Genomic DNA, 226,818 nt, shown 5'->3' on the forward strand with positions numbered 1-226,818 from the left:
ATCGATTCCGGTATTTGCAGCGAGGCGGCGTCGGCCGACTGCGCGGTGAGTCGACAGACCCCATCGCGCAGGCTCAGTGCACCCTGGTCGCGCAGCGCGAGCGCGAGCTGGCGCGCGAACAGCGGATTGCCGGCGGCGCGCTCCTGGATGAGCCCGAGCAACTCCGGCGCGATCTCGCGGCAGCCGAGCACATCGGCTATGACGTCGGCCACCGAATCGCGGTCGAGCGGCGCAAGCGCCAGCCGCTCGACCGCGATGCTCGCCGCCAACGCCCGCATGCCCGACAACGGGCCCGCCGTGTCCGATCGCGACACCAGCACCAGCAGTACGCCGGGCATCAGCCGCGCGACATGGCCCGCCAGCAGCCAGGAGGCGGAGTCCATCCGGTGCACGTCCTCGATGACGATTAGCACGCCACTGCCGATCCGGTCGCGCAGCAGGGCCGCGAGCGTCTCGCAAGTGACCCGCGCCATATCCTCGGGCGGGAGGTAGGGCGCTGCACGCGCCGGAGCGCGCATCGCCGGCAGTACGGCGCCGGCCAGCGCCGCATGGTCTTGCGGCAGCCCCTGCCGCCCCAGGGCGGTGCGCAGTTGCGCTTCGCATAGCTCCGGGCCGATGACCTCGGCGGCGAAGGCGGCGGCGAACACCGGACCCCAGGCCGCGAAAGGCTCAGCAATGCCGGCCAGCGGGTCGGCGGCACCACGCAGGCAAGGGAACTGGCCCTCCGTCATCGCGGCGAGCGCCCCGACCAAAGCCGATTTGCCAATGCCCGGCGGGCCGTCGATATGCACCACCGGGCGCTGAATCGGAGTACCGAGCTGGCTAAGCCGCTGTCGCAGCCAGGCCCGTTCGCCCACCCGATCAATCAACGCTCCGGCCACCGGCGCTGCCGCGTGCCGGTATTCAATCGGGCGGAACAGTGCCCCGCCGTCCGGTAGGCTCCCGTCGACCTGCTCGAAAACGATGCGCTGGCTTGTCATCCGCACGATCGCCGCGTCGCAGAGCAGTGCCGGCAGATCGCGCCGGTCGAGCAGCTTCGCGGCACGGTTCACCGCATCGCCCATCGTCGTATAGACGTGCCGGTCCCGGTTCCCGACCACGCCGCAATAGGCCAGGCCGAACGTCACCGTGCACCGCGCATCCGACCCATGCCGAGCAAGCGCCAGCTGAATTTCCTGTGCGGCGCGCACCGCGCGCACGGCGTCGTCGTCGTGGGCCTGGTCGGGCAGGCCAAAAGCGATCATCGCCATCGGTCCCTTGTCGCTGGCCGAGACGCGGATCAGCGCGCCCTCGAACCGGGCTACCTGATCCTGGATCGACTGCACGGCCTGTTGAGTGGCCGCGAGATCCTCGGCGGCGGTGCAGCGCAGTCCGGGCATACCGACGCAAAGCATTGCCAGCCAGCGGAATTCCGCGAGCCATTCCGAACGCAGTAACCCACGACGGCGCATCGCTCCGGGCAGGAAAGCGTGCAGCAGTGCTGCCTCTGCCGCGAGCGGCGCGGCCGGACGTTCGACCTGCGTTGGCGACGCGTCGATCAGGCCGCTCAGCAGCCGCGGTGTGGCGATCTCCGGGACGAGCGGCAGCGCGGCGCGGATCGCACCGGCAATGCCTACTTGCCCTGGCTGGGCGAGCCGAAGCAGCGGCGGAATCTCGCCGAGACAATCGCCGCTCAGCATGAAAATCCACTCCCCGTCCCCACCGCCGGCCTGTACGGCGCAGAGATCGCCCGCTACCACCGCGGCGCGAACGCGCAACGTGACGCCACCCGGCACAATGTGATTGTCGTGCCGGCCGACGATGTCGGCTGAGCAGCCGAGCGTCAGGCGCGTAGCCGCCGCCGGGTCAGTCAAGGTCTCTGGCCAGAATGCCAGGATCGCGTCGCCATAGATGTTCTCGATATCGCCGCCCCATGCGAACACGCAGTCGCTGAGACGGCCGAGATACTCGCTGATGATCAGCGAGAGCTCCTCGACCCCTTCATCGCCTTTGTCCTGATAGCTTCGCGTCAGCCGGCTGAAGCCCGAGATATCGGCGAACAGCACCGTGCCGCGCAGCGGTCTGATCCATGGCCGTAACGGCTCGGCTTCGCCGGACGCCGCCTGCAACAGCCATCGTGGCATGTGCGCGTCGAGGCCGTGCGGCAGCTCTGCCCGCGTCGGCTCGGACGTGACCGGTACCCCCCCGTGTCCTTCTCCGGCAACCATGGGAACTATCATTGCACGAAAACGGGTCGCCAAGTCGAGTTTCTGGCTGCGCGTTTCGACGTCCGCCGCCCAGGAACTGGGCGTCTCGCCTAAACAAAAGGACCGCGCGAGGCAGACGTTTATGAAGTCGGCACAGTATGCGGGCTTCGTTGATTCAGCCACCGGCCGCTTTGTTAAGCCCGGAATTGTGCGACGCGACGAGCCTCCCGGGATCGGAGAGAGGAAGCGCCGCGGTCGCGGCAACGACGGAAACGAGCCGCCCGGCCAGCATCCGTTTGTGCAGGGCCTTCTGAAAGAGTTGCCAAGGAGGGAGACCTAAGGCCCGAAGACAAGCCAAAACTATGGCTCGACACCGCCGCCAGCATTTTCAAAATGATCTACAGAGATGAGCCAGCCGGAACGGATGGGCTTCCGCGGCGGAAAAACGACGCCATGAAATGAAAGAGGCTACCAACTGAGGCGGACTTACTCTGACAGCTTTCTTTTCGATGTAGGCGTACACAGCTTACGCGAATCCGCCAGTCGCGAGAGCATAAAATATGCCCTTGTCGCATCCGTGACGGCGCGGCGCATCGCCGATTTCTATGAACGCATCGTCCGGCGCTATCGCGGGCAACTCGAAGCCCTCGTCCCGCTAGTCGAGATTCCTGTGCGCGTCCAGAACGAAGATGAACGTTCGTCAAGGGCGGGAAGGGCAACCGGCTCCGGACCGCCGAAAAGCTGATCGTGCTCTGCCGAAAGGCAGGCGCGTCGTTCACCGCCTGCACCCTGTCGAGTTTCCGCAGGACATTCCTAATCCCTGGCTGGGTGTCACCATGGCGACCCGGGTCAAATTGGTGAAGCACGCAGTGACGCGCGAGCAGGTCTATAGGTTCGCACACGGCTGCGTAGAGCGCGGCGAGCCTGAATGTGCCGCAGCGGCGGTCATCTGTTTCGAGTGGCTTCAGCGTCCGGAAAACGTGATTGCCGGCCATATCAAGTGGGGCGGGTACCGAACCGGGCCCAAGCCGACCATTCGGATTGAACACCACAAGACCGGTGCCGTGATCGACCATCCCCTGGAAGAGCGCTTGGCTACCGGTGAGGTCGTCAAATTCTATGAGGAGGCTGAGGCGGTGCTGGCGAAGCTGACGCGCCGTGGTGTCCGATGATCCTGCGGGAGATTGTACCTCGGCGCCGTCATGCCCCGGACGAGGGTCGAAAGTCCGTCTCTAGACCCTACTCGTTCTCAGGCATGCAAAAGATCGTCCAGCGGATGAGAAAGGATATCGGCCTGCCCAAGGAGTTCACCCTGGACGCCTGCCGGCACGGCGGGATGACCGAACTCGAGGAGGCGGAACTAACCGAGGGACAGGGCCGCGCCCTATCCGCGCACCGCACCAAGGAAAGCTATCCCGGCTATGCCAAGCGGACCGAAGCCCGCATGTTGTCTGCGACTCGGAAGCGGCATGCGCCCTTGCTTGCGAACCAAACAGCAACAGACGTTCAGAATGCGACCGCGGACGACGTTCAGAACGCAGAACAAGAACCATCAAAAATCGCCTGACGAATCAATACGTTAGGATGGCTGGGGCGGGAGGGATCGAACCTCCGAATGGCGGAATCAAAATCCGCTGCCTTACCGCTTGGCTACGCCCCAACGCGCCGATCGAAGGCCACGCCGGTCTATAGGGTGAGTCCGGCCTTTTCAACAGGGCGGCGTTCGAAAAGGCACGAAAGCCGCAGGTTGATGCCGGCACCCTCATTATAGGGCGACGCTGCGATGGCCGAAACAGACCGGGCGATGTCCGCTCGGACAGTTGAGAGGCTGCGGGTTTCATGGGAAGACAATTTCCAAACGCCTCCTCGGGAGTAACGCCATGACCTACCGTGCGCCGATCAACGATATCCTGCTGTCCCTCAATCATGGTGCGGGGCTCGCCGCTGCGGTGGCGGCCGGCCATTACGGCGATTTTGACGGCGACATCACCGCTGCGGTGCTGGAGGAAGCCGGCAAGTTCGCCTCCGATGTGCTGGCGCCGCTGAACAAGGTCGGCGACGAGCACGGCATCAAGCTCGACAACGGCAAGGTGACGACCGCGCCGGGCTGGCCCGACGCCTATCAGCGCTGGACCGCCGCGGGATGGAACGCGGTGTCGGGGCCGGAAGCGTTCGGCGGCCAGGGCCTGCCGCTCGCGATCAACGCCGCCTGCACCGAGATCTGGAGCGCATCGAACGTCGCCTTCGGCCTCTGCCCCTTGCTGACGCTGTCGGCGATCGAGGCGCTCGATGCCCATGGCAGCGCTGAGCTGAAGCAGACCTATCTCGAGAAGCTCGTCACCGGCGAATGGACCGGCACGATGCAACTCACCGAGCCCAACGCCGGCTCCGACGTCGGCGCCCTGCGCACCCGCGCCGAACGCGCAGGCGACGGCACCTACCGCATCAAGGGCACCAAGATCTTCATCACCTATGGCGAGCACGACATGACCGACAACATCGTGCATTTCGTGCTCGCACGATTGCCCGATGCGCCCGCCGGCACCAAGGGGATCTCGCTGTTCCTGGTTCCAAAATTCATGGTCAATGCCGACGGCTCGCTCGGCGAGCGCAACGACATCCATGCGAGCGGCGTCGAGCACAAGCTCGGCATGCACGCCTCGCCGACCTGCACCATGACCATGGGCGACAAGGGCGGCGCGATCGGCTTTCTGATCGGCGAGGAAAACGCGGGCATGCGCTGCATGTTCACGATGATGAACCAGGCCCGGCTGGGCGTCGGCCTCGAAGGCGTCGGCATTGCCGACCGCGCCTATCAACAGGCGCTGGCCTATGCGCAGGAGCGCCGCCAAGGAAAAGCGATCGGCCACAAGGGCGACGGGATGGATCCGATCATCGTGCATCCCGACGTCAAGCGCATGCTGATGCAGATGCGCAGCATGACGGCGGCGGCGCGCACGATCTGCTACGCTACCGCGGTTGCGCTCGACGTCTCGGTGCGCGCCAAGGACGCCAAGGTCCGTGCCGACGCGGCAGCACGTGGCGCGCTGCTGACCCCGATCGCCAAGGCGTTCTCCACCGACATCGGCAACGAGGTCGCCTATCTCGGCGTTCAGGTCCATGGCGGCATGGGCTTCATCGAGGAGACCGGCGCCGCGCAGCACTACCGCGATGCCCGCATCACCTCGATCTATGAAGGCACCAACGGCATCCAGTCGATCGACCTCGTCACCCGCAAGCTCGGCGCCAATGGCGGCGCCTCGGTGTGGGCGCTGCTCGACGAGCTCGCCGCCACCATCAAGCAGGTCGAGACCTCCAACGATCCGGCGTTCGGCACCACCGGCGCCAAGCTGCGCGACGCCCATGCCGCGCTCGAGCGCACCAGCAAATGGCTGCTCGAGCGGCTGGCCTCTGCGCCGAAGGAGGCGCTGGCCGGCGCGACACCCTATTTGCGGCTGTTCGGCGCCACGCTCGGCGGCTGCATGCTTGCCGGCGAGGCGCTGGCTGCGAAAGCGAACGGCGAAGCCGAGCCGCAGCGCTACGTCGCACTGGCGCGCTTCTTCGCCGAGAACATCTCGGTGCAGGGGCCGTCGCTGGAGAAGACCGTGACGGAGAGCGCCGAGGCTGTGACCGGCGCGGATGCGGTGCTGGCGGGGTAGGTTTCGCAATCTCGCCCGGGCACAGGCGGAACCCATCGTTGTCGTCCTGGCGAAAGCCAGGACCCATAACCACCGCATTTGATCGTGAACGAGATCGTGGCCCCGGCGTCACGCAACAATGCGCATTTGGGGTAATGGGTCCTGGCTTTCGCCAGGACGACAGTGAATGTGTGGCGCCGCCTACATCCTCAACCGTCGTCCCGACGAAGGCCGGGACCCATAACTACAGGATTGGGTTGGTGAGGAAAGCTGTGGCCCCAGCGTCGCGCAACAATCACCTTCGGTGGTTATGGGTCCCGGCCTTCGCCGGGACGACGCCGAGTTTGTCGCGCCATGCACCCGTCAGTCGCGCAATCGGCGTCCGCCCCATCTCGGCATCCTGTCAGCAATGACGAGGCCTCCCGTCGCGCCGCTTTCGCAGTCACGGCAATCTGAGAAAGCCGCCCGACCTGCCGCGACCGTCTTGTCAACGATCCCGGCGAAATGAGCGAAATTCTCTGGGACCGTCCAGCAGATCATGCTTGCGGGCAGACTGATCGATCCGGCTGGCCGAATGATCTGCCATCGCGTTGATGGCCGTACCGGCCAAGTTCTGCGCACGCTGCCGTCGCTTTTCGTCCATCGATCGAACATCCCGGTCTTCGGCTCGCCGACGACAGAGTTCGTCAGAGATGCGTTCCTGGAGACATCCATCGCCTCGATAAGGTCGCTGCTTCATCTTGCACGCTCCCTCCAGCAGGATTGCGGTACGGAGGACTAACTCTCTCGTGGGCCGCTGGTTCGCGGTGGCGACTGACTTGATGCCGGGAATTTCGGCGCCAGCACCTTGGGCTTCCTCGGCGGAGCCGCAATCAATCCGTCCCGTATCGCCTGCTTGCGGGCAAGCTTGCGGGCTCGTCGCGCGGCCTCGGCCTTCTCCCGAATCTTTCTTTCCGAAGGCTTTTCGAACGAGCGGCGGCGCTTCATCTCTCTGAAGACGCCTTCGCGCTGCATCTTCTTCTTTAGAACGCGCAGTGCCTGGTCGATATTGTTGTCCCTGACAAGAACCTGCAACGGATCACCTCTCGCGGTAAAAGACACGTCAAGCGCACAAATACGAATGCCCGCTCTATCGGTGACAGAGCGGGCCGCACTGCCATTCCAGTACATCCGTGAAACGGCAGCCGATCAACAAGGTGACGAAAGCTTCAGCTGCAATGCTGATAGCACTGCGCCTGCCCTTTCATCCGACGATGTCTTTGGAAAAGGGTCCTCTGGGACCGATCTACAAGGCTCAAGGCCAGTCGATACAATACAAGTATACACTTATCTCAGCTACGCAAGGTGCAATTGCCAGTTCCGGGATTTATCTCCCGCGCTTCAAGCGTTCGAGATCGTTGCCGGAAGACGATAGCGGGCCCGAGCGAGCGCCTGAGCGGTTCCTTGAACCGATATCATTGTTGAGTAGCAAATTCGGACCTCCTGACGCAGAGTGCGGCGCTGCCGGGTGATTTCAGCGCACCGGCACTCGAGAGCCTGGGCAGCTCCCACCGCAAAGAGGGAGCCGCAATTGGCAACCCGCTATTATTTCGACATCCGCAACGGCGAGGAACTCTATGCCGACAGGCAGGGCATCGAACTGCGCGACGAGGAGACCGCCGCCCACGAAGCGATGCAGTCATTGCTCAGCATGGCGAAGGACAACCCGCCGTTGGACAAGCACCGTCTGCTGGCGTTCGAGGTCCGCACCGACGAAGGGCCGGTGTTTCAGATCAGCCTCAACCGGGGGATGACACGGCGCTAGCTGCGTCGGCGCGCAACCGAACGTCAATAATTTCGCCGGCGAAGGCCCGTCGGTCTTCACGCGAACCGGTGTCCACTCCGCTCGAAAGCGCTCTAGTGATCGGACAGGCTGCCGACGATCGATGCGCGGCGAGACAGTTCGATCCAGTTGCCGTCCGGATCGAGGATCATGGAAATCCGTGCGACTTCGCCGAGCGTGACCGGCGCGAGGCCCTCGCGCACGCCCTTGGCACGCAGGTCGGCATGCGCGGCGTCGATATCGGCGACTTGCAGCGTGATGTAGCGCCAGCCGCGCGCGCCTCGAACCGGATCGACGGTCGCGGCACGATCTTCCCTGAGCAGGATCAGGCTGTCGCCGAGGCGAAACGCCGGACCGCCCGACCAGGACTGCTCGGCGAAGCCGAGAATGTCGCCATAGAATTTGCGATGCGCGGCGAGGTCGCGCACGGCCAAGGAAACCGCAATTTGGGTGATGCCGTCATGTCCGGGCGCCACCAGGCAAACGCTGTTGCCGTCGGGATCGGCCATGCGCCGCGGCGCTCCAACGCCGTCTCGTACAACGATCAGTTCGCGATAGCCGCTCGGCGCCGCATCCGGCAGCGGCTCGACGTGATGGTTGAGCTTGATGACCGAACCACGTGCGTCGTGCCGGTATTGCTTCTGCCCGCGCCGGATCGGCAACACGTGGTCGAAGCGAACGCCGGCGTCCTGCTGCCAGAACCGCAGCATCGGCTCCAGATTGTTGGTGGAAAGGCCGACGTCGATCACGTTCTTCGCGAGTTGCATGTCCGGTCTCCCCAGCCGCCGTGCGCGCTCGCTGGACCGGCTCAGCCGGGAAAGCGATCGCCAAACATCGGCAAGCCGCTGTGCGACTGCTCGCGCGTCGCCTCATCCTGGATGACGTCCCAGTGCTCGGCGAGCACGTCACCCTCCATGCGCACGATGTCGGCGACGACCCATGCCGTCGGCAGACCATGACCGCTGAACCGGCCGTGCAGAATGACGAAATCGCCGCTCGCCGCGCCGACATGGTTCTCATAGCGCAGCGTCGCGGGCAAGCCCTTGACGAGATCGAACAGCCCGTCCCGGCCGGGCGCAATGTGCGCGCTGTGCTGGATGTAGCGCGGCGACCAGAGCCGCTCGGCGGCGGCGTAATCGCGCTTGTTGAACAGGGTATCGAACGCGTCCAGCACGAACTGGACGCGGCGATCTTGGTTCGACGCGTTCATGGCTTCGTTCCCTTGAAGATATCCGGGTTACTTGCGGACCAGCGGGATCTGCAGATTGGTCGGCCGGTTCTGCTCGGTGTCGAAGCCGCGTCCGTCGACATTGCGGGCGCCCCAGAACAGCAGGTCGCCCCTGAGATAGACCAGGTCGTATTCCATGAAGTTCGTCCCTTCCTTGAGGCCGAACGGCAGGAACGACTTGCCGAAGATGCTCTGCGGCGCATCGACCGCCCACGGCGCGTAGCCGGCGGCCGCGACTTTGTTGAGAACATCGACAAAGCCCTGCGCCAGCGGCGTGACCTCGTAGGCCTCGTCGGCGACGAAATCGACCTTCTGCGCCCCCGGTGCGATCGGGTGCGCGCCCTGCCACTGCATGTGCCCGACGATCCTGATCCGCGCCAGCGGCACCTTGCCGTATGGATCGGCCGAGTTGATCACCACGAGCTCAAACCGGTCAGATGACTGATAGGTAAAAGCGCGCTTGAGATAGAACGGCTTGATCGAGCCGTCCGGATTCTTGCTCGGCCGGATCTCGGGCGCGATGCTTTCCCAATTGCCGGCGAGTGCCTGCTTGATCGCTGCGACGTCCGTATCCATGGCGCTTGTCCTTGGTTGATTGCCGGGAGATTGCGCGGCGGCGCTGCCGAACCCGGTCAGCACGCTGCCGGCACCGGTCAGCACCAGTGCCAAGAACGCCACGGCAATCCCCTTCGACATCTGCGTGATCCCTGACCTAGCCGAGGCGCTCAGCGCCGTTGAACGGCGGCGGCGGCCTTGCGGATGACATCGAGCACGAGGCCGGGCTGCGACAGCATCGGCACGTGACTGCTGTCGGCCTCAGCGACGGTGGCGCCCATGCGCTTTGCGACGAAGTGCTGCAGTTCGGGATGCACGGTGCGGTCCTGCCTCGCCACGACGTACCAGCTCGGCTTCGCGCGCCACGCGGTGCCCGCGACCTTCTGCTCGAACAGGTCGGGCACCGGGACGCCTTGCGTTGCCCAAACCAGCGCCTGCTCCTGTTCTGAAAGGTCGCCAGCAAAACAGACGGTGCCGCTCGGCTTCAGCCAGATGCGCCCGTCGGCGACCTCGATATGCGAGAACACGTCGGTGACCGGAAACTTCGCTTGCAGGCTCTGCGACGTCTCGTCGGCGTCGGGCGCGAGTGCTGCGATGTAGACGAGACCCGCGACACGCGGATCGGCGCCGGCAGCGGTGATGACGGTGCCGCCATAGGAATGACCGACCAGGATCGCAGGACCGCTGACCCGCCCCAGCGCGGCCGTCACGGCCGCAACGTCGGTCGCAAGCGCGTCGAGGCCGTATTGCGCTGCGATCACCTCGTGTCCCTCGGCCTGAAGCGACGGGATCAGCTTGCCGAAGCACGATCCGTCGGCCCAGAGCCCGTGAGCGAACACAATGCTCGGTTTGTTTTGCTTGGACATGGTTGCTCGCTGTCGTGTTGTGGTCACGCAGTCGTCGCGGCCCGTCGCTGCGCCGAGCCGGACAGACCAGACGAGATGGGCTCTGCCTGCGAGGCAGATCCCGTGATCGGAATACGCTTCGCTATAGAGGGCGCTGGCCGGCTTGAAAAAGACTTTGTAAGCTGGCCCCATGCCTGCGAGACATGCCTGCGCGAGATGGCAACGCGATGGGCAGGCCGTGATCGGGAGACTGCGATGGAGCTTCGGCATCTGCGCTATTTCGTTGCTGTGGCCGATGCCGGCAGCCTGACGGTCGCGGCCGAGCAGAAACTCCACACCTCGCAGCCTTCGCTCAGCCGGCAGATCCGCGATCTCGAGGAGGAGGTCGGCGTGCAACTCTTGAATCGCGGTGCACAGGGCATCGAGCTGACCGCCGCCGGCAAGGCGTTTCTCGACCATGCCCGCATGGCGTTGTTGCAGGCCGAGGCCGCCAAGGAAGCGGCGCTGCGCGCAGCCCAGCCGCCGAAACCTGCCTTCTCGCTCGGCTTCCTGTCGGGTGCCGAGATCGATCTGCTGCCCGAGGTGACCCGCGTGTTGCGCGACGAATTTCCCGGCATCGACATCCGCCTGTCGAGCGACTACTCGCCCTTGCTCGCCAAGGCACTGATGCGGCGCAAGCTCGACGCCGCCTTTATGCGGGCCGACGAGAGCATGGAGGATCTGGCGTACAGGCGCGTGCGTACCGACCCGCTGGTGTTCGTGTTTCCGAGCAACCATCGGCTGGCGGCGCAGACCGCCGTCGCGCCGGAAGACGTCGCGGGCGAGACCTTCTATCTGCCGTCCAAATCCGCGCCGGCAGTGCGCCGTGTCGTGCTGGACTATTTCAACCGCGCCGGCATCGATCCGAGGCCGGAGCACGAGGTGCATAATGTCGTGCATGCAATATCGATGATCACCTCGACGCATGGCGTGATGCTGCTGCCGGCCTACACGGCCCGCTATCTGCCCGACAGCATCACCACCCGGCCAGTGCAGGGAGAGGCGCCGACGCTGGATCTCGTGCTCGCCTATCACAAGGCCAACAAATCCCCGATCCTGAAGCTGTTGCTGTCGCGGGTCGGCCGGTTGGCCGCGGCGCCGGCCTGATCTCTTCAATCCAGTGAGGACCAATATGCCCGCAGGCCTCGTTCAGACCTTTCGCGCATTTGCTTACAACAACGCCTGGGCCAATCATCGCCTGCTCACGGCATGCGCCGGTCTCGGCCAGGCGGAGTTCGCCGCCGCGCGGACCGGATTCTTCCCGAGCCTGCAGGCGACGCTGAACCACATCCATGTCATCGATCTCTTCTATGTCGATGCGCTCGAAGGCGGCTGGCTCGGGCCGAAGGCGTGGGCGAACGAGGTACCCTACCCGGCGGTCGCGGCGCTGCAGGCTGCGCAACGTGCGATCGACCAGCGCCTGATCGTTCACTGCGATGCGCTGACGCCTGAACGACTCGATGATGTGGTGAAGGTCAATCGCGACAGCTCGGTGCAGACCGAGCGGCGCGACCGCCTTCTGATGCATCTGTTTCAGCACCAAATCCATCATCGCGGCCAAGCCCATGCGATCCTCTCCGAAACCACCGCCAAGCCGCCGCAGCTCGACGAATTCTTCGCCGCCGGCGAGGCGCCGCTGCGGGAAGCCGAGTTCAAGGACCTCGGCTGGAGCGAAGCCACCGTGTGGGGCGGCTGAACGCCAGGTTCCGCGCGCGATCGGGCGGCGGCGCGCATCGGTTCCCGATCCGGAACAAGGTCTTGAATCCCGGTGCCTCCACGCTCACCTGTCGGTGAAACGTGGGGAACTCCAGACATGCCATTCGCCAATCATCGGGGCCAGCGCATCCATTACACCGTTGAGGGATCCGGGCCGCTGATCGTGCTGCAGCACGGCCTGCTGCTCGACGCCGCGAGCTGGAAGCAATGCGGCGTGGTCGACGCGCTCGCCGATCGGTTCCGTGTCGCCTGTGTCGACTCGCTCGGACATGGCCTGAGCGACAAACCCGCCGATCCCGAATTCTACGATCAGGAACAACGTGCCGGCGATGTCGTCGCGGTGATTGACGATCTCGGCCACGAGCGCGCCCATGTGGTTGGACATTCGATGGGCGGCTGGGTGGCGGTCGGCGTCGCCCGGTTCTTCCCGGCGCGGCTGGCGTCGCTGGCAATCGGCGGCTGGGACTTTCTCACCGGGCTGCCGCGCGGCAACGCCGGCCCGCTGACATATGCCGCCTTCATGACGTTTGCGCGCCGCACCGCACCTCAGCTTACGGGACGGGTGACGTCCGACCTCGAGGGCGGCGTACGCGCCTGCTTCGATGCGCTCGGCCAGATCGACGGCGCCAAGGACGCCGTGCTTTCCTCACGCGTGCCGGTGCTGCTCTGGAACGGACGGGACGACGCACCGCACATGCCGATGCAGCGCTTTGCCGCGGAGAACGGCCTTGATGCGATGTCGGTCCCCGGCGATCATCTTGGCGCGCTGCTTCAGCACGGCGACACGATCGGCCGCGGCATCGGCTCGTTCGTCAGGCGCGGCTGAGCGGAGCACCGTGCAGGGTTGCGTGCGACGGCGCCGGTTCAGCTCGCGCGGCCCCGACCCGAACATCGCGAAATTCCGGTTAACTGCATTGCGCCGCTCTCATGGTCGCCCACGGGAAAAGCAGAGCGGATCGCTTGGGGGTCACGCGGGATCATGTAGGATAGCGGTCACGATCTCCGCCGGCGACGCTGCCGGCCGACACTCGGACGCTTACTCTGGGACTGCTTGATGACCGCGCATGTCATAGTCACCGACGAAGCCGCCACACGCGTGATCCGGCTACGCAGGCCCGAGAAGAAGAACGCGATCACCGAGGAGATGTTTCGCGCGATCAGCGATGCGATCGACAAGGCGCAGAACAATCCGAAGATCCGCTGCCTGATCATCACCGGCGGCTCCGGCGTGTTCACCGCGGGCAACGACATCGAGGACCTGCTCGCGCAGGGCACCTCGACCGGCGAGGCGCCGCCCGCCTCCGACCTGGTCAAGTTCCTGTATTCACTGGCCCACAATGTGAAGCCGATCATTGCCGCCGTCGACGGCGTCGCGATGGGCATCGGCACCACGATGCTGTTTCACTGCGACTATGTGCTGGCGAGCAAGACCGCGCTGTTCTCGACGCCGTTCTCCAATTTCGGCCTGGTGCCGGAAGGCGCCTCCAGCCTGCTGATGCCGCGGACGATGGGCCATCAGCGCGCCTTTGCGATGCTGGTGATGGGCCGCACCATGTCGGCCGACGACGCCCGCATCGCCGGCTTCGTCAACACCGTGGTGGCACCCGGGCATGCCGAGGTCGAGGCGCACAAGGTGGCGCGCGAGATCTGCGCACTGCCGGCCGAGGCGGTGGCGATCTCGCGCCGCCTGATCCGGCTGCCGCCCGAGGACGTCACCCGTCGCATCGAGCAGGAGAACCACCTGTTCAGCGAGCGGATGCGCTCCAGGGAGGCGGTCAGCGCCTTCAAGGCCTTCATGGCGCGCACGAAGGCTTGAAACGAAGCGTCGCAAAATTGTAGTGGCGTCGCGCCATGATCGTGTGTTCCATGATCGTGCACGCCATGGACAGGTCATGAGACAGCCCCGCCTTACGCCCCTCGCCGCGCTCTGCGCATTCGGACTGGCCGCAGCCGGCCCCTGCCTGGCGCAGACCGCCGCGCCGGTGAGCCTGCGCATTCTCGCGATCAACGATTTCCACGGCTATCTGCGGCCGCCGCCGGGCGGCATCCGCATCACCGATCCCGCTGATGCGACCAAGAAGATCATGGTGCCCGCCGGCGGCGCCGAGCGATTGGCAACCGTCGTCAAGCAGCTGCGTGAAGGCCACAAGAACAACATCTTCGTCGCGGCCGGCGACCTGATCGGCGCGAGCCCGTTTTTGTCGGCCATGTTCCACGACGAGCCGACCATCGAGTCGCTGTCGATGATGGGGCTTGCGATCTCGTCGGTCGGCAATCACGAATTCGACGAGGGCAAGGACGAGCTCCTGCGGATGCAGAATGGCGGCTGCCACCCGGTCGACAAATGCCAGGGGCCGCATCCCTTCGCGGGCGCCAAGTTCCGTTATCTCGCCGCCTCCACGATCGACAAGGCCTCCGGCAAGCCGGTGTTTCCGCCCTACGAGATCAAGGAATTCGACGGCATTCCGGTGGCCTTCATCGGGCTGACGCTGAAGAACACGCCGAACCTGGTGTCGCCGGCCGGCGTCGCCAGCCTCGAATTCCGCGACGAGGCCGAGACTGTCAATGCGTTGATCCCCGAGCTGAAGGCGAAGGGCGTCGAGGCAATCGTGGTCCTGATCCACGAAGGCGGCTTTCCGACCGGCGATTATAATGAATGCCCCGGCATCTCCGGACCGATCGTCGACATCGTCAAGAAGTTCGACAAGGCGGTCGACGTCGTGATCTCAGGTCATACCCACCAGGCCTATGTCTGCGAGATCGACGGACGGCTCGTCACCTCCGGCGACAAATACGGCACGCTGGTCACCGCGATCGACCTTCAGCTCGATCCGAACAGCCATGACGTGATCAGCGCCAAGGCCGACAACACCATCGTGAAGATCGGCGGCACCGCCAAGGACCCGGAGCAGAGCGCGCTGCTGGAATCCTATGACCGGCTGGCCGCGCCGATCGCCAACCGCGCGGCCGGCTCGGTCACGGAAACGCTGTCGCGCACGCCCGCCGAGACCGGCGAAAGCCCGCTCGGCGATATCGTCGCCGACGCGCAGCTGCGCGCGACCAGTTCTGAGCCGAATGGCGGCGCGGTGATCGCCTTCACCAATCCCGGCGGTGTGCGGACCGACATCGTCAAGCGCGAGGACGGCGCCATCACCTATGCCGACATTTTCGCCAGCCAGCCGTTCCGCAACCAGCTGGTGACGATGACGCTGACCGGCAAGCAGCTCAAGGACGTGCTGGAGCAGCAGTGGGCCGACCCGAAACGGCCGCGCGCTCTCCAGGTCTCGAAGGGCTTTGCCTATGCGTGGGATGCGAGCAAGCCCGATGGCTCGCGCATCATCGCCGCGCGGATGTCGCTCGACGGCAAGCCGATCGACCCGGCCGCGAGCTATCGCGTCACGGTGAACAACTATCTCGCCGAGGGCGGCGACGGTTTCACGGTCTTCAAGGAAGGAACGGCGCAGCAGTTCGGCATCTACGACGTCGATGCGCTCTATGCCTACTTCAAGGCCAACAGCCCGGTCGGCCCGGCGGCCGGCAAGCGGATCGAGCGGATCAATTGAAGTGGGGGCGTGGAACACCCGTGGGGCGGAGACAGGCCTTTCCGGCGAGCCGGTAACGGCCTAAATTAGGCACTCCTCGTACGCGCCTCCATTGCGCCGGGAATTTGCATGACACTGCTTCTGACGCACCCCGCCTGCCTCGATCATCTGACCCCACCCGGACATCCCGAACGCCCCGACCGGCTGCGCGCGGTTGCCGAGGTGCTCGGCGAAGACCGCTTCAAGGCACTGGTGCGCGACCTCGCACCGGAAGGCGACCTCGACAGCGTGCTGCTCTGTCATGGCGAGCACTATGTCGGCGAGCTGCGCCACATCGCGCCGACCTCCGGCATGATCTATATCGACGGCGACACCTCGATGTCGCCGGGCACCTGGGAAGCCGTGATGCGCGGCGTCGGCGGCGCGGTGGCGGCGACCGATGCGGTGATGGAGGGCAAGCATCAAAACGCCTTCGTCGCGGTGCGCCCGCCCGGGCATCACGCCGAGAAATCGACGCCGATGGGCTTCTGCTTTTTCGACAATGTCGCGATCGCCGCGCGCCACGCACAGCGCAAATACGGCATCAAGCGCGCCGCGATCATCGATTTCGACGTCCATCACGGCAACGGCACGCAGGATATCTTCTGGGCCGATCCGACCGTGATGTACTGCTCGACGCATCAGATGCCGCTGTTCCCCGGCACCGGCGCTTCAGGCGAGCGCGGCGAGCACGACACCGTCGTCAACGCGCCGCTTTCGCCCGGCGACGGCGGCGCCAAATTCCGTTCCGCGTTCGAGAACCTGATCCTGCCGCAGCTCGAGAAATTCTCCCCCGAGCTCGTCGTCGTCTCGGCGGGCTTCGACGCGCATCACCGCGATCCGCTGGCCTCGATCAACCTGACCGGCGAGGATTTCGGCTGGGTCACGCGCAAGCTGATGGACCTCGCCGACAAGAGCGCCGGCGGCCGCGTCGTCTCCATGCTGGAGGGCGGCTACGACCTCGAGGGCCTGAAAGAGTCGGTGGCATCTCACGTCACCGCATTGATGGGCGCGTGAATCCCCGCCACAATACGCCCGCAAAAATTCGATTGATTCTGCGCCGGGGCAAGCATGGCCTGCGACAGGTCATGTTTGGACGACGAGATCCGATCACGGTCTGATCGGCGCACTGGGAACACATAATGGCCGAAAACACGCAGGCGGACGTCAAGAAGCTCTCCTTTGAACGCGCGATCGAGGAACTCGAATCGATCGTCAAGCGGCTCGAGGACGGCAAGGTCCCGCTTGAGGAATCGGTCGCGATCTATGAGCGCGGCGAGGCGCTGAAGCGGCGCTGCGAGGAATTGCTGCGCCAGGCCGAAGCCCGCGTCGACAAGATCACCACCGACGCCTCGGGCCAGCCGACCGGCACCGAGCCGCTCGACGTGCAGTAGCGCCGCGGGCCGCGCCCTGCGACAGGATGTCCGCCGCGGCGGGCAATTGTTGCTGCCTATTTCCGGCAATCCATCACGCTGCGGGGTGACCGCGGCGACCGGCTGCGGCTGCGAATCCGGCCGATCCGGACCGGCCGGCTGCCGCTGAAATGGCCAAATTGGAACCCGCCTTTGGCCCCAGGCATTGAAAAGTCTAGGTTTTTCAAGACGGCGCATAGGAACCCTGCGCCGCCTATCGGGTTGGCTTTGGTTACGGCTTTGGTGTAATGCTTCCAGTTCTATGGGCATTTGAGGGTGGCGGGCGGCCCGAATTTTTCGGGCGGCATGCATCTCAAATGGTTCGACAAAACTGAACCGGGACGGGTGAAGAGCGACCAAGGTGATGCATATCACGTGGTCCAATCCGGAGTGAATCTAGGCTTACAACCAGGCAGGGCCTGCCGGGACGGCACCCAGTGTCTGGCTTTCGCTGCGCGGTGAGCGCGCCAACCCATCTCGCGTCGGGCCGTTCGTTCCGACAGGCAAAAATTGGAAATTCGCTGTGACCACATTTAGTAAAACGCCGCTTCTTGACACTATTCACACGCCGGATGACCTGCGCAAGCTGAAGGTCGAGCAGGTGCGGCAGGTTGCCGACGAGCTCCGCCAGGAAACCATCGACGCCGTGTCGGTGACCGGCGGCCATTTCGGCGCCGGCCTCGGCGTGGTCGAACTGACCACTGCCATCCACTACATCTTCGATACCCCGCGCGACCGCCTGATCTGGGACGTCGGCCACCAGGCCTATCCGCACAAGATCCTGACCGGTCGCCGCGACCGCATCCGCACCCTGCGCACCGGCGGCGGCCTCTCCGGCTTCACCAAGCGCACCGAGAGCGACTACGATCCGTTCGGCGCCGCGCACTCCTCGACCTCGATCTCGGCCGGCCTCGGCATGGCCGTGGCGCGCGACCTCTCCGGCGGCAAGAACAACGTTATCGCCGTGATCGGTGACGGCGCGATGTCGGCGGGCATGGCCTATGAGGCCATGAACAACGCCGGCGCGATGAACTCGCGCTTGATCGTAATCCTCAACGACAACGACATGTCGATCGCCCCGCCGGTCGGCGCGATGAGCGCCTACCTGTCGCGCCTCTACTCCGGCAAGACCTACCGTTCGCTGCGCGAGGCGGCCAAGCAGATCAACAAGCGCCTGCCGAAGATCCTCGCCAACCGCGCCAACCGCGTCGAGGAATATTCCCGCGGCTTCATGATGGACGGCGGCACGCTGTTCGAGGAGCTCGGCTTCTATTACGTCGGCCCGATCGACGGCCACAATCTCGACCATCTGCTGCCGGTGCTGAAGAACGTCCGCGACATGGAGACCGGGCCGATCCTGGTTCACGTCGTGACCCAGAAGGGCAAGGGCTACGGCCCGGCCGAAGCCTCCGCCGACAAGTACCACGCCGTCGTCAAGTTCGACGTCGCGACCGGCACCCAGGCCAAGGCCAAGCCGAACGCGCCGGCCTACCAGAACGTGTTCGGCCAGAGCCTCGTCAAGGAAGCCCAGAAGGACGACAAGATCGTCGCCATCACCGCGGCGATGCCGTCGGGCACCGGGGTCGACATCTTCAACAAGGCGTTCCCGGACCGCACCTTCGACGTCGGCATCGCCGAGCAGCATGCGGTGACGTTTGCAGCCGGCCTCGCCACCGAAGGCTACAAGCCGTTCTGCGCGATCTACTCGACCTTCCTGCAGCGCGGCTATGACCAGGTGGTCCATGACGTCGCGATCCAGAGCCTCCCGGTCCGCTTCGCGATCGACCGCGCCGGCCTGGTCGGCGCCGATGGCGCGACCCATGCAGGTTCGTTCGACAACGCCTATCTCGGCTGTCTGCCGAACATGGTGATCATGGCCGCCTCCGACGAGGCGGAAATGGTCCACATGGTGGCGACCCAGGTTGCGATCAACGATCGTCCGAGCGCGCTGCGCTATCCGCGCGGCGAAGGCCGCGGCGTCGAGATGCCGGAAGTCGGCATTCCCCTGCCGGTGGGCAAGGGCCGCATTGTCCGCGAGGGCAAGCAGGTGGCGCTGCTGTCGTTCGGCACCCGCCTCGCCGAGTGCGAGAAGGCCGCCGACGAGCTCGCGGCCCACGGCCTCTCCGCCACGATCGCCGATGCGCGCTTCATGAAGCCGCTCGACGAGGAGATGATCATGAAGCTCGCCCGCGACCACGAGATCCTGATCACCATCGAGGAAGGCTCGATCGGCGGCTTCGGCTCGCATGTCATGCAGTTCCTGTCCGACAACGCCATGCTGGACAGCGGCATGCTCAAGTTCCGCTCGATGATCCTGCCCGACGTGTTCCTCGACCACGACTCGCCGGCGGCGATGTATGCCCGCGCGGGTCTCGACGCCAAGAGCATCGTTGCCAAGGTGTTCGAAACCCTCGGCAAGGACTACAAGACCGAGACCGTCAAGCTCGCCTAGAGCCCTTATCCGTTCCGATTGAATCGGAACGGAGCTCTGGATTTTTGTTTTGACGCGTTTTCTTCACGCGAAGCCGGTACCCACTTCGCTTGAAAACGCTCTCATTGCTCGGGCGGCGCCCCTGGTGCCGGCAAGTCCATGAAAATCTATCTGGCAGGTCCTGACGTGTTCCTGCCGGATGCCGTGGAGATCGGCCGCCGCAAGGCGGAGGTTTGCGCCTATCACGGGCTGACCGGGCTCTATCCGCTCGACAACAGCATCAATCCCACGGCCACCAGCGCCTCGCTCACCATCTTCAAAAGCAACGAGGCGATGATGGAGTCTGCCGACGCCATCATCGCCAATTTGACGCCGTTTCGCGGCCCCAGTGCCGACGCAGGCACCGTCTACGAACTCGGCTACATGGCGGGACGCGGCAAGCTGTGCCTCGCTTATTCGAACGATCCCACGTCCTACGCCAATCGCGTGGCGCGGCTGCAGCAGGTCGTGCCGGCATCCGACGGACGCCTGATCGACACCGAGGGGCTGACGGTGGAAGAGTTTGGGTTGCCGGACAATCTGATGATGATGCACGCGCTCGATCTGCACGGCAGTCCGCTGGTGACGCCGAGGGAGCCTGCGGCCGACCTCTGGCACGACCTCACCTCCTTCGAGACCTGCGTGCGGCTCGCCGCCGCGCAGCGCCGGCAGGGCGGCAAATGACCAAGCAAGTGACCAAGCCGGGCGACAACGACAACAACGCATCGACCGGCAAGCGCATCGACGTGCTGCTGGTCGAGCGCGGCCTGTTCGAAAGCCGGGCGCGGGCGCGCGCCGCAATCGACGCCGGCCTCGTCACCGCCGACGGCAAACCGATTGCGAAGGCATCCGAACTCGTCGCGCCCGGTGCCGAACTGACGGCCGAACCGGCGCATCCCTATGTCTCGCGCGGCGGCGTCAAGCTCGCCGGTGCGCTCGAGCACTATCCGATCGACGTTGAGGGCCATGTCTGCCTCGATGTCGGCGCCTCGACCGGCGGCTTCACCGAAGTGCTGCTCGCCAATGGTGCGAGCCTCGTCTTCGCCATCGACGTCGGCCACGGCCAGCTACATCCCTCGCTGCACGGGCATCCGAAGATCGTCTCGATGGAGGAGACCGACATCAGGAATTATGAGGGCAAACGGCTGCCGGCGCGGCCCGATGTCGTCGTGATCGACGTCAGCTTCATCTCGCTGAAGCTGGTGCTGCCGGTGGCGCTGTCGCTGGCGGCGGCGCCGATGCATCTGTTGGCGCTGATCAAGCCGCAATTCGAGGCGGCGCGCAAGCACGCCAAGCGCGGCATTATCCGCAATGCGATGGTGCACCAGGAGATATGCGACGATATCGCTGCCTTTGCCGCCTCGCTCGGCTGCACCGACATTCAAGTGTTCCCGTCATCGATCACCGGCGGCGACGGTAATATCGAATTCTTCCTCGGCGCGCGCCGTGGCTGAGCTTCTCACCATCGACCATGTCGGCCATCGCGGCGACGGCGTCGCGATCGACGGCGCGCAGTCGATCTTCGTGCCCTACACGCTGGCCGGCGAAACCGTCGAGGTCGACAACGTCCCGGGCAATCATCCCGACCGGCGGCGGCTGGTGCGGGTAACGCAGGAAAGCCCCGAGCGGATCGCGCCGTTCTGCCCGCATTTCGGCGTCTGCGGCGGCTGCGCGATCCAGCACTGGAATGACGAAGGCTATCACGCCTGGAAACGCAACATCGTGGTCGAGACGCTGGCGCAGGCAAAGGTCGCGGCTGAAGTCGCGCCGCTGCTCGACGCCCATGGCGCGGGCCGCCGCCGCATCACGCTGCACGGACGCATGGGCACCCATGAGGTCCTCAAGGTCGGATTCGCTGCTGCCGGTTCGCACGACATCATCCCGGTCGACCGCTGCCCGATCCTCGATCCGGCGCTCGACGGCGCGCTCGAGGCGGCCTGGGCCACAGCCGAGCCGCTGATCTCGATCGGCAAGCCGCTCGACATCCAGGTGACCGCGACCCTCAATGGTCTCGACATCGACGTGCGCGGCTCCGGCGCGCTGCCGACCAGCTTGATCACCACTCTGTCGCGGGTCGCGGAGAAACACCGGCTGGCGCGGCTGACACGGCATGGCGAACTGGTGCTGCAGCGCAGCTCTCCGGAGGTTGCGATCGGAAAGGTGAAGGTCGTGCTGCCGCCGGGCTCGTTCCTGCAGGCGACCGTCAAGGGCGAGGAGACGCTGGCTGCGCTGGTTCGCGAGCATTGCGGACGCGCCAAGCACATCGCCGATCTGTTTTGCGGCGTCGGCCCGTTTGCGCTCCGCCTCGCCGAGAAGGCGCGCGTCACGGCCTTCGACAGCGACGCCGGCGCGGTCGCGGCGCTGCAAAAGGCTGCGCAATCGACACCGGGGCTGAAGCCGCTCAAGGCCGAGACGCGCGACCTGTTCCGCCGCCCGCTGATGCCGCAGGAATTGCGCGACTACGACGCCGTCGTGTTCGATCCGCCCCGGCAGGGCGCGCAGGCGCTGGTCACCCAGCTTGCGGCGAGCAAGGTGCCGACGGTCGTCGCGGTGTCCTGCAACGCCGCGACGTTTGCGCGCGACGCAAAAATCCTGATCGATGGTGGCTACAAGATCGCTGGCGTCACCCCGGTCGATCAGTTCCGCCACACCCCGCATGTCGAGCTGGTGGCGCGCTTCGCACGCTGAGACTTCGCTGCGACTATCGCAGCAGGCGGCGGTCTCGCTATAATCCGCGTCGCATGTCCCATGATCCGCTGCTCGCACGTATCATTCCCGTCCTTGCCGACGTGCCCGGCGTCGCCGCCATCGTGCTCGGTGGCTCGCGGGCCCGCGGCACAGCCCATGAAACCTCCGACACCGATCTCGGCCTCTACTATCGGGATGGCGCCGCGCTGGACGTCGATCGACTGCGCGCGGCCGTGACGGGCCTGGTCGATGATCCCACCGCTGCCCATGTGACGCCGGTCGGCGAATGGGGGCCGTGGATCGTCGGCGGCGCCTGGCTTACGATCGGAGGCCGAAAGGTCGATCTGCTCTACCGCAGTATCGATGAGGTCGCTGATGTCATCGACGCCTGCCGCAACGGCGAGATCAGCATGCACTACCAGCCGGGCCATCCGCACGGCTTCTGCTCGGCGATCTGGATGGGCGAGGTTGCGCTGTGCCGGATCCTGCACGATCCCGATGGCCTCGTCCCAGCGCTGAAGGCAAAGACCGCGCCCTACCCGCCCGGTCTGCGCGATGCGTTGGTGCGGCGCTTTCAATGGGAAATCCTGTTCGCGATCGAGAATGCCGAGCTTGCCGTGCCGCGCGGCGACGGCACGCATATCGCCGGCTGCGCCTATCGCGCGCTGGCGTGCATGGGTCAGGTGCTTTTTTCGCTGAACGGGCAGTATCTGATCAACGAAAAGGGCGCGCTGGCGCAAGCAGCGAAATTTCCGGTGACGGTTCGCGATCTCGCCGGGCGTGTCGCCGAGATGTGGCGGCAGATCGGCGCCGCCGAGCACGCCGCCGCGATGCAGACGCTGCGCGAACTCGATAGCGACGTTCGAGAGATTTGTGCGGCGGGTTAGCAAGGAATCGTAGGATGGGTAGAGCGCAGCGAAACCCATCGCGTCCAGCGGAATTGATGGGTTTCGCTTCGCTCTACCCATCCTACGCGAGCGCTACCGCCCCCAGCGATCCTGCCAGATCTTCTCACCGATCGTGCAACTGACCCGTGGCTCCTTCTCGGCGGTCCGCACGATCGGGCGCTCGGGGGTACGGCCGGCGACCTCGAGCAGCAGCTTGGTGCGGATCGCTTCCTTGAACTTCTCGCGATCCTTGATCGACACCACGAAGGAGCCCGGCCCGCCGATCACGCAGTCCTCGTAGTACCAGTCGAGATTTTCGATATCCATCGTCGAGTAGGACGGCTCCTTCACCATGATCGGCAGGCCGTTGATGACGATGCCCTTGTCGAGCGCCGCATCACGCGCAGGCGTGATCGGCGTGCCGTTGTTGTTGGGGCCGTCGCCGGAAATATCGATCACGCGGCGCAGGCCACGATGCGGATTCTCGTCGAACATCGGGATCGCGAAATAGATCGCGCCCGAGATCGAGGTGCGCGAGGCGCGGCGCACCGCCGTCTTCATGATCTCGGCGGAGACTGCATCGGCGGATTCAGGGCCGTCGATCACCCGCCAGGGAATGATGACCTTCTGGTCGTTGGAGGCGGCCCATTCGAAATAGGTGATCGAGATCTTGCCGTTGGGGCCGGCCTTCAGCGCTTGCAGGAACTCCTTGGAAACGATCGCTTGCGCATAGCCCTCACGCTGGATCGCGAGCTCGTCCATGTCCATCGAATAGGAGACGTCGACCGCGATGATCAACTCGATGTCGACGCTCGGCGTGGATTCCTTTTCGGTGATGCGCTGGCCGGGTTGAGTTCCCGGGCCGGGCGCGGCAACACCGGCCACATCGCCACTGGCCAACATGCCCGCGACAAGCACCACTCCGATCGAGACATACCAGCGCATTGCGGCCCTCCCGTCGTGTCCTGTCATGGTGACACGCAAATCAGGCGGCGAAAAGCGCAGATATCATCTGTTCTTCACATTCAAGTTAGAGGCCTGCAAGTTAGAGGCCTGCAAGTTAGACGCCTGCGGGTTAGACGCTTGCAGGTTGGACATCACTTGTCGCGAATGCGGCAACGCGCGCCGTGCCGTCGCCGCAATGACGCCGTGCAAATCGAACGGTTCCAACATGTGCGGGAAGACGGTATTCTTACGGAGCAATCGCGAGGGAGTGCGATGCCCGATACCGTCGTCAAGCCGAAGACTAGGACGAAGACCAAGGTCGAGCGGCCACGCCTGCACAAGGTGATCCTGGTCAACGACGACTATACGCCGCGCGAATTCGTCGTCACCGTGCTGAAGGGTGAATTCCGCATGACCGACGACCAGGCCTACAAGGTGATGCTGACCGCGCATCAGCGCGGCGTCTGCGTGGTCGCGGTGTTCACCAGGGATGTCGCCGAGACCAAGGCGACGCGCGCCACCGATGCCGGCCGCGCCAAGGGCTATCCGCTGCTGTTCACCACCGAGCCCGAGGAGTAGCGGCCATCACCGCTCGGCTGGCCGCGTAAGCTGTGCGCGCTGACTCAGCGCAATGTCGGCGACGACCGCCCCCATCACCAGCGCGCCGCCGATCAGGGCACGCGGCGACGGCACCTCGGCAAACGCCAGCCACACCCAGAACGGCATCAGCGGCGTTTCGAGAGTTGCGATCAACGAGGCCTGCGCGGACGGCAGCAACCTCGAGCCGACCGTGAACAGCGTGAGGCCGAGACCGACCTGGCATACGCCGAACATCGCGAGCACGCCGAGATCGGCGCCGGTGACCGCGCCGATGCCGAGCCCCAACGGCAAGCTCACGGCGCTGCCGAGAAAGTTCGAGAGCGCAGCGGCGGCGATCATCGGCGTACCCTTGTGCCGCCGGATCACCACCGTCATCAGAGAGATCGCCAGCACCATCACGCAGGCAAGGCCGATACCCCTGTAATCCGTGATACCGCCGGCGCCGCTGACGGTGATCGCCACACCCGCGAGCGCGACGAGGCTTGCCAGCAATGTGCCAGGCCGCGCCCGCTCACCGAGCCAAAGCCAGGCGATCGCGGCCGCCGCAAACGGCTGCATCGCGATGAGAATGGCGACATTGGCGACGCTGGTCAGTTGCAGCGCCGGAATGAACGTCACCATGCCGAAGGTCGAGAGGCCGGCCACCAGCCATCCGCTCGCGGGCATCACGACGAGATCGCGCGCGCCGCGCCAGCCCTGCGTGGCGACCAGGAACAGCGCGATCGCGCCGCCACCGAACAACCCGCGCCAGAACAGGATGGTCCAGGAATCGAAGTGCAGCAGCCGGGTGAAGAACGGCGCAGTGCTCCAGGCCGCGGCAGCCGCGACGACCAGCGCGATCCCGGTGCGATGCTGCGCGTCCTTGTCAGTCACCGTGCGCAGCCGCTAGCCGGCAGCCGCAATCGGCGCCTCGTCGAACAGGCCGTAGACCCGTTCGGCCTTGGCAAATCCTGCGATCGGAAACTCGCCGAGATCGCTCCAGCCGCCGTCGTGAATGCCGGCGAAGCGCTCGGAAGCCACGACGGTGCGGCCAAGACGGCCGGCGATCCTCTCCAGCCGAGCGGCGAGATTGACCGCAGGGCCGATGCAGGTGAAGTCGAGCCGGTTGCCGCCGCCGATATTGCCGTAGAGCACGCGTCCGAGATGCAGCGCGACGCCGAAGCGGAAGCGCTCGACGGCATCGCCATTGGGGAATTCCAGCGCCTCGACCCCGGCACGGGACGCGCGCGCAGCCTCCAGCACCCGCGAGCAGACCTGCGCCTCGTCGCCGAGATATTCGTCGACCGGGAACACCGCGAGCAGGCCATCGCCCATGAATTTGAGCACCTCGCCGCCATGGTCACGGATCGCGGTGACCTGGCAATCGAAGTAGAGGTTGAGGATCTCGACGACGGTCTCGGCCGGCAAGCGGTCCGACAGCGCGGTGAAGCCGCGCAGGTCGGACAGCCAGATCGCGGCATCCATCGTGTCGGCGTGGCCACGCCGGATCTGGCCACCCATGATGCGCTCGCCGGCCCGATTGCCGACATAGGTGTCGAGCAGCAGCGAGGCGGTACGGCGCAGCGTGACGATCTCGATGTAGCGCGACAGCGGGACGGTGATCGAGCGGATTGCGTCGAGCTGCTCGTCGGTGAAGCCGCCCGGCTGCTTGGTGGTCCAGCTCGAGGCGTTGGGGGGGCCGGCGGTGTTGATCAGCGGCACCGCGATATAGTCGGTGACGCCCTCGGCCTGCAGGTCCACGACGATGGGAAAGCGTTTGCTGGCGGGGTCGTCGAGCCGCGCACGCACCTCGACGCCCTGCTTGAGGACGATCGCCAGCGGGCTGACGGCAAATTCCGGGGCGTCCAGGATGTTGTGATCAACGCTGCCGGTATCGACCTCGGCGCCCGGCTTCCAGATGAAATGGCGGCCGTAGATCTCGGGATGCAGCGTGCGCACGAAGACGCCGACGCGCCACAACGGCAGGCCGGCCCGGACCAGCCGTTCGCAGCATTCCGCCATCATCTGCGCCGGGGTCGGCGCCGATCGCGCGCCGCCGATCATCCATGCGATGATGTCCCGAAGCTCCGACGCGTTCATGGCATTCCCCAAGCGAGCACCCGATCCGGTGGCTAGCAGTATATAGGGGATCAGCGCCCGGTCTGCCCGCGGTCGCGCAGAAAATGGTCGGCCAGAACGCAGGCCATCATGGCCTCCCCGACCGGCACCGCGCGGATGCCGACGCAGGGGTCGTGGCGGCCCTTGGTCAGGATGTCGGTGTCGGCGCCCTTGCGGTCCACGGTCCGGCGCGTGGTCAGGATCGAGGACGTCGGCTTGACCGCAAAGCGCACCACCACCGGCTGGCCCGTCGAGATGCCGCCGAGCACGCCGCCGGCATGGTTCGACAGGAAACGTGTTCCATTGTTGCCGGTCCGCATCTCGTCGGCGTTCTCTTCGCCTGACAGTTCGGCGGCGCCGAAGCCGGCGCCGATCTCGACGCCCTTGACGGCGTTGATGCTCATCATCGCGGAAGCCAGATCGCTGTCGAGCTTGGCATAGATCGGCGCGCCGAGGCCGGCCGGCACGCCCTCGGCGACAACCTCGATGACGGCGCCGATCGAGGAGCCGCTCTTCCTGATGCCGTCGAGATAGCTTTCGAAGAACGCCGCCTTGTCCTTGTCGGGACAGAAGAACGGGTTGTTGGCGATCTCGTCCCAGTCCCATTTCTCGCGATCGATCTTGTGCGGACCCATCTGCACCAGCGCGCCGCGCACCTTCACATCGGGCAGGACTTTTCGCGCGATCGCACCGGCCGCGACGCGGGTTGCGGTCTCGCGGGCGGAGGAGCGCCCACCGCCGCGATAGTCGCGCAGGCCGTATTTCGCCTCATAGGTGAAGTCGGCATGGCCAGGGCGGAACTTGTCCTTGATCTCGGAATAATCCTTCGAGCGCTGGTCGGTGTTCTCGATCAGGAGCGCGATCGGCGTGCCGGTCGTGACCTGCACGCCGCTCTCCGGATGCGCCATCACGCCGGACAGGATTTTCACCGCATCCGGCTCCTTGCGCTGGGTGGTGAAGCGCGACTGGCCGGGCCGTCGGCGGTCGAGGTCGTGCTGGATCTCCTCCACCGTCAGAGGGATCATCGGCGGACAGCCGTCCACCACGCAGCCGATCGCGACCCCATGGCTTTCGCCGAAGGTCGTGACGCGGAACATATGGCCGAAAGTATTGAAGGACATGGCGTGTCGTAACGCGCAGGGTCGGCAGCGTCAAACGGGTTTCATGGCCCCAAGTACGCGGCTGACCGGCGCCCTTAACTATACTTCTGCAGGCCCGCCGCGCTGAACACGTAGACCGCGCCCTGCTCGATTGCGAGGTCGGCGGCCGAGGCCGGGGTCTCGAAGCCGAGCGCCACCATCAGCGCCCGCGCCGTGCCGCCATGTGCGACGGCGACCGTGTCCGACGTCACCGAGCCGTACCATTCGGTCATCCGCGCCTGCACCCCGACATAGCTCTCGCCGCCCTCCGGCGACACCGTCCACTTCTCGGCGAGGCGGCGGGCATACACGGCTGGGTCGGCGGCCTGCGCCTGCGCCAATGTCGAGCCTTCCCACGTCCCGTAGGCGATCTCGCGCAGCCGCGCGTCGAGGGCGTAGTCGCCCAGCGGCAGGCCAAGCTCGGTGCGCACCAGCTCCATGGTCGCGCGCGCCCGGAGCAGCGGGCTTGCGACGAACGGCAGCGTCGTCTTGTCACGGCCGTCGCGCGCCAGCAGATCGGCGAGGATGCGGCCGGCATGCGCCGCCTGGGCGCGGCCGCGCTCGTTGAGAGCAATATCCTGCACGCCCTGAAGCCGGCCTTCGGCGTTCCATGAGGTCTCGCCGTGGCGGATGTAGTAGATCGTTGGCACCGGCATTCGCTTCGCATTTTTCCGGCTCGGAGGTACACCAGCACTTTGGCCGGCGACAAGCCCAAATCGGCCGCCGCCGAGGCGCTATGCGCGCAGCTCGGCGCAACCGGAATAGCGACGCCGATAGGGTGTTATGTTGAGCAAGGCGGCTATCGCCGCGACCATCGAAGGCTGGGATGCATGACCGCGTTTCGTCAAAGTGTCGAGGCCATGATTCCAGCGCTCCGCCGCTATGCGCGCGCGCTGGTGCGTGACTCGGATATCGCCGATGATTTGGTGCAGGACACGCTGGTGCGCGCGCTGCGCTCGGAGCGGCTGTTTCTCGGCGGCGACGTCAGGAGCTGGCTGTACACGATCCTGACCAATCTGAACAAGAACCGCAGGCGCTCGCTGGCGCGGCGGCCGGCCTTCATGCCGCTGCTCGACAACAATGCCGACGCCAGCGGCACCGAGGCCGAGGGACGCGACATCGAGCGCGCGCTGTCGACGCTGGTCGAGGAGCAACGCTCAGTGCTGCTGCTGGTGATGCTGGAGGGCATGAGCTACCGGGAGGTCGCCGATATCCAGGGCGTGCCGATCGGCACGGTGATGTCCCGCCTCGCCCGCGCGCGCGCCCATGTGCGGGCCTCGATCGAGGGCCAGCGCCCGGCGCTGAGGCGGGTGAAATGATAATGTGCGCGATGACAGGTGTTACGCATGAACGTTTTTCGAACAAGATTTGGCAGAGACAATTGATATGACCAACCCGAATATCCCCGTCACCGAAGACGAGCTGCACGCCTACGTCGACAACGAGCTGCCGGCCGAACGCCGCGGCGATGTCGAGGCGTGGCTCGCCGCGCATCCCGACGATGCGGCGCGGGTGCAGTCATGGCGTGCGATGGCCGAGACATTGCATGCGCGCTACGACACGGTGCTGGACGAGGCGGTGCCGAAGCGGCTCGAGCTCGAGCGGCTGGTGCGCCAGCCGCGCCGCTGGGTCTATGGCGCGGTGGCGGCGACGCTGATGGCCTTCATCGCCGGCGGCGGCGTCGGCTGGATCGCGCGCGGCGCCTCGGCAACGCCGTCGACCTTCCAGAGCTTCACGCTCGATGCGCTGGATGCGCACCGCCTCTACGTGGTCGAGGTCCGTCACCCCGTCGAGGTGCCCGGCAGCGAGCGCGATCATCTGCAGCAATGGCTGACCAAGCGCTGCGGCTGGGACGTCCGCGCACCCGACCTCACCGGGCTGAAGCTGGTCGGCGGCCGCCTGCTGCCGGGGCCGAGCGGGCCGGCGTCGTTCCTGATGTATGAGAGCACGTCCGGCGAGCGCTTCACGGTCTACACCGCCAAGGCGAAAACCGAGGCGACCCAGATGCGCTATGCCGTGCAGGGCAGCGACGGCGCGCTGTTCTGGGCCGATCGCGGCGTCGCCTATGTCGTCAGCGGCGGCACCGACCGCACCCGCCTGACCCAGGTCGCGCAGGCCGTCTACGATCAGATGGAGAAGAACGGCGGCTGACCTTCCGTAAATCTACGGGAGATCAGCCGCCGACCTTGTGCCGTTTCGAGTAAGTGAATCCAGCCTCACTCGGCGTCCCAATTCCGACATTGAAAATTTCGATTCGCGTCATGGACGCGTCTCATTGTCGTACCGGATGCTCACGCGAAGATGATCTGCGCCCGATCCGCCGATCGGCGCACGCGGCCTCGATTGGGGTTTTGTGTACCGCGCTGGTCCCCCTCTCGAGGCCGCACTCTTTTTCCGCAGTCCGATCTGCACGCCGCAGATTGAGACCTCGGACGGCCGGTCATCCTTTGACGCCCTCGCAATGCCGGCGTCTACCCCGATAGAGTCCGGGGTAGTGCAGTTTCGCGTCTTTTGCGTCTTTTGGGGCGCGTTCTCGGCGGTCAGCCGAGATCGCTGCGCGGATTGTAGGGATTTCGCTCCCGCCACGTCTGCATCAATGCCTCAAGCTCGGCATCGTTCCCGTCGGGCAGGATGATGCGGGTCGTGACGTAGAGGTCGCCAACAGCCCCCGCCTTCGACAGCCCCTTGCCCTTGAGGCGGAAGGTACGGCCGCTGGAGGTGTTCTTCGGGATCGACAGTTCGACCGCGCTGCCGAGCGTCGGCACACGGACCTTGCCGCCCAGCACCGCCTCGTAGAGGGTCACAGGCAGATCGATCCGGAGATCGTTGCCGTCGACCTTGAAGAACGGATGCGGCGCGATCGAGATCGTGATCAGCAGGTCGCCGGGCGGATGGCCTTGCGCGGTGTCGCCCTGCCCCTTCAGCCGAATCTGCTGGCCCGCGGTGACGCCGGGCGGAATCTTGACGTTGAGCTCACGGCCGGTCGGCAGGCGCACGCGCTTGTCGCCGCCCCCAGCCGATTCCTCCAGCGACACTGTCATGGCGACCGAAAGATCGAGGTCGACGCCGACCCCGCCGCCTTCAAATTCAAACGGGTTGGCCCGCCCCCCGCGCGCGCCACCGCCGCCACGCGCGGCGTTGCCGAACATGCTGTTGAGGATGTCCTCGAAGCTGCCACCGCCCATACCGCCGCCGGGGCCGGGGCCACTGCGGAAGCTGTACTCGAAGCCGCCGGGACCGGCACGGCCGCCGGCGCCGCCACCAGGGAAGCCCTGGAAGCGCGGCTTGCCGTCGGCATCGATCTCGCCGCGGTCGAACTGCTTGCGCTTGTCCTCGTCGCCGACGATCTCGTTGGCTGTGTTGATCTCCGCAAAGCGGGCGGCCGCCTTCGGGTCGTTCTTGTTGTTGTCAGGGTGATGCTTCTTGGCGAGCTTGCGATAGGCGCTCTTGATCGTCGCAGCGCTGGCGCTCCGCTGCACCCCCAAGACCTCATAGGGGTCGCGCATCCGTCACGTCTCCTTCACGGGAAAATCAGTTTTGGCCGGGAACCCATCCGGGGCCACTTTGCCTTCATGTGGGGGCTCAGTGGCATTTTTGCAACTAGATCGGGACCGGGTATCAGCCGGAACTTCAGGACTTGCTCCAAGGCTTCAGGCTCTGGATCTGCCACCGCCCCTGTCCAGCCTTGCAAGCGGCGCCCTGGAGCCAAGTCTCGGTAGCTCTATTAACATAGCTGGCGAGAAAGTCCCGGCACGTCTTGCCGTCCTCGCCCGAATAGGCCTGGGCCAACGGCGTCACCGAGCCCCGCGCGCCGGTCTGGGGATTTTCCCAGGGCTGGCTGGAATCCTTGTCGCCCTTGGTCAGCACGTCGGAGGCGGCGTTGCGGGCAAAGGCGAGATCGCTTTCGGTCGGCATCACCGCATTGACCTGGGTCGGGCTGATCGAGCCCGTCACATCCTTGTCGTCCATCTTGGCGAAAGCATCGGTGCGCGACAGGCTGCAGCCGCTTGCGCCGACGCCGATCAGGATCAAGGTCACCACCGCGCCCGCAGGGTGGATCGCCGATAGGCCAACGCGCCCCCATGCCCTATATAGGGCTAGAAGCGCGCTCTCGGACGCGGGCGAATGCAAATCGGGACTCCTGACATGACCGACACGACCTCCATCAAACACCCGGCACCGTTAACATCGGGTGATTTCACCGCAGCGGAGGAGCCCTTCGCCCTGTTCGGTGAATGGTTTGCGGAAGCGGTCAAGTCCGAGCCGAACGATCCGAACGCGATGGCGCTCGCAACTGTCGATGCCGACGGGCTGCCCGACGTGCGGATGGTGCTGATGAAGGGCTTCGATGCCGACGGCTTCGTGTTCTATAGCCACATTGCCAGCGCCAAGGGCCGCGAATTGGCCGCAAATCCTAAGGCCGCTTTACTGTTTCACTGGAAATCGCTGCGCCGCCAGGTGCGCATCCGCGGGCCGGTGACGCCGGTGACGGATGCCGAGGCCGACGCCTATTTCGCCACGCGGCCGAAGCAGGCGCAGATCGGCGCCTGGGCCAGCAAGCAATCGCAGCCGCTGGAGAGCCGCTTCGCCTTCGAGCAGGCGATCGCCAAGGCCGGCGCGAAATACGTGATCGGCGAGGTACCGCGTCCGCCGGGCTGGAGCGGCTGGCGGATCACGCCGCAGCGCATCGAGTTCTGGCACGACCGCCCGTACCGCCTGCACGACCGCATCGAATTCCGCCGCGACGGCGCCGGCAGCGCATGGTCGAAGGTGCGGCTCTATCCGTGATGACGACAGCTTAGAAGACGCCAACCTGAAAGACACCATGTCCCCTCCTTCCAACGCGCCGCGCCGTACCCTGCTCCTGACCGGTGCCAGCCGCGGCATCGGTCACGCCACCGCGATCCGGTTTGCTTCCGCCGGCTGGCGCGTCATCACCTGCTCACGGCATGCATTTCCGGAAGTCTGCCCCTGGGGCGCTGGACCGGAAGATCACATCGAGGTCGATTTCGGCGATCATGACGACACGGTTCGCGCGATCAGCGAGATCCGCAAACGGTTGGTGAACGACGAGTTGCACGCGCTCGTCAACAATGCCGCGATCTCGCCGAAGGGGGCGGGCGGCGCGCGGCTCGGGACCATGGACACCGATATCGAGACATGGCTGCACGTGTTCCGCGTCAACTTCTTCGCGCCCATCATGCTGGCCCGCGGGCTGATTGATGAACTCAAGCACGCCAGGGGCGCGGTGGTGAACGTCACCTCGATCGCCGGCTCGCGCGTGCATCCGTTCGCCGGCGTTGCCTATGCGACCTCGAAAGCCGCGCTGGCATCGCTGACGCGGGAAATGGCATCCGACTTCGGCCGCGTCGGTGTCCGCGTCAACTCGATCGCACCGGGCGAGATCGACACTTCGATCCTGTCGCCGGGCACCGAGAAGATCGTCGATCAGCAAATCCCGATGCATCGCCTCGGCACCCCGGACGAGGTCGCCAAGATCATTTACGTTCTCTGTACGGAGACCAGCTCTTACGTGAACGGTGCGGAAATCCACATTAACGGTGGCCAGCACGTCTGAGCTTTGGCTTGGATGGGAATCTAGGGGGAAAGAGGTTCGAGGCGATCCCGGCCGCCGCCGCGGCCGTACTCCAGGGATTGCTTCGATTGCAGGCGTAACGACGCAGACGAGGCTTCTGCCTCCAATAGGCCTCAGCCTCTAGTCGGCGTAGAACCGGCGAGACTTCTTCTCAAACGGCTGCAGCGCGATGTCATTCAACGCGCTGGAGCATTCGTCTTCGTCCTCGCCATCCAACATCGCAGCGCCACAGTAACGGCAAAGTCTCGGCGAGATCGCCTGCACCTTGCCTGCTGCGCGGTCCTGTTGATAGCGCGCAAAGTCGATGACGTTACGCCGTGGCGTTATGATCTTCTCAACCATTGCTGTCCTCCGGCTTCGAGGCGGGCGTTATCGCAGACAAGTTTCGCCCAAACGTTCAGCGTAACGCTCAAATTTTAGCAGAGGAAATAAGGCAGAAAACGCGTCCCAAAACGCGACGTGTGGAACCAGTGCTACAGCCACTTTTTCCACTTGAAGATCCAGTACGGCACGACCGCCGCGATCAGCATCAGCACCAGTGCGTACGGATAGCCGTGCGCCCATTCGAGTTCCGGCATTGCCTTGAAATTCATGCCGTAGACCGAAGCAATCAGCGTCGGCGGCATCAGCACCACCGCCATCACCGAGAACAGCTTGATGATGTTGTTCTGTTCCAGATTGACCACGCCGAGCATGGCGTCGAGCACAAAGGTGATCTTGTTGGAGAGATAGGAAGCGTGGTCGGTCAGTGAGGCCACGTCGCGCTGCATGGTCTTGAGTTGCTCGCGCATGTCCTTGGACCATTTCACGCCTTCTACGATCGCCGAAAGGAACGTGACGAGGCGGCCGATTGAGACCAGGCTTTCACGGACTTTCGAGGTCAGGTCGCCCTTGCGGCCGATCGCGATCAGGATTTGCGAATATTGCTTGGCGTGGCCGTGGCGCTGGCTCTCCGGCTCGAAGATGTCGTGGGAGACCTGGTCGATGTCGGCGCCGCAGCGCTCCAGGAGGTCGGCGCAGCGGTCGATCACCGCATCCAGCAGTTCCATCAGCACCTGCTCGCCGGTGAGACCGGGCGCACAGGAGCGCGCCAGCTTGTTCTCGACCAGCGCAAACGGCTTCGGCAGGTCGTAGCGCACCGTGACCAGCCGATGGCTGGTCAGAATGAAAGTGACCGCCGTGGTGCGCGGCATGTCCGTGTCAGACTGGCACATCAGCGTCGCGGTCATGTAGCGCGCGCTGTTCTCGATATAGAGCCGGCTGGAGATCTCGATCTCCTGCATGTCTTCCCGGGTCGGAACCGCGATCCCCGCGAGCTTCTCGACGGCCCGGTCCTCCTCGACGGTCGGGTTCACCAGATCGACCCAGACCGCACCCTCCGGCAGCGCGCCGAGGTCGGTGACGGCAGCCTTCTTGAGGGAGAAATCGGAGGGAACGAACACCGACAGCATCACGAACTCCGAGACACAGGATTGGAAACAGGGCTGGCAGGACCCGTCGACTTAGCGCGATTCTGGCTGGCGCTTCATGACCGGGCGATTAACCGGACATCCACCTTTGTGGCGGCCATGCGGCGGTGAATGTGACGTTGAAGCGGCTTCGATTGAACAACCGTTGCCTGTTTGCACAAAAACTGGCCCCACACCAGAAGACTTGCGGCAAAAAAGCCACAGGCGACGTCCCGCGATGCGGGAAAGGCATCTAAAGTCTGGGAATAAAGGCACGTTTCGGCAATAATGCCGTTCATGGAATCGTGGCGTTTAGGGCGTAATCGTGGCGCTTTGAGACGCGGATTTTCGATTGGAACTTAATCATGTCGTCGTTCAAAGTTACCTTTGGGATCCTGGCCGCAGGCCTGATGTTGTCGGGTTGCATGCAGGCCACGACCTATGAGGCCACCAACACCGCCGCCTTCAAGCCGCATGACAAGGAACTGCTGGCCAAGACCACCTACGTCAAGACGCCGGTGGCCGAGCCGTTCCGCCGCGCCATCGTCGAATATCACCGCAAGGAAGCCCCCGGCTCCATCGTGGTCGATTCCGACAACCATTACCTCTACTACGTGATGAACGACGGCAAGGCGATCCGCTACGGCATCACCGTTGGCGAAGAAGCCATGGCCTGGTCCGGCATTGCCAAGGTCGGCAGCATGACCGAATGGCCGGCCTGGCACCCCACCCCCGGCGAAATCTCGCGCCTCGGCGTTCCGACCTTCGTGGCACCCGGCCCGGACAATCCGATGGGCTCGCGCGCGATGTACCTCTACTCGGGCGGCAAGGACACGCTGTTCCGCATCCATGGCACCAACCAGCCGGAATACATCGGCTCGTCGATCTCCTCGGGCTGCATCCGCATGACCAATGAGGACGTCATCGACCTCTACAACCGCGTCAAGCTCGGCACCATCGTCGTGGTGCTGGAGCCGAAGCACGGCGACTCGCCCTACAAGCCGCAGATGGCGCTGCAGGGCGGCGGCAACGTCCCCTACTAATCCCAATCACGTCGCAATCGCGATCAAAGGCGCCGGCTTTGCCGGCGCTTTTTTGTTGGCTGCGGCTTGGTCTCGGCAGCGCTTTCGGGCGCGGCCGCATCAGTTGATTTCGCCGCATCCGGTTCGTCGGCCTTGCCGCGATCGGCTTCGGACGCGTCCGGCCTGGATGCGTCCGGCTTGGACGCGTCTGATTTTGCGGCGACCGCGCGCGGCGGCGCCGCTTCGGGGCGCTCGGCCGGCAACAGCGGCGCGACGCGCGGCAGCGGATCGTAAACGCTCCACTGGCAGATCCGGTAATTGCTGCGACGCTCCGTCAGGTCGAGGTGGATATGGTCCTCGTGGTACCAGTCCGAGCCCGGGCCGAGCACGGTGGAGAAGCGGGCGCAGACCGAATGCAGCACGGTCTCGCGCAGATCGCGCGGCACGCTGCGGTCGGTCAGCGAGATCGACTTGCCGTTGGTGAGACCGAAGGCGCGCACGTCGAGCGCATTGGCGCGGCCATGTTCGGAGAGCTGCGCGCCGACGACGCGATTGCGGCCGCGGCACTCGAACGAGTCGAAATTGTCGAGATTGCTGATCCCGCCCCCGAGGCTCTGCGCCAGCGGCGCGATATCGGTGCGGACCCAGTCGGCGACCGCACTTGCCATCTTGCAGCGGAGGATCGCCGCGGGCTTGACCGCGACCTTGCGCTTGTCCGGCAGCACGATGGCCTCGAGCCGCACCAGATCCTCGCCGCCGCAGCCGCCGGCGCCATGAATATCCGGAATGCTCGGCGCGATCGCGATCTCCTCGGTCAGTGCCTGCCGGCAGGCCGAAAGCTGCGGCCTGGGCGGCTCGGTCGGCTTGGCTGCTTCGGCTGGCTTGGCCGTCGCGCCGGACCTGGCTGGCGGCGCGGGCTCGGCTGCTGCGGGCGCGTCAGCTGCTGCCGGCGCTTCGGTTGCTGCCGGCGCCTCCGCGGGGCGCGGCTTCGGCAGCGGCACAGCTGAGCGCCGGACCGACTTGTGCGCCCTCTGCGGCCGGACACCGAACAGATCGTCCCAGGGAAAGCCAGGCGCGCCACGGGCGGCCTGCGCAGACCCTGCTTGCATGCCAAGGCAAAGCAGCGCGGCGGCAGCGGTAACCATTGCCGCGCCCCCGCGACGAAACGCGCCATCAGGCCATTTTCGGCTTGCTTTCTCCGCGGTACAGTTCATGTCAGTTCCATGATTTTACTGCCGGCCGTCCAAGATGCCGGCGGATCATGCGTGAGGATCGAGGAGGGATTTGCGTATGCTTGGCTTGATGCAAGATTGGCCCTTGCTGTGTCACAAGATTATTGAGCACGCCGCCAAATATCACGGCACGCGGGAAGTCGTGACCCGGTCGGTCGAAGGCCCCATTCATCGCACCAACTACGCCCAAATTCACGCCCGCGCGCTGAAGGTCTCGCAGAGCCTGGAACGCGACGGCATCAAGCTCGGCGACCGCGTCGCCACCATCGCCTGGAACACCTGGCGCCACCTCGAGGTCTGGTACGGCATCATGGGGATCGGCGCGATCTGCCACACGGTCAATCCACGACTGTTTCCGGAACAGATCGCCTGGATCGTCAACCACGCCCAGGACCGCATCGTTATCACCGACCTCACCTTCGTTCCGGTGCTGGAGAAGATCGCCAGCCAGCTGCCGAGCGTCGAGCGCTACGTGGTGCTGACCGACAAGGCGCACATGCCGCAGACCACGCTGAAGAACGCGGTCGTCTATGAAGACTGGATCGCGGCGTCCGATGGCAAATTCGAGTGGAAGACCTTCGACGAGAACACCGCCGCGGCGATGTGCTACACCTCCGGCACGACGGGCGATCCCAAGGGTGTCCTTTATTCGCACCGGTCCAACGTGTTGCACGCGCTGATGGCCAACTCGAAGGACGCGCTCGGTACCTCCGCCGCGGACACAATGCTTCCGGTGGTCCCCTTGTTCCATGCCAACAGCTGGGGCATCGCGTTCTCCGCACCATCGATGGGCACCAAGCTCGTGATGCCAGGTCCGAAGCTCGACGGCGCCTCGGTGTACGAGCTGCTGTCCACCGAGAAGGTCACCCATACCGCGGGCGTCCCGACAGTGTGGCTGATGCTGCTGCAATACATGGCCGCCAACAACGTCAAGCTGCCGGATCTGCAGATGGTGATCTGCGGCGGCTCGGCGATGCCGCGCTCGATGATCAAGGCGTTCCTCGACATGGGCAGCCAGGTGCGCCACGCCTGGGGTATGACCGAGATGAGCCCGCTCGGCACGCTGGCCACGCTGAAGCCGCCGTTCACCGAACGGACCGGCGAGGAGCGGCTCGACATCCTGCAGACCCAGGGCTACCCGCCGTTCGGCGTCGAGATGAAGATCACCGACGACGCCGGCAAGGAGCTGCCGTGGGACGGCAAGACCTTCGGCCGTCTCAAGGTCTCCGGCCCCGCGATCGCCAAGGCCTATTTCCACGTCGACAGCAACATCCTCGACGAGGAAGGCTATTTCGACACCGGCGACGTCTCGACCATGGACGAGCACGGCTACATGCGGATCACCGACCGCTCCAAGGACGTGATCAAGTCCGGCGGCGAATGGATCTCCTCGATCGATCTCGAGAACCTCGCGGTCGGCCATCCGGCGGTCGCGGAAGCCGCCGTGATCGGCGTCCATCACCCCAAATGGGACGAGCGGCCGCTCCTGATCGTGCAGCTCAAGCAGGGCGAGAGCGCCACCCGCGAGGACATCCTGAAGTTCATGGACGGCAAGATCGCCAAATGGTGGATGCCCGACGACGTCGCCTTCGTCGACGGCATTCCCCACACCGCGACCGGCAAGATCCTGAAGACCGCGCTGCGCGACCAGTTCAAGGATTACACCTTCCCGACCGCCGCGGCGTGACGACCAAGGTCGACGTCATGGCCGGGCTTGTCCCGGCCATCCACGTCTTGGCTAGGCGCGAATCTTAAGACGTGGATGCCCGGGACATGCCCGGGCATGACGGTCTATCCGGGATGTTTCGACGCCCAAATCCCTTGAATTCGCCGCAGGTCCGTGGTCTCACACGATCATTGGCGGCGGCTGAGGTCGCCCAAGGACATCTCAACCGGCAGATTATTCGACGATGGCGCGCAGGTTTTCCGCTCCCTACCAGCAGGAGCCCGTGTCCGGTCTCGCCACCTGGTCGCGCAACCTCGCCATCTTCTCCGTCGTTGCGGTGGTGGTCTCGATCCTGATCGTCCGGTTCGGGTTCCTGGAGGTCAAACCGGCGCTGGCGACCTTCTTCGGCGCGCTGGGCCTGGCCGGCCTGTCGATCCTGCTCGGCCTCGCCGCCTTCGCCGCGATCTGGCAGAACGGCACCCGCGGCATGGGCCGGATCCTGCTCGCGTTCCTGATCGACGCCGCAATCCTCGCCTACCCGGCCTACCTGACCTATCAGTACCGCAAGCTGCCGCGGATCTACGACGTCACCACGGATGCGATCGACCCACCGAAATTCGAGGCGCTGGCGCGGCTGCGCACCGGCGAAGGCACCAACCCGGCCGCCTATGCCGGCCTCTATTCGGCCGAGAAGCAGCGCGCCGCCTATCCCGATATCGAAACCGTCGAACTGGAAACCCCGGTCGACCGCGCCTATGAGATGACGCTGCGGCTGGTGAACCGCCGCAAATGGCTCGTCATCGACGCACGCGCGCCGCAGCCGCCGCGCCGGATCGGCCGCATCGAGGCGGTGGCACGTACGCCGATCATGGGTTTTCGCGAGGACGTCTCGATCCGGGTCACGCCCGACGACGAGGATTCGCGCGTCGATATCCGCTCCGCCTCGCGTTATTTCGACACCGATCTCGGCAGCAACGCCGCGCGGGTCAAGAAGCTGATCGAGGACCTCAACACCGCCGCCGACAACGAAAACGCCAAGCCGGCGAAGAAGGCGGCGCCGGTCGCACCGAAGGCGCCGCCGGCGAAATCGGTGAAGAAATAGTCTTCCCGTCATTCCGGGGCGCGCTTAGCGCGAGCCCGGAATCCATCGGGCCGCAGGCTCCATGGTGAAATAGATTCCGGGTTCTCGCTTCGTGAGCCCCGGAATGACGAGTTAGGCCATCCTGTACGTGCCGCCGATCACGGGATCGCCATCCGTCGCGACGATGCCGCGCGCGACCAAATCCTCCAGATGCGCGAGCACCGAATAGCCGGCGGCATTGGCGAGGCGCGGATCGAGCCCGATATAGATCGCCCGCACCATGGTCGGGATGTCGGCCTCGCCCTTGCCGAGGCGATGCAGGATCGACGCCTCGCGCGCCCGGCGATGCCGCGCCAAGAAGCGGACGTAGCGCGGGCCTTCCGGAATCTCCGGGCCATGGCCGGAGAGATAGAGCTGCTCGGGCCGCTGCTCCAGCCGCTCCAGCGAGGCCATGTAATCGATCATCGAACCGTCAGGCGGCGCCACGATCGAGGTCGACCAGCCCATCACATGGTCGCCGACGAAATTGATGCTGCGCTCGGCCCACGCAAACGCCAGGTGGTTGGCGGTGTGGCCGGGGGTGGCGACCGCCTCCAGCGCGAAGCCCGTGCCCTCGATGACGTCGCCGTGCTTGACCTCGATGTCGGGCCGGAAATCGCGGTCTGCGCCGGATTCCGGATTGTGCTTCTCGCTCTCGAAGCGCGGACGCGAGGCGCGGTGCGGCCCCTCGGCATAGACGGGCGCGCCGGTCGCGGCCTTGATCCGCGGCGTGTTCGGCGAATGGTCGCGATGGGTATGGGTGACCAGGATATGCGTCACGGTCTCGCCCTTGACCGCATCGAGCAGCGCCTTCGCATGCGCCTCGTCGTCGGGACCGGGATCGATGATCGCGACCTTACCCTGACCCACGATGTAGCTGACCGTGCCGGTGAAGGTGAACGGACTCGGATTGTTGCAGAGGACGCGGCGCACGCCGGGCCGGACCTGCTCGACCACGCCGGGCTTCAGCGGAAAATCGCGGTTGAACGGGATGTCGTCGTTGTCGGCCATGGCTATTGTCCGTGATGTCCGGCTTCTCTTTGACCTCGTCATGCCCGGGCTTGTCCCGGGCATCCACGTCTTCCTTTGCGAGCCCCAAGACGTGGATGGCCGCGACAAGCGCAGCCATGACGACGTCTGGGTGCGCGTCCTTTACGAGAACGCCTGGATGCCGGTGATGGCGCGGCCGAGGATCAGCGCGTGGACGTCGTGCGTGCCCTCATAGGTGTTGACCGTCTCGAGGTTCGCGGCGTGACGCATCACGTGATACTCGATCTGGATGCCGTTGCCGCCGTGCATGTCGCGCGCCATGCGGGCGATGTCGAGCGACTTGCCGCAATTGTTGCGCTTGACGATCGAGATCATCTCGGGCGCCATCTTGCCCTCGTCCATCAGGCGGCCGACACGCAGGCTCGCCTGCAAGCCGAGCGCGATCTCGGTCTCCATGTCGGCGAGCTTCTTCTGCACCAGCTGGGTGGCAGCGAGCGGGCGGCCAAACTGCTTGCGGTCGAGCGTGTACTGCCGCGCGCGGTGCATGCAGTCCTCGGCGGCGCCGAGCGCGCCCCAGGAGATGCCGTAGCGGGCGCGGTTGAGGCAGCCGAACGGGCCCTTGAGGCCGGAGACGTTGGGCAGCAGCGCGCTTTCCGGCACCACCACGTTGTCGAGCACGATCTCGCCGGTGATCGAGGCGCGCAGCGACAGCTTGCCGCCGACCTTCGGCGCCGACAGGCCCTTCATGCCCTTCTCGAGGATGAAGCCGCGGATCTGGTTGTCATGGGCGGCCGACTTGGCCCACACCACGAATACGTCGGCGATCGGCGCATTCGAGATCCACATCTTGGCGCCGTTGAGCTTGTAGCCGTCGGCCACCTTCTCGGCGCGGGTCTTCATGCCGCCGGGATCGGAACCGGCATCCGGCTCGGTCAGGCCGAAGCAGCCGACCCATTCGCCGGTCGCGAGCTTGGGGAGATATTTCTTGCGCTGGTTCTCGTCGCCATAGGCGTAGATCGGATACATCACCAGCGACGACTGCACCGAGTTCATCGAGCGATAGCCCGAGTCGACGCGCTCGATCTCGCGCGCCACCAGGCCATAGGCCACGTAGCTCGCATTGGCGCAGCCATATTCCTCGGGCAGCGTCACGCCGATCAGGCCGAGCTCGCCCATCTCGTTAAAAATCTCGCGGTCGGTTTTCTCTTCCAGATAGGCCTTGGTGACCCGCGGCAAGAGCTTGTCCTGCGCATAGGCCCGCGCGGTGTCGCGGATCAGGCGCTCGTCTTCGGTGAGCTGGTCGTCGAGCAGGAACGGATCATCCCACTGGAAGCTGGCGGCAGCCGGCTTGTCCTTGGACTGGGGGCGCACGCTCATGAAACATCCTTTCGCATCGTCAGTCGGAAATTGGCGGATAAATTAAAGCGCTATGCTGCGAAGCGCAATTGAATTGGGTTACCGTCATTCCGGGGCACGCGAGAGCGTGAACCTCAGGGGCGCCATTGCGCCCCGGGGAATCTCGAGATTCTCGGTGCGCAACCGCGCACCTGAGGGTTCGATGCTGACGCATCGCCCCGGAATGACGGGTGCTAGCACTCCAGCCTCTCGTTCGACACGATCTCGATACCGAAACCGGACAAACCCTTGTAGTCGTGCACCGACGAAGTCAGGTGCCGGATCGAGGTGATGCCGAGATCGCGCAGGATCTGCGCGCCGACGCCGACTTCGCGCCACTGCTTGTTGCGATCGGCCTCCGCCGATTTCTGTTCGCTCACCGGCTGGACCGGAACACCGGCGGCACCGTCGCGCAGATAGACCAGCACACCGCGGCCGGCAGCCTTGAAGTGCCGCAACACGGCTTCCATCCGCGCCGGCCCGGTGAAGAGGTCCGTCACGATATTGGGCTTGTGCAGCCGGGTCAGCACGTCCCGGCCATCGCCGATGCCGTTATAGACGAAGGCGGCGTGCATGATCTCGTCGAAGGGCGAGCGGTAGGCATAGCCCTGCAGCGGGCCGATCGGGCTTTCGATGGTGAAGGTCGCGACCCGCTCGATCAGCTTCTCGCGCGCCTGGCGATAGGCGATCATGTCCGCGATCGTGACATGCTTGAGCTTGTGGGCGGCGGCGAATTTCGCGACCTGCTCGCCCTTCATCACGGTTCCATCGTCGTTCATCAGCTCGCTGATGACGCCGACCGGCGGCAGGCCGGAGAGCCGGCACAGATCAACCGCGGCCTCGGTGTGGCCGGAACGCAGCAGCACGCCGCCATCGCGCGCGATCAGCGGGAAGATGTGGCCGGGGCGCGCGAAATCATTGGCGCCGGCATTGGGATTGGCGAGCGCGCGGCAGCAGGAGGCGCGTTCCTCGGCCGAGATGCCGGTGCCGCCGTCGGGCTTGTAATCGATCGAGACAGTGAAGGCGGTGGTGTGGTTGGACTCGTTGTGCGCCACCATCGGGTCGAGCCGCAGCCGGCGGGCGTCCTCGGTGGTGATCGGCGCGCACACGATGCCGGAGGTGTGGCGGATGATGAAGGCCATCTTTTCCGCCGTACAGAACGACGCCGCGACGATCAAATCGCCCTCGCCTTCCCGATCGTCATCATCGGTAACGACGACGAGTTCACCCTTCGCAAAGGCTTGCAGCACTTCCTGGATCGTATCGGCCATTGTCCTGACATCTCGCTTTATGCAGGCAGTGGATTAGCCGGGTTCCGATGTCAGCGCCAGTATCATTATGCAACCCGCCATGCGTCCGGCAGGCATACCAGGAGCCCGTAGCCCGGATGGAGCGAAGCGCAATCCGGGACGTTTCCACGGGCAAAGTCCCCGGATTTCGCTTCGCTTCATCCGGGCTACGCAGCCGACTTCTACGGCAGCACCTCGCGCCGGTCGCTGAGCTGGGCGTCCAGCTCGGCGCGCTTGTCGTCGAGCAGGCCGGCGTCGGCGGCCTCGATCACCGAATAGAGCTCGCCGGCGTCGCTGAGCCGGGTCACCGTCACGTAGTCGGCGCCGGCCGTGTAGAGGTCGTCGACACCGGTCAGCAGATCGGCGGTGGCAACAACCTTCGCGGTCGGGTTCAGAGCGCGGACGTGGCGTACCAGCTTCTCGTTGTCCGCGCCGACCAGGAGGAAATCCGGCACGCTCAGGATGATAATCTCGGCCTTGCCGATGCCGGCGTGAACCAGCGTATCGACATTGCTGATGTCGCCATAGATCACGTGCATGCCGCGGTCGGTCAGCGTGCGGAACACCAGCGGGTTGAAGTCGATGACGCTGATCTGCTCGAGCAGCGACTGGTTCTGCCGCTCGATCTGGCTGATCAGCGCGCTCGCGGCACGGAAAAAACCGAGGATGACGATGCGCCGGATTTCGCCATGTCCTTCCTCCTGGCCGCCCTCCTGCCCGGACTCGCCGCCGCCCTCGCGTCGATGGTCGAGATCACGCAGCCCGATCCGCTTCAACGGACCGATCAGGCCGCGCACGATCTGGTCGCTGCGGCCCATCGCGAAGGTCGAGAGTACGGCGAGCACCACGAAGGCGAACGATGCCGCATTCGCGGTTTCGGTCCCGATATGGTTGGCGGCAACGCCGGTCTGGATCACCACCAGCGAGAACTCTGATATCTGCGCCAGATTGATCGCCGGCAGCAGGCTGGCGCGCAGGCCCTGCTTCATCAGATAGAGCGGCGTGAACGTCGTGACCAGGCGGCTCACCACCGTGAAGGCCGCGATGACAAGCGCAAGCCAGATCACCTGTAAGCCCGGGATCGGGATCGTCATGCCGAGCGCGACGAAGAACAGCGTGATGAAGAAATCCCGCAGCGTCGTAACCTTGGCGGTGACGTCGAGCGCGTAGGGAAAGGTCGAGATCGAGACGCCGGCGACCAGCGAACCCATCTCGCGCGACAGGTGCAGCCGCTCGGCGATCTCACCGATCAGGAAGCACCAGGCGAGCGCGCCGAGCAGCACGAGCTCGGGACGGCGCGCGATCTGGTGGAACAGCCGCGGCAGCACGTAGCGGCTGAGCACCAGCGCGGTCGCGACCAGCACCGCGACGCGGGCGATCGACAGCAGCACGACGCCGATCTGCAGATTGTCCAGGCTCGGCTGCACCGCCAGGAACAGGATCGCGAAGATATCCTGCAGCACCAGCACGCCGAGCGTGATGCGGCCCGGCAGCGTGTCCAGCTCGCGCTTCTCGTAGAGCACCTTGACGATGATGACGGTCGAGGACAGCGCGCAGGCGACGCAGAGATAGACCGCATCGAACTTGCCGCCGCCGATCGCAAGGCCGATACCGGCAAAGAACGCGACACCGATCAGGCAGCCGGCGATCAGCTCGCCGGCGCCGGCGAACAGGATGACCTTGCCGGCACGGATGATCTTCTTGAGGTCGATTTCCAGCCCGATCATGAACAGCATGAAGATCAGCCCGAGCTCGGAGATGACGCTGATCGACTCCTGGGACTTGACCCAGCCCATGCCGAATGGACCAATGAAAAAGCCGGCGATAAGGTAGGCGAGTATCAGCGGTTGCCGGGAGAAATGGGCCAGCAGCCCAATCCCCCAGGCAAACAGGATACAGAGCGTGATATCGCGAATCAGTTCATGCATGCGTCAAAGACTTCCTGTTGCCGCAACCTAGAGGGCCGGGCGTGAGGATCAACCGAGCAATGTGTCACATCCGCGCAGGCGGCATTTTTCTGGCAGTTCTGCTCTGCCTGCTCACCGTGCGCATGACGGAGGCGCTAGCACAATCCTCCGGAAGTATTGAACAAAACTTTGCGAACTCGCTGACCGCGGTGCCAACGGAAGGCCTCACCGCATCCGGTGCATTCTACGTGCCGGTGTATTCCAGCGTGTCGATGAGCCAGGGCAAGCTCAGGGCCGATTTCTCGGTGACGCTCAGCGTGCACAACGCCTCCGAGACAAGGCTCCTGGTGCTGAAGCGGATCGCCTATTTCGACACATCAGGCAAGATGGTGGAGAGCTACCTCAAATCGCCGATCGCGCTAAAACCGTTTGCGACCGTCGAGGTCTCGGTCGCCACCACCGATACCCGCGGCGGCACCGGCGCGAATTTCGTGGTCGATTGGGCGGCCGCCGGCGAGATCGCGGAACCGGCGGTCGAGGCGTTGATGGTCGGCAGCGTCGGCGCCGGGCACTATGCCTTCATCAGCCAGGGCCGCCCGATCCGGCTGACCGGCAAGAACTGACTTCATGGAAGGCCGCTTCCCGCGGGCCTTCTCAACGACAACAACACGGAGCGAAACGTCCATGTCCACCTCAGCCCAGTTCGACTTTGCACCGCTGCTTCCGGCCGGCCTGCCTGCGCCGGCCGCACGATGGACCGGGCTCGCGAAGTACAGCTTCGTCGGCGGCAACAACGATCCCGATCAGGTTCCGGTCGACGGGCTGCTGGAGGCGGTCAGCGCCGTGCTGAAGCGCGAGGGCAGGAATCTCGCGACCTACAACCTCGCGCACGGGCCGCAGGGCTACCTGCCGCTCCGCCAGTTCCTGACCGAGAAGCTGAAGCGCGATGCCGGGATTGCCTGCACGCCGGACGAGATCATGATCGTTTCCGGCTCGCTGCAGGCGCTTGACCTCGTCAATCACACCTTGCTCGCCAAGGGCGACACCGTGCTGATCGAGCAGGAAACCTATCAAGGCTCGCTGAACCGGCTGACCCGGCTCGGCGTCAACGCGGTCGGTATTCCCCTCGATGGCGACGGCATCCGGATTGATGCGCTGGCCGCAGCGCTGGCCGATCACAAGCGGCGCGGCATCACGCCGAAATACATCTACACCATCCCGACGGTGCAGAACCCGACCGGATCGATCCTCCCCGAGAGCCGCCGCGCCGAGATGCTGAAGCTGTCGAAAGAATACGGCGTGCCGATCTTCGAGGACGATTGCTATGCCGATCTGATCTGGAACGGCGAACGGCCCCCCGCGATCTATGCGATGAGCACGCATGGCGGCGTGATCCATATCGGCTCGTTCTCGAAGTCGATCGCGCCGGCGCTGCGGGTCGGCTTCATCGTCGCGCTCTGGGAGATCATGTCGCGGATGCTGCCGCTGAAGACCGACGCCGGCTCCGGCGCGCTGGAGCAGATGGTGCTGTCGGAATATTGCGCGCCGCATTTTGCGACCCACGTGCCGCGGCTGACCAAGGGTTTGCGCGCCAAGCTCGACACGCTGATGGAGGCGCTGAACGAGCAGTTCGGCACCTCGGCCGAGTTCGAGGCGCCGAAGGGCGGCATCTTCCTCTGGGTCAAGCTGCCCGACAATGTCGACACCATGAAACTCTATCAGGCGGCGCTTACCGCCGGCGTCTCGATCAATCCGGGACCGGAATGGTCGACCAGCAAGGCGCATTCCGGCAGCCGGCTCCGCCTCTGCTTCGCGAGCCCCTCGCACGAGCAGATCCGCGAAGGCGTCGCGGTGCTGGCTGAAGTGTGCCGCAAGGAGTTCGGCGTGCCGGCGCGCAGCAGCAATGTGGAGAACCGCGGCTAGCTGCCTGCCGTACAGCAAGATGGATTGCTTCGCTTCGCTCGCAATGACGACTGACCGGTCTTTGCCGTCATTGCGAGGAGCGCAAGCGACGAGCAATCCATCTCTCCACTCGCTCTCACCTCACCGAAAACGGCGCCTGATAGGGCCGGCCGAACGGCACGCCGTTGACCACGGTCTGCACCGGCTTCAGCTGCAGATTGCCGTCGCGTTTGTTGTTGCGGGTGTCGACGAAGGAGACCGGGCCTTCGATGAGGTCCATGATAGCGACATCGCCGGGCGCGCCACGCTGCAACGTGCCGATCTTCGGGGTGCGGTTGATGATCCGCGCCGGCACCGAGGTCGCCATCGCCACCACCTGATCCAGCGAGGAGCCCATCGCCAGGAACTTGCTCATCACGTTGGGCAGGAACGGGATGCCGGGCGAATTGCCGGAGAAGACGTGGATGTCGGACGAGATCGTATCCGGCGTGCAGCCGGCGGGGATCGCGATCTCGGCCACCGTGAAATCGAAGCTGCCGCCGCCATGGCCGACATCGAACAGGACGCCGCGCTGCTTGGCCGCGAGCGCCGCCGGCAGCAGCTTGCCGTCCTGCACGATGTTGGTGAAGGCGCCGGACATGTTCGGCGCGCCGGAATAGGCATGGGTGAGGATATCGCCCGGCCGCAGCAGATCGAGGATGTCGGACATCAACTCCCTGGTCTCGACGCCGCCGATATGCACCATCATCCGCGCCGGCCAGCCGCACATCTCGCAGGCCTGGATGCCGCGCTTCAGCGGCTCGATGCCATGCTTGAAGATGACGTTCTCCGACATCCGTACCTTGACCCCGATCAGGAAGTCAGGGTTCTCGGCGAGCGCCATGGCGCAGGCTTCGACCTGCGCATTGTCGATGTTGTAGAGCTCGGCTACCGGGAAGGCCGACAGGCCGTTGTTGGCGATATGGAGGAAGGCGTAGATCCGCGTCCGCGACTGCGCCACGATGAAGCGGCGCAGCGCCGCGAGATTGTTGACGCCGGCATCGCCGGCCGAGACCACGGTCGTGGTGCCCTGGAATTGCACCAGCTCGTCGGCGGCAATGCCGATCGCCGAGCCGTAAGGATAGACGTGGCAGTGCAGATCGACGAGGCCCGGCATCACGAGCTTGCCCGATGCGTCGATGGTCTTGACGGCGCGCGCAGCCGGGATCTCGTCCTCGATCGCCTCGATCAGGCCCCAGCGGATGCCGATGTCGCGCTTGCCGCGCAGCGATTGGCTGGGATCGATCACGTCGCCGCTCTTGATGACGAGGTCGAACTTGTCGTCTGGCCCCATCGCCGCAGCCGCCGGCCCTGCGACCACAGCAGCCGCGGCCGATCCCGTACCTTTCAAAAAATCCCGGCGTGAAAATTCGCTCACGGCAACGTCCCCCCGAACATTGATTTTTATGGCGCGATGATGCGTCGGACGCCGGGGTTAGGCAAGACCACCGAAAGAGGCTTAGCGCTCACGCGTCGATTGTGCAGCGAACGCGCGGCGAGCGTTGCGGTGGCACAGTTGCTGAACAGGCGTTCAGAAAACTCCCCTGGTTCCTGAGGAACGTTTCGATGCCCGCACGGTTGCCTCCTCGCATCATTTGAGGAGGATGAGATGAAAAAGATTGGCTTTGTACTTGCGGCGATTGGTACGCTTGCAGTGGCCGTTCCGTCGATCGCGAGCGCCGAGACCGTCGTAATCAAGCGCGGTGGCCATCACCACTGGGATCGTGGCTGGGGCGCGCGCGCCGAGATGCGCCATGACCGTGGCTGGCATCGCGGCTGGCACCATGACCATGACCGCGCGATGGTCATCAGGCGGGACCGCTACTAAGTACCGGCCCCTACGAAAGACCGACACAACGGAAAATGGCTCCTCGGGGAGCCATTTTCTCGTTCTCCGTCCTTATCCAGATGCGCGCAGATCTCAATCCCACGCCGGAGCAAAACCCGGATTGACGCAGCGCATGTCCTTGCGTAGCGCAGCGATCGCCTTGCGATCGTCGTCGTCGAGCTCAACCTTCAGCGCATCGAGATTGGCCTGTTGGCTTTCGGCACGTGAGGCTTTCGGGATCGCGGCAACGCCGTCCTGATCGAGCAGCCATTTCAGTGCCACCTGCGCTGCGGTCGCATCATGCTTGCTGCCGATTTGCGCGAGCGTCTCGTCGGTCGCGAAGCGACCCTGCGCCAGCGGACAATAGGCCACCAGCGGGATCGATTTCGCGGCGAGATATTTCCGCACCGGCGCCTGGTCCAGCATCGCGTGATATTCGATCTGGTTGCAGGCGATCGGCGCCTTGATGTCCTCGACCACGGTCTTGAGCAGCGCGGTGGTGAAATTGGCGACACCGATCGCGCGGGTGCGGCCCTCCTCCTTCAGCTGCATCAGCGTCTCGAAGACAGCCGGCAGCTTCATGCTCCGCGAGGGCCAGTGCACCAGATAGAGGTCGACGTGATCGAGCCGCAGCTTCTTCAGGCTGGTGTCGAACGCCTTCCGGATCGCATCCGGCGCCAAATTCTCGTGCCAGACCTTGGTGGTCACATGCAGGTCCTTGCGCGCGACCTTCGCGTCCGCGATCGCCGCCCCGATCGCTTCCTCATTGCCGTACATCTCGGCGGTGTCGATATGCCTGTAGCCGAGCCCGAGCGCGCTCTCGACCGCCGCGCGGCAGGCATCGCCCTGCATGCGGAAGGTGCCGAGCCCGAGCTGCGGCAGGCTGATGCCCTGTGTCTGCAGATTGTCCATGGATAGCTCCTGACGCGTGGGACGCCGATGTCATCGACGACGTCACGCCAGCAAATCGTCTGTAAGGAATGAAATTGGCAGGACTGCCAATACGGCAGTCTGCCCGCAAACCGGCCCTTCGGGCAAGGCGCCCGCAATCAAGATGTCGCGACGAGTCCTGGTTTGACGCGTTTTCTTCACGCGAACCGGGACTCCACTTCGCCCGAAAACGCTATGGGTTAGATATGCTGCGCCATGATCTGGCCGGGCCGCGCATCCGGCCGCGGCTCGATGTCGACCGACCAGAGGTCGTGGTTGTCGACGTCCTTCAGCGTCACTTTCATCACGCCGGTCTTGCCGTCGATGTCGACGCGGCCGAAGAACTGCAGGCCGAAGCACGGCGCGAGATTGTCGCCCTGCTCGGCCGAGCAGCCCTTCTGGTACATCGCCTTCGGGCCAAAGGTGTTGTCAAGCTCGCCCGGCGACCAGGTGCCGGCATGCAACGGACCGGAGACGAATTCCCAGAACGGCTCGAACTCCTGGAACACCGCGCGGTTCGGATCATAGTGATGTGCGGCGGTGTAGTGCATGTCGGCGGTGAGCCACACCGTGTTGCGGACACCGGCGCGCTTCATGAAGGACAGCAAATCGGCGATCTCGCGCTCGCGCCGCTCGGGCGGGCCGTCGCCGAGCGCGACCGCATCCAGGCTGACGAGCCCGATCGGCAAATCCGCGGCGATCACCTTCCAGACGGCATCCGATGCCACCAGCTCCCGCTTCAGCCACGCGAGCTGATCCTGCCCGAGGATGAACGCCTGATCCGGATCGCCCTGCTTGTTCCAGCTGGAATCGCGGTAGGAGCGCATGTCGATGATGAAGACGTCGAGCAGCGGCCCGTAGGCGATCTTGCGATAGACCCGGCCGTCGCGCTCCGGCATCAGCCGCATCGGCATGAATTCATGGAAGGCCCGCCGCGCCCGCGCCACCAGGCGCGAGGTGCCGTCGGTATCGTAGCCGGTCGCATCAGTGGTGCCGATTGGCGACCAGTCGTCGGCCACCTCGTGATCGTCCCACTGCGCGAAGACAGGCACCTCGGCGTGGAAGGCGCGGAAATTCTCGTCGAGCCAGTTGTATTTGTAGTTGCCGCGAAACTCTTCGAGGCTGTGCGCGACGACGGATTTTTCCTCGGTGACGACGTTGCGCCAGACCTCGCCGTTCGGCAGGGTCTGCTCCGACGGCACCGTGCAATCCGCGTAGATGTGATCACCGGAGTGGATGAAGAAATCCGGGCGCTCGTTCAGCATGGTGCGGTAGCTGCGCAGGCCACCGCGCGCGGGGTCGATGCCCCAGCCCTGCCCCACCACGTCGCCGGACCAGACGAACGAGACCGAGCGGCGGTCGACCGGCGCGGTGCGGAAATGCCCAATGCGGCTTTCGCCGGCGATGCCGTCGCGATCCTCGAAACGGATCCGGTAGAACAGGTCCTGTCCCGACGGCAGGCCATCGAGCAACAGTTTTGCGGTGAAGTCGCGCTCGGGCAGTGCATCGGCGGTTGCCGCGCGCAGGATGGAGGCGAAGCTCTCGACCGCGGCGCATTCGATGTGCATGCGCGCGGCGCGATCGGCGCGGGCCCAGATCACAGCGGAATCGCTTGCGACGTCGCCGGACTGGATGCCCGCGATCGCGGGCCGATCCGCGGCGCGGCTCAGATATGGCTTTGCCAGCGCGCCCAATCCTGCCAGCGCGGCCGTCGACGCCGAGCGCACCAGAAGCTGACGCCTTGTGAGGCCTCGCCCCCTCGCGGAGATCGCTGTCGGCATCGAATAACCTTCGTCGAATCGCAACGAAGGTTTTGCCTGCGCTGTTTGACTCCGCCCTTACGGTTTCTTGACTCTGCGCCGACGGTTTTGCGACGGCGGGATGACTCGGGGGGGATTTCCGTCATTGCGAGAAGCGTTAGCGACGAAGCAATCCATCGCTCCGTGCGTGCTGGAGCATGGATTGCTTCGCTTCGCTCGCAATGACGTGACTAGAGTGCCGCGCGAACGCCCCTCACCGCTGCCAGTTGCAGATGCCGCCGGTGCGGCACGGCCAGGTCTGGATCCTGACGTCGCGAGCTTCCGCATCGAGCGGGTTCGAATGGCGCCGCGCGAGCTTGGCGCGGGCGGGAACGCGCGCCACTGCGCGCCTGCGTTCATGCGGCGCCGTCACCCTGGCTGTTCGCACCGCCTTCTGAGGCTCGACTTTCGGCTGCTCCACTTTCGGCTCGACATTGGCGTGCTGATCCGGGCTGCGATCGGTCTTCGCCTCGACCGGAACCGGCTGGAACTGCGCCGGCGGGCCAAGCCGCTTTGGCGACAAGACCGCTTGGGAGAGATCGAGACTGAAGAACTCGCTGGGGCGATACTCGTCCGCAAACGCCACGCCACCCAACGCCAGACAGGCGGTGCAAACAGTTGCAACAAAAGCGCTTTTCAGGACCATCAAAGGGCCTCCTGAAATCACTCGAACAGAACAGCCATCATGTAGGAGCCCGGCCGCGCGAATCCAGCCGCGGCCGCGGGCAAAGTTACCGGTCAACCAAGGCGGCCGTGGAAAGTTCCCGCCGCCTGCCCTACTCGGCGGCCTGTGCCAGCGGCTGGCCGATCGCGCGTTCCAGTCGCGCGCATTCGGTGCGATAGCGAGCGACGTTGCCTTCCTTGATGTGGCCATAGCCGCGCACGAGGTCGGCGGCCTTCGCCAGCGCCACCAGGCGCGGCAAATCGAGCGGCTTCTTGCCGTCGAGGTGACGCAGGATCATCGCGGAATAATCCACCGGCAGCGCGCGCTCCATCTTGCGCTCGGCGGTGTAGCCGAAGATGTCGAACGCGGTGCCGCGCAGACCCTTCAGCCCCGCCAGCAGGCCGAACGCCTTGAAGATCCACGGCCCGAACTCGCGCTTCTGCAAACGCCCGGTGACGGGATCGCGCTGCGCCAGCAACGGCGGCGCCAGCAGGACCTTCAGACCGGAATTGCCCTCGAACTGCTCCCTCAAGGCCCTGCTGAACTCGCCGTCGGAATAGAGCCGCGCGACCTCGTATTCGTCCTTGTAGGCCATCAGCTTGAACAGGCCCTTGGCAAAGGCCTCGGTCAGGTCCTGCGAGCCCGATGCTGCCGCCGCTTCTGCTGAGCGGACGCGCGCGACGTCGTCGAGATAGCGCTTGGCATAGGCCGCGTCCTGATAGCCGGTGAGGAATTTGGCACGGAACGCGATCGCCTCGTCGAGCGTCTTCTTTGCAGGTGCTGTGCCTGCGTTCTTGAAGCGCGCCGCGCTGACCACGCGCTGCAGATCGTGCGCGGCGAGCCGGCCCCACGAGAACGCGGTCTTGTTCATCTCGATCGCAGCGCCGTTGAGCTCGATCGCCTTCAGGATGGCCTCGAGCGACAGCGGGATCGCGCCGCGCTGGAAGGCAAAGCCGAGCATGAAGGCGTTGGTCGCGATGCTGTCGCCCATCAGCGCGGTTGCGAGTCCGGTGGCATCGAGGATGTCGAGATCATCCGGTCTCACCGCGCCGTTCAGCGCATCGCGCATCGAGCTGGCCTCGAAGTCGATGTCGGGATCAATCACGAAGCTCGCGGTCGGCAACAGGTCGGCGTTGACGACGGCGCGGGTGACGCCGCGCTCGGCACGGCTCAGCGCCGGCACGCTGGTGGCGACGACGAGGTCGCAGCCGAGGATCAAATTGGCATTGCCCGGCGCGATGCGGACCGTGGTCAGCATGTCGGCCGCGGGCGCGAGCCGGACATGGCTCATGACCGCGCCGTTCTTCTGCGACAGGCCGGTGAAGTCGAGCGTCGAGCAGGCGAGCCCCTCGACATGCGCGGCCATGCCGAGCAACGCGCCGATGGTGATGACGCCGGTGCCGCCGATGCCGGTGATCAGGATGTTGTAGGGGCTGCTCAATGCGGCCGCGGGCGGCGCCGGCAGGTCCGCGAACAGCGCCTTGGGATCGGCCGCGGTGCGGTCGGCCTTGCGCAGCTTGGGATCCTGCACCATCACGAAGCTCGGGCAGAAGCCCTCAATGCAGGAGAAATCCTTGTTACAGTTCGACTGGTCGATGCGGCGCTTGCGGCCGAGCTCGGTTTCCAGCGGCTGCACCGAGACGCAGTTCGACGCCACCGAGCAGTCGCCACAGCCTTCGCAGACGCGCTCATTGATGAAGACACGCTTGGCCGGATCGGGAAACAGCCCGCGCTTGCGGCGACGGCGCTTCTCGGCGGCGCAGGTCTGGTCGTAGATCAGGACGGTGAGGCCCTCGATCTCGCGCAACGTGCGCTGCACAGCGTCGAGCTCGCGGCGATGATGAATGGTGGCGCCGGACGGGAAGTAATTGGCGGGATATTTGTCGGGATCGTCGGAGACGATTGCGAGTTTCTTGGTGCCCTCGGCCGCGACCTGGTGCGCGATCTGCGCCACCGTGAAGCCGCCTTCGGCCGGCTGGCCGCCGGTCATCGCGACCGCGTCGTTGTAGAGGATCTTGTAGGTGATGTTGACGCCGGCCGCGGCCGCCGCGCGCAGCGCCAGCAAGCCGGAATGCGTGTAGGTGCCGTCGCCGAGATTCTGGAACACGTGCTGTTCGCTGGTGAACGGCGCCTGCCCGATCCAGCTCACGCCCTCGGCGCCCATATGCGAGATGGTCTGGGTGTTGCGGTTCGGCACCGACAGCGCCATGCCGTGACAGCCGATGCCGGCCATGGCGCGGCTGCCTTCCGGAATCTTGGTCGAGGAATTGTGCGGGCAACCCGAGCAGAAATACGGCGTGCGCTGCAGCTTCGCGGTGCCCGTGCCCTCGGCCGGGCGGTCAAACGCCTCGAGTTTTGCCAGACGCTGCTCCAGCAGCGGGCTGTGATGGCCGAGCCTGCGCAGACGCGCGACGACGGCGGCAGCCACCATGGTCGGCGTCAGCTCGCCCTCGCTCGGCAGCAGAGGCGCGCCGCTCTCGTCGCGCTTGCCGACCACCGACGGACGCTTCGATGCGTCCATGTTGTAGAGGATGCGGACAAGCTGGTCTTCGATGAAGCCGCGCTTCTCCTCGACGACAAGCACGTCCTGCAAGCCTTCGGCGAAGTCCCGCGCGCCGCGCGCTTCCAGCGGCCAGGTCAGCGCCACCTTGTAGATGCGCAGGCCCAGCGCCTGCGCCTCGGCATCGGTGATGCCGAGATCGGCGAGCGCCTGGCGCAGATCGAGATAGGCCTTGCCGGTCGCCATGATGCCGAGCCGCGCCGACTTCGAATCCAGCACGATGCGGTCGAACCGGTTGGCGCGGGCGAAGGCCGCGACCGCCTCCATCTTGGGCCCGTGCAGCCTGCGCTCCGCCTCCAGCGGCGGATCCGGCCAGCGGATCGAGAGCCCGCCCGGCGGCATTTCGAAATCGTCGGGCATGATGATCTTGATGCGATCGGGATCGCTGACGATCGAGGCCGAGCTTTCGACCGTCTCCGAGATCGCCTTGAAGCCGACCCAGCAGCCGGAATAGCGCGACAGCGCGAAGCCGAGAATGCCAAGGTCGAGATAGTCCTGCAGCGTCGCCGGATTGACCACCGGCATCAGCGCCGAGGCGAACACCTGCTCGCTCTGATGCGCCAGAGTGGAGGACTGGCAGCCATGGTCATCGCCGGCGAGCGCGATCACGCCGCCATTCGGCGAGGTGCCGGCTGAATTGGCGTGTTTGAGTGCGTCGAGCGAGCGGTCGACGCCGGGGCCCTTGCCGTACCAGATGCCGAACACGCCATCGACCTTGGCGCCGGGGAACATGCCGACCTGCTGGCTGCCCCACACCGCGGTCGCCGCCAGATCCTCATTGAGGCCCGGAACGAAGGCGATGTCGTGCTCTTTCAGGAACGATTTCGCCCGCCACAGCGCGTGGTCGTACATGCCGAGCGGCGAGCCGCGGTAACCGGAGATGAAACCCGCGGTGTTCAGCCCGTGCGCGCGGTCGCGTTCGCGCTGCAACATGGGCAATCGGACCAGAGCCTGGGTACCGGAGAGGAAGATTCGTTTCGTATCCAACCGGTATTTGTCGTCCAGTCCAACTTCCATCAACGCCATCAGATTCAGGCTCCCCGCCGATCAGGTCACGCCGGTCCGAACCGGTCTCATTGTCTTGCCCATGATCATGCATCAGCATGCACTGATTTTGTTATGCATGAACAGCCCCGTTCCATGGCCGCAGCACATATCTCGTGTTGCGCATGCGAGGCCATGTTTGCTCTGCGAGGCTTGCCGAACCCCGGCATCTTTGAAACGGTGACGCGCAAAGGGAGACCAAGGATGATTAGAGTCGAATCCGCATTCACGACGGAAATCGTGGAGAACGGCAATTTGCTGGTGGGTCCCTGGCGCAGCCCGAAGCAGATGCTTCAGGCCCAGACCTACGACTCCCACGCTTCGATCCACGACGATGCAACCGCGCAGAAGCTCGGCTTCCGCGGCGGCACGATCGAGGGACCGACCCATTTCAGCCAGTTCGCGCCGCTGTGCGAGCGGATCTGGGGCCGCGCCTGGTTCATGACCGGGTGCCTGTCCGCGCATTACCGCAATCCGGTGTTCGAAGGCGAGGAGGTGCAGGCCCAGATCGAGAAGCCGAAGCCGGGCCAGACCGTTTGCGCGGTCGGGATGATCAAGCGCGACGGCACCGAGATCCTGCGCGGCACCGCCTCGATCGACGGCGACGGCACGGAGACCGCGCTTAGTCGCCGGCTTGGCGAATTGAAGCCGCTGACCGATCCCGTGATCCTCGCCGACATCAAGGTCGGCATGAAGACGCCCCGGCAGGCGATCAAGATGGATTTCGACCAGAACATGGGCGATCTCTATCCGTTCTCGCTGGCCGACAAGCTCAAGGTGATCACCGAGCCTTCGGACTATTATTCGCTGGAGTACAATCCCTGGGGCCGCGCCATCATCCCGATGGAGATGCTGAGCGTGCTGTTCCAGTACCGCGCGCGCGAGGACCGGCTGCCGGTCCGTGGCCCGGCCGTCGGGCTGTTCGCCGATCAGGAGATCCGGCTGGTGCGCGGGCCGCTGTTCCCGGGCGAGACCTATTGGGTCGAGCGCGAGGTCGTCGCGTTGTCGGGCAGCAAGCGCACCGAGAGCATGTGGGTGCGCTCGACCGTGTTCGATGCCGATGGCGCCGTGGTCGCCACTATGTTGCTGAACGGCGCCAGCATGAAGGACTCCTACGCCAACTACGAGCAAGAGCACAAAGCGCTCTACGGCTGAAGCGCCAAAGCATGATCCGGAAAAGTGCGAAGCGGTTTTCCGAAAAGATCATGCTCAAACAATTGAACTAAAGCGCGATGACGATTCAACCCAATCTCATCGCGCTTTAGCCGCCTGTTCCGCAAGCCGCCGAACCAAGGACAACAACAATGGCCCGCCTGCCCTATCTCGAAGCCGACCAGGTCGCGCCCGAATATCGCGACATGCTCAAGCGCAACACCAATTTGCACAAGCTGCTGGTCAACTCGCCGGACATGGCGCGCGCCTTCAACGGCATCGGCGGCTATATCCGCTTCAAGAGCAAGCTCGATCCGCGGCTGCGTGAGCTTGCGATCCTGCAGGTCGGCTGGCTCGAGAAGTCGGAATACGAGTTCACCCATCATGTGAAGATCGGCAAGGAGTTCGGCGTCACCGACGAGGACATCAAGGGCCTGATCGCGGAGACCTCTGGCGAGCCGTCGAAGCTCGAGCCGCTGGCGAGAGCGATCCTCAGGGGCGCCCGCGAGATGGTGCGCGAGCTCGCGATGTCGGAGGCAACCTTCGCCGAGATCAAGCGAGAGCTGTCCGACGAGCACATGACCGACCTGGTGCTGACGATCGCGTTCTACTGCGCCGTGGTGCGCGTGCTCGCCACCATGCAGATCGATAACGAACCGACCTACAAAGAGGTACTACAGCAGTACCCGATCCCGGGAGTGAAGTGACATGCGCCTGCAAGATCGCGTCGCCATCGTCGTCGGCGCCGGCCAGAGCCCCGGCGAGGGCATCGGCAACGGACGCGCCACCGCGCTGACCTTCGCCCGCGAAGGCGCCAGGGTGCTGTGCGTCGATCACAATCTGGCATCGGCGCAGGAAACCGTCGAAATGATCGCGGCCAAGGGCGGCATTGCGACCGCCTTCAAGGCGGACGTCACCAAGAATGCCGACATCAAGGCGATGGTGGCGGATGCGCATGGCCGCTGGGGCAGCGTCGATATCTTGCACAACAATGTCGGCGTCAGCCTCTCCGGCGGTGATGCCGAGCTGCTCGACATCACCGAGGAGGCATTCGACCGCTGCGTCGCGATCAATCTGAAGAGCTGCATCCTGGCCGCCAAGCATGTGATCCCGATCATGCGCAAGCAGCAGCGCGGCTCGATCATCAACATCTCGTCGATGGCCGCGATCACGACCTATCCTTACGTCGCCTACAAGGCGACCAAATCGGCAATGATCGCGTTCACCGAACAGCTCGCCTACCAGAATGCGCAATATGGCATTCGCGCCAATGTGATCCTGCCGGGCTTGATGAACACACCGATGGCGGTGGACACGCGCGCCCGCGAATTCAAGAAGAGCCGCGCCGAGGTCGAGGCGGAACGCGACAGCAAGGTGCCGCTGCGTCACAAGATGGGCACCGGCTGGGATGTCGCCAACGCCGCGCTGTTCCTCGCGTCCGATGAGGCCAATTTCGTCACCGGTGTGACGTTGCCGGTCGATGGCGGTGCAAGTGTGCGGCGCGGTTAACCAGCCGCTTTAACCCGGTTAATCCTCGCGATTAACCTGTGTGACGGTGTGCGGTTAATCTCTGTGACAACATCACGCGTTGTTGCGCCGCAATGATTCGAAAAAATTGAAGTATTCCAATGACACGGCGATGTGACGGCGTGTCCACATAAATCGAAATCCTGACTCGTTGTGGTCGCACGAAATTCATCTGCGCTCTGTATCTCGCACGCCAAGAACTTCTGGAGTGCCTGGACCAATGAGCGAAGAATTCGAACTCAGACCCGATCAGTGGGATGCGCTGAAAGCGTTGCGGGCTCCCGCAGCAAACCCTTCACGGCTGAACCGGTTCGCCGTCGAGAGCCTGATCACGCTCGGCTATGTTGCGCTGCGAGGAGATTCGTTTGAACTGACGCCCGCGGGCCGCAAGGTGCTGGTCCGCGGTTCGTCACAATTGCTGCTCGATATCGCGGCCTGATCCCTTCGAAGCTGACATCAAGCTTACACACGCGGCATCATGCCGCGTGTGCTTTTCCGGGAATGGTCGCCTCGCCGTGCTGCGTCAGCGGCTTCATCCCGGTGACAGTGCGCAGCAGCACATAGAACACCGGCGTCAGGAACAGGCCGAACACCGTGACGCCGATCATGCCGGAGAACACCGCCACGCCCATCGCGCGCCGCATCTCCGAGCCCGCGCCAGTCGACAGCACCAGCGGCAGCACGCCCATGATGAACGCCATCGACGTCATCAGGATCGGCCGCAATCGCAGCCGGCTGGCCTCGATCGCGGCGCGGATCGGCGAGCGCCCGGCGAATTCGAGCTCGCGCGCGAATTCGACGATCAGGATGGCGTTCTTGGCCGACAATCCGACCAGCACGATCAGGCCGATCTGGGTGAAGACGTTGTTGTCGCCCTTCGACAGCCAGACGCCGAACATTGCAGCCAAGAGGCCCATCGGCACGATCATGATGATCGAGAGCGGCAGCGCCAGGCTTTCATAGAGCGCGGCGAGCACTAGGAACACCAGCAGGATCGCGAGCGGAAACACCCAGAGCCCCGAATTGCCGGCGATGAATTCCTGATAGGTCAGGTCGGTCCATTCGAAGGCAAAGCCCGGCGGCAGCGTTTCGGCGGCGATCCGGGTCGCCGCCTCCTGCGCCTGGCCGGACGAAAAGCCCGGCGCCGCGGCGGCATTGATGTCTGACGACAGGAAGCCGTTGTAGCGGATCGCGCGCTCCGGACCCGCGCTCTGCCGGACCTTGAGCAAGGCCGACAGCGGCACCATGTCGCCGGACGACGAGCGTACCTTCAACTGCCTGATGTCGTCGGCGCGCGCGCGGAACGGCGCGTCCGCCTGCACATAGACCGAATAGGTTCGGCCGAATTTGTTGAAGTCGTTGACATAGTAGGAGCCGAGATAGATCTGCAGCGTGTTGAAGACCTCCGTGACCGGCACGCCGAGCTGCAACGCCTTGGTGCGGTCGATGTCGGCGAACAGCTGCGGCACGTTAACCTGGAAGCTCGAGAACACGCCGGCGATCTCCGGTGCCTTCTGCATCGCCGTCATGAACGCCTTGGTCGCATCGTTCAGCGCCTCATAGCCAAGGCCGGCGCGGTCCTCAATCTGCAGCTTGAAGCCGCCGATGGTGCCGAGGCCGTTGACCGGCGGCGGCGGGAACATCGCGATGAAAGCATCCTGGATGCCGGCATATTTCTTGTTGAGCGCTGCCGCGATCGCCGGGCCGCTCAGCGACGGATCCTTGCGCTCGTCGAACGGCTTCAGGGTCGAGAACACGATGCCGGCGTTGGAGGAGTTGGTGAAGCCGGAGATCGACAGGCCGGGAAATGCCACCGAGCTCTCGACACCCGGCTGGGTCAGCGCGATGTCGCTCATCTTGCGGATCACTTCCTCGGTCCGGTCGAGCGTGGCGCCGTCGGGCAGCCGGGCAAAGCCGACCAGATACTGCTTGTCCTGGCCCGGCACGAAGCCGCTCGGCACCTGCTTGAACAGCACGCCGGTCAGGCCGATCAAGAGCACATAGAGGCCGATCACCACGGCCTTGCCGTAGATCACCTTGGTGACGGTCCGGCCGTAGTTCTCGGACGACTTGGTGAAGACCTTGTTGAAGCCGCGGAAAAACCAGCCCAGCGACTTTTCCATGCCCCGCGTCAGCCAATCCTTCGGCTCGTCATGTCCCTTCAAGAGCAGCGCCGACAGCGCCGGCGACAGCGTCAGCGAGTTGATCGCCGAGATCACGGTCGAGATCGCAATCGTGAGCGCGAACTGCTTGTAGAACTGTCCGGTGAGGCCGGAGATGAAGGCGAGCGGCACGAACACCGCGATCAAGACCAGCGCAATCGCGATGATCGGGCCGGACACTTCGCGCATCGCCTGGTTGGTGGCATCGCGCGGCGACAGGCCGGATTCGATGTTGCGCTCGACGTTCTCGACCACGACGATGGCGTCGTCGACCACGATGCCGATCGCCAGCACCAGGCCGAACAGGCTGAGCGCGTTGATCGAGAAGCCGAACACATGCATCACCGCGAAGGTGCCGACGATCGACACCGGCACCGCGATCAATGGGATGATCGAAGCGCGCCAGGTCTGCAGGAACAGGATCACCACCAGCACAACGAGCGCGATCGCCTCGAGCAGCGTGTGGATGACGGCTTCGATCGAGGAGCGCACGAACTGGGTCGGATCGTAGACGATCTGGTACGACACGCCTTCCGGCATGTTCTTCTTGATCTCGGCCATGGTGGCGCGGACATGGTCGGAGATCTCCAGCGCGTTCGAACCCGGCGCCTGGAAGATCGGGATCGCGACCGCCTGCTTGTTGTCGAGCAGCGAGCGCAGGCCGTATTCGGAGGCGCCGAGCTCGATCCGGGCGACGTCGCGCAGCCGCACCACCTCGCCGGCCGAACCGGTCTTCACCACGATGTCGCCGAACTGCTCCTCGGTCGACAGCCGCCCCTCGGCATTGACGGAAAGCTGGAGGTCGAGGCCCTTGACGCTGGGCGAGGAGCCGACCACGCCGGCCGCGGCCTCGACGTTCTGGGCCTGGATTGCGCGCACCACATCGCTGGCGGTCAGCGCATGCTCGGCGGCCTTCTGCGGATCGACCCAGACCCGCATCGAATAGTCGCCGGCGCCATAGAGCTGGACGTCGCCGACGCCGTCGATCCGCGCCAGCCGGTCCTTGACGTTGAGCACTGCGTAGTTGCGCAGATACGTCATGTCGTAGCGATTATTGGGCGACAGCAGATGCACGACCATGGTGAGGTCGGGCGAGCTCTTCTTGGTGATGATGCCGAGCTGGCGCACCACGGCCGGCAGGCGCGGTTCGGCCTGCTGCACGCGGTTCTGCACCAGCTGGGTCGCCTTGTCGGGGTCGGTGCCGAGCCGGAAGGTCACCGTCAGCGTCATCGCGCCGTCGGTGGTGGCCTGGCTCGACATATAGAGCATGCCCTCGACGCCGTTGATCTGCTCCTCGATCGGCGTTGCGACCGTCTCGGCGATCACCTTGGGATTGGCGCCGGGATAGGTCGCGCGCACCACGACCGACGGCGGCACCACATCGGGGTATTCCGAGATCGGCATCGCCAGCAGCGAGATCAGGCCGGCCAGGAAGATCAGGATCGATAACACGCCGGCGAAGATCGGCCGGTCGATGAAGAATTTTGAGAGATTCATGGCTCCGCCCCCCGCGTGCAGCGCCTAGCGCTGCACGACGTGCTGGTTGGTTTCAGTGGATGCCTGTTGCATGCCGCGCGCGCCCATCTCGGCGACTTCCATCTTCAGAAGTGCGCCGGGACGCACGCGCTGCAGGCCGTTGACGACGATGCGGTCGCCAGACTTCAGGCCGGCGGTGACGATCCGCAGGCCATCGACAGCGCCGCCAAGCGTAACGGAGCGATAGACGGCGCGGCTGTCGTCGCCGACCAGCATGACGAACTTCTTGTCCTGGTCGGTACCGACGGCGCGCTCGTCGATCAGCACCAGCGTCTGCTGCTTGGGCTGGCCCATGCGCACGCGGGCGAACTGTCCCGGGATCAACCGGCCGTCTTCGTTCTTGAACACGGCGCGGACGCGGATCGTGCCGCTCTGCCCGTTGACCTGGTTGTCGATCAGCTGGATGTGCCCCTTGGCGCTGAGGCCGCCCGACGTCACCATGTCGACCGGGATCTGATCGAGGTTGCCGCGCTTGCCGGAGGCGTCCGCGATCGAATTCAGCGCGCGCAGCACGACCTCCTCATCGGCATCGAAGCTCGCATAGATCGGATTGATCGAGACCAGCGAAGTCAGGACCGGCGAGGATGTCCCTGCCGCGACGAGATTGCCGACGGTGACCTCGATCCGGCCGACCCGGCCGTCGACCGGTGCGCGGACCTCGGTGTAGTCGAGGTTGAGCTTTGCGGTCTGCAACGCGGCTTCGGCGGCCTTGACGTTGGCGATCGCCTCGCGATTGGCGTTGTCGCGCTGGTCGAAATCGCGCTTGGTCACGATGTTGTTGCCGACCAGCTGGGCGCCGCGCTCGACTTCACTCGTGGTGAACACCACGCGAGCCTTGGCTGCCTCGAGCTGCGCCTGGGCCCGGTCGACCTCGGCCGCGTAAGGCGCGGGGTCGATCTTGAACAGGATGTCGCCGGACTTCACCAGCGCGCCCTCGGTGAAATTCGTCGCCAGGATCGCGCCCGCCACCCGCGGCCGCAGCTGGACGCGGTCGACGGCCTCGAGCCGGCCCGAGAAGTCATCGAACAAGGTGGTCGGCCGCGGCTGGATCACGGCGACGGTCACCGGCACCGCCGGTTCAGGGGCGGCGGCCGCGGTCGCCTGCGCAGCGTGGAAATAGTGGCCGGTCGCGATCGAACCGGCCACCGCGACGGCGCCGAGGATCACGACGCCGCCGACGACGCGTCGGAAACGGCCGGAACGGGGATTTTGGGTTGACGAGGGCATTCACGCGCTCCAGATATCTGTAGTGTTCACTACAGATGTGGAGCTGGACGCCGGTCCGCAAGATACTTATGTATCGAGCACTATGAATTTATTATCTCATTCGTGGGGAAATGGGAAGTCGCGGAAAAACATCACGTGCAACAAGAGGATAAGCTAGGGACAATCCGTCAGAGAAACGGCACCCGGCTTACGGAGTAACGAAAAATGGGAATGGGACGCCCCCGCGCCTTCGACGCGGACGCCGCTTTGGACCGGGCCATGGACGTGTTCTGGCGCCACGGTTACGAGGGCACGACGATCGCGCAGCTCACCGAGGCCATGAGCATCAATCCGCCCAGCCTCTACGCCGCCTTCGGCAGCAAGGAAGGCCTGCTGAAGGCCGCGCTCGACCGCTACACCGAAAGGCGCGACGCCTGGATGGAAAAGGTTGTGGGCGCCTCGACCGCGCGAGAGGTGGCCGAACGATTCCTGATGGAGCACGCGGACGCCCAGACCGATCCCGCCAACCCGCCCGGTTGCCTGCTGGTCCAGGGCGGCCTTGCCTGCGGCACCGGCTCGGAAAATGTTCCATTCGAACTGGCGGCGCGCCGCACCCGCACCGAAGACCAGTTGCGCGAACGCTTTGTCCGCGCCAAGGGCGAACGCGACCTGGGCGAAAATGCCGATCCGGCCATGCTTGCCCGCTATCTCTCTGCGGTCACGTCGGGCATGTGCGTGATGGCCTCCTCGGGCGCCGACCGCAACGCGCTGCGCGAGATCGCTGCGGTCTCGCTGAAGGCGTTCGATGAGCAGGCGAAGGCATAGCCCCGTCATTGCGAGGAGCGAAGCGACGAAGCAATCCATGCCTCCGTTCGTGCGGTGATAGTGGATTGCTTCGCTTCGCTCGCAATGACGGCGGCAAGGGCTCGACAATCGCCCGGCCGAATCACCACATCGTCTGGCGCGCGCGCTCCGGCCATTCGCGATCGTATTTCTCGCCGCCGACCGTGTGCTCACTCATCTCAGCGAGGATCTGGCCCGGCGTCGGCAAAGCTTTTGGATCCACCCGCTTGTCCGGGTTCCAGAGGTCGGAGCGCACGATCGCGCGGGCGCACTGGAAGTAGATCTCGTCCACATTCATCACGATCACCGTGCGCGGGGCCTTGCCTTCCATCTTGAAGGAGGCGAGCAGCTCCGGCTCGGCCGAGACATAGGCGCGGCCGTTGACGCGCAGCGTGCTTCCCGAGCCCGGGATCAGGAACAGCAGCCCGACGCGAGGATCGCGCACGATGTTGCGCAGCGAATCGCAGCGATTGTTGCCGCGGCGATCCGGCATCATCAGCGTTTTCGCATCATGGATGCGCACGAAGCCCGGCAGGTCGCCGCGCGGCGAGCAATCGAGTCCCTCGGGCCCTGAGGTCGCAAGCGACACGAACGGCGACTTCTCGATGAGCACACGATAGAGCGGCGTCACGTGATCGGCGACCTTCACGGTCGACGCGTCGTTCGGAAAGCCGTAGATCGCCTCAAGCTGCTCGATCGTGGAAATCACCGACATTCGTGCTGTTCTCCTCGCTTCTTTCTTGACGCGTTTTCTTCACGCGAACCGGTATCCACTTCGCTCGAAAACGCTCTAGTCGTCCCAGCGCTCGCCCTTGATGATGCGGACAAGCTGTCGCGCGTGATATTCGGCGGTGCCGGAATTGACGATGGTGAAATCGGGCGTCGACGTGCTTTCGTCGACGGTGCGGGCCAGCCGCTGCGCGAGCAGCCCGTCGCTGCTGCGTGCCCGCATCGCGAGCCGCGCTGCGAGCACATCCGGCGGCGCCGTAATCGAGACAACCACGGCATTGGCGTAGTTGCGGCGGGCGGCTGCGATCACCGTGCGGGAGACATTTGCGATCACGGTGCGCCCGGCACTGATTTCGTCGTTGATCGCCCGCGACAGCGCATAACGATGGCCGTGAGCTTCCCAGTGCATGGCGTAGTCGCCGGCGGCGACCGCACGCTGGAAGGCGTCCGCGCTGACCTCCTCATTGTCCTCCGACGACGAGGCCTGGCGAGTGATCAGGCGACGGGGAAACACGATGCTATGATCGCCGGTGCAGGCCGCCTTCGCCAGCCCCAGCAGCGTGTCCTTGCCGGCGCCGCTCGGACCGACCACCAGGATCAACCGGCCGGGACCGATCGTGCTGGCGTGTTGCGCGGCGACGGCAGGGACTTCGCTCATGCGACCCTGGCTCCTTCGCGCCAGACGCTGCGCACCACAGGCAGATCGCGCGCGACATGCACGCGGATCAGATCCGCGCGCCTGCCGACCGCGATCTCGCCGCGATCGGTTAGCCCGACCGCCTCGGCCGGCGTCTTGGTCACTGTGCGCACGGCGGAGGCGAGATCGATTGCCGGCACATGCCGCGGCAGTTGCAGTGCCGCCATCAGCAGGCTGGAGGGGATGTAGTCCGACGACAGGATATCGAGCATGCCCTCATTGGCGAGATCGACGGCGGCGATATTGCCAGAGTGCGAGCCGCCGCGCACCACGTTCGGCGCGCCCATCAGGATGTCGATGCCGGCGGCGTGCAGACCGCGCGCGGCTTCCATCGTGGTCGGAAATTCCGCGACCGCGACCTTGTCATTGACGGCGTCGAGCACGTTCTCATCCGTGGTGTCGTCGTGGCTCGCCAGCGGTATCCTGTACTCATGCGCCAGCGCGACGATCGCGCGGGTGTTCGCCACCGCATATTCCTTCTGATAGGCGAAACGCCGGGCGAACAGCACGTCGAGCTGGGCGTCGGTCATGCCGCCGCCCTTACCGCGGTAGTAATCGCGCAGCTTCACCTCGTCGCGGAACTGGCGCTGGCCCGGCGTATGATCCATCAGCGACATCAGCCGCACGTCCGGCCGGTCGATCAGCTCCTTGGCCTCTGCGACGACATCCGGCATCGGCACTTCGCAGCGCAGATGCAGGAAGTGATCGGCGCGCAGCAGATTCTCCTCGCGCGCGGCCGAGATCGCCGCCGCCAGCACGCCGGCACGGCCGTCGACGTCCTCGGCACCGTCCTCGCGCCAGACCCGCAGCGAATCCAGCACCGTGGTGATGCCCGAGGTCGCGAGCTGCCCGTCATAGGAGATCACGGCAGCGACCGGATTCCAGAACACCTTCGGCCGCGGCACGTAGTGCATCTCGAGATGGTCGGTGTGCAGCTCGATCAGGCCGGGCATCAACAGATCACCGCCGGCGTCCTCCGCCGCTTCGGGCGCCCTGCCCTCGCCGAACTCGGCGATCTTGCCATCAGCGATCGCGACCCAGCCCTGCTCGATCACGCGATCGGCGAGGACCAGCCGGGCGTTGCCGATGATGGTGTCTTGCTTCGCAGTCATTTCAAACAGTCCTTCAGGCAGCAGCCGCGAACGAAGTCACGTCCACGATACGGTCGGCAATCAGATGGCGGATTTCGTCGTCATGGACAATCGCGACCATCGCGACGCCCTTGGTCTTTTTCTCCGCAATCAGTTCGACCACCACTGCGCGATTCGCCGCATCGAGCGAAGCGGTCGGCTCGTCCAGCAGCAGGATCGGCAGGTCCGAGATGAAGCCGCGCGCAATGTTGACGCGCTGCTGCTCGCCGCCGGAGAAGGTCGAGGGCGGCAAGGTCCACAGCCGCTCCGGGATGTTGAGTCGGCGCAACAGTCTCCCGGCGCGTTCGCGGGCTTCCTCGCGCGCCACGCCGTTGACGATCAACGGCTCGGCGACGACGTCGATCGTCGCCACCCGCGGCACCGCGCGCAGGAACTGGCTGACATAGCCGATCGTCGAGCGGCGGATGCTCAGCACCTGGCGCGGCTCGGCGGTCGCGAGGTCAACAACCTTGCCGCGATGGCGGATTCCGATCCGGCCGCTGTCGCAGCGATAATTGCCGAAGATCATCTTCAGGATCGAGGATTTGCCGGCGCCCGACGGGCCCGACAGCACCACGCATTCGCCCGGATCGGCGTGGAACGAGACGCCGCGCACCACGGGCAGCTCGACGCCGCCTTGCAGATGCATGGTGAAGGTCTTCTCGGCGTTGGCAAGTTCGATCATCGCGGTCATTGGCAAGCTCATGGCGGCAGTATCGAGGAAACGAGCAGCTGGGTATAGGGCTCGCGGGGATCGTCGAGCACCTGGTCGGTAAGACCGGTCTCGATGACGCGGCCGCCCTTCATCACCATCACGCGATGCGACAGCAGGCGCGCGACCGCGAGATCGTGGGTCACGACGATGGCGGCAAGGCCGAGCTCGCTGACGAGGTTGCGCATCAGGTCGAGCAGGCGCGCCTGCACCGAGACGTCGAGGCCGCCGGTCGGCTCGTCCATGAACACCAGCCGCGGCTCGGTGACGAGGTTGCGCGCGATCTGCAGCCGCTGCCGCATGCCGCCGGAATAGGTCTTCGGCGCATCGTCGATGCGGCCGACATCGATCTCGACCCGATCGAGCCAGGTCGATGCGGTGTCGCGGATTCGGCCGTAGTGATTCCAGCCGACCGCCATCAGCCGCTCGCCGACATTGGCGCCGGCCGAGACGCCCATGCGCAATCCCTGCGCCGGGTCCTGATGCACAAAACCCCAGTCGGTGCGGAACAGGAAGCGACGCTCCGCTTCGCCGAGTTCGGCGAGATCGCGCAGCACGCCGTCGCGCATCCGGTAGGACACCCGTCCCGCGCTCGGCGCGAGCTGCGCGGAAAGCAGTTGCAGCAGCGTCGACTTGCCCGACCCGGACTCGCCGACGATCGCCAGCACCTCACCGGGATAGAGCGCGAACGAGACGTCGCGGCAGGCCGGGAGCCGGCCGTAGTTCTTGGCAAGCCCCTCGGCCACCAGCAGCGGCTGATCGTTGTCGAGGCCGACGAGCTCAGACATGCGCCTTCTCCTTGTGCGGCGCCGCGCTCTCGGTGCCGAAATAGCCGGCCGCCTGGCGCTGCTCGCAGAAGTCGGTATCGGAGCAGACGAACATCCGCCCGCCCTTGTCGTCGGTGACGATCTCGTCGAGATAGGAATTATCGGCGCCGCACAGCGCGCAGGGCGCGTCGAAGCGGTAGCGCGTGAACGGGTGATCCTCGAAATCCAGCGAGACCACGGTGGTGTAGGGCGGGATCGCGTAGATGCGCTTCTCGCGGCCGGCGCCGAACAGCTGCAGCGCCGCGCAATTGTCCATCTTCGGATTGTCGAATTTCGGGGTCGGCGACGGGTCCATCACGTAGCGCGCATTCACCTTCACCGGGTAGGCGTAGGCGGTCGCGATGTGGCCGAAGCGCGCGATATCCTCGTAGAGCTTGACGTGCATCAGCCCGTATTCGGCGAGCGCGTGCATGCGTCGCGTCTCGGTCTCGCGCGGCTCCAGGAAGCGCAGCGGTTCGGGGATCGGCACCTGATAGACCAGCACCTGCCCGGCGTGCAGCGACGCTTCGGGAATGCGATGCCGGGTCTGGATCACGGTCGCGTCCGTGGTCGAGGTCGTGGTCGCGACCCCCGCGGTCTTGCCGAAGAATTTGCGGATCGAGATCGCGTTGGTGGTGTCGTCCGAACCCTGGTCGATCACCTTCAGCACGTCATCGGGCCCGAGGATCGCCGCCGTCACCTGCACGCCGCCAGTGCCCCAGCCATAGGGCATCGGCATCTCGCGACTGGCGAACGGCACCTGATAGCCGGGGATCGCAATCGCCTTCAGGATCGCGCGGCGGATCATCCGCTTGGTCTGCTCGTCGAGATAGGCGAAATTGTATGTCGGCGCGTTCATTCCGCGGCCTCCTGCATTTCCACGGCCGCGTTGGCTTCCGCGAACTCCTGCCGCAGCTTGCGCAGCAGGCCGAGCTCGGACTGGAAGTCGACGTAGTGCGGCAGCTTGAGATGCTCGACGAAGCCGGTCGACTGCACATTGTCGGAGTGCGACATCACGAATTCCTCATCCTGCGCCGGCGCCCCCGCCTCCTCGCCGAGCTCGCGTGCGCGCAGCGCGCGATCGACCAGCGCCATCGACATGGTCTTGCGCTCGCTCTGGCCGAAGGCGAGGCCGTAGCCGCGGGTGAAGCACGGCGCCTCGGTCGTCGAGCCCTTGAACTGGTTGACCATCTGACACTCGGTCAGTTCGATCGAACCGAGCGGCACCGCGAAGCCGACGTCCTCGGCCGAGAATTCGACCTCGACCTCGCCGAAGCGGATCTCGCCGGCGAAGGGATGGTTGCGGCCGTAGCCGCGCTGCGTCGAATAGCCGAGTGCGAGCAGGAAGCCCTCGTCGCCGCGCGCCAGATTCTGCAGCCGCAGATCGCGATCGGCCGGGAAGCTCAGCGGCTCGCGCGTGAGGTCGCCGACCGCCGCGTCGCTATCGGCCTGCGGCGACGTTTCGATCAAGCCGTCGCGGCCAAGGATGTCGGTGACCCGCGGCGTTGACGCCTGCGAGGCTTCCGCGGTCATCGGCTGTTCCGGCACAAAGCCTTCAGCAAGCTGCGGGTCGAGCAGACGATGGGTGTAATCGAAGGTCGGCCCCAGGATCTGGCCGCCCGGAACGTCCTTGAAGGTCGAGGAGATGCGCCGCCGCACCTGCATCTCGCCGGTGTTGACCGGCTCGGTGGCGCCGAAACGCGGCAGCGTCGCGCGGAAGGCGCGAACCAGGAAGATCGCCTCGATCATGTCGCCGCGCGCCTGCTTGATCGCGAGCGCCGCGAGCTCGCGGTCGTAGAGCGAGCCTTCGGTCATCACGCGGTCGACGCCGAGCGCGAGCTGCTCGGAGATCTGCGCCAGCGTCACCTCGGGCACATCGCGATCGCCGCGCCGCTCATGCGCCAGCAGCCGATGAGCGTTCTCGATGGCGCGCTCGCCTCCCTTGACGGCTACATACATCGCTCACACTCCGCTTGCCATCAGCCGCGTGGTGCGCGGGATCGCGACAATCTTGTCGTCATGGACCAGCACGACGTCGATGCCGCGCGGGAACAGCGCTTCATTGATCGACAGCCGCTGGAACAGGTCGCGCGGCTTGATCATCGCCTGCAACAGTGCGCTGCCGTCGATGCCGGGCCCCTTCAGCTCGAAGGCCGGTCCTTGCGTCAGGCTGTCGACCTGCAGGATCAGCGTGGTCGACCGGTCAGGATATTCGCTGCTGCCGAACGCGAAACGCTCGAGCGCCGGCAGGTTCGCCGCATCGCCGATCAGCGCGAAGCTTGCGATCGAGGAATCCGTAACCACCGGCGCGCTGGCGTGAAACTTCAGCCAGCGAGCGACATCCGGCGTCGCCGACATCGCGGCGTCGAGCCAGATCGGCGTGTCGTGATCGAACAGCGTCAGCGCGATCGCGGCCGAGCCGCGCATCATGCCGGCGGGCGTTCCGACATCAGCGGCGACGCGCTGCACGCTGCCCGGGCGCGCCATCGCATCCATCACGGAGCGGAACGTGGACTGCGCCGACAGCACCTTGTCGGCAAACCCTGCGGGCATTTCGGCAATCGTCGTCATTGCATCATCCCTCACCGCGCACCATCGTGTAGAAATCAACCCGCGTTGCCGCGGTCTCCGCGGCCTTGCGGGCGCGTTCGGCATTCATCGCGACACGCAGCGGCGCGATCACCTTGGCCTCCACCTCGCCGGACAACTCCGCCGACTGCACCATGGCGTCGCACAGCGCGATCATCTGCGCCTTGTGCGCATCGCGGCCGAGCGTGTAGCCGAAGCCGACCTCGCCGGTCGCAAGCCGCACCGCCGCGCGCGACACCGTCGCCTCGCCGAGATTGAACGGCGCACCGTCACCGCCGATCCGCCCGCGCATCATCACGAGGCCGTTCTCCGGCTCGCGCAGGTTCTCATGCGCGGGCACTGCGATCGCGGCCAGCCGGCCTGCGATGTCGGCCGCGGCGGAGTGCGCCAGCACCGTCATCGCGGCCTTGCGCTGGCCCTGTTTGCTGTCTGGTCCGGTCGTACTGATGGTCGAACTCATGAGCAACCTTGCTTGCATCAAGTTGTCTATGATAATAGACAACTTGATAGCCGAGCGCCATGACTGTTTCGTGACAAACCGAAGATTTCTGGTATCACCGCGCCATGAGCATGCAGGAAAGTTCCGGCGTCGCCTTGTGGCGGCAGGTCGCTGACGGCATCGAGCGCGGCATCGCCGACGGCCGCTTCGCTGCAGGCGAAAAGCTGCCGGGCGAGATGGAGATCGCCGAGACTTACCGGGTCAACCGCCACACCGTGCGGCGGGCGCTCGCCGCACTCGCCGAGCGCGGCCTGGTGCGCGCCGAGCGCGGTAGCGGCACCTATGTCGAAGCCCAGCGCCTTGCCTATCCGCTGCGCTCACGCACGCGATTCTCCGAGATCGTCGGCGCCGGCGGCCATGAGCCGCGCGGCCAGCTGATCGATGCAGGCAGCGATGTTGCCAATCGCGAGATCGCGCGCGAGCTGGGTTTGAAGATTGGCGCGCCGCTGATCCGGATCGAAGCGGTGCGGCTCGCCGACCGGACGCCGATCTGCGTTTCGACCACCTGGCTGTCGGCCGAGCGGTTTCCCGATGCCGGCAGCGTGTTTGCCGACGTTCGTTCGATGACGAAGCTGCTCGGGCATTACGGCGTCAAGGATTACCGCCGCGCATCGACCCGGATCACCGCGGCGATCGCCGATGCGACCGACGCCGCACGGCTCGATCTGCCGCTGGGCCGGCCGGTGCTGGTGGTCGACGCGACCGACGTCGACATGCTGGACCGCCCGCTGGTGACCAAGCGCTCGCGCTTCGCCGCCGAGCGCGTGGAGTTTCTGGTCGAGAACGGCTGACTCTTCCTCCCCGCACGCGGGGAGAGGCGAAGAAAAAACTACGCCACTGCCCTTTGCCCGATGATTGCAAAGCGGAGCTTGCTCGAGATGAAATCGATCGCGGCGACCGCGATCAGGATCATCAGGATCAGGAACGACACCTTCTGCCATTCCAGCACACGGATCTGCTCGGCGAGCTGTAGCCCGATGCCGCCGGCGCCGACGATGCCGATGATGGTGGCCGAACGGGTGTTCGACTCGATGAAATAGAGCACCTGGCCGGCGATCACGGGCAAGACCTGCGGCAGCAGGCCGAAGCGGATTTCATGCAGCGCGTTGCCGCCGGAGGCGCGGATGCCCTCGACCTGCTTGCGATCCGCGGCCTCGATCGCCTCCGAGAACAGCTTTCCGAACGCGCCGAAGTCGGAGACCATGATCGCCAGCACGCCGGCGAATGGCCCGAGGCCGACGACATTGATCCAGACCAGCGCCCAGATCAGCGTATCGACGCCGCGGATCGAATCCAGGAAGCGGCGCACCGGAAAGCGGATCAGGTTCGACGGGATGATGTTGCGCGCCGCCAGCAGGCTGACCGGCAGCGCCAGCAGCGCCGCAAGCGTGGTGCCGAGCAGCGCGATCGACAGCGTTTCGCCGAGCGCCTGCATGTAAAGCGGGAACGACGAGCCGGGATTCGGCGGGATCATCATCATGGTGATCCAGCCGAGCTGGCTCATCCCTGAGATCAGCTTCGTCGGCGAGAAGTCGAGATCGACCAGGCCGTAGACGAAGATTGCAAGCGCCACAGCGATCATGGCCGGCAGCGCCAGCCGTGCCGACGCCGGGCGTTCGAACACGCCGGGGTACTTCGCACGCAGTTCCGCGGTATCCGGCTTCGGCAGCTGGCTCATCGCCGGGTCTCCTTGCCGAACAGCCGGGCGCGCAGCCAGCCGGTCGAGATGTCGATAATGAAGACGGTGACGATGATTGTGACGAGGATGGCGCTGACGTCGGAATAGTAGAACTTGCGGATCGCGACCACGAGCTCCTGCCCGATGCCGCCGGCACCGACGAAGCCCATTACCGAGGCCTCGCGGACATTGATCTCGAAGCGCAGCAGCGCGTAGCTGGCGTAGCCCGCCGAGACCTGCGGCAGGATGGCAAAGCGCATGCAGGACAGCCAACTCGCGCCGGTGGAGCGGATGCCCTCGACCGGCTTCATGTCGGCATTCTCGACGATCTCGGCGAACAGCTTGCCGAGCGCTCCGGTGGTGTGGATCGCGATCGCCAGCACACCGGCCATCGGCCCGAGGCCGAACGCGATCACGAAGATCAGCGCGAACACGATGCCCGGCACGGTGCGGGCGAATTCGAGCAGGCGACGGATGATGAAGCGCACCCACGGTCCCGGCGAGGTGTTCTGGGCGGCAAGGAAATTCAGTGCAAAGGCGAGCACAGCACCGGTCAGGGTGCCGACATAGCTGATCAGCAGGGTCTCACCGAGCAGCCGCAGCCATTTCTTCAGGCCCCAGAACCATTCCACCGGATCGGTCCAGACCCGCGCACCGGAATCCAACGTCAGGATGCGGTCGAAATAGCTGACGAAGTTGCCGAAATAGGTGAAGAACGTGTGCAGGTTCACATCGGCGCCGAGCGCCGCGATAAACAGCGCCGCGCAGAATACCGCAGCCGCGACCGTCGCCTTCAGCCGCTTGCGCGCGACCGCCTTGCGATAGGCATCGTTCAGCGTCGCCAGTTGCTGCGCTGGAAGGATGGAAATGGCGGTCGCCATCGATGCGGGCCAGTCTGCTCGAGGGATGAACGAAAAGGGCCGGGTTGTCGAAACCCGGCCCGATTCAGCGGCGATGTGCGATCAGGACGCCTTCTTGCGCAGGGCGTCGACGAACTTGATCAACTCGATGGTCTTGTCGTAGTCGGCGTTGGTGACCGGCTGCCACGGCAGGTTCTTGCCGTCGGACAGCTTCTTGAAGGCTTCCGGATCCTTCTTCGGCATGTCGAGGAAGGCCTGCTTGATCTTCGCCTTCATGTCGTCGGGAAGGCTCTCGAGATAGGCGTAGGGCGAGTTGATGATCAGGTCGGACTTCACGATGATGCGGAAGTCCTCCTTCTTCAGCGGCGTGCCGTCGCTCGACTTCACCATGTTCTTGGCGAGCATGCGGGTCAGGTTGGAATCGTCGTCGGCATTCCACCAGTTGGCGGCGACATCGACGGTGCCCTGCGCCAGCGCCAGCACGGCGTTCTCGTGGCTGCCGGTGAAGACCACCTTGGAGAAATAGGTCTCCGGATCGATCCCCATCTGGTTCAGCTTGAAGCGCGGCATGTTGTTGCCGGAGGTCGAGTTGGGATCGACCAGGCCGATATTCTTGCCCTTGAGGTCTTCGACCTTCTGGTACGGGCTCTTGGCGAGCACGTAGAACACCGAATAGTAGCCCTTCGAACCGTCGGCATTGACGTCGATCACGAACGCGTCGGTCTTGACGCCGGTGAGACGGGCGCGGGCGAACGACGCCGGGCCGTAGTAGCCGATGTGGATGTTACCGGCGCGCTGGCCCTCGATGACGGCCGCGTAGTCGTTGGCAACGCGTAGGGTCACCTTGATGCCGAGTTCTTTGGACAGATACTCGGTGAGCGGACCGTAGCGCTCGGTGACGCCGGAGCCGTTTTCGGCGGGGATCACCGCGAAGGTGATTTCCGGATACTTGGCCTTCCAGTCCTCGGCCGAAGCCGATCCTGCGAACGCCAGCGCGGCGGCGCCGGCCAGAATGATGCGACGAGTGATCATGTTACCCCTCTTTGGTAGTTACGCCTGTTGGCCGGGCGAAATGCCCGGTTGCCCTGTTTTTCGAAAATGCGCCGCTCAGGCCGCGGCAGCGGTGCCGAGCGCCGGAGCAGCTGCGCCATCGGGAACGGGCAGCGGTGCCGCGCCCATGACGTCATTGGCCTCGAGGTCATAGAGCTCGCGGGCAATATGGTCGGTCAGCGCCGCCGGGGCGCCGTCGAACACCACGCGGCCCGCAGCCATGCCGACCAGGCGATCGCAATATGTTCGCGCGAGGTCGAGGGAGTGCAGGTTGCAGAGCACCGTGATGCCGAAATGCTTGTTGATGCGCAGCAGCGCATCCATCACGATCTTGGTGTTGCGCGGATCAAGCGAGGCGATCGGCTCGTCGGCAAGAATGATGTCGGGCTCCTGCACCAGCGCGCGGGCAATCGCGACCCGCTGCTGCTGGCCGCCGGAGAGCTGGTCGGCGCGCTGCGCCGCGAGCTGGGCGATGTCGAACTGCTCGAGCGCCGACAGCGCGAGCGCCCTGTCCTGCTCCGGCCAGACCTGCGCCAGCGAGCGCCATGACGGGATCTGCGCCAGCCGGCCCATCAGCACGTTGGTCAGCACATCGAGACGGCCGACCAGATTGAATTGCTGGAAGATCATTGCCGAGCGCGCCCGCCACTGCCGCAGCGCCTTGCCGCGCAGCGCGGTCACATCGGTCCCTTCAAACAGGATACGGCCGGAGGTCGGATCGGCGAGACGGTTGATCATCCGCAGCAAGGTCGACTTGCCGGCACCGGAGCGGCCGATCACGCCGACAAAGCTGCCCGGCGCGATCGAAAAGGATGCATTGTCGACTGCGGCTTTTGTGCCGAACCGGCACGTCAAACCTTCCACCACCAGCATGTAATGCTCCAACCGCGTCGCGTTGAGCCATCGCTATCCCCGGTGTTTAACAGTTATGTGACGTGACGTTGCAGTGCGGCGATCGTCCACACTGTCCCTTGCCGTTCCCTTGCCGTCATCGCAGCGTCATGATGTTGTCATCAAGCGTCCCGATGACGAGCGCGCATCCCCCGGAAGCCAAAGATTTGCGGAGGCCCCGATGGCCGGAAAAACACTCTCGGTTGTGCCGACGATCGACCCGACTGCGTCGGTGCGCGAGAGCAAGCTCGGCAAATATACCGAGGTCGGCGCGCGCACGATCCTGCTTGAAGTCAGCATGGATGACTATTCCTATGTCGTGAACGACAGCCAGATCACCTACACCTCGATCGGCAAGTTCTGCTCGATCGCGGCGATGACCCGCATCAATCCCGGCAACCACCCGATGCATCGCGCGACGCAGGCGCATTTCACCTACCGCGCCAGCGCCTATTTTCCCGGCGAGAGCGACGACACCGACTTCTTCAACTGGCGACGTGCGCATCACGTGCATATCGGCCATGACGTCTGGATCGGTCATGGTGCGATCCTGCTGCCGGGCCGGAACATCGGAACCGGCGCCGTCGTCGCCGCCGGCGCGATCGTGACCAAGGATGTGCCCGCCTACACCATCGTTGCCGGTAATCCGGCGCGGCCGGTGAAGCGGCGCTTCTCCGAGACAACAGCGGATCGCCTCACATCGCTCGCGTGGTGGGACTGGGATCACGAAACACTTCGTCGTGTGCTACCCGACTTCCGTAAGCTCGCGGTCGAGGAATTTCTCGACAAGTATGAGGCCGAGGCCGTATCCCAATCACAGAACAAGCAACGGAGCGCGGCATCGTGACGGACATTTTCATCGAGGGCGGACGCACGCTGGCTGACGGTGCACTGATCGAGACCTCGCTGCGGACCTCAGGCCGCGACATTGGTGCAGTCGACGCCGAACAGGGCCGCGCCGCGCTCCACATCAATGCCTGCGGCCTGCTGGTGCTGCCCGGCATCATCGATCTGCACGGCGATGCGTTCGAGCGGCAGATGATGCCGCGCCCCGGCGTCGATTTCCCGACCGACGTGGCGCTGATCGACAGCGACCGGCAGGCGATCGCCAACGGCATCACCACCGTGTTCCATGGGACGACCTGGTCGTGGGAGCCTGGTCTGCGCAGCGCGGAGAATGCCCGCAAGCTGCTCGATGCGATCGAGGCGCTGCGGCCGCAGCTCGCCGCCGATACGCGCTTCCACCTGCGTCACGAGACCCACAATCTCGAGGCCGAGGCCGAAATCATTCAATGGCTCACGGAAGGCCGCATCGACCTGTTCGCCTTCAACGACCACAGCAACGTCAAGCCGAAGAAGCGCAACCAGCTGGCCGAACGCACCGGGCTGTCGCTCGAGGCCGTCAACGACATGCTCGATCGGATCGTGGCGCGCCGTCCCGAGGTGCCGGCGTCGATCGCGCGGCTGGCTGCCGCTGCACGTGCGGCAAACATTCGGATGCTCTCGCATGACGACAACAGCCCGGCGATGCGCCAGGAGTTTCGCGCGCTTGGTGCCACGATTGCAGAATTCCCGGTCAATGAAGAGACCGCGCGCGATGCCGCTGCCGCCGGCGACTTCATCGTGTTCGGCGCGCCCAACGTGGTGCGCGGCGGCAGCCACACCGGCTGGACCAAGGCATCCGACATGATCGCACAGGGCCTCTGCTCGGTGCTGGCGTCGGACTACTATTATCCGGCGCAACTGCTCGCGGCATTCCGCCTCGCCGCCGATGGGATCCTGCCGCTCACCAAAGCCTGGGATCTGATCTCGTCGGCGCCGGCACGCGCGGCAGGGCTTGCCGATCGCGGCATGATCGCCGCGGGCCGCCGCGCCGACATCATTGTCGTCGACGACAAGGTGCCGCTGCGGCCGCGCATCGTCGCCGTGATATCAGCCGGACGGCTGGTGCATCTGGCGGACGCGAGCTGCCTCGTTCATTCGCTCGCACCGCGCAAGACGGTTGCGGCAGCATAGTCAGGACCTGTTCTGCTGCCATGGCCAACACTCCACGCTACGCAATCTATTATGCGCCGTCACCCGACAGCGTCCTGCACCACTTCGGTTCGACACTGCTCGGCTACGATGCCGTGTCGGGCGACGATCTGCCGTTTCCCGGTGGCGTTGCGCCCGACTGGCGCGAGGTGACGGAGGATCCGCGCAAATACGGCTTTCACGCCACGCTGAAGGCGCCGACCGCGCTCGCCAATGGCAGGAGCGAGTCCGAGCTGCTCGACGCCTGCGCTGCCTTCGCCGGCCGCGCGCGGCGCATTCCGGTGATCGAACCTGTCGTCGATTCCATCAGCGGCTTCATCGCCGTAATCCCGGCCAGCCGCTCGGATGATCTGCAACAGCTCGCCGCCGACTGCGTCACCGCGTTCGACACGTTCCGTGCGCCGCTGACGCCGCAAGATCGCGCGCGGCGCAAACCCGAACAGCTCACGGAGCGGCAGCGCGACTATCTCGACCGCTGGGGCTACCCTTACGTCATGGAGGAATTCCGCTTCCACATGACGCTGACCGGGCGATTGAGCGACGAGCGGCGCGGCCCGATCATGGCGCGGCTGCGCGAGCGGTTCGCGGCGATCGAGCTTGCGCGGCTGGCGATCGACCGCATCGCGCTGTTCAAGCAAGCCGACAGCGCATCCCGCTTCCGTATCATCGGCAGCTGGCCGTTGCGAGCGAGAGCGTTTTCGAGCGAAGTGGACACCGGTTCGCGTGAAGAAAACGCGTCAAAATAAGGGAGCTTCGGTACTGATTGAATCAGAACCGAAGCGCTAATCGGGTCTCGCGAGCTCGCCCAACAGCCACTTCTTGAATGTCTGCAGTGCGCGATTGCGCTGCGCGCCCGGCGGATGAACCAGCCAGTAGCTGCCGGTGACGTGGCCGACCGGCAATAGCCGGCGAATCGTGCCGCGCCGCTCACTCTCCCCGATGAAGGGCTCGAGCGCGAGCGCGACGCCGGCACCGCGTTCGGCGGCCTGCAGCGCGGCCACAAAGCTGTCGACCGAGATCGCGCGCGTCGCGGGCGGCACAGGCTCACCGGCATGCCTGAACCAGAGCGGCCAGGCTGCGGGGAATGTCGTCACATGGATCAGGGCGGCGCGGCCGAGGTCGGCTGTGGTGCGCAGCTTCAACCGCCGCGCCAGCGCCGGCGCACCGACCGGGACAGTCCTCACATCCATCAGGCGATTTGCGACGACGCCTTCGGGCTTGTCGGGGCCGAAGCTGATGCCGGCATCGAATGTCTCGGTGTCGAAATCGACGTTGCGGTTCGAGGTCTCGATCGCGAGATCGATCCCGGAATGCTGGGTGAGGAACGAGGACAGCCGCGGGATCAACCAGGCCGACGCGAATTGCGGCAGCACCTTCAGCCGCAGCCGGTGCTGGCCAGCAGCCCCGACTGCCGACTCCGCCTGCGCCAGCAGCGCGAAGGCGCGACCGGTCGCAGCAGCCAGCCTCTCGCCGGCGTGGGTGGGCCGAACAACGCGATGGGCGCGATGAAACAGCGCGACACCGAGATGGACTTCGAGATTGCGGATGCGATGGCTGATCGCCGAGGCGCTGACATTCAGCACATCCGCAGTCTCCTTGAAGCTGCCGAGCCTGACCGCGACATCGAACGCCTGCAGTGCCAGCAGGTGCGCCGGCCGGAGGCTTGCAGCGGCGAGGTCGTCCCTCCCCTGCAATGGTCGCCGCCGCCCCGGCTTCGGGTTGTTCCTGCTCATCAGCCGATCCTAACGGCCGGCCGCTGTCGATGTCGCGCGAAAAATAGGTTCGGATGAATGTCATTCATCCGAACCCGGCTCGTTTCGCTTGTCGCATGAGGCGCAATACGAAATCCTGTCGCCCGAAGCGGACCGGCGGCAAGCCCGGCCAACCGAGCGGGAGGACGGCGATGAAAGCACAGCTCGCGGACGAAGCATCCATCGTCGACCGCATCCTCCGGCATATCGACGCCAAATCGACCGATCTCAGCGACGGCGTCTGGCATGAACCCGTCGCGCATTATCTGTCGCAGGATCGCTTCGCGGCCGAGATCGAACATGTGTTCCGCCGCACGCTGACCCCGTTCTGCCCGTCCGCCGCACTCGCCGAGATCGGCGCCTATGTCGCGCGCGACGCGGCGCTGACGCCTGTTGTCGCGATCCGCGGCGCTGACGGCATCGCACGCGCCTTCCGCAATGCATGCCGCCATCGCGGCGTTCAGTTGGTCGACGGCGCCGGCTGCCGGACGGCGCTGACCTGCCGCTATCACGGCTGGACCTACGGCCTCGACGGCCGGCTCCGGGGCATCCCCGACGACTACGGCTTTCCGGGCCTCGACAAGAGCACGCATGGCCTCGTGCCGCTCACCTGCATCGAGCGCGACGGCCTGGTGTTCGTCTCGCAGGACGCTCCCCCCGCAACGTCAGACGCCGGCGACATGCCGACGCTGTTCGGCGACGACTGGAAGCTCTACGCGACCACGACGCAGGAGGTCGAGGCCAACTGGAAGATCGTCGCTGAAGGCTTCCTCGAAGGCTATCACATCCGATCGACGCATCAGGATACGTTCTATCCGCTGCAATACGACAATCTCAACGTGATCGAATCATTCGGCCGCAACAGCCGGATCAGCTTTCCCTATCGGCGCATCGAGAAGCTGCGCAACGTGCCGCCGGGTGAGCGCAGCACGAGCGGTATGTTGACGCACGTCTATCACCTGTTTCCGAACGTGATGCTGTCGACCTTCCCGACCAATCGGCTGATGACGGTGCTCGAGCCGCTCGCCACGGACGGCACCCGGCTCGTCACCTACACGCTGTCGAACCAGATCGCCGCGGAAGACGGCCGCGCCGCGGTCGCCCAGGGACGCGACTTCGTCACCGCAGGCGCGGCCGAGGATCGCGAGATGGCCTGCGCCGCGCAGCGCGGGCTCGCGACCCGGGCGAATGCCCACTTCACCTTCGGCCTGTTCGAAGGCGCGATCACGCATTTTCACCGAAACCTGGCTGCGATCATCGAGGCCCGTACAAGCGCACGCTGATCCGCTCCAATATTGGCAATCGAGGACCGAGCATGCTGGACCACCCGACCGTCAAATACCGAACCGAGCAGGCTGTCGCGATCGTGACCATCGATCGCTATGACGAGGCGCGCAACGCGGTCAATCCGGAGACCGCGCAAGGACTGGCACGGGCATTTCGCACCTTCGATCGCGATCCGTCGCTGTCGGTCGCGATCCTGACCGGCGCGGGCGGCGCGTTCTGCGCCGGCTTCGACCTCAAGCGCACTGCCGCCGGCCATCGCGGCCACCGCGTCGAGAACGGCGATGGCCCGATGGGCCCGACGCGGATGAAGCTGTCGAAGCCGGTGATCGCCGCAGTCGAGGGACCGGCCGTGGCGGGCGGGCTCGAGCTTGCGATCTGGTGCGATCTCCGGGTCGCAGCACGCGATGCCACCTTCGGCGTCTATTGCCGGCGCTTCGGCGTGCCATTGATGGATCTCGGCACCGTGCGCCTGCCCCGGCTGATCGGGCACAGCCGCGCGATGGACATGATCCTCACCGGACGCGGCGTCTCCGGCGAGGAGGCCGGACGGATCGGGCTCGCCAACCGCGTGGTCGCACCCGCCACGGCGCTCACCGAAGCGCGCAGCCTCGCCCATGATCTGTGCCGCCTGCCGCAGGCGGCGTTGCGCAGCGACCGGCTCTCCGCGATCGAGCAATGGGAACTCGGCTGGGACCAGGCCACGCTGAACGAGTTTCGTCTCGGGCTTGCGACGGTTGCGAGCGGCGAGACCGAGGCCGGCGCGCGCCGCTTCGCAGCGGGCAAGGGCCGGCACGGCGATTTCGCCGACATCGCCTGAGAAATCGATTGCGACCGCGGCGCTACTCGTCCACCCGGGTCCGCGCGATGATCTCGGCGGCGCCCTTCGCGAGCAGCTCCATGCCGACGGCGCGGCCGAGTTCGCGCGGCCGGTCGGCCGGTCCGCGCCGCGTCACCTCGATGAAGCCGGCACCGGCCTCGTCGAGCACGGAGGCGCGCAGCGTCATCTCGTTTCCGGCGAGTGTGGCGTGGCCGGCGATCGGCGAGTTGCAATGGCCGTTGAGCACCCACAGCACCTCGCGCTCGGCCTCGGCGGCAAGCCGCGCCTCTGCGTTGTCGATCCCGGCGAGCCGCGCCCGCGTCGCCCAATCGGTCTCGACGCATTCGACCGCGACGATGCCCTGACCAACCGCCGGCAGCATCTCGTCGACGGAGAAATCATGCGCGATGCGCGCGGTCATGCCGATGCGCTCGAGGCCGGAACGCGCCATCACCAGCGCATCCGCCGGCCCCACCTCGCCGCCATCGGGCAGCCGCTGCTTGTCGCCGCGATCGAGCTTGGCCACCCGCGTGTCGGCGGCGCCGCGATAATGGATCACGGTCGCTTCCGGAAACAGCCGGCGCAGATAGGCGGCACGGCGCACGGCGTTGGTGCCGATCATGAACCCCTTGCCGCGCGCGGCGCGAAGGGTCTCCAGCGACAGGCCCGGCCGCAACACGAGGCTGTCATTGGCGGCATCGCGCGCCAGCATCGCGGCGAGGACAAGACCCGGCGTCTCCTCATTGCCCGGAACGTCCTTCAGCGAATGCATCGCCGCTTGCAGCGTGCCGGCACGCATGGCTTCGCGGATCTCGGCGACGAAGGCGCCGCCCTTGCCGCCGTGACGCAACAGCTTGCTGGTCTGGTCCTGGTCGCCGCGGGTCTCGAATTTGACGATTTCGACGGCCAGGTCCGGCGCCGAGGCGCGCAGCAGCCGCGCGACCTCGTCCGTCTGCGCGAGCGCCATCGCGCTCTTGCGCGTCCCTATCCGCAAAACCTGTCCCGACACGAAAGCTCCGATGCGTGATCATCAACGGCTGGGGATTAGAACAAAAGGCCAGTCAAAACAATGGTTTTTGCCCCTGCTGGGCCACGCTCAGGGAATCTCCTCGACAAGCGCCACACCAGCCTCGCGCATCGCCAGTATGGCGGCAGCAAGCGAACCGCCGAGATCGATGGCCCGGCAGCCCGACAGCACGACCGCGGTCTCGAACCCTAGCCGCCGCGCATCGAGCGCCGAATACTGCACGCAGAAATCCGTGGCGAGCCCGGCCATCACGACACGCTTGAGGCCGCGCTCGCGCAGATAGCCGGCGAGCCCGGTCGGCGTTGTCCGGTCGTTCTCGAAGAACGCCGAATAGGAATCGATCGCGCCGCGGAAGCCCTTGCGGACCACAAGCTCGGCCCGGTCGGTCGCAAGATCGGGATGAAACGCGGCACCAGCCGTGCCCTGAATGCAATGATCCGGCCACAGCGTCTGCGGCCCATAGGGCATCGTGATCGAGGAAAACGGCGCCGCGCCCGGATGCGAGGTCGCAAACGAGCTGTGGCCCGCCGGATGCCAGTCCTGGGTCAGCACGACATGGTCGAACCGCGCTGCGAGCCGGTTGATCACCGGCACGACGGCATCGCCGTCGGCAACCGCCAGCGCGCCGCCGGGGCAGAAATCGTTCTGCACGTCGATGATCAGGAACAGGTCGTCGGGCTCGATCTTCATCAGGTTCCGATCCGCAAGGACGCGCGCAGCTTGCGCAGGCAGGCGATCACCGACAGCGCCGTGATGCGGCCGGTCTTCGGATTGTCAGAGGGGATGTTCTCGATCACCATCGAGAACCGCGCGGAATCGGAATCGACCTCGATGCGGTGGGTGTTGCGCGTCACCGTCGAATCGGCCCAGATCTCGACTCTTGTGCGATCGGGGCCGATGCCGGCGAGCGACAATGCCACCGCGACGTTGAGATTGGCTGGAAAGCCTTTTGCGGCGTCGCGCGCGCTGCCTTCGAAGATGCGCAGCGGCTCGGTGATGCCCTCGATCCGGATGTTGTTCTCGACCAGATGCGGCGCGCCGACGAGGCCCGCGACCGGCTTCCGCGTCACCAGCCTTGCCGAGTGGATGGTCCCGACCGCGGCCGCGGTCACGGCATCGAGCCCGATCAGCGCGCCGGTCGGCACGATGATCTGGCCGCCATGCGCCTTCGCGAGGTCGACAAGGTCCTCATTGTGCAACAGCGCACCGACGCTGAGCACGACCGCGGTCTTGCCGCGCCCGACCACCGGCGCCACGATCGAGCGCACCAGCTTGCTCGGCGCGCACTCGACCACGATGTCGGCGACCTCGGCCAGCTGCTCGATCGGCACCAGCTTCGGCGCAGACTTGAGACCTTCGATCCAGCCGCGGTGCTTGTCCGGGCTGTTCGCCGACACCGCGACCAGGGTCAGGCCCTCGATGCCCTGATCGAGCGCCTTGACGACATCGGTGCCGATCGCGCCGAGGCCGGCGACCGCAACCCGCATCTTTGTCTTGCTGTCAGCCATCATTTCCCGCCGGCGAGCATCTTGACCAGGCGATAGAGGTACTCCTCGCCTTCGTAGAACGATTTGACGAGCACGCGCTCGTCCTTGCCATGAGCCCGGTTGTCATCGACATCGGATCCCAGTCCGGAATGGCCGTAGGTCGGAATCCCGGCATTGCGCAGATAGCTGCCGTCGGTGGCACCGGTGCTCATCACGGGGACGATTTCGGCATTCGGCCAGAACTCCTTCGACAGCTTCTCGACCGATCCCATGATCTCTTCGTTCAACGGCGATGGCGGGCTCAGCACGGCCTTGCCGGTCGGCGTCACCTCGATCTGCTTGTCGGCGAGCACGCGCTCGATCGTTGCCTGAACGCCTTCGACCGGCTCGCCGGGCAGGATCCGGCAATTCACCTTGGCGGTTGCCAGCTGCGGCAGCGCATTGATGGCGTGGCCGCCCTCCAGCATGGTCGCGACACAGGTGGTGCGGAGCTGCGCGTTGTAGCCGGGATTCTCCGACAATCGCGCCAGCGCCGCCGGATCGGGCTGCGGCGCCAGGATCGCCTTGATATCGTCGGCATGCGCCTTGTCGACCTCGGCGGTCTTGGTGAAATAGATCCGCGTGGTCTCGTTGAGATTCATCGGGAAATCGTATTTGGAGAGCCGGACGAGGCCTTCGGCGAGCCGATAGATCGCATTGTCCTTGCGCGGCAGCGAGCTATGGCCACCGCGATCCTTCACGGTGAGCTGGTAGCCGATCGAGACCTTCTCGCTGGTCTGCACGCTGTTGCGGATCGCCTTGCCGTTCTTCAGGCCGACGCCGCCGCCTTCGTTGAGCGCGAACTCGGCGTCGATCAGGTCGCGGTGGTTCTTGATCAGCCACTGCATGCCGAGCGCGTTGGCATCGAGGATCTCCTCGTCGGTCTCGAGGGCTACGATGATGTCGCGGTCCGGCTTGTAGCCTTCCTTCTTGTAGCGGATCAGATTGGTGATGAACGCCGACGCCATGTATTTGTCGTCGCCCGAGCCGCGGCCGTAGAAATAGCCGTCCTGCTCGGTGAGCTTGAACGGATCGACCGACCAGTCCTCACGGTTGGCGGGCACGACGTCGATATGGGCGACCAGGAGGATCGGCTTGCGCGCGCCGGAGCCGTGCAGCCGGGCCACCAGATTGCCTTTGTGCGGCGCGGGCGAGAACACGTGCACGTCACTCTCGGGGAAGCCCGCGGCGCGAAGCCGCGCGCCCATCGCCTCCGCCGCCTTCTGCGTATCGCCGGTCGCGGTGGTCGTGTTGATCTCGACCAGCTCCTGGTAGATGCCGCGGGCGAATTGCTGCTGCTCGGTCAGTCCCTGCGCGCCGGCGCCGGACGCGAGCAGGACCGGAGCGACCGCTGCCGCGAACTGCAGCGATCGGACCATGTTTCGGGCCTTGTGCGACATCGTGCTCTCCCAGAATTCCACCACCTGATTGGAGCTGAATTCAGACAGGCGACACGCGCTTTGGCAAGACGGCGAGCCCTTCAATTTCCGCGCGCATGCTCCGCGCTTTCGCCCACGCTATTTGGAGTCCTTATTTGGCGTCCTTATTTAGTGTCCTTGGCCGCGATCACCTCGATCTCGACCAGGAATCCGGGATTGGCGAGTGCGGCGACGCCGACCACCGAGCGCGCCGGCAGGTTCGGCTGGCTGCCGCCGAAGAACTGGGTGTAGCCCTCCATGAAGGCCTTAAAGTCCATCGGCGCAGCCGTGTTGTGCACCAGGAACACCTGCATCTTGACGACGTCGCCCATGCCGAGCCCCTGGCCTTCCAGAATGGCCTTGATGCGGCCCAGCACGCCGACGGTCTGGGTCTTGGTGTCGCCATAGGCCTGCGGGCTCGACGGATCGGCATCCTTGTTGACGACCGGCGGCACCTGGCCGCTGACATAGACCGTCGTGGTGTTGCCGGTGACGGTCACGGCCTGCGCGATCGGGAAGGTCGAGTTGGGAATCGGATGCCTAACCACCTCAGCCGAGGCAGCGGTCGCCATCGCCGACAGCGCGGCGCCCAGTGCGATACTGGTGAACTTCATCAAACTCTCCCCAAATGGTTAGCGGCGGGCGTCCTGGACGTCCTTGGTCGTCACCGCGTCCTGATAGTTGTTGCCGAAGTGCGTCCGCAGATAATTCACAACGGCGGCGACCTGACCATCGGTCATCATGTCGCCGAACGCCGGCATGCCGCGGCGGCCGTTGATGACGAGGTAGATCGGATAGCTGCCGGCTTCGAGATTCTTGTTGCCGGCAAGCGCGGGATAGGTGCCGGCGCCGCTCGCGCCCGTCGCATCCGGCATGTGGCAGCCCTGGCAGACATTGGCGAACAGCTCCTCGCCGGTCATCTCCACGAAACGATAGCCCGAAGAGAAGGTGCGCTTGGTCACCCCGCTGTCCTGCCCAAGGGCCGCGGTCGCCGACAGCAGTGCCAGCGCCGCGATCACGGATGTTCCTGTCCGCACCATTATGTCTTCACCACGCGTTCGTGCAATCGGGTAATGGCGTCGAGCGCGGACAGGATTGCGCCCTCCTGCCAGGCCGGCAGCTGCGAAGCGTGCTCGCCTGCCAGCGCGATGCGGCCGTCGATCTGGCAGAGATTGCGGTAGTGCTGCGTCCGCCCGGCTTCGGTCCATTCACCGGCGCAGCCGAGCGTGAACGGCACCCGATGCCAGGCCACCGCGACACCGTTCTCGAATTCGCTTTTGTACTGCGGATGGATCTTGGCGCCGAACTCGACCGCGCTGGCGACCCGCTCGGCCGGCGTCATCGCCGTGAACTCGAAGGAATTGGCGCCCTCATATAAATAGGCGCCGAGCAGGACGCCGCGGCCGCCGCGGTTGAAGCCATAGTTCGGATAGCCGATCTCCCGGATCGGCAGGTCGGTGTAGCTGATGCCGCCATAGATCGCCTCATCCTCCTCCCAGAACCGACGCTTGAACTGCAGCCCGACCTTCACCGAGGCGGCGTAAGGCAAGGAATCGATCGCATTCTTCATCGGCCCGCCGACATCGAGAGGCAGCTGGCTCAGGATCGGCAGCGGGATCGTGCAGATGCACCAATCGGCAGTCGCCTGCTGCACCGCGGACGGACTGGCGGTGTCGACATAGCTCACGGTGACGCCGGAGCCGTTCTGCTGGATCTGGGTGACCTTGGCGTTATAGCGGATGAGATCACCGACCTCGCGCGCGAACGCCTTGCCGATCATGTCCATGCCGCCGACCGGCTGGAACATCGTGGTCTGGAAATCGTAGTGCGCGAAGCTCTGGACGTAGCGCCACATCCGCGACCGCAGCAGTTCCTGGAGCGAGATCGGATCGCTGGGCAGCGGATCGCCCATCAAGCCGCCGCCGGGATCGCGCGCATAACCGCGGACGTCGGCGGAGCGGAGATTGGCATTGTACTTGTAGTCGCGATCCAGTGCGCCCCAGTCCCGCAGCGCCTGCAGCAGTATCTCCTGGTCTTCCTTGCTGACGAACTCGTCGAGCCGGCCCTGCTGGCTGACTTTCGCGAGCAGCTCCGACACACCGCCCTGGAAATCCGCCTTGATGCTGCGAAAACGTTGCGGCTTGCCGTCGAACGCACGCGTCGCGTGCAGATAGGCATTGTGGTTGAGCTGGATGAAGGGTTCCAGCGTCACGTTCAACCGCCGGCAGTAATCGAGCAGCGCGCGGTGATGATAGGGAATCCGCCACGGGCCGGGATTGAGATAGAGCCCCTGCTCGAACTGGCAAGTCTGCTTGAAGCCGCCGAGCTCGGTAAAGCTGTCACCGCCGCGGATCGACCAATTGCGGCCTCCGGCGCGATTGTTGAATTCAAGGATCTGGACCTTGTAGCCGGCCTTGCGCAGTTCCAGCGCCGCCGTCATGCCGGCAAGCCCCGCCCCGAGAATCAGCACCGAAGCGCTTTTCACGTCGCCTGCGAGCTTGAGCGGGCCCTTATAGGCGGACTCGGATGCGAAACCGAGGCTCGTCATCGCCTGATACATCGCCGAACTGCCGGCGATGGTCCCGATCAGCGCCAGCAAATCGCGCCGCCTGATCACAGATTGGTTCTGCACCCGCGTTCACCCAGCCGCTGATTTCGATGGCGAAGGGAAACGGTTGAGGCGATCCGTGTCAAGGAAGGGCACGCGCTTACACATGCACCCACACGCGCTTTTGATGCATCACGCGACCGAACCATCACACCACGCGCTCGCGATGCACGCGCCGGCAATCCATTTCAAAGTCGAGCCCGACCACCGGCGGCCGGTCGAAATGCCAGGTCAAGCCGTTGCGAAGCACGCCACGGCGGCCGAGCTCGCTTTCGAGCACCGGATAGACGTCATGCACGGTGTAGAGCTGCACCGCGGTGGTGTCGCGCCAGGAGCCGCCGAACGCGCTCATCCGGCGTTCCATCTCGTTAGCCACGAATTTCGCCTTCGCCAGGATGCCGGCCGGGCTGGCGTCGCCGAGCGCGACGGTATGATCGCGATAATTGGCCTTGCCCTCGACCGACTCGCCGCTGCCGGCCACGACGAAGCTCGTCGGCGCATCCTTCGCCGCCGGCACCGTGTAGCAGAAGGCGTGGAAGCTCGGCTCGGCGGGCGGATCGAGTTGTGGACAGACGTTGCTGCGCGCCACCGGATTGACGCCGTCGCGCATCACGCCCCAGGCGATCAGCGTCTTGATGTAGATTTCGTTGAACGCCTTGAACCCGTCCTCGGTGAACGGCGCCGGCGAGCGCAGCTCGCAGGCAGCGAATGTGGTCAGCGGACGGCCCGCATCCCTGATCATATCGGCAATCCGCTCAAAACCCACGCTCAACGGCACCGGTTCGGAGAACCTGACGCGCTCGATGGCATAACCGGGCAGCGCACCGACGCCGCAGGAATACTGACTGACGCCGGGCATGAAGCGATAGCCGCCGTCGGGAGCCTCGATGGTGTTGGTCATGGTGCCTCTGTTGGATGCTGGATGCGGTCGTCGCGATGACGGTTCGCGATGGAGGATATGCGCGAAGTGCTCGATTTCATCACAGCTGTCGTCCCTGCGAAAGCAGGGACCCATACTCCGCGGCGGGGATTGTTGAAGGGACTCGTCGCACGGGCATTGCCGCAACAATCAGCATTTGTGGTTATGGGTCCCTGCTTTCGCAGGGACGACACCGAATGCTGTGCGCAGCCGCCGAGCCAAACGTTCAGGCTCTCGCGGCATGATTTGCCGAGGCCTGCATCTCGTTCCTCCTTCACCTCGAAGAGGGCGCAGGGAAAGCGAAGGGGCTTGCGCCGTGGGGCAACTCAGTGGGCGCGCGCGTGAGGGACGCACCGGCGGCCGGGTTCCCTCTCCCCTTGCGGGAGAGGGTTAGGGAGAGGGGTGCCACACGGCGCGCTCTCTCCGAATTTATCAAACAGCAAGCGAACGAAATTGCGAGGGCGCGCCCTCTTCGATCATCTCGCCCGGGGCCACCCCTCTCCCCACCCTCTCCCGCAAGGGGAGAGGGAGCCCGTAAGTGTGCTCACCCCACCGCCGCTTCCATAACCAGCGCAGCGGAACGCCGGCCCCGATCCTCTCGCGCCCTACTGCGCCTTGGCGATGTAGGGGCAGCCGCCTTCAGCGAGCGGACGGAAGGCCTGGTCGCCCGGCACCGTCGCGAGATATTCGTAGAGGTCCCACTTGCTCTTGGACTCTTCCGGCTTCTTGATGCGCATCAGGTACATGTCGTGCACCATGCGGCCGTCCTCGCGCACCACGCCGTTCTGGGCAAAGAAATCATTGACCGGGGTCTTGCGCATCTGCGCGATCACGGTCTCCGAATCCACCGAGTTGGTCGCGGCGACCGCCTTGAAATAGTGCCGCAGCGCCGAGTTGACGCCGGCCTGGTAGGCCGTCGGCATCGCGCCATGCCGCTTGAAGAACTCCTGAGCGAAGACGCGGGTCTCGGGCGTGCGATCCCAATAGAAGGAATCGGTGAACAGCAGATCGTGCGCATGCGCGAGGCCGAGCGCAGGCACGTCGGTGAGCGTCACCTGCAGCGCGACGAGCTGCATGCTGGCGCGGATGTTGAACTCGTCGGCCTGCGACACCGCGTTGCGGAAGTCGGAGCCGGCATTGGCGAGCGCCAGGATTTTTGCGCCGGACGACTGGGCCTGCAGCAGGAACGACGAGAAATCGGCGGTGTCGAACGGATGACGGACCGCGCCCAGCACCTTGCCGCCGGCCGATGTTACGGCCTTGCTCGCATCGCGCTCCAGCGCCTGGCCGAACGCATAGTCGGCGGTGAGAAAGAACCAGGGCGTGCCGCCGCGCGCGACCACGGCCTTCGCCGTGGCGTTCGAGGAGGCATAGGTGTCGTAGGTCCACTGCACGCTGGTCGGCGAGCATTGCTTGCCGGTGAGGTCGGATGAACCGGAGCCCGAGATCAGGAACAGCTTCTTGCGTTCGCGCGTCACGGTCTGGATCGCCAGCGCCACCGCGGAATTGACGCCTTCGGCGATCACGTCGACACCCTTGTTGTCGATCCAGTTGCGCACGATGCCGGTCGCGACGTCAGGCTTGTTCTGGTGATCCGCCGAAATGATCTCGATCTTGCGTCCACCGACCGTGCCGCCGATCTCCTCCGCGGCCATTTGCGCCGCGATCACCGAACCCGGGCCATTGCCGTCGGAATATTGCCCGCTCATGTCGGTGATGATGCCGACCCGCAGGACACCGTCCTCCGCGCGAGCTGCGCCGGCCGCAAATGAGAGACACACGGCGGCAATTGCGACCAGAACATGTGAGCGTTTCGTGATGGACATTTCTTTCCCAAGGGTTTGGACGGTTCGGACGATGTCCTGAAGGAATCAGGGATCGCCGACAACCCCGTGGCCGGCATGGCGCTCTGCGATTCTGTGCGGAAATTCCGGGAGGAGGAACACGGCCGGTGCGTCGCCACGTGCGCGACTCCGATCATGCGAACGCCGCGACGAGATTTCGCCGCGGCGTTCCTTGGTGTGCTGGATGGCTTCGAGATCGCCTCAGCGCCGCTCCCACAATTGCCTTGCCAGGATGCCGACCTTGCGCTCGATCGCCTCGGCCGCATCGAGACACATGTCCTCGCGATAGCGCGAGCCGACGATCTGGACGCCGACCGGCAATCCCTCATGCAGCCCGACCGGCACCACGGCCGCCGGTAACCCCAGCACGTTCATCGCCGAAATGAAGCGAAGGTCGTTCCAGAACAAATCCTTCACGCGCCGATCGCCGCCGAGATCGGCATTGACCTCCGGCGTCTTGCGCACCGTGGTCGGCATCAGCACGAGCGGGTACTGTTCGAGGAAGCTCATCCAGTTCCTGATATGGCGCGACCGCTCGGCGATCGCCTTCATGTAGCCGGCCTGGTCCAACGGATTTGCCAGCGCCATGAAGCCGTGGAACGTCTTCTGGAAGTCGGCGCTGGAGGACGCCAGCATCTGATCCTGCTGCAGGATGCGGGTCTCGGTCATGATCAGGTCGCACCAGAGCTGCCAGACCTTGTTGAGGTCGGGCACCTCGACCTCGCTGACCGCGTAGCCTGCATCGGCCAGATGATCGGCCGCCTGGCGCTGAAGCGCGATCACGCCGCGATCGGTCACCATGTCCTCGGGGATCTTTGCGAGTGCGACCTTCACCGGCGCGGCAGGCTTCGGCCCCGTCAATGGCGCCGGCACGTACCAGGGATCGCGCGGATCGCGCTGCGCCATCACCTCCAGGCCGAGGCGCACGTCGGCGACGTGGCGCGCCAGCGGTCCTTGCGACGACATGAACTGCGCCATCAGCGGCCGTTCAGCCGTGGCGCTGGGATTGAACGCCGGAATCCGGCCCTGGGTCGGCTTGATGGTGGCGATGCCGTTGCAATGCGCCGGCCAGCGCAGCGAGCCGCCGATGTCGTTGCCGTGCGCGATGGTGCCGATGCCGGCCGCGATCGACGCGCCGGCGCCGCCGGATGATCCGCCGCAGGTCACGTCCGCGTTCCAGGGATTGCGCGTCAGGCCGTGCAGCGGATTGTCGGTGAAGCCGCGCAGCGAGAATTCCGGCGTGTTGGTCAGGCCGATGATGATTGCGCCGGCCTTCTTGAGATTGGCCGTCACCGGTGAGTCGCCCGGCGCGATATTGTCCTTGAACGCGACCACGCCGTTCGAATTGGCCTGGCCCTCGACGTCGATGTTGATCTTGATCGTGACCGGAACGCCGTGCAGCGGTCCGACGCCGCCGCCCTTCCCTTTGCTCGCCGCCAGCGCTTCGTCGGCGGCCTTGGCCGCCTTCAGCGCAGCGTCGCCGAGATCGATGACGACGGCGTTGAGCGCCGGATTGGCCGCGTGCATGCGGTCAAGATGGGCACGAACCACCTGCTCCGACGTCACTTCGCTTTTCTTGATGGCCGCCGCCGTCTCCACGGCCGACCATTGCCAGATCGGTGCATTCGTCACGTTGTGCTCTCCCATGATGCTCAGTGCTTGTTGTTGATCTCGAAAACCGCGTGCCTTCAGTCGCGCGGATCGATCGGCGTCAGCGTCGATGCACGCGCCTCGATCACCTCGGCGACGGCGAGACAGACATCCTCGCGGAAACGGCCGGCGATCACCTGCACGCCGACCGGCACGCCGCCGGCGGTCCCCGTCGGCACCACGACCGACGGAAAGCCGAGCGCGGGGACGGCAAGCAGCGGCCGCTGCGCATCGAGCAGCGCACGCACGACCGTTGCGTCTTCCTGATCCTGATCGAAGCGGAACGGCAGTTGCGCCGAGACCGGCAGGATGATGACCGGGCAGCGCTCCTGGAACAGCTGCCAGGCCCGCACGATCGAAAGTCGCTGCTCGAAGCAGGCCAGCACCTGATCGCCGTCGAGCTCTGGCGCATACGCAATATGGCAGTCCAGATTGTAGCGGCTCCGATCGTCGCCGAACTTGCGGATCATCGGCGCCAGCACGCGCCGCTCCTCATTGATGACGAGGCGATGCCAGAGATCCGCAGCCTCCGCGAGGCGCGGCGGCGAGGTCTCCTCCACCGCAAAGCCGGCCTCTGCGAGCCAGCGTCCGGCGGCGTGGACCGCCGCGCTGACCTCCGGCGCCTCGTCGCCGAACGGCGCCGCCGCGATCGCAACGCCGACCGGACGCTTGAGGGGCGCACCTTGCAGCGGCACCGGCAGCCAGGTAGCGTCGCGCGCATCCGGCTGCGCCATTGCGGCGAGGCCTGTGCGCAGATCGGCAACCGAGCGCGCGAGCGGCCCCTGCACCGACATCATTTGCGCCGTGATCGGACGATCGGAAGTCGCCGACGGATTGAACGAAGGAATTCGTCCCGGGGTCGGACGCAGGCCGGCGACGCCGCAGGCATAGGCGGGATAGCGGATCGAGCCGCCGAAATCATTGCCGTGCGCGATCGCGCCCATGCCGGATGCGACGGCCGATGCCGCGCCACCGCTGGAGCCGCCCGGCGTCAGGTGCCGGCTCCACGGATTATAGGTCGCGCCGTGCAGATCGTTGTTGGTGAACCAGCGGTGCGAGAAGGCCGGGGTGTTGGTGCGCCCGACAATGACCGCGCCGGCCTTGCGGAAATTCGCGACCACCGGGCTGTCGTCGGTGGCGATCACGTCGCGGAAGGCGACGACGCCGTTGGTGGTGGCGTGGCCGCGCTGATCGACATTGACCTTGATCGTGACCGGCACGCCATGCAGCACGCCGAGCTCCGCGCCTGATTTCACCGCGGCGTCCGCCGTGTCCGCCGCGGCCAACGCTTCATCGGCCAGCACCTCGACAATGGCGTTCAATGCCGGATTGACCTGCGCAATGCGATAGAGGCTGGACTCCACGGCTTCCCGGCTCGAGATCGCGCGCGTCGCGATCGCGCGCGCCAGATCGACAGCCGGCCAGCTCCACAACTCATTCTCGCGCCGCGTGACCATTGTTGTTTCCTCCAACGCGTGATGCAGCAGTCAGCCGATGCGGTTCAGTCGAGCCGCAACGGCTGGTGAAAGACGGGCAGATCCATGCGCCGGTCTTCCGCAGGGACCACCACGGCTTCGGCGCTCAGCACGTGGTCGAGCATCACGCGCCGGGCGCGTGCGGCGTTGCCGGAGCGGAACGCGGCCATCAGGCGCTTGTGAAACTCGATGTTCTCGCAGGTGAAGCTGGATGCGAATTCCTGTACGCCGAGCTTGCCGATCAGATGCCGGATCGCCTCGTTGACGAAGCGGGCGACCAGACCGAGCAGCGGGTTGGGACAGGCCTCGATCAGGATGTCGTGGAAATCGATCTCGGCGTGGCGGTGGTGCTCCCAGTCCGCACTGCCGCCGGGATGATGCTCCTGAACCGCGATCGCCTTGTCGAGCGCGGCGAAATGCGCCGCGGAGAGGTGACCGACCACGCTGAAGGCGAGCTCCGGCTCGATCAGGCGGCGGATCTGGTAGATCTGCGCGGTAGAGATCGACTGGAAATAGAAGTAGTTGCTGAGCAGGCCGACGATCCGGTTGATCGACACCGGCGCCACCCGCGCGCCGCCGCCGGGACCGGTGGTGTTCTGCACCAGCCCCTGCACTTCCAGTGATTTGAGCGCCTCGCGGATGGTCGAGCGGCTGCAGCCGAACATCTCGATCAGCTCGCCCTCCTGCGGCAGCCGGTCGTTCGGCTCCAGGCCGGCCTGGAAGATGTGGCTGCGGATCAGGTCGGCGACGGCGTCCGACCGCTTGCGCTTGATCGAGGCGCGCCGCGACGGGTCCAGCGAGGGTAAAGCCGATTTATCCATTTTATGATCATAAATAGGATCGAGACGGCTTGGCAAGGGGCGATCGCTCCAAAAGGCCGTCGTACCCGGGGGCTGATCCCGGGCACGACGGCAGACCGAACATTCGGGAATTGGCGAGAGACGATCGCTCAGCTGGACGTGCGCTGTGCCTCGAGGCCGCGGCTGTAGCGCGACATTGCAAAGCAGAACACGAAATAGATCACGCCGACGAAGACATAGACCTCGACGCTGAAGGACTGCCAGGCCGGATCGACGATCGCGGTCTTCGCGGTGGTCAGGAGATCGAAGATGCCGATGATCAGGACCAGGCTGGTGTCCTTGAAGAAGGCGATGAAGGTGTTGACCAGCGGCGGGATCACGTGGCGGATCGCCTGCGGCAGCACGATCAGCGCGTTCTTCTCCCAGTACGACAGCCCGAGCGCGTCGGCGGCTTCATACTGTCCGCGCGGCACCGCCTGGAGGCCGCCGCGCACCACTTCAGCGAGATAGGCGCCGGCATAGAGGATGAAGGCGATCTGCGCGCGCAGCAGTTTGTCGATGTTGACGCCGTCGGGCATGAACAGCGGGAACATCACGCTCGCCATGAACAGCAGGCTGATCAGCGGCACGCCGCGGATCAGCTCGACATAGAGCACGCAGAGCGAGCGGATTGCCGGCAGTTTTGAACGGCGGCCGAGCGCCACCAAAATTCCGAGCGGGAAGCCGAACGCCAAGCCGAAGGTCGCGAGGATCAAGGTCACCGGCAGGCCGCCCCAGCGGTCCTGCGTCACAAAGGACAGGCCGAGGAAGCCGCCCCACATCAGGCAGCCGATCGCGATCAAGGCTGCGGCCCATAGCAGGAACAGCTCCTTGCGCCAGAAGCTGCGGCGGCTCGAGACCGCGAACAGCGCGATGAAGATCACGACCGCGAGCGCCGGCCGCCACTGCTCGTCGAACGGATAGGTGCCGAACAAGATGAAGCGGTACTTCTCGGGCACGACGGCCCAGCAAGCGCCGGCGCCGCGCAGCGCGCGGCAGGCGCTGGTGTCGTTGCCGGAGACGATCCAGACCGCGTTGGCAATGCCCCATTGCCAGAGGCCGATGCACGCCTTGCCGAGCACGAACAGCAGCAACAGCGTCATGATGCTGGACGGGATCGATGCGAACAGATTGGCGCGCAGCCATGCGGTGAGATGCCCACCGAGCGCCCGCGGCGCCGGCCGCGGCCCGATCGGCAGCGGATCCTGCGGAAGATGTGCGACCGAGCTCATGTCAGCGCTCCACCAGCGCGATCCGCGCATTGTACCAGTTCATGAACAGGCTGATGCCGAGGCTGATGGTGAGGAACACCATCATGATCAGCGCGATCGACTCGATCGCCTGCCCGGTCTGGTTCAGCGTGGTGTTGGCGACCGAGACGATGTCCTGATAGCCGACCGCGACCGCGAGCGAGGAATTCTTGGTCAGGTTCAGATACTGGCTGGTCATCGGCGGGATGATGACGCGTAGCGCCTGCGGCAGCACGATATGCTGCAGCACGAAGCTGCGCTTCAGCCCGAGCGCCTTGGCGGCATCCGACTGCCCGCGCGGCACTGCCTGGATGCCGCTGCGCACGATCTCGGCAATGAACGCCGAGGTATAGGTGACGAGCGCGATCAGCAGCGCGAAATATTCCGGCGCCAAGGTCAGGCCGCCGACGAAATTGAAACCGCGCAGCTCCGGCAGCATGATGCTCCAGCTCGCGCCCGCGAGCCACGACACCAGTGCGGGAAGCGCGACCACGAGGCCGAGCGCGTAAGGCCAGGCCGGCCGCGCCTTGCCGTCGAGCATCTGCTGCGCGATCAGGCGGCGCCTGACGAAGGTGAAGGCGATCACGCCAGCAACCAGCGCCAGGATCGTCCACCAATTCGCCTCATGCAACGGGACCGACGGCAGGATGAGCCCGCGGTTGGAGAGGAACACGCCCTCGACCGGCTTCCACGCCTGGCGCGCCGCCGGCAGGCCCTGCATCAGCACGTACCAGAACAACAGCTGCAGCAGCAGCGGCAGGTCGCGCAGCACCTCGACATAGACGGCAGCGAGCCGCGCCAGCAGCCAGTTCGACGACAGCCGCGCGATGCCGACCAGCGTGCCGATCACGGTCGCCAGCACGATGCCGATCACGGCGACGCGCAGCGTGTTGACGATGCCGACGATGAAGGCGCGCAGGTAAGTGTTCTTCGGCGAGTAATCGATCCAGGAATCCGCGATCGGCATGCCGGCTTCGCGGCCGAGGAAGGCAAACCCGGTCGAGATCCGCCGCACCGAGAGATTATGGACCGCGTTCGACCACAGCCAGGCGACGATGGCGACCGCGATGGCGACCACCAGGATCTGCCAGAACAGGCCGGCGACGCGGGGATCGCTGAGCGATAGCCGCCAGGAGCGACTTGGAGCCCGGGCGGGAGGGTGGTTCGGCGTCGATATCGTCACAGCACAGGATCCTCTGAGAAGCGATCTTCTGCCATGCGCAAGAGCGTATTCGAGGCTGCGCACTTCATATGTTGCACCAAATTGATATTCGTGCAACATATGTTTCATGGCCCAGGCTCAGCCGAAACCATCGCCCCTGAACGAATTGTGCAGCGCATTGCCGTCGCTGCCAATGCGGTTGCAGGAAGTCGGCCGGTTTGTCGCAGCCAATGACTACGACGCCACCACCCGCTCGATGCGCGAGCTCGCCTCGGTCGCCGGCGCCGATCCTGCATCCTTCACCCGTCTTGCCAAGGCACTCGGCTATTCCGGCTGGGACGAATTGCGCGCCGCACTCACCGAGGCGCGCCGGCCGGCGCAGGGCTCGCCCTTCTCCGGCCGCGCCAAGGGCCGCCGCGCCGGGCCGAATGCCGATGTTCGGCTGGTGCACGACAAAATCGAGGCTGAAGCTGCAGGCCTTACGCGGATTTCCGCGAGCGCGATCGCGGACGCCGCGCGTGCGCTGCACGCCGCGAACCGGATCTGGATCACCGGCTTTCGCAGCTGCCGCAGCGTTGCGGAACTATTGACCTACCAGCTTCGCCTATTCCGCCCCGATGCCGTACAGCTGGTCGGCGGTTCCGGCCCGTTCGATCTCGACCATGGCGCCTTCCGCTCAGGCGACGCCGTGGTCGTGATCGGCTTCGCGCCCTACACCTTGGTCAGCGTCGAGACGGCGCGTGCGGCGCATCAGGCGCGCGCCACGCTGATCGCGATCGCCGACACGATCAGCGCGCCGATGGCGGAGGGCGCCGATCATCTCTTGCTGTTCGAGGCCGCCTCCTCTCCCGGCTTCTTCCCGAGCCTCACCGGCGCGATCGCCGTCGCGCAGTCGCTGGCCGCCGTCGCCTTCACGCTGGGCGGTGCGGGCGCCAAGCGCAAGCTGGAGGAGACCGAGGGCCGGCTTGCCGAGATGTCGCAATATTTTGTCGAGAAAGGATAAGTATCATGGCCGCCAACAAGAGCCGCGTGATGCATCGCAGCCTGCGCGAGACCCCGCCGAAAGCGGTCGGCGGCGACGGCGTCTGGCTGATCGCGGAGGATGGCCGCCGCATTCTGGATTCCTCCGGCGGAGCCGCCGTGTCCTGCCTCGGCCATCAGCATCCGCGGATTCTGGCCGCGATCGCCAGGCAGGCGTCAAAGATTGCCTATGCGCATACCGGCTTCTTCTCGTCGGAGCCCGCGGAAGAGCTCGCCGAGCGGCTGGTCGGCCACGAGCCCGGCGGCCTCGGTTATGTCTATTTCGTCAGCGGAGGATCGGAGGCGATCGAGGCCTCGATCAAGCTGGCACGGCAATATTTCATCGAGCGCGGCGAGCCGAAGCGCGCCCGCTTCATCGCGCGCCGCCAGAGCTATCACGGCAACACGCTCGGCGCGCTGTCGGCCGGCGGCAATGCCTGGCGCCGCGAGCCCTACGCGCCGCTGCTGTCGCCCTCGTTCAGCCATGTCACACCGGCCTTCGCCTATCACGAGAAGCGCGACGATGAATCGGAGGCCGCGTTCGTCGCGCGGCTCGCCGCCGAGCTGGAGGCGGAATTCCAGCGGCTCGGCCCCGAGAACGTTGCCGCCTTCATCGCCGAGCCCGTGGTCGGCGCCACCGCCGGCTGCGTGCCGGCACCGGACGGCTACTTCAAGGCTGTGCGCGAGATCTGCAACCGTCACGGCGCGCTATTGATCCTCGACGAGGTGATGTGCGGCATGGGCCGTACCGGCACGCTGCATGCGTGGGAGCAGGAAGGCATTGCGCCGGACATCCAGGCGGTCGCCAAGGGCCTCGGCGGCGGCTACCAGCCGATCGGTGCGATGCTTGCGAGCGGTGCCATCGTCGACACCGTGCGCAACGGCTCCGGCGCGTTCCAGCACGGCCACACTTATCTGGCGCATCCGCTCGCCTGCGCCGCCGCGCTCGAAGTGCAGAAGGTGATCAGCGAGGAGAAGCTGCTCGACCAGGTCAAGGCGCGCGGCCGCCAGCTCGAGCAGCGGCTCACCGAGCGCTTCGGCAATCACCGCCATGTCGGCGACATCAGGGGCCGCGGCCTGTTCTGGGGCATCGAGCTGGTCGCCGACCGCGGCACGCGGCAGCCGTTCGATCCCAAGCTGAAGCTGCATCAGCGGATCAAGTCCGCGGCGTTTGCCGGCGGCCTCGGCTGCTACCCGTCGGGCGGCACCGCCGACGGCCAGCGCGGCGACCATGTGCTGCTCGCCCCGCCCTATATCGCAACTTCCGGCGACATTGACATGATCGTCGAAAGACTAGGCGCTGCGGTAGACAGCGCGCTCAAGGACATTGGTCATTAGCAGGAGGTGTAAAATGTACAGGGGATTGATCACTACAGCCGTTCTCGTCGCAGGCATCGCGAGCGCAAGCGCAGCCACGCTCGACACCATCAAGCAGCGCGGCACACTGGTGTGCGGCGTGTCGACCGGGTTTGCCGGCTTCTCCGCGCCGGACTCGCAAGGCAACTTCAAGGGCCTCGATGTCGACTATTGCCGCGCGCTCGCCGCGGGCATCCTCGGCGATCCCGCCAAGGTGCGCTACGTCGCATTGACCGCGCAGAACCGCTTCACCGCGCTGCAATCCGGCGAGATCGACGTGCTCTACCGCAACTCGACGCAGACCTATCTGCGCGGCACCACGCTCGGCCTGCGCCAGGGCCCGGTCAATTTCTACGACGGCCAGGGTTTTGTGGTGAAGAAGGATCTCGGCGTGAAGGAGCTGAAGGATCTCAAGGGCGCGACCGTCTGCGTCGCGCAGGGCACCACGCATGAGGTGACGCTCGGCGACTACGGCCGCGCCAACGGCATCGACTGGAAGCCGCTGGTGTTCGATCGCCCCGACACCATGTACCAGACCTTCTTCGGCGGCCGCTGCGATGCCATGACCCAGGACGCCTCGGCGCTTGCCGGCGCGGTCGCAACCGCGGCGCCGAAGGCCGACGACTATGTCGTGCTGCCGCAGACCATCAGCAAGGAGCCGCTCGGCCCGTTCACCCGCAACGGCGACGAGGTCTGGAGCGATATCATCACCTGGCTGCACTACGGCCTGGTCGAAGCCGAAGAGCTCGGCGTCACGCAGGCCAATGTCGACGAGATGACGAAGTCGCAGGTCCCGGCGATCCAGCGCCTGCTCGGCGCGTCCGGCGATCTCGGCAGTCGGCTCGGCCTCGACAACAAATGGCTGGTCGCGGCGATCAAGGCCGGCGGCAATTACGGCGAGATCTTCGAGCGCAATGTCGGCAAGGCCAGCCCGCTGAAGCTCGAGCGCGGCCTCAACGGCACCTGGAGCAAGGGCGGCTTGATGTACGCGATCCCGTTCAAGTAAGCGAAGTCACCTCTCCCCGCGCCTGTCCCGCCGAAGCCTTGGCGAAGGCGGATGCGGGGAGAGAGCCCTCACCCCAACCCTCTAAGAGCGAGCTTCGCTCGTCTCGACCCCGCGAACAGCGGGGAGAGGGAGAACAAGAAGCATCGATGCGCATCACGCTCATTCACGCCCTGAAACACTCGATCGTGCCGATCGAGGCGTCATTCGCAAAACATTGGCCGGAGGCGCGGCTGATGAACCTGCTCGACGACAGCCTGTCGGCCGACCTCGCGCGCGACGGCAAGCTCACCGAGCGGATGACCGAGCGCTTCCTGACGATGGGCCGCTACGCGGCAAGCACCGGTGCCGACGGCATTCTCTTCACCTGCTCGGCGTTCGGCCCCTGCATCGAGGCGGTGGCGCGCGCGCTCGCGCCGATGCCGGTGCTGAAGCCGAACGAGGCGATGATCGAGCATGCGGTCGCGAAGGGAAAACGGATCGGTCTGCTCTCGACCTTCCCACCAACGCTGGTTTCGATGCCGCCGGAGTTTCCATCCTCGGTCACGCTGGTGCCGAAGCTCGCCGAGGGCGCGCTGGCGGCGCTGGATCGCGGCGACCGCGCCGAGCACGACCGCATCGTGGTCGAGGCAGCCAAGGATTTGCGCGATTGCGACCTGATCGCGCTCGCCCAGTACAGCATGGCCCCGGCGGCCGAGCGCGTCGCCGAGGTCACCGGCCGCGAGGTGCTGACGACGCCCGACAGCGCGGTCAAGAAGCTGAAGGCGCTGCTCGTTGGCTAGCGCCGTTGCGTAGGGTGGATTAGCCGAAGGCGTAATCCACCGTGACGCAAAGGCAGTGGCGGATTACGCCTTGCGGCTAATCCGCCCTACCGTGCCTAAGAGCTCGCGTCATTCACGTTCAGATCGACGCCCTGCGGATCCCTGATCGTCGACACCGTGATCAGCGAGATCAACGACAGCACCGCGATATAGACGCCGACGCGCCAGGACTGGCCGTAGGTGCCGATGATCCATTGCGCGATCATCGGCGCGAAGGCGCCGCCGAAGATGGCACCGAGCGCGTAGCCGATCGAGACGCCGGAATAGCGCACCTTGGCCGGAAACAGCTCGGCATAGAGCGCCGCCTGCGGGCCGTAGGACAAACCAAGCGCGACGGTGAGGCCGACGGCGCTGACGAAGAACAGCAGCAGATTCTTGCTGTCGATCAAGAACCACATCGGCACCGCCCACAGCACCATCAGGGTGTAGCCGATCTGGAAGCAGCGAACGCGGCCGATCTTGTCGCCGAGGATGCCGCCCAGCAGCGTGAAGATGAACCAGCTCACCGCCGCCAGCGTGCCGATCAGCAGCAACTGCTCCGACGGCATCTTCAGCGTGTTGGTGCCGTAGCTGATGATGAACGCGATCAGGATATATCCGGCCGCGTTGTTCGCCATGAAGATCAGCGCGGTGCGCAGGATCTCCTTGCTGTGATTGCGCATCAGCTCCTTGAGCGGCGCGGAGGATTCCTTGTGCCGCCGCTGCATCGCCTTGAACACCGGCGATTCCTCCACAGTGCGGCGGATCACGATGCCGACGACGATCAGCACGATCGAGAGCAGGAACGGAATCCGCCAGCCCCATTCGATCATCGCCTGCTTGCCGAGCGTCGCAGTAAGCACCCACAGCACGCCGGTCGCCAGGATCATGCCGAGCGGCGTGCCGATCTGCGGGAACGAGCCGAAGAAGCTGCGCTTGTCGATCGGCGCCGACTCCACCGACATCAGCGCCGCGCCGCCCCATTCGCCGCCGGCCGAGAAGCCCTGCAGGATGCGGAGAAGAATAAGGAGCGCCGGCGCCCAGGCGCCGATCTGCGCGTAGGTCGGCAGCAGACCGACCAGCGCGGTCGCAGCGCCCATCAAGAGCAGCGTGACGACGAGCATGTTCTTGCGACCGAAGCGGTCGCCGAGATGGCCGCAGACGATGGCCCCGAGCGGACGGAACAGGAAGGAGAGGCCGAGCGTCGCAAACGAGACGATCTGCGCCAGCAGCGGATTGTTGGCATTCATCGGCGCGAAGAACAGCGCACCGAACACCAGGCCGGCGGCCTGGGCGTAGACGAAGAAGTCGTACCACTCGATCGTGGTGCCGACGAGCGTTGCGGTGAGGACCTTGCGCTCCTCATCCGACAGCGTAGCGCCGCGCGAGCGCGCGGAGATTTCGATGGACATGTGGCCTCCCCAAAACCCGTTTTTAGCCGTGCGGGCGTGACCGGCGGCGATGCGCCTGCCCCGCACGGATGCTGGTACCGGGATAGCAGAGCTTGCCGCGCGGGACGAGCAAAATAGTTGCAGCAGCAACGATAATGCGCCAACCCATGGCCTCGAGGCCGGTTCCATGACCCGGCTACCTCACCCGCCGCCGACGGTCTCCCATCCCAAAACGCCGATTGTGCAATGCAGCAAGGCCGCTATGTTGGGAGTCTCCAAGAGGTTTTAAGTGTCTGACATCAATGCCGATGCCTGGGTGTCCTCAGGCCACCGTCCGATGGGCTTTCCGGAATTCGTCGTCGTCATCGCCTCCATCATGGCGCTGAACCCGCTGGCGATGGACATGATGCTGCCGGCGCTGCCGAACATCCGTTCCGCGTTCCAGATCGCCGACGCCAATCGTCCGCAGATGGTGCTGTCGATCTTCCTGGTCGGTTTCGGCGTCGGCCAGTTCGTGATGGGCCCGCTGTCGGACCGCTTCGGCCGCCGCCCGGTGCTGCTCGGGGGCATGACCGTCTACACCATCGCCGGCCTGCTCGCGATCATGGCGCCCTCGTTCGAAACGCTGCTCCTGGCGCGCGCGCTGCAGGGGCTCGGCACCGCCGCAACCCGCGTGATTGCGACGTCAATTGTGCGCGACTGCTACGCCGGACGGCGGATGGCGAGCGTGATGTCGCTGGCGATGATGGTGTTCATCGCAGTGCCTGTGATCGCGCCGTCATTCGGCCAGGCGGTGATGCTGCTGACGCACTGGCGCGGCATCTTCGTGCTGCTGATGATCTACGGCGTGATCGCGCTGGCCTGGAGCGCGATGCGGATGCCGGAGACGCTGCCGCTCGAACTGCGCAAGTCGCTGGCGATCCCTGAGGTGCTCTCAGCATTCCGCCAGACCGTCACCAACCGCCAGACGCTCGGCTACGCGCTCGCCGCCGGCGGCGTGCAGGGCTCGCTGTTCGCCTTCGTGTTCTCCTCGCAGCAGATCTTCACCGAAATCTTCAAGCTCGGACATTACTTCCCGGTCGCCTTCGCCGCCTGTGCGGTCGGGGTCGCGATCGCCGGCTTCCTCAATTCACGCATCGTCGGCCGCATCGGGATGCGGGTGATCTCGCACGCCGCGCTGACCGGTTTCGCCGTCGTCGCCGGCGCGCTGTTCCTCGCGGTGAAGACCGACACGCTGTCGCTGCCGCTGTTCATGGTGCTGGCGGGCCTGATGATGTTCGCGTTCGGGCTGATGATGGCGAACTTCACGGCGCTCGCGATGGAGCCGCAGGGCAAGATCGCCGGCACTGCATCGTCGCTGTACGGGACGATCACCACCCTGCTCGGGATCGGCGTCGGCACCACGATCGGCCAGGATTACGACGGCACGCTGCTGCCGTTCGCGACCGGCTTCTTCCTCTGCACGCTGGCTGCACTCGCGGTGGTGCTGGTGACGGAGAAGGGCCGCATGTTCCGGCCGCATCATCATCCGATTTGACCTTCGTAGCCCGGATGAAGCGAAGCGCAATCCGGGGGTCGTCGTGCGGGCACAACTGCCCCGGATTACGCTTCGCTCCATCCGGGCTACGATGCTAATTCGTTGCAGCGCTGTAGCCCGCATGAGCGAAGCGATATGCGGGACCGCTGTTCCCGGATTTCGCTTCGCTTCATCCGGGCTACACTTCCGTGGTTGGTTCAGGCTTCGCGAGCTCGCCCGGCATTGCTTCGCGCCCGCACTGGCGCCACCGCACGTCGCGTCGCCGCAAATCCCTCCATCCCCAGCTGCCACTGCAGGCCGACGATCGCGCCCTTGGTCGGCTGCAACAGTCCGAGCGCGCTGAACAGCGTGAACGGCAGCCAGATCGCCAATTGCAGCCAGGCCGGCGGCGCGTAGGTCATCTCCATCCAGAGCAGCGCCGGCACCACGACGTGGCCGACCACCACGATCACGAGATAGGCCGGGAAATCGTCCGCGCGCTGCGGGGTGAAATCCTCGCCGCACACCTCGCAATGATCCGCCACCTTGAGAAAGCGGCCGAACAGATGGCCGCGTCCGCAGTTCGGGCACTTCATGGTGAAGCCGCGCAACATCGCCTTGGGCAGGGAAACCGTCTCGGTCATTGTCGTTGTCCTTGACCTGATCTGATGATCCATACAATATGTATCGAAGAGCATACAATCAAAGACAAAGCGCCAGATTGCATGGATTGGATCCCTACAGTTTCGGAATGGCAAGGCCCGATGTTCCTGCGCATCGTCGATGCGCTCGCCGCCGATATCGCGAGCGGCCGGCTGGTGCGCGGTCAGCGGCTGCCAACCCATCGCGCGCTGGCATCGGCGCTCGACATCGATCTCACCACGGTGACGCGCGCCTATGGCGAGGCGCGGCGGCGCGGGCTGCTCGACGCCCGCGTTGGCCAGGGCACCTTCGTCTCGGAGACGACGGCGCGCGCAGTGTCCGACCTGCCCACGCCCGTCAACATCGACCTGTCGATGAATCTGCCGCCGCAACCGGTGGAGGCCAATCTCGATCTGCGCATCGCGCAGGGGTTGGCCACCATTCGATCCGAGGCCGGATTTTCAGCCTATCTAGGTTATGCGCGTCCCGGCGGCACCGCCGACGAACGCGAGGTCGGCGCCGCGTGGCTGCAGCCGCGCGTGCCGCAGGCATCAGCCGACCGCATCGTGATCTATCCGGGTTCGCAGGCGATCATCTTCAACGCCCTGCTGGCGCTGACCTCGCCTGGCGATGTCGTGGTGACGGAGGCGTTGACGTTTCCCGGCATCAAGGCCGCGGCCGCGCGGCTCGATGTCCGCCTGGTCGGCGTTGCGATGGACGCCGAGGGTGCCCGTCCCGACGCGCTCGACGAGGCCTGCCGCAAGCACAAGCCGAAGGCGGTGTATCTGGTGCCGACGCAGCAGAACCCGACCACGGCGACGATGGGCGCGATCAGGCGCAAGGCGATCGCTGACATCATCAGCAAGCGCGGCTGCGTCCTGATCGAGGATGATGTCTACGGCCCGCTCGAGCCGCAGGTGGCACCGATCGCAACGCTGATTCCCGAACGCACCTACCTTGCCGCGAGCATCGCGAAATGCATCGCGCCGGCCTTGCGCGTCGCCTATCTGCTGGCGCCCGATGCGAGCGCCGAGCAGCGGATGCGCGCCAGCATGCAGGCCACCATGCAGATGCCGCCATCGCTGATGGTCGCGCTGGTCACACAATGGCTGCGCTCCGGTGTCGCCGCCGACATCATCCGCGCCATCCGCAGCGAGGCGGCCGCGCGCCAGCAGCTTGCGGCCCGCTTCCTCAAGGGCGTCACCTACGCGGCGCGGCCGGCGAGCCATCATCTCTGGATGCCGCTGCCGAAACATTTCGACGGCACCGACCTGCTGTCGCATCTGATGCGCAACGGCCTCGCCGTGGTCGGCGAAGACGCCTTTGCGGCGGGCGATGCCGCGCCGCGTGGCCTGCGCGTATCGCTCGGCGCGGCGCGCAATCGCGCCGAACTGAGCCAGGCGCTCCAGGTGCTATCGAATGCCGTGCGCACGCCGGTCGGCGCCACGCAAATTGTATGAATTTCGACCATCGTTAGGGAATAAACTCGCCCGAAAATGATTATGGTGCGGGGACGCCTGCGCTAAAACTGCGGCGTTCATGGCATCAGGCAGGGGCGGCTTTCAATGTCATGCGGATACGATCGAGCATTCCACACTGCCGTGCGGACGCTTCGTGAGACAGCAACCGCGATCATGTGTCTTGCACTTGTCGCATCAAGTGCGGCGCGCGCCACCGACGCCCCTGCCCCGTCGCCGGAGAAACTCGAACGCATCACCGCGTTCTTCGACAACGAGGTTGCGACAGGAAAAATTCCAGGCGCCGCCATCCTGATCCAGCAGCACGGCAAGCCGGTCTATCTGAAGACCTTCGGCTACCGCGACGTCACGACCAAGTCGCCGATGCGGCCGGACACGATGTTCGCGCTGCATTCGATGACCAAGCCGATCACCAACACCGCCGCGATGATGCTGGTCGACGAAGGCAAGCTGTCGCCGCAGGATCCGCTGTCGAAATACATTCCGGCGTTCGCCGACGTGAAGGTCGGCATCGAGCCGGATGGCGGCAACGATCTGGGCAAGCTCGAGCTGGTGCCGCCGATCCGCCCGGTCACGATCGAGGACCTGATGCGGCACACTTCGGGCATCACCTACGAATATATCGGCGCCGACTGGATCCAGAAGCTCTACCGCGCAGGACATCTGTTCGACGGCAAGTTCGACAACAAGGAATTCGTGGCGCGGCTGGCCAAGCTGCCGTTGTCTCGGCAGCCCGGCACGATGTGGCGCTACGGTCATTCCACCGACGTGCTCGGCCGGGTGATCGAGGTCGTCGCGGGCAAGACGCTCTACCAGTTCGAGAAGGAGCGCATCTTCGATCCCCTGAAGATGAACGACACCAGATATGTGCTCGATGCGGAAACCGAACGGACGCGGCTGGCCGAGCCGCTGCCGTCGGACACCATCCTGATCGAGGGGGAGAACGACCGGCGCGCGCATCCGGAGTGGGAATCCGGCGGCGGCGGCCTGGTGTCGACCATTCTCGATTATGCGCGCTTCGCGCAGATGCTGCTCAGTGGTGGCGAGCTCGACGGCAAGCGCTATCTGAGCCCCACGGCCTTCAAGACGATGACATCGGACCATATCGGGCCGGGCTCCGGCGTCGGCCGCGACTACTGGTACTTTCCCGGCGACGGTTTCGGTTATGGCTACGGCATCGCCGTGCGCACTGATCCCGGCATTGCCAAGCCGCCGCCGCCCGGCTCGATCGGCGAATTGAAATGGGACAGCGGCAGCGGAACCTATTTCGGCGTCGATCCGAAGCTCGACATGATCTACATCATGCTCGAGCAGACTCAGAACGAACGCCAGCGCATCACGCCGGCATTCCGGAAACTGGTCTACGACGCGTTCAGCCCGGACTGAGATCCCGCAGCAACTTCGTCATTGCGAGGAGCGAAGCGACGAAGCAATCCATCTATCCGCGCGCAACTGGATAGATGGATTGCTTCGCTTCGCTCGCAATGACGGAACCGGAAGCATCCCTCCCTACGACTTGCGCCGAACCGTCTCCAGCCTGCGCCGTGCGGCGGCCGCGATCAGACTCGCGGTGCATTCGTTGCAGACGAACGCACACTCGTCCGTAAACAGGCCGATCCGCGCATCGAAGCCGATCGCACCATCGTCGGCGAGCCCCTCGATGACTCCACCGCAGCACACGCATTGGTGGTGCGACGCCAATTCCCGTTCCATGACGCGCTCTCCAGCCATCGCAGCTTCCTCCTTCGCTGCTTCCCTCACGCTATATACTATCGTATATATCGCGGCGACAAGGCAGGCGGGTGAACAATCCGGTCGGGAACCCTGCAGACAACAACCATCGACCGGAGACGATCGCCTAAAAATTCCTGCCTGGTCCAATCAGGTTCATTGAGGAAACGCGATCATGATAAAAAAGAATGGCGACGCGGGACATCCGCGCGCAACGGGAGAACTGCTCAAGATCCGCCGCGCATCGGCGGAGCGTTTTCGAGCGAAGTGGATGCCGGTTCGCGTGAAGAAAACGCGTCAAAATAAGAATCTATCGAGCGCTGCGGCCATCGTCCTCGCGCTCGGCACCGCCGGCATGGCCCGCGCCGAAACAGCCCCGGTCGGCGTTCCCGACAAGAGTTTTCCGGAGAGCGTGACCTCGACCTCCGACGGGACGCTTTACGTTGGCAGCTTCAACCATGGCGGCGTGACCAAGATCTCGGGCGGCAAGGCCGAGCAACTGGTCAAGCCCGGTGCCGCCGACAGCCGCTCGACGCTGGGCGTGCTCGCCGATGAGAAGAGCGGAACGCTCTATGTCTGCTCCAACGACATCAGCGCGATGGGCGTCGCGGGTCCCAGCGACGTCAAGGGCGCCTGGCTGAAGACCTTCGATCTCAAGAGCGGCGCGCCGAAGGGCAGCTTTGCCCTGAGCGATCCGAAATCGTTCTGCAACGACATCGTGGTCGGCGCCGACGGCACCGCCTATGTCAGCGATTCCTTCGCGCCGTTCGTCTATAGCCTGAAGCCCGGCGGCACGGCACTGGCGACGTTCGCCACCGATCCGCAGCTCGCGCCGGCCAAGGACGGCGTCGGGCTCGACGGCATCGCGATCGGCGCCGACGGCAACCTCTATGTCACGACCTTCATCCCGGCCAAGCTGTTCAAGATCGAGATCAAGGACGGCAAGGCGGGCGCGGTGACCGAGCTGAAGCCGTCGCGGCCGCTCGACCACGCCGACGCGCTGCGCGCCCATGGCGGCGGCTTCCTGCTGATCGAGGGCAACGGCAAGCTCGACAAGGTCACGGTGAAGGGCAGCGAGGCCACCATCGACACCATCAAGGATGGTCTGGCCGAGCCGGTCTCAGTGACGCAGGTCGGCGATATCGGCTGGGTCGCCGAAGGCAAGCTGTCCTACGTGATCGGCGACAACAAGGGCAAGGACCCCGGCCCGTTCAAGCTGACGCCGGTGGCGCTGCCGAAGTAGGGGTGGGCTGAGTCTCGCGGCAAACTCGGTGCACCTCTCCCGCTAGCGCGGTCGAGACGAGCGAAGCTCGCTCTTAGGTCGGATCGCATCGATAGATGCGATCCGGCTCGTCACCATGAGGGTCTACAGTTTAGCTGCGAAACAAGACGTCATCCTGAGAGGATGTGAGGCGATATCCTCGTCCACCGCCGTCATCGCCCGGCTCGACCGGGCGATCCAGTACGCCGCGGCCCCTCGACTCAAGCACTGCGGTCTCTGGAATACTGGATCACCCGCATGCGCGGGTGACGACACTGCGCAAGCTGAGGGCGCCTGCACGATTTCTGAATAATAGAACAATACCGCTGAGTTGCCCGACAAGTCAAGTTGCCGTGTCCGCCGGCAGCCACCGGCTACTTTGCATGGGGTTGTTTTCGATATTTTGGCGCCGTGCCCCAGCAACTCGGCACCGATGCGGTCGCACCGCCGCCACCGCGTCATCCGCTAGATCACATAAAACCCATGTGTGCCGTCACGGCGCAGCTGGTCGACGAGGCCGTACTCCCAATCGAGATAGGCCTGCATCGCCTGCTCCGCGACGCCGGTGCCTTCATAGGGACGACGATAGCGGTGCGCGGGATCGGGCCTCGGCACGACGCGCGGCGGTCCGACTTCGAGCCGGTCCTCATAGCCACCTTCGAGCACATAGACCTCCCAGCCCATCTGCGCGAGCCAGGACGCCGTCATGTCGGCGCGGATGCTCTTGTCGTCAGTCAGCACGATGCGGGCGCCGCGCACCGGCGCGGCCATGTCGATTTCCTGCACCAGCTGGCCTCCGGCATAATGCCGAAAGCCGGCGAGATGGCCTGCGGCATATTCCTCGGCGTCGCGGACATCGAAGCGATACAGCGTGCGGCGCGCGTCCTTTTCCAGCGCGGCAAGTTCAGCCGCGCCGATGTGGCGGACGCCGGCGCGATAGGCGACGTCGCGCGCATTGTCGGCGCCGCCCGCGAACGGCCCGACGTCGCCACGCTTGCCGGCGCCGTGTTCGAGCTCGTGTTTGGCAAGCGTCCAGCCGATCGTGCCGTTGCGCAGCGCCCGCACCTTGTTCGGCAGTCCGGCATTGATCAGCGACTGCGTACCGATGATCGAGCGGGTGCGGCCGGCGCAGTTGACGATGATGGTGGTGTCGGGATCGGGCGCCGCGCGCCCTGCGCGCAGCACCAGCTCCGCGCCGGGCACGCTGACCGAGCCCGGAATGTTCATGGTGGCATATTCGTCGAAGCGGCGGACATCGAGGATCGCGATGTTGGCCTTGTCCGAAATCAGCGCGGCGACCTCGTCGGCGCTCAGCGACGGCGTATGCCTGCGCGACTCGACCAGCTCGCCGAAGGCCTTGGCGTAGGAATTGACGTCCTCGAACACCTCGTAGCCGGCCGCCTTCCAGCCCTGTAGGCCGTCGGCAAGCGCAGCGACGTTGCTGTAGCCCAGCGCCTGCAACTCGCCGGCCGCGGCAGCGACCTGCCCCTCGCCATTGTCATAGAGCACGATCGACACGTCCTTGCGCGGCAATCGGAGCTCGGCTTCGAGCGCGATCCGGCCGGCCGCCATGTTGGCGGCAAACAGCGGATGGCCGGTGGCGAATTCCGCTTCATGCCTGACGTCGAGCAGCGCGATCTCCTGGCGCAGCAGCAGCGTTGCACGGATGTTCTGGGGCGTGACGGACAAAACTGTCATGAGAAGCCGACCTTGGGCGGGAAATTCGCAGGCCTGCTCTAGGCCGAAATCGCGCGCCGTCAATAGCCTTAACCGGTCCGCAACCCCGATCTTCACGAGCCACGGTTCGGGAACGAAAATCCGCCATCCCGCTTTGCCCAACCGGGGCGCGCTTGCTACGTTCCAATCGGCCCCGTTGGCGCCCGATCAGGCCTTCCGGACAAGAGAAGGTAGCGGGGCCACGCCTGAAGTTCTGGGAGGATGACCATGAGATCAGTCGGAAATGAACCATTGTCGCGTCACGCCCTCGCCTACGTGCTGGCCGGCGGACGCGGCAGCAGACTTCAGGAGCTCACCGACAGGCGCGCCAAGCCGGCGGTGTATTTCGGCGGCAAGTCCCGCATCATCGATTTCGCCCTCTCCAACGCCGTGAACTCGGGCATCCGCCGCATCGCGGTGGCGACCCAGTACAAGGCGCACAGCCTGATCCGGCATCTGCAAGGCGGCTGGAACTTCTTCCGCCCGGAACGGAACGAGAGCTTCGATATCCTGCCCGCCAGCCAGCGCGTCTCGGAGACCAACTGGTATCTCGGGACGGCGGACGCGGTGTACCAGAACATCGACATCCTCGAGGCGCACGGCACCAAGTACATCCTGGTGCTGGCCGGCGACCATATCTACAAGATGGACTACGAGGTGATGCTGAAGCAGCATGTCGAGAGCGGCGCCGACGTCACGGTCGGCTGCCTCGAGATGCCGCGCACCGAATCCAGCGGCTTCGGCATCATGCATGTCGACGAGAACGGCCTGATCCAGTCGTTCCTGGAGAAGCCGGCCGATCCTCCGCCGATGCCCGGCAAGCCCGACAAGTCGCTCGCCAGCATGGGCATCTACGTGTTCGACTCGCAATTCCTGTTCGATGAATTGCGCCGTGACGCCGCCGATCCGAACTCCAACCACGATTTCGGCAGGGACATCATCCCCTATATCGTCAAGCACGGCCGCGCCGTGGCGCATCAGTTCAACGATTCCTGCGTCCGCTCCGGCGACGATCCCCGTTCCTACTGGCGCGACGTCGGCACCGTCGACGCCTATTGGGGCGCCAACATCGATCTCACCGACGTCGTGCCGGAGCTCGACCTCTACGACCGCGCCTGGCCGATCTGGACCTATGCCGAGATCACCCCGCCCGCGAAATTCGTCCACGACGAGGACGGACGGCGCGGCCAGGCGGTGACCTCGCTGGTCTCGGGCGCCTGCATCATCTCGGGCGCGGCGCTGCGCCGGTCGCTGCTGTTCACCGGCGTCCACGTCAATTCCTACGCCAATGTCGAGAACGCAGTGATCATGCCTTATGTGAATGTCGGCCGCGGCGCGCGGCTCCGAAACGTCGTGATCGATCGCGGCGTGCGGATTCCGGAAGGGCTCGTGGTCGGCGAGGATCCCGAGTTCGACGGCAAGCGATTCCGCACCACCGAGAACGGGATCACGCTGATCACGCAACCGATGATCGACAGGCTCCCGACATGACGCCGATCCGCGTCCTCGCGGTCGCCTCGGAAGTCTACCCGCTCGTCAAGACCGGCGGCCTCGCCGACGTGGTCGGCGCGCTGCCGGCGGCGCTGAAGCAGCACGGCGTCACGACGCGGACGCTGGTGCCCGGCTATCCCGATGTGCTCAAGGCGCTGGCCTCGGCGGAAACGCTGCTGAACTGGGGAGAATTCTACGGCGGGCCGATCCGCGTGCTCGGCGGCACGCATGGCGGCCTCGACCTTCTCGCCCTCGACGCGCCGCATCTCTATGCGCGTCCCGGCAATCCCTATGTCGGCCCCGACGGACGCGACTGGCCCGACAACGGCATCCGCTTCGCGGCGCTGTCGCGGATGGCGGCCGAAATCGGCCGGGGTGCGATCGAGAGCTTCGTCCCCGACATCGTGCATGCGCATGACTGGCAGGCCGGGCTCGCCCCGGCCTACCTTCATTACGGCGGACAAAGGCGGCCAGCCACGGTGATGACCGTGCACAACCTCGCCTATCAGGGGCAATTCTCGCCGGACATGCTGGCGGCGTTCGGCCTGCCGGGCGAGGCCTACTCGCTTCATGGTGTCGAATATTACGGCACCATCAGCCTCCTGAAGGCCGGCCTGCAATTCGCCGACCGCATCACCACGGTGTCGCCGACCTATGCGCAGGAGATCCAGAGCGACGACGGCGGCATGGGGCTGGGCGGGCTGCTCCGCGAACGCGCCGACCTGCTGAGCGGCATCCTCAACGGCATCGACATCGATGTGTGGAATCCGGCCACCGATCCCAACATCGCCGCGCGCTTCAGCGCCGGGCAAATGGCAGAGCGCGCGGCCAACAAGGCGGCGCTGCAACGGCGCTTCGGGCTCGACCCGGCGCCGGATGCGATGCTGCTTGGCGTCATCAGCCGGCTGTCATGGCAGAAGGGCCTCGATCTGCTGCTGGAGAACATTCCGACATTGCTCGGCGAAGGCATCCAGCTCGCGCTGCTCGGCAGCGGCGATCGCGATCTGCAGGATCGCTACGCCGCGCTGGCGCATGACAATCAGGGGCGGATCGCCGTCGTGATCGGCTACGACGAGGCGCTGGCGCATCTGATCCAGGCAGGCTCCGATGCGCTCGCGGTGCCGTCGCGCTTCGAGCCGTGCGGCCTCACCCAGCTCTGCGCGCTGCGCTACGGCGCGGTCCCGATCGTTGCCAATGTCGGCGGCCTTGCCGACACCGTGCTCGGCTTCGACGAAGCCGCGGCCACAGGAAGTCCTGCAACGGGCGTCAAGTTCGCACCCGTGACCTCGGAGGCGCTCGCCCACGGCTTGCGCACAGCGAACCTGCTGTTCAACGACAAGGTGACCTGGCGCCGGCTGCAGCAGGCCGGCATGGCCACCGATGTCTCCTGGCACAATCGCGCCGGCCGCTACGCCGCGCTCTACCGCGAACTCGCCGCCGCGCGAGGCTGACGCCAGATCAATTCAACAGATCGCAGGACGCGACGCGATTGATGTCGGCGAGGCGTCGGTCGGGATTTCCCTTGAGATCGAGGCTTGCAACGAGATCGAGCAGCCGGCCATAGGCGCGATCGGCGATAGCAACGGGCAGCGGCTCCTCGTCGAAGATTTCGACGTAATTGCCGACGAGGCCGCTCAGCAGCCGGCAAACGCCGCGTTGCTCCGGGTCGTCCTTGCCTAGGGTCTCGAGTTTTTGCTGGAAGGTCCTGAAGGTCCGCAAGCCATGCGGCTGTTGCGAAAGCCAAGCATGTAGATCAGGAGCGTGCAAATCAGGATTGTGTAGATCAGTCATATCAGCCTCTTCAAGTGGGAGAAGAAGCTACCGGCTTATACAGCCGATCACCGTTCCGCGCCATGACGATTTTTGCATGCATCCCCGCCCGACCGCGCAGGCCGTGTCATCGGATTGGCACGGAGTATCGCTAGGGTATTTTGGTTTTGATCAGAGCCGCGCGAGTGCCGGCAGAATTCTGTAGCGCGCGATCTCGTGCGGATAGTCGCCGCGATTGGCGAGCAGCACGATGCCGAACCGGCGCGCCGGCACCAGGCCGATATAGGCCGAGGCATTGTTGAGGCCACCGGGCTTGTCGATGACGGTGACGCCGTCCAGCCGCACATGCTCCCACGCCATCGCCTGCCCGAACTTCGCATCGACACGAAAACTCTCGCGCATGGTCATCTGCAATGCGGCGCGCAATTGCGGATCGATCACCGCGCCGTCGAGACAGGCGCGCAGCAGCATGCCGAGATCGCGCGCCGACGAGAACATCTGGCCGGTGCCGGGAAAATCGTAATAGCTCTGCTGATTGCCGGGCGGGCCGATCGCCGTGCCGTCGTGGGAGTAGCCCTGGACCATGCGCTGCATGATCTCCGGTGCCAACGCCGCGCGATTGTCCTCGCCACGATCCGGCACGAAGGTCGAGGTCATGCCGAGCGGCTTGAGAATACGGCTCTCGATCAACGTCGCGATCGGCATGCGATAGCGCTGCTCCAGCACCAGTTGCAGCAGGACATAGCCGGCATGGCTGTAGATGCGCTGCTTGCCCGGCTGCTCTCCCTTCTGGGGCGTCCAGGCGTTGAGCATCGCGATGAACTGATCGCGGCTGAAGGTCTCGTTCGGCCAGGGCGGATGATCGGTCGGCAGCAGCAACCCCGATGTATGGTTGACGAGCTCGCCGACCGTGACGCGGCTGATATAGTCCCCGTGCAGCTCGGGCAGATACTTGCCGACGGGATCGTCCAGCCGCAACTCGCCGCGCTCGGTGCCGAGCGCGACCAGTGTCGCTTCGAACAGCTTGCGCAGCGAGGCGAGGTTGAACAGCGTGTCCGAGGTGACCGGCCGCTTGGCCGCAGTGTCGGCGAAACCGTAGTTGAACAAGGCGACCCGGCCGCCGGCATAGACCGCCGCGGCAAGGCCGCCCGGATCGGCCGCCGTCGCGGTCGGCGCCAGTTCCGTCGTCACGATGTCCCTGATCTGCGCATCCATGTCGGAATTAGCCCGCGCCGCCGTCAGCACGCTAGCGGCAACGGCGAGCAGGACGGCCGCGATCCGGGCGAAGAGCCATTGTCTCAAGAGCCATTGTCTCATGCAGAACGAATTCAGGACGATGGTGCGATGTGACCCGCAGGTGGAGACCTGTTCAGCCATCGAGAGATGGCGACATCGCGATCCTAGCGGTGGAACCCAAGCGTCCGAATTCACGATCGCGCGTCTTGCCCCGTCACCCGTTCCGCTGGGGAACGGGCGGCCCGATCGCTGTTCCGGCGGTCACTTCCGGAACCCGCGATCGCGACCGCCCTCCCACTCCAGCCACGGCGCGGGAACTGCAATGGAACTAAAAAATGCGGGACGTTTGAGAATACGGAAAATGTGCTGCGACGGAGAGGCAATACCGACGCTTGCCGGGCTCACCGCCGATATGTCTGACGTCGTCACATTCCGCTCCCAACCGGGGACGATTTCTTACTAGCAACAATTCGTCAATCAAGGGTTGCATAGGCCCATGGGATTCGATTGACAAGATACTGCTGCCTGCGACGGATTGTCCTGTTCCCGATGCAGGACGCGCGCGATGCCGTGGTTAAGCATGGCTTAACTATCGAACGCGCGGCGCGCGCGCACCTATCCGGTCCGCGACCGGACGATCGACCGCGGCAACGAGGCGAACAGCAGCACTAGGCAGACGCAGAGCAGCACGATGTCCTTGAACAGGAACTCGCCGGCCAGGTTCCAGGCCATCGGGTCGGTCGACAGGCTCCACTTCACCACACCCGGTGTCGTGAAGAAGAACGACCAGGTCACCGCAAAGGTGATCACGCCCATCAATGAGCCGATTGCAGACAGGATCGGGCTGAACGCACCGGCGGCAAGCAGCACGGCGATGCTGAATTCCGTGACGCCGAGCACATAGGCCTCGCCGCGAAGGCCGAACACCGACAGCCACGAGACGAACGGGCTGTTGCTGATGAATTGCGCGATGCCTTGCGCCGACTGCGGCGTGAACTTCTGCATGCCGAACGACACGAAGATCACCACCATGACCCAGCGCAGGATCGCGAGCAGACGATAAGACCCCTCGCCGTGTTCGGCGATGTTGAACGACAGATTCATGCGGATGTTTCTTCCCTCGCTGCGATGCCACCATTAGCCGTGCCTGTGGCGTTCGTGGCAGGATTACGCAGCGCGCCCCGCGCGCGTTACGCGCGGGAGGCCGTCACGTCCTTCACAAGGATGTGCAGATGAGGTGATCGGCAGGGACGGCGGACGGCCGCAGCCTCAAGCCGCGGTGAGCAACTCGCCGACCTTCTCGTAGGCTTCGCCCTTGAACCGCATCAGCTGAAACTGCTTGATCGGTACATAGTCGCTCGGCGTGGTGTTGAGGGTGATCCCGGGAATGAGAAGGGGCGCCGCGAAGTGCTTCAGGTTGGTCGCCTGGTGCAGGATGTTGGCCCGCGTCAGCTGGTCGCCACATTGCCCGACGACGTGGGCGGCGGTTGCCGCGGCGGTATAGCCGATGGCGTAGAGGTCGTCGGCGCGATCGGCGTTCGGGACGTAGCGGTCGAGGAACGCCATGTATTGCTTCATGTCAGGCGCGTCGGCCCAGAGCGGATTGCCGGGGTCCATCCGTGTCGCAAACGCGAGAATGCCTTGCGCGGTCTCGAAACCGGCGGGCTTCAGCGTCGCGCGCACCGAGGCATTGCCTGCACCGAGAAATATCTGCGGCCGCCATTCGAGCGCGGCCATCTTGCGCAGTGCCTGGCTCGCCATCTTCGGGATAGTGATGAGGAACACCACGTCGGCGCCGGACAGTTTCATCTGAACGATCTGGGAATCGATGGTCGGATCGCCGACCGAGTAGTTCAGCTCGGACGTGATCTGTGCGGTCCTGGCGCCGAGACCAGTCTTCAGGCCTGCCAGCGTTGCCTTGCCGGCATCGTCGTTCTGATACAGCAGGCCGATCCTCGCTTCGGGCATGGTGGCAGCGATGTAGCGGCCGACGACACCTCCCTCGATCTCGTAGGTCGATCCGCCAACCATGGTCCATGGATTGGCTGCCGGGTCCGACAGCTTGCTGGCGGCAGCGGCGAGGAACAGCTGCGGGACCTTGCGCGTATTCATATATTTCTGCACGGCGATGTTGCCCGGCGTGCCCATCGCGCCCGCGATGAACAGCACCTCGTCGCCTTCGACCAGGCGCCGCGCCGCTTCGACCGACTTCGGCGGGCTGTAGGCGTCGTCATAATTGATGAACTTGATCTTGCGGCCGTTGATGCCGCCGGCGTCATTCAGCATGCGGAAATAGGCATCCATGGCGTTGGCAAGCACGCCGAACGACGACACCGGACCGCTGAGCGGTCCGAACTGCCCGATGCGGATTTCCAGATCGCTGGCACCGGGATCATAGGAGGCGCCGGCAAATGCCTTGCCGCCAATGGATGCCGCGAGGCCAGAAGCCGCTGTCCCGAGCAGCGTTCGACGGCTGATCGTCTTCATGGGTTTCCTCCACTGGATCTGGACGCCTTATGCGGCGCCTCTTTCGAATGTCATGTGATATTGCGCGGCGATCTCATCGACGATGTCGGCGGCTCCGGTCACCACGTGCACGCCGGAAACCGAATGACCGGCGCTCCAGACCTCGATCCAGCGCCGCGGTCCTCCCGCCTCCTTCTTGCCGCCGAACTTCTCGCGCGCCCGCGCTTCCGACACGGACTCGTCGAGATTTGCGGGATCGAGACCCGCGGCGACGATCGAGGGCCGCAGCATGCTGGCATCGAGGCCGGTGAAGGCCTTCGTCAGCATGATGTCATCGAGCGTACTGTCGACCAGCATTCGCCGATAGGCATCGCTCGCCATGCTCTCGCGCGCCGCAATGAAGCGCGTTCCCATATAGGCGAGATCGCAGCCGAGCAGCCGCGCCGCGGCGAGCGCGGTGCCATCAGTCACGCCGCCTGCGAGCACGACCGGACCGTCGAACATGGCGCGCACCGCGCGCACGAAAGCGAACGGATTGGCCCAGCCGGTCTGTCCGCCGGCACCCGCCGTGAGCAGGATCAAACCGTCGGCTCCCGCCTCGATCGCCTTCTCGGCATGACGGAGTGAGGCAATGTCCGCGAACACGAGACAGCCGACATCATGCAGCGGCGCGACCGCCGCCGCGGGCGACCCCACACTGGTGATGACCATCTCGACCTTGTGCCGGACGAGACAAGCGAGATCGTCCTTGAAGCGCGGCTGGCGGATGATGAGGTTCGGGCAGTGCGGCGCGGCGGGACGGCCGAGCTCGGCGACATTGCGCTCGATCTGGGTGAGCCAGGCATCGAGCTCCTCGACCGAGCGGGCGTTCGCGGTCGGAAACGCGCCGATCGCGCCGGAGCGGCAGACTGCCGTCACGAGATCGACGCCGGAGACGCGCAGCATGGGAGCCGCGATCAGCGGCAGGCGAAGCCGATCTGCGATCGCAGCGGGAAGCGCGCTCCGGCGGGCAGCGGATTGCATGATCAGCGCCCCTTCCAGACCGGCTTGCGCTTCTCGGCGAACGCCTTCAGCCCCTCGGTGCGATCTTCGGACTTCAGCGCGCGTTCCGCGATCGGCCCCTGCGCGGTCCATCCCTCTTCATCGGTCCAGTTCGCGGCCTGAAAGATGATCTCCTTCGAGGCGGCAAGCGCCGTCGGGCCGTTGACGAGGAGCTCGTTGGCGAAGGCAACCGCCGCCTCGAGCGCTTGTCCGGGTTCGACGATCCGGTTCACGAGGCCGAGGCGTTCGAAGTACTCCGCGCCCTTGAACTGCCCGGTCAGCGCCAGCTCCATGGCGACGTGATAGGGGATCCGCTTCGGCAGCCGGAACAGGCCGCCGCCGATAGCAACGACATTGTGCCGGACTTCCGGCAGGCCCATCTTGGCGTCCCGCGCGGCGACGATGAGATCGCAGGACAGGCAAAGCTCGAGCCCGCCGCCGACGGCATAGCCCTCGACGGCTGCGATCAGCGGCTTGCGCGGCGGCCGGCGAAACAAGCCGAAGCCACCGCGTTCGGTCACGCTGCGCTCGCCGCGCGCAACCGCCTTGAGATCCGCACCGGCCGAGAAGTTGCCGCCCGCGCCGGTGATGACGCCGGCGAACAGCGCGTCCTCGGCGTCGAGCAGATCCATCGCATCGGAGATGCCGCGCGCGAGCGCGACGTTGCACGCGTTGCGCGCTTCGGGACGGTTCAGCGTGACGACGAGGATGTGGCCGCGCCGTTCGGTCAGAACGACCTGTTCGTTCTCAGTGCTCATCGATGCGCCTCACAATGCGAAGGTAAAGCCGCCATTGACCGGATAGGTCTGGCCGGTGATCCACGCGCTCGCGTCGGAGGCAAGGAACAGCACCATGTTGGCGACGTCGGACGGCAGGCCCGGGCGACGAATGACGTATTTCTCCATCATCTTCTTCTGCCGCTCGGGATCGGCCTTCAGCCGCGCCTCGATCGCCGGCGTCAGCGTTGCGGCAATCGCCACGCAGTTCGCCGTGATATTGTGGCGGCCGAGCGAGCGCGCGACCGCGCGCGTGAAGCCCGCGGCGCCCGCCTTTGCGCCTGAATAGACCTCGAGGCCCGCCTCGCCGGCGCGGCCGGCATCCGAGATGATGGTGACGATGCGGCCGCCCTTGCGCTCGATCATCTGCGGGATGCAGGCCGAGGCGCAGTTGATGACGCCGTAGAGATTGACGCCGATGAAGCTGTTCCAGACCTCGGGGCCGGTCTCCCAGAACGGCTTGCGCGCATCGGGATCGGGGGTCGCGCCGGCGTTGCCGGCATTGTTGACGAGCACGTCGATCGGGCCGAAGGCCTGCTCGGCCCTGCCGACCATCACCTTGACCGAGACGAGATCGGTGACGTCGGCCTGCACCGCGACCGCCTTGCCGCCGGCGGCGTTGATTTCCCGCGCGACCTGCTCGGCGCGATCGAGGAAGTAATCGTTGACGACGATGCCGGCCGCGTTGTGCGCGGCGAAATGCAGCGCGATCTGGCGCCCGACGCCCTGGCCCGCGCCGGTAATCAACGTCACCTTGCCGTTCAGATCAAGAATATCACTCATACGTTTCTCTCCCGTCCCTTCCAGTAGGGCTCGCGCAATTCGCGCTTGAGCAACTTGCCCATGGTGTTGCGTGGCAGTTCATCGACGATCGACAGCGTCTTGGGCCGCTTGTACGAAGCAAGATGGTCGCGGCAGAAGTTGAGGATCGCGGCCTCGTCGGTCATGTGGCCCGGCTTCAGCTCGCAGAACGCCTTGACCTGCTCGCCGAACTCGTCGTCGGGGATGCCGATGACAGCTGCGTCCTGCACGTCGGGATGCCTGAGGATCGCGGCCTCGATCTCGGCCGGATAGATGTTGACGCCACCGGCAATGATCATGTCCTTGGCGCGATCGGTGATGAACAGATAGCCGTCGTCGTCGAGCATCCCGACATCGCCGACGCGGAAATATCCATCGTCGTCGCGCGTGTCGGTTCCGAGCGGCTTGCCGTTCAGATAGGAGCGGATCGTCACCGGCGTCCTGATCCAGATCTCGCCGGATTGGTTGTGCGGCAGCTCGCGTCCCTCGGCATCGCGAATCGAGATGTCGACATGCTTGTGCGGGCGGCCGCTGGACCCGGGCTTGCGTTCCTGCATCTCGGGCGGCAGGAAGCTGATCATGCCGACTTCGGTCGCGCCGTATCCTTCGCCCAGCACGCCCGAGCCGAAATAGCGGATGATCCAGCGCTTGAGCTCGTAAGGCACCGGCGCTGCGCCGACCGACAGCGCGCGGATCGACGACACGTCGTAAGCGTCGAGCACGTCCTTCGGCAGCGCGGCGAGGCGCTTGTACATGGTGGGAACGCCGGTCCAGTAGGTGACGCGATGCTTTGCGATCAGGCGAAGCACGCCTTCCGGATCGAAGCGGCGCATCAGGATCACCGGATTGCCGAGTTGGATCGCACCCCAGACCTGCGACGGGCCGGCGCCATGATGCAGCGGCAGCGTCAGCAGCGAGACGCCGCCCGGCTGGCCGCGGCGGGTCTGCGCCACGTCGCTGAGATATTCGCTGGTGCGTTGATCCATCTGCACGCCCGGCTGCACCACCGAGACCACGCCCTTGGGCAGGCCCGTGGTGCCTGAGGTGTAGAGGATCAGCGGCGGCCGGCCGGTTGAATGCAGCGGCGGCTCGGCAGGCGTGTTGATCAGTTCGGAGAATGCGACGAAGCCGGGCGACGCCGCACCGATCGAGACCGCGAGCTTGATCGGCAAGCCCTCGAATGCGGGCTTCAGCGCAGCCGGATCGTCATCGTCGCAGACGATGACCTGGGCGCCGCTGTTGGACAGCACGTACTGCGTCTCCGGCGGGGTCAGCCGCCAGTTCAGGCCGAGCAGCGAGCAGCGCAGCTTGCCGATCGCCTCGCTCAGGATCGGCCACTCGATCCGGATCTGGGTCCGCAGCACCACGATGTCGCCCGCGACCACGCCGCGGGCCGCGAGGCCATGCGCAACGCGGTTCGCCGCGTCGTTGAGCTGCGACCATGTCATCCGGCGATCGCCCTCGATGAAGGCGACATCGTCGGGGCGATTGGCGGCCCAATATTCGACGCTGTTCGGCAGGATGCTCATTTCGCCAGCCTCCGTTCGAGCGTCGCGATGAAGTGCGCGCTGACGACATCGAGATCCAGTCCCTCCGGATCGACCAGCCACTGCGCCACCGATCCGCGCAGCGACGCGAGGATGAGCGCGCTTTCGGTCTCCGGATCGAGATCGGCGCGCAACCGGCCCTCGGCCATTCCCGCCCTGAGGGCGGCGGCGATTTCGCCTCGGGTTTCGCGATTGAGTTTCGCCACGGTGGCCGTGATCGGCGGCACGGTAAGCGCGCCGGCCAGCACGGCGTGAAAGGCGCGCGCCATCACAGGATTCCGCGCCGGCATCACGAAGTAGTATCGGCACGACGCGAGCAGGCTGTCGTAGCCGGTCAGCCCCGGCGCGGAGGCGCGGCGCTCGGTGATGAAGGATTCGATGATGTAGGTGCCGAGCGCCGACAACAGATCGGCCTTGGTCTTGAAATAGTGCGACGGCAGACCGCGGCTGTAGCCGGCGCGTTCGCCGGCCTCCGCCAGCGTGATCGCCTCGAGCCCGTTTTCGGCGACGATCAGCGCGGCCGCTTCGAGGATCCGCCGCTCCGCTTCATCGCGCCGCTCGACCTGGGTCCGCCGTGACACCGACACGGGCGCCTTACCTTGTGGCTCCTGCGCGCGTCGAACTGCTCGTGCCATTCAGCTTCGCTCCCTTTTGCCGTGCGGCGACTTCTTGCTTGCATTCAAGCTAGAATAATGTTTGTTGGTTGGTCAACAAGTTTCTTTGGAGGAAACGCATGCTATCGAACAAGCTATTGAAACCAGGCCTGTATTCCGTAGGATCGAGCGACGGGGCCGGGCCGACCGCCCGCCTCATGGGCGGCCGCTGCCGCTGCGGATACGTCTTCTTCCCGATGCAGACCTATGGCTGCGAGCGCTGCGGCAGCCATGGCGATGCGCTGACGCCTTGCGAGCTCTCGGCCCATGGAACGCTGCTCGCCGAAGCGACCGTTCACCTGCACGCCGACAAGAACCGCCCTGCCCCCTTCACCATCGTCAAGGTCGCGCTCGACGACGGGCCCGTGATCCGCACCCTGCTGGCCGACGGCAGCGCACCGGTTGCGCCGGGGCAGCGCGTGGCCGGCACGCTCGCCGCAGTCGGACAGACCGAGAGCGGCGAGACCGTGCTCGATCTCCGCTTCAGCGTCGCATCCTGATTGATCCGGAGGTTTGCCATGACACGATCACTCAATGAGCTGCGGCCGGTCTACGTCGTCGGCATCGGCTGGCACCGCTACCAGAACCCGAGCGAGACGCCCTATGTGGAGCTCGGCCTCACCGCGATCCGCGCCGCACTTGCAGATGCGCGCATCGAATGGCCCGCGGTTGAATCGACTTATGTCGCGACCGCGCTGCTCGGCATGGCGTCGGGACGGCCAATGCTGCGCCATCTCGGCGCGACCGGCGCGCCGCTGATGCATGTCGAAAATGCGTCGGCCTCCGGATCAACCGCGTTCCGCCATGCCTGTATTGAGGTCGCAAGCGGCATCTCCGATGTTGCGCTGGCAATTGGTGTCGACAAGCGCAATCCGGTGCGGCGCCCGGACACCGGCCTCGGAAACCTCGCCGAGGACGCCATTGTGCCCTTCACGCATTTCGCGCTGCTGACCAATGAATATGCGGTCCGGCACAACGCCTCGACCGACGATATCGCACTCGTCGCGGTGAAGAACCACCGCAACGGCGCCAAGAATCCCAATGCGCAGCGGCAGCAGGAGCGCACGCTCGACGAGGTGCTCGGCGGCAAGCGGGTGTCGGGGTCGCTGACGTCACTGCAATGCACGCCGATCGGCGAAGGCGCCGCGGCGGTGATCGTCGCATCCGAGGACGGCATTCGCCGACTAGGCATCGACGCCGGCCGTGCCATCCGCACCACGGCCTCGGTCGGCCGCAGCGAGCGGGTCTATCCGCCCGGCGCCGGCTTCGACGCCGCGCTCACCCAGGAGACCGCCGATCTTGCTCTGGCGCAGGCCAAACTGGCGCCGAAGGATCTCGACATCATCGAGCTGCACGACGCCTTCACGGTCGAGGAACTGCATTACATCGAAAGCATCGGCCTCTGCCCCGAAGGACATGGCGTTCGCATGCTGAAGGACGGTGCGCTCGATATCGGCGGGCAATGCGCGATCAATCCCTCCGGCGGCCTGATCGCGATGGGACATCCGATCGGTCCCACCGGTATCGGCCAGATCGGCGAGATCGTGATGCAGCTGCGTGGCGAGGCCGGCCCGCGCCAGCATGGCGGCGCGCGGATTGGGCTGGCGCATATGGTCGGCGTCGGCGCGGTCTGTTACGTGCACATCCTGCAACGGTGACGCAACCGCTCGAAAACGCGCCAGCTCACGCGCGCTGGCGCAGCGGCCGCGCGGCATCCTTCGCCGGCACCGGCATGGTGAAGCCGTACAGGAACAGGTCCACCACCATGTCGGCGAACTCGCCGGGGTCGACGCCGCCCTTCGGGTCGTACCAGGTGTGGCTGAAGTTCAGGATGCCGAACAGCATCATGCTGTAGATCTTCTTGGTCCGCTTGACGATCTTGCCTTCCTTGTCGAGCTTGACCAGAAGATCCGAGATCATGTCGACCAACTGCCGCTCCAGCGCCTTGATCGCATCCTGCTCGGTCTCGCCCAGGAACGAGAGGTCGTTGAGGATGACGCGCTGCTCGTCGCTCGAGCGCGCATTCAGCGCGACGATGGCCTGGATCGCGGCGCGGAACTGCTCCAGCGTCGCCGTCTTGCCGGCCATCGCGGCCTCGACATCGGCAATCATCTCGCGGATATGCGCATCGAGGATCGCGAACAGGATCGCTTCCTTCGAGTCGAAATAATGGTACAGCGCGCCGCGCGACAGCTTGCAGGCATCCGCAAGGTCGGCGATCGAGGCACGCATGTAGCCCTGCCGTGCGAACAGGCCGCAGGCGGTGGTGAGAATGCCCCGCTGGATCTCGTCGTAGTTTTCTGAGCGCGTCCGCGCCATACCCGCGTCTCTCGTGCACCATCGGCGCCGCCGGAATCGGACGGCACCCGTCTCTCTATACTACCGCCGCTCCACGCCCTCCTCCTCTTTGCGGGCACCATCCACCAGAACTCGTCGAGCAAGCGACACCGGCTCATTGACCTGCGTCAAAAAATAATTTGAACGACCGGTCGGATTATATTAGAGTGCCTGCCATCAAGCAAGCAGATTGCGCACGCCGGGACCAACCCGGCGGCATTGAGGGAGGCTGCGCGTGGATTCTCATAAAGTCGATGCTGTCGTGATCGGAGCCGGCGCCGGCGGGCTGTGCGCCGCGGCGCGGCTTGCCCATGGCGGGCTGCATACGCTCGTCGTCGACGACAAGGACCGGCTCGGCGGGCGCGCCTCGACCGAGGAGATCGAGGGCTTCAAGGTCAATATCGGCGCGATCGCGATCGAGTTCGGCGGCGTGTTCGAGGAGACCTTCCACACCGTCGGAGCTCCGCTCGACATCCGCGCGCCGGAGCCTGCGAGCTCGTTCTTCATCGACGGCAAGGTGATCGATGTCGGCCGCGGCGGCTGGTCGCTGCTGCTCGGGCAGCTGACGAAACAGGCCTCGCGCATCCTGGAGAAATTCGCCGACGCCCGTTCCGGCAATCTGCCTGACGGGCGGCAATCAACCGAGGACTGGCTGAAGGGCTACACCAGCAACGCCACCGTGCATGCGCTGTTCCGCAATCTCTGCGCAGCGATCTTCGCCTGCAATGCTGCCGAGCTGCCAGCCCGCGCCTTCCTCACTTATTTCACCAGCAAGGGTGCCTTCAAGAAGTTCGGCTTCTGCCCGCAGGGCACGATCGGCGTCTGGAACAGTCTTGGGAGCGCGATCCGGCGCAATGGCGACATCTGGCTCGGCACACCGGCGACCACGATCCACACCGCCAACGGCCGCGTCGAGGGCGTCACCGCGCTCAGGGATGGCGAGAAGGTTCGGATCGACACCGATCTCGTGATCAGCAATGCGGGACCGAAGGCCACCGTCGCGCTCGCCGGCAGCGAAGCTTTCCCGGCGGATTATCTCGCCAAGGTGAAGAACGACCTTCGCCCGGCGGCCAATATCGTCATCAATGTCGCGAGCCGCGAGCCGCTGATCAACCACCCCGGCATCGTCACCTTCGGCAGGACGCGCCGGATCTGCAACATGGCGAACCTCTCCGCCACCTGCCCGGAGCTGGCTCCGCCCGGCTGGCATCTCTACGTCGCCTACGCCGTTCCGGTGCCGGCGCTCGGCGATTTCGACTCCGACGCCGAAGTCGCGCTCGCACTCGAGGACCTTCGCGAGCAGTTCGCCAATTTCGACCAGGCAAAAATCCTGTCGATCCGGGTGATGCGCGACGACTGGCCGGCGCAACGCAGCTGCGCCGGTTACGACCTGCCGCGCGAGACCGGCATCGAGGGCCTGTGGTGCGTCGGCGATGCGGTGAAGCAGTATGGCAATGGCGGCACCCAGGCTTGCGCCGAGACCGCCAAGATCGTGACCGATGCGATCTTCGCCGCGCGGCCGCGCCGATCGGCTGGCCGGGTCTGAGCGCGATGCCGACGACGATCCCGCATCAGACGCCGCAGGCAGCGCCCCAGGCCGCGCCGGCGCGGGAGTGCCTGCTCGAATTCCGCAACATCCGGATCGTCTATGACAATGCGATCGAGGCGATCCGCGACGTCTCGATCGCGGTGCCCGAGGGCAGCATCGTCGCCCTGCTCGGCTCCAACGGCGCCGGCAAGTCGACGCTGCTGAAGGCGATGTCCGGCATCCTCTACACCGAAGAAGGCGTGATCGAGAACGGCAACATCCGCTTCCGCAACGACGAGGTGCATCGTCTTGCGCCGGATGAGCTGGTGCGCCGCGGCATCGTGCAGGTGCCGGAGGGCCGCCGCGTGTTCGCGGCGCTGACCATCGACGAAAACTTGCAGATGGGCGGTTACACCAGGACCGGCGCCGAGGCGCGCGAGCGCCGCGACAAGGTGTTTGCGCTGTTTCCGCGGCTCTACGAGCGGCGCGACCAGATCGCCGGCTACATGTCCGGCGGCGAGCAGCAGATGCTTGCGATCGGCCGCGCGCTAATGACCGATCCGGTTCTGCTCGCGCTCGACGAGCCGTCGCTCGGCCTCGCACCGCTGATCATCGACCGCATCTATGAGGTGATCGTCCGCCTGCGCGACGAACTGAAAATGACCGTGCTGCTGGTCGAACAGAACGCGCAGCGCGCGCTCGACATCGCCGACTACGGCTACATCCTGGAGACCGGCCGCGTCGTGCTCGACGGAACGACCAAGAAGCTCACCGCCAATGAGGACGTCCAGGAGTTCTATCTCGGCGTCTCCTCCTCTGGCCGCAAGAGCCTGCGCGACGTCAAGCATTACAAACGCCGCAAGCGGTGGCTATCGTGACCGCGCTGCTTGCGATCGAGAACTTGTCCAAGCGCTTCGGCGGCCTGCAAGCGGTCGCCGATGTCAGCCTTGAAGTCGCGGCGGGCGATATCTGCAGTGTGATCGGCCCGAACGGCGCCGGCAAAACCACGCTGTTCAACATGATCTCGGGCGTGCTGCGGCCGAGCAGCGGTCGGATCATCTTCGACGGGATCGACCTTTCGACCATCTCGCCGTGGAAGTTCGCCGCCGTCGGGATCGGCCGCACGTTTCAGAATCTGGCGCTGTTCAAGCACGGCACCGTGGTCGAGAACATCCTGACCGGCCGCCACACCCATCTGCGCTCGACCGTGCTTGACGCCGTGGTGTTCTTCGGCCGCACCCGCAAGGAGGAGATCGAGGCCCGGCAACAGGTCGAGCACATCATCGAATTCCTCGAGATCGAGCATATCCGGGACGCCGTGGTCGGCACGCTCTCCTACGGCCAGCAAAAGCGTGTCGAGCTCGCCCGCGCGCTCGCTTGCGAGCCAAAACTGCTGCTGCTCGACGAGATGGTCTCCGGCATGAACCAGGAGGAGACCGAGGACATCGCGCGCTTCGTGCTCGACATCCGCGACGAGCTCGGCATCACCGTCGTGATGATCGAGCACGAGATGCGCATCGTGATGGACATTTCCGACCGCATCCATGTGCTGAATTTCGGCCGCAAGATCGCCGAGGGCACGCCGGACGAGGTCAGGCGCGATCCGGCCGTCGCGGAGGCCTATCTCGGCGGCCAGCGCGCCGAAGCAATGAAGGCGGGCGCGTGATGTCGACGATGGACAGCCTGCGCACCGCTCATCCGCCGCTCCAGGCCAATGCAACGCGCAGCGCACCTGCGGCAGGAGCCGACGCACTGCAGGCCGCGCTTGCGGATGCCGCCATCACCATCCCGCAATTGCTGCGGCAACGCACCGCCATGCACGGCGAGGCGCTGGCGCTGCGCGAGAAGGACTACGGCATCTGGAATCCCTATTCCTGGCGGCACTATTACGAGACCGCGCGTGCGGTCGCGCTCGGCCTGCTATCGCTCGGCATCAAGCCGGGCGACCGTATCGCCATCGCCGGCGAGAACACGCCGGAATGGTTTTACGCCGATCTTGGCGCCCAGATGATAGGCGCGGTCGCGGTCGGCATCTATCCGACCAATCCCTGGGTCGAGCTGCAATATATCGTCAAGCATTCCGGCGCGCGCATCGTCGTCACCGGCGATCAGGAGCAGACCGACAAGGTGCTCGACGCGATGGCCAACAATGGCGGCCTGCCGGATCTGGAAGCTATCGTCTGTATCGACATGAAGGGCCTGCGGCATTACCGGCAATCGGAGTTGATGTCGTTCGCGGCACTGTGCGAACGCGGCAAGGCCTACGCCGAGGCGAACCCGGAGGCCAACGTCACCCTCGATCGCCTGATCGGCCAGGGCGCGCCCGACGACATCTGCATCCTCGTCTACACCTCGGGCACGACCGGCCCGCCCAAAGGCGCGATGCTGACCCATCGCAATCTCGTCTACGCCGCCTATGCCTACGCCAAAACCGTCGGGATTGCGGACAAGCCGTTCGAAGCGGTGAGCTATTTGCCACTCTGCCACGTCGCCGAGCGCTGCTATGGCACGGTGACGCATCTCGTGCTCGGCGGCACCGTCTCCTTTGCCGAATCGATCGACACGGTCGCGATCAACATCCGCGAGATCGCCCCGACGTTCTTTGTCGGCGTGCCGCGCATCTACGAGAAACTGCAGCAGGGCTTTCTATTCAGGCTCGGCGAGAGCGGCCGGCTGCGGCAGACCCTTACCAAGGCCTGCCTCGCCTGGGGCCGCACGCTGTCCGACCGCCGACAGGCCGGCAAGGAAGGTTGGCTCGATCGCGCCGCCTACGGGCTGCTCTATCTCCTGATGTTCCGCAATTTGCAGCGTCATCTCGGCTTCGCCTATAGCCGGCATCGGCTGTGCGCCGGCGCCTCGATCTCGCCAGAGACGCTGCGCTTTTTCGACATCATCGGCCGCCCGGTGTCGCAGGGCTACGGCCTCACCGAAAGCGGCGGCGTCGCCTTCATCCAGACCGAGAGCCACCACCGGATCGGCGGCTGCGGCGTGCCGCTGCCGCAGACCGAATGGAAGTGCGATAGCGATGGCGAGATCCTGCTGCGCAACCCCGGCGTCTTCAAGGGCTACTTCCTCGACGAGAAGGCCTCCACCGCTTCGCTGGAACAAGGCGGCTGGCTGCGCACCGGCGACATCATCGATGTCCTCGACAATGGCGAGATCGCTGTGGTCGACCGCAAGAAGGCGATCATCATCACCGCCGGCGGCAAGAACATCGCCCCGTCGGAGATCGAGAACGCGCTGAAGGATTCCGAATTCATCAAGGAAGCGATCGTGGTCGGCGAAGCCAAGAAGTACCTCGGCGCCATCGTCCAGGTCGATTACGACAATGTCGGCCGTTGGGCGCGCGACCGGGCCCTTGCATACACCAATTACAAGTCGCTGTCGCAGCTGCCGGAAGTGCACGAGCTGGTCGAACGCATCGTGGGCGAGACCAACAAGCGCTTCGCCCGGGTCGAGAACATCAGGCGTTTCGCGATCCTCGAGAAGGAGCTCGACCACGACGACGGCGAGCTCACCGCCACGCAGAAGGTGCGCCGCGCCATGATCGAGAAGAAGTTCGCGCGCGAGCTCGCCATCATCTACCAGGCGGAGGGCTGAATGCAGTATCTCCTGCAACTCCTGATCTCTGGGCTAGCGATCGGCGCGATCTACGGCCTGATCGCGATGGGCTTTGCGGTGATCTACAAGTCCACCGGGCTGGTCAATTTCGCACAGGGCGAAATGACCATGATCACGGCCTATATCGCCTGGACGATCTCGATCACGGTCAGCGGCAATGTGTTCGTCGTCACGCTGGGCGCGATCCTCGCCGCGATCCTGCTCGGCCTCATCATCGAGCGCTTCGTGATGCGGCCGATGCTGGGCGAGCCGGTGTTCGCGACCGTGATGGTCACGATCGGGCTCGCGGTGATTCTGCGCTCGGCCATCAACTTCATCTGGGACGCCTATCCGCACGGCCTCGATATCGGCATGGGCCGCGGCATCGTGCATCTCGGCGGCATCGGCGTGCGTACCGGGCAGCTTGCCGTGATCGCGACGCTGCTTTTGCTGCTCGCCGCGATCTGGGCGTTCTTTCGCTACAGCAAGGTCGGCGTCGCGATGCGCGCGGTCGCGGCCGACGATCGCACCGCGCTGTTGATGGGCATCAGCGCCACGAAGGTCCATGCACTGGCCTGGGCTGCGTCGTCGGTGATCGCCGGCATCGGCGGCGTGTTCTTTGCGCTGTCCTACGACCTGTCGCCGGCGATGTTCCAGCTCGGACTGAAGGCGTTTCCGGCCACGATCCTGGGCGGGCTCGACGCCGTGCTCGGCTCCGGTCTCGGCGGCCTCCTGATCGGCATGACCGAGAACCTGGCCGGCGGCTATCTCGGCTCCGGAATGAAGGAGGTCGCGGGCTTTGCCATGATCATCGTGGTGCTGATGGTCCGCCCGTTCGGCATTTTCGGCGAACGCGACATCGAGAGGGTGTGATGCGCACGGGCGATTACAAGCAGAGCTATGGCGAGCTGGTTGCGCTGATCGATTCCCCGCCGGTGTGGCTGTGGTCGGCGGTGCTGCTGCTGGCGCTGATCGCTGCACCCTGGCTTCTGAACTCCTACGCGTTGTCGTTCCTGATGATCATCCTGATCACGGTGACCGGCGCGCTCGGACTCAATATCCTGACCGGCTACACCGGCCTGATCTCGCTCGGCCATGTCGGCTTCCTCGTCACCGGCGCCTATGCCTACGCGGTGCTGGTCTCGAAATATCACATGCCGCCGCTGGTCGGCTTCCTCGGCGCCGGCGTGGTGCCGGCACTCGCCAGCCTGATCGTCGGCGCGCCGTCGCTGCGGCTCAAGGGCCTCTATCTCGCGATCACCACGCTCGCCTTCTCCTTCATCATCAACACCGTGATCCTGGAGATGCGCTGGCTGACCAACGGCGCCCGCGGCATCCAGGTGCAGCGGCCGGAGATCCTCGGCATCAGCTTCGACAGCGACGCCGCCTTCACCTATCTCTGCCTCGCCTTCGCAGCCTTGACGCTGTTCGCCACCCTCAACATCCGCCGCAGCCGGGTCGGCCGTGCCTTCGTCGCGATCAGGGACAACGACACCGCAGCGCGCGTCATGGGCATCAACCTGCATGCCTACAAGCTGTTCGCCTTCGTCACCTCGGCCTTCATCACCGGCATCGCCGGCGCGCTCTACGGCATCTATCTCTCCTTCGTCAGCGTCGAGGGCTTTCCGTTCCTGCTCTCGATCGAGGCGCTGGCGATCCTGATCGTCGGCGGGCTCGGTTCGGCGCTCGGCGCCGTGCTCGGCACCGTCCTGATCGTGCTGCTGCCGGAAGCGACCAGGCTTGTCTTCAGCCTGTTCAGCGCGCAGATGGACGCAACGTTCACGACCGGCGCGCAGGAGCTGAAGAGCATGCTCTACGGCCTTGTCATCATCCTGTTCCTGCGCTTCCAGCCGCGCGGGCTGGTCGGCGCGTGGCACGACATCAAGCGGACCTGGGTGCACTGGCCGCTGCGCTACTAACAAGAAAACAACACCATGAGGAGGAGACAATGATCAGACATCTGGCGGCAGCCTCGCTGCTGCTCACCACGGCCTGCCTTGCCATCGGCCCCGCTGCCGCCGCCGACCCTGGTATCACCGACACCGAGATCCTGATCGGCGACGTCGAGCCCCTGACCGGGCCGCCAGCACTGCTCGGCGTCGCGGCCTCGATCGGCCACAAGATCGCGATCGCGGAAGCCAACGCCGCCGGCGGCGTCAACGGCCGCAAGATCAAGTATGTGCTGGAGGACGACGGCTACGTCACCGCGCGGACCATCCAGGGCGTCAAGAAGGTGATCGACGTCGACAAGGTGTTCGCGATGATCGGCATCTCCGGCTCGGGCCAGTCGATCGCTATCATGCCGGTGCTGGAGAAATCCGGCATCCCGACCGTGATCGACGTCGCGCCGGTCAAATTCCTCTGGGAGCCGCCGCGCAAGAACGTGTTCGTGGTCGGGCAATCCTACGAGGAAGGCATCATCCACCTCGTCAACTTCCTGGCCGACAAGAACCCCGGCAAGAAATGGGGCCTGATCACCCAGGACGACGATTACGGCATCACTGTGCGCGACGGCTTCGACTCGGTGGTCAAGGCCAAGAAGCTGAACGTGGTCTACAGCGGCAACTACAAGAAAGGCCAGCAGGACTTCTCGTCCGACATGCTGCAGCTGAAGGATTCCGGCGCCGAGGTGTTCCTGGCCGGCGGCATCATCGGCGAGAACATCGCGATGATGAAGGAGCTCGAGAAGCTCAGCATCAAGCCGGTGACCGGCATCTTTTGGCCCGGCCGCATCGAACCGGTGCTGAAGCTGATGGGTCCGGCGGGCGACGGCATCTACGCGGTCGACTATGTCGAGCCGTTCGCGGGCGCCGCCGGCAAGGCGTTCCTCGAGAAGGCAAAGCCGCTGGTGTCAGAGGCCGAGTTCAAGGGCATCAACCGCTACACCATGACCGGCTATGCTGCCGCGAAGGTCCTGATCGCAGCGATCGAGCGCTGCGGCAAGCAGCCGACCTGGGCTTGCACCATCTCCGAGCTGGAGAAGACCAAGGATGTCGAGACCGGCGTGATGGCGCCGATCAGCTTCGGCCCCGGCGTCCGCTTCTCCAACCAGAAGCTGCAGATCATGCAGGCCGATACGGCGACGCTCAGCTTCAAGCCGGTGAACTAGAACGATGAAGGTCCTGATCGTCTTTGCCCATCAGGAGGCGCAGTCGTTCAACGCAGCGCTGCTGGCACGGTCGGTCGCGGAACTGACCGCGCTCGGGCACACAGTCAGGATCTCCGATCTCTACGCCATGCGCTTCAACCCGGTCGCGACCGCCGAGGACTTTGGCGAGCGGCGGTTTCCCGACCGGCTGCAATATGACCGCGAGCAGAAATACAATTTGCACCAGGAGTCGCTCAGCGGCGACATCGTCGCCGAGATCGAGAAGCTGCTGTGGTGCGACCTCTTGATCCTGCAGTTTCCGCTGTGGTGGTTCTCCGTTCCTGCCATCATGAAGGGCTGGATCGACCGCGTGTTTGTCAATGGTGCCGTCTATGGCAGCGGCCGTCGCTACGACACCGGCGGCCTTGCCGGCCGCCGCGCCATGGTCGTGACCTCGACGGCGGCGTATCCCGACATGTGCGCTTCCGACGGACTGGTCGGAGCGCTCGATGTCATCCTCTGGCCGCTGCAGAACGGCGCGCTGGCCTATGCGGGCTGCAAGGTGTTGCCGCCGTTCGTCTCATGGTCGGTCAACTTCGTCGATGAAGCCACCCGCCTCCACTATCTCGACGACTATGCCGACCGGCTCCGGCAGATCGAGACGACCGAACCGCTGTTCTTCCATCCGCTGCGGGACTTCGGCCCGGACTGGCGCCTCAAGCCCGGCGTGACTGCGAGAACCGTCGGCCAGGGCAAGCCTTCCGGCTAAGCCTGTATAGATAGATTGGAAGGATCTACGACTTTAAGCGCAAGTGCTTCCCGGGCGGGTTGTTGTAGAATAGCGTTGGCTTTGTGGACGCTGAACGAGGGTTTATCATCTCGCGATGGCGGCCGCGCCGAGGGATCGTCTCCGTCGCTCCAACGAGCGATGGCGGGGACGTTGAGGAGAACGGCGCCGGCCTAACGCGACTGCCCAAATGAAGCAGCGACCGATCATCCAGCGTCAGCCGCCATCGCGCTTCGGGGGCGAGGATCGATCTTCCGCAGGCTTGCGGAAGTTGGCAATAGGCAACCCTGTTGGGTGAGCACATGACCCCACAAGACCGCACACACGCAGGCTGGAGCTCGTGGTACCTGCTCTTTCTTGTTCAATTTGTCGCCGTTCTCTGGCCGCCATTCTTCAACAAGGTTGAACCTTCGTGGATTGGCATGCCCTTCTTCTATTGGTACCAGCTTCTCTGGATCATCCTGGGGGCCATCCTGACCGCAATCGTCTATTTTGCGACCGACGACTAGGTGCTGCAGGCACCACCGCGCAAAAGGAGAAGATAACCAAGGAGGGCTATTCGGGAGGAATGTCGTGCAGAACGTCGACTGGACTGCCTTCATCATTTTCCTGATGCTGTTTGCCTTCGTAACCTGGCTAGGCTTTGCAGCCGCGCGGTGGCGCAGGGGCGACCTCGATCTGCTGCACGAATGGGGGCTTGGCGGACGTCGCTTCGGCACCGTCGTCACCTGGTTCCTGGTGGGTGGCGACCTCTATACGGCTTACACGTTCATTGCCGTTCCGGCGCTGGCTTTTGGGGCCGGGGCGGTTGCGTTCTTCGCGGTCCCCTACACGATTGTTGTCTATCCCATTCTGTTCCTGGCTTTTCCGCGCCTTTGGTACGTTTGCCACAGGCACAATTACATCACGGCCGCCGACTTCGTCCGTGGCCGTTTCGGTAACCGCTGGCTCGCCTTGGCGGTGGCGATCACCGGCATCATCGCGACATTGCCGTATATCGCGCTGCAACTCGTCGGGCTGCAGGTCGTGATCGGAGGCCTGGGCATTTCGGGTGAGGGCTATGCCGGAGACCTTCCCCTTGTCATCGCATTCATCATTCTCGCAGCCTTCACCTATTCGAGCGGGCTCCGGGCACCGGCCTCGATCGCGATCGTCAAAGACATCCTTATCTATCTGACAGCATTTGCCGTGGTTGTCGTCGTTCCGATACAGCTCGGTGGATTTGAAAAGATCTTCGCGGCGGTACCCGCTTCGAAATTGCTGCTGGCTGTTCCCGGCGACAACACGACCGGTGCGTATGGCGCCTATGCCACGCTGGCGCTGGGATCGGCGCTTGCGCTCTTCCTCTATCCACATTGCATCACCGGCATCCTCGCCGCCAGCAGCGGGGGCGCCGTTCGTCGGAACGCAGCGCTGTTGCCGAGCTATTCGTTCATGCTCGGTTTGCTTGCCCTGGTCGGCTTCTTCGCCATCGCCGCGGGCGTCAGCGGACGTCCCGAGTACGCTGACGGCTTCAAGCAATTCGGCAACAACTTCGCTGTGCCGGCGCTGTTCCTCCAAAGCTTCCCGTCATGGTTCGTGGGGATCGCCTTTGCGGCCATCGGGATCGGAGCGCTTGTACCCGCCGCGATCATGTCAATCGCCGCAGCGAACCTTTACACCCGCAACATTCACCGCGAGTTCATCAACAGCGAACCGACAGACCGACAGGAAGCCCAGATGGCGAAATGGGTATCCCTGATCGTAAAGTTCGGCGCGTTGGTCTTTATCGTCTTCATCCCCTCGAAATATGCTATCTACCTGCAGCTCCTCGGCGGCATCTGGATCATCCAGACCCTGCCTTCGGTCATGCTCGGCGTCTATACACGCTGGTTTAACGATTGGGCGCTGCTCTTCGGCTGGGCCGTAGGGATCGTCGCCGGGACCGCAATGTTCGTCGCCGCAAATCTCACGCCGACCTATACTCTTGCGGTGGGCAGCTTCACTTTCCCCGGCTATTCCGCGTTGTACGCGGTGGTCGTCAACCTCGTCCTGACAGTCGCTCTTACGCCGCTTTTTGACCTTGCAAGCGGACGTCATCGCGACGAAACCATCGCAGCCGAATATCGAGCACCGCAGCCGACGTGACGTGCAGCCCGGCTTCGTGACGTGGGTGGGTCGCCACTGATCCCCTCACATCCGCTTCGCGACTTCTTCCAGCATCACCTCGGTGGCGCCGCCGCCGATCGTCAGCACGCGCGCGTCGCGCACCATGCGTTCGATCGGGGTGCCGCGCATGAAACCTGAGCCGCCATGCAGTTGCAGGCAGCCATGTACGACCTCGTGCAGCACCTCCGGCGACAGCGCCTTCACCATCGACACTTCGCGTAAACACTCCTGCCCGGCCGCGGCGAGTTCAGCGGCCTGATAGGCCAGCGCCCGTGCCGCCGCAGCCTTCGCCGCGAGTTGGGCGAGCTTCAGCCGTACGCCCTGCTGGTTCCAGAGCGGGCCGCCGAACGCCTGCCGCGTCTTCACGTAGTTCGTCGTCAGCTCGATCGCCTTGGCGGATTCGCCGGCGCAGATGCCGCCGATGCAAATGCGCTCGTTTTGGAAGGTCTCCATGATGCCATAGAAACCCTTGTTCTCCTCGCCGAGCAAATTTTCCGCCGGTACTCGCACGTCGTCGAAGGCGATCTCGGCGGTATCCGAGCAGAGCCAGCCGTGCTTGTCGAGCTTGGTTGCCGTGATGCCCGGCGTGTTGCGCTCGACGATGAACAGCGAGATGCCACGGCTGCCCTTGGCGTGCGGATCGGTACGCGCGGCAACGATCAGGATGTCGCCATAGACCGCGTTGGTGATGAACATCTTTGCGCCGTTGATCACCCAATGATCGCCGTCGCGCCGCGCTCGGGTCTTCAGACCTGCGACGTCGGAGCCCGCGTCCGGCTCGGTCACCGCGATCGAACAGACCGTCTCGCCGCGGATGATTGCAGGCAGATATTTCTGCTTCTGCTCCGGCGTGCCGCGCAGGCTGATGTGCACCGCCGACATGTCGGTATGAACCAGGATCGACGAGGTGAAGCCGCCAAAGCTCGAGCGCCCGAGTTCCTCGGCGAACACCATCGAGGCCAGCGGGCCCATGTCGGTGCCGCCATATTCGGGCGCATGGCGCATGCCGAGGAAGCCGAGCGCGCCCATGCGGCAATAGATCTCGCGCGGGATCTTGCCGTCGCGCTCCCACGCCTCGGCATGCGGCACCACTTCCTTCTCGACGAAGCGACGGACCTGCTCGCGCAGCATGCGCAGCTCCTCGGGCAGATTGGGCTGCTCCGGGAAATGGAATGCGGTCTCAGAGAGCTGGCGCGGATCCGAGGTCATGACGTTCATTGTGGCGCCCTCTCATGGCCGATGTGAAGATGGTTGCGCAGAAAAACTGCGAGGGATGCGATCGCCTCTCGCGCCTGCGGAATCTCGGGGAACATCTGGAAGACGTGGATCATGCCGTCCCAGACCTGCAGTTCGACCTCGCCGCCGGCCGCCTTGGCGCGCGCAGCGAGGTCGACCGAATCGTCGCGCACGGTTTCGCGGTCGCCGACCTGCACCAGGAGCGGCGGCAGCCGACTGAGATCGGCATAGAGCGGCGAGGCCAGCGGATCGCTGACATCGCCGTCCTTGCCGAGATAGTTCTTGGCCAGCGCCAGGATCATCGCGCGCTGGTGGATCGGATCGGCCTCGGCCCGGCTCTGATAGCTCGCGCCGCTCGCGGTGAGATCGGTCCAGGGCGACATCAGCGCGCCGGCCGCCGGAAGAGGCAAGCCGCGTTCCCTCGCCGCCAGCATCGCAGCGAGTACGAGATTGCCGCCAGCGGAGTCCCCGGCGAAGGTAATATCGGCCGGACGCAGTCCCAGATCGCGCAGATACCGATAGGCCGTCAGCGCATCATCGAGCGCGGCGGGAAACCGATTCTCTGGCGCGAGCCGGTAATTGATCGAAAGCACGCGGCAGCCCGACGCATCCGCGATCCGCGCGGCCAAGTCGCGATGCGAGGCGACCGAGCCGATGCGGAAACCGCCGCCATGAAAATAGAGGATCGCCTTGTCGCGCGGTGCGCCTGGCGGCACGAGCCATTCGCCGTCGACCCCGCCGGCGGAAACCGGCTCGCACGTCACCGTCGCCGCGCAGCCGGCAAAGGCCGCATCCCAGTCGCTGCGCATCTGCGCCACCGATGTGTCGCGGCTCCAGCCGCGATAGATCGCACGCAGGCGCTCGATTGCGCGATCGACCGGCGTGATGGCGATATCGTCGCCTGTGTTGGCCATCTCAGCCGCCGATACCCATGCCGCCGGACACGCCGAGCGTCTCGCCGGTGATATAGGCGGCCTGGTCCGAGGCCAGGAACAGCGCGGCGGCCGCAACCTCCTCCGGCTCGCCGAGGCGGCCGAGCAGCGTCGCGCCCGTCATCGCCTGCAGGATCTTGTCCCCGCCTTTCGCGACAGCCTGTTCCAGCATCGGCGTGCGGATCGGCCCCGGCGCGATCGCGTTGGCGGTGATGCGAAAGCGTGCATTCTCGCGCGCGATGCTCCTGGTGAACGAGATTACGCCCCCCTTGGCCGCGGAATAGACTGCGCCGCCCTTCGAGCCGAGCCGCGCCGCCTCCGAGGTGACATTGATGATGCGGCCGAACCGCGCCGCCTGCATCGCCGGCAGCGCGGCGTGCGTGCAGGCCAGCACCGAGGTGAGATTGACCGCGATCAGGCGGGCCCAATCCTCCGCCGTGGTGTCGGTGAAGAAGGCGTGCTGATCGACGCCGGCATTGTTGACGACGATGTCGAACGGGCCGTCCTGCGCCATCACCGCCTGCACGGCCGTTGCATCGCTGACATCGAGCCCGGCGACGTCGGCGCCGGTCTCCCGTGCAAGATCCGAGGCTCCGGCGACATCGAGATCGGCGATCACGACCCTGGCGCCCGCGCCGGCAAAACTGCGCACGATCGCAGCCCCAATGCCGCGCGCGCCGCCGGAGACGAAGGCGCGGCGGCCATCGAGACGTCCGAATGGCAAGGTCGCCACGTCAGCGCCCCGTGAATACAGGCTTGCGCCGCTCGATCACGGCAGCGAGCCCTTCGCGCGCATCCGCCATTCCCGAGAGTTCGGCGACCGTGCGCGCCTCTTCCGACAGGCACTGCTCGATGCTGGTGCCGGTGCCGGCCCAGACCAGCCGCTTGGTCGCCGCCAGCGCCTTCGGCGCGCCGGCCGCGAGCTCGTGCGCCAGCGCAAGCGATGCATCGGCCAGCTCCGCATCGGGCACGACCTTGGTGACGATGCCCATCTGCAACGCTTCCGCCGCCGGGATCACCGGATTGGTCAGCAGGATCGACATCGCCCGCCGCAAGCCGACCAGCCGCGACAGCGTCACGGAGACGCCGGCATCCGGCGCCATCGCCACCCGCGTCGCGCCAGCCAGAAACTTTGCCGATTCCGCCGCGATCACGATGTCGGAAGCGCAGACCAGGCCGAAGCCGCCGCCGCCCGCCGCAAAGCCCTGCACCGAGGCGATCACAGGCGCCTCCAGCCGCAGCAATCCGGTCACCGCATTCTGCAGATACGCGGTGGCCTGGCGGATATAATCGGGCAGCATCTCGCCCTTGGAGGCAAAGGCGCGGACATCGCCGCCCGCGCAAAAATTGGTGCCCTCGCCGCTCAGCAGCACGACGCGCAAATCCGGATGGCCGTGGCAGACCATGATGGCGTCGCACAGCGCACTCAAGAGCTCAGCGCTCATCCCGTTGGCCGCGTCGGGACGGTTGAGCCGCAGCCGCGCGATGCCGTCGGTGATGTCGAGCAGGACGGGACCCTTGTCGATCATGTCGAGACCTTCCCTAAACCAGGAACGAGAGCGTGTAGATCGCCTTGTCGTTGTTGACGAGGATGACCTTCTTGCTCGCCATCCGCAATTCACCATCGACATGGCGCAGCCGGTATTCGTTGCGCGCCGCCCACAGCGTGTCGTCGCGCAGACTCGACTCGAAGATCAGGCTGTTGCTGGCGACCGCGATGTCGCCATTGTCCGGCTGCTCGTCCATCAATTCGGTGTTGGAGATCAACCGGCGCAGGTTCGACTGCGGCGTCTGGGTGAAGTGCTTGCCGGTCATCAGCTGCCGGACGCGCAGCGCGATCCGCGAGCGGTTGTCGTAGATGATCGACATCTGCCGCTCCGGATCGATGTCGGCGCCGTTGGCCGGCACCCAATAGACGCCGTCGTCGGTCCAGAGCTTTTCCCAGGCCTCGTATTGATGCTCGTCCTGCAGCCGCGCCTCGCGATAGAGGAAGGCGGTGATGGCGCTCATCAACGTGGCGCTGCTCTCGCGCGACAGCATCAGGCCGGCTCCATCAGCTTGCGATAGTGGGTCCAGATGCCGCGCGACGGCACCTCGTCGGTGACGTGGCCGACCGTGAAGCCAAGCTCATCCTGCCGCTGGCGCTTCTCGCCGCGGCCGAGGAAGATCCACTCGGGATTGCGCGCCAGCACCCCGCGGTGGCAGCGCTCATACATTTCGGAATCATCCGCGAGCAGGAAGCCGGCCGGGCCGACCGAGCCCATGGTCTGCTGGCGCAGCCTCCGGTTCAGGTCCGGCGCGCCCTTGAATTGCAGCGCGGTGACGTGCTGCACGCTGTCGTCGACGCCGAGCGGCTGGATCACGAACATCTGGATCTCGGCGATGAACAGATTCGGGAAGATCATCACATGCGGCGTGCCGTCGATCATGATCTCGCGCGCCGCGGTGTCGCCATAGGCGGCCTTCATCCGCGCGGTGTAGTCCGGCAGCCGCTCCTCGCTGGTACCGAACCAGCTCATCGGCGCATCGCGCTTGCGAAACTCGGGCCGCAGGTCGATCTCGGTATGGCCGTTGCCGTAGTCACGTGTCAGCGCGGTCGAGGCACCGCCATAGAGCTTGCCGATCATGCTGTCGGCAACGCCGAAGATCGAGGTGTGCACGAAGGCCGGGTGATAGCCGTCGCACTCGTTCTCCAGGATAAACTTCCAGTTCGCCTTGACGCGGTGCTTAAGGAAGCCCGCGGTGATCTCGACCTCGCCCTCCGGCGACGTGCGCACCAGGCGGTCGATGGTCTCGGCGGCGCCGCCGAGATGTTCCTTCAAGGTCGGGCCATCGGCAGCGAACGAGCCAAACACGAAGCCGCGGTAGGACTCGACGCGGGTCACCCGCCCGAGCGCGAGCTGCGCCTTGTCCTGCCCCTCGTAGCCGTCAGGGAAGGCGTAGCCGACCAGCCGGCCGTCGTTGGCGAAGGTCCAGGAGTGGAACGGGCAGGTGAACGAGCGCGCATTGCCGCGCTCGAACGAACAGACCTGGTTGCCGCGATGCGAGCAGCGGTTGAGCAGCAGATTGACCTTGCCCTGCTCGTCGCGCGTCATGATCACGGATTGCGGGCCGATCGACTTGACGACGTAGTCGTTGGCGTTGGGCACCTCGCTCTCGTGCCCGACGTAGACCCAGGTCCGGTACCAGATGTTCTTGAGTTCGGCCTCGAAGATCTCGGGGTCGGTGTACAGCGATCCGTGCACCCGGTCGGGCCGGATCAGCCGCTCCCATGGCGAGACGCCGGTCATCAAGTTCATCGCTCCGTCTCCCTCGCCGGCCGCTTGTGCGGATGCCTTCACCGGCTGTCAATAATAATCCGAACGACCGTTCGATTAATGAATAGCACGTGCGCCGCCGGCCGGCAAGCTTCTTTGCAAACACCGCGGCTGAGTTCCGGAGCAGCGCGCAACGATGCAATCCGGTGGACCGCTGCGTGACTGCCTCAGCCCTGCGCCGCGCTGCCATCGCCGCCTGCAATCTGCTGCAACATCGACTTCGGCGTCGTCGCAAGCTCGATCTTGAGCTGGTCGCAGATCGTCCGCCGCAGCAGGCGCTCGATCTCGGTCGCGAGATCGCGATTGGCTGCGCGCGCGTCGGCGCCGCTCGCCCAGAGCAGGAGCTGCCCCAGCCGCCGGTCGCCATCGTCGCGCAAGGCCTCGATCGCGCCAGCATCGGACATGTCGCTTGGGAGGCGCGGCGTTGCTGGAATCTCCGGATGTGCCATGCCGCGAGCCAATCGCTTGACCGTGGCAAAAGTATCGTCCTGCAGGCGCACCTGCTCCAGCAGCGGCCCGGCCTTCCAGTCGGCCGCAAGCTTCAACCCGTTCAATGCGTAGATCGCGGAGAACACCTGCCCGCGGACGAAATCGTCGTTGCTGTTCGGCACGACATGGCTTTGCAGGGCATCGATGATGCCGTCGATCAGCCGCTCGAAGGATGCACTCATGCCGCGGCCTCCAATGCGCGCTCGAAAGCCCGGACGATCGAGGGCATCTGGCTTGCCATCACCGCAAGCCGCATGTCGTTGAAGCGATCGACCTCGAAGGCGCGCACCGCGCACATCTGGATCGCGGCGGCCTGATACAACGCGTAGGCCTCGTAGAAGGCGAGGCTCTTGTCCGAGACCGCAATGCCGGAGGCGCGCTGATAGAGGTCGATCACCTCCGCCCGTTCGAGCACACCATAGAGCTTGCGGCTCCTGGCGTTGAAGGTCGGCATCATCGCCCAGGCCAGATCCTCATGAGGATCGCCCAGATGAGTGAGCTCCCAATCAAGGATGGCGGCGATCCGCCCGCTGTGCTCGATGAAATTCCCGATCCGGTAGTCGCCATGCACGATCGTGCGGCATGGCGGCTGCGGGCAGTTATCTTCGAGCCAGCGTCCGCCCCAATCAAGCAGCGGATAATAGCGCGCGGTCGGACGCGCCAGCGACGCGCGCCAGCCGGCGATCGCGCGGACTTCGGCGCGTTCTCCGCCCTGCTGCAGCGATGCGAATGGCGTTCCGACCGGGTCGATCCGGTGCAGCGACGCCAGGATCTCGACGAACTGCCGGGCGATCGCGCGTTTGTGGGCCGGATCGAGCTCGCTCGCGGCCCATGGCGCGGGAACGTCGCCCTCGACATGCGCGCAGATGAAGAAAGGAAAGCCGATCTCGGCGCCATCCTGTTCTGATGACACCAGCGCCGGAACCGGCACGCCGCTGCCGGCCAGCGACTGCAATGCATAAACCTGCGGCAGCACCGAGTAAGGCGCAAACAGCCCGTTCGGCGGACCGACGCGCAGGATCAGCTTGCGATCGCCTTCAACAGCGGAGCGCGCCACGAAGGCATAGGTGATCCAGGAGAAGCCTGACGATTTGCGGCCAAAGCTCGTGATCTCCGTCCGGCTCCCGGATATCCGCGACAGATGCTGCGCGAGTGCCGTTCGTACCGCGTCGTCATTGACCGCGACCGGACGAACAGGCTCCGGCGCGGCGTCCGACACATCGTCCGATCGTTTGGCAACCTCCTGCATCAATTGACCGACCTCGTATAGCCCTGCCACTTCTCCTCGCGCAGCGCCGATTTCATGATCTTGCCGGAGCCGGTCAGCGGCAACGGCTCGAGGCGGATGTCGACCGAGCGCGGGCATTTGTAGCCGGCGATCAGGGTGCGGCAGTGCGCGATCACCATATCGGAATCGAGCCGCGCGCCGTCCTTCGGCACCACGATCGCGTGCACCGCCTCGCCCCATTGCGGATCGGGCACCGCGATGACGGCGCATTCCCTGACGTGCTCGTGCTGGAAGATGGCGTTCTCCACCTCGCCGGAATAGACGTTCTCGCCGCCGGAGACGATCATGTCCTTGAGGCGATCGACGATATAGACAAAGCCGTCCTCGTCCATCCAGGCGCCGTCACCGGTGTGCAGCCAGCCATTGCGCAGCACGCGCGCGCTCTCCTCGGGCTTGCGCCAGTATCCGAGCATCACGCCGGCGCCGCGGATCGCGATCTCGCCGACCGTCCCGCGCGGCACCTCGTTGCCCGCGGGATCGATGATGCGGATTTCGACGCCCGGCGCCGCCCGCCCCGCCGATTTGCGCTTGCCCGCCAACGGACCTTCCAGCGCGTGGTATTCCCAGGGCAGGATGGTCGCCAGCGCCGCGCTCTCGGTCATGCCGTAGCCCTGGTGAAAGCGCCAGCTCGGCAGCACGCGCATCAGCTTGACCAGCAGCGCATCCGGCATCGGAGACGCGCCATACTCGCAATCCCTGACGCTGCTCAGATCATACGTGCCGAAGGACGGATGATTGAGCATCATGTTGAGCATGGTCGGCACGAACAGGCAGTAATCCACTTTGTGCTCGGCGATGGTCCGCATCGCGAGCTCGGGCTCGAATTTCGGGATCGTGACGTGGGTGCCGCCGACCAGCGTCAGCGCGATCATCGGCGAGGTACCGGCCAGATGAAACATGCCGGCCGAGTGCAGGTACCGCGTGTCCTCGCGGAAACGGAGCGCATAGATCCAGACCAGCGATTCATAGATGATGTTGGCGTGCGACAGCATCACGCCCTTGGGGAAGCCGGTGGTGCCGCCGGTGTAGAAGATGCCCGCGAGATCGTTGTAGGCGCCGGATGCGTCCTCGATCGGCGCATGCGCGACGAGTTCGTCATAGCCCTGCATGCCGTCTGGGACCCGTCCCTCGTCCAGATAGACCATCGCGGTGAGCGATTTCGCGCCGCGCAGTCCCGATGCGGTCTCGGCAAAGGCCTTGTCGACCAGCAGCAACTTCGGCGTGGAATCGTCGATCGCATAGGCGTTCTCGGCGACCGCCCAGCGGGTATTGAGCGGCACAGCGACCGCACCGGCCCACGCGATGGCATAGAGCGCCTCGATGTAGAGGTCGCTGTTGTGCGCGAGGATCGCAACGCGATCGCCGGCCTCGACGCCGAGCCGCCGCAGCCCGCCCGCGGCACAGGCGACGCGATGGCCGATCTCCTTCCAGCTTCGCGACCGTCCCGCATGGATGGTGCCGGGGGCATCCTTGCGCAACTGCACTGCCGAGATGAGCGCCTGCGTCAGCTTCATGTTTCCTCCTCACCGCCATGCGGCCGCGTACGCCTGCGGATGTTTCCGTCATGCGTGAAGCCGATACCCCGCCCGGAGATTTAAGTTGATAATCCGGACAGACGGTCTATTATTACACAGCCAGTGCGACGGGTAAAGCCCTTGAAGGCACCGCCGCAGCGATCAACGAGCCCCGCAAAAGAGGGCGTCATGGGAGGGGAAGATGCGGAAGCCAATCGTCACGCTTGCAGTGTGGGCGTGCGCGCTCACCGGCGCGCTCGGATCAGCGAACGCCCAGAAGGCCTACGGTCCAGGGGTCAGCGACACCGAGATCCTGGTCGGCGCCAATGCGCCCTACAGCGGACCGGCGTCGATCTATGCGAGCTTCCCGAAGACCATGCTCGCCTATTTCACGATGCTGAACGAGAAAGGCGGCATCAACGGCCGCCACATCAACTTCGTAACCCGCGACGACGCCTATAGCCCGCCAAAGACCGTCGAGGTGACGCGCGCGCTGGTCGAGAACGACAAGGTGCTCGCGATCATGGCGCCGTTCGGCACGCCGACCAACGCCGCGATCCAGAAATACCTCAACAGCAACGGCGTCCCGCAACTGCTCGTGCAGAGCGGCGGCACCCGCTGGAACGATCCCAAGCAGTTTCCCTGGACGACGCCCTACTCGCCGACCTACGTCAACGAGTCCCGGATCATCGCACGCTACGTGCTGCGCGAGAAGCCGGATGCCAGGATCGGCGTGCTCTTGCAGGCCGACGACATCGGCAAGGATTTTGTCCTTGGTCTGAAGGAAGGGTTGGGCGCGAAAGCCGACACGATGATCGTCAAGGAGGCGATGTATCAGTCGACCGAGCCCACGATCGACTCGCAGATCGTGAATCTGAAGGCATCCGGCGCCGATACCATCCTGATCGCCGCGCAGAACAAATTCGCCTCGATGGCGATCCGCAAGATCCACGAGCTCGGCTGGAAGCCGTTGATCTTCCTCGGCTCGACCGCGAATTCGATTGCCGGCGTGCTGGTGCCGGCGGGGATCGAGGCCTCGACCGGCATCCTGACCACGACCTCCTACAAGACGCCGAATGATCCGGCCTGGGCCAATGACAAGGGCATGACCGATTATCTCGCCTTCGCCGCCAAACACATGCCGGGGATGGACCCGAACGACGTGATCGCGGTGACCGGCTACACCACGGCCCAGCTCGGCGCGATCATCCTGCAGCGCTGCGGCGACAATCTCACGCGGGAGAACGTGCTGAAGCAGGCCACCAACCTCAGCGGCATCGAGCTGCCGATGCTGCTCCCGGGCATCACGATCCAGACCACGCCGCAGGACTATGCGGCGATCACCGAGCGCCGCTTCGCCCGCTTCGACGGCAAGACCTGGGTGCTGTTCGGCGACATCGTGGGCGCGGGCCCGGCCAAGGACTGATCCCGCGCCACCCATCCGATTGACCGAACCGGCTCAAACCTAAGGACAAGAACAATGCTGACAGCCCAGGACGATCTCATCGGCCACCAGACGCCGCAGCCGTTTGCCAAGGCAGGCGGCGGCGATATCAGGTTTACCGAGCGCTACTGGTACACCGCGCATCCCATCGATGGCAGCGAGCTGCTGATCGACATCGGGCTCGGCTATTACCCGAACCGCAACGTGATGGACGGATTCGCCGGCATCACGATCGGCCGCCGCCAGCACAATTTCCGCGCCTCGCGCCGGCTCGGGACGCGCCCGCTGGAAACGGAAGTCGGCGGGCTCAGGATCGAGATTGTCGAGGGCAACAGCCTGCACCGGGTCTCGCTCGCCGACAATCCGTCCGGCATCAGCTTCGCGCTCGAGTTCAAGGCGAGCTTTCCGGCGGCGCAGGAGAAGCAGAATTTTCGCGAGCGCAACGGCGTCGTCGAGGAGGACCTCGCGCGCGTCTCGCAATTTGGCCGTTGGCGCGGCTGGATCGTCGCCGACGGCAAGCGCTACGACATCGAACCGGAACGATGGTGGGGACAGCGCGACCGCTCCTGGGGCCTGCGCTCCGAGATGCGCACCGACGAAACCAGGCCGCCGGTCGCGATCCATCGCAATTTCTTCTGGACCTGGTCGATGTTCCAGTTTCCGCAGTCGGCGTTGTCGATCTTCATCAAGGAGCGCACACCCGGCAAGCCGCATTACCTCTCGGGCAGCGAGTTCCGCCGCGAGGCCGATGGATCGGTTTCGCATCGCGAGGTGACCTCGGTCGAGCACGCGATCGAATGGGCCGACGATCCGCTCGGCCAGACCATCGCGGCGGCCGACTTCACTTTCAGCTTCGATCGCGGCGAGCCGCGCCGCGTCAGGATGCACGGGCTGCCGGCGCGATTTTATCTCAAGGCCGGCATGTATGGCGGCTTGCAAGGCTGGACCCATGGCGACGACCGCGGCGAGAACCATGCAGCCCACGACATCTGGAACCTCGATGACGCGGCGACGCGCGCCGTCGCGCGCACGCTGTCGGACCACGTCGTCCGGCTTGAGAGCGGCAACGAGACGGGATTCGGCATCAGCGAATATGGCGTCGCCGCTGGTTATCCGCGCTACCCGGGACCGCAGAAATTCCCGGCGATGTGATGGACGGGCAAGACATCCACGCCGCGGAGGGTAATGAATCCGCGTGCGATCCGTGGGATGACAAGGCGGCTGAGGCACTGGTCTCGCTCGAGACCATCGCGCCGCTGCGCTATCGCAGCCGCTTCGGCGACGGCAATCTCAACGGCCGTTCCTATGGCGGCCAGATCCTCGGCCAGGCGATGATGGCGGCAACGCTCAGCGCGCCCGAGGATCGCTCGGCGGCGATGCTGCAGCTCTTGTTCCTGCGCGGCGCCGACCCCACCCGGCGCATCACGTTTGACGCGCAGGTCCTGCAGGACGGCAAGCGGTTCTCCTCGCGCCACGTCGTCGGCAGCCAGGGTGACGGACGCACCGTGCTGAGCGCACAGGCCACGTTCTGCGCGGCCCAGCCGGGCCCGCGCCACGCAGCGCCGTTCGCACCATCGGAGGATCCGGAAACCCTGCCCGATCTGACCAGAATCCCCGACGGGCTGATGGCGCAGTTGCGGCCGCTCGGTCCTTATTCGCCGCACATCAAGCCCAGCATGGATTTCCGCATCCCCGAGATCGAACGTCAGCTCTCGGCCGCGACCGCAGAGCCGCGCCTGCGCTTCTGGATCAGATGCAGGCAACCGCTCGCAACAGGTTCCCGCGCCCAGGCCGCGGTGTTCGCCTATCTCTCGGATTGGTGGCTCAACTTCTCCAGCGTCGGCGGCCATCTCCGCGACCTGCAGTCGCGCGCGCCGCTCTATCTGTCGAGCCTCAACCATTGCATCTGGTTTCATCGCGCATTCTCGCCCGACGCCTGGATGCATGTCGAAACCGAGAGCCCCTGCGCCGATGGCGGCCGCGGGCTGTCGATCGCCCGCGTCCACGACCGCGATGGGTCGATGCTCGCGACCGCGATCCAGGAAACCCTGATGGTGCATCCGGATGGCGATGCGTAAGCCACGCCGCGACAGTTGAAGGCGCGTCGTGATCGCGGCTGAGCTGCAGCCGTTGCCAGCTATCGGTTCCATCGCCTGTTGAATCCCGGCAACACCGCCCGACAAAATGCGCAATTGCGCAGATTGCACGTTTTGAACCACGACTGTGCCGCATCTCGGTCCAATCCTGCCAGCGGATGGCGCAACAAAAACACGATTGGGGAAAACCTACATGCAGCAGGCAGCGTCGGGCGCACGGAGCGCGGAATCGTCTGGATATGTTCTCTACTTCCAGCTGGCCAGCAATGGCGCGAGACGCGCCTGCAGTCTGACGATCCAGGCGGAAAGTGCCAACGAGGCGGCGCGAATCTTCCGCGAGAACTGGACCGCAATCGAATCCATGGCACGCGACGGCGTCAGCACGGGAATGGTCGGCTCAGCGCCCGTCAGCCTGGCGATGTCGTGAGGCGCATCGCGCCCTACACGAGCTACCCTACGCTTGACGCGTGACAGGACAACGACCGCTGACTCAGGCCAGGATCGCGCGACCATTTGACGCGCTAACGTGAAACCAAGTCATGACATCCAAGTCATGAGATGCGGGGCTCGCGCACACGCGCAAGCTCCGCTGTGTCTTAGAACGATTCAAATCCAATCCGGTTAGAGGGATTCAAGTCTGCTCCGGTTCTTTTCGCGCGCGCCGACTGCTAGAGGCGCGGCGTGAATAGGTTTGCGTGAATCGGAAATACAAGAGTGCCTGTGAATACTGATCGCCGGGTTGTCGGCGACCGTCGAAATGCCGCCGACAAGGGCCGCACCCACCTGCTGATCGGCGCAGCATTCCTGCTCGCCGACATCTCCTCGGCGGTCACGCCGGCAAGCGCCCAATCGAGCGTCCCGTTGCCGCCGGTCACGGTCGACCAGCCGACGCAGAAGCGCAAGCCCGCAGCCAATTCGGCGCGGTCGGCACAGCGAACGCAGGCGGCCGCCGCGGCACGGCAGCGCAGCCGGAATGCGCAGCCGACGCCACCGGCACCTTCCGAGCGCGCTGCCGCCACCGCCGCGGTGCTGAACGAGGCCAAGCTGCACTATCGCGCGATGCCGAGCTCGACCACCTTGCGCAGCGGCGCCTCACCGCTCGACACCGCGCAGACGGTCAACGTCGTGCCGGAGCAGGTGCTGAAGGATCAGCTGCCGCGCAACCTCGATGACGCGCTTGCCAATGTCAGCGGCGTCACACAGGGCAACACGCTGGCCGGCACCCAGGACGCGGTGATGCGCCGCGGCTTCGGCGACAACCGCGACGGCTCGATCATGCGCAACGGCATGCCGCTGGTGCAAGGGCGCAGCCTCAACGCTGCGGTCGAAAGTGTCGAGGTGCTGAAAGGCCCGGCTTCGCTGCTCTACGGCATCATGGATCCCGGCGGCATCGTCAACACGATCAGCAAGCGCCCCGAGCTCTACCAGCACGGATCGGTGACCCTGCTCGGCTCGACCTACGCCAACAACAAGAGCGGCGCCGACGGCACCATCGACATCACCGGTCCGATCGGCAATGGCGGCCTCGCCTATCGCTTCATCGGCTATGGCGTGAGCGAGGATTATTGGCGCAATTTCGGGCGTCATCGCGAAATGCTGGTGGCGCCGTCGCTGGCCTGGTACGGCGACAACACCACGGTCCAGCTCAACTACGAGCACCGCGAGTTCATCACGCCGTTCGACCGCGGCACCGCATTCGATCCCGTGACCAAGGCGCCGCTGGCGATCCCGGCGACGCGCCGGCTCGACGAGCCGTTCAACAACGTGTGGGGCACCTCGGACCTGATGCAGGCCTCGGTCGAGCACCGGCTGAACCAGGACTGGAAGCTGTTCGCGGCGTACAGCTACAACACCGAGACGTTCAGTGCCAACCAGCTCCGCATCACCGGCATCAACACCAAGACCGGCGCCGAGACCCGCAGCAATGACGGCACGCAGGGCTCGCTCAGCAATGCGAGCTACGGCACGTCCTATCTGCAGGGCAATATCTGGCTCGGCGGTTTCCGCAACGAGGTGCTGTTCGGCGGCGACGGCCAGTATCGCACGATCTACCGCGACAATCTGATCCGGCAGGCGACGCCGAGCTTCAACTTCTATAATCCGGTCTATGGGTTGATCACGCCGGGCACCACGGTGTCCGCCACCGACAGTGCCCAGACCGACAAGCTCGGCCAGTGGTCGCTGTTCTTCCAGGACACGCTGCACCTGACCGAGCGCTTCGCGCTGGTCGGCGGCGTGCGCTACATGGACTACGACCAGATCGCGGGCAGGGGACGGCCCTTCATCATCAACACCAACGTCTCGGGGGACAAGGCACTGCCGCTCGGCGGCGCGATCCTCAAGCTTACCGACGAGGTCTCGCTGTATGCGAGCTACACCCAGTCGCTGAAGCCGACCTCGACCATCGCGCCGCTCACCGGCGGCGTCGTGATCGGCTCCAACATCGCCCCGGAAGAGGGCACCCAGTGGGAGACCGGCGTCAAGTTCGACTTCAACAAGCGCATTTCCGGCACGCTTGCGCTTTACGATATCGACAAGAAGAACGTGCTGGTTTCGCAGCTCAACGCCACGACCGGCATCGTCGAGTACCGCACCGCAGGCAAGGTTCGCTCGCGCGGTGTCGAACTCGACGTCACCGGCAGGCTGACCGACAATTGGAGCATGATCGGCAGCTACGGCTATACCGATGCTCGCGTCACCGAGGATCCGACGCTCGCCGGCAACGCCCTGCAGAACGTCGCGCTCAACACCGCCTCGCTCTATCTGGTCTACGATTTCGGCACCGCCCTGCCCGGCCGGCTGCGTCTCGGTGGCGGCGCGCGCTATGTCGGCGACCGGCCCGGCGATGCCGCGAACAGCTTCGTGCTGCCGGCCTACACCGTCGCGGATGTCTTCGCGACCTATGAGACCAAGGTCCAGACGTTCCCGGTGGTCTATCAGTTCAACGTCAAGAACCTGTTCGACACCGTCTACTATCCCTCGGCCGTCAGCAATCTGGCCGTGGCGATGGGCGACGCGCGACGCTTCTCGCTGTCGGCGACGGTGAAATTCTAGCATGGGCGTGGCGCGGACAGCGATCGGACTGCTCGCCGGCCTGGCCGCGCTCGGGTGCGCCTGCACCCCGGTGCGCGCCGACGAGCTCACGCTCTACTCGACCCGCGAAGCCAATCTGGTCGAGCCTGTCGTCGCGGCCTTCACGGCAGCGACCGGCACCAAGGTCAACACCGTCTTCATCGAGGACAGCCTGGTCAAGCGCCTGACATCCGAGGGCGACAATTCGCTCGCTGACGTCCTGCTCACCATCGGTCTCGACAAGACGACCCAGCTTGCCGTGCGCGGGCTGACGCAGGCGATTGCCTCTCCTGCCCTTGACCGGGCGGTTCCGGCGAACCTGCGCGGCAACAACAACCAGTGGATCGCGCTCACCATCCGACCGCGTGTGGTGTTCGCACGCAAGGACAGCACCCTCGCCGCGATCAGCTACGAAGAGCTCGCCGATCCCAAATGGCGCGGCAAATTGTGCATGCGGCCGGCCGCGCACCAGAACAATGTCGCGCTGATCACGGCCTATCTTGCGCATCACGGAACAGAAGCAACAGAGACCTGGCTCGGCGGATTGAAACGCAATCTGGCCCACAAGCCGGCCGGCAAGGACAACGACGTGATCCGCGAGATCGCGGAAGGACGCTGCGACATCGGGATCGGCAACACGGTCGCGCTCGCGCAGCTTCGCGACGGCCGCGAAGGCAATGACTGGCGCGCATGGGCGGACGCCGTGAAGGCCGTACCCACTGCGTTCGCGGGCAGCGGCAGTCACGTCAACCTGACGGGCGCGGCGATCGCCCGGCACGCACCGCATCCGGCCGCCGCGCGCGCCTTCCTCGAATTCCTCGTCACATCCGAGGCCCAGACGATCTTCTCCACCGCCGAGCTGGAATACCCCGTGCTGGCGACCGCTAAGCCGGCCCCGATTGTGGAGGGAATCGGATCGTTCGCGGCCGATGCTCTCCCCATCGACGAGATCGCCGCGCAGCAAGCGGCCGCAATCGCCCTGATCCGAAAGGCCGGATTCGATGAATGATATCCGCCGCCCGATCAAGGCCGCGCTGCTGCAGGTCCATTCCCTCGCCGGCCTCGCACTGGCGCTGCTATGGGCCGTGGTCGGCATCACCGGCGCGACAATGGTGTTCGAGGACGAGATCGAGGCCAGCCTGAACAGCCACATCATGCGCGTCGATGCCGGTGCGACGCGGCGGCTGACACCGGATGAGCTGGTCGCACGGCTGCAGTCGGCCGGCGACTTCGGCAGGGCCTCCGCCGTGACGATGGCGAGCGACCCGTCGGCCGCGGCACGTATCCGTTTCGCCCGCAGTGAAGGCGGCGCGCGGCCGTCCTCGGTTTATGTCGATCCCTACAACGGACATGTGCTCGGCTCGCCGCGCGGCGGGGACTTCTTCGCCACTATCCGCAAGCTGCATCGCTGGCTGCTGTTGCCGGGCGACGGCAACGGCATCGGCCGCAAGATCACCGGGTCAGCCGCGATCGGCCTGATCGTGATGCTGATCACCGGCCTCGTGCTGCGCTGGCCGCATCGCGCACGCAGCGTGAAGATGTGGCTGAAACCAAACCTGGGCCTGCGCGGACGCGGCTTGCATCGCTCGCTGCACGCCGTGATCGGCACCTGGGTGCTGCCGGTCTATCTGGTGATGACGCTGACCGGCCTGTGGTACTCGTTCGAGTGGTACAAGGCCGGCGCCAACTGGCTGCTGGCGCGGCCTCAGGCCACGGATGCGGCGATGCAGCCCAAGCCGCCACGCGGCGCGGCGGTCTCAGGGGGCAAAGGCGATGCCAAGACTGACACCAGCGCCGAGGCAAAGCCGCTCGCCTTCGATCGGGTCTGGACCACGTTCCTGCAGCAGGAGAATAACGACTACGGACGGGTCCTGCTGACCCTGCCGGCCGGCGCGGGCACCGCGGTGCGCGTGCGATCATGGCCGCGGGACTCGTGGCTCGAGAGCGTGCGCGACGAATTCCGCATCGACGCCGTCACGGGGCGCGTCATCTCGTCGGATCGCTACGCGGACAAGACGTTGGGCGAGCGCGTCCTTGCCGGCGTGCTCGACATCCACCGCGGCGCCATCCTGGGGTGGCCCGGCAAGCTCGCCTTCATGCTGGCCGCCGCCATGATGCCGCTGTTCGCCGTGACCGGCCTGCTGCTCTATCTGTCCCGCCGCAGGCACCGGCGCCTCGTGCGACAGCCGGTGGGTCACCTCGTTCCGGGCGAATGAACCTCGCGATCAGCCGAGACCGCACGCCGCGAGCCGGGCGCATAACTCGGCGTCCGATTCCGCCGCGAGTTCGAGCAATCCGCGATAGGGATCGCCCGATATCCCGAGCACGGCGGCGAACGCAGGCTCGGTCTTGAGGCCATCTGCGCGCAACTTGCCGACGGCTCGCCGCAGCCGTCCGTCATCAAGCGCAAGCAGCCGCCGCTCCACCTCGAAATGGATCCAGCCCCGCTGCTGATGCGCGGGACGCTGATCCCCGAACAGTTCGAACGGCCAGCCATTCCACACAAAGCGGGCAATCGTCGGCCGCGTTCCCGTGGCCCATCGGTAGAGCACGAAATCATTGGCTGATTGATAATGGGTCCAAACGATATCCGCGAAAGCATCCGGATCGGGCGTGTGGCAGACGATATCGATGTCGCTGCCCGGCACGGCAAGGCCGAGCGGCAGCGTTCCGACGATATGGGGATCGAACGGCCTGAGCAGCTCCATCACGGCGGAGCTGGTGACGGCGGATGCATAGTGCCCGATAGTCATCGCGTGGCGCGCCCTCGAGATCGCAGCGATGCCATACCACGCTGGCGTGGAATGAGGGAACCTCGACAAGCCGGGCGAAGCCTGACGGGAACGGTCTTGCAAACACTACGGGGCGATTTTCGACCGCGTCACCGTGGTCGAAAATCGCCCCGCCAGACAAGCAGCCAGGCGGGACTGCCTCGCAATCCCGCCTGTCCAGCCGATAGTCGCTTTGATCCGTTCGATCGATTAGCCGAACTGGTTCATCGTGTTGTGGACGCCGCCCGCCTTGAGGGCGGCCTCACCGGCGAAGTACTCCTTGTGATCGTCGCCGATGTCGGAGCCCGCCATGTTCTGATGCTTCGCACAGGCGATGCCCTGACGGATTTCCGCGCGCTGCACGTTCTTGACGTAGCCAAGCATGCCCTGCTCGCCGAAATACTCCTTCGCGAGATTGTCGGTCGACAGCGCAGCCGTGTGATAGGTCGGCAGCGTGATCAGATGGTGGAAGATACCGGCGCGCTTGGCCGAATCCGCCTGGAAGGTACGGATACGCTCGTCGGCTTCGATCGCCAGCGGCGTGCCGTCGTATTCCACCTTCATCAGTTCGGCGCGGTTGTACTTGCTGACATCCTTGCCGGCTTCCTTCATCGCGTCGTAGACCTGCCAACGGAAGTTGAGGGTCCAGTTGAACGACGGCGAGTTGTTGTAGGCGAGCTTCGCGTTCGGAATGACCTTGCGGATGCGATCGACCATGCTGGCGATCTGCTCGATATGCGGCTTCTCGGTTTCGATCCACAACAGGTCGGCGCCGTTCTGCAGCGAGGTGATGCAGTCGAGCACGCAGCGATCCGCACCGGTGCCGGGACGGAACTGGTAGAGGTTGCTGGGCAGACGCTTCGGACGCATCATCTTGCCGTTCTGGTTGATGATGACGTCGCCGTTGCGCGCATTGGCAGCCGTCACTTCCTCGCAGTCGAGGAAGCTGTTGTACTGGTCGCCAAGGTCGCCGGGCTTGTGGCTCACGGCGATCTGCTGCGTCAGACCGGCACCGAGCGAGTCGGTACGGGTCACGATGATGCCGTCTTCGACGCCGAGCTCGAGGAACGCATGGCGGCAGGCGCGGATCTTCGCGATGAACACTTCGTGCGGCACGGTGACCTTGCCGTCCTGGTGGCCGCACTGCTTCTCGTCGGAGACCTGGTTCTCGATCTGCAGGGCGCAGGCACCCGCCTCGATCATCTTCTTGGCGAGCAGGTAGGTCGCCTCAGCATTGCCGAAGCCGGCGTCGATGTCGGCGATGACGGGCACAACGTGGGTCTGGAAGTTGTCGATCTTCTCGATCAGCGCCTTTTCCTTCGCCTTGTCGCCTTCCTTGCGCGCGGCATCGAGCGCACGGAAGATGTCGTTGAGCTCGCGGGAATCCGCCTGGCGCAGGAAGGTGTAGAGCTCTTCGATCAGCGCCGGCACCGAGGTCTTCTCGTGCATCGACTGGTCGGGCAGCGGGCCGAACTCGGAACGCAGCGCCGCAATCATCCAGCCGGACAGATAGAGGTAGCGGCGATCGGTATTGCCGAAATGCTTCTTGACCGAGATCAGCTTCTGCTGGGCGATGAAGCCGTGCCAGCAACCCAGCGACTGGGTGTACTTGGTGCTGTCGGCGTCATAGGCGGCCATGTCGGCGCGCATCAGCGCAGCCGTGTAACGGGCGACATCCAGACCGGTCTTGAAGCGGTTCTGCAGGCGCATACGCGCCACGGCCTCGGCGGTGACGCCGTTCCAGGTGTCCTTGGTCTTGAGCAGCGCTTCGGCCGCCTCAAGCTCGCTCTGATACGAAGCCGGCCCCTGGATGGTCCGGTCGCTGATCCCGCGCGGTTGGAAGTTCATGTCCGTGATCCCTTCGGTGACGAAATAACTGGTCTCTTTGTAAGCCCAGCCTCACGGGGAGCTAGACCTGGCGCGGAAAACTTGTCATAACTTACAAGAAACCGATGTATTGTTGTAAGAATCTTACAAGAATTGGATGAGGCGATGGTAACCTCAAGCGCCCGTTCCGTTTTCATGGGCCCGCGACTGCGGCGGCTGCGGCGCGATCTCGGCCTGACCCAGGCCGACATGGCGGCCGATCTCGAAATCTCCGCCCCCTATGTCGCGCTGCTGGAACGCAATCAACGGCCGGTGACGGCGGATATGCTGCTTCGCCTGGCTCGCACCTACAAGATCGATCTGGCCGATCTCGCCGGCGACGGCGGCGCGGATCACACCGCGCGCATGCAGTCGGTTTTGAAGGAACCGATGTTTGCCGACATCGACATCCCAGCGCTCGAGGTCAGCGATCTCGCGGTCAGTTATCCCGGAATGACCGAGGCGTTCCTGCGCCTCTACACCGCCTATCGCGAGGAGCAGCTGGCACTTGCGGAGCGACGGGCTCCTGACCTGGTGGGTGGCGGGTCGCACCCGGGTCAGGAGAATTTTGACGCCAACGATCCCGTCGCGGAAGTCAGGCGCTTTCTCGCCGCGCGCCGCAACAATTTTGCCAATCTCGACGATGCGGCCGAGCGTCTCGTCCATGAACCGGCCGGCCCGGCCGGATTTATCGAGCGGCTTCGCGAGCGTCACAAGCTCCAGGTCCGCTATCTGCCGCCGAACGTCATGCTCGGTTCGGTCAGGCGGCTGGACCTCCATCGCAGGCAGTTGCTGCTCGAGGACTCGCTCGATACCGCGGGCCTCAATTTCCAGCTGGCCAAGCAACTCGCCTATCTGGAACTGGAAGGCGAGATCAGCGCGGCGGTGGAAGACGGCAAGTTCACCAGCAAGAGCGCCGAGTTGCTGGCCCGCCGCGCGCTTGCAGCCTATGCGGCGGCCGCGCTCATCATGCCCTATTCCGTATTTGCGAAAGCGGTCGAGACGCGTCGCTACGATCTGGAGGCGCTGGCGCGCCAGTTCGGCACCAGCTTCGAGCAGATCGCGCACCGCGTCACGACCCTGCAGCGGCCGGGCCTCGAGAAAGTGCCGTTCTTCCTGATCCGCGTCGATCCGGCCGGCAACATTTCCAAGCTGCTCGATGGTGCAGGGTTTCCGTTTGCGAAGCACGGCGGCGCCTGTCCGCTATGGTCGGTCCACGATATCTTCAAGACGCCGCGCCAGATCGTCACGCAATGGCTGGAATTGCCCGACGGCAAGCGGTTCTTTTCGATCGCACGCACCGTGACCGCCGGCGGCGGCGCGTTCGGCGCCATCCGCGTCGAGCGGGCGATCGCGATCGGCTGTGCCGCCGAGCATGCGGGCCAGCTGATCTACACGCGCGACGGACAAGGGCCGAACGCGGATGAGCCGACCCCGATCGGCGTCGCCTGCCGGGTCTGCCATCGCCCGAGATGCGCGGCGCGATCGGCACCGCCGATCGGACGCGAGATTCTTCCCGATGATTTCAGGACCTCGAGCGTCCCGTTCGGCTTCTCGGCGGATTGACGCGGTCGATCACCCCTGCGGCCGGTTCGCGTCATACAGCACCCGCACCCGGATCGTGCCGTCAATGGCTTTCAAATCAGCCAGCAGGCCCTCGCCCTCGCCGCCGACCACGTCGGTCTCGAGCACGACATAGCCGACTTCCGGATCAGTCTGCAGATATTGCGCCAGGATGTTGATGCCGTGCCGGGACACCGCGTCGTTAACCTGACGCATGACGCCCGGAACATTGCGGTGAACATGGATGAAGCGGGTGCCGGTCGGCCGCGCCGGCAGTTGCACCTGCGGAAAATTGACCGCCCCGAAGGTCGACCCGACGTCGGAATAGTCGATCAGCTTGCGTGCAACTTCGCCGCCGATGCGATCCTGCGCTTCCTCGGTCGAACCGCCGACGTGCGGCGTGAGGATGACGTTGGGGAGGCCCTGCAGCGGCGAGACAAAGCGCGCCTCGTTCGACACCGGCTCGACCGGAAACACGTCGACCGCGGCACCCGCCAGCCGGCCCTCACGCAGGGCGCTCGCCAGCGCATCGAGATCGACCACGGTGCCGCGCGAGTTGTTGATCAGATAGGCCTCGGGCTTCATCAGCTGGAGCTGGGCCGCACCAATCATGTTGGCGGTGGTCGGCGTCTCCGGCACATGCAGCGAGACGACGTCGCTCGCCGCGAGCAACGCGTCAAGCGATTCAGCGGGCTCGGTATTGCCGTGGCGGAGCTTGTCGGTCTGATCAAAATAGATCACACGCATACCCATGGATTCCGCGAGGTTCGACAGCTGCGAGCCGATGTTGCCGTAGCCGACGATGCCCAGCGTCTTGCCGCGCACCTCACGGCTGCCTTCGGCGGATTTGTCCCAGCCGCCGGCATGCGCGGAGACCGAACGCGGAAAGATCCGGCGGAACAGCATGACGATCTCGGCGATGGTCAGCTCCGCCACGCTGCGGGTGTTGGAGTATGGCGCATTGAATACGGGGATTCCGAGCTTTCGCGCGGCGTCGAGATCCACTTGGTTAGTGCCGACCGAGAAGCAGCCGACGACGAGCAGTCGGTCGGCGGCTTCGAGGATTTCCGCGGTCAACTGGGTCCGCGACCGAATTCCCAGCATATGGATGCCCGACAGCGCTTGCCTGAGTTCTTTCGGTCCCAGCGCCTTGGGCAGACGTTGCAGCTCGGTATAGCCGTTCGCCTCGAACATCCGGGCTGCGGAATCATTCACGCCCTCCAGCAGCAGCACACGTATTTTGGTTTTGGGCAGCGACAACATCATCAGGATCCGGGCTCGTAGGTTCGGGCAGTATCTGCACGAACGCAGTTTCGACGGATCAGGTGATAACACAGAAGACAATCGCGTCAGAAGCCGCCATGGGCCGCGCGCCCTGCGATTTCCGATGAGTCCCCTCGATCCGCGCGTCCAGACGCAGGGGCAGGACCCGATTCGGCCAAATGTCCTGGTCAATTCGCCGGCAAAAGGCCTCGTTTCGGCTCTTGGGGGCGCCTTCTCCGGCTCACCGGCTGGAGCCCAGTCGTGCTCCGCCCATCGCCGAGGGTTAGGTCCGGAGCGCCGGTCTTACTTCCCGGTTCCGGCGCCCGCCAACCTGCTGCCGTCGCCAGAGCAGATCAGCAAACAGCCATCCCTGACGCCTTGTCGAACAAATGCGTTCGCTCGAGATCGAGCGCGACGTCAATGACATGATCCGGCTCCGCGGCGACGCCGACCGGCATTTGCGCCGTGAACGCAAAGCCGGCGACCGTCCCGATCACGAGCGTGTGCGGCCCCAGCGGCTCGACGTCCTTCACAAGCAACCGGACGGAAGAGCCCGCCGGCGCGCCTTGCCGCAACACATGATCGGGCCGCACGCCGAGCACCACGGTCTTGCCGACGCTGCCTGCATACGCCGCCTCACGGGACTTCGGAATGCGCAACGCCGTGCCGGATGGCGCGGTGAAGGTGAGCGCGCCGTCGCGGGCTATGATCTCGCCATCGATGAAGTTCATGCTGGGCGCGCCCATGAAACCCGCGACGAACAGATTGCTGGGTTTCTCGTAGATCGTGATCGGATCGGCCGCCTGCTCGATCCGGCCTCTATTCATCACCACGACGCGATCGGCCATGGTCATGGCTTCGACCTGATCGTGCGTGACATAGACGATCGTCTTGGCGAGACGGCGATGCAGCGCCTTGATCTCGGTCCGCATCTCGATGCGGAGCTTGGCGTCGAGATTTGACAACGGCTCGTCGAACAGAAACACGTCCGGGCTGCGCACGATGGCACGGCCGATCGCCACGCGCTGGCGCTGCCCGCCGGAAAGCTGCTTGGGCCGGCGTTGCAGGTACTGTTCGAGGTCGAGCACGCGCGCCACGTCATTGACGGCCTTCTCGATGTTGGCACGCGATTCGCCGCGCACTTTCATGCCGTAGCCGATGTTCTCGCCGACCGTCATGTGCGGATAGAGCGCGTAGTTCTGAAACACCATCGCGCAATTGCGGAGGCCAGGGCGCAACTGCGTGACGTCGCGGTTGCCGATGCGGATGGTTCCGCTGGTGACGGCCTCAAGTCCCGCGATCATGCGCAATGTCGTGGTCTTGCCGCAGCCGGACGGGCCAACCAGCACGACAAATTCCTCGTCGGCCACGTTGAGGTCGAGCCCTTCGATGATCTTGTAGGGCCCATATGCCTTGCCGACGTTCTCGATCTCGACGTGCGCCATGGAATCCTTTTCCGTCCTTTCGTCGACGGTTAGTCAGCCCCCGGATGACGCTCGCGCATCATCCGGGAGGTCTCACTGGAAAGCTAGTTCTTGGGCGGGAGGCCCATCGCCGCGCGATAGGCGGCAAGCTGCTTGGCCCGGCCGAATTCGTCGGTCAGGCGATTCCACTCCTTCGCCATCGCGTCGAGCGCCGCCTGCGGCGTGGTCTGGCCGGCCAGCGCCTTGCCGAGCTCGATCTCCACCACCTCGGTATAGGAGAAATAGCCGGGCAGACGCATGTCGAGCGCGACGTTCTTGGCGTTGATGGAGTCCGATTGCGCGCCGAGATATTCCTTGGCCTCTTCCGGCGAGAAGATCTTGCTCCACAGTTGCAGATTGGCGGTGTGCGATTTGCGATAGGGATTGACGCCGCTGCCGCCGGTGATGGCCGCCTGGCCTGACACCTCCGGGCTCGTCAGCGTCTTGACGAAGTCCCACGCCGCCTGCTGGTTCTTGCCGGCCTTCGGCACCGCGATCTGCCAGCCGCCGAATGCCATGAACGGGCCCGGAAGCACGCTCGGGAATTTATCCCACTTCTTGGTCTTGGCGTTCCAGATCTCGTCCGAACCGGGCAGCATCGCCGAGCCGACCTTGCCCGAGATCTTCGACTGCTTCGGATCGGCCGCGATGACACCGGTGTCACCCCAGCCGATCGATTCCGCCACCTGGCCGCCGGCCACCGCAGCGTTCACCTCGCCGAACGAGAAGTTCAGCGCGTTGGGCGGCCCGAGCTTCGACGCGCGGATGTATTCCTCGAGCCCCTTGACCCAGCCCGGGTTGTTGATCTGCGCGTCCATCGTCTCGGGGTCGAAGAACATCGCACCTGGATAGTTCGGATTGTTCGCGTAGGCCGCCGCATGGCTGAAGAAGAACCAGAACTGCTGACCGCCGCGACGGAAAGCTTCCGCCGTTCCCCACAGACCCTTGTCGGGCCGCTGGAAGAACTCCGCAATGTCGAGGTACTGCTTCCAGGTCTTCGGCGGCGCGAGGTCGTAGCCGTACTTGGCCTTGAAGGCGTCCTTCTCCTTGGGATCGCTGAACAGGTCGGTGCGATACGTATAGGTGTGGACGTCGCCGTCCATCGATTGCGAGTAGATCTTGCCTTCCCACACCATCAGGCGTTCGCGATAGGCCGGCTCGATATCGTCCCAATCCTTGCCGGACTGCATCTCCTTCGGCATCTCGCTGAGATAGGGGACGAAATCCGGCAGCCAGGCCGGCGCAAAGCTGACGAGATCGAACGTCGCGTCCGACGCCGTGAGCGATGTCGCGATCTTCGGATAGAGCTCGGACCAGGGAAACTCGACGACATTGACCTTGCCGCAGGTCTTCTTGGCCCATTCGTCCGCGCCGAGCTTGAGCGCGGACGCGATATACGGTCCGGTCTGCGACGCCACCGTCAGGGTGACGCCGGTGTAATCCGGGCTACAGGCAGCATTCGCCTGGCTCGCGGCACAGGCCATCGCGAGCGAGGTGGTCAGCATCAGGAACGTCCGTCGCAACATCGTCTAGTCCTCCCTACACAGTTTTTGCTATTTGATGGCCCCGAGCAGCAGGCCCGACCGCATCATCCGGCTGAGCAGGCCCGCCATGATCATCATGGGAACGATGGCGACGAGCGCCGCCGCCGATATCGCCCACCATTCATCGCCGCGCTGGCTGTTCTGTCCCGCCACCAGGATCGGCAGCGTCTGCCATCTGGAATTGGTCAGGAACAGCGCGAACAGAAACTCATTCCAGACGAAGGCCAGCGTGATCATGAATGTCGCCAGCAGCCCGTTCATCGACATCGGCACCACGATGCCGAAGAAGATGCGCCAGCTCGGCACGTTGTCGACCATCGCCGCTTCTTCGACCTCGATCGGCACCGCCTCGAAGAAGTCGCGCATCAGCCAGACGACGATCGGCAGCGAGAAGGCGACGTAGCACAGCGTCAGGCCGACGAAGCTGTCGATGAGCTGGAAACCCAGCCGGCCGATCTCGCTGTAGAGCAGATAAAGTGCGAAGGCCGTGACGATCGGCGGGAACATGCGCTGGCTGACGAACCAGAACAGGATGTCCTCATTGCCGAGGATCGGTCCGGGCAACGGCAGGCGATTGGCGGCGACAGCAGCGATCAGCGCGATCGGAAACGCGAGCAACAGGGCCTGCGGGCGGGTCAATCCGAACGTCGCGTTGAAGAGCAGATAGCCGCCGAGCGCGAGCAGGAAGAATACGAGGCCCGCGCCAAGGCGCACCCTGAACTCGAACCGCACGAGCGCGTAGGCCGCCATTGCGCCGATCGCGGTGGCGATGGCCGCGGCCGACAGGCCGACGATGGTCGAATTCAGGAACGTGCGGAAGAACTCGCCGCGGATTCCCTGATAGAGATCGATGAAGGGCTGCAAGGTCGGCGTGAAGTCGATGAACGGCAGATAGGTCGGCCCGCCGACCACGCCCGGCGGCGTCTTGAACGCCGTCACGACCACCCAATAAAGCGGAAACACCGTGATCAGACACCAGGCGAGGACGGCGGCCGCAACCATGCGGCGGCTCCATGGCGACAGTCCCGTCAAGCCCTGCCCGCTCATCGGCGCTTCTCCAGATGAGGCCGCAGCAGCGCTAGATAGGTGACGCCGATGATCGTGATCGCGATCAGGAACAGGAAGCTGAGCGCCGATGTGTAGCCGAGATTGAACTTCTTGAAACCCTCCTGATAGGCGAACAGCGTCAGCGTCTCGGTGTCCACGCCCGGCCCGCCGCCCGTCATCACGAACACCGTGTCCATGATCTTGTAGCTTTCGATCAGGCGGATGAACACGATCGCGGCCGAGATCGGCAGCAGCATCGGAAAGGTGATGCCCCAGAACTGCTGCCAGGCGCTGGCATTCTCGAGCTCGGCGGCCTCGTAGACGTCTTCGGGCAGCGTTTGCAGGCCGGCCAGCATCATCAGGATGACAAACGGGGTCCACTGCCAGACCTCGACCGCGATGATGCAGGCGAGCGCCCAATGTCCATTGGTGAGGAACGGCAGGTTGACCAGGCCGAACTTCGACAGGAATTGGTTGAGCGGCCCCATGGTCGGGTTGAACATCATGCGCGCGACCAGTGCGACTGCGACCGGCGCGAGCAGCATCGGCAGCAGCAGGGCCACACGAAACAGCCGCTCGCCCGGCACCCGCGCGTTCAGCGCCAGCGCGACACCGAACCCAATCGCGTATTGCAGCCCGACGGCGATGAAGGCAATCAGCGTCGTGGTGAAGATCGCGTTCCAGAACCGCGGCTCCTGCAACAGCGTGACATAGTTGCCGAGCCAGACCACCCGCGGCGGGATCGGCGGGATCAGGCGATAGCTCAGGAAGCTCGTGGTGAGCGAATAGATCAGCGGAAAGATCGAGATCGCCAGCACGACGAGCACCGCCGGCCAGATGAAGACATGCTTGATCGGATCATTCCGCATCATCGCGCGTTCATCCCTTCAGCAGCGCGTCGATCTCCGCGCGCCGCGGCATCGCGGGCGCGGTACCTGGTCGCGTCACCGAGATTCCGGCCGTGGCCGAGCCGAACCGCGCAGCCTCGAGCGGATCGGCTCCGTCCGCGAGCGCCGCCGCGAAGCCGCCGACGAAGGCGTCGCCCGCGCCGGTGGTCTCGACCACCTTGCCGGCGGCGAAGGGCGGCACGTGCAGCGAGCGATCCCGCGCGTGAAATAAGGCGCCGCGCTCGCCGAGCGTAATCAGCGCCGTTCCGGCGCCTTTCTCCAGCAACGCATCGCCGGCGCGGCGGGCGCCGGCGAGATCGCCGACCGCAATGCCGGTCAACCCTTCGGCCTCGGTCTCGTTGGGAACGACATAGTCGCAGAGCGCAAACAGGCCAGCGTCGAACTTGATGGCCGGCGCGGGATTGAACACCGTGATGCTGCCGGCGGCGCGCGCGATCTCGAGCCCGCGCCGCGCCGCATCCACCGGCTGCTCGAGCTGCGTCACGAACACGCGGCTGTCGCGAATGGCGTCCGCCACCGCGTCGACATCGGCCGGGCCGATCCCGCCCGCTGCGCCCGGCACCACGATGATCGCGTTATCGCCGCGCGTCTCGTGGACATAGATGAACGCAGCTCCGGTCGGCGCTTCCGCCGTCCTGGCCACGCGCGGCCGGATTCCCTCGGCCTCCCAGGTCTTGATCGCAAGCTCGCCGAAGGCGTCGCTGCCGATCCGGGAGATGAAGCTCACGCTGGCGCCGGCCCGCGCGGCCGCGACCGCCTGGTTGGATCCCTTGCCGCCGGGCCCCATCGCGAATCCCGAACCGGCGATCGTCTCGCCGATCGCCGGCATATTGCCGGCGCGGAACGCCAGGTCGACGACGAAGACGCCGAGGACGGCGACGCCATTCTTGCTCATGTCATCACTCCCCGTCGGGCGCGATCACGCCCTTGCTGAACAGGAAGCAGCCATAGAAGCGCAGCTCGCCGGTCGCGATCACGCAATAGGCCGTCTTGGCCTTCTCGTAGAACGCATGGCGCTCGACACCCACGAGCGGCCAGGATCGTCCCTCAGCGCGATCGATCGCGGCCTGCACCTCGCGCTGCACGGGCGGCACTTCCTGAGGCTGGCCGACAATCTCCATGCGGATCGCGGCATCGTCGACGAATGTATCGAGCGGCATCACCGAGAGAACGGCTTCGAGGGCCTTGGCGGCACTCACATTGTCGATGCGCAGCAATCGGCCAAGCGCGCTCTGGCGCGCGATCGAGTCGGCCGGAAAATTGGTATCGCACACCACCAGGCGATCGCCGTGCCCCATCGCCCGCAGGGCGTAGAGCACGTCGGCATTGAGCAGTGGATCGATGCCCTTGAGCATGTTGCGTCCCTCCCTTGTCTTCAAGCTCGCCGGACTCTGACGGTCCGGACCCCGATCGATATCACCGCAAGGTGACGTCCCTAGTCGCCATACGGAATCCAGATGTTCTTCACCTGCACCGCATGGCGGAGCAGGATCGGGCCCTCGCTCGCCGCCTTGTCGTACCAGTCGAGCGTGAGGCCATGATCGACCAGCGTGCGCTTGAGATTGCCGATCGAGTGCCGTTCGGCCGTCATTGAAGCGTCCTGCGACCCGAACGCCCAGAGCGCGTCGACGTCGTCGTGCTCGGCAAGAACCTTGACCAGATCGTTGCCGTCACCAGTGACGATGTTGACCACGCCGCCCGGCACATCCGAGGTCTCGAGCACCTGGTAGAAGTCGGTTGCGGCGAGCGGATGCCGTTCGCTCGGCACCGCGACGACCCGGTTGCCCATCGCCACCAACGGCGCCACGAGACTGATGAAAGCGAGCAGCGGTGCCTCGTCGGGACAGGCGACACCAACCACGCCGATCGGCTCGTGCATCGCGAGCGCCACACCGCGCAGCGGCGGCGCATGGATTGTCCCCTCGAATTTGTCCGCCCAGGCGCCATAGCTGAACAGCCGCTCGATGCTCGCATCGACTTCCATGCGCGCCTTTGCTGCCGAAACACCGGTCATGTCGGCAATGCGCCGGACGAACTCGTCGCCGCGCGCGGAGAGATTCTCGGCAAGGTAATAGAGGATCTGGCCGCGATTATGCGCCGTCGCGCGCGCCCAGCCCTCGGCGGAGCGCGCCGCGGCGACCGCATTGCGGATATCCTTGCGATTGCCCTCGCCGGCCTCGCCGAGGCGCCGGCCCTTCGGCGAGAGCACCGCGCGCGAATAATTGCCGTCCGGACGGACCTGCTTGCCGCCGACGAACAGTTTTGCCGTTCGATCGATCGGCGGCACGTCGAAGCCGGCGCTGGCGCCGGACGTCGCCGGCAGCGGCGATGCCTTAGCCCGCGCCTTGCGCCCGCTCCAGGCCTTCGGCTTGAGATACTCATACATGCCTTCACGGCCGCCCTCGCGGCCGAAGCCGGACTCGCGATAGCCGCCGAAGCCGACGCTGGCGTCGAACAGATTGGTCGCGTTGACCCAGACCACGCCGGCCAAGAGTTTCGGCGCGATGTCGAGCGCCAGCCCGATCGTCTCGCTCCACACGCTGGCGGCAAGGCCGTAGCGCGTGTTGTTGGCGAGCATCACAGCCTCGTCAGGCGTGCGGAACGTCATTGCCACCAGGACAGGGCCGAAGATCTCTTCGGTCGCAACCGTCGACGACGGATGCACGTTCCAGAGCAGGGTCGGCGGATAGAAGCAACCCTCCGTCGGCATCGCGCCGGACGCCTGATATTTCTCGGCGCCTTCCTTCACCCCGGTCTCGACCAGCGCCTTGATCCGCTCGAGCTGCACCGGCGCGACCACCGCGCCCATGTCGATCGCCTTGTCGAGCGGCATGCCGACGCGCAGCGTCTCCATGCGGCGGATCAGGCGCCTGCGGAAGGTCTCCGCAATCCCCTCCTGCAGCAGCAGCCGCGAGCCGGCGCAGCAGACCTGGCCCTGGTTGAACCAGATCGCATCGACCACGCCTTCCACCGCGCCATCAAGATCGGCATCGTCGAACACGATGAACGGCGATTTGCCGCCGAGCTCCAGCGTGAGCGACTTGCTGGTGCCTGCAGTCGTCTGGCGGATCTGCCGCCCGACCTCGGTCGACCCGGTGAAGGCGATCTTGTCGACGCCGGGACTTTCGACCAGCATCGCGCCGGTGGCACCATCGCCGGTCACAACGTTCAGCGCGCCCGGCGGCAGCCCGGCCTCGGCCGACAGTTCGGCGAACAACAGCGCCGTGAGCGAGGTGAACTCCGCCGGCTTCAGCACCACCGTGTTGCCCGCGGCGAGCGCCGGCGCGATCTTCCAGGCCAGCATCAGCAACGGGAAATTCCACGGAATGATCTGGCCGATCACGCCGATCGGCACCTGATCGGCGAACTCCCGGTCCTGCAACTGCGCCCAGCCGGCGTGATAGAGGAAATGACGGGCGGCGAGCGGCACGTCGAGATCGCGGGTTTCCCGGATCGGCTTGCCGTTGTCGATCGCCTCCAGCACGGCGAACAGTCGGGCGTGACGCTGCAGCATGCGCGCCAGTGCGTAGAGATGACGCGCGCGGCCATGACCGCCGAGCTTGGCCCACGCAACCTGTGCGGTGCGCGCGGCGTTGACCGCAGCCTCGACATCGGCTGCGGTGCCCTTCGCAATGCGCGCCAGCGTCTTGCCAGTGGCGGGCTCGGACGTCGTGAGATGCTTCCCCGCATGCGGCGAGACGAACTTGCCGGCGATGAAATGCCCGAACGTGGCGCCATGCCGCGCCAGCCAGGCGCGCACCTCGCCATCCGCCTCGGGCGCGGGGCCATACTCCATGGTCTCGAAATAGCTTGCGACGCTCATCGCTGGAGTCTCATCCCACGGGGTGGCGGTTGAAAGCCGAGTAGTGGCCGGTCACGTGATGCTCGAGCTGGCGCTCGATGTCGGCGAGCAGGCTGGAGGCGCCGATGCGGAACAGATCCGGCTCGAGCCAGTCGCGTCCCAGCTCCTCTTTCATCAGGAACTGGTAGTTGAGCACGTCCTTTGCCGTCGAAATTCCACCGGCCGGCTTGAAGCCGATCTTGTAGCCGGTGCGCTCCTGATAGAGGCGAATCATCCGCAGCATCGCCAGCGTCACCGGCAGGGTCGCGTTGACGCCTTCCTTGCCGGTGGAGGTCTTGATGAAGTCGGCACCGGCCATCATGCAAACCATCGATGCTTTGGCGACATTGCGCAGCGTCTTGAGATCACCCGTGGCCAGGATCGTCTTCAGATGCGCGTTGTCGGAGACGGCACGGAAATCCCGGACCTCGGCGTAGAGCGCCCGCCAATCGCAGGTCAGCACATGCTCGCGCGTGATGACGATGTCGATCTCCTGCGCGCCGTCCCGGACCGACGCCTCGATCTCCTTCAGCTTCAGTTCATGCGGCACGAGGCCTGCGGGAAACCCGGTCGAGACCGCGGCGACCGGGATGCCGGATCCATCGAGCGCTTCGACAGCCGCGCCGACGAACCGATGGTAGACACAGACCGCTCCGGTATGCAGGGCGCGCCCGGCAAAGCCGAGTTTCTCCAGAAGATCGTTGCGCACGGGCGCCTTGGCCTTGGCGCAGAGGCGCTTGACCCGCTCGGTCGTATCGTCGCCGTTGAGCGTCGTCAGATCGATGCAGGTGACTGCCTTGAGAAGCCACGCAGCCTGCGCGTCCTTCTTGACGGTTCGCCGGCCCGGCAGGCTCGCAACCCGCCGTTCGGCGGCCGACAGGTTGATCCTGATGTCGTCGACCCAGTCCATCTCGAGCGCACGGCCGCTGTTGCGCGGCAACGGATGCGCAAGCTCGCCGCCCGGGGAAGGCGATTGCACGGCCAACGGGGACGGATTCTGGATGAAGACGCTCTGCGTCATGGCGGCGCCGTGCGGTCCTAGCGAATCGACGAGGTGGCCAGATAGATTGGATGTGCCGATCGCAACATGTGATCCTCCCCTGACCTTGCCGCCGGGTTTGCCGCCTGCCGAGGACAACATCGTCTCGACACCGGATCAGCCCGCCGGATTGGATGTTATTATTGTAACAAATCGACGTTGATAAACTCACAACATTGTAAGATCATTGTCAATCGGATAAGCAAGCTCGGCGATCAAAATGGCTGAAACCCCCACCGCACGACCAAGCGAGACACGCGTCCAGCGCCTGCAGAGGCTGCGCCGCGCCGTCGAATCGAGTGGCGCGCTGCATCTGAAGGACGCCGCCGAGCTCCTCAAGGTTTCCGAAATGACGGTGCGGCGCGACCTTGCTGGTCCGGAGGCCGCCCTCGCCTTGCTCGGCGGCTACGTCGTCAATGCGGCGTCGCCGACCGGCATCAAGTACACGTTCGAGCAGGAGATCGACCAGCACACCCAGGACAAGCGCCTCGCCTGTCGGGCTGCCGCCGCCTCCATCAAGGAAGGCGATACCATCTTCATCGACTGCGGCACCACGATGCAGTCGCTCGCGGACTGCCTGCCCGAGGATCTGCCGCTCTCGGTGATCTGCTATTCGATGAACGTGGCGTCGATCGTGACGCATCGGCCCGGCACGCAGGTGATGGTGATGGGCGGGCTCTATCATCCCTCGTCGCAATCGTTCGCGTCGGATGACGGCCTGTCCTATCTGCGGCGGCTCGGGATCAACAAGGCCTTCATTTCCGCCGGCGGCGTGCACTGGACTCGCGGCGCGAGCTGCTCGAATTTTCACGAGGTCGCCGTCAAGCAGGCCGTCATCGAGACCGCGATGGAAAGCATCCTGGTGATCGACGCGAGCAAGCTCGGCAGTCTCAAATCGGCATTCTTCTCCGATATCGGCGCGTTCTCGCGGATCATCGTCGGCGGCGCGGCGTCATCGGATATGCGCAAGCACTTCCGCAGCCTTCCCGTCGAATACGTGACCAGCACGACCTAGAGCCTATTCCGTTCCGATTACATCGGAACGGGGCTCTGGATTCTGGTTCTGACGCGTTTTCTTCACACGAACCGGTGCCCACTTCGCTTGAAAACGCGCTGACCCGGGCGGGGGCTGGCGCGCCCGGGTCAGCTTCGTCCACGATGCGCGGGCTCGCGAACCGCGCATCGCAGGCCAAAGTTCAGTTGCAGGCAGGCTTCGCCTTATTGCAGGCGTCGGTCAGTTCCGGCGGCGGCTCCTTCTTGAACACCGTCTTGTAGGACTCCAGCACGTTCGACTGCGTCACCGGCAGCGACTGCACGCCGATCCAGCCGGGCGTTTCCTTGCCGAGCAGCGCATTCATCATGGCCATCGCTTCCGCGACGCCCTGATCATAGGGGCGCTGCGAGCCGGTCGCCTTCAAGGGACCGCCCTTGGCGATCTCGATCGCCGATTGCAAGCCGAGATCGACGGTCGTGACCGGAATGTCGATGCTCTGCGCGCGCATCGAGCTCAGCGTATCGAGCGCCGGCTGATCCCACACCGCGAACAGACCCTTGATATCCGGATTGCCGGTGAGGAAGTCACCTGCGATCTGCGACACCTTCGGCGGATCGGTGAAGTCGACCTGCTTCATCTTGATGTCGGGACGGTTCTTTTGCATCCACTCGCGGACGCCCTTGGTGCGCTCGTTGGTGCTGAAATAGTCGACGCCGAAATTGACGAGGCCGATGGTGCCGCCTTGCGGCATGCAGGAGGCCAGGATCTGGGCTGCGATCTGGCCATTGCCCTGGCTGTCAGCCGAGATCATCGAGGCATATTCCTCCGGATGCTTAAGGCCGGTCGGAATGCTGTCCATCAGCACCAGCTTGATGCCGGCCTTGGCGATCTTCTTGTAGGTCGGCGCGGTCGCGGTGAAATCGACCGGGATCGAGATGATGCCGTCCGGGTGCTGCTGGATGGTGTTCTCGATATCGGCGATCTGCTTATCGACCTGATATTCGGCGGAGGCGACGCCGGTCACCGTCACGCCATACTTCTTCAGCGTGTCGGTGATGCCCTGGATCTGAAGCTGCGCCCAGTCGAGGTTGACGGTCTGCATGGAGATACCGACCTTGAAGTGCTTCTCCTTGATCTTGGAGGCGTCGGCGTCCGACAGCGCGAGCACCTCGGGCGAAGCGGCCTTCTCGCCATGCGGCCCCTGACCGACGATCGATTTCGGTCCAAGCGTCGCGAGATCGACGCCCTTGACGCAGCTTGCCGGCACTTCGGCGCGGGCCGATGGGGCAATCGAAATGGCCATCGCCGCGATCAGCGCGGTCAGCGGCAGGGTTTGTCGCAAGATTGGCTTCATTGTTTCCTCCCTTTATGTGGTCGCCGATTGACCGGAGGCCGGCGACCTTGCCCCTACAATTTTCCGGATCGTGCTCTAGCGTTTCGTGAAAGCGACCGCGGCCACGATGATCGCTCCCTTGATGACGAGCTGCATCGGCGAGCTGACGCCGAGCAGCACGAGGCCGTTGTTGAGCGTGCCGATGATGAGGCTGCCGAACAGTGTCCCCAGGATGTAGCCGCGCCCGCCGAACAGGCTGCAGCCACCGAGGATCACGGCGGCGATGACGTCGAGCTCCATTCCCTGCACGACGTCGGGCCGCGCGGCATGCGAGCGCGCGGACAGCACCAGCGCGGCAAGCCCGGCCAGCGCGCCGGTCAGCACAAAGGCCGCGGTCGTCACCCATTTCGTGTTGATGCCGGAATAGAGCGCCGCGGTCGGATTGCCGCCGACCGCATAGATGCGACGGCCGAACACGTTGTAGTGTAGCAGCAGGATGCCGACGATCATCGCCACCAGCGTCCAGGCGATCGGAACGGGGATGCCCAGGAACGTGCCTTCGCCAAAGATCGCAAAGTAGGTCTCGTTGGTGATGATGACCGGCTTGGTGTTGGTCACCATCATCGCCAGTCCCCGCGCCATGCTCAGCGACCCAAGCGTCACCAGGAAAGACGGGATCGAGAGCTGCGTGGTCAGGATGCCGTTGAGCAGCCCGACCAGCGCGCCGGTGCCGAGACCGGCAACGGCGCCGACGATCCAGCTGTTGTTGATCTGGCTCATGGCGAGCGCCGCGGCCATGCCCGACAGCGCCAATGTCGATGCGACCGACAGATCGATCTGACGTGCGATGATCACGAAGGTCATGCCGACCGCGATGATCGACACCAGCGTCGTCTGCCGTCCGATGTTCAGGAAATTGTCGACCGACAGGAACCAGGGCGAGGACAGGCTGAACACGACCAGCAACACCACGAAGGCGATGTACAGCATGTAGGGCCGCTCGCCGCGCAGCAGATTCTGCAAGAGCTTGCGACGACGATCGATTCGGGTCGACGCGGCGACGACATTGGGCGCAGTCAGTTCGGTCATGCGGGCAGCTCTTGCAATAGGCCTTGTCCGGATGCCTGGTACATCTGCAGAAGATGATGGAGCTCTTCGGCATCATCGATCTCCCCGCGCGCAAGCGTTCGCGCCACGCGTCCATCGACGATCACGGAGATGCGGTCGCAGAGCTCGATCAGTTCGACGAGATCCGATGAGACGATCAGGACGCCGCTGCCGTCGCGGGCGGCATTGCGGATCACGCCGTAGATTTCCTCGCGTGCGCCGACGTCGACGCCGACAGTCGGCTCGTCCAGCAGCAGCACACGCGGCCGCGGATCATTCCATTTTCCGAACACGACCTTCTGCTGGTTGCCGCCGGACAGTGTCCTGACCAGGCTGGAAGCGCCTTGCGCTTTCACCGAGAGTCGCGCGACCGCAGCGTCCGCGCGCCGAGCGGCGGCGCGCTGCTGCATGAAACCCCAGCGCGAGAAATGCGGAATCCGCGGCAGGGTGATGTTGCGTTCGATCGAATGGTCGAGCACCAAACCCTGTACGTGCCGATCCTCCGGCACCAGCGCGACGCCCTGATCGATTGCGTCCGCCGCGCGCTTCGGCAGCCACGGCCGGCCCTCGATTTCGAGCGCGCCGCTCTCGGCCGGCCGAAGCCCGAAGATCGTCTCCAGAATCTCCGTGCGTCCGCTGCCGATCAATCCGGCAAGGCCGTGGATCTCCCCCTTCATCACGGACAAGTCGACGGCCGACAGCCGGTCGTTCGACACACCCGACAGGGACAGAACCGGCGACGAATCGAACGAACGCGCTGCCGCGGGCGCGGCGCGCGATGCTGCCGGCGCCAATCGATCGGTGCCGATGATGGCGTTCACCAGCCGCTTCATGTCGGTCTCGGCGGTGACGAACGTGCCGGCGTTGGCGCCATCGCGCAGCACCGTGACACGCTGCGAAATCTCGAACACCTCGTTGAGCCGATGCGTCACATAGATCACGCCGACGCCGCGGCGCGTCGCCTTGCCGATCGCGTCGAACAGGATGCAAACCTCATCCGACGTCAGCGATGATGTCGGCTCATCAAGGATCAAGAGCCGCACCTCGCCCATCAACGCCTTGGCGATCTCGGTCATCTGGCGATAGGCGAACGGCAGCGAACCGACCGTCGCTTTGGTATCCAGGGGAATGCCGAGCTCACCCAGGAACGCTTCGGCCCTGGCCATCAGTTCGCGCTTCCGGACGAAGCCGAACCGCGCGCGCGGCTCGCGCCCGAGCAACAGATTGTCGGCGACGCTCAGCGATTCGACGAGGCTGAGGTCCTGATAGACGACGGCAATCCCCGCCTCGCGCGATCTTGCCGGGCTGTCGAACGTCGCCGGTCTGCCGGCGATCTCGATCGTGCCGCTGTCGGCGGCATGAACGCCGCTGAGGATCTTGATCAGCGTGGATTTTCCGGCGCCGTTCTCGCCCAGCAGCGCATGCACCTCGCCGGAGACGACCTCGAGGTTGACGTCGCGCAGCGCGCGCACGCCGCCAAAGCGCTTGTTGATGCCACCGACCGTCAAAAGCGACGCCGACGGCTGAGGCTCTGCCGCGATCGAACCGGACAATTCCATTTTCCTCCCATCGCCGCGCGGAACGCTGATGCGATGATGACATCTTGTTATTTTTGCAACTTATTGTGTTATAATTCTATCACATCGAGCAGCCTGTCAATGGGAGATCACGCCGTCAGGCGCTCGAATTGGGGGCGGTCGGTCGCGATCAGGTCCGGCACCGCCCGACACACGCCGCCGGCCTCATCATGCACAATGGAAGCCGGCAGGTTGTGGTACGCTTCAGTCGCTCGTCTCATCAAAGCCAACGCCGGTGGACCGCCGATGAAACTGAGTGCTGCAATCGCCGTCTTCCTGATCTGGACATGCCTCCCTGCGACCGCGCAGCAAGGCGGAGCCGCCCTCTACGCGCAACGCTGTGCGCAATGTCACGACAGCACCAACACCGATATCCGCGCGCCGAGCCGCACCGCGCTGCAATCGAAGTCGTTCGATGAGGTTCTGGGTGCGATCACCACGGGTGCGATGGCATCCTTCGCGCAGGGGCTGACCAACGACGAGCGGGCGGCCATCGCCTCGCTCGTCACCGGCAAGGCCGCCTCGCATGCGTCGGCCGACAGTGCAGGCCAATGCGTACAGAGCGAGGCCGGTTTCCCGCAAGCGATCGATGGGCCACGGTGGAACGGCTGGGGCGCGGATCTCAACAACAGCCGGTTTCAGCCGGCGGCCATGGCCGGCCTCACGCCAGGCCAGGTCTCCCGGTTGCGTCTGAAGTGGGCCTTCGGATTCGCTGACACGTCCAACGCCAACGCTCAACCGACTGTGGTCGGCGGCTTGCTGTTCGTGGGCGGCGGCGACCGCAAGGTCCACGCGCTCGACGCCAAGAGTGGATGCACCCGCTGGGTGTTTCCGACCGAGGCGCCGGTCCGGACGGCTATCAGCGTTGCCCCGCTGGATAATGGTCGGTCCGCCATTTTCTTTGGCGATGTGCGCGCCAACGTCTACGCCGTGAACGCTGCGACCGGTGCGCTGATCTGGAAGAGCAAGGTCGACGATCATCTGGCCGCCCGGATCACCGGTGCCGCAACCTTCCATGCCGGCGTCGTCTATGTCGGCGTCTCATCGATTGAAGAGGCCATCGGGTCCCGCCCCACCTACCAATGCTGCACGTTTCGCGGCAGCGTCGTTGCGTTGAAGGCCGAGACCGGCGCGCAGATCTGGAAGACCTACACCATCGCTGAAGCGCCGCATCCGACACGGACGAACGCCATCGGGACCCAGCTGTTCGGTCCGGCCGGAGCGTCGGTCTGGTCCGCACCGACGATCGATGTTCCGCGCCAGGCGCTCTATGTCGCGACATCGAACAGCTATGCCGACCCTGCAACCGACACCAGCGATGCCATCCTCGCATTCGATCTCGCGACCGGCAGAATGCTTTGGCATCAGCAGGCCACGCCCAAGGACAGCTTCGTCGTTGCGTGTTTCGGCACCGACCAGAGCAACTGTCCGCAGGACCGCGGCCCCGACCACGACTTCGGACAATCGCCCATCCTGGTGACCTTGCATAACGGACAACGCGAGCTGGTCATCGGCCAGAAGTCCGGCGTGGTGCACGCACTCGATCCCGACCATGAGGGCAAGATCCTGTGGCAGACGCGGATCGGCCAGGGAGGCCCATTGGGTGGAACCGAATGGGGCTCCGCAGCGGATCAGGACCGAATCTATGTCGCCAATTCCGATGTGCGGTTCCTGAGGGACGGCTCGAGGCGTCTCAACTCAAGCGAAGGCGGCGGCCTGTTCGGGCTCGATCTTGCGACCGGAAAAATCGCGATGCAGGTGGCGCCGGTTGCCTGTGGCGATCGCCCCCAGTGCAGTCCTGCCCTGTCCGCAGCGGTCACCCTCATTCCCGGCATCGTCTTCTCGGGCGGCGTGAGCGGCTTCTTGCGCGCCTACGCCACCGATGATGCGCGGCTGCTTTGGGAGATCGACACCGCGCGCGACTACACCACGGTGAATGCTGTTCCGGCCCATGGCGGCGCGATGGACGGCCCCGGCGCGGTCATCGTGGATGGCATGCTGTATGTCAATTCCGGCTACGCGCAATGGGGCGGCCTGCCCGGCAACGTTCTGCTGGCCTTCGAGGTCGGCAACCCCTGACAAACGCGATGTCAGCATTTGCGACGGCACGTTGAGCACTACTCGCCACGGGCTATTCGTGCTTTGATGTCGGCTAGGATCGGCTGACAGATCCGACAGGAGGCCTTCTGGTGCTTGGTGACGTGCTAGCAACATCACGTCAGGCGCCTTTACCCTCGCGCCCAACAATCGTCGCGCGTCAGGTTCCGAGCGGGGTCGAATCGAATCAACGGACATGGCTGCCGCGCCCGAAATCGATGCGCATTTCGTTGCGCACAAAAAACACAGAAACTATAAGTGCTTGGAAAGATGGTCGGAGTGGCAGGATTCGAACCTGCGACCCCTGCGTCCCGAACGCAGTGCTCTACCGGGCTGAGCCACACTCCGACTAAGAGGCCGGCTTATAGCGTCGGGTTTCGAGGACCGCAAGGGACCACAAGGCACCCAATTGAGGAATCTAGTCACAGTGGATACAGGCCTGAAAACGCACGTATTGCCCGCAGGCGCCGCCGCCACGGCGACCGCGGCCGGGGTTCTGGCCGAGGGCGGCTTGGTGGCGTTTCCGACCGAGACGGTTTACGGCCTCGGCGCCGACGCCGGCAACGCCGCCGCGATCGCCCGGCTCTACCAGGCCAAGGGCCGGCCGGCCTTCAATCCGCTGATCGCCCATGTCGCCGATCTCGGCGCCGCGCGCCGGATCGCCCTGTTCGACGGGCAGGCCCTGCGCCTGGCGGAAGCATTCTGGCCCGGTCCCCTGACCCTGGTGCTGCCGAAGGCGCTCTCCTGCCCGGTCGCCGAACTCGCAACCGCCGGGCTCGATACGGTCGCGATACGCATTCCGGCCCACAAGGTGGCGCGCGACATCATCAAGGCCTTCGGCGGTGCCGTGGTAGCGCCGTCGGCCAATCTCTCCGGCCATGTCTCACCAACCACGGCCGAGCATGTGAACGTCGATCTGGCGGGCCGGATTGACATGATCGTCGACGGCGGCCCGGTCGAGGTCGGCGTCGAATCCACCATCGTCGGTTGCTTCTCCGATCCGGTGCTGCTGCGGCCGGGCGGGCTGCCGCGCGCCGAGATCGAGCGCGTGCTCGGCCATCCGCTGCAATCGCCGCCGCCCGATGCGGAAAGCGACGCTCAGCCGATCGCCCCGGGCATGCTCGCCTCGCATTATGCGCCGCGGACACCGGTGCGGCTCAATGCCAGCGACGTCCATGTCGGCGAAGCCTTGCTGTCGTTCGGACCGGTCAAGGTCGTGCGGCGCGAATGTGCCTCGGTGGAGATGAACCTGTCCGAGCGCGGCGATCTCGCCGAAGCCGCCGCCAATCTGTTCGGCTACCTTCGTACGCTCGACACGAGAAACGCGGATGCTATCGCAGTGATGCCCATACCCGAGGACGGGCTCGGCGAAGCCATCAATGACCGGCTGCGCCGCGCAGCGGTTGGACGGTAACAAGCATGACCCGGAAACGTGCGAGCCGGTTTTCCCCGCGACAAACGCGAGGCGTTTGCGCAGAGGTCATGCCTCAATAAAGATCCCCGACTGAGTGAAAGACCAAGAAAAAATGAACATCGTCCAATCAGCGGTGCCGCCGCTTCCGCCCGAATTGCTTGCAAAATTCCGCGCCATTGTCGGCGACAAATATGCCGTGACCGATGCCGCCGACATCGAGCCTTACGTCACCGAGGAGCGCGATCTGTTTCACGGCCGCTCGCCGCTGGTGCTGCGCCCGGGCTCGACCGCCGAAGTCGCCGCGATCTGCAAGCTTGCGAGCGAGCACAGGATCGCGCTGGTGCCGCAGGGCGGCAATACGGGCCTGGTCGGCGGCCAGACGCCGCACAATGGCGAGGTCGTGGTGTCGCTGCGGCGCCTCGACAAGATCCGCGACATCGATGTCGAATCCAACACCATGACCTGCGAGGCCGGCGTGGTGCTGCAAATCGCGCAGCAGAAGGCAGCCGACGTCGATCGGCTGTTTCCGCTGTCGCTCGGCGCCGAAGGCAGCTGCACCATCGGCGGCAACCTCTCGACCAATGCCGGCGGCACCGGAGCGCTCGCCTATGGCGTGGCGCGCGAGATGGCCCTCGGCGTCGAGGTCGTGCTCGCGGATGGCCGCGTGCTCAACGCCTTGTCCAAGCTGAAGAAGGACAACACCGGCTACGACCTGCGCAACCTCTTCATCGGCGCCGAAGGCACGCTCGGCATCATCACGGCCGCAACCTTGAAGCTGTTTCCGAAGCCGCGCGCGGTCGAGACCGCCTATGTCGGCCTGAAGTCGCCGGCGGCGGCTCTCAAGCTGCTGTCGATCTCGCGCAACGAGGCGGCAGGCAGCCTGACGAGCTTCGAACTGCTCGCCGACATCGCGGTCGACTTCTCGATCCGCCACGGCATCGACATCCGCGATCCACTGGAGAGCAAGCACGCCTGGTACGTGCTGATGGAATTGTCGTCGTCGCGCGACGATGCCCGCGATGCGCTGGAGGCGATCCTCGCCCAGGGCATGGAAGACGGCATCGTCGATGACGCTGTGATCGCCGCTAATCTGAGCCAGCGCCAGGCGTTTTGGAAACTGCGCGACGAGATGTCGGCGGCGCAGAAGCCGGAGGGCGGCTCGATCAAGCATGACATCTCGGTGCCGGTCGCGGCGGTGCCCGCCTTCATTGCGGAAGCCAATGCGGCGGTCGTGAAGCTGATCCCGGGCGCGCGGCCGGTGCCGTTCGGCCATCTCGGCGACGGTAACATCCACTACAATGTCAGCCAGCCGGTCGGTGCCAACGCGGCCGACTTCCTGGCACGCTGGCACGACGTCAACGCCGTGGTGTTCGAGATCGTGCTGCGGATGGGCGGCTCGATCTCGGCCGAGCACGGCATCGGCGTGCTCAAGCGCGACGAGCTCCCTGACGTCAAGGACAAGGTCGCGATCGAGCTGATGCGGCAGGTCAAGGCGATGCTCGATCCGCTCGGCATCATGAACCCGGGCAAAGTGCTGTAACCGTGCAAGCGACAATGCCCCTCTCCCTCGCCATTGCAGAGATCACCGACGCCGACGTCGCCGCTGTCGTCGCGCTGTGGCAGGCGTGCGGCCTGACCCGGCCGTGGAATGATCCGGCTGCCGACATCGCACTGGCACGGCGCGGACCGAGCTCGGCCGTGCTGGTCGGCCGCAGCTCGGACACGATCGTCGCAACCACGATGGTCGGCCATGACGGCCATCGCGGCTGGGTCTATTACGTCGCCGTCGATCCCAACCGCCAGGGCGAGGGACTCGGCCGCACCATCATGGCGGCGGCCGAAGACTGGCTGCGCAATGCCGGTGTGCCGAAGCTGCAATTGCTGGTGCGACGGGAGAACGCCAAGGCCGGCGCGTTCTACCAATCGCTCGGCTATGAGGAATCGACCTCGGTGATGCTGGCCAAATGGCTCGACGGTCGCGAAGCGGCGTCGTGACGGAATTAAGGATCGACGCATGAGCATCGCCGACCGCGTCCGCGTCAAGGACGTCCAGCTGCTTTCGAAGCGCCGCTACGAGCTGAAGAGCGCGACATTCGACTACCGCCGCAGCAACGGCGAATGGCAGACCCAGGTGCGCGAGGTCTATGACCGCGGCAATGGCGCGGCGCTATTGCCCTACAATCTGAACACCCGCACCGTGGTGCTGGTGCGCCAGTTCCGCTATCCCGCTTTCGCCAACGGCTATGATGATCTCCTGATCGAGGCCGCCGCCGGCATGCTCGACGACGCCGCGCCGGAAGCACGCATCCGTGCAGAGGCGGAGGAAGAGATTGGCTACCGGCTCGTCCATGTGCGCAAGGTGTTCGAAGCCTTCATGACGCCGGGCGCGGTGACCGAGAAGCTGCATTTCTTCGTCGCCGAATACGACGCCGCGATGCGCGTCAGCGATGGCGGTGGGCTCGCCGACGAGGGCGAGGACATCGAGGTGCTGGAGCTCGCGATCGACGACGTGCTCGCCATGATCAGCGATGGCCGCATCGTCGACGGCAAGACCATCATGCTGCTGCAATACGCAGCGCTGCATCTGTTCAAGTGAACGCCGCGCCGTCCCGGCCTGGACCGAGGCGGCTCGCGCGATTAGCTAGACAAAAACATCGAAAACAACCCCATGCACAGTAGCGATGGGGTCACTAAAGCATGATGAGATGAATTTGAATTGGAGCGGCCTCGGAGCTTCACCTCTCCCTTGGGAGAGGTCGGCGCGTAGCGCAGCTGCGCACTGGTGCAGCTCCACACCATGATGCTCTACTGCATCGTGATCGCAAGCCCGCTCAGATCGGCGTTGGCCATCAGGCCGACCTGGTGGCCGGTCAATTCAAGCACCGCGCCCTTCTGATTGGTCAGCACGATCGCGCGGGCACCGCGGCCGACGGCGAGCCCGGCACCCGCCGCGCCGTAGACGCCGGCAACGTCGGACGGACGATTGATGTTGCTGACGCGGCCGCGCAGCACGGTCTTGGAGCCACCGAACACCAGGCCGTAGTCGAGGCCGCCGGTGGAGAGCCGATAGGAGCGGCCGCGGAACGTCAGCACGCCGCTGCCGCCGGAGCCGCCGATGAACCATCCGGCCTTGTAGATCGTGAGCGTCACGAAGCCGCTGTCGGCCCGAGCGGCGGTGGAGAACGCGAGGCCGGTGAAGGCCATCAGTGCGACCAGCGCGGCGCGAAGGGTGGATGAAAGTTTCATGTGCGGTCTCCCCAAGATTTACTCACGTCGATTGGCTCACGTCGCGACGCGGGCACGAATCGCAATGCGCCGACTGTAGCAAGCGCGTCGTCAGGCGCAATTTGGCACAGCAGGCGCCCGTTGGTGAAGGCAATGTCCACGCGAACCGTGTTGAACCTGTTCCCGGGGTTGCAACACTCACTGCATGTCCGGGGCGATCGGCCCCTGAGCTCCAGGATTTCCCTGCGGAGCATTCACTTTTCAAACCGGAGATTTCCCATGCGCCGTCTTGCGATTGCCTGTGCCGCCGTGGCTGCCACTGTGTCCGTGCTTGCCGCGGCAAGCCCCGCCAGCGCCACGCCCTATCATCTGATCCGTTGGCAGGACACCGGCTTCTGCCAGATCTGGGACCAGAGCATTCCGACCACGCCGTGGCCGGCGAATTTCGCCGTCGTCAGCGAGGAGCTGCCGACCTTCGACGCCGCGTTCAGCTACAAGACCGGCCTCCTCAATAACGGCACCTGCTCGTTCTGAGTTCCCCCCCGATCCCGCACAGGGCGGACCCGCGGCAACGGCGCGGCGTCCGCCCTCGTGCTGTCAGGCCGCACGCGATCGCGCGTCAGTGATGCTTGATCAGCGCGTCACGCGCGGCGGCGAGTTCGAGGAATGCCGGGCCGTTGCCGCCGCCGTCGGGATGCACCGTCTTGGCAGCGCGCTTGAACGCCTGGTGGACCTCGGTCGCGGCGAGGCGGCGGCCGAACGGCAGGCCAAGCAATTGCCGGTAGCGCTCTTCCTGCGTCAGCGCCTTCGGCGTCAAGCCACGCCGGCCGAATTGCGGCGCGGACAGCATGTGCAGCGCATCGCTGACGATGCCGAGACGGCGCAGCGCCATCGACCTGGTGCGGCGGTCGGCTGATTTCAGCGCCGCCTGGCGCAGGATCGGCAGCAACTGTGCGGCTGCATGCCGCAGCGTGTCATCGATGTCGGTGGCGGCGATCTCGGCGATCATCCTGGCCATTTCGCGATAGTCGGGATCAGGCGCCGCGCAGAAGCGCTCGATCGCACCTTTCCAGTGTCTGATATTCGGGTCCATGATCGGTCCGTGCTGTCATCCGAATCCGGATAACAGCAACGCGCAAACGCGGCTTGGCGTTTCGGTTGGTGCAGTTTTGAATAGTGTTGTCGGCAACGCTCATAAATCAGAACGAGGAAACACCATGGCCCTTCTCGACAATCACATCGCCGTCATCACCGGCGCAGGCTCGGGCATCGGGCGTGCCATCGCCGCGGGCTACGGCCGCGAGGGTGCGCGCGTGGTGCTGCTCGACATGAACGGCGATGCGGCGGCGGAAGCGGCCAAGGAGATCCGGGACGCCGGCGGCAAGGCGGAGAGCTTTGCGCTCGACGTGACCAATCTCGACGCCTGCATCGCGATGGCAAAGCAAATCGCCGACAAGGTCGGACCTGTCTCGATCCTGGTCAACAATGCCGGCATCGCGCGCCGCAACGGCATGCTTGGCGCCGACGAAGCCGTGATCAAGGATTGGGAAGACATCATCTCGATCAATCTCACCGGCGTCTTCAACGTGACGCACTCCTTCCTCGCGCCGCTGCGCAAGAACAAGGGGCGCATCGTCAATATCGGTTCGATCCAGTCCTTCGTGCATCTGCGCACCCCGAGCTCACCGGCCTATACCGCTTCCAAGCACGGCGTGCTCGGCTTCACCAAGGCATTGGCCGCCGAGCTCGGCAAGGACGGCGTGCGCGTCAACGCGATCGGTCCCGGCTTCATCGAGACGCCGCTGAACGAGAAGGTGCGCGCCTCCAATCCCGACCTCGCGAAAGTCTTCATGGACCACACCCCGCTCGGCCGCGCCGGCAAGCCCGAGGACATCGTCGGCCCCGCGATCTTCCTCGCCTCGGACCTCTCGGCCTATGTCTCGGGATCGATCGTGATGGTCGACGGCGGCTACCGGACACTGTGACGGATGGAACCGCAATCGTGGCGATTTCTGGGTATTTTGCTTACAAAGCAGGGAGTTAGGGGCGCGTTAGGGAATTGTTAACCAAACCGGCACACCGTTGGTTTACGGGGTAGTTGGTTCTCGATGTCTGCGCCTCATCGACGAGGCGGGCGTTGATCGGGAGGAGTCCATGTCTTACGCGTCCACCGTACCGTCGCCGGAAGCACTGCTGCCGTCGCTGGCTCCAAATGAAATCGTCCCATTGCTGATCGGCGCGACCGTCGATGAAGTCGAGCGCGAACTGGTGCTGCAGACGCTCGCACGCTGCGACGGCAACCGCACCCGAGCCGCGCGCGTGCTCGGATTGTCGGTCCGGACCTTGCGGAACAAGATCCGCGAATATTCGGCCGACGGCATCGACGTGCCGCACAGCGAGCACGCCGCGGCCTAGATCGGCAGCTCGATCGCAAGACGCCGCCAGCGCGACAGCAACGCGCTGGCCCCGTCACCGAGGCAGCGTGCGAGACGCACGTCTGCCACCGCGGTCCGTTGCAGCGTCTGGCCCACCAGTGCGGTCGCATAGTCCCAATAGCCGCGCCGGCCGATCGGATCCGCCGCGACCAGGGATTTTGCGAGGATCTCGACATAGATCGCGGTGGCAGCCTTGTGCCAGAGCTGACCTGCGCACACCTCCGCAGAGGCCGCGCCGGCCCGCTCCTGCCACATCAGCCAGTAGCTTTCTTCTCCATTTGCCCGATCCGACGTCGGCAGTGATGGATCAAGACATGGCGAGCGGCACGCGAGTGGCCGCATCGTGCGCGCGTCGCAGAACACGGAATAGTCGAGCTTGTCGTACCAGCTTACGCGCAGCAATCGGCGGATCTCGTCCGGCTCATCCGCCGCGAGCTGCCGCCTGCCGGTCCGCTCCAGATCGGCGATGATCGCGGCTATGCGATCGCGATCGAATGGCTCGACCTCGAGCACCACGCCGACATTGTTCGGAAACAGCGCATCGAGCATGGCGACCGTCTCGCGATAGAACGCGCGCGCCAGGCCGCCGCCGCGCCACGCCTTCCCGATGCCGACATGGTTGCAAAAGATCAGGTCGCTTGCGTGATCGTAGGTGAAGAAGCCGAGCCCGACCGCGCGCCCGGCGCCGGCACGCAGGATAAAGCAGCGCGAGTCGAGACGATAGGACATCTCGTGGCTGCCGACGCTGAAGTGACGCCGCTCGCCGACATCATCCGACAACAGCCAGCGCACGATGTCGTCCGCGCTGTCGCGCTCGCTCGCGGGGAACAGCTCCTCATAGAGCTCGAGCACACCCGTGCTGCGAAAAGCCGCTTCGTCAAGCACATCGTGCCGCGTCGCGACGATGTGGAGCCGTTGCAGTTCGCCCGCGGCTTCGCGGTACATGCCGTCCAGAACCCGCAACACGCCCTCCGTTGTCATATGCGCATGGAATTATGACTGTTGATCGCTTGCATCGGCGGCGGCAGGCAGAATTGAAGCCGTCCTCCAACCTCTGTTACAAGCGGCTTCAAATCGCGACGGAGCATATCAGTGGCTGACGAGACAGTTTCCCGCCAGGGGTCACGAGGGGCGCAGGGGCCGCAGGGCCGTCAGGGCGAGCCGGGAAAGCCCGGACCGCAGGGACATCCGGGGCGGCCGGGGCCGGAAGGTGCGCGCGGCAAGCCGGGCCCGCAGGGCAAGGCTGGCGTGGTCGGAAAGGCTGGCCCCCAGGGCAAGCCGGGCGCGCAAGGCAAGGCTGGCGTGCAGGGTCCACGCGGCGAATCTGGTCCACAGGGCCCGCAGGGTCCGGCCGGCCCGCGTGGCGAAGCCGGCCCGCCCGGCCAATTGCCATCGATCGAGCAGGTGATGCCGTGGCTGCACATGATCTTCGACGCCTGGGAAGACTACAAGCGCACCAAGGAGCGTGAAGCCGCAGAGCTCGCCGAACGCGATGCAGCCGAGCGCGCGGCAGCCGAGGCGATCGCCCTTGACGTCGACGCGATCGATTTCGCTGATGATGACGACGAGGACGACGATCACAAGAAAAAGAAGAAGCACCGCAAGAAGGACAAGAAGTAATCCTCCTTGTCATCGCGCAGCGACACGGCCAGCTGTATCCGTGTCGCGCTTGATGCTCACCGCTCCGTGCCCGAATTGGCCGGAGGGTCGGAAGGCCGGGCGAGGTGCATGAGTTGGAAGACCCAGCGCATCGCGTAATACCAGCCAACACCCGCGAACGCCCCGCAGGCTGACAGGATGATGACGTTGGCGAGGTCGATCGTGCCGCTCGACGACAGCATGCCGCAGGTCCAGAGAACGGCGAACGCAATCGAACAGAGTATGAGCAGGGCGGCAGGCTTCACGGCGTTTGCTCCGGGACCGGGGGTGAACGGCCATGATGCCCGGAGGCAAGGCGCCCTACCGTGACCTGCATCACGGAATGCCCCGCCTCAGCCGAACCGCAGCCGCGAACGCTCCCTCGCCTTCTCCGCCTCGATCTCGCGATCGCGCGCTGGCGCCGTGGTCTGCAACGAGATCAGGAGCCTGCGCGCGGCGTCCGAGACCTCGGTCACGGCAAGGTTGAAGGCGGCCTCATTGGCCTGCGACGGCTTGTTGAAGCCGGACAGTTTGCGCACGAATTGCAGCGCCGAGGCGTGGATTTCGTCCTCGGTGGCGGGCGGCTCGAAGTTGAACAGCGTCTTGATATTGCGGCACATGTCGGTCTCCCTCGCCCGCACCTCGGGGCTCGTGTCTTAAAGACGATCGGCTGCTGCAAAATACGACATCGTGGTCTATTCTGGCAGCCTCATCGTCCACGGCGCAAACGAGGTTCCGGATGAGCCACGTGATCTATAAGGTCGTCCAGCACGATGGCGGCTGGGCCTATACCGTCAACGGGGTGTTCTCGGAGCCGTTTCCAACTCATGCCGCGGCGCTTGCCGCCGCCCGGCGCGCCGCCAACGAACAGCGCGTTCCCGGACGCACCGAGGCGATCCAGTACGAGACCTCGGACGGCAAATGGCTGACCGAAACCGCCTCCGGCAATGACCGTCCCGAGACCGAGGTCGAGGACGGCCGCTAGCACGGTCTCGCGGCTTCAGAATGGAACCTGCACGCCGAGCCGATCGAAGAACGCCCGCCCCCGGTCGGTGATCCGCAACGCGCGCGGAATCCGATGCGGCGCAACGCCGCGCATCGCGACCAGCCGCGCCAGCACCGCATTGGCGAACGGACCTGCGAGATGCGGCACGCGCTCGGTCCAGTCATTGCAGAGCCGCAGATGCGGCTGCCGTGCCGGATCGAAATCGATCTCTTCGGCACGGCACCAGGCCAGCCCCTGCTCGGTCACGCGACCGTCGCGGCCGTCGATGAGGACGAGGCGGCGGCGCACCAGCGCATTCGACAGCAGCACGCCGAGCTGGCCCGCCAGATGATGGTAGCAGGTGCGCGATTGCCTGAGCTGCTCGGCGGGCATCGCCCGCTTGCGCCCGGCAGTGGCTTTCGCCGCAAGATCGACCAGGTTCTCGATCAACGCCGCGACGTCGTCGTCCCTGATCCGGTAATATCTGAACCTGCCCTGTGCCCACACCGACAGCACGCGCGCATCCACCAGCTTCTGCAGATGCGCACTGGCGCCTTGCGGCGAAATGCCGGCCACCGCGGCAAGCTCGCCGGCCGGCAGCGCCTTGCCGTCGGCCAGCGCGCTGACCATGGCCTCGCGCACCGGATCGCCCAATGCCTCGGCGATCCGCGAAAATCCCGTCTGCACGGATTGGGATGATCTCACTACATCGTCCTCCGGGTCGCGCAAGAACGTCCTAGCCGCATTCGCCGCGCCCTGAAACTCATTTCAGATTTTCCTGAAACGTTGCGACGGCCTCTTCCGCTCAAATCGGCGCCATCAGACAAAGCGCAAGGGAACAATCATGACAGAAGGCAGCGGCGACGCGGAACGTATCTACAGGCTCTGGGACCAGGCCCTCGGCAACAAGGACCTCGAGGCAGCGCTGGCGCTCTATGCGCAAGACGCCTCGATCGAAAGCCCGCTGGTCCAGCATTTGATGCAGGCCAAAGACGGGATCGTCCAGGGCCGCGACGCATTGCGCGAGTTCATCACGCGCGTGTTCCGCACCAACCCGCCGCAGCGACGGCGTTTCAAGCAGGGTTTCTTCAGCGACGGCCGAATTCTGACCTGGGAATATCCGCGCCGGTCTCCGGACGGCGACCAGATGGATCTCGTCGAGGTCATGGAGATCAAGGACGGCCTGATCCAGCGTCACCGTGTCTATTGGGGATGGTACGCGCTGAACGTGCTAAGAGCGAGCTGAACACAGCTTCGCCAGCCGCGCGGCGCAGCTCTCGGACAACGCTTCCCCGTCATGCTAGGCTTGCGTCGAAGCGGCTGGACAAACGTGCCGCGCGTGGGGAGAAGCACCATGATCCGTTTGTGCGCGGCGCTTCTGGCCGCCCTCGTCTCGATGTCGGTACCGGCCATGGCTGCAGATTACCCCACGCCGCAGGATGGCGAGTGGGTCGCGAAGGACTTCAAGTTTCACAGCGGCGAGGTGATGCCGGAACTGCGGCTGCACTACACCACGGTCGGCGCGCCGACCGGGCAGCCGGTGCTGGTGCTGCACGGCTCCGGCGGCTCGGCCGCCAGTATGCTGACGCCGACCTTTGCCGGCCAGCTGTTCGGCCCGGGCCAGCCGCTCGACGCGACGAAATACTTCATCATCATCCCCGACGGCATCGGCCACGGCAAATCGTCGAAGCCGTCGGATGCGATGCGCACGAGCTTTCCAAAATACGACTACAACGACATGGTCGACGCGCAGTACCGTCTGGTCACCGAAGGGCTCGGCATCAAGCATCTGCGGCTCGTTATCGGCAATTCGATGGGCGGCATGCACACCTGGATCTGGGGCGTGCGCTATCCGCAGATGATGGACGCCCTGGTGCCGATGGCTTCGCAACCGACTGCGGTGGCGGCGCGCAACTGGATCCTGCGGCGGACGATGCTGGAAACGATCCGCAACGATCCCGATTACAATGGCGGCAACTACACGAGCCAGCCGCGGATGATGAAATACGCCATCGCAGCCTATCGCTTCGCCAGCGCCGGCGGCACGCTCGGCTATCAGACGCTGGCGCCGTCAGCGACGCAGGCCGACAAGATGGTCGATGACCAGCTGGCATTGCCGGTCACCGCAGACGCCAATGATTACATCTATCAATGGGAGGCCTCGCACGACTACGATCCGTCGGCGGGAATGGAGAAGATCGAAGCCACCCTGCTTGCGATCAACGCGGCCGACGATGAGCGCAATCCGCCGGAGACCGGCGTCACCGAGGCGGCGGTGAAGCGGATCAAGAACGGCAAGATTGATCTGATCCCGGCGAGCAGCGAGACCCGCGGCCACCTCACGACCGGCGATGCCAAATTCTATGCCAGGCAGTTGCAGGAGCTGCTGCAGACGGCGCCGCAACGAACGATGTAGCGATCGGGATCGAAGCGATGTCCGCCAATCGGTTTCGGAGCATTGCGTTGAGCCTGCCCGAGGTCGCCCAAGGCGCGCATCACGGCACCGCCGACTTTCGCATCGGCAACCGCATCTTCGCAACGCTCGGCTATCCCGACAAGAATTGGGGCATGGTGAAGCTGACGCCGGAGCAGCAGGCTGTCGTGGTCGAGGCCGAGCCGGAAATCTTCCGGCCGGTGCCGGGCGGCTGGGGCAAGAGCGGCAGCACCAATGTCCGGCTCACCAAAGCCGATCAGGTGACGCTACGCAGCGCGCTCACAATGGCCCGCGACAATATCGCGGCAAAGCCCGCGAAGAAGGCACGCGCGAAGAAACCCGCCTGAGCATCACGATCCCGCACTGCATCACGGACAACAGCGCTGTCTCGCTGATTCTTTGGGCATGCATCTCGTGCGCGGTTCGTGCCTAATTGCACCAACATCGGATTCGCGCGCGAGACGATGCGCGCGTGTCACGCACAAGGTTGTCGCGGAGGGATGCGATGCGAAGGCTCACGCATGGCGCGATGCTTGCGTGGCTCGCCATGACGGCGGGCGCAGCGCTGGCGTTCGACAACGGCCAATACGACAACGTGCCGCCCGATATCCGCGCCTGGTTCAAGAGTGTGATCGCGCCGAACGGCGTGCCGTGCTGCGATATCTCCGACGGCCATCGCACGAGCTATGACGTTCGGGGCGGCGCCTATTGGGTGCCGATCGAGGGCGAATGGATGATGGTGCCGGAGCGCGCGATCATCCGCGATCGCGGCAACCCGGTCGGTGAGGCCGTGGTGTGGTACGTGCACCACCGCGGCAACATCATCATCAGCTGCTTCGTTCCGGCGGACGCTGTCTGAGGCGCCGCCACGCAGTCGCGCCAATTTGAAACAGATACCTCCTGTTAACCTTACTTTTTAACCAATAATTAAGGATGAGTTTGCGGGCGCCCTAAGGCGCGGCCTAGCGTCTGCACAATGCTCCGTAATCGATTGGTGCGTGCCATGAGCTTTCGAAGGATGGCGTATCGAACATATGGGGTGCTGATGGCGTCCCTTGGCGTTGCAGCACTGCTGCTTGCTTCCTCGACCGCGACCTATGCGAGATCCGGAACGGCGCCGCGCGGCACATTTTCCGCGCACCATCCGGCTTTCCGTCATCATGCGCGGGTGCCCGGCATCGTGTTGCCGGGGACGAGCGGATATTACGAGGACGCCGTCGCCGGCGTTCCCTTCGCCGCCGAGGTCCCGGCGCCGGCATCGAACGACGTTCGCTACACCTACACCCAGGACGTGCCCTGGGATTGGGCGCATCGATATCCTCCGGCCGTGGTGCCGTCGGATCGGCCCTACGTGTCGAGCTGCCCCACCGAGAGCGTGACGGTGCCCGGCCGCGACGGCGATCGCACCATCAACATCATCCGCTGCTACTGACCGATCACTCGATCCGGATCGCGAAAACGAAAGAGGCCGCCCGCAAGGACGGCCTCTCGCATTTTTGAAAGCCACTCTTCCGAGCGCGAAGCGGCCGATCAGGACTCCTCGCCCTTCAGATGACCGACGTGCTTCTGGGTGTAGAGCTCAAGACCGATGCGCTTGATCAGGTCGAGCTGGGTCTCGAGGAAGTCGATGTGGTCTTCCTCATCCTTCATCAGCTTCTCGAACAGGTCGCGGCTGACATAGTCCTTGACGCCGTGGCAGTAGGTCGCCGCCTCCTGATAGAGCGTGCGGGCGCCGATCTCGGCGGCCAGGTCACACTCGATGATCTCCTTGACGTCCTGGCCGATCTTCAGCGGATCGAGCACCTGCAGGTTCGGGAAGCCGTCGAGGAACAGGATGCGATCGACGAATTTGTCGGCGTGCTCCATCTCCTCGATGGACTCCTTGCGCCAGACCTTGGCCATCTCCAGGAGGCCCCAATTGTTGAGCATCCGGTAGTGCAACCAGTACTGATTGATGGCGGTCAGTTCGCTGCGCAGCCCCTTGTTCAGATAATCGATGACCTTCGGGTCGCCTTGCATGATCCACTCCACCTGTCGCGGCCAAAACCGGCCAGCACTGAATTTAGAACGCTTCTAAATCAGATTACCGGAGAGAGCAACCCTTCGCGGAAGCAGCGCGTGGATAACCGGACTTAGGGGATTTGGCGGAGGCAGAGCGTTTCCAGCGCCGTGACGGCCGGATCGCGTGAAGAAAATGCATTGAAACGGGAACGCTTCGGTTCTGCGTCGATCAGAACCGAAAATGGCCTAGCAGGCCGCGAGCGCGAATTCGGCCGGCTCGGCGTCTTCGTTGGCGGCGTGCGGATGGCCGCTGTGGGGGCAGCCGGAGCAGCAGGCCTTGGCGCAGGGGCCAAGCGCCTCGTCGATGATCGCCTTGATGGTGCGCGCGCAGCGGCCGCATTCGGCGCTACAGCCGAGGCAGCCATACACCTGCTTGGCATTTCGAGTGACAGACGCGCCGCCATTGACGGCATTGCGGACATCGTGGTCGCTGAGGACGTTACAGGAACAGACAATCATCAGAGGAGGCGGGTCCAACGGGTGATGCTCGCCAATATGGATATTGTCGGCCCCGGCCGGATGCAAAAGGAAAAAGCCGTTCTTGTAGCAATTCCAAACTGATGCGGGATTCATATTGGAATGAATCTAAATCGGCCGGCCCCGCCTTTCGGGAATGAGAAACCCGTCAGGCCGGTCTACCGGGCCAATCCCGGCTTCCACCGCCAAAAGCACCGGTTCACTGCGGCTACGAGCTTGTGCGTTGCAAGATATGCCAAAAGCTGCAAGCATTTGGACGCGAATACGGCAGCGTCGTTCATTGATCATTCAAGCGGAATATGGAACCCTCAGGCGAGACAGATCGCCAACGCACGCTGTCCCTGCTCCCGTGAGAAAGGTGAGGTCATGAAGAAGACATTGCTGGCGCTTTGCGCCGCCGCCACTCTGGCGGTTTCGGCTGTGGCGGTGCCCGCCCCCGCCCAGGCACAACGCGGTGTCGCGGCTGGCGTCGCTGCGGGATTGATCGGTGGCGCCATCGTCGGTGGCGCGATCGCTTCGCAGAACGGCTATTACGGTCCGGGCTATGGCTACTACGCGCCCGGTCCGGCCTATGTCGCCGAGCCCGGTTACGGTCCCGATTGCTTCTGGCAGCGCCAGCGGTTCTGGGACGGCTACACCTGGCGTGTTCGCCGAGTGCGCGTTTGCGATTGATCGCCGTTCATCTCGATTAATTCGAACCAGATGTCCCGGAAAACCGACTGTTTCTCCGGAACGTCTGCTGTAGAAGGCCAGAAAAAACCGCTTTTCTGCGCGATGAGCCTGCCGACGTTTACTTTCGGTTGACTGTTCTGCGCTGTTTAGCAAGACAGCAGTTCGAGATCAGCGTGTGAGTCACCTAAAACCCGGCGCCGAACCACGACGCCATCACCTTCCAGGAGAGCCAAAGACATGAAGAAGACTTTAGCTGCCCTTGTCGCCGTTACCACGCTTGCCGGTTCGCTGGCGGTTGCTCCGGCTGCCAAGGCTGGTGACGGCGGGGCCATCGCGGCCGGCGTTGCCGGTGGCCTGATCGGCGGCGCCCTGCTCGGCGGCGCGATCGCAGGCGCCCGTCCGGCCCCGGTCTATGTTGCACCGGCACCGGTTTACGTCGAAGAAGCTCCGTGCCGCTGGGTTCGTGAGCGCTTCTGGGACGGCTACGGCTGGCGCTTCCGTCGCATCCAGGTTTGCGACTGATCCACCGACACGCTATCAGCATCACCCTCGAAAACCCGGCCTCGCGGCCGGGTTTTTGTTTTTCGCCACCAGGCAGGCTTAGCGATCAGCGCTGCCCGTTCATCGCGCGCAGCACCGCCTCGCTCGGCCAGCAATCGACCTTCAGCCCGGCCTGCTTCTGATAGGCGCCGAGCGCGGCGCGGGTCTGCATCCCGGCCTTGCCGTCGAGCTTGTCCTTGTAGAGACCGATCTTCGTCAGCTGCTGCTGCATCGCCTCCACATCGGCGGAGCGCAGCTGCTTCGACGCCGACCATGGCGTCGCGAATGGCTGCGGGCTCGTCATGCGGTCGGCGAGATGGCCGACGAACAGCACGTAGAGATCGGAGAAATTGTACTCCTTGATCACGAAGTAGTTCGGCGTGGTCAGAAACGCCGGACCGTAGACGCCTTCAGGCTGTAGCAGCGAGGCCGATTGCGCCTGCTCCGTGGCGCTGAGCCTCGCGCCGCGCACAGGCACGAAGCCTGCCCGCAGCCACTGGCTGATCGGTTTGGTCACTTCGGGCACGCCCATCGTGCAATCGGCGTTGGCCGGCGCCTGCACCTCATAGGCCCAGCGCACGCCGGGCTGCCAGCCCTTGTTGACGAGCTGTTGCGCGGCGGAGGCGAGCGCGTCCGGCACCGAGTGCCAGATGTCCACCTTGCCGTCGCCGTCGAGGTCGACGCCGTGCTTGTAATACTCCGACGGCAGGAACTGGGTGTAGCCGGTCGCTCCCGCCCAGGACGAGCGCAGCTCCTTGCGCGTCACGGCGCCCTCGCCGAGGATCTTCAGCGCGAGGATGAACTCGGTGCGGTACTGATCCTTGCGGCGGCCGACATAGGCCTGCGTCGCCACCACACGCAGCGTGTCGTAGGGCAGCGAATAGCGGCCGTAGTCGGTCTCGCGGCCCCAAATCGCCAGCACGATGGTGGGGGGAACGCCGAACCGCTTCTCGATCGCATCGAGCGACGGACGATACTTCTGCAACAGCCGCTGCCCCTCCGCGGCGAGCCGCGCGATCGAAGCCTCCTTGATGTAGTCGGCCGGCACCTGCACGAACTCGGCCTGCGCCGGCGCGCCGGTCTTCGGACGTCCGGGAAGGATCAGGTCAGGCAGCTTGTAGTCGGGCTCGAGGCCGCGTGTCTCGCGATCGAAGGTCTCGCGCGACACGCCGGCCGCCTTGGCTTCCGGCCACAGCGAGGCGATGAACTGGGTGAACGCGGCGTCGGCGGCGTATGCGGGCCGTTGCAGCGGCGCACACAGCAGCACCGCGCATGCGACGATGGTGGCTGGCCATTTCATGATCGATCTCACCTAGTGTCCCGAATCCGAAGTTCGTATCATTCGCCGCACCTTCGGAGCGAACTTCGGATTCGATAAGGACACTAGCAAACTTATGATTCTAGTGTGCTTTATGAATGCGAAGTTCGTGAAAGCGGCTGCCGCGAAATCGCACGAACTTCGCATTCAGCACACTAGCGGAAACAGGCATTGCAACGTGGATTCGGCAATGTCAGAATTCAATTCTGGGTGGTAAGTTTTGCCATGCGCATATTTTTGTCATTTCCCTCCGAACTGGAATCGCAGGCTGACAACATCGCTCAGTCCCTGCGCAATTGCGACCATGACGTTTTCTTTTCGCACGACGATCTCCCGCCGGGCGACAGCTTCGATGCGCGCGTCGAAAAAGCCATCGAAAACAGCGATTTTATGGTGTTCCTGATCAGTCCGGAATCGGTGACCAAGGGACGCTACACCTTGAGCGAGCTCGCCTTTGCCCGAGCCAGGTGGCCGAACCCGAGCAATCGCGTGCTGCCGGTGATGATGGCGCCGACCCCGCTCGACCAGGTCCCGACCTATCTCAAGGCGGTCACGATCCTGGAGCCGCAGGGCAGTGCCGCCGCCGAGACGCGGGCCGCGGTGGACCGCATGCTGGCGGCCGAGCGCGCGCAGTCGGGCGGCCGGCCGAATTTGCCCTTCGTCGTGCTGGCGCTTGCGTCCGCCGTCATGTGCAGCCTGATCGCGACTTATGCGCTCAACGTCCTGCAATATTCGTTCGTCGTCTCCGATGCGGGCGGGATCACGATCCTGCCTGGGGTAATATTCGGCGCGGCGATCGCCACCTGCAATGTCGTGTTCGGCGCCAAGGACCGGTTTCAGCTGGCGCTGGTGGTCGCAATCACGACGGCGGCATGGATCGCGGCCTATGATGCCAGCGCCGTCACGCTTCAGGCGCTCGGCCAGTACGCGAAGACCGTCCCGGTCGACGGCAATGCCGCGAGCCCGGCCCAGATCACCGAGACGCTCGGCAACAACCCGTTGATGGGCTATCTGATCGGCGGCATCGGCGGCGCGGTGGGCGGGGCGATCACCATTCTCGGCGTGCTCCTGACCAACCCCGCGTTCAGGCGGATCGACAGCGTCGTGGTGACCTGGATCGCAGCCATCGCGGCCGGAACCATTTACGGTGCGATCGTCAGGCTGCCGACCTTGCTGGGCTGGCTGGTGCTGTTTGGCGTCTGGCAGAGCGCGTTCATCCTTGCCTTGGCCCGCGGATTTCCGCGCGGCGCAGCGCAGATCCCCGAATGGCTCGGCAGATCCGCGCCGGCGTTGTTTGGCTCGCGCGCGGCGCGGTGACGCCGCGCCGGGCGTTGCCGGTTATCCCGGCTAATGCCCAACCTGCTGCTTGGCGCCCTCGATCGAGTCGTTCGACAGCTTGTCGACGATGGCGATGCCGATCGCCGACAGGATGAAGACGCAGTGGATGATGGTCTGCCACATCACGCCGGTCTCGGTGTAGTTGCCCTTGCCTGACGACAGCGCGCCGGCCTCGATGAAGGTGCGCAGCAGGTGGATCGAGGAGATGCCGATGATCGCCATCGCCAGCTTGATCTTCAGCACGCTGGCGTTGACGTGGCTGAGCCATTCCGGTTCATCCGGATGTCCCTGCAGATTGAGGCGGGAGACGAAGGTCTCGTAGCCGCCGACGATCACCATCACCAAGAGGTTCGAGATCATCACGACGTCGATCAGGCCGAGAACGGCCAGCATGATCTGCTGCTCGCTGAAATCGAAGGCATGGGCGAACAGGTGCCACAGTTCCTTGAGGAACAGCACGACATAGACGCCCTGGGCGATGATCAGGCCGACATAGAGCGGCAATTGCAGCCAGCGCGATCCGAAGATCAGCATGGGAACGGGACGCAGCGAGCGGCCCTTCAGGGGGGCGCGCGCGTCTGATACAGCGGACATGTTGGAGTGCTCGCGGAATTGAAATTGCGGAGCGCTCTATCTACGCAATCCCGCGCACTTGAAAAGCGACAACTGGCCGCAGATTGCGCCGCGATGCCGTCATGATCCCGCCAATGAAGGGCATCGTGATGCTTGCCCTATCCACTCGTCATGCCCGGCACAAGGCCGGGCATGACGATATCTTGGATCACCGCGTCAGCTTCTTGTACTTCACGCGGTGCGGAATGATGCTGTCCTGGCCGAGCCGGCGCATCTTGTCCTTTTCGTAATCCTGGAAGTTGCCCTCGAACCATTCGACATGGCTGTCGCCCTCGAAGGCCAGGATGTGGGTCGCGATGCGGTCGAGGAACCAGCGATCATGGCTGATGATGACGGCGCAACCGGCAAAATCCTCCAGCGCCTCTTCCAGCGCACGCAGCGTGTCGACGTCGAGGTCGTTGGTCGGTTCGTCGAGCAGCAGCACGTTGGCGCCCGACTTCAGCATCTTGGCGAGATGCACGCGGTTGCGTTCACCGCCCGACAGCGCGCCGACCTTCTTCTGCTGGTCGGCGCCCTTGAAGTTGAACGCCGAACAATAGCCGCGTGAATTGACTTCCTTCTTGCCGAGCAGGATCAGCTCGTTGCCGCCGGAGATCTCCTCCCACACGGTCTTGTTGCCTTCGAGCGCGTCGCGCGACTGGTCGACGTAGCCGAGATGCACGGTCTCGCCGACCGTGATGACGCCCTTGTCGGGTTCCTCCTGCTTGGTGATCATTTTGAACAGCGTGGTCTTGCCGGCGCCGTTCGCACCGATCACGCCAACGATGCCGCCCGGCGGCAGCTTGAAGGTGAGATCGTCGATCAAAAGCCGATCGGCAAAACCCTTGCTGAGGCCCTCGAAGTCGACGACGTTGGCGCCGAGCCGCTCGGCCACCGGGATGATGATCTGCGCGGTCTGGGTCTGCTTCTCGCTCGCCTTCTTGAGCAGATCCTCATAGCGCTGGTAGCGCGCCTTCGACTTGGCCTGGCGCGCCTTCGGCGAGGACGCCACCCATTCCTGCTCGCGGGCCAGCGTCTTCTGGTGGGCGGCGTCTTCGCGCCCCTCCTGCTCGAGCCGCTTCTGCTTCTGCACCAGCCAGGACGAGTAGTTGCCCTCATAGGGAATGCCGCGGCCGCGGTCGAGCTCGAGGATCCAGCTCGTGACGTTGTCGAGGAAGTAGCGATCGTGGGTCACGATCAGGATCGCGCCGGGATAGTTGCGCAGATGGCCTTCCAGCCATGACACGGACTCGGCATCGAGATGGTTGGTCGGTTCGTCCAGCAGCAGCAATTCCGGCTGGTCGAGCAGCAGGCGGCACAGCGCGACGCGGCGGCGTTCACCGCCCGAAAGCTTGGTGACATCGGCATCGTCGGGCGGGCAGCGCAGCGCGTCCATCGCCTGGTCGACCTTGCTATCGAGATCCCACAGGCCCTGCGCCTCGATCTCGTCCTGCAGCTTGGTCATCTCGTCGGCGGTCTCGTCCGAGTAGTTGACGGCGAGTTCGTTGTAGCGGTCGAGGATCGCCTTCTGCTTGGCGACGCCGAGCATGACGTTCTCACGGACGTTGAGTGCGGAATCGAGGTGCGGCTCCTGCTCGAGGTAGCCGACGCGGGCGCCCTCGGCGACCCAAGCCTCGCCGTTATACTCCTTGTCGAGACCCGCCATGATCTTGAGCAGCGTCGACTTGCCCGAGCCGTTGACGCCGAGCACGCCGATCTTGGCGTCCGGGTAGAAGCTCAGATGGATGTTATCGAGCACCTTCCGGGTCGGATACGCCTTGGTCAGACCCTGCATGAAATAGATGAACTGGCGAGCCATCCGCTGTCCCTGGAATTGATCCGATTTGTGGAAATTTTGCTGCCGCCGATGTAACGGCCGGCCCCCGAAAGCGCAACCGCGAGGGGTGCGTTTTCCATCCGTTCACCACGTTCCGTCCATTCACCACGGGTGATTACGGGTTCGACACCATGTGCGCGCCGAATCACGACAATTGAAACTATCTTTTAATAAATCAGGCCAAAACTCGTTCTCAACGCTGAAAACGGCGATTTTCGCGGCAGAACCGCGACCAAAACAGTTGAGGCCACATCATGGCTACCATCATTTCAGCCCCTCTTTCGCGCCCGACGACCAAACGCGAGGCGACGCTGTTCGCCGAATTCAGCGCCTTCTGGCGGGCTTTCGTTGCCAAGGCTTTCCATCCCTACCGGCCGGAACTGCACTATATGCGCGGCCCGGGTCCGGCCTGCCGTGCCAAGCAGATGGCGCTGTCGCCGGCCGTCCGATCGATGCTCGCCGATATCCGCACCGCGAAGACGCGCAAGCCATCCAGGTCGGCGTAACAATCGCCCTTATGTGAAAGCGCGGCCGCTTGCGCGCCTGCCGATTGCACGCGACCATGACGGGGTTCTCCGACGGTTGATTTTCCGCCGTCGCTTCACCCTGAATGGACCTATCCGATGACGCGGCTCCGCTGTGCAATCCTCGACGACTATTTCGACATCGCGCTTTCGCTGGCCGATTGGCCGGCGGTCAAGGACCGCGTCGAGGTCACCGTGTTCGACCAGCCGTTTGCGAGCGAGGCGGAAGCAGCTAGCAAGCTGAAGGACTTCGAGATCATCTGCGCGATGCGCGAGCGCACGCCGTTCCCGCGCAGCCTGCTCGACGCGTTGCCCAGACTGAAGCTCCTGATCACGTCGGGCATGCGCAACGCCGCAATCGACATCGAGGCCGCCAAGCAGCGCAACGTGGTGCTATGCGGCACCCAGTATAGCCGCGATCCCACCGCGCCCCTGACCATGGGCCTGATCCTGGAATTGACCCGCGGCATCGGCCGCGAGAATGCGCGCATGCACGCCGGGGAGGCCTGGCAGAGCTTTGCCGGCACCGAGATCGAGGGCAAGACGCTCGGCGTCATCGGCCTCGGCAAGCTCGGCAGCAAAGTCGCCGGCATGGCCAAGGCGTTCGGCATGAACGTCATCGCCTGGAGCCCCAACCTGACGCCGGAGAAATGCAAAGAGGCCGGCGTCGGCTACGCCAGCAAGGACGAACTGTTCGCGACATCAGACATCATCACCATCCATGTCGTGCTGAGCCCGCGCTCACGCGGACTGGTCGGCGCCGCCGATCTCGCCCGCATGAAGCCAAAGGCCTATCTCGTCAACACCGCGCGCGGGCCGATCGTCGACGAAGACGCCCTGCTTGCGGCGCTCCGCGAGAGGAGGATCGCCGGCGCCGGCATCGACGTGTTCTCGGTCGAGCCGCTACCGCTCGATCACCAACTCCGCAAGCTCGACAATGTGGTGATCACGCCGCATCTCGGCTATGCGACGCGCGAGAGCTTGCAGACGCACTATCAGCAGATGGTCGCGTGCATCGACGCCTTCACCAAAGGCAGCGAGCCGCCGCGGCGGCTGGCCTGAGATCTGGCATCGATCGGCAAACAAAAAAGGCGCGCTGTTCGCGCGCCTTTTTCAATGATCAGTTTACCAGTCGGCCTAGCGCACCGTGACCGGCGCGGGCAGCGGCTGCACCGAGGTCGGCTGCGTGCCGGGCAGCGGCGCGGCCTGGGCCTGCGTCGGAGCGGGAGCCATCGGGTTCGGCGGCGGCGCGGCGGAAGCCGTCGTCGTTCCCGGCGGCGGACCACCTGGCAGCACGACCACGCGGGTGCCGACCTTAGCGCGTTCGAACAGATCCGAGACGTCATCGTTCAGCATGCCGATGCAGCCGGACGAGACGAACTTGCCGATGGTCGACGGCTGGTTGGTGCCGTGGATGCGGTACACGGTCGAGCCGAGATACATCGCGCGGGCGCCGAGCGGGTTGCCGGGTCCGCCGGCCATGAAGCGCGGCAGATAGGGCTGACGCTCGATCATCTCGGTCGGCGGATGCCAATCCGGCCACTCGGCCTTGCGGGTGATCTTCTGCACGCCGGTCCAGGTGAAGCCGTCGCGGCCGACGCGGACGCCGTAACGAATCGCCCGGCCATTGCCCAGGATGTAATAGAGGTAGGTGTTCGGCGTATCGACGACGATGGTGCCGGCCGGCTCCTTGGTCGCGAACGCCACTTCCTGGCGACGCAGATTGGGAGCCAGTTGCGCCGTGCCGTCTTCCGGCTGCTCGTCCGGCGGCAGCGCCGCGATCTGCACCGGCTTGCCGTTGGCATCGACCGGCGCCTGCTGCTGCGGCACGGCTCCGGTCACGCCCTCGGGCGGACGCATGCCGCCGCGGTCGTCGCCGTAGGACACGCCGGCGGCCGGAACGCCATTGTCGCGATTCGCTTGCTGCGCACCCGGACGATCGCCATAGATCACCGGCGGCGGCCCCATCGGCCGGCCATAGCGCGGATCATCGGGCGACACCACTGGACCGGTCGGCGCACCGCGGTCGGAGTAGACCGGCTGGGAATTCATCGGACGGCCGTAGCGCGGATCGTCCGGCGACATCACGGGACCGGCCGGCGCACCACGATCGGAATAGACCGGCGCATTCATCGGGCGGCCATAGCGCGGGTCATCCGGTGACATCACCGGGCCGGGCGGCGGCAGCGCAGCCGAATTGCGCGGCGCGTCTTCATCGTCGAGCGAGTCGAAGTCCGGCATGTTGCCCTGCGAGTAGGGCTGCGGCGCTGCCGAATAGGCCGGGCCCTGGGGAGCCGGATACCCCTGCTGCGCACGCGCAAGCGAAGTTCCCGCCACGCCGAGAGCCGCGGCAGCGCAAATCGTCAGAATGCGGTTGATCATCATTGCTCTGTTATAGTCCCCAAGCCACACCGGACTGTTAACGGCCCAATGCAGGAAGATAGCGGCGCATTCAAGACAAATCCGCGAAATCCGGGCCATTTCGGGCATTTGTGATTTGCCGTCAACGCTGCGGCAAAGATGTCTCATGGGTCGGGAATGTTTGTCCACCTGCCCAAAGTCATCAATCACCCGCATTTTGTAACAAACAGTCTCCGGGGGTTGCGATATCTTCGAATCGGCCTGATTCGCGTTCGCGACGCCGGCTCTCTTGTGTGGTCACCGCGTTCCCTCGACATCAAAGACCCTCCCGCAGAAGGGGGAACCCGCGCCCATGCTCCCCGGCCTTCGATTCTTGTTCGCCGCGATCGTGCTGGCGACGTCGCTTCTGGTGTTCGGGTTAGGGGCAGCCGCGCTGTTTCGCGCGGCGCATGAGGAATTCGCCAGTATTCCGGCCCGCCGGGCCCTGCCCGAGCCGCAGTTTGCGCAGCAGCCCGAGGTCCCGCCGGTGCTCGCCATGGTGCGGGTCGAGCCATCAGCCACGGACAAGACGGTGGCCGACAGCCCCGCGCCTTCGACCCCGTCCGAGCCAGCGGCATCCGTGGCGGCCGCTCCCGCCGAAGCCTCGCCTCCTGCCGAGCCGGAGAAGGTCGCCGCCGTGAAGGCGGATGACGCGCCGCCGGCACCGCCGAAGCTGGAAGCCCAGCCGGTCGAAACGCCTGCACCAGCGCAGTCCGCTGAGGTCGCTCCACAGACTCCGGCCGCGGATCCTTCGCCCATAGCGCAGCCGACGCCAACCGCAGCCGAGGCAACACCGGCGCCAACCGAGGCCAAGGTCGCAGCCGTCGCCGATCCGCCTGCCACACTCAGCGAACCCGCGCCCGCCGCACCGGCACCAGCGATGGCTGCGCCGGAGCCCACTCCGCCGCCGTCACCCGAGGCCATCGCGGCCGCGACCAGGATCGCAACGCTGGGTGGACCCGAAGTTGTCGTCGAAGCGCCGGCCGCGCCGAAGGCCACTGAAGCGAAGAAGCAGCAGCGCAACGCGACCAGCAAGCCCGTGCATCGCAAGGAGCGCCGGCGGATCGTCCGCGCGCCACCGGTGCGGCAAGCCGTTCAGCTAGACCCGTTCGGCAACCCCACCCTGGTGCCGCTTACCCGGCGCTAGAAGTTATTTCTCAAGCGGGTCCCGTCGCGATCGGCGGGCCGCTCGCCTGTCCCCATTCCGACCACGAGCCGTCATAGAGCGCGCTGTCGGTGACGCCGAGCCGGTAGAGCGCAAGCGTCAGCACGCCGGCCGAAACGCCGGAGCCGCAGCTCGTGACGATCGGCGCGTCGAGCTTCACGCCGGCACCGCTGAACGACTTGCGCAGATCGTCGAGCGGCTTCATCTCGCCGGTCGCGGCATCGAAGAGTTGGTTGTATGGCACGTTGCGGGCGCCCGGGATGTGACCCGCGCGAATGCCCGGCCGCGGCTCCGGCGCGCGGCCCTCGAAGCGCTCGGCAGCGCGCGCATCGATCACCTGCTCGGCCCGACTTTCGACATTGGCGATCATCTGCTCGATGCTGCGCACGCGCTTCGGATCGTAGCTCGCCTTGAAGGTCGCGGGCTTCGGCTGCACCTCGCCGCTCTCGACCGCCCTACCCTCGGCGCGCCATTTCTTCAGGCCGCCGTTGAGAATGCGCACGTTGCGATGGCCATAAGACAGGAACATCCACCAGGCGCGCGGCGCCGCGACCCAGCCGCCGGCGTCATAGATCACGACGGTGTCGGCATTGCTGATTCCGAGCCCGCCAATGTCGCGGCCGAACTGCTCGGCGCTCGGAAACATATGTGGCAGCGGATTGGCGTGATCGGACACTGCGTCGACGTCGAAGAACACGGCACCGGGCAGATGCGCCGCGAGATAGTCGTCCTTCGGCAGCGGCAGCACGCCGGGCAGCTTGAAGGTCGCGTCGAGCACCTTGACGTTGGCATCGCCGAGATGCGCAGCCAGCCATTCGGTCGAAACGAGCGGATCGTCGGTGGTTGTCATCTTACCTGTCTCTCCATCGTCATTCCCGGACTTGATCCGGCAATCCATCTTGCTTCGAAACGATGGACACGCGGGTCCCGGCTACGCAAAAGGCTTCGCCGGGCTCTCGGTGAAGTGGCCGCCGAAGCTTCTTAGCGAAGGCGGCAAGCCCGCGTGTGACATCTTGCTCAGCCCTTCTTCTTCGGCTCCCACGCCTCGATCGGACCGCCGGCCTCGCGCCAGGCGGCGAAGCCGCCGCCCATATGGGCGACCGGCTTCAGGCCCATGTCCTTCGCGGTCTTGGCAGCGAGCGCCGAGCGCAGGCCGCCGGCGCAGTGGAAGATGAACTTCTTGTCTTCCTGGAAGATCGGCTTGGCGTAGGGGCTGTTCGGATCGATCCAGAACTCGAGCATGCCGCGGGTGCAGGAGAATGCGCCGGGGATCTTGCCGTCGCGCTCGATCTCGCGGGGATCGCGGATGTCGACGATGACGACGTCGTTCTTGCCGATCAGCGTGATCGCATCGGCCGCGCTGATGGTCTCGATCTCGGCATTGGCCTCGTCGATCATCACCTTGATGCCGCGGTGGATGTTCTGGGGCATGGGGCTCTCCCTGGCTTCTTGTTGTTCGCCATTCCGGGATGATGCGACAGCATCGAACCCGGAATCTCGATCGAATTTCATCAGCTCGAGATTCCGGATCGGTCCTGCGGACCGTCCGGAATGACAGGATTGGTTACCGCACCAGCTCCCGCATCGCGTTTTCCAGACCCTCGATCGTGATCGGATACATGCGCTCGGAGAACAGGCGGCGGATGATGGTTGTCGATTCCGAATAGTCCCAGTGCTTCTGCGCCACCGGATTGAGCCACACCGCATGCGGATAGGTGCGGGTGATGCGGTCGAGCCAGACCGAGCCGGCCTCTTCGTTGACATGCTCGACCGAGCCGCCGGGCACCATGATCTCGTAAGGCGACATCGAGGCGTCGCCGACGAACACCACCTTGTAGTCATGCGGATACTTGTGCAGCACGTCCCAGGTCGGCGTGCGATCGGTGAAGCGCCGCTTGTTCTGCTTCCAGACGCCTTCATAGAGGCAGTTGTGGAAGTAGAAATATTCCATGTGCTTGAATTCGCTCTTGGCGGCCGAGAACAGTTCCTCGACCTGCTCGATATGCGAATCCATCGAACCGCCGATATCGAAGAACACCAGCACCTTGACCGCGTTGCGCCGCTCGGGACGCATGTGCACGTCGAGATAGCCGTGGTTGGCGGTCTCCTTGATCGTGGTGTCGAGGTCGAGCTCGTCGGGGGCGCCGGTGCGCGCGAACTTGCGCAGCCGCCGCAGCGCGACCTTGATGTTGCGGATGCCGAGCTCGACATTGCCGTCGAGGTCCTTGAACTCGCGCTTGTCCCACACCTTCACGGCGCGGTTGTTGCGGTTCTTCTCCTGCCCGATCCGCACGCCCTCGGGATTATAGCCGTGGGCGCCGAACGGCGAGGTGCCGGCGGTGCCGATCCACTTGCTGCCGCCCTGGTGACGGCCCTTCTGTTCCTCGAGCCGCTTCTTCAAGGTCTCCATGAGCTTGTCCCAGCCCATGGCCTCGATCTGCTTCTTCTCTTCCTCGGTGAGATATTTCTCGGCGAGCTTCTTCAGCCACTCTTCGGGGATCTCCGCCTTGCCCATGGCATCAAGCAGGCTCTCGAGCCCCTTGAACACGGTGCCGAACACCCGGTCGAACTTGTCGAGATTTCGCTCGTCCTTCACCAGGGCGGCGCGCGACAAATAGTAGAAGTTCTCGACGGTCTGTTCGGCGAGATCGGCGTCAAGCGCTTCCATCAAGGTCAGATATTCCCGTAGCGTCACGGGGACCTGGGCGTCGCGCAGCGATGTGAAGAACTGCAGGAACATACTCACCTAGATCGCCCGCTGGACCGGTGGCGTCAAGGGGCCGAGCCATGCCGAGACCGGCGATCCGCCTTGATTTGGACCCTTGCGCCATGTCCTGCGGGGTCCACCCAACGACGCCCCGCCCCGTAACCGTGCGGCGGTCATTCCGCACGGCGGAAACATGACGGTCGACATTCCATGCGTGCCGCGCCGTTCAGGGTACCGCTGCGCTGCGGAATCCGCCCTAGACCGCCCGGCTTTTTCAATTACAATTGCGCCTGACAAGACATTGGGCAGGACGTTTGAATGGGCATCATTGCGGCACTGGTGATCGGTGCGATTGCCGGCTGGCTCGCTGGGCTGATCGTGCGCGGCGCGGGCTTCGGGCTGATCGGCAACATGGTCGTCGGCATCATCGGCGCGCTGGTGGCAAGCTGGCTGCTGCCTCGCCTCGGCGTCGGCCTCGGCGGCAGCGCGATCCGCGACATCCTCAACGCGACGATCGGCGCTTGCATCGTGCTGGTGATCGTATCGATGATCAGACGAGCGTGATCGAAAAACTTGCATCTCCAACGGCCGCTGCGAGAGCGGTCGTTTCATGTTGAGGCCCAAGGTGAGACCCATGCGGCCAACGAACGAAACAAGGCAACCAGATAGATGAAATTCACGGGTACCAAGGACTACGTCGCCACCGATGACCTCAAGGTCGCCGTCAATGCCGCCATCGTGCTCGAGCGCCCGCTGCTGGTGAAGGGCGAGCCCGGCACCGGCAAGACCGTGCTGGCCGAGGAAGTCGCCAAGGCGATCGACGCGCCGCTTTTGACCTGGCACATCAAGTCGACCACCAAGGCGCAGCAGGGCCTCTACGAATACGACGCGGTGTCGCGCCTGCGCGACAGCCAGCTCGGCGACGCGCGCGTGTCCGACATCAAGAACTACATCAAGCGCGGCAAGCTGTGGGAGGCCTTCACCCACGAGAAGCGCCCGGTGCTGCTGATCGACGAGATCGACAAGGCCGACATCGAATTCCCCAACGACCTCTTGCTCGAACTCGACCGCATGGAGTTCCACGTCTACGAGACCGGCGAGACCATCAAGGCGAAGCTGCGCCCGATCGTGATGATCACGTCGAACAACGAGAAGGAACTGCCAGACGCGTTCCTGCGCCGCTGCTTCTTCCACTACATCAAGTTCCCCGACGCCGATACGATGAGCCAGATCGTCGACGTGCACTTCCCCGGCATCAAGAAGCGCCTGGTGGAAGAGGCGCTGCGGATCTTCTTCGAGGTCCGCGAGGTGCCGGGCCTGAAGAAGAAGCCCTCGACTTCGGAGCTGCTCGACTGGCTCAAGCTGCTCTTGAACGAGGACATCACGCCCGAGATGCTCAGGGAGCGCGATCCGCGCAAGCTGATCCCGCCGCTGCATGGCGCGCTGCTCAAGAACGAGCAGGACGTGCACCTGTTCGAGCGGCTGGCGTTCCTCAGCCGCCGCGAAGTCTAGTTCGCGCAAACGCCGGGGCATCCGCTCCGGCGTTTTGCTGAACCGCTCCAACCAAAAAGAAGACCAGGGAAGATGAACGTCCAGACCCAAATCCGCGCCGCCGAGCCCGTCACGACAGAGCACTTCGACGTCCTGATCGCGGGCGCCGGCATCTCCGGCGTCGGCGCCGCCTATCACCTCACCACGCAATGCCCCGGCACCAGCTTCGTGGTGCTGGAGACGCAGAAGACCTTCGGCGGCACCTGGTCGACGCACCGCTATCCCGGCATCCGCTCCGACAGCGACCTGCACACCTTCGGCTATCGCTTCAAGCCGTGGACCAGCGCGCCGATCGCGAGCGCGGCCGAGATCCTGAAATACATGGGCGAGGTGATCGACGAGAACGATCTCGCCCGCCACATCCGCTATCGCCACACCATCACCGCGGCGGAGTGGTCGAACGAGACCAATCTCTGGACCATCGATGCTGTCCGCGTCGACACCGGCGAGCAGCTGCGCTTCACCACCAACTTCTTCTGGATGTGCCAAGGCTACTACCGCCATGACGCGGGCTATACCCCCGAATGGACCGACATGGCGAAGTTCAAGGGCACGGTCGTGCATCCGCAGACCTGGCCCGACGACCTCGACTACAAGGGCAAGCGCGTGGTCGTGATCGGCTCCGGCGCAACGGCTGCGACCCTGATCCCGGCGATGGCCAATGACGCCGGCCATGTCACCATGCTGCAGCGTTCGCCGACCTATTTCCGCACCGGCCGCAACGCGATCGAGATCGCCGAGGAGCTGCGCAGGCTGCAGGTCGACGAGGCCTGGATCCACGAGATCACCCGCCGCAAGATCCTGTTCGAGCAGGACGCCTTCACCAGGCGGACCTTTGCCGAGCCCGAGGGCGCCAAGAAGGACCTGCTGTCGGCGGTCGAGGCTGTCCTCGGCAAGGACTACGACATCGCCACCCACTTCACGCCGCGCTACCGACCGTGGCGGCAGCGCATCGCCTTCATTCCGGATGCCGACCTGTTCCACGCCATCAAGGGCGGCAAGGCCTCCGTCGTCACCGACGAAATCGACCGCTTCACCGAGAAGGGCATCCTGCTCAAGTCCGGCAAGGAGCTCGAGGCCGACATCATCATCACTGCGACCGGCTTCCACCTCTCCGCCAATGGCGGCATCGACTTCGCAATCGACGGCAAGCCGCTCGACTTCAAGGACACCGTGACCTATCGCGGCATGATGTTCACCGGCGTGCCGAACCTCGTCTGGGTGTTCGGCTATTTCCGCGCCAGCTGGACCTTGCGCGTCGACCTGGTCGGCGACTTCGTCTGCCGCATGCTCAAGCACATGAAGGCGACCGGCGTGAACAAGGTGACCCCGGCGCTGCGGCCCGAAGACCACAACATGCCGCTGCTGCCTTGGATCGATCCGGAGAACTTCAACCCCGGCTACATGATGCGCGGCATGCACCTGCTGCCGAAGCGCGGCGACAAGCCGGAGTGGCAGCACAACCAGGACTACTGGGCCGAGAAGGACGAATTCCCGGCGATCGACCTCGAGGACAAGGCGTTCGTCTACGGCTGAGCTCTTGATAGCAGTCCCGTCATCCCCGCGCAAAGGCTTTGCCTTTGTCGCTGGAGGAGCGCGTAGCGCGTGTCGAAGGATGCACGGCCCCAGTCGGGCCGTCGCACTTCGAGACGGCCGCTTCGCGGCCTCCTCAGCATGACGGTGTTAGACACAGCGCGCTGATCAAGCAGCATCGGCGCACCTCTGCCGTCATTGCGAGGAGCGAAGCGACGAAGCAATCCATGCATCCGCAGGTGCGGAGAGATGGATTGCTTCGCTCCGCTCGCAATGACGGAGGCGCCTCACGCATACTCCGGCAGCTTCGCGGCGGCCTCGGGCTGCTTGCCGCGGATCATATCGGAGGCCTTGTCGGCGATCATCAAGGTCGAGGCGTTGAGATTGGCTGAGATCATCCGCGGCATGATCGAGGCATCGATCACGCGCAGGCCCTCCATGCCATGGACCCGAAGCTGGTCGTCGACCACGGCCCAGGGCGCGTCGGCCGGACCCATCCGGCAGGTGCAGCCGGGATGGAAAGTGGTGGTGCCGCGCTGGGTTGCGGCCGCGAGCAGCTCCTCGTCGCTAGTGACCTTCGGACCCGGAAAATCCTCATAGGCGAAATAGGGCTTGAGCGGCTCGGAGGCGAGCAGCCGGCGCGCCAGCTTCATGCCGGCGACGACGACGCGGCGGTCGATCTCCTCGGCGAGATAGTTGGTCTGGATGATCGGCGGCGCGAACGGATCGGCAGAGCGGATGCGGACATAGCCGCGGCTCTCCGGCCGCTGCTGCCATGAGGCGACCGTCATGCCGGGCTCGTCCTCGAGCTGGCCCTGCACGCCTTCCTTGTAGCTCGCCGGCGTGAAGGTGAGCTGCAAATCGGAGCTTTCGGTGGTCTCGCCGGAATGCCAGAAGCAGTAGACCATGGTCGGCGACAGCGACAGCAGCCCGCGCCGCGTCGTCGCCCATTTGATCGCCTCGCCCCACAGGCTGAAGCCGCGGCGCAGCTCGTTGATGGTCCGGATATTCTTGACCCGCGCCACCGAACGCGGCGCGTAATGATCCTGCAGGCCTTCACCGACACCCGGCAGCGCGTGGCGCACCTCGATGCCATGCGACTGCAACAGATCGGGCGAACCGACGCCGGAGAGCTGCAACAGCTGCGGTGAGTTGTAGGCGCCGCCGGAGAGGATGACCTCCTTGGTGGCGCGGATCTCGAGCGGATCGCCGTGCTTGCCGCCGCGGTTGTAGCGCACGCCGACGGCGCGCTTGCCCTCGAAGATGATGCCGGTGACGTGGGCATGCGTGCGTACGTCGACATTCGGCCGCTTCCGCGCCGGATGCAGGAACGCGGTCGCGGCGCTGACCCGGAGGCCGTTCAGGATGGTGCGCTGGCAGTACGACACACCCTCCTGGATCTGGCCGTTGTAATCGGGATTGCGCGGAATGCCGAGGCTGACCGCACCCGCCATGAAGGCCTCGCAGAGCGGATCCTGCCAGTCCATCGTGGTAACGGTGAGATTGCCGTCGCGGCCGCGATAGGTGTCGTCGCCCTCACCGATCCTTCTCTCCATGCGCCGGAAGTACGGCAGCACGTCGGGATAGCCCCAGCCGCGATTGCCGAGCTGCGCCCAGGTGTCGAAGTCCTGGCGCTGGCCGCGATTGTAGATGTGGCCGTTGATCGAGGACGAGCCGCCGAGCGTCTTGCCGCGCGGCGCGTAGATGCTGCGCCCGCCGGTGTAGGGACCCACCTCCTGCTGGTAGGCCCAGTTCACGCTCTTCATATGGAAGGTCTTGATGAAGCCGGCCGGCAGATGGATGTAGGGATGCCAGTCGCTCGGCCCCGCCTCGAGCACGCACACCCTGACCGCAGCGTCTTCACTCAATCGGTTGGTCAGCACGCTCCCGGCGGAGCCTGCGCCGATGATCACATAATCGAACGTTTCCATCGTCTCGCTTCTGGCGCCGACCAAGGTGTCAGCGCGGCTTTTCGTTGAGTTGATAGTTGAGATGCGCCTTCACCGTCGGCCATTCGCTGGCGATGATGCTGTAAACCACGGTGTCGCGCAACGTGCCGTTGGGCGCGATCTGATGGCTGCGCAGTATGCCGTCCTGCTTGGCACCCAGGCGCTCGATACCGCGCCGGCTCTGGTGATTGAAGAAATGCGTGCGGAACTCGACCGCGATGCAGTCGAGCTTCTCGAAGGCATGCTGCAGCAGCAGCAGTTTGCACTGCGTGTTGACCGCGCTGCGCTGCACACGCTTGGCGTACCAGGTCGAGCCGATCTCGACGCGGCGGTTCGGCGTGTCGACATTCATGTAGGTCGTCATGCCCGAGATCCGGCCATCGGCATCGAACACCGTGAACGGCAGCATCGATCCGGCGGTTTGCAGGCCGAGCCGGCGGTCGATCTCCTTGGCCATGTTCTCCGGCTGCGGAATGGCGGTGTACCAGAGGTTCGACAGACCACCGTCTTTCACCGCCTCGACGAGACCGTCGCGATGATCGTGCGAAAGTGGTTCGAGCCGCGCATGCGCGCCGCGAAGGGTGACCGGTTCAAGCCAGGGCATTCGAATATCCTCTACGTAGAAGCGGGTCTCACTCTAATCGTCATTGCGAGCGAAGCGAAGCAATCCATCTATCCGCACATGTGGAGGGATGGATTGCTTCGTCGCTTCGGCGCAAAATTGCGGGCTCCTCGCAATGACGGCGAGTGCATCATTTATTCAGAAAGTTCAGCGGCAATCCCGGCCGCGACCAGTCCATCGCGATCAGTTCGCCCTTGCCCGACAGCGTGATGTAGGCAGTCTTCAGATCCGGGCCGCCGAAAGCGATGTTGGTGGTGACGCGGTCGCCGGTCGGCACCTGCTCGACCACGCTGCCGTCGGGCGCGATCACCGATATGCAGCCCGAGATCAGCGTCGCGACGCAGACATTGCCTGACGCTTCGACCGCGAGCGAGTCGAACATCTGGTAGCCGCCGAGGCCCGCGATCGGTTTGCCGCGCTCGCCGCGATAGATCACGTCGCGCGGCTTGATGGTGCCGGGCTCGGACACCTCATAGGCCCACAGCCGCGCCGTCGGCGTCTCCGCGATGTAGACGGTCTTCTCGTCCGGCGACAGGCCGATGCCGTTGGCGGGCAGGATGCCGTGCACGGCCTCGACGATCTCGTTCATACCGGGCTTCAGATAGTAGAACGCGCCGACATCCATCTCGCGGGCGCGGCGCTTGCCGAGATCGGAGAACCACAGGCCGCCCTGCCTGTCGAACACCAGATCGTTTGGCCCGCGCAGCTCATGCTCGCCGCACTTCGTCGCCACGGTCTCGACCTTGCCGGATTGCAGATCGACGCGCTGGATCGAGCCGCCGAGATAATCCTCCGGCTGCGGTCCCGGCATGATCATGTTGCGGGTCGGGATCCAGGAAAAGCCGCCATTGTTGCAGACGTACATCTTGCCGTCGGGGCCGAGCGCCGCGCCGTTCGGCCCGCCCGGCACCTTGGCGACGATCTCCTTGCGCCCGTCGGGATACACCCGGGTCAGCCGCTGGCCGCGGATTTCGACCAGCACGACCGAACCGTCGGGCATCACGACGGGACCTTCGGGAAATTCCAGATCGGTGGCGAGAACTCGGATATTGGCCATGGCATCCTCCCGGCTCATTGGCTGCAGGCGAATTCCGAACGGTCCCGCACGCGCAACGTTGTTGTTTCATCCTGTTATGGCAAACGGGGTTTGGCTTGCCAAGCAATCAGCGGCGCAACGCTGCCCGGCGTTGAGGTGGGATGATGCCGCAAATGCACCTGTCGTCCCTGCGAAAGCAGGGACCCATGCTCCGCAGCGGATGTTGTGAATGGGACTCGTCGTTCGGGATTCGCTTAACAATGACGGCCTGTGGTTATGGGCAGGACGACACCGAATAGGTGGCACGGTGAGTGACTCAAACTTCCGCGCTCTCGCCACAAGACTGTCCGAGCTTTGCTTCACGCACGAGAATTGACAGGTTTTGCCAAGTTGCCCGTCGGGTTGTTTTGTCGCATCCCGCTTTCGTCATTCCCCGGTGCGCAATGCGCACCTGAGGGCGTACGAAGCACGAGCCCGGAATCCATTCATCCACGAATGGTGCGGCTCGATGGATTCCGGGCTCTCGCTTCGCGAGCCCCGGAATGACGATGGAAGCTGTGGGACGACGCGCTAGCTCAGCGCGCCCGCATGCACCCACCAGCCGGGATGCTCGGCACGGAGCTTCTCGCCGGCGGCCTGGGCGTCGGTATCGGTTCCGAACACCGCGAAGCAGGTCGCGCCCGAGCCGGACATGCGCACCAGGCGAACGTCCCTGGTCTCACGGAGCGCGGACAAGACGTCGCTGATGACCGGCTCGATGCGCGCGGCAGGGGCTTCGAGATCGTTGGTGCCGCGCGAAAGCGCTGTGATCCAATCGTCGACCACGCGGCCGGCGTCCGGCCAGGACGACGCCTGCATCACGACATCGGTGGCGCCGATCAAAAGCTCGCCATGGCGCAGGCCGAGCGCATTGAAGACATCCTTGGTCGCAACCGGCACGCGCGGATTGACCAGCACGCAGGGCATTGTCGGCAGGTCGAGCGGCAGCAGGCCCTCGCCGACGCCGGTCATGTCGCAGGCGCGGGAGGCGACGCACACCGGCACGTCGGCGCCGGTCTGCAGCGCGACCTCCATGATCCTGCTGTCGTCGAGCGAAAGTTCGTTGAGCCGCGCCAACAGCCGCAGCGCGGCCGCGGCATCCGCCGAGCCGCCGCCGATGCCGGCCGCAACGGGCAGCACCTTCTCCAGCGTGAAGTGGCCGACCTCGAGGTCCGCGACGCGCTCGCCGAGCAGGCGCGCGGCCTTGAGCACCAGATTGTCCGAGGTATCGCCGCAGGCATCGGCCAGCGGCCCCAGCATCGAGAGCGACAGCTCGGGACCCGGCTCGAGCGTGAGACGATCGGCGCAATCGGCAAACGCGACGACGCTCTCCAGGTCGTGAAACCCATCGACGCGCCGCCCGACAACCTTCAGCGTCAGGTTGACCTTGGCACGCCCTTCTTCAATCAGCGCCGGCACGGCGATAAACCCCTAAAAACAAACATGTGTTGCGATTAGCGTAAATCGCCGCACGATCCTATCCCTTTGTTTGCACGGAAATTCCGCCCTTGGCATGCGCTGGGCGCGGGCAAACCGTCATGGTCCGGCCATCTGCGAGTTCAGGCCAGAAACGTCGATGCCCGGGACGAGGCCCGGGCATCACGGTATTTTCCGGAAAGTCAGCGCGCGGACGGCCGATCAGCCGCCCTTGCCGTCGTCGTCCTTCTTCTTGTCGGCGGAGGCGGCGTTCGAGGTGTCGTCCGGCAGGCCGTTGTCGATCTTGGCCTGGATCTTCGGCAGCTCTTCCGGCTCGGGCTTGAGGTCGCGGGCATGCGCCCACTGGAACTTGGCTTCCAGCGTGCGGCCGACGCGCCAGTAGGCGTCGCCGAGATGGTCGTTGATGGTCGGATCTTCCGGCTTCAGGTCGATCGCGCGCTCGAGGTTCTTCACCGCCTCGTCGTAATTGCCGATCCGGTAATAGGCCCAGCCGAGGGAATCGACGATGTAGCCGTCGTCAGGACGCTGATCGACGGCACGCTTGATCATCTTCATGCCTTCGTCGAGGTTGATGCCCTGGTCGATCCAGGAATAGCCGAGATAGTTCAGCACATGCGGCTGCTCGGGCTGCAGCTCGAGCGCCTTGCGCATGTCGGCCTCGGCCTTGTTCCACTGCTTGGAGCGCTCCTCGCAGATGCCGCGGTAGTAGTAGGTGACCCAGGCGTTCTTGTCGCCGCCGGCCGCCGGCAGCGCGTCGATCGCCTGCGAATAGGTGGTGGCGCAGTCGGCGAACTTCTTGCGGCCACGCTCGATATTGCCGAGCGCCAGGATCGCCTCGATATCCTTCGGCTGATCGGCGGTGACTTCCTTGAGAATCTTGATCGCCTCGTCGCTGCGGTCGGCGGCGTCGAGATTGGTCGCGAGCTGGATCTGCGCGTTGCGCTTCAGCGGCGAGGACGCCGGCATCCGCTCATAGACCTTGATCGCCATCTGCGGCTTCTTCACCGATTCATAGAGGTCGGCGAGCGACAGCAGCGCCAGCGGATGGTTCGGCTGCAGATAGAGCGCGAGCTGCAGATAGACCAGCGCGAGGTCCTCGCCGCCGCGGCGGGTCAGCGTCGCGCCGATGCCGTACAGCGCCTCGGCGGCGCCGGCCTGCGGTGAATCGATCAGCGGCGGCAGCTTCTTGCCGGCCTTGGTCTCCTTGATGCCTTCCAGCACCAGCGGATGACGCGGCAGCTTCTTGTCGAACGCCTCGTACATCGCGGTCGCGGCGGCGGCATCCTTGTTGCGCGAGGTCCAGCGCGCATATTCGTCGACCGTGCGCAGCATCGAATCGTCGAGCTTGTAGACTTTCTCGAAGCGGGCGCCGGCATCCTTCTCCTTACCGGACAGCTCGTAGATCATGCCAGCGTGCAGATCCTTGAAGATCGGATACCACTCGGGGCCGGTCAGCTTGTCGATCGAGGCGACCGCGCCCTTGCTGTCGCCGGCGCCATAGGCCGCCCAGGCCGACAGCAGCGTCGCCACCAGATCGGTGATCGGGCCGCGCACCGACTGGTTGATGTTGGACTGCGCGGCGGCGTATTTCTTCAGCTTGAGGTCGCGCACGCCGACGACAAGGCGGGCGACGCGGTTGGCCTTGTCCTGGATCAGGATGCGGTCGGCGAGCTTCACCGCCTCGTCGATGTCGCCGTCGGCGAGCGAGGAGATGAAGGCGCGGTCGAGCAGCTCGGAATTCTTCGGATCGGTGCGCAGCGCCGAGCGGTAGAACGCAGCAGCTGAGGCCGCATCGCGCTCGACACTGGCGTGGCGGGCGGCCAGATAGCTGCCGGCCGTGGTCAGCGACTTCAGGTCCGTCTTGGACGGGAATTGCGCGGTATTGTCGGTCGGATGGTCGGGCGTCTGTGCCGACAGCTGCGCAGGCACGGCAAGCGCCGCGGCAGCAAGAACGGCAATCGTCAGGCGGTTGAAACGGGTGGACAGCATCACGGTCGCCTTGCTCCAGGGGTTTAAGGCCACGAAGGATTTACGGCCAAGATCTTCGCGACAAGATCCTGCGATCAGTCTCAAAATGCGAACCCAAGCGGCGGCATCCCGGCGAGCGACAATGCCGCTTTTGGCGTTTATCCGCAAGGATCGCCCAAAGGTAACCCATGCCGAATCAATTGGCAGATTAGGCCGTTAGGCCTGCCGATCCAGCCAGCCCACCGCAAGACCCTCCCACTATGGCGGTATCGTGACCGGGCCCGGCATATTCGCGTGCGGAAGCAAAAAGCGCCTCGGGGGCTCGCCACGCAGCCAGTTCCACCGCTCCCCTTGTGGGAGAGGTCGGAATTCAAGCGGAAGCTTGAATTCCGGGTGAGGGGTCCAGATCTATCCGTCGATCGAAGTCCCTCGATGGACCGGTACCCCTCACCCGGATTGCATCTTTCGATGCAGTCCGGCCGCTCCCACGAGGGGGAGAGGCACAGCGCAGGTTGCGGCGCAGACGCCATCCACCTCACGCAAATGTGGTCGGCCGCGTCAGCCGCACTTTGGCCTTACATCGCCTCGTAGTTCGGACCGCCGCCACCCTCCGGAGGAACCCACGTGATGTTACCGTTGGGGTCCTTCACGTCGCAGGTTTTGCAATGGACACAGTTCTGGGCGTTGATCTGGAAGCGCGGACCTGAGGACTCCTCGACCCACTCATAGACGCCGGCCGGGCAATAGCGGTTCGAGGGACCGGCGAACACGTCGTGCTCGGAGGTCTTCTGCAGGTTCATGTCGGCGACCTTGAGATGGACCGGCTGGTCCTCCTCGTGGTTGGTGTTGGACAGGAACACCGACGACAGCTTGTCGAACGAGATCTTGCCGTCGGGCTTCGGATAGGCGATCGGCTGGTGCTGCTTCGACGGATCGAGCGTCTTGCGGTCCGGCTTGGCGTGCGACTGGGTGCCGAACAGCGAGAAACCGAGCGTGTTGCACCACATGTCGAAGCCGGAGAGCGCCATTCCGAGCAGGTTGCCGAACTTCGACAGCAACGGCTTGGCGTTACGGACCTTGAACAGGTCCTTGCCGATCGCCGACGAGCGCCAGGCATTCTCGTACTCGACGAGCTCGTCATTGGCGCGGCCGGCGCCGAGCGCGGCCGCGACGTGCTCGGCGGCGAGCATGCCGGAGCCCATCGCATTGTGGACGCCCTTGATGCGCGGCACGTTGACGAAGCCGGCGGCGCAGCCAATCAGCGCGCCGCCCGGGAAGGAGAGCCGCGGCACCGACTGGTAGCCGCCTTCGGTGATGGCGCGCGCGCCATAGGCAAGCCGCTTGCCGCCTTCGAACAGCTCGCGGATATCGGGATGCGTCTTCATCCGCTGGAATTCGTCGAACGGCGACAGATACGGGTCGGTGTAGTTCAGATGCACGACGAAGCCGACCGCGACGCGGTTGTCGTCGTAGTGATAGAGGAACGAGCCGCCGCCGGTCTTGTCGTTCAGCGGCCATCCCAGCGTATGCTGGACCCGTCCCTTGCGGTGCTTGGCCGGATCGATCTGCCAGACTTCCTTGAGCCCGATGCCGAATTTCGGCGGCTCGGAGTTGGCGTCGAGCTTGTAATTCGCGATCAGCTGCTTGGTGAGCGAGCCGCGCGCGCCCTCGGCGAACAGCGTGTACTTGCCGAGCAGCTCCATGCCGCGGGTGTAGGAATCCTTGTGGCTGCCGTCCCTGGCGATGCCCATGTCGCCGGTCGCGATGCCGCGCACCGCGCCCTTGTCGTCATAGAGCACTTCGGCGGCGGCAAAGCCCGGATAGATCTCGACACCGAGCGCTTCCGCCTTCGGCGCCAGCCAGCGGCAAACATTGCCGAGCGAGCCGATGTAGTTGTGATGATTGTGCATCAACGGCGGCATGATGAAGTTCGGAATGCGGAACCAGCCTTGCGACGTGGTCCAGTAGAACCGATCTTCCTTGACCTGGGTCTTCAGCGGACAGTCGGCGTCCTCGCGCCAGTCCGGAACGAGCTTGTCGAGCCCGACCGGATCGATCACCGCACCCGACAGGATGTGCGCGCCGACCTCGGAGCCCTTCTCCACCACGACGATCGAGAGCTCGGGATTGAGCTGCTTCAGCCGGATCGCGGCCGACAGGCCCGACGGGCCGGCGCCGACGATGACGACGTCGAATTCCATAGACTCGCGCGGGGGAAGGTCTTCAGCACTCATGATCTTGGTCTCAGCCCATTGAGAACGCTTCTAAGCTTTTCAAAAGTCGTTGTTTCCGATTTTTGGCGGAAGGACAACCATGGAATTGCGCTTCCACGGCTTTGCACGGCCCGGATACCTTGAGAGAATAATCTTTTCCGAAATCGAGCCTCCACTTTTCTCCGCCATGCTCTAGATTGCGCCGATCATGGCCCTGACGCCCGAGCCCACCCCTACACTGCAGCAATTGCTGGCCTTTTACCTCGAGGCCGGGGTCGATTGCGCGCTTGGCGACGAGCCGATCAACCGGCTGGAAGAGCCCGAGCCAGTTCCCGCCCCCGCCGCGCCGCGTCCAGCAGTTGCACTCAATCCGCTGCGCCCGCCGCCGATGGCCGCCGTTCCGCGCAGCGAAATCACCATCGCGCCGGACGCCGCAATCGCCTCCGCGCGCGAGGCCGCACGCACCGCGCCGACGCTCGAGGCGCTGCGTGGACTGATGGAGACGTTCGACGGCTGCGCGCTGAAGCACACCGCGACCCGGCTGGTGTTCGCCGATGGCAATCCACAGGCGCGCGTGATGTTCGTCGGCGAGGCGCCGGGCCGCGACGAGGACATCGAGGGGCTGCCGTTCGTCGGCCGCTCCGGCAAGCTGCTCGACCGCATGATCGCGGCGATCGGGCTCGATCGCAGCAAGGCCTATATCGCCAACGTCATCCCGTGGCGGCCGCCGGGCAACCGTACGCCGACGCCGCAGGAGACCCAGGTGTGCCTGCCCTTCATCCAGCGCCATATCGAGCTGGTGAATCCCGACGTGCTGGTGACGCTCGGCAATCCCTCGACGCAGGCGCTGCTCGGCACGCGCGAGGGCATCATGCGCACCCGCGGCAAATGGATCGACTACGACACCGGCACGCGCACGATCCGCGCCGTCGCCACCTTCCATCCGGCCTACCTGTTGCGCTCGCCGTCCTACAAGAGATTGTCGTGGCAGGATTTGCGCGCGATCGCGAAGGTGCTTGCTTCGTAGGATGGTGCTTGCTTCGTAGGATGGGTAGAGCGCAGCGAAACCCATCATTAGCGCAGCGGGCATCAATCGATGGGTTTCGCTGCGCTCTACCCATCCTACGGATCGACTGATCCCTACCCCTTCGGCCGCACGATCGCCCAGCCGATCCGCAGCACCGGCTGCCGGCCGTTGACCAGCCGGTCGAACGAGCGCGGCACTTCCGGCACGAGGCCGGGGAAACGCTGCGCGAGCTCGGGCGGCGGCGTGCCGGCGGTGTCTTGCGCGCGCCAGACCACGACGCCGCCGGTCTCGTTGAATTTTGCGACCGACAGCCAGGGCGTCCGCTGCGGCGCGGCGTCGAGCAAAAGATGCGGACGGCGCGCGTTCATCGCAATCAGGCTGGCGAGCTCGGGATCGCCCGCCACCGCGCGCAGGCGCTGGTTGGTCCGGCGTTCATAGCTGTCGTCGAAGAAACGTCCCATCGCGGCTGCCGGCAGCGAGGTCGGCACCTCGGTGGTGCTGGTCCAGGGCAGGAACAGCGCCGCTGCCAGCGCGACCGCGGCGGGCGCAGCGACAGCGAAGGCCCACACCGAGCGCAACAGCCGCTGCCGCCTGAGATGGATCAGATCGCCGGTCGCGACGACGACCGCGAGCCCCGACATCAAGAGCGCCACGCCGGCGCCGCCGAAGGCGCGATCCAGATCGAACAGCCCGGAGACGAAGCTGCTCACGATCGCCGGCGCGAACGCAAAGAAATAGACGAAGTGCTGTGCCAGCGGGCTGACCGGCGGACGGTAGATGATCGGAGCATCCTCACGGTCGCGAGCGAACCAGCGCGAATTGAGGATCGCCAGCGGCACGATCGCACCCGTCGCCACGATCAGCCCGCCGAGCACCACACCCCAGTGCAGCGCGCGCGCCTTGAGATCGGCAGCGGCGGGCAAGGCCGGTAGCGCCAGCACGTCGGCGCGGACCAGCCAGATCAGATAGGGCAGCGCCAGCACGATGATGACCAGCAGCGCATAGAGCGGATCGACCGCGCGCAGCGTGCGTCGCCCGCGCTCGGTTGCGACCGCAAAGCCGACCACGAGCAGGATCATGCCGAGCGCCGCCGGTGTCGTCAGCAGCAGCAGGCCGCAGTCGATCGACCAGGCGAACCAGGCGGCGCGCCGGTCCTGCCCGATCAGTTGCCAGGAATGCAGCAGCAACAGCGCCCACAGCGGACGCGCCAGGATCAGCGGGCCGAACTCGACGCTCGGCGAGGAGAATACGACGACCGTCATCGACAGCAGCACCGCCAGCACGCCCTGCGGACCGCCGACGATGGCGCGCGCCAGCTGGTAGAAGGCGATGAAGGTGACGATCTCGCAGACCTGCGCCAGCAGATAGACGCCGAACACGTGATTGCCGGCGGCGCGAAAGGCGATGTCGGCGAGCCAGAACGAAAGCGGCGGCCCCATGTCGGTGCCGACCTGATATTCGCGGCCGAACGCGAGGACGGTGGCGAGATTGCCGGGCGGGCTGCCGTAGAAGATCAGCGGCAGGAGCAGCCAGATCGCCGCCTGCACCAGCACCACGACCCACACCACGAGGCGCGGCCGGGCGCGGATCAGTTCGACAACCAGGGAGGTAAACCGCATGAAACGCCTGAAATGCCCCAGCCACCCGTCAGCGGCGCCATCTGATCCCGAGGGTTTTGATAAACGGCGGCGGCGATGGAGGCAACCGGGGCGGATGGGTCCACGGTGCAAAGTCAAATCCAAGTGTCGTGCCCCGTGAAGGCGGGGCATCCAGTACGCCGCGGCGGCTGAGCTTACGCACAACTGTCTCTGGAATACTGGATCGCCCGGTCCCGTCTCCGCCGAGGCTGCGATCCCAGGCGCGCCGAAGCTTTAGCGGAGGTGGCGAACCGGGCGATGACAGCGTTGGGTGAGCTGGCGCCGTCGCGCGCTATGCCGCCGCCGATGCTGCGGCTTCGGTTTCCGTGTCCACCGTGAACAGGTCGGGCTCGGCCGGCACCGGGAAATGCTTCAGCCGCGCGGCGACGACCGGCGCGAAGAAGCTGCGGTGATGGGTGCTGGGGCCGAGCCGGTCCAGCGCCTCGAGGTGCTCGGGGACACCATAGCCCTTGTGCTGCTCGAAGCCGTAGCCGGGGCAATCCAGCGCCAGCGCGCACATCAGGCGATCGCGCGTCACCTTGGCGATGATCGAGGCCGCCGCGATCGAGGCCACGATGCCGTCGCCGCCGATCACGGCGTCGCAGTCGCAGGGCGTGGCGAGCTTGTCGCGGCCGTCGACGAAGACGTGCTTTGGCATTTCCGGCAACGCATGCACCGCGCGCGCCAGCGCCCACAGCGAGGCGCGCAGGATATTGTCGCGGTCGATTCGCGCCGGCGAGGCCACCGCGACCGAGAACGCGGCAGTGGCGCAGATTTCCTCGAACAGTTCCTCGCGGCGCTCGGCGGTCAGCCGCTTGGAATCATCGAGGCCCTTGGGAACTCGGTTGGGGTCGAGCACCACCGCGGCGGCGACCACCGGACCTGCCAGCGGACCGCGCCCGGCCTCGTCACAGCCGGCGACCGGCCAGATGCCGCGCTTGATCAGCGCGCGCTCGCGCCGAAAGCTCGGCCGCGTCACGGCGATCACGCGCTTGCCCGGCTTGGCTGATTTGGCCGGCGCCTTCTTCGACGTGCTCTTTGACGCGCTTTTGGACTTGTCCCGAATCATGCGGGGGATGGTGGTCAAGCCGGCTCCGCGGCGCAACCGGGAACCCGGCGCCCTTCCCCGTTATTCAATCGGCTAATCCGGGATGGACACCCGCCTGATGTCGAGAACCTCAAAACCCGGCGCGCGCACGACTTCCCAGGCGTGGCCGTCGGGATCGCCGAAATAGCCGCAATAGCCGCCATAGCTCGTCGGCTGCGCGGCCTTGAGCAGTTTGGCGCCTTTCGACAGCGCGAACGCCATCACGCGATCGACCTCGGCATCGTCGTTGCAATTCCAGGCGATCGACACACCGTGGAATGCTGAAGGCCGCGGCTGATCGGGCAATCCGGCGTCGACGGCGAGCAGATGCCACGGGAATAGCCCGAGCACGCTGCCGCCGGTGTCGAAGAAGGCAACCTCCTCGCCGGTCGCGCGCATCTTTCTGGTGAACCCGAGGGACTCATAGAAGGCGATGCTGGCGCGCATGTCGCTGACGCCGAGCGTGAGGACGGTAAAGCGGGCGGTCGGGGCGTTACTCATGTTTTACCTTTCCCGTCATTGCGAGCGAAGCGAAGCAATCCATCGTACCTCATATGCCGAAGCGTGGATTGCTTCGTCGCTTCGCTCCTCGCAATGACGCCTGTGGCATCAGAATAAACTGAGCTGCTGCCCGCTGCGCTTCGGCTTGGCGAAGTGATCCGTGGTCAGCTTGGTACGGCGCTTGTTGAGGCCGAGCTTCTCGCAGGCGATCTCGAAGCGGCGGCCGATCATCCAGGCCATCGGGCCGGTGCCCTTCATTCTTGTGCCCCATTGCGAGTCGTAGTCGCGGCCTCCGCGCATGTCGCGGATCAGCGTGAAGACGTGGCGGTAGCGGTCGGGATAGTTCGCCATCAGCCATTCGCGGAACAGATCGCGGACCTCGAGCGGCAGCCGCAGCAGCACGTAGCTTGCCTCCCTCGCGCCGGCATGCGCGGCGGCATCAAGGATGCGCTCGATCTCGGAATCATTCAGGGCCGGGATCACGGGCGCGACCATCACCGTGGTCGGGATGCCGGCATCAGCCAGCCGCTTGATCGCCTCGAGCCGTTTCGACGGGGTCGAGGCGCGCGGCTCCATGGTGCGGGCGAGTTTCGGGTCGAGCGTCGTCACCGAGAGCGCGACCTTGGCGAGATTGCGCTTGGCCATCCGCGCCAGGATGTCGATGTCGCGGGTCACCAGCGCCGACTTGGTGACGATGCCGACCGGATGGCCGGCGCGCTCCAGCACCTCGAGGATGCCGCGCATGATCTGCCGTTCGCGCTCGATCGGCTGATACGGATCGGTGTTGGTGCCGATCGCGATCATCCGCGCCTCGTAATCGGGCGCCGCCAGCTCCTTCTCGAGCAGCGCCGGCGCGTCCGGCTTGGCGAACAGCTTCGACTCGAAGTCGAGCCCCGGCGACAGGCCGAGATAGGCGTGGGTCGGCCGCGCGAAGCAATAGACGCAGCCATGCTCGCAGCCGCGATAGGGATTGATCGAGCGGTCGAACCCGATGTCGGGCGAGTCGTTGCGGGTGATCACCTTGCGCGAGGTGTCGAGCGCCACGCTGGTCGAAAACGGCGGAAGGTCTTCGAGGCTCTGCCAGCCGTCGTCGAAGGCGACCCGCGCCTCGGCCTCGTAACGGCCGCTGGCGTTGGACTGCGCGCCGCGGCCGCGCCGCCGCTCACGCTCGATCGCGACTGCAAGCTCGGGAAAAGGGGCAGGAACAGGTGAAGGTGCACCCGCCGGGTTATCGGAGGGCGCCGTTACCGGCGGGTGCTTGAGGGCATGAGAGGATGCTCGGCTCATGCATTGAAGCTAACACAGCCCTAGAACAAATCAAGAACATGAACTGAGAAAATCCACAAAGTGATGGCGTAAAAATCTGCAGGCGAACAGGCTGCTTTGAATATGACAAGGTGATAACACGGCCGGAGTTTCTCCATTGTTTGAGCCACCGAAGCCTCAAAATCATGCTGAGCGTGATCATCCCCACCGATGGCGTAGAGCGCACTGCGGTCGCAACATTGGCCGCGCTGGTGCCGGGTGCGGCCGCTGGTGTCATCCGCGAGGTGCTGCTGGTCGACCGCACCAACAGCGATGTGATGGAGCGCGTTGCCGACATCGCCGGCTGTCACTTCCTGCGTTTCGAGGGCACCCGCGCCGCAGCGCTCGCGGCAGGCGCCAGGCAGGCGCGGTCGCCCTGGCTGATGTTCCTGCATCCGGGCGCGGTTCTCGACGCCGGCTGGATCGAGGAGACCACCCAGTTCATCCAGATGGTGGCGGCAAGCGGCAAGGATCGCGCCGGCATCTTCCGCTACGCCCGCGCGCCGTATAGCGACCCCGGTCTGCGCGACGGCCTCAAATTCGTCGCCCGGATGATCGCCGGGCCCTCGGCCGAACAGGGCCTGCTGATCGCGCGCGAGCATTACGAGCGGATCGGCGGCTACCGGCCGGATGCCCGCCGCTCCGAGGCGCGTCTGCTGCGCCGGCTCGGCCGCTCCTCCCGCACCATGCTGCGCAGCCGGATCATGGTGGCGTAAGGCCTGACGTCAGAAACCATTAGAGAAGTTAGGCCCTTTCGCCTGCCGCCGTCATGCCCGGCCTTGGGCCGGGCATCCACGTCTTTGCTTCGGTCACGCAAGAAAGACGTGGATGGCCGGGACGAGCCCGGCCATGACGAAGATAGTCGTTTCAGTCGGTCAGAAAGATGTGAGATCGGTTATGCGAAGACCCACTTGCCATTTATTTGATTTCATCAAATAATATATTTGATGAAATCAAATTCCTATGACGCCTCCCTCGAGAGCCAGGTTGCCGCGGTCCGCGGCTTCAGCCGGTTCTACACCCGCAAGCTCGGCATCATCGAGCCGAAGCTCTTGCACTCGACATTCACGCTGCAGGAAGCGCGGATCATCTACGAGCTCGCGCATCGGGAGAACTGCACCGCGACCGACCTGGTGCGCGATCTCGACCTCGATGCCGGCTTCGTCAGCCGCACGCTGGCGGCGCTGCAACGCCGCCAGATCGTGACCCGCAAGCCGTCAAGGGCTGACAAGCGCGTCAACGAGGTGGCGCTCACCGCCAAGGGCCGCACTGCTGCCGCCGATCTCGACCGCCGCTCGCGCAGCGAGGTCGGGGCGCTCTTGAAGCAGATGGATGGCGACCGCCGCGCCGCGGTGGTGCGCGCGATGGGCACGATCGAGCAGTCGCTGGAGCCCCCGGCCGAGAAGCCGGCGGCCTTCCTGCTGCGCAGTCACCGCGTCGGCGACATCGGCTGGGTGATCTCGCAACAAGGTCGCGCCTATGCGGAGGAGTATGGCTGGGACATCAGCTACGAGGCATTGGTCGCCGAGATCTGCGCGCAATTCCTGCGATCGTTCGATCCGGCCTGTGAGCATTGCTGGATCGCGGAGGTCGACGGCGAGCCGGTCGGCTCGATCTTTCTGGTCAACGGCGGCGATGGGATCGCCAAGCTGCGGCTGCTGGCAGTGGAGGAAAAGGCGCGCGGGCTCGGCGTCGGCCGTGCCCTGGTCGACCAGTGCATCCGCTCCGCACGCGAGATGGGCTACAGGAAGATGACGCTGTGGACCCAGAGCATTTTGGTCGCCGCGCGCGGCATCTACGCCCGTGCCGGCTTTCAACGGGTGAAGGAAGAGAAGCATCACAGCTTTGGCGTCGACCTGGTAGGCGAGACCTGGGAGTTGGATTTGTAGGGCCCCTCCTCGTCGTCATTCCCCGATGCGCAATTGCGCATCTGAGGGCATCGCGCAGCGATGAGCCCGGAATGACAGGGGGGTGGTGGCTACGCGCTCGCGCCCTTCGCCTTCGGCCGACGCAGATGCTCGTCGAGCCGCGGCATGATCTCGACGAAATTGCAGGGGCGCGTGCGGTAGTCGAGCTGCGCGGCGAGGATGCCGTCCCAGCCGTCGCGGCAGGCGCCGGGCGAACCGGGCAGGCAGAAGATGAAGGTGGCGCCCGCCACACCCGCGGTGGCCCGGCTCTGGATCGTCGATGCCCCGATCTTGGCGTGGCTCAGCATGTGGAAGGCGATCGAAAAGCCGTCCATCCGCTTCTCGAACAGCGGCTCGACCGCCTCCGGCGTCACGTCGCGGCCGGTGAAGCCGGTGCCGCCGGTGGTGATGACGGCATCGACGCCGGGATCGGCGATCCAGCGCCTGATCACGGCTCTGATAGCCTCGACATCGTCGGTGACGATCTCGCGCGCCGCCAGCTTGTGGCCGGCTGCGGTGAGACGGTCGGCCAGCGTGGTGCCCGATTTGTCATCCGCCAGCGAGCGGGTGTCGGAAATCGTCAGCACCGCGATGTTGAGCGGGATGAATGATTTGGATTCGTCGATCGAGGACATTCTATCTACCTCATGTCCCGGACGCGGTGCAGCGCGCTAGCGCTGCTCCGCAGAGCCGGGACCCATCAACCTGCGATCTCACTCCACGAAAGGCCCCGGACCAGCAGCGCATCACTTGGTGCTGCGCTGCATCCGGGGCACGAGAGCGTCGCTACCCACCCCCGCCGAACGTGTTGCAGGCCTGCACGGTGCCCTGTTGGTAGCCGGTCATGAACCACTGCTTGCGCTGCGCGGCGGAGCCGTGGGTAAAGGAATCAGGCACCACCCTGCCCGTCGCCTGCCGTTGCAGCGTGTCGTCGCCGATCGCATTCGCCGTGGTGAGCGCGGCGTCAATGTCGCCGGCCTCGAGGAAGCCCGGCCGCTTCTTCTCCTCGCGGTTGACCCAGACGCCGGAGAGACAATCGGCCTGCAACTCGACCTTGACCTGCAGCGCGTTGGCCTCGGCCTTGCTGCCCGCCTGCTGCTGCAACCGGTTCACCCGCGGGATGATGCCGAGCAGGTTCTGGATGTGATGGCCAGCCTCATGCGCGATGATATAGGCCGCGGTGAACTTGCAGGCGTTGCCCGAGCAGCCGCGGAAGCGCGTCTCGACTTCACGGAAGAAACCGGTGTCGAGGAAGATGGTCTTGTCCGGCGGGCAGTAGAACGGTCCCATCGCCGACTGCGCCATGCCGCAGCGGCCGCCATTGGTAGCGTTGCGGAACAGCACGATCTTCGGACCGGTGTAGGACTGCCCCGAGGCCTGGAAGATTTCGCTCCAGCGATCGTCGATCTCGCCGAGGATGCCGGCGATCATGCTGCCCATCTCGTCGGTCGGCGCGCCGCGCTTGGCCTGCCCGCCCGACGACTGCCGATCGGTCTGGTAGGTCGGCGCCTGGCCGCCGCCGGTGAGAATCTCGGCGCCGCCGATCAGGATGCGCGGATCGATGCCGAAGGCGTAGCCGAGCAAGCCGAGCACGATGACCGTGCCGATGCCGAGCCCGCCACCGCCGCCCATCGGGATCCCGAAGCCGCCACCACCGCCGCCGCCTCCGCTGTCGTCGCGACGGTCTTCGATGTCGTCGCTGCGGCGGAAATCATCATAGCGCATGGCGGTTTCCCTTCATTCCAGTCGGCGCCCCAATGCGGGACACACCAACCTAAAATTTCCATTCTGTTAATCAATATCCTGCCCGGCAAAAATTGCCTAGTCGTTAGACGCGCATCCCTCGCACGGAGAACGCTGCAAGCTGTGGCCAATTTACCGGCCGAATCGTGCCGGTTTGATGATCCGCAAAAATTTTCGCCGAACGCGCTGATGTTGCAGCACAACGCAAACGACACTGCGCCATGTCGCGCAAAAGATGCTGCAATCTTTTGCATGAACATTTCCAATTAAGTCGATTTTTCCTTTGCCGGGTCAATGTGACGCCAGTCGGTTGTTTAGTCCCGCGTCGCCGACAGCGTCGCCTGAGTCAGAGTTCTTGAGTCATGGTTGTGTCGCGTCGCGGGGCGTCTGCAAGGGCGCCCCGCACTAAATTTGAGAGTGCCCCGTCGAGCCACATCGTCATTGGCGATTGCGTGGCCGAGTTGTCGAAGCTTCAGGCCGGCTCGGTCGACCTGGTCTTCGCGGATCCTCCCTACAATCTGCAGCTCAAGGGCGATCTCAAGCG

Annotated in this window: 217 protein-coding genes and 2 tRNA genes (2 of these 219 only partly in view); 97 read left to right on the forward strand and 122 right to left on the reverse strand. The window is 65.0% G+C overall.

Going from position 1 to position 226,818, the window contains the following annotated elements:
• A protein-coding gene (locus tag Q0030_RS08040; RefSeq protein ID WP_298365171.1) for an AAA family ATPase crosses the window boundary here: on the reverse strand, positions 1–2,207 show its 5' portion. 1,792 nt of this gene lie to the left of the window's left edge; only the first 2,207 of its 3,999 coding nucleotides appear in the window; the start codon lies at positions 2,205–2,207; its stop codon lies off the left edge, out of view.
• 668 nt (positions 2,208–2,875) lie between these two features.
• Between Q0030_RS08040 and Q0030_RS08045 the strand changes: the two genes are divergently transcribed.
• Both Q0030_RS08045 and Q0030_RS08050 read left to right on the forward strand, forming a co-directional pair.
• Positions 2,876–3,358, forward strand: a complete 483-nt coding sequence (locus Q0030_RS08045; RefSeq protein WP_298365172.1) for a hypothetical protein — start codon at positions 2,876–2,878, stop codon at positions 3,356–3,358.
• Positions 3,359–3,441: 83 nt separating this feature from the next.
• Positions 3,442–3,753, forward strand: a complete 312-nt coding sequence (locus Q0030_RS08050) for a hypothetical protein (RefSeq protein WP_298365173.1) — start codon at positions 3,442–3,444, stop codon at positions 3,751–3,753.
• Between the two features lie 18 nt (positions 3,754–3,771).
• Here Q0030_RS08050 and Q0030_RS08055 read toward each other — a convergent pair.
• Positions 3,772–3,846 (reverse strand) — tRNA-Gln (locus tag Q0030_RS08055).
• A gap of 220 nt (positions 3,847–4,066) precedes the next feature.
• Here Q0030_RS08055 and Q0030_RS08060 point away from each other — a divergent pair.
• A complete protein-coding gene (locus tag Q0030_RS08060; RefSeq protein WP_298365174.1) occupies positions 4,067–5,845 on the forward strand; it encodes an acyl-CoA dehydrogenase in 1,779 nt (592 codons plus the stop codon).
• A gap of 466 nt (positions 5,846–6,311) precedes the next feature.
• Here the strand turns inward: Q0030_RS08060 and Q0030_RS08065 are convergent, their stop codons facing one another.
• On the reverse strand, positions 6,312–6,467 hold the full coding sequence (locus tag Q0030_RS08065; protein WP_298365175.1) for a hypothetical protein: 156 nt from the start codon (positions 6,465–6,467) through the stop codon (positions 6,312–6,314).
• Between the two features lie 134 nt (positions 6,468–6,601).
• On the reverse strand, positions 6,602–6,898 hold the full coding sequence (rpsU, locus tag Q0030_RS08070) for a 30S ribosomal protein S21 (protein ID WP_298365177.1): 297 nt from the start codon (positions 6,896–6,898) through the stop codon (positions 6,602–6,604).
• A 496-nt stretch (positions 6,899–7,394) separates the two neighbouring features.
• Here rpsU and Q0030_RS08075 point away from each other — a divergent pair, with 496 nt between their 5' ends.
• Positions 7,395–7,628, forward strand: a complete 234-nt coding sequence (locus tag Q0030_RS08075; RefSeq protein WP_298365179.1) for a hypothetical protein — start codon at positions 7,395–7,397, stop codon at positions 7,626–7,628.
• A gap of 92 nt (positions 7,629–7,720) precedes the next feature.
• On the opposite strand, the gene Q0030_RS08080 is transcribed toward Q0030_RS08075, so the two are convergent.
• Genes Q0030_RS08080 through Q0030_RS08095 form a run of 4 tightly spaced genes read right to left on the reverse strand, consistent with a single transcriptional unit; the run spans position 7,721 to position 10,295 of the window.
• The gene (locus Q0030_RS08080) at positions 7,721–8,413 is read right to left on the reverse strand and encodes a VOC family protein (RefSeq protein WP_298365181.1); all 693 of its coding nucleotides are present in this window, start codon (positions 8,411–8,413) and stop codon (positions 7,721–7,723) included.
• Between the two features lie 41 nt (positions 8,414–8,454).
• Complete coding sequence (locus tag Q0030_RS08085) at positions 8,455–8,856, reverse strand: nuclear transport factor 2 family protein (protein ID WP_298365183.1); 402 nt, start codon at positions 8,854–8,856, stop codon at positions 8,455–8,457.
• 27 nt (positions 8,857–8,883) lie between these two features.
• Positions 8,884–9,570 carry a hypothetical protein gene (locus Q0030_RS08090; RefSeq protein WP_298365185.1) on the reverse strand — a complete coding sequence of 229 codons (687 nt, stop codon included), beginning with the start codon at positions 9,568–9,570 and terminating at the stop codon, positions 8,884–8,886.
• A gap of 29 nt (positions 9,571–9,599) precedes the next feature.
• Positions 9,600–10,295 carry an alpha/beta hydrolase gene (locus tag Q0030_RS08095; protein ID WP_298365188.1) on the reverse strand — a complete coding sequence of 232 codons (696 nt, stop codon included), beginning with the start codon at positions 10,293–10,295 and terminating at the stop codon, positions 9,600–9,602.
• Between the two features lie 234 nt (positions 10,296–10,529).
• Here Q0030_RS08095 and Q0030_RS08100 point away from each other — a divergent pair, with 234 nt between their 5' ends.
• The 12 genes from Q0030_RS08100 to Q0030_RS08155 all read left to right on the forward strand — a co-directional run bounded on the left by Q0030_RS08100 (position 10,530) and on the right by Q0030_RS08155 (position 23,067).
• Positions 10,530–11,420, forward strand: coding sequence for a LysR substrate-binding domain-containing protein (locus Q0030_RS08100; protein ID WP_298365190.1), 891 nt, complete (start codon positions 10,530–10,532; stop codon positions 11,418–11,420).
• A 25-nt stretch (positions 11,421–11,445) separates the two neighbouring features.
• Complete coding sequence (locus Q0030_RS08105; RefSeq protein WP_298365192.1) at positions 11,446–12,009, forward strand: DinB family protein; 564 nt, start codon at positions 11,446–11,448, stop codon at positions 12,007–12,009.
• A gap of 117 nt (positions 12,010–12,126) precedes the next feature.
• Positions 12,127–12,855, forward strand: a complete 729-nt coding sequence (locus tag Q0030_RS08110) for an alpha/beta hydrolase (protein ID WP_298365194.1) — start codon at positions 12,127–12,129, stop codon at positions 12,853–12,855.
• Positions 12,856–13,083: 228 nt separating this feature from the next.
• Positions 13,084–13,845: a crotonase/enoyl-CoA hydratase family protein gene (locus tag Q0030_RS08115; RefSeq protein ID WP_298365196.1), complete on the forward strand. Its 762-nt coding sequence runs from the start codon at positions 13,084–13,086 to the stop codon at positions 13,843–13,845.
• Positions 13,846–13,921: 76 nt separating this feature from the next.
• Positions 13,922–15,592, forward strand: a complete 1,671-nt coding sequence (locus Q0030_RS08120) for a bifunctional metallophosphatase/5'-nucleotidase (RefSeq protein WP_298365198.1) — start codon at positions 13,922–13,924, stop codon at positions 15,590–15,592.
• 108 nt (positions 15,593–15,700) lie between these two features.
• Positions 15,701–16,627 (forward strand): histone deacetylase family protein, encoded by a 927-nt coding sequence (locus tag Q0030_RS08125; RefSeq protein ID WP_298365200.1) that lies wholly within the window; start codon positions 15,701–15,703, stop codon positions 16,625–16,627.
• A gap of 125 nt (positions 16,628–16,752) precedes the next feature.
• The gene (locus tag Q0030_RS08130) at positions 16,753–17,004 is read left to right on the forward strand and encodes an exodeoxyribonuclease VII small subunit (RefSeq protein ID WP_028334494.1); all 252 of its coding nucleotides are present in this window, start codon (positions 16,753–16,755) and stop codon (positions 17,002–17,004) included.
• Between the two features lie 541 nt (positions 17,005–17,545).
• Positions 17,546–19,474, forward strand: coding sequence for a 1-deoxy-D-xylulose-5-phosphate synthase (gene dxs / locus Q0030_RS08135; RefSeq protein ID WP_298365205.1), 1,929 nt, complete (start codon positions 17,546–17,548; stop codon positions 19,472–19,474).
• Between the two features lie 138 nt (positions 19,475–19,612).
• Positions 19,613–20,176 (forward strand): nucleoside 2-deoxyribosyltransferase, encoded by a 564-nt coding sequence (locus Q0030_RS08140; RefSeq protein WP_298365207.1) that lies wholly within the window; start codon positions 19,613–19,615, stop codon positions 20,174–20,176.
• Positions 20,173–20,946: a TlyA family RNA methyltransferase gene (locus Q0030_RS08145; RefSeq protein WP_298365209.1), complete on the forward strand. Its 774-nt coding sequence runs from the start codon at positions 20,173–20,175 to the stop codon at positions 20,944–20,946. The genes Q0030_RS08140 and Q0030_RS08145 overlap by 4 nt, the downstream gene beginning before the upstream one ends.
• On the forward strand, positions 20,939–22,180 hold the full coding sequence (locus tag Q0030_RS08150; RefSeq protein WP_298365211.1) for a class I SAM-dependent RNA methyltransferase: 1,242 nt from the start codon (positions 20,939–20,941) through the stop codon (positions 22,178–22,180). The genes Q0030_RS08145 and Q0030_RS08150 overlap by 8 nt, the downstream gene beginning before the upstream one ends.
• 53 nt (positions 22,181–22,233) lie before the next feature.
• Positions 22,234–23,067, forward strand: coding sequence for a nucleotidyltransferase domain-containing protein (locus Q0030_RS08155; RefSeq protein ID WP_298365213.1), 834 nt, complete (start codon positions 22,234–22,236; stop codon positions 23,065–23,067).
• A 93-nt stretch (positions 23,068–23,160) separates the two neighbouring features.
• Here Q0030_RS08155 and Q0030_RS08160 read toward each other — a convergent pair whose 3' ends face one another.
• Positions 23,161–24,012 (reverse strand): DUF1194 domain-containing protein, encoded by an 852-nt coding sequence (locus tag Q0030_RS08160; RefSeq protein WP_298365215.1) that lies wholly within the window; start codon positions 24,010–24,012, stop codon positions 23,161–23,163.
• A gap of 273 nt (positions 24,013–24,285) precedes the next feature.
• Here Q0030_RS08160 and clpS point away from each other — a divergent pair, with 273 nt between their 5' ends.
• On the forward strand, positions 24,286–24,591 hold the full coding sequence (gene clpS / locus Q0030_RS08165; protein WP_021076758.1) for an ATP-dependent Clp protease adapter ClpS: 306 nt from the start codon (positions 24,286–24,288) through the stop codon (positions 24,589–24,591).
• Positions 24,592–24,597: 6 nt separating this feature from the next.
• On the opposite strand, the gene Q0030_RS08170 is transcribed toward clpS, so the two are convergent.
• The 4 genes from Q0030_RS08170 to Q0030_RS08185 all read right to left on the reverse strand — a co-directional run bounded on the left by Q0030_RS08170 (position 24,598) and on the right by Q0030_RS08185 (position 28,504).
• A complete protein-coding gene (locus tag Q0030_RS08170) occupies positions 24,598–25,485 on the reverse strand; it encodes a DMT family transporter (protein ID WP_298365220.1) in 888 nt (295 codons plus the stop codon).
• Between the two features lie 12 nt (positions 25,486–25,497).
• Positions 25,498–26,691 (reverse strand): adenylate/guanylate cyclase domain-containing protein, encoded by a 1,194-nt coding sequence (locus Q0030_RS08175; RefSeq protein WP_298365222.1) that lies wholly within the window; start codon positions 26,689–26,691, stop codon positions 25,498–25,500.
• A gap of 50 nt (positions 26,692–26,741) precedes the next feature.
• Positions 26,742–27,830 carry a chorismate synthase gene (aroC, locus tag Q0030_RS08180; RefSeq protein WP_298365224.1) on the reverse strand — a complete coding sequence of 363 codons (1,089 nt, stop codon included), beginning with the start codon at positions 27,828–27,830 and terminating at the stop codon, positions 26,742–26,744.
• A 74-nt stretch (positions 27,831–27,904) separates the two neighbouring features.
• Positions 27,905–28,504 (reverse strand): histidine phosphatase family protein, encoded by a 600-nt coding sequence (locus Q0030_RS08185; RefSeq protein ID WP_298365226.1) that lies wholly within the window; start codon positions 28,502–28,504, stop codon positions 27,905–27,907.
• A gap of 174 nt (positions 28,505–28,678) precedes the next feature.
• Between Q0030_RS08185 and Q0030_RS08190 the strand changes: the two genes are divergently transcribed.
• Both Q0030_RS08190 and Q0030_RS08195 read left to right on the forward strand, forming a co-directional pair.
• A complete protein-coding gene (locus Q0030_RS08190; protein ID WP_092124724.1) occupies positions 28,679–29,167 on the forward strand; it encodes a sigma-70 family RNA polymerase sigma factor in 489 nt (162 codons plus the stop codon).
• Between the two features lie 67 nt (positions 29,168–29,234).
• Positions 29,235–29,999, forward strand: coding sequence for an anti-sigma factor (locus Q0030_RS08195; RefSeq protein ID WP_298365230.1), 765 nt, complete (start codon positions 29,235–29,237; stop codon positions 29,997–29,999).
• 389 nt (positions 30,000–30,388) lie between these two features.
• Here the strand turns inward: Q0030_RS08195 and Q0030_RS08200 are convergent, their stop codons facing one another.
• The gene (locus tag Q0030_RS08200; protein WP_298365232.1) at positions 30,389–31,354 is read right to left on the reverse strand and encodes a DnaJ C-terminal domain-containing protein; all 966 of its coding nucleotides are present in this window, start codon (positions 31,352–31,354) and stop codon (positions 30,389–30,391) included.
• 124 nt (positions 31,355–31,478) lie between these two features.
• On the reverse strand, positions 31,479–31,886 hold the full coding sequence (locus Q0030_RS08205; RefSeq protein ID WP_298365234.1) for an RT0821/Lpp0805 family surface protein: 408 nt from the start codon (positions 31,884–31,886) through the stop codon (positions 31,479–31,481).
• 108 nt (positions 31,887–31,994) lie between these two features.
• On the opposite strand from Q0030_RS08205, the gene pdxH reads away from it, so the two are divergent.
• Together pdxH and Q0030_RS08215 are read left to right on the forward strand one after the other, a co-directional pair.
• Positions 31,995–32,636: a pyridoxamine 5'-phosphate oxidase gene (gene pdxH / locus Q0030_RS08210; RefSeq protein WP_298365237.1), complete on the forward strand. Its 642-nt coding sequence runs from the start codon at positions 31,995–31,997 to the stop codon at positions 32,634–32,636.
• 37 nt (positions 32,637–32,673) lie between these two features.
• Positions 32,674–33,426 carry an SDR family oxidoreductase gene (locus Q0030_RS08215; protein ID WP_029081398.1) on the forward strand — a complete coding sequence of 251 codons (753 nt, stop codon included), beginning with the start codon at positions 32,674–32,676 and terminating at the stop codon, positions 33,424–33,426.
• Between the two features lie 138 nt (positions 33,427–33,564).
• Here the strand turns inward: Q0030_RS08215 and Q0030_RS08220 are convergent, their stop codons facing one another.
• Positions 33,565–33,786 (reverse strand): hypothetical protein, encoded by a 222-nt coding sequence (locus tag Q0030_RS08220; protein WP_223969861.1) that lies wholly within the window; start codon positions 33,784–33,786, stop codon positions 33,565–33,567.
• 131 nt (positions 33,787–33,917) lie between these two features.
• Positions 33,918–34,895: a magnesium transporter CorA family protein gene (locus Q0030_RS08225; protein WP_298365246.1), complete on the reverse strand. Its 978-nt coding sequence runs from the start codon at positions 34,893–34,895 to the stop codon at positions 33,918–33,920.
• A 362-nt stretch (positions 34,896–35,257) separates the two neighbouring features.
• Here Q0030_RS08225 and Q0030_RS08230 point away from each other — a divergent pair, with 362 nt between their 5' ends.
• Positions 35,258–35,935 (forward strand): L,D-transpeptidase, encoded by a 678-nt coding sequence (locus Q0030_RS08230; RefSeq protein WP_097670234.1) that lies wholly within the window; start codon positions 35,258–35,260, stop codon positions 35,933–35,935.
• A gap of 23 nt (positions 35,936–35,958) precedes the next feature.
• Here Q0030_RS08230 and Q0030_RS08235 read toward each other — a convergent pair whose 3' ends face one another.
• A complete protein-coding gene (locus tag Q0030_RS08235) occupies positions 35,959–37,059 on the reverse strand; it encodes an extensin family protein (protein WP_298365250.1) in 1,101 nt (366 codons plus the stop codon).
• A gap of 145 nt (positions 37,060–37,204) precedes the next feature.
• Here Q0030_RS08235 and Q0030_RS08240 point away from each other — a divergent pair, with 145 nt between their 5' ends.
• Together Q0030_RS08240 and Q0030_RS08245 are read left to right on the forward strand one after the other, a co-directional pair.
• Positions 37,205–38,833 (forward strand): fatty-acid--CoA ligase, encoded by a 1,629-nt coding sequence (locus Q0030_RS08240; RefSeq protein WP_298365252.1) that lies wholly within the window; start codon positions 37,205–37,207, stop codon positions 38,831–38,833.
• A 223-nt stretch (positions 38,834–39,056) separates the two neighbouring features.
• On the forward strand, positions 39,057–39,914 hold the full coding sequence (locus Q0030_RS08245) for a DUF1499 domain-containing protein (protein ID WP_298365254.1): 858 nt from the start codon (positions 39,057–39,059) through the stop codon (positions 39,912–39,914).
• Positions 39,915–40,025: 111 nt separating this feature from the next.
• Here Q0030_RS08245 and Q0030_RS08250 read toward each other — a convergent pair whose 3' ends face one another.
• The 4 genes from Q0030_RS08250 to Q0030_RS08265 all read right to left on the reverse strand — a co-directional run bounded on the left by Q0030_RS08250 (position 40,026) and on the right by Q0030_RS08265 (position 45,534).
• A complete protein-coding gene (locus tag Q0030_RS08250) occupies positions 40,026–40,943 on the reverse strand; it encodes an MBL fold metallo-hydrolase (RefSeq protein WP_298365257.1) in 918 nt (305 codons plus the stop codon).
• Between the two features lie 141 nt (positions 40,944–41,084).
• Entirely contained in the window at positions 41,085–42,299 is a 1,215-nt protein-coding gene (locus tag Q0030_RS08255; RefSeq protein WP_298365259.1) for an acyl-CoA dehydrogenase, read from the reverse strand.
• Between the two features lie 212 nt (positions 42,300–42,511).
• Positions 42,512–43,588, reverse strand: a complete 1,077-nt coding sequence (gene ribB, locus Q0030_RS08260) for a 3,4-dihydroxy-2-butanone-4-phosphate synthase (protein WP_298365261.1) — start codon at positions 43,586–43,588, stop codon at positions 42,512–42,514.
• Positions 43,589–43,788: 200 nt separating this feature from the next.
• Entirely contained in the window at positions 43,789–45,534 is a 1,746-nt protein-coding gene (locus Q0030_RS08265) for a cation:proton antiporter (protein ID WP_298365264.1), read from the reverse strand.
• Positions 45,535–45,656: 122 nt separating this feature from the next.
• Between Q0030_RS08265 and Q0030_RS08270 the strand changes: the two genes are divergently transcribed.
• Both Q0030_RS08270 and Q0030_RS08275 read left to right on the forward strand, forming a co-directional pair.
• Complete coding sequence (locus Q0030_RS08270; RefSeq protein ID WP_298365753.1) at positions 45,657–46,136, forward strand: DUF3124 domain-containing protein; 480 nt, start codon at positions 45,657–45,659, stop codon at positions 46,134–46,136.
• A 61-nt stretch (positions 46,137–46,197) separates the two neighbouring features.
• A complete protein-coding gene (locus tag Q0030_RS08275; protein WP_298365266.1) occupies positions 46,198–47,436 on the forward strand; it encodes a PLP-dependent aminotransferase family protein in 1,239 nt (412 codons plus the stop codon).
• A 115-nt stretch (positions 47,437–47,551) separates the two neighbouring features.
• Here Q0030_RS08275 and Q0030_RS08280 read toward each other — a convergent pair whose 3' ends face one another.
• On the reverse strand, positions 47,552–48,832 hold the full coding sequence (locus Q0030_RS08280) for an amidohydrolase/deacetylase family metallohydrolase (RefSeq protein WP_298365268.1): 1,281 nt from the start codon (positions 48,830–48,832) through the stop codon (positions 47,552–47,554).
• A gap of 231 nt (positions 48,833–49,063) precedes the next feature.
• Between Q0030_RS08280 and Q0030_RS08285 the strand changes: the two genes are divergently transcribed.
• Positions 49,064–49,282, forward strand: coding sequence for a hypothetical protein (locus Q0030_RS08285; protein ID WP_223969873.1), 219 nt, complete (start codon positions 49,064–49,066; stop codon positions 49,280–49,282).
• Positions 49,283–49,375: 93 nt separating this feature from the next.
• Here the strand turns inward: Q0030_RS08285 and Q0030_RS08290 are convergent, their stop codons facing one another.
• The 4 genes from Q0030_RS08290 to Q0030_RS08305 all read right to left on the reverse strand — a co-directional run bounded on the left by Q0030_RS08290 (position 49,376) and on the right by Q0030_RS08305 (position 56,261).
• Positions 49,376–50,194, reverse strand: coding sequence for an aldo/keto reductase (locus tag Q0030_RS08290; RefSeq protein WP_298365270.1), 819 nt, complete (start codon positions 50,192–50,194; stop codon positions 49,376–49,378).
• A 218-nt stretch (positions 50,195–50,412) separates the two neighbouring features.
• Entirely contained in the window at positions 50,413–51,993 is a 1,581-nt protein-coding gene (locus tag Q0030_RS08295) for an alkaline phosphatase D family protein (RefSeq protein WP_298365272.1), read from the reverse strand.
• A gap of 232 nt (positions 51,994–52,225) precedes the next feature.
• Entirely contained in the window at positions 52,226–52,657 is a 432-nt protein-coding gene (locus Q0030_RS08300) for a hypothetical protein (RefSeq protein ID WP_298365274.1), read from the reverse strand.
• A gap of 130 nt (positions 52,658–52,787) precedes the next feature.
• On the reverse strand, positions 52,788–56,261 hold the full coding sequence (locus Q0030_RS08305; protein WP_298365276.1) for an indolepyruvate ferredoxin oxidoreductase family protein: 3,474 nt from the start codon (positions 56,259–56,261) through the stop codon (positions 52,788–52,790).
• Between the two features lie 222 nt (positions 56,262–56,483).
• On the opposite strand from Q0030_RS08305, the gene Q0030_RS08310 reads away from it, so the two are divergent.
• The 4 genes from Q0030_RS08310 to Q0030_RS08325 all read left to right on the forward strand — a co-directional run bounded on the left by Q0030_RS08310 (position 56,484) and on the right by Q0030_RS08325 (position 59,397).
• Complete coding sequence (locus Q0030_RS08310; RefSeq protein WP_298365278.1) at positions 56,484–57,434, forward strand: hypothetical protein; 951 nt, start codon at positions 56,484–56,486, stop codon at positions 57,432–57,434.
• Between the two features lie 149 nt (positions 57,435–57,583).
• Positions 57,584–58,138: a carboxymuconolactone decarboxylase family protein gene (locus Q0030_RS08315; protein ID WP_298365281.1), complete on the forward strand. Its 555-nt coding sequence runs from the start codon at positions 57,584–57,586 to the stop codon at positions 58,136–58,138.
• 1 nt (position 58,139) lies between these two features.
• Positions 58,140–58,940, forward strand: coding sequence for an SDR family NAD(P)-dependent oxidoreductase (locus Q0030_RS08320; protein WP_298365283.1), 801 nt, complete (start codon positions 58,140–58,142; stop codon positions 58,938–58,940).
• Positions 58,941–59,178: 238 nt separating this feature from the next.
• Complete coding sequence (locus Q0030_RS08325) at positions 59,179–59,397, forward strand: hypothetical protein (protein ID WP_298365284.1); 219 nt, start codon at positions 59,179–59,181, stop codon at positions 59,395–59,397.
• Between the two features lie 37 nt (positions 59,398–59,434).
• Here Q0030_RS08325 and Q0030_RS08330 read toward each other — a convergent pair whose 3' ends face one another.
• On the reverse strand, positions 59,435–62,617 hold the full coding sequence (locus Q0030_RS08330; RefSeq protein WP_298365286.1) for a multidrug efflux RND transporter permease subunit: 3,183 nt from the start codon (positions 62,615–62,617) through the stop codon (positions 59,435–59,437).
• Positions 62,618–62,641: 24 nt separating this feature from the next.
• Entirely contained in the window at positions 62,642–63,883 is a 1,242-nt protein-coding gene (locus Q0030_RS08335) for an efflux RND transporter periplasmic adaptor subunit (protein ID WP_298365287.1), read from the reverse strand.
• A gap of 204 nt (positions 63,884–64,087) precedes the next feature.
• Between Q0030_RS08335 and Q0030_RS08340 the strand changes: the two genes are divergently transcribed.
• Positions 64,088–64,687 (forward strand): TetR/AcrR family transcriptional regulator, encoded by a 600-nt coding sequence (locus tag Q0030_RS08340; protein ID WP_298365289.1) that lies wholly within the window; start codon positions 64,088–64,090, stop codon positions 64,685–64,687.
• A 121-nt stretch (positions 64,688–64,808) separates the two neighbouring features.
• On the opposite strand, the gene Q0030_RS08345 is transcribed toward Q0030_RS08340, so the two are convergent.
• The 9 genes from Q0030_RS08345 to phnG form a co-directional block, all read right to left on the reverse strand.
• Positions 64,809–65,420 (reverse strand): pyridoxamine 5'-phosphate oxidase family protein, encoded by a 612-nt coding sequence (locus tag Q0030_RS08345; RefSeq protein WP_298365291.1) that lies wholly within the window; start codon positions 65,418–65,420, stop codon positions 64,809–64,811.
• 75 nt (positions 65,421–65,495) lie between these two features.
• A complete protein-coding gene (phnN, locus tag Q0030_RS08350; protein WP_298365293.1) occupies positions 65,496–66,092 on the reverse strand; it encodes a phosphonate metabolism protein/1,5-bisphosphokinase (PRPP-forming) PhnN in 597 nt (198 codons plus the stop codon).
• Entirely contained in the window at positions 66,089–67,243 is a 1,155-nt protein-coding gene (locus Q0030_RS08355) for an alpha-D-ribose 1-methylphosphonate 5-triphosphate diphosphatase (RefSeq protein ID WP_298365295.1), read from the reverse strand. The genes phnN and Q0030_RS08355 overlap by 4 nt, the downstream gene beginning before the upstream one ends.
• Before the next feature lie 13 nt (positions 67,244–67,256).
• On the reverse strand, positions 67,257–67,955 hold the full coding sequence (gene phnL, locus Q0030_RS08360; protein ID WP_198964452.1) for a phosphonate C-P lyase system protein PhnL: 699 nt from the start codon (positions 67,953–67,955) through the stop codon (positions 67,257–67,259).
• Between the two features lie 8 nt (positions 67,956–67,963).
• On the reverse strand, positions 67,964–68,761 hold the full coding sequence (gene phnK / locus Q0030_RS08365; RefSeq protein WP_298365299.1) for a phosphonate C-P lyase system protein PhnK: 798 nt from the start codon (positions 68,759–68,761) through the stop codon (positions 67,964–67,966).
• Complete coding sequence (locus Q0030_RS08370) at positions 68,754–69,638, reverse strand: alpha-D-ribose 1-methylphosphonate 5-phosphate C-P-lyase PhnJ (protein ID WP_298365301.1); 885 nt, start codon at positions 69,636–69,638, stop codon at positions 68,754–68,756. The genes phnK and Q0030_RS08370 overlap by 8 nt, the downstream gene beginning before the upstream one ends.
• Positions 69,635–70,738: a carbon-phosphorus lyase complex subunit PhnI gene (locus tag Q0030_RS08375; protein WP_298365303.1), complete on the reverse strand. Its 1,104-nt coding sequence runs from the start codon at positions 70,736–70,738 to the stop codon at positions 69,635–69,637. The genes Q0030_RS08370 and Q0030_RS08375 overlap by 4 nt, the downstream gene beginning before the upstream one ends.
• A gap of 3 nt (positions 70,739–70,741) precedes the next feature.
• A complete protein-coding gene (gene phnH, locus Q0030_RS08380; RefSeq protein WP_298365305.1) occupies positions 70,742–71,350 on the reverse strand; it encodes a phosphonate C-P lyase system protein PhnH in 609 nt (202 codons plus the stop codon).
• Between the two features lie 4 nt (positions 71,351–71,354).
• Positions 71,355–71,828 (reverse strand): phosphonate C-P lyase system protein PhnG, encoded by a 474-nt coding sequence (phnG, locus tag Q0030_RS08385; protein WP_298365307.1) that lies wholly within the window; start codon positions 71,826–71,828, stop codon positions 71,355–71,357.
• 104 nt (positions 71,829–71,932) lie between these two features.
• On the opposite strand from phnG, the gene phnF reads away from it, so the two are divergent.
• Complete coding sequence (phnF, locus tag Q0030_RS08390) at positions 71,933–72,658, forward strand: phosphonate metabolism transcriptional regulator PhnF (RefSeq protein ID WP_298365309.1); 726 nt, start codon at positions 71,933–71,935, stop codon at positions 72,656–72,658.
• A gap of 38 nt (positions 72,659–72,696) precedes the next feature.
• On the opposite strand, the gene phnE (Q0030_RS08395) is transcribed toward phnF, so the two are convergent.
• The 4 genes from phnE (Q0030_RS08395) to phnC form a co-directional block, all read right to left on the reverse strand.
• On the reverse strand, positions 72,697–73,545 hold the full coding sequence (phnE, locus tag Q0030_RS08395) for a phosphonate ABC transporter, permease protein PhnE (protein WP_298365311.1): 849 nt from the start codon (positions 73,543–73,545) through the stop codon (positions 72,697–72,699).
• Positions 73,542–74,426: a phosphonate ABC transporter, permease protein PhnE gene (gene phnE / locus Q0030_RS08400; RefSeq protein WP_298365315.1), complete on the reverse strand. Its 885-nt coding sequence runs from the start codon at positions 74,424–74,426 to the stop codon at positions 73,542–73,544. Before phnE (Q0030_RS08400) ends, phnE (Q0030_RS08395) begins: the two co-directional genes overlap by 4 nt.
• An 81-nt stretch (positions 74,427–74,507) precedes the next feature.
• On the reverse strand, positions 74,508–75,437 hold the full coding sequence (phnD, locus tag Q0030_RS08405) for a phosphonate ABC transporter substrate-binding protein (protein WP_298365317.1): 930 nt from the start codon (positions 75,435–75,437) through the stop codon (positions 74,508–74,510).
• Positions 75,438–75,512: 75 nt separating this feature from the next.
• Entirely contained in the window at positions 75,513–76,328 is an 816-nt protein-coding gene (phnC, locus tag Q0030_RS08410; RefSeq protein ID WP_298365319.1) for a phosphonate ABC transporter ATP-binding protein, read from the reverse strand.
• 199 nt (positions 76,329–76,527) lie between these two features.
• On the opposite strand from phnC, the gene Q0030_RS08415 reads away from it, so the two are divergent.
• Genes Q0030_RS08415 through Q0030_RS08425 form a run of 3 tightly spaced genes read left to right on the forward strand, consistent with a single transcriptional unit; the run spans position 76,528 to position 79,126 of the window.
• Positions 76,528–77,193, forward strand: a complete 666-nt coding sequence (locus tag Q0030_RS08415; RefSeq protein ID WP_298365321.1) for a chloramphenicol acetyltransferase — start codon at positions 76,528–76,530, stop codon at positions 77,191–77,193.
• A complete protein-coding gene (locus tag Q0030_RS08420) occupies positions 77,190–78,362 on the forward strand; it encodes an alpha-D-ribose 1-methylphosphonate 5-triphosphate diphosphatase (RefSeq protein WP_298365324.1) in 1,173 nt (390 codons plus the stop codon). The genes Q0030_RS08415 and Q0030_RS08420 overlap by 4 nt, the downstream gene beginning before the upstream one ends.
• A gap of 20 nt (positions 78,363–78,382) precedes the next feature.
• Positions 78,383–79,126 carry a DUF1045 domain-containing protein gene (locus tag Q0030_RS08425; RefSeq protein WP_298365326.1) on the forward strand — a complete coding sequence of 248 codons (744 nt, stop codon included), beginning with the start codon at positions 78,383–78,385 and terminating at the stop codon, positions 79,124–79,126.
• Between the two features lie 36 nt (positions 79,127–79,162).
• Here the strand turns inward: Q0030_RS08425 and Q0030_RS08430 are convergent, their stop codons facing one another.
• Positions 79,163–80,113: a LysR substrate-binding domain-containing protein gene (locus tag Q0030_RS08430; protein ID WP_298365328.1), complete on the reverse strand. Its 951-nt coding sequence runs from the start codon at positions 80,111–80,113 to the stop codon at positions 79,163–79,165.
• A 170-nt stretch (positions 80,114–80,283) separates the two neighbouring features.
• On the opposite strand from Q0030_RS08430, the gene Q0030_RS08435 reads away from it, so the two are divergent.
• Both Q0030_RS08435 and Q0030_RS08440 read left to right on the forward strand, forming a co-directional pair.
• Positions 80,284–81,414 carry an SRPBCC family protein gene (locus Q0030_RS08435; RefSeq protein WP_298365330.1) on the forward strand — a complete coding sequence of 377 codons (1,131 nt, stop codon included), beginning with the start codon at positions 80,284–80,286 and terminating at the stop codon, positions 81,412–81,414.
• Positions 81,415–81,446: 32 nt separating this feature from the next.
• Complete coding sequence (locus tag Q0030_RS08440) at positions 81,447–82,235, forward strand: crotonase/enoyl-CoA hydratase family protein (RefSeq protein WP_298365332.1); 789 nt, start codon at positions 81,447–81,449, stop codon at positions 82,233–82,235.
• Between the two features lie 22 nt (positions 82,236–82,257).
• On the opposite strand, the gene hemC is transcribed toward Q0030_RS08440, so the two are convergent.
• From hemC to Q0030_RS08510, 14 genes are all read right to left on the reverse strand, one after another.
• Entirely contained in the window at positions 82,258–83,244 is a 987-nt protein-coding gene (hemC, locus tag Q0030_RS08445) for a hydroxymethylbilane synthase (protein ID WP_298365334.1), read from the reverse strand.
• 87 nt (positions 83,245–83,331) lie between these two features.
• Positions 83,332–83,952 carry a bifunctional nicotinamidase/pyrazinamidase gene (gene pncA / locus Q0030_RS08450; RefSeq protein WP_298365337.1) on the reverse strand — a complete coding sequence of 207 codons (621 nt, stop codon included), beginning with the start codon at positions 83,950–83,952 and terminating at the stop codon, positions 83,332–83,334.
• Positions 83,952–84,770 carry an aspartate dehydrogenase gene (locus Q0030_RS08455; protein ID WP_298365339.1) on the reverse strand — a complete coding sequence of 273 codons (819 nt, stop codon included), beginning with the start codon at positions 84,768–84,770 and terminating at the stop codon, positions 83,952–83,954. Before Q0030_RS08455 ends, pncA begins: the two co-directional genes overlap by 1 nt.
• Positions 84,770–86,188 carry a M20/M25/M40 family metallo-hydrolase gene (locus Q0030_RS08460; protein ID WP_298365342.1) on the reverse strand — a complete coding sequence of 473 codons (1,419 nt, stop codon included), beginning with the start codon at positions 86,186–86,188 and terminating at the stop codon, positions 84,770–84,772. The genes Q0030_RS08455 and Q0030_RS08460 overlap by 1 nt, the downstream gene beginning before the upstream one ends.
• Before the next feature lie 143 nt (positions 86,189–86,331).
• Positions 86,332–86,820, reverse strand: coding sequence for a Rid family hydrolase (locus tag Q0030_RS08465; RefSeq protein WP_298365344.1), 489 nt, complete (start codon positions 86,818–86,820; stop codon positions 86,332–86,334).
• Positions 86,821–86,838: 18 nt separating this feature from the next.
• A complete protein-coding gene (locus Q0030_RS08470; protein ID WP_298365346.1) occupies positions 86,839–87,246 on the reverse strand; it encodes a cytochrome c in 408 nt (135 codons plus the stop codon).
• A complete protein-coding gene (locus Q0030_RS08475) occupies positions 87,246–88,838 on the reverse strand; it encodes an NAD(P)/FAD-dependent oxidoreductase (RefSeq protein ID WP_298365349.1) in 1,593 nt (530 codons plus the stop codon). The genes Q0030_RS08470 and Q0030_RS08475 overlap by 1 nt, the downstream gene beginning before the upstream one ends.
• Positions 88,839–88,962: 124 nt before the next feature.
• Positions 88,963–89,715, reverse strand: coding sequence for a hypothetical protein (locus Q0030_RS08480; protein WP_298365351.1), 753 nt, complete (start codon positions 89,713–89,715; stop codon positions 88,963–88,965).
• Positions 89,716–90,338: 623 nt separating this feature from the next.
• Positions 90,339–91,559, reverse strand: coding sequence for an ABC transporter substrate-binding protein (locus Q0030_RS08485; protein WP_298365352.1), 1,221 nt, complete (start codon positions 91,557–91,559; stop codon positions 90,339–90,341).
• Between the two features lie 219 nt (positions 91,560–91,778).
• Positions 91,779–93,224 (reverse strand): amidase family protein, encoded by a 1,446-nt coding sequence (locus tag Q0030_RS08490; protein ID WP_298365354.1) that lies wholly within the window; start codon positions 93,222–93,224, stop codon positions 91,779–91,781.
• A gap of 41 nt (positions 93,225–93,265) precedes the next feature.
• Positions 93,266–94,684, reverse strand: a complete 1,419-nt coding sequence (locus tag Q0030_RS08495; protein WP_298365356.1) for an amidase family protein — start codon at positions 94,682–94,684, stop codon at positions 93,266–93,268.
• Positions 94,685–94,728: 44 nt separating this feature from the next.
• Positions 94,729–95,523: an FCD domain-containing protein gene (locus tag Q0030_RS08500; RefSeq protein ID WP_298365358.1), complete on the reverse strand. Its 795-nt coding sequence runs from the start codon at positions 95,521–95,523 to the stop codon at positions 94,729–94,731.
• Between the two features lie 128 nt (positions 95,524–95,651).
• Positions 95,652–96,773 carry an ABC transporter permease subunit gene (locus Q0030_RS08505; protein ID WP_298365360.1) on the reverse strand — a complete coding sequence of 374 codons (1,122 nt, stop codon included), beginning with the start codon at positions 96,771–96,773 and terminating at the stop codon, positions 95,652–95,654.
• Between the two features lies 1 nt (position 96,774).
• Positions 96,775–97,887: an ABC transporter permease subunit gene (locus tag Q0030_RS08510; protein ID WP_363323434.1), complete on the reverse strand. Its 1,113-nt coding sequence runs from the start codon at positions 97,885–97,887 to the stop codon at positions 96,775–96,777.
• A gap of 193 nt (positions 97,888–98,080) precedes the next feature.
• Between Q0030_RS08510 and Q0030_RS08515 the strand changes: the two genes are divergently transcribed.
• The 4 genes from Q0030_RS08515 (at position 98,081) to Q0030_RS08530 (ending at position 102,114) form a co-directional block, all read left to right on the forward strand.
• Complete coding sequence (locus tag Q0030_RS08515; RefSeq protein WP_298365365.1) at positions 98,081–98,956, forward strand: MurR/RpiR family transcriptional regulator; 876 nt, start codon at positions 98,081–98,083, stop codon at positions 98,954–98,956.
• Between the two features lie 5 nt (positions 98,957–98,961).
• Positions 98,962–100,311, forward strand: coding sequence for an aspartate aminotransferase family protein (locus Q0030_RS08520; protein WP_298365367.1), 1,350 nt, complete (start codon positions 98,962–98,964; stop codon positions 100,309–100,311).
• 13 nt (positions 100,312–100,324) lie between these two features.
• Positions 100,325–101,335 (forward strand): amino acid ABC transporter substrate-binding protein, encoded by a 1,011-nt coding sequence (locus Q0030_RS08525; protein ID WP_298365370.1) that lies wholly within the window; start codon positions 100,325–100,327, stop codon positions 101,333–101,335.
• A gap of 146 nt (positions 101,336–101,481) precedes the next feature.
• Positions 101,482–102,114 (forward strand): aspartate/glutamate racemase family protein, encoded by a 633-nt coding sequence (locus tag Q0030_RS08530; RefSeq protein ID WP_298365372.1) that lies wholly within the window; start codon positions 101,482–101,484, stop codon positions 102,112–102,114.
• 95 nt (positions 102,115–102,209) lie between these two features.
• On the opposite strand, the gene Q0030_RS08535 is transcribed toward Q0030_RS08530, so the two are convergent.
• A complete protein-coding gene (locus Q0030_RS08535) occupies positions 102,210–103,544 on the reverse strand; it encodes an MFS transporter (protein ID WP_298365374.1) in 1,335 nt (444 codons plus the stop codon).
• A gap of 268 nt (positions 103,545–103,812) precedes the next feature.
• Here Q0030_RS08535 and Q0030_RS08540 point away from each other — a divergent pair, with 268 nt between their 5' ends.
• Positions 103,813–105,060: a multidrug effflux MFS transporter gene (locus Q0030_RS08540; protein WP_229165293.1), complete on the forward strand. Its 1,248-nt coding sequence runs from the start codon at positions 103,813–103,815 to the stop codon at positions 105,058–105,060.
• 197 nt (positions 105,061–105,257) lie between these two features.
• Here Q0030_RS08540 and Q0030_RS08545 read toward each other — a convergent pair whose 3' ends face one another.
• Positions 105,258–105,683: a DUF983 domain-containing protein gene (locus Q0030_RS08545; protein WP_298365379.1), complete on the reverse strand. Its 426-nt coding sequence runs from the start codon at positions 105,681–105,683 to the stop codon at positions 105,258–105,260.
• A gap of 120 nt (positions 105,684–105,803) precedes the next feature.
• Here Q0030_RS08545 and Q0030_RS08550 point away from each other — a divergent pair, with 120 nt between their 5' ends.
• Entirely contained in the window at positions 105,804–107,141 is a 1,338-nt protein-coding gene (locus Q0030_RS08550; protein ID WP_298365381.1) for a PLP-dependent aminotransferase family protein, read from the forward strand.
• 174 nt (positions 107,142–107,315) lie between these two features.
• Positions 107,316–108,545: a serine hydrolase domain-containing protein gene (locus Q0030_RS08555; RefSeq protein WP_298365384.1), complete on the forward strand. Its 1,230-nt coding sequence runs from the start codon at positions 107,316–107,318 to the stop codon at positions 108,543–108,545.
• Positions 108,546–108,668: 123 nt separating this feature from the next.
• On the opposite strand, the gene Q0030_RS08560 is transcribed toward Q0030_RS08555, so the two are convergent.
• Positions 108,669–108,872 carry a hypothetical protein gene (locus Q0030_RS08560; RefSeq protein ID WP_298365386.1) on the reverse strand — a complete coding sequence of 68 codons (204 nt, stop codon included), beginning with the start codon at positions 108,870–108,872 and terminating at the stop codon, positions 108,669–108,671.
• Positions 108,873–109,065: 193 nt separating this feature from the next.
• Here Q0030_RS08560 and Q0030_RS08565 point away from each other — a divergent pair, with 193 nt between their 5' ends.
• Positions 109,066–110,133 (forward strand): hypothetical protein, encoded by a 1,068-nt coding sequence (locus Q0030_RS08565; RefSeq protein WP_298365388.1) that lies wholly within the window; start codon positions 109,066–109,068, stop codon positions 110,131–110,133.
• Positions 110,134–110,616: 483 nt separating this feature from the next.
• Here Q0030_RS08565 and Q0030_RS08570 read toward each other — a convergent pair whose 3' ends face one another.
• Positions 110,617–111,849, reverse strand: a complete 1,233-nt coding sequence (locus tag Q0030_RS08570; protein ID WP_298365390.1) for a rhodanese-like domain-containing protein — start codon at positions 111,847–111,849, stop codon at positions 110,617–110,619.
• 246 nt (positions 111,850–112,095) lie between these two features.
• Between Q0030_RS08570 and glgC the strand changes: the two genes are divergently transcribed.
• A complete protein-coding gene (glgC, locus tag Q0030_RS08575; protein ID WP_298365392.1) occupies positions 112,096–113,358 on the forward strand; it encodes a glucose-1-phosphate adenylyltransferase in 1,263 nt (420 codons plus the stop codon).
• Positions 113,355–114,809, forward strand: coding sequence for a glycogen synthase GlgA (gene glgA, locus Q0030_RS08580; RefSeq protein WP_298365394.1), 1,455 nt, complete (start codon positions 113,355–113,357; stop codon positions 114,807–114,809). The genes glgC and glgA overlap by 4 nt, the downstream gene beginning before the upstream one ends.
• 7 nt (positions 114,810–114,816) lie before the next feature.
• Here glgA and Q0030_RS08585 read toward each other — a convergent pair whose 3' ends face one another.
• The 9 genes from Q0030_RS08585 to Q0030_RS08625 all read right to left on the reverse strand — a co-directional run bounded on the left by Q0030_RS08585 (position 114,817) and on the right by Q0030_RS08625 (position 123,630).
• Positions 114,817–115,149 (reverse strand): hypothetical protein, encoded by a 333-nt coding sequence (locus tag Q0030_RS08585; RefSeq protein WP_298365396.1) that lies wholly within the window; start codon positions 115,147–115,149, stop codon positions 114,817–114,819.
• Between the two features lie 150 nt (positions 115,150–115,299).
• The gene (locus Q0030_RS08590; protein ID WP_298365399.1) at positions 115,300–116,430 is read right to left on the reverse strand and encodes a serine hydrolase; all 1,131 of its coding nucleotides are present in this window, start codon (positions 116,428–116,430) and stop codon (positions 115,300–115,302) included.
• A 549-nt stretch (positions 116,431–116,979) separates the two neighbouring features.
• Positions 116,980–117,468 carry a DUF417 family protein gene (locus tag Q0030_RS08595; protein ID WP_298365401.1) on the reverse strand — a complete coding sequence of 163 codons (489 nt, stop codon included), beginning with the start codon at positions 117,466–117,468 and terminating at the stop codon, positions 116,980–116,982.
• Positions 117,469–117,633: 165 nt separating this feature from the next.
• Positions 117,634–118,851 (reverse strand): ABC transporter substrate-binding protein, encoded by a 1,218-nt coding sequence (locus Q0030_RS08600; protein WP_298365403.1) that lies wholly within the window; start codon positions 118,849–118,851, stop codon positions 117,634–117,636.
• Between the two features lie 27 nt (positions 118,852–118,878).
• Positions 118,879–119,853 (reverse strand): nitronate monooxygenase, encoded by a 975-nt coding sequence (locus tag Q0030_RS08605; protein WP_298365404.1) that lies wholly within the window; start codon positions 119,851–119,853, stop codon positions 118,879–118,881.
• 2 nt (positions 119,854–119,855) lie between these two features.
• Positions 119,856–120,629 carry a crotonase/enoyl-CoA hydratase family protein gene (locus Q0030_RS08610; protein ID WP_298365405.1) on the reverse strand — a complete coding sequence of 258 codons (774 nt, stop codon included), beginning with the start codon at positions 120,627–120,629 and terminating at the stop codon, positions 119,856–119,858.
• 9 nt (positions 120,630–120,638) lie between these two features.
• Positions 120,639–121,430, reverse strand: coding sequence for an SDR family oxidoreductase (locus tag Q0030_RS08615; RefSeq protein ID WP_298365408.1), 792 nt, complete (start codon positions 121,428–121,430; stop codon positions 120,639–120,641).
• Positions 121,427–122,977, reverse strand: coding sequence for an AMP-binding protein (locus Q0030_RS08620; protein WP_298365410.1), 1,551 nt, complete (start codon positions 122,975–122,977; stop codon positions 121,427–121,429). Before Q0030_RS08620 ends, Q0030_RS08615 begins: the two co-directional genes overlap by 4 nt.
• Positions 122,974–123,630 carry a TetR/AcrR family transcriptional regulator gene (locus tag Q0030_RS08625; RefSeq protein ID WP_298365413.1) on the reverse strand — a complete coding sequence of 219 codons (657 nt, stop codon included), beginning with the start codon at positions 123,628–123,630 and terminating at the stop codon, positions 122,974–122,976. Before Q0030_RS08625 ends, Q0030_RS08620 begins: the two co-directional genes overlap by 4 nt.
• Positions 123,631–123,728: 98 nt before the next feature.
• Between Q0030_RS08625 and Q0030_RS08630 the strand changes: the two genes are divergently transcribed.
• Together Q0030_RS08630 and Q0030_RS08635 are read left to right on the forward strand one after the other, a co-directional pair.
• The gene (locus Q0030_RS08630; RefSeq protein ID WP_298365414.1) at positions 123,729–124,148 is read left to right on the forward strand and encodes a zinc ribbon domain-containing protein; all 420 of its coding nucleotides are present in this window, start codon (positions 123,729–123,731) and stop codon (positions 124,146–124,148) included.
• Between the two features lie 18 nt (positions 124,149–124,166).
• On the forward strand, positions 124,167–125,306 hold the full coding sequence (locus Q0030_RS08635) for a thiolase family protein (protein WP_298365416.1): 1,140 nt from the start codon (positions 124,167–124,169) through the stop codon (positions 125,304–125,306).
• A 25-nt stretch (positions 125,307–125,331) separates the two neighbouring features.
• Here Q0030_RS08635 and Q0030_RS08640 read toward each other — a convergent pair whose 3' ends face one another.
• The gene (locus Q0030_RS08640; RefSeq protein WP_298365418.1) at positions 125,332–125,967 is read right to left on the reverse strand and encodes a TetR/AcrR family transcriptional regulator; all 636 of its coding nucleotides are present in this window, start codon (positions 125,965–125,967) and stop codon (positions 125,332–125,334) included.
• A 253-nt stretch (positions 125,968–126,220) separates the two neighbouring features.
• On the opposite strand from Q0030_RS08640, the gene Q0030_RS08645 reads away from it, so the two are divergent.
• From Q0030_RS08645 to mctP, 10 genes are all read left to right on the forward strand, one after another.
• A complete protein-coding gene (locus Q0030_RS08645; protein WP_298365420.1) occupies positions 126,221–127,531 on the forward strand; it encodes an FAD-dependent oxidoreductase in 1,311 nt (436 codons plus the stop codon).
• Between the two features lie 5 nt (positions 127,532–127,536).
• Positions 127,537–128,391, forward strand: coding sequence for an ABC transporter ATP-binding protein (locus Q0030_RS08650; protein WP_298365423.1), 855 nt, complete (start codon positions 127,537–127,539; stop codon positions 128,389–128,391).
• A complete protein-coding gene (locus Q0030_RS08655) occupies positions 128,388–129,179 on the forward strand; it encodes an ABC transporter ATP-binding protein (protein WP_298365425.1) in 792 nt (263 codons plus the stop codon). Before Q0030_RS08650 ends, Q0030_RS08655 begins: the two co-directional genes overlap by 4 nt.
• Positions 129,179–131,113 (forward strand): AMP-binding protein, encoded by a 1,935-nt coding sequence (locus Q0030_RS08660; RefSeq protein ID WP_298365427.1) that lies wholly within the window; start codon positions 129,179–129,181, stop codon positions 131,111–131,113. The genes Q0030_RS08655 and Q0030_RS08660 overlap by 1 nt, the downstream gene beginning before the upstream one ends.
• On the forward strand, positions 131,114–131,986 hold the full coding sequence (locus Q0030_RS08665; RefSeq protein WP_298365428.1) for a branched-chain amino acid ABC transporter permease: 873 nt from the start codon (positions 131,114–131,116) through the stop codon (positions 131,984–131,986).
• On the forward strand, positions 131,986–133,032 hold the full coding sequence (locus tag Q0030_RS08670) for a branched-chain amino acid ABC transporter permease (RefSeq protein ID WP_298365430.1): 1,047 nt from the start codon (positions 131,986–131,988) through the stop codon (positions 133,030–133,032). Before Q0030_RS08665 ends, Q0030_RS08670 begins: the two co-directional genes overlap by 1 nt.
• 29 nt (positions 133,033–133,061) lie before the next feature.
• Positions 133,062–134,222 carry an ABC transporter substrate-binding protein gene (locus tag Q0030_RS08675; RefSeq protein WP_298365432.1) on the forward strand — a complete coding sequence of 387 codons (1,161 nt, stop codon included), beginning with the start codon at positions 133,062–133,064 and terminating at the stop codon, positions 134,220–134,222.
• A 4-nt stretch (positions 134,223–134,226) separates the two neighbouring features.
• The gene (locus Q0030_RS08680; protein WP_298365434.1) at positions 134,227–134,970 is read left to right on the forward strand and encodes an NAD(P)H-dependent oxidoreductase; all 744 of its coding nucleotides are present in this window, start codon (positions 134,227–134,229) and stop codon (positions 134,968–134,970) included.
• Between the two features lie 320 nt (positions 134,971–135,290).
• Positions 135,291–135,497 (forward strand): DUF3311 domain-containing protein, encoded by a 207-nt coding sequence (locus Q0030_RS08685; RefSeq protein WP_298365437.1) that lies wholly within the window; start codon positions 135,291–135,293, stop codon positions 135,495–135,497.
• 64 nt (positions 135,498–135,561) lie between these two features.
• Positions 135,562–137,115 carry a monocarboxylate uptake permease MctP gene (mctP, locus tag Q0030_RS08690; RefSeq protein ID WP_298365439.1) on the forward strand — a complete coding sequence of 518 codons (1,554 nt, stop codon included), beginning with the start codon at positions 135,562–135,564 and terminating at the stop codon, positions 137,113–137,115.
• A 45-nt stretch (positions 137,116–137,160) separates the two neighbouring features.
• On the opposite strand, the gene Q0030_RS08695 is transcribed toward mctP, so the two are convergent.
• From Q0030_RS08695 to Q0030_RS08735, 9 genes are all read right to left on the reverse strand, one after another.
• Entirely contained in the window at positions 137,161–138,354 is a 1,194-nt protein-coding gene (locus Q0030_RS08695) for an acyl-CoA dehydrogenase family protein (RefSeq protein WP_298365441.1), read from the reverse strand.
• Positions 138,351–139,286 (reverse strand): alpha/beta hydrolase, encoded by a 936-nt coding sequence (locus Q0030_RS08700; protein ID WP_298365443.1) that lies wholly within the window; start codon positions 139,284–139,286, stop codon positions 138,351–138,353. Before Q0030_RS08700 ends, Q0030_RS08695 begins: the two co-directional genes overlap by 4 nt.
• A gap of 1 nt (position 139,287) precedes the next feature.
• The gene (locus tag Q0030_RS08705; RefSeq protein WP_298365445.1) at positions 139,288–140,037 is read right to left on the reverse strand and encodes an SDR family oxidoreductase; all 750 of its coding nucleotides are present in this window, start codon (positions 140,035–140,037) and stop codon (positions 139,288–139,290) included.
• 1 nt (position 140,038) lies between these two features.
• Positions 140,039–140,833: an enoyl-CoA hydratase-related protein gene (locus tag Q0030_RS08710; protein WP_298365447.1), complete on the reverse strand. Its 795-nt coding sequence runs from the start codon at positions 140,831–140,833 to the stop codon at positions 140,039–140,041.
• Positions 140,834–140,846: 13 nt separating this feature from the next.
• Positions 140,847–141,344: an aromatic-ring-hydroxylating dioxygenase subunit beta gene (locus Q0030_RS08715; protein WP_298365448.1), complete on the reverse strand. Its 498-nt coding sequence runs from the start codon at positions 141,342–141,344 to the stop codon at positions 140,847–140,849.
• The gene (locus Q0030_RS08720; RefSeq protein ID WP_298365450.1) at positions 141,344–142,603 is read right to left on the reverse strand and encodes an aromatic ring-hydroxylating dioxygenase subunit alpha; all 1,260 of its coding nucleotides are present in this window, start codon (positions 142,601–142,603) and stop codon (positions 141,344–141,346) included. The genes Q0030_RS08715 and Q0030_RS08720 overlap by 1 nt, the downstream gene beginning before the upstream one ends.
• Positions 142,604–142,788: 185 nt before the next feature.
• Positions 142,789–143,292 (reverse strand): hypothetical protein, encoded by a 504-nt coding sequence (locus Q0030_RS08725; protein WP_298365451.1) that lies wholly within the window; start codon positions 143,290–143,292, stop codon positions 142,789–142,791.
• Positions 143,289–144,359 (reverse strand): phosphotransferase family protein, encoded by a 1,071-nt coding sequence (locus tag Q0030_RS08730; RefSeq protein WP_298365453.1) that lies wholly within the window; start codon positions 144,357–144,359, stop codon positions 143,289–143,291. The genes Q0030_RS08725 and Q0030_RS08730 overlap by 4 nt, the downstream gene beginning before the upstream one ends.
• Positions 144,359–145,912: a long-chain fatty acid--CoA ligase gene (locus Q0030_RS08735; RefSeq protein ID WP_298365456.1), complete on the reverse strand. Its 1,554-nt coding sequence runs from the start codon at positions 145,910–145,912 to the stop codon at positions 144,359–144,361. The genes Q0030_RS08730 and Q0030_RS08735 overlap by 1 nt, the downstream gene beginning before the upstream one ends.
• A 202-nt stretch (positions 145,913–146,114) precedes the next feature.
• On the opposite strand from Q0030_RS08735, the gene Q0030_RS08740 reads away from it, so the two are divergent.
• The 7 genes from Q0030_RS08740 to Q0030_RS08770 all read left to right on the forward strand — a co-directional run bounded on the left by Q0030_RS08740 (position 146,115) and on the right by Q0030_RS08770 (position 154,740).
• Entirely contained in the window at positions 146,115–147,338 is a 1,224-nt protein-coding gene (locus Q0030_RS08740) for an ABC transporter substrate-binding protein (RefSeq protein WP_298365458.1), read from the forward strand.
• A gap of 54 nt (positions 147,339–147,392) precedes the next feature.
• Positions 147,393–148,508: a hypothetical protein gene (locus Q0030_RS08745; protein ID WP_298365459.1), complete on the forward strand. Its 1,116-nt coding sequence runs from the start codon at positions 147,393–147,395 to the stop codon at positions 148,506–148,508.
• A complete protein-coding gene (locus tag Q0030_RS08750) occupies positions 148,508–149,434 on the forward strand; it encodes an acyl-CoA thioesterase domain-containing protein (RefSeq protein WP_298365461.1) in 927 nt (308 codons plus the stop codon). Before Q0030_RS08745 ends, Q0030_RS08750 begins: the two co-directional genes overlap by 1 nt.
• Positions 149,435–149,645: 211 nt before the next feature.
• The gene (locus Q0030_RS08755; protein WP_298365463.1) at positions 149,646–149,879 is read left to right on the forward strand and encodes a hypothetical protein; all 234 of its coding nucleotides are present in this window, start codon (positions 149,646–149,648) and stop codon (positions 149,877–149,879) included.
• 377 nt (positions 149,880–150,256) lie between these two features.
• Positions 150,257–152,506 (forward strand): TonB-dependent siderophore receptor, encoded by a 2,250-nt coding sequence (locus Q0030_RS08760; RefSeq protein ID WP_298365755.1) that lies wholly within the window; start codon positions 150,257–150,259, stop codon positions 152,504–152,506.
• Position 152,507: 1 nt separating this feature from the next.
• Positions 152,508–153,533, forward strand: coding sequence for an extracellular solute-binding protein (locus Q0030_RS08765; protein ID WP_298365465.1), 1,026 nt, complete (start codon positions 152,508–152,510; stop codon positions 153,531–153,533).
• Positions 153,526–154,740: a PepSY-associated TM helix domain-containing protein gene (locus Q0030_RS08770; protein ID WP_298365467.1), complete on the forward strand. Its 1,215-nt coding sequence runs from the start codon at positions 153,526–153,528 to the stop codon at positions 154,738–154,740. Before Q0030_RS08765 ends, Q0030_RS08770 begins: the two co-directional genes overlap by 8 nt.
• Before the next feature lie 9 nt (positions 154,741–154,749).
• Here Q0030_RS08770 and Q0030_RS08775 read toward each other — a convergent pair whose 3' ends face one another.
• On the reverse strand, positions 154,750–155,277 hold the full coding sequence (locus Q0030_RS08775; RefSeq protein WP_298365468.1) for a DUF4269 domain-containing protein: 528 nt from the start codon (positions 155,275–155,277) through the stop codon (positions 154,750–154,752).
• Positions 155,278–155,505: 228 nt separating this feature from the next.
• Complete coding sequence (locus tag Q0030_RS08780; protein WP_298365471.1) at positions 155,506–157,143, reverse strand: isocitrate lyase; 1,638 nt, start codon at positions 157,141–157,143, stop codon at positions 155,506–155,508.
• 144 nt (positions 157,144–157,287) lie between these two features.
• Here Q0030_RS08780 and Q0030_RS08785 point away from each other — a divergent pair, with 144 nt between their 5' ends.
• Positions 157,288–158,727, forward strand: a complete 1,440-nt coding sequence (locus Q0030_RS08785) for a helix-turn-helix transcriptional regulator (RefSeq protein ID WP_298365473.1) — start codon at positions 157,288–157,290, stop codon at positions 158,725–158,727.
• A gap of 9 nt (positions 158,728–158,736) precedes the next feature.
• On the opposite strand, the gene serA is transcribed toward Q0030_RS08785, so the two are convergent.
• The 9 genes from serA to deoC form a co-directional block, all read right to left on the reverse strand.
• Positions 158,737–159,990: a phosphoglycerate dehydrogenase gene (serA, locus tag Q0030_RS08790; protein WP_298365475.1), complete on the reverse strand. Its 1,254-nt coding sequence runs from the start codon at positions 159,988–159,990 to the stop codon at positions 158,737–158,739.
• A 350-nt stretch (positions 159,991–160,340) separates the two neighbouring features.
• Complete coding sequence (gene ugpC, locus Q0030_RS08795) at positions 160,341–161,432, reverse strand: sn-glycerol-3-phosphate ABC transporter ATP-binding protein UgpC (protein WP_298365477.1); 1,092 nt, start codon at positions 161,430–161,432, stop codon at positions 160,341–160,343.
• A gap of 83 nt (positions 161,433–161,515) precedes the next feature.
• Positions 161,516–162,955: an extracellular solute-binding protein gene (locus Q0030_RS08800; RefSeq protein ID WP_312000884.1), complete on the reverse strand. Its 1,440-nt coding sequence runs from the start codon at positions 162,953–162,955 to the stop codon at positions 161,516–161,518.
• A 48-nt stretch (positions 162,956–163,003) separates the two neighbouring features.
• Positions 163,004–163,996 (reverse strand): carbohydrate ABC transporter permease, encoded by a 993-nt coding sequence (locus Q0030_RS08805; RefSeq protein ID WP_363323435.1) that lies wholly within the window; start codon positions 163,994–163,996, stop codon positions 163,004–163,006.
• Between the two features lie 41 nt (positions 163,997–164,037).
• The gene (locus tag Q0030_RS08810; protein WP_298365488.1) at positions 164,038–164,913 is read right to left on the reverse strand and encodes a sugar ABC transporter permease; all 876 of its coding nucleotides are present in this window, start codon (positions 164,911–164,913) and stop codon (positions 164,038–164,040) included.
• Between the two features lie 7 nt (positions 164,914–164,920).
• Positions 164,921–165,844, reverse strand: a complete 924-nt coding sequence (locus tag Q0030_RS08815) for a ribokinase (RefSeq protein WP_298365490.1) — start codon at positions 165,842–165,844, stop codon at positions 164,921–164,923.
• 4 nt (positions 165,845–165,848) lie between these two features.
• Positions 165,849–166,304, reverse strand: coding sequence for an RbsD/FucU family protein (locus Q0030_RS08820; RefSeq protein WP_298365492.1), 456 nt, complete (start codon positions 166,302–166,304; stop codon positions 165,849–165,851).
• A gap of 80 nt (positions 166,305–166,384) precedes the next feature.
• Entirely contained in the window at positions 166,385–168,772 is a 2,388-nt protein-coding gene (locus Q0030_RS08825) for an aldehyde dehydrogenase family protein (RefSeq protein WP_298365494.1), read from the reverse strand.
• Between the two features lie 10 nt (positions 168,773–168,782).
• Complete coding sequence (deoC, locus tag Q0030_RS08830; RefSeq protein ID WP_298365496.1) at positions 168,783–169,811, reverse strand: deoxyribose-phosphate aldolase; 1,029 nt, start codon at positions 169,809–169,811, stop codon at positions 168,783–168,785.
• Between the two features lie 238 nt (positions 169,812–170,049).
• On the opposite strand from deoC, the gene Q0030_RS08835 reads away from it, so the two are divergent.
• A complete protein-coding gene (locus Q0030_RS08835; RefSeq protein ID WP_298365498.1) occupies positions 170,050–170,844 on the forward strand; it encodes a DeoR/GlpR family DNA-binding transcription regulator in 795 nt (264 codons plus the stop codon).
• Positions 170,845–171,025: 181 nt separating this feature from the next.
• Here Q0030_RS08835 and Q0030_RS08840 read toward each other — a convergent pair whose 3' ends face one another.
• From Q0030_RS08840 to Q0030_RS08850, 3 genes are all read right to left on the reverse strand, one after another.
• Positions 171,026–172,177, reverse strand: a complete 1,152-nt coding sequence (locus tag Q0030_RS08840; protein ID WP_298365500.1) for a substrate-binding domain-containing protein — start codon at positions 172,175–172,177, stop codon at positions 171,026–171,028.
• Positions 172,178–172,252: 75 nt separating this feature from the next.
• Positions 172,253–173,245, reverse strand: a complete 993-nt coding sequence (locus Q0030_RS08845; protein ID WP_298365502.1) for an ABC transporter permease — start codon at positions 173,243–173,245, stop codon at positions 172,253–172,255.
• A complete protein-coding gene (locus Q0030_RS08850) occupies positions 173,242–174,816 on the reverse strand; it encodes a sugar ABC transporter ATP-binding protein (protein ID WP_298365504.1) in 1,575 nt (524 codons plus the stop codon). Before Q0030_RS08850 ends, Q0030_RS08845 begins: the two co-directional genes overlap by 4 nt.
• A gap of 270 nt (positions 174,817–175,086) precedes the next feature.
• Between Q0030_RS08850 and Q0030_RS08855 the strand changes: the two genes are divergently transcribed.
• Positions 175,087–176,919, forward strand: coding sequence for a PQQ-binding-like beta-propeller repeat protein (locus Q0030_RS08855; RefSeq protein WP_298365507.1), 1,833 nt, complete (start codon positions 175,087–175,089; stop codon positions 176,917–176,919).
• Between the two features lie 289 nt (positions 176,920–177,208).
• Here Q0030_RS08855 and Q0030_RS08860 read toward each other — a convergent pair.
• Positions 177,209–177,285 (reverse strand) — tRNA-Pro (locus Q0030_RS08860).
• 79 nt (positions 177,286–177,364) lie between these two features.
• Here Q0030_RS08860 and Q0030_RS08865 point away from each other — a divergent pair.
• The 4 genes from Q0030_RS08865 (at position 177,365) to Q0030_RS08880 (ending at position 180,947) form a co-directional block, all read left to right on the forward strand.
• Positions 177,365–178,351 carry an L-threonylcarbamoyladenylate synthase gene (locus Q0030_RS08865; RefSeq protein ID WP_298365509.1) on the forward strand — a complete coding sequence of 329 codons (987 nt, stop codon included), beginning with the start codon at positions 177,365–177,367 and terminating at the stop codon, positions 178,349–178,351.
• A 112-nt stretch (positions 178,352–178,463) separates the two neighbouring features.
• Positions 178,464–179,891, forward strand: a complete 1,428-nt coding sequence (locus Q0030_RS08870) for an FAD-binding oxidoreductase (RefSeq protein ID WP_097672843.1) — start codon at positions 178,464–178,466, stop codon at positions 179,889–179,891.
• A gap of 14 nt (positions 179,892–179,905) precedes the next feature.
• Entirely contained in the window at positions 179,906–180,346 is a 441-nt protein-coding gene (locus tag Q0030_RS08875) for a GNAT family acetyltransferase (RefSeq protein ID WP_298365514.1), read from the forward strand.
• A 19-nt stretch (positions 180,347–180,365) separates the two neighbouring features.
• The gene (locus Q0030_RS08880) at positions 180,366–180,947 is read left to right on the forward strand and encodes a GDP-mannose pyrophosphatase (protein ID WP_298365516.1); all 582 of its coding nucleotides are present in this window, start codon (positions 180,366–180,368) and stop codon (positions 180,945–180,947) included.
• Between the two features lie 209 nt (positions 180,948–181,156).
• Here the strand turns inward: Q0030_RS08880 and Q0030_RS08885 are convergent, their stop codons facing one another.
• Positions 181,157–181,597 (reverse strand): hypothetical protein, encoded by a 441-nt coding sequence (locus tag Q0030_RS08885; RefSeq protein WP_298365518.1) that lies wholly within the window; start codon positions 181,595–181,597, stop codon positions 181,157–181,159.
• Between the two features lie 258 nt (positions 181,598–181,855).
• On the opposite strand from Q0030_RS08885, the gene Q0030_RS08890 reads away from it, so the two are divergent.
• On the forward strand, positions 181,856–182,110 hold the full coding sequence (locus Q0030_RS08890; protein ID WP_298365520.1) for a hypothetical protein: 255 nt from the start codon (positions 181,856–181,858) through the stop codon (positions 182,108–182,110).
• An 85-nt stretch (positions 182,111–182,195) separates the two neighbouring features.
• On the opposite strand, the gene Q0030_RS08895 is transcribed toward Q0030_RS08890, so the two are convergent.
• Positions 182,196–182,669: a hypothetical protein gene (locus Q0030_RS08895; RefSeq protein ID WP_298365522.1), complete on the reverse strand. Its 474-nt coding sequence runs from the start codon at positions 182,667–182,669 to the stop codon at positions 182,196–182,198.
• 124 nt (positions 182,670–182,793) lie between these two features.
• Between Q0030_RS08895 and Q0030_RS08900 the strand changes: the two genes are divergently transcribed.
• Positions 182,794–183,561 (forward strand): SDR family oxidoreductase, encoded by a 768-nt coding sequence (locus Q0030_RS08900; protein ID WP_298365525.1) that lies wholly within the window; start codon positions 182,794–182,796, stop codon positions 183,559–183,561.
• A 169-nt stretch (positions 183,562–183,730) separates the two neighbouring features.
• Entirely contained in the window at positions 183,731–183,991 is a 261-nt protein-coding gene (locus Q0030_RS08905) for a helix-turn-helix domain-containing protein (protein WP_021076090.1), read from the forward strand.
• Here the strand turns inward: Q0030_RS08905 and Q0030_RS08910 are convergent.
• On the reverse strand, positions 183,988–184,974 hold the full coding sequence (locus Q0030_RS08910) for a hypothetical protein (RefSeq protein ID WP_298365529.1): 987 nt from the start codon (positions 184,972–184,974) through the stop codon (positions 183,988–183,990). The genes Q0030_RS08905 and Q0030_RS08910 overlap by 4 nt on opposite strands.
• 129 nt (positions 184,975–185,103) lie before the next feature.
• Here Q0030_RS08910 and Q0030_RS08915 point away from each other — a divergent pair, with 129 nt between their 5' ends.
• A complete protein-coding gene (locus Q0030_RS08915; protein WP_298365531.1) occupies positions 185,104–185,631 on the forward strand; it encodes a collagen-like protein in 528 nt (175 codons plus the stop codon).
• Between the two features lie 56 nt (positions 185,632–185,687).
• Here the strand turns inward: Q0030_RS08915 and Q0030_RS08920 are convergent, their stop codons facing one another.
• Entirely contained in the window at positions 185,688–185,915 is a 228-nt protein-coding gene (locus Q0030_RS08920) for a hypothetical protein (RefSeq protein ID WP_298365533.1), read from the reverse strand.
• An 87-nt stretch (positions 185,916–186,002) separates the two neighbouring features.
• Complete coding sequence (locus Q0030_RS08925) at positions 186,003–186,269, reverse strand: DUF2277 domain-containing protein (protein WP_298365536.1); 267 nt, start codon at positions 186,267–186,269, stop codon at positions 186,003–186,005.
• Between the two features lie 119 nt (positions 186,270–186,388).
• Here Q0030_RS08925 and Q0030_RS08930 point away from each other — a divergent pair, with 119 nt between their 5' ends.
• On the forward strand, positions 186,389–186,634 hold the full coding sequence (locus tag Q0030_RS08930; RefSeq protein WP_016840968.1) for a DUF2188 domain-containing protein: 246 nt from the start codon (positions 186,389–186,391) through the stop codon (positions 186,632–186,634).
• Positions 186,635–186,649: 15 nt separating this feature from the next.
• Here the strand turns inward: Q0030_RS08930 and Q0030_RS08935 are convergent, their stop codons facing one another.
• Positions 186,650–187,339, reverse strand: a complete 690-nt coding sequence (locus Q0030_RS08935) for a metalloregulator ArsR/SmtB family transcription factor (RefSeq protein WP_298365540.1) — start codon at positions 187,337–187,339, stop codon at positions 186,650–186,652.
• A 139-nt stretch (positions 187,340–187,478) separates the two neighbouring features.
• Between Q0030_RS08935 and Q0030_RS08940 the strand changes: the two genes are divergently transcribed.
• The 5 genes from Q0030_RS08940 to Q0030_RS08960 all read left to right on the forward strand — a co-directional run bounded on the left by Q0030_RS08940 (position 187,479) and on the right by Q0030_RS08960 (position 190,500).
• A complete protein-coding gene (locus Q0030_RS08940) occupies positions 187,479–187,880 on the forward strand; it encodes a nuclear transport factor 2 family protein (protein WP_298365542.1) in 402 nt (133 codons plus the stop codon).
• Between the two features lie 108 nt (positions 187,881–187,988).
• Positions 187,989–189,050, forward strand: coding sequence for an alpha/beta fold hydrolase (locus Q0030_RS08945; protein ID WP_298365545.1), 1,062 nt, complete (start codon positions 187,989–187,991; stop codon positions 189,048–189,050).
• 17 nt (positions 189,051–189,067) lie between these two features.
• The gene (locus Q0030_RS08950) at positions 189,068–189,415 is read left to right on the forward strand and encodes an MmcQ/YjbR family DNA-binding protein (RefSeq protein WP_298365547.1); all 348 of its coding nucleotides are present in this window, start codon (positions 189,068–189,070) and stop codon (positions 189,413–189,415) included.
• Positions 189,416–189,573: 158 nt separating this feature from the next.
• A complete protein-coding gene (locus tag Q0030_RS08955) occupies positions 189,574–189,927 on the forward strand; it encodes a hypothetical protein (RefSeq protein ID WP_092124596.1) in 354 nt (117 codons plus the stop codon).
• 159 nt (positions 189,928–190,086) lie between these two features.
• The gene (locus Q0030_RS08960; RefSeq protein WP_298365550.1) at positions 190,087–190,500 is read left to right on the forward strand and encodes a hypothetical protein; all 414 of its coding nucleotides are present in this window, start codon (positions 190,087–190,089) and stop codon (positions 190,498–190,500) included.
• Between the two features lie 98 nt (positions 190,501–190,598).
• On the opposite strand, the gene bfr is transcribed toward Q0030_RS08960, so the two are convergent.
• Both bfr and Q0030_RS08970 read right to left on the reverse strand, forming a co-directional pair.
• On the reverse strand, positions 190,599–191,087 hold the full coding sequence (gene bfr / locus Q0030_RS08965; RefSeq protein ID WP_029084046.1) for a bacterioferritin: 489 nt from the start codon (positions 191,085–191,087) through the stop codon (positions 190,599–190,601).
• Positions 191,088–191,315: 228 nt separating this feature from the next.
• Complete coding sequence (locus Q0030_RS08970; protein ID WP_298365757.1) at positions 191,316–191,588, reverse strand: (2Fe-2S)-binding protein; 273 nt, start codon at positions 191,586–191,588, stop codon at positions 191,316–191,318.
• Between the two features lie 384 nt (positions 191,589–191,972).
• On the opposite strand from Q0030_RS08970, the gene Q0030_RS08975 reads away from it, so the two are divergent.
• Both Q0030_RS08975 and Q0030_RS08980 read left to right on the forward strand, forming a co-directional pair.
• Entirely contained in the window at positions 191,973–192,278 is a 306-nt protein-coding gene (locus tag Q0030_RS08975) for a hypothetical protein (RefSeq protein WP_050422015.1), read from the forward strand.
• 237 nt (positions 192,279–192,515) lie between these two features.
• On the forward strand, positions 192,516–192,800 hold the full coding sequence (locus Q0030_RS08980; RefSeq protein ID WP_298365557.1) for a hypothetical protein: 285 nt from the start codon (positions 192,516–192,518) through the stop codon (positions 192,798–192,800).
• Between the two features lie 85 nt (positions 192,801–192,885).
• Here Q0030_RS08980 and Q0030_RS08985 read toward each other — a convergent pair whose 3' ends face one another.
• Positions 192,886–194,118 (reverse strand): lytic murein transglycosylase, encoded by a 1,233-nt coding sequence (locus tag Q0030_RS08985; protein WP_298365559.1) that lies wholly within the window; start codon positions 194,116–194,118, stop codon positions 192,886–192,888.
• Positions 194,119–194,361: 243 nt separating this feature from the next.
• On the opposite strand from Q0030_RS08985, the gene Q0030_RS08990 reads away from it, so the two are divergent.
• A complete protein-coding gene (locus Q0030_RS08990) occupies positions 194,362–195,453 on the forward strand; it encodes a toll/interleukin-1 receptor domain-containing protein (protein WP_298365562.1) in 1,092 nt (363 codons plus the stop codon).
• Positions 195,454–195,483: 30 nt separating this feature from the next.
• On the opposite strand, the gene Q0030_RS08995 is transcribed toward Q0030_RS08990, so the two are convergent.
• Positions 195,484–196,068, reverse strand: coding sequence for a TIGR00645 family protein (locus Q0030_RS08995; protein WP_298365564.1), 585 nt, complete (start codon positions 196,066–196,068; stop codon positions 195,484–195,486).
• 187 nt (positions 196,069–196,255) lie between these two features.
• A complete protein-coding gene (ettA, locus tag Q0030_RS09000) occupies positions 196,256–197,905 on the reverse strand; it encodes an energy-dependent translational throttle protein EttA (protein ID WP_298365566.1) in 1,650 nt (549 codons plus the stop codon).
• 272 nt (positions 197,906–198,177) lie between these two features.
• Here ettA and Q0030_RS09005 point away from each other — a divergent pair, with 272 nt between their 5' ends.
• Positions 198,178–198,429, forward strand: a complete 252-nt coding sequence (locus Q0030_RS09005) for a hypothetical protein (RefSeq protein ID WP_298365568.1) — start codon at positions 198,178–198,180, stop codon at positions 198,427–198,429.
• Between the two features lie 117 nt (positions 198,430–198,546).
• A complete protein-coding gene (locus Q0030_RS09010) occupies positions 198,547–199,509 on the forward strand; it encodes a D-2-hydroxyacid dehydrogenase family protein (protein ID WP_298365570.1) in 963 nt (320 codons plus the stop codon).
• 75 nt (positions 199,510–199,584) lie between these two features.
• On the opposite strand, the gene Q0030_RS09015 is transcribed toward Q0030_RS09010, so the two are convergent.
• A complete protein-coding gene (locus Q0030_RS09015) occupies positions 199,585–200,829 on the reverse strand; it encodes a L,D-transpeptidase (RefSeq protein ID WP_298365572.1) in 1,245 nt (414 codons plus the stop codon).
• Between the two features lie 331 nt (positions 200,830–201,160).
• On the opposite strand from Q0030_RS09015, the gene Q0030_RS09020 reads away from it, so the two are divergent.
• On the forward strand, positions 201,161–201,994 hold the full coding sequence (locus Q0030_RS09020; protein WP_298365574.1) for a hypothetical protein: 834 nt from the start codon (positions 201,161–201,163) through the stop codon (positions 201,992–201,994).
• 10 nt (positions 201,995–202,004) lie between these two features.
• On the opposite strand, the gene sseA is transcribed toward Q0030_RS09020, so the two are convergent.
• The 3 genes from sseA to Q0030_RS09035 all read right to left on the reverse strand — a co-directional run bounded on the left by sseA (position 202,005) and on the right by Q0030_RS09035 (position 204,752).
• The gene (sseA, locus tag Q0030_RS09025; protein WP_298365576.1) at positions 202,005–202,862 is read right to left on the reverse strand and encodes a 3-mercaptopyruvate sulfurtransferase; all 858 of its coding nucleotides are present in this window, start codon (positions 202,860–202,862) and stop codon (positions 202,005–202,007) included.
• A gap of 167 nt (positions 202,863–203,029) precedes the next feature.
• Complete coding sequence (locus Q0030_RS09030) at positions 203,030–203,443, reverse strand: rhodanese-like domain-containing protein (RefSeq protein ID WP_016847778.1); 414 nt, start codon at positions 203,441–203,443, stop codon at positions 203,030–203,032.
• A gap of 133 nt (positions 203,444–203,576) precedes the next feature.
• On the reverse strand, positions 203,577–204,752 hold the full coding sequence (locus Q0030_RS09035) for a VWA domain-containing protein (RefSeq protein WP_050632069.1): 1,176 nt from the start codon (positions 204,750–204,752) through the stop codon (positions 203,577–203,579).
• 285 nt (positions 204,753–205,037) lie between these two features.
• Between Q0030_RS09035 and Q0030_RS09040 the strand changes: the two genes are divergently transcribed.
• The 3 genes from Q0030_RS09040 (at position 205,038) to Q0030_RS09050 (ending at position 207,806) form a co-directional block, all read left to right on the forward strand.
• The gene (locus Q0030_RS09040; RefSeq protein ID WP_092124584.1) at positions 205,038–205,283 is read left to right on the forward strand and encodes a GlsB/YeaQ/YmgE family stress response membrane protein; all 246 of its coding nucleotides are present in this window, start codon (positions 205,038–205,040) and stop codon (positions 205,281–205,283) included.
• A gap of 105 nt (positions 205,284–205,388) precedes the next feature.
• On the forward strand, positions 205,389–206,231 hold the full coding sequence (locus tag Q0030_RS09045) for a MoxR family ATPase (protein WP_021076064.1): 843 nt from the start codon (positions 205,389–205,391) through the stop codon (positions 206,229–206,231).
• Between the two features lie 72 nt (positions 206,232–206,303).
• Positions 206,304–207,806 (forward strand): NAD(P)/FAD-dependent oxidoreductase, encoded by a 1,503-nt coding sequence (locus tag Q0030_RS09050; RefSeq protein WP_298365582.1) that lies wholly within the window; start codon positions 206,304–206,306, stop codon positions 207,804–207,806.
• Positions 207,807–208,090: 284 nt separating this feature from the next.
• On the opposite strand, the gene Q0030_RS09055 is transcribed toward Q0030_RS09050, so the two are convergent.
• The 6 genes from Q0030_RS09055 to Q0030_RS09080 form a co-directional block, all read right to left on the reverse strand.
• Complete coding sequence (locus Q0030_RS09055; RefSeq protein WP_298365584.1) at positions 208,091–209,734, reverse strand: GMC family oxidoreductase N-terminal domain-containing protein; 1,644 nt, start codon at positions 209,732–209,734, stop codon at positions 208,091–208,093.
• 28 nt (positions 209,735–209,762) lie between these two features.
• The gene (locus tag Q0030_RS09060) at positions 209,763–210,356 is read right to left on the reverse strand and encodes a GNAT family protein (protein WP_298365586.1); all 594 of its coding nucleotides are present in this window, start codon (positions 210,354–210,356) and stop codon (positions 209,763–209,765) included.
• Between the two features lie 148 nt (positions 210,357–210,504).
• Entirely contained in the window at positions 210,505–211,431 is a 927-nt protein-coding gene (locus Q0030_RS09065; protein ID WP_298365588.1) for an SMP-30/gluconolactonase/LRE family protein, read from the reverse strand.
• A gap of 549 nt (positions 211,432–211,980) precedes the next feature.
• The gene (locus Q0030_RS09070) at positions 211,981–212,868 is read right to left on the reverse strand and encodes a 4-(cytidine 5'-diphospho)-2-C-methyl-D-erythritol kinase (protein WP_298365591.1); all 888 of its coding nucleotides are present in this window, start codon (positions 212,866–212,868) and stop codon (positions 211,981–211,983) included.
• Positions 212,869–213,087: 219 nt separating this feature from the next.
• Complete coding sequence (locus Q0030_RS09075; RefSeq protein WP_298365594.1) at positions 213,088–214,875, reverse strand: tetratricopeptide repeat protein; 1,788 nt, start codon at positions 214,873–214,875, stop codon at positions 213,088–213,090.
• A gap of 554 nt (positions 214,876–215,429) precedes the next feature.
• Complete coding sequence (locus Q0030_RS09080) at positions 215,430–217,088, reverse strand: electron transfer flavoprotein-ubiquinone oxidoreductase (RefSeq protein WP_298365596.1); 1,659 nt, start codon at positions 217,086–217,088, stop codon at positions 215,430–215,432.
• Positions 217,089–217,281: 193 nt separating this feature from the next.
• On the opposite strand from Q0030_RS09080, the gene Q0030_RS09085 reads away from it, so the two are divergent.
• The gene (locus Q0030_RS09085) at positions 217,282–218,094 is read left to right on the forward strand and encodes a uracil-DNA glycosylase (protein ID WP_298365762.1); all 813 of its coding nucleotides are present in this window, start codon (positions 217,282–217,284) and stop codon (positions 218,092–218,094) included.
• A gap of 113 nt (positions 218,095–218,207) precedes the next feature.
• On the opposite strand, the gene Q0030_RS09090 is transcribed toward Q0030_RS09085, so the two are convergent.
• The 4 genes from Q0030_RS09090 to Q0030_RS09105 form a co-directional block, all read right to left on the reverse strand.
• Positions 218,208–219,713 (reverse strand): glycosyltransferase family 39 protein, encoded by a 1,506-nt coding sequence (locus tag Q0030_RS09090; protein ID WP_298365598.1) that lies wholly within the window; start codon positions 219,711–219,713, stop codon positions 218,208–218,210.
• Positions 219,714–220,023: 310 nt separating this feature from the next.
• Positions 220,024–220,800 carry a ribonuclease HII gene (locus tag Q0030_RS09095; RefSeq protein WP_298365764.1) on the reverse strand — a complete coding sequence of 259 codons (777 nt, stop codon included), beginning with the start codon at positions 220,798–220,800 and terminating at the stop codon, positions 220,024–220,026.
• A gap of 72 nt (positions 220,801–220,872) precedes the next feature.
• Positions 220,873–221,319: a VOC family protein gene (locus tag Q0030_RS09100; RefSeq protein ID WP_298365600.1), complete on the reverse strand. Its 447-nt coding sequence runs from the start codon at positions 221,317–221,319 to the stop codon at positions 220,873–220,875.
• A 108-nt stretch (positions 221,320–221,427) separates the two neighbouring features.
• Complete coding sequence (locus tag Q0030_RS09105; protein ID WP_298365604.1) at positions 221,428–222,606, reverse strand: PA0069 family radical SAM protein; 1,179 nt, start codon at positions 222,604–222,606, stop codon at positions 221,428–221,430.
• 164 nt (positions 222,607–222,770) lie between these two features.
• Between Q0030_RS09105 and Q0030_RS09110 the strand changes: the two genes are divergently transcribed.
• Positions 222,771–223,340, forward strand: a complete 570-nt coding sequence (locus tag Q0030_RS09110; RefSeq protein ID WP_298365605.1) for a glycosyl transferase — start codon at positions 222,771–222,773, stop codon at positions 223,338–223,340.
• Positions 223,341–223,571: 231 nt separating this feature from the next.
• Entirely contained in the window at positions 223,572–224,513 is a 942-nt protein-coding gene (locus tag Q0030_RS09115) for a helix-turn-helix domain-containing GNAT family N-acetyltransferase (protein WP_298365607.1), read from the forward strand.
• 89 nt (positions 224,514–224,602) lie between these two features.
• On the opposite strand, the gene moaB is transcribed toward Q0030_RS09115, so the two are convergent.
• Both moaB and Q0030_RS09125 read right to left on the reverse strand, forming a co-directional pair.
• Positions 224,603–225,166: a molybdenum cofactor biosynthesis protein B gene (gene moaB, locus Q0030_RS09120; protein WP_298365609.1), complete on the reverse strand. Its 564-nt coding sequence runs from the start codon at positions 225,164–225,166 to the stop codon at positions 224,603–224,605.
• A gap of 151 nt (positions 225,167–225,317) precedes the next feature.
• Positions 225,318–226,256, reverse strand: coding sequence for a neutral zinc metallopeptidase (locus Q0030_RS09125; RefSeq protein ID WP_298365611.1), 939 nt, complete (start codon positions 226,254–226,256; stop codon positions 225,318–225,320).
• A gap of 380 nt (positions 226,257–226,636) precedes the next feature.
• Between Q0030_RS09125 and Q0030_RS09130 the strand changes: the two genes are divergently transcribed.
• Positions 226,637–226,818: the 5' portion of a site-specific DNA-methyltransferase gene (locus tag Q0030_RS09130; protein ID WP_097672884.1), read on the forward strand. The gene runs 952 nt beyond the window's last position; the window shows 182 of its 1,134 coding nt (coding positions 1–182); the start codon lies at positions 226,637–226,639; the stop codon falls past the right edge of the window.

Source organism: uncultured Bradyrhizobium sp., from assembly GCF_947648125.1.
Classification (GTDB): Bacteria; Pseudomonadota; Alphaproteobacteria; order Rhizobiales; family Xanthobacteraceae; genus Bradyrhizobium.

Coding starts and splice junctions, on each gene's coding strand:
- Q0030_RS08300 (WP_298365274.1), bottom strand. CDS start 52,657: ATGGTCCTGAAAAGCGCTTTTGTTGCAACTGTTTGCACCGCCTGTCTG.
- Q0030_RS08515 (WP_298365365.1), top strand. CDS start 98,081: ATGGCCCAGGCTCAGCCGAAACCATCGCCCCTGAACGAATTGTGCAGC.
- clpS (WP_021076758.1), top strand. CDS start 24,286: ATGCCCGATACCGTCGTCAAGCCGAAGACTAGGACGAAGACCAAGGTC.
- Q0030_RS08725 (WP_298365451.1), bottom strand. CDS start 143,292: ATGAGTGCATCCTTCGAGCGGCTGATCGACGGCATCATCGATGCCCTG.
- Q0030_RS08775 (WP_298365468.1), bottom strand. CDS start 155,277: ATGACTATCGGGCACTATGCATCCGCCGTCACCAGCTCCGCCGTGATG.
- Q0030_RS08235 (WP_298365250.1), bottom strand. CDS start 37,059: ATGGTTACCGCTGCCGCCGCGCTGCTTTGCCTTGGCATGCAAGCAGGG.
- Q0030_RS08120 (WP_298365198.1), top strand. CDS start 13,922: ATGAGACAGCCCCGCCTTACGCCCCTCGCCGCGCTCTGCGCATTCGGA.
- Q0030_RS08250 (WP_298365257.1), bottom strand. CDS start 40,943: ATGGCCGACAACGACGACATCCCGTTCAACCGCGATTTTCCGCTGAAG.
- Q0030_RS08825 (WP_298365494.1), bottom strand. CDS start 168,772: ATGAGCGTCGCAAGCTATTTCGAGACCATGGAGTATGGCCCCGCGCCC.
- Q0030_RS08525 (WP_298365370.1), top strand. CDS start 100,325: ATGTACAGGGGATTGATCACTACAGCCGTTCTCGTCGCAGGCATCGCG.
- Q0030_RS08305 (WP_298365276.1), bottom strand. CDS start 56,261: ATGGCGTTGATGGAAGTTGGACTGGACGACAAATACCGGTTGGATACG.
- Q0030_RS08465 (WP_298365344.1), bottom strand. CDS start 86,820: ATGAAGTTCACCAGTATCGCACTGGGCGCCGCGCTGTCGGCGATGGCG.
- Q0030_RS08950 (WP_298365547.1), top strand. CDS start 189,068: ATGTCCGCCAATCGGTTTCGGAGCATTGCGTTGAGCCTGCCCGAGGTC.
- phnF (WP_298365309.1), top strand. CDS start 71,933: ATGAGCATGCAGGAAAGTTCCGGCGTCGCCTTGTGGCGGCAGGTCGCT.
- Q0030_RS08755 (WP_298365463.1), top strand. CDS start 149,646: ATGCAGCAGGCAGCGTCGGGCGCACGGAGCGCGGAATCGTCTGGATAT.
- Q0030_RS08615 (WP_298365408.1), bottom strand. CDS start 121,430: ATGAGTGATATTCTTGATCTGAACGGCAAGGTGACGTTGATTACCGGC.
- Q0030_RS08200 (WP_298365232.1), bottom strand. CDS start 31,354: ATGCGCGACCCCTATGAGGTCTTGGGGGTGCAGCGGAGCGCCAGCGCT.
- Q0030_RS08570 (WP_298365390.1), bottom strand. CDS start 111,849: ATGACAGTTTTGTCCGTCACGCCCCAGAACATCCGTGCAACGCTGCTG.
- Q0030_RS08125 (WP_298365200.1), top strand. CDS start 15,701: ATGACACTGCTTCTGACGCACCCCGCCTGCCTCGATCATCTGACCCCA.
- pdxH (WP_298365237.1), top strand. CDS start 31,995: ATGACCGACACGACCTCCATCAAACACCCGGCACCGTTAACATCGGGT.
- Q0030_RS08130 (WP_028334494.1), top strand. CDS start 16,753: ATGGCCGAAAACACGCAGGCGGACGTCAAGAAGCTCTCCTTTGAACGC.
- Q0030_RS08290 (WP_298365270.1), bottom strand. CDS start 50,194: ATGGACAATCTGCAGACACAGGGCATCAGCCTGCCGCAGCTCGGGCTC.
- glgA (WP_298365394.1), top strand. CDS start 113,355: ATGACGCCGATCCGCGTCCTCGCGGTCGCCTCGGAAGTCTACCCGCTC.
- Q0030_RS08500 (WP_298365358.1), bottom strand. CDS start 95,523: ATGGATAAATCGGCTTTACCCTCGCTGGACCCGTCGCGGCGCGCCTCG.
- phnD (WP_298365317.1), bottom strand. CDS start 75,437: ATGATCACTCGTCGCATCATTCTGGCCGGCGCCGCCGCGCTGGCGTTC.
- Q0030_RS08255 (WP_298365259.1), bottom strand. CDS start 42,299: ATGAGCGTGCGCCCCCAGTCCAAGGACAAGCCGGCTGCCGCCAGCTTC.
- Q0030_RS08270 (WP_298365753.1), top strand. CDS start 45,657: ATGACGGAGGCGCTAGCACAATCCTCCGGAAGTATTGAACAAAACTTT.
- Q0030_RS08995 (WP_298365564.1), bottom strand. CDS start 196,068: ATGTCCGCTGTATCAGACGCGCGCGCCCCCCTGAAGGGCCGCTCGCTG.
- Q0030_RS08545 (WP_298365379.1), bottom strand. CDS start 105,683: ATGACCGAGACGGTTTCCCTGCCCAAGGCGATGTTGCGCGGCTTCACC.
- Q0030_RS09105 (WP_298365604.1), bottom strand. CDS start 222,606: ATGAGCCGAGCATCCTCTCATGCCCTCAAGCACCCGCCGGTAACGGCG.
- aroC (WP_298365224.1), bottom strand. CDS start 27,830: ATGTCCTTCAATACTTTCGGCCATATGTTCCGCGTCACGACCTTCGGC.
- Q0030_RS08485 (WP_298365352.1), bottom strand. CDS start 91,559: ATGTCCATCACGAAACGCTCACATGTTCTGGTCGCAATTGCCGCCGTG.
- Q0030_RS09065 (WP_298365588.1), bottom strand. CDS start 211,431: ATGGCCAATATCCGAGTTCTCGCCACCGATCTGGAATTTCCCGAAGGT.
- Q0030_RS08810 (WP_298365488.1), bottom strand. CDS start 164,913: ATGATGCGGAATGATCCGATCAAGCATGTCTTCATCTGGCCGGCGGTG.
- Q0030_RS09030 (WP_016847778.1), bottom strand. CDS start 203,443: ATGCCCCAGAACATCCACCGCGGCATCAAGGTGATGATCGACGAGGCC.
- Q0030_RS08145 (WP_298365209.1), top strand. CDS start 20,173: ATGACCAAGCAAGTGACCAAGCCGGGCGACAACGACAACAACGCATCG.
- Q0030_RS08890 (WP_298365520.1), top strand. CDS start 181,856: ATGCGCCGTCTTGCGATTGCCTGTGCCGCCGTGGCTGCCACTGTGTCC.
- Q0030_RS08530 (WP_298365372.1), top strand. CDS start 101,482: ATGCGCATCACGCTCATTCACGCCCTGAAACACTCGATCGTGCCGATC.
- serA (WP_298365475.1), bottom strand. CDS start 159,990: ATGATGTTGTCGCTGCCCAAAACCAAAATACGTGTGCTGCTGCTGGAG.
- Q0030_RS09040 (WP_092124584.1), top strand. CDS start 205,038: ATGGGCATCATTGCGGCACTGGTGATCGGTGCGATTGCCGGCTGGCTC.
- Q0030_RS08215 (WP_029081398.1), top strand. CDS start 32,674: ATGTCCCCTCCTTCCAACGCGCCGCGCCGTACCCTGCTCCTGACCGGT.
- Q0030_RS09015 (WP_298365572.1), bottom strand. CDS start 200,829: ATGATCAACCGCATTCTGACGATTTGCGCTGCCGCGGCTCTCGGCGTG.
- moaB (WP_298365609.1), bottom strand. CDS start 225,166: ATGTCCTCGATCGACGAATCCAAATCATTCATCCCGCTCAACATCGCG.
- Q0030_RS08455 (WP_298365339.1), bottom strand. CDS start 84,770: ATGGCTGACAGCAAGACAAAGATGCGGGTTGCGGTCGCCGGCCTCGGC.
- Q0030_RS08230 (WP_097670234.1), top strand. CDS start 35,258: ATGTCGTCGTTCAAAGTTACCTTTGGGATCCTGGCCGCAGGCCTGATG.
- glgC (WP_298365392.1), top strand. CDS start 112,096: ATGAGATCAGTCGGAAATGAACCATTGTCGCGTCACGCCCTCGCCTAC.
- Q0030_RS08815 (WP_298365490.1), bottom strand. CDS start 165,844: ATGAGCAAGAATGGCGTCGCCGTCCTCGGCGTCTTCGTCGTCGACCTG.
- Q0030_RS09080 (WP_298365596.1), bottom strand. CDS start 217,088: ATGAGTGCTGAAGACCTTCCCCCGCGCGAGTCTATGGAATTCGACGTC.
- Q0030_RS09035 (WP_050632069.1), bottom strand. CDS start 204,752: ATGTTCCTGCAGTTCTTCACATCGCTGCGCGACGCCCAGGTCCCCGTG.
- Q0030_RS08140 (WP_298365207.1), top strand. CDS start 19,613: ATGAAAATCTATCTGGCAGGTCCTGACGTGTTCCTGCCGGATGCCGTG.
- Q0030_RS08345 (WP_298365291.1), bottom strand. CDS start 65,420: ATGTCGGTGATTTCCACGATCGAGCAGCTTGAGGCGATCTACGGCTTT.
- Q0030_RS08415 (WP_298365321.1), top strand. CDS start 76,528: ATGGCCGGAAAAACACTCTCGGTTGTGCCGACGATCGACCCGACTGCG.
- Q0030_RS08190 (WP_092124724.1), top strand. CDS start 28,679: ATGACCGCGTTTCGTCAAAGTGTCGAGGCCATGATTCCAGCGCTCCGC.
- Q0030_RS08610 (WP_298365405.1), bottom strand. CDS start 120,629: ATGAGCACTGAGAACGAACAGGTCGTTCTGACCGAACGGCGCGGCCAC.
- Q0030_RS08355 (WP_298365295.1), bottom strand. CDS start 67,243: ATGACTGCGAAGCAAGACACCATCATCGGCAACGCCCGGCTGGTCCTC.
- Q0030_RS08085 (WP_298365183.1), bottom strand. CDS start 8,856: ATGAACGCGTCGAACCAAGATCGCCGCGTCCAGTTCGTGCTGGACGCG.
- ribB (WP_298365261.1), bottom strand. CDS start 43,588: ATGGCCGATACGATCCAGGAAGTGCTGCAAGCCTTTGCGAAGGGTGAA.
- Q0030_RS08585 (WP_298365396.1), bottom strand. CDS start 115,149: ATGACTGATCTACACAATCCTGATTTGCACGCTCCTGATCTACATGCT.
- Q0030_RS08425 (WP_298365326.1), top strand. CDS start 78,383: ATGGCCAACACTCCACGCTACGCAATCTATTATGCGCCGTCACCCGAC.
- Q0030_RS08335 (WP_298365287.1), bottom strand. CDS start 63,883: ATGCCCTCGTCAACCCAAAATCCCCGTTCCGGCCGTTTCCGACGCGTC.
- Q0030_RS08430 (WP_298365328.1), bottom strand. CDS start 80,113: ATGAGCAGGAACAACCCGAAGCCGGGGCGGCGGCGACCATTGCAGGGG.
- deoC (WP_298365496.1), bottom strand. CDS start 169,811: ATGACGCAGAGCGTCTTCATCCAGAATCCGTCCCCGTTGGCCGTGCAA.
- Q0030_RS09110 (WP_298365605.1), top strand. CDS start 222,771: ATGCTGAGCGTGATCATCCCCACCGATGGCGTAGAGCGCACTGCGGTC.
- Q0030_RS08670 (WP_298365430.1), top strand. CDS start 131,986: ATGCGCACGGGCGATTACAAGCAGAGCTATGGCGAGCTGGTTGCGCTG.
- Q0030_RS08440 (WP_298365332.1), top strand. CDS start 81,447: ATGCTGGACCACCCGACCGTCAAATACCGAACCGAGCAGGCTGTCGCG.
- Q0030_RS08955 (WP_092124596.1), top strand. CDS start 189,574: ATGCGAAGGCTCACGCATGGCGCGATGCTTGCGTGGCTCGCCATGACG.
- Q0030_RS08895 (WP_298365522.1), bottom strand. CDS start 182,669: ATGGACCCGAATATCAGACACTGGAAAGGTGCGATCGAGCGCTTCTGC.
- Q0030_RS08550 (WP_298365381.1), top strand. CDS start 105,804: ATGTTCCTGCGCATCGTCGATGCGCTCGCCGCCGATATCGCGAGCGGC.
- Q0030_RS08990 (WP_298365562.1), top strand. CDS start 194,362: ATGCGCATATTTTTGTCATTTCCCTCCGAACTGGAATCGCAGGCTGAC.
- Q0030_RS08060 (WP_298365174.1), top strand. CDS start 4,067: ATGACCTACCGTGCGCCGATCAACGATATCCTGCTGTCCCTCAATCAT.
- Q0030_RS08960 (WP_298365550.1), top strand. CDS start 190,087: ATGGCGTATCGAACATATGGGGTGCTGATGGCGTCCCTTGGCGTTGCA.
- Q0030_RS08720 (WP_298365450.1), bottom strand. CDS start 142,603: ATGAACTTGATGACCGGCGTCTCGCCATGGGAGCGGCTGATCCGGCCC.
- Q0030_RS08650 (WP_298365423.1), top strand. CDS start 127,537: ATGCCGACGACGATCCCGCATCAGACGCCGCAGGCAGCGCCCCAGGCC.
- Q0030_RS08045 (WP_298365172.1), top strand. CDS start 2,876: ATGAACGTTCGTCAAGGGCGGGAAGGGCAACCGGCTCCGGACCGCCGA.
- phnE (WP_298365315.1), bottom strand. CDS start 74,426: ATGGCGACCGCCATTTCCATCCTTCCAGCGCAGCAACTGGCGACGCTG.
- Q0030_RS08870 (WP_097672843.1), top strand. CDS start 178,464: ATGAACATCGTCCAATCAGCGGTGCCGCCGCTTCCGCCCGAATTGCTT.
- Q0030_RS08780 (WP_298365471.1), bottom strand. CDS start 157,143: ATGAACTTCCAACCGCGCGGGATCAGCGACCGGACCATCCAGGGGCCG.
- Q0030_RS08905 (WP_021076090.1), top strand. CDS start 183,731: ATGTCTTACGCGTCCACCGTACCGTCGCCGGAAGCACTGCTGCCGTCG.
- Q0030_RS08635 (WP_298365416.1), top strand. CDS start 124,167: ATGACACGATCACTCAATGAGCTGCGGCCGGTCTACGTCGTCGGCATC.
- Q0030_RS08980 (WP_298365557.1), top strand. CDS start 192,516: ATGAAGAAGACTTTAGCTGCCCTTGTCGCCGTTACCACGCTTGCCGGT.
- ettA (WP_298365566.1), bottom strand. CDS start 197,905: ATGGCTCGCCAGTTCATCTATTTCATGCAGGGTCTGACCAAGGCGTAT.
- Q0030_RS08770 (WP_298365467.1), top strand. CDS start 153,526: ATGAATGATATCCGCCGCCCGATCAAGGCCGCGCTGCTGCAGGTCCAT.
- Q0030_RS08595 (WP_298365401.1), bottom strand. CDS start 117,468: ATGAATCTGTCGTTCAACATCGCCGAACACGGCGAGGGGTCTTATCGT.
- Q0030_RS08750 (WP_298365461.1), top strand. CDS start 148,508: ATGGACGGGCAAGACATCCACGCCGCGGAGGGTAATGAATCCGCGTGC.
- Q0030_RS08320 (WP_298365283.1), top strand. CDS start 58,140: ATGCGCCTGCAAGATCGCGTCGCCATCGTCGTCGGCGCCGGCCAGAGC.
- Q0030_RS09090 (WP_298365598.1), bottom strand. CDS start 219,713: ATGCGGTTTACCTCCCTGGTTGTCGAACTGATCCGCGCCCGGCCGCGC.
- Q0030_RS08175 (WP_298365222.1), bottom strand. CDS start 26,691: ATGAACGCGTCGGAGCTTCGGGACATCATCGCATGGATGATCGGCGGC.
- Q0030_RS08695 (WP_298365441.1), bottom strand. CDS start 138,354: ATGAACGTCATGACCTCGGATCCGCGCCAGCTCTCTGAGACCGCATTC.
- phnK (WP_298365299.1), bottom strand. CDS start 68,761: ATGTCTGAGCTCGTCGGCCTCGACAACGATCAGCCGCTGCTGGTGGCC.
- Q0030_RS08735 (WP_298365456.1), bottom strand. CDS start 145,912: ATGAAGCTGACGCAGGCGCTCATCTCGGCAGTGCAGTTGCGCAAGGAT.
- Q0030_RS08710 (WP_298365447.1), bottom strand. CDS start 140,833: ATGATCGACAAGGGTCCCGTCCTGCTCGACATCACCGACGGCATCGCG.
- Q0030_RS09100 (WP_298365600.1), bottom strand. CDS start 221,319: ATGAGTAACGCCCCGACCGCCCGCTTTACCGTCCTCACGCTCGGCGTC.
- phnN (WP_298365293.1), bottom strand. CDS start 66,092: ATGAGCGAAGTCCCTGCCGTCGCCGCGCAACACGCCAGCACGATCGGT.
- Q0030_RS08740 (WP_298365458.1), top strand. CDS start 146,115: ATGCGGAAGCCAATCGTCACGCTTGCAGTGTGGGCGTGCGCGCTCACC.
- Q0030_RS08370 (WP_298365301.1), bottom strand. CDS start 69,638: ATGAACGCGCCGACATACAATTTCGCCTATCTCGACGAGCAGACCAAG.
- Q0030_RS08115 (WP_298365196.1), top strand. CDS start 13,084: ATGACCGCGCATGTCATAGTCACCGACGAAGCCGCCACACGCGTGATC.
- Q0030_RS08985 (WP_298365559.1), bottom strand. CDS start 194,118: ATGAAATGGCCAGCCACCATCGTCGCATGCGCGGTGCTGCTGTGTGCG.
- Q0030_RS08680 (WP_298365434.1), top strand. CDS start 134,227: ATGAAGGTCCTGATCGTCTTTGCCCATCAGGAGGCGCAGTCGTTCAAC.
- Q0030_RS08105 (WP_298365192.1), top strand. CDS start 11,446: ATGCCCGCAGGCCTCGTTCAGACCTTTCGCGCATTTGCTTACAACAAC.
- Q0030_RS08265 (WP_298365264.1), bottom strand. CDS start 45,534: ATGCATGAACTGATTCGCGATATCACGCTCTGTATCCTGTTTGCCTGG.
- Q0030_RS08555 (WP_298365384.1), top strand. CDS start 107,316: ATGTGTCTTGCACTTGTCGCATCAAGTGCGGCGCGCGCCACCGACGCC.
- ugpC (WP_298365477.1), bottom strand. CDS start 161,432: ATGGCGCACGTCGAGATCGAGAACGTCGGCAAGGCATATGGGCCCTAC.
- Q0030_RS08460 (WP_298365342.1), bottom strand. CDS start 86,188: ATGTCGCACAAGGCCCGAAACATGGTCCGATCGCTGCAGTTCGCGGCA.
- Q0030_RS08840 (WP_298365500.1), bottom strand. CDS start 172,177: ATGAAGCCAATCTTGCGACAAACCCTGCCGCTGACCGCGCTGATCGCG.
- Q0030_RS08785 (WP_298365473.1), top strand. CDS start 157,288: ATGGTAACCTCAAGCGCCCGTTCCGTTTTCATGGGCCCGCGACTGCGG.
- Q0030_RS08245 (WP_298365254.1), top strand. CDS start 39,057: ATGGCGCGCAGGTTTTCCGCTCCCTACCAGCAGGAGCCCGTGTCCGGT.
- Q0030_RS08340 (WP_298365289.1), top strand. CDS start 64,088: ATGGGAATGGGACGCCCCCGCGCCTTCGACGCGGACGCCGCTTTGGAC.
- Q0030_RS08240 (WP_298365252.1), top strand. CDS start 37,205: ATGCTTGGCTTGATGCAAGATTGGCCCTTGCTGTGTCACAAGATTATT.
- Q0030_RS09115 (WP_298365607.1), top strand. CDS start 223,572: ATGAAATCAAATTCCTATGACGCCTCCCTCGAGAGCCAGGTTGCCGCG.
- Q0030_RS08470 (WP_298365346.1), bottom strand. CDS start 87,246: ATGGTGCGGACAGGAACATCCGTGATCGCGGCGCTGGCACTGCTGTCG.
- Q0030_RS08495 (WP_298365356.1), bottom strand. CDS start 94,684: ATGGTCACGCGGCGCGAGAATGAGTTGTGGAGCTGGCCGGCTGTCGAT.
- phnG (WP_298365307.1), bottom strand. CDS start 71,828: ATGAGTTCGACCATCAGTACGACCGGACCAGACAGCAAACAGGGCCAG.
- Q0030_RS08900 (WP_298365525.1), top strand. CDS start 182,794: ATGGCCCTTCTCGACAATCACATCGCCGTCATCACCGGCGCAGGCTCG.
- bfr (WP_029084046.1), bottom strand. CDS start 191,087: ATGCAAGGCGACCCGAAGGTCATCGATTATCTGAACAAGGGGCTGCGC.
- sseA (WP_298365576.1), bottom strand. CDS start 202,862: ATGACAACCACCGACGATCCGCTCGTTTCGACCGAATGGCTGGCTGCG.
- Q0030_RS08700 (WP_298365443.1), bottom strand. CDS start 139,286: ATGGCCAACACAGGCGACGATATCGCCATCACGCCGGTCGATCGCGCA.
- Q0030_RS08535 (WP_298365374.1), bottom strand. CDS start 103,544: ATGTCCATCGAAATCTCCGCGCGCTCGCGCGGCGCTACGCTGTCGGAT.
- Q0030_RS08970 (WP_298365757.1), bottom strand. CDS start 191,588: ATGATTGTCTGTTCCTGTAACGTCCTCAGCGACCACGATGTCCGCAAT.
- Q0030_RS08225 (WP_298365246.1), bottom strand. CDS start 34,895: ATGCTGTCGGTGTTCGTTCCCTCCGATTTCTCCCTCAAGAAGGCTGCC.
- Q0030_RS08080 (WP_298365181.1), bottom strand. CDS start 8,413: ATGCAACTCGCGAAGAACGTGATCGACGTCGGCCTTTCCACCAACAAT.
- Q0030_RS09125 (WP_298365611.1), bottom strand. CDS start 226,256: ATGCGCTATGATGATTTCCGCCGCAGCGACGACATCGAAGACCGTCGC.
- Q0030_RS08090 (WP_298365185.1), bottom strand. CDS start 9,570: ATGTCGAAGGGGATTGCCGTGGCGTTCTTGGCACTGGTGCTGACCGGT.
- Q0030_RS08730 (WP_298365453.1), bottom strand. CDS start 144,359: ATGCAGGAGGTTGCCAAACGATCGGACGATGTGTCGGACGCCGCGCCG.
- Q0030_RS08855 (WP_298365507.1), top strand. CDS start 175,087: ATGAAACTGAGTGCTGCAATCGCCGTCTTCCTGATCTGGACATGCCTC.
- Q0030_RS08285 (WP_223969873.1), top strand. CDS start 49,064: ATGAAAAAGATTGGCTTTGTACTTGCGGCGATTGGTACGCTTGCAGTG.
- Q0030_RS09045 (WP_021076064.1), top strand. CDS start 205,389: ATGAAATTCACGGGTACCAAGGACTACGTCGCCACCGATGACCTCAAG.
- Q0030_RS08520 (WP_298365367.1), top strand. CDS start 98,962: ATGGCCGCCAACAAGAGCCGCGTGATGCATCGCAGCCTGCGCGAGACC.
- Q0030_RS08880 (WP_298365516.1), top strand. CDS start 180,366: ATGAGCATCGCCGACCGCGTCCGCGTCAAGGACGTCCAGCTGCTTTCG.
- Q0030_RS08765 (WP_298365465.1), top strand. CDS start 152,508: ATGGGCGTGGCGCGGACAGCGATCGGACTGCTCGCCGGCCTGGCCGCG.
- phnL (WP_198964452.1), bottom strand. CDS start 67,955: ATGACCGCGATGATCGAACTTGCCAACGCCGAGAAGACCTTCACCATG.
- Q0030_RS08630 (WP_298365414.1), top strand. CDS start 123,729: ATGCTATCGAACAAGCTATTGAAACCAGGCCTGTATTCCGTAGGATCG.
- Q0030_RS08155 (WP_298365213.1), top strand. CDS start 22,234: ATGTCCCATGATCCGCTGCTCGCACGTATCATTCCCGTCCTTGCCGAC.
- Q0030_RS08050 (WP_298365173.1), top strand. CDS start 3,442: ATGCAAAAGATCGTCCAGCGGATGAGAAAGGATATCGGCCTGCCCAAG.
- Q0030_RS08185 (WP_298365226.1), bottom strand. CDS start 28,504: ATGCCGGTGCCAACGATCTACTACATCCGCCACGGCGAGACCTCATGG.
- Q0030_RS09050 (WP_298365582.1), top strand. CDS start 206,304: ATGAACGTCCAGACCCAAATCCGCGCCGCCGAGCCCGTCACGACAGAG.
- Q0030_RS08875 (WP_298365514.1), top strand. CDS start 179,906: ATGCCCCTCTCCCTCGCCATTGCAGAGATCACCGACGCCGACGTCGCC.
- Q0030_RS08800 (WP_312000884.1), bottom strand. CDS start 162,955: ATGCTGACCACCTCGCTCGCGATGGCCTGTGCCGCGAGCCAGGCGAAT.
- phnC (WP_298365319.1), bottom strand. CDS start 76,328: ATGCTGGTGGTGGAAGGTTTGACGTGCCGGTTCGGCACAAAAGCCGCA.
- Q0030_RS08480 (WP_298365351.1), bottom strand. CDS start 89,715: ATGACCAACACCATCGAGGCTCCCGACGGCGGCTATCGCTTCATGCCC.
- Q0030_RS08820 (WP_298365492.1), bottom strand. CDS start 166,304: ATGCTCAAGGGCATCGATCCACTGCTCAATGCCGACGTGCTCTACGCC.
- Q0030_RS09005 (WP_298365568.1), top strand. CDS start 198,178: ATGGCTACCATCATTTCAGCCCCTCTTTCGCGCCCGACGACCAAACGC.
- Q0030_RS08095 (WP_298365188.1), bottom strand. CDS start 10,295: ATGTCCAAGCAAAACAAACCGAGCATTGTGTTCGCTCACGGGCTCTGG.
- Q0030_RS08330 (WP_298365286.1), bottom strand. CDS start 62,617: ATGAATCTCTCAAAATTCTTCATCGACCGGCCGATCTTCGCCGGCGTG.
- Q0030_RS09075 (WP_298365594.1), bottom strand. CDS start 214,875: ATGCTGTCCACCCGTTTCAACCGCCTGACGATTGCCGTTCTTGCTGCC.
- Q0030_RS08600 (WP_298365403.1), bottom strand. CDS start 118,851: ATGAAGACGATCAGCCGTCGAACGCTGCTCGGGACAGCGGCTTCTGGC.
- Q0030_RS09010 (WP_298365570.1), top strand. CDS start 198,547: ATGACGCGGCTCCGCTGTGCAATCCTCGACGACTATTTCGACATCGCG.
- Q0030_RS08675 (WP_298365432.1), top strand. CDS start 133,062: ATGATCAGACATCTGGCGGCAGCCTCGCTGCTGCTCACCACGGCCTGC.
- Q0030_RS08805 (WP_363323435.1), bottom strand. CDS start 163,996: ATGGTTGCGGCCGCCGTCCTCGCCTGGTGTCTGATCACGGTGTTTCCG.
- Q0030_RS08560 (WP_298365386.1), bottom strand. CDS start 108,872: ATGGAACGGGAATTGGCGTCGCACCACCAATGCGTGTGCTGCGGTGGA.
- Q0030_RS08195 (WP_298365230.1), top strand. CDS start 29,235: ATGACCAACCCGAATATCCCCGTCACCGAAGACGAGCTGCACGCCTAC.
- Q0030_RS08315 (WP_298365281.1), top strand. CDS start 57,584: ATGGCCCGCCTGCCCTATCTCGAAGCCGACCAGGTCGCGCCCGAATAT.
- Q0030_RS08835 (WP_298365498.1), top strand. CDS start 170,050: ATGGCTGAAACCCCCACCGCACGACCAAGCGAGACACGCGTCCAGCGC.
- Q0030_RS08885 (WP_298365518.1), bottom strand. CDS start 181,597: ATGAAACTTTCATCCACCCTTCGCGCCGCGCTGGTCGCACTGATGGCC.
- Q0030_RS08605 (WP_298365404.1), bottom strand. CDS start 119,853: ATGCAATCCGCTGCCCGCCGGAGCGCGCTTCCCGCTGCGATCGCAGAT.
- Q0030_RS08375 (WP_298365303.1), bottom strand. CDS start 70,738: ATGTATGTAGCCGTCAAGGGAGGCGAGCGCGCCATCGAGAACGCTCAT.
- phnE (WP_298365311.1), bottom strand. CDS start 73,545: ATGAGCCAGCTGCCGAAGCCGGATACCGCGGAACTGCGTGCGAAGTAC.
- Q0030_RS08565 (WP_298365388.1), top strand. CDS start 109,066: ATGATAAAAAAGAATGGCGACGCGGGACATCCGCGCGCAACGGGAGAA.
- Q0030_RS08275 (WP_298365266.1), top strand. CDS start 46,198: ATGTCCACCTCAGCCCAGTTCGACTTTGCACCGCTGCTTCCGGCCGGC.
- Q0030_RS08930 (WP_016840968.1), top strand. CDS start 186,389: ATGAGCCACGTGATCTATAAGGTCGTCCAGCACGATGGCGGCTGGGCC.
- Q0030_RS08160 (WP_298365215.1), bottom strand. CDS start 24,012: ATGCGCTGGTATGTCTCGATCGGAGTGGTGCTTGTCGCGGGCATGTTG.
- Q0030_RS08625 (WP_298365413.1), bottom strand. CDS start 123,630: ATGGCACGAGCAGTTCGACGCGCGCAGGAGCCACAAGGTAAGGCGCCC.
- Q0030_RS08660 (WP_298365427.1), top strand. CDS start 129,179: ATGTCGACGATGGACAGCCTGCGCACCGCTCATCCGCCGCTCCAGGCC.
- Q0030_RS08925 (WP_298365536.1), bottom strand. CDS start 186,269: ATGTGCCGCAATATCAAGACGCTGTTCAACTTCGAGCCGCCCGCCACC.
- Q0030_RS08435 (WP_298365330.1), top strand. CDS start 80,284: ATGAAAGCACAGCTCGCGGACGAAGCATCCATCGTCGACCGCATCCTC.
- Q0030_RS08640 (WP_298365418.1), bottom strand. CDS start 125,967: ATGGCGCGGACGCGCTCAGAAAACTACGACGAGATCCAGCGGGGCATT.
- Q0030_RS08715 (WP_298365448.1), bottom strand. CDS start 141,344: ATGCTGTCGCGCGAGAGCAGCGCCACGTTGATGAGCGCCATCACCGCC.
- Q0030_RS09095 (WP_298365764.1), bottom strand. CDS start 220,800: ATGATTCGGGACAAGTCCAAAAGCGCGTCAAAGAGCACGTCGAAGAAG.
- Q0030_RS08220 (WP_223969861.1), bottom strand. CDS start 33,786: ATGGTTGAGAAGATCATAACGCCACGGCGTAACGTCATCGACTTTGCG.
- Q0030_RS08685 (WP_298365437.1), top strand. CDS start 135,291: ATGACCCCACAAGACCGCACACACGCAGGCTGGAGCTCGTGGTACCTG.
- Q0030_RS09055 (WP_298365584.1), bottom strand. CDS start 209,734: ATGGAAACGTTCGATTATGTGATCATCGGCGCAGGCTCCGCCGGGAGC.
- phnH (WP_298365305.1), bottom strand. CDS start 71,350: ATGACGACGATTGCCGAAATGCCCGCAGGGTTTGCCGACAAGGTGCTG.
- Q0030_RS08620 (WP_298365410.1), bottom strand. CDS start 122,977: ATGAGCATCCTGCCGAACAGCGTCGAATATTGGGCCGCCAATCGCCCC.
- Q0030_RS08295 (WP_298365272.1), bottom strand. CDS start 51,993: ATGCCGACAGCGATCTCCGCGAGGGGGCGAGGCCTCACAAGGCGTCAG.
- Q0030_RS08665 (WP_298365428.1), top strand. CDS start 131,114: ATGCAGTATCTCCTGCAACTCCTGATCTCTGGGCTAGCGATCGGCGCG.
- pncA (WP_298365337.1), bottom strand. CDS start 83,952: ATGAAGATCGAGCCCGACGACCTGTTCCTGATCATCGACGTGCAGAAC.
- Q0030_RS08745 (WP_298365459.1), top strand. CDS start 147,393: ATGCTGACAGCCCAGGACGATCTCATCGGCCACCAGACGCCGCAGCCG.
- Q0030_RS08110 (WP_298365194.1), top strand. CDS start 12,127: ATGCCATTCGCCAATCATCGGGGCCAGCGCATCCATTACACCGTTGAG.
- Q0030_RS09020 (WP_298365574.1), top strand. CDS start 201,161: ATGCTCCCCGGCCTTCGATTCTTGTTCGCCGCGATCGTGCTGGCGACG.
- Q0030_RS08310 (WP_298365278.1), top strand. CDS start 56,484: ATGATTAGAGTCGAATCCGCATTCACGACGGAAATCGTGGAGAACGGC.
- Q0030_RS08100 (WP_298365190.1), top strand. CDS start 10,530: ATGGAGCTTCGGCATCTGCGCTATTTCGTTGCTGTGGCCGATGCCGGC.
- Q0030_RS08490 (WP_298365354.1), bottom strand. CDS start 93,224: ATGGGAGAGCACAACGTGACGAATGCACCGATCTGGCAATGGTCGGCC.
- Q0030_RS08945 (WP_298365545.1), top strand. CDS start 187,989: ATGATCCGTTTGTGCGCGGCGCTTCTGGCCGCCCTCGTCTCGATGTCG.
- Q0030_RS08975 (WP_050422015.1), top strand. CDS start 191,973: ATGAAGAAGACATTGCTGGCGCTTTGCGCCGCCGCCACTCTGGCGGTT.
- Q0030_RS08845 (WP_298365502.1), bottom strand. CDS start 173,245: ATGACCGAACTGACTGCGCCCAATGTCGTCGCCGCGTCGACCCGAATC.
- Q0030_RS08940 (WP_298365542.1), top strand. CDS start 187,479: ATGACAGAAGGCAGCGGCGACGCGGAACGTATCTACAGGCTCTGGGAC.
- Q0030_RS09060 (WP_298365586.1), bottom strand. CDS start 210,356: ATGCCCTGGCTTGAACCGGTCACCCTTCGCGGCGCGCATGCGCGGCTC.
- Q0030_RS08505 (WP_298365360.1), bottom strand. CDS start 96,773: ATGAGCTCGGTCGCACATCTTCCGCAGGATCCGCTGCCGATCGGGCCG.
- Q0030_RS08065 (WP_298365175.1), bottom strand. CDS start 6,467: ATGGACGAAAAGCGACGGCAGCGTGCGCAGAACTTGGCCGGTACGGCC.
- Q0030_RS08325 (WP_298365284.1), top strand. CDS start 59,179: ATGAGCGAAGAATTCGAACTCAGACCCGATCAGTGGGATGCGCTGAAA.